Source organism: Kutzneria chonburiensis, from assembly GCF_028622115.1.
Classification (GTDB): Bacteria; Actinomycetota; Actinomycetes; order Mycobacteriales; family Pseudonocardiaceae; genus Kutzneria; species Kutzneria chonburiensis.
In genome coordinates, this window is the sequence record NZ_CP097263.1 from 7291150 (window position 1) to 7519356 (window position 228207).

Below are 228207 nucleotides of genomic sequence, written 5' to 3' on the forward strand. Positions count from 1 at the left end.
CAACCCCAACGCCAAGCTCACGGTGGAAGAGCAGCGGCTGACCGCGACCATGCCGGCCGGCGGCCCCGCTGTCGGCCCGACGCTGGTCAGCCAGGCCGGCTTCGATCCGCTGGTCGGCGACTTCACCACCAAGCTGTGCGCGGCCAAGTCCACGGCGGCCGCGCGCCAGCTGGTGGCCACCGCCGGCGACAACCTCTGGCAGACCGCCGTCGACCGCGCCCAGGGCCGCCGCCCCGGCATGGGCACGCTCGACCCCCACGACGACCGCCCGCTGTACTGGGCCCGACTGCAACTCACCAAGGCGCTGCGGCAGTGGCAGCCGAAGTTCACCCTGCCCGCTGCCGACCGCACCGCCCTGCTGACCAGCCTCGACCACGGCTCCCGCGGCCTGAACTCGGACAAGCTGCCGGCCGGCGCCGGCGTCAAGAAGATCATGGTCAGCGGCTTCGACCCGTTCCAGCTGGACGGCACCGGGGTGCGCATCTCCAACCCGGCCGGCGCGTCCGCCCTCCAGCTGGACGGACTGACCATCAGCACGCCGACCGGGCCGGCCTTGGTGCAGGCCGTCACGTTCCCGGTGGTCTGGGGCTACTTCGACCAGGGCATCGTCGAGGCGGCCTACGGCACGGCCCTCAAGGACGCCGACCACCGGCCGGACATGATCATGACGCTCAGCCAGGGCCGGCCCAACCAGTTCGACATCGAGCGCTGGGCCGGCGACTGGCGCGGCGGCTTCCCGGACAACAACAACCTGAGCTCGACCGGCCCGGTCCCGGCGGCCGCCGGCTGGCCGCAGCCGTCCGTCCAGTTCATCGAGACCACGCTGCCGTACCAGCAGATGCAGGCCGTGCCGACGGGCAGCTACAAGGTCAACTTCGACCTGCTGTTCTGCGTCTGGTCGGACAGCTCGCACCCGGGCACCGGCCAGCAGGTCTGCCGCACCGACGCGCCGAAGCCGGGCGAGATCGCCGCGCAGGGCGGCGGCGGTGACTACCTGTCCAACGAGAGCATGTACCGGTCCAACCGGGTGCGCCTCGGCCTGGGGGCCACCACCGTGCGTGGCGGCCATCTGCACACGCCGGTGCTGGGCGAGCCGGCCGGCGCCACCGCGCTGACCGACGCCGCCTTCGAGGCCCGCCGAACGGCCATCGCCAACCAGGCGATTGCGCTGGTCACGGCGGCCGCGAGTGGTTTGAGCTGATTCTGGGTAGTCGACCTGGGGGTTGCTTGCCCGCCACGGCACCGTCGGAGCAACCCTCAGGTCATTGCCAGGGTGTGACCCGGTTGACCCGGTACGGTCGAACGACCACTAGGCGGTTCGGACGAGGAGGGTGATGGTGCGGGGCGGCTCGTTGGCGGTCATCGTGCTGGCAGTGGTTGGCCTGGTGGGCGCCTGCGGCAGACCGGCAACGGACCTGGCCGAACCGCTCACCGCGACACCGAGCTCACCGGACAATTCCGGCGGGGCGGCGCCGCTGCCCATGCCGCGGGTGGACAGCGGCGGCGTCAGCCGGGGCTCGCTGCCGGTCGTCGGCGCGTGCATCGACTCCGCCCACAAGACCGTCACGTGCACCGTGCCGCACCAGGGCGAGGTCACGCTGGTCGGCAACCTGCCCGAGGGCCTGCCCAGTTCGCTGCCCGACGACACGACCATGACCAGGGCCGCCCTGCCCTCGTGCCGGGACGCGCTCGGCGACTACCTCGGCAGCCACGACGCCGACGCCACCGACCTACAGGCCTGGGCGTTCTGGCCGCAGGCCGACGCGTGGACCGAGGGTGAGCGCTGGCTGGTCTGCGCGGCCACCCAGATCGACTCCGCCGGCAACCCGATCACCATCACCGGCTCGCTCAAACACGTGCTGACCGGCGCCGGCTTCGCCCGCTACCAGACGTGCACGGTGTCATCGCCGTCGGAGAGCCAGACCCTCAAGTTCGGCGCCTGCGACGAGCCACACCTCGGCGAGGCCATGCCCGGCGTGCAGACCCTGGGCCGCTCCACCGACCCGATGCCGGCCACCGACACCATCAACCAGATCGCCCGCAACCGGTGTTCGCAGGAACTGACCAGCTACCTGGGCACGGATTCGCGATCGGACGTGACCTACACCTGGCGCGCCCCGGACACCCGGCAGGCCTGGGCGCAGGGCTACACCAATCTCATCTGCTACGCCGAAGCCGCCCGTCCGGTCGGCGAGCGACTCCAGAACATCGGAAACGGCCCCCTGCCGGCCTGACCGGTACCCCGCGAATCCGGTCGGCTGTCACCCGAAACCCGACGAACGGCCCTGCCGTGACCCGTCCGCGACGCGATGGGCTGAGTGCCTCCTGACCGTTTCGAAGGGGCTCTCGAAGTGCGTAGATCGTTCCTCGCCGTCACGCTGGCGGCGGCCACCGGCGCCGCGCTGTTAGCGGCGGCGCCGGCCGCGTCCGCCGCGCCGAGCATGCCGGCCAAGTACCTCAGCCAGCAGATCGCCTGGAAACCGTGCTTCAACCCGGTGCCGCCGGGCCTGCCGCCGGGCTCGGAGCGCATGCTGTGCGGCACCTTCTCGGCGCCGATGGACTGGAGCCATCCGACCGCCCACCAGGACATCTCCATCGCGGTGAGCAAGCTGCCGGCCACCGGTGCGTCCCAGGGGTCGGTGCTGCTCAACCCGGGCGGGCCGGGCGGCCCCGGCCTGACCATGCCGCTGTCGTTCCTGAGCCGGACCAAGCTGACCGCCGGCCAGGACCTGATCGGCTTCGACGTGCGGGGCACCGGCAAGAGCAGCAACACCACCTGCAACGGCGGCCTGGACATCGGCTCGACGCTGGACTACCGCGACCGCAGCCAGGGCAACATCAACCTGCTGCTGAACTCGGCCAAGCTGACCGCCCAGTACTGCCAGCAGTTCGGCGGCGAGTTCGGGCCGTTCGTGAACACCGAGCAGACCGTCAAGGACCTGGACCTGCTGCGGGCCCTGCTGGGCCGGGACAAGATCAACTGGATCGGCTACTCCGGCGGCACCTGGCTCGGCGCCTACTACGCGACCTACTTCCCCAACCGGGTCGGCAAGTTCGTGCTGGACTCCAACACCGAGTTCACCACCGACTGGCAGGACTCGTTCAACTGGCAGCCGCTGGGCTTCCAGCGCCGGTTCCAGGAGGACTTCCAGCCCTGGGCGGCCAAGTACGACTCGCTCTTCCACCTCGGCGCCACCGCCGATGCCGTGAACCAGACCTATGAGCAGCTGCGGGCCAAGCTGGCGGCCAACCCGCCGGTGCTCGGCGGCACCACGTACAACGGGGTCGCGCTGGACAACCTGATCGTCGGCGCCATGTACTCGTCACGCAATTTCTCGCCGCTGGCCCAGAACATCGGCATCCTCGAGTCGGCCGTCGGGGGCGGCGGCGCGTTCGCCGCGCACACCGACCAGGCGCTGCTGCCGATCTCGGCCGACGCGTTCCTGTCCACGTTCACGTCGATCCTGTGCAACGACACCGCGTGGCACGGCAGCGACAAGTCGCTGATCAAGGACTCCGGGCAGCAGGGCCGGAAGTACCCGCTGATCGGCTGGTCGACCATCAGCCAGCCGTGCCTGTCGTGGCACCGGCCGAATCTCACGATGCCCACGCCCAACGGCCGCGGCCTGCCGCCGATCCTGATGGTGCAGGACACCCACGACCCGGCGACCCCGTACGAGGGCGCGGTGTTGGCGCACAAGGCGTTCGCCAATTCGCGTCTGCTGAGCGTGCAGGGCCAGGGCGATCACGGCGTCTACGCCTCGACCGGCAACTCGTGCGTCGACAACACCGTCGAGTCGTTCATCGTCGACGGCGTCGTGCCGCCGCGGGACAGCAACTGCGCCGGTGTGCCGCTGCCGGTCCCGAACCAGGTCGCGCCGACCTCGGCCGTGGACAAGGCCGCCGCCTACCGCGCGGCGGCCGGGTCGCTGCCGAGCTCGAACTGATCTGTCGTCGCCGGCGGGGAGACCTGCTCCCCGTCGGTGACGGTGGTCTTCTGGGCGGATCTGGAGAGCGCGATGGTCGCCATCGGTAGGGCGATCGCCGCGAGCACCAGCATCGCCAGCGCCGCGAAAATCACGGGGCACCTCCTCATTCACAAGGAGGACGCCGAACCACCGGCTCCGGTTGCTCACTCGGATGGCGGACACCACCCGCCTCTTTTTCTACCTGAGTGGCTCACTTGGCCGCTGAAGCCAAGTGAGCCACTCAGGTAGAGAAAATCGGCCGCTCGGAGCCACGTCGTCGGGGCTCCGAGCGGCCGAAGTGCTCCCGGCTCAGCCCAGGCGCTGCTTGAGCGCCTCGAACTCGTCACGCAGCGAGGTCGGCAGCTTGTCGCCGATCTTGGCGAACCACTCCTCGATCAGCGGCAGCTCGGCCCGCCACTCCTCGGCGTCGAAGGCCAGCGCCGCGGTGATGTCCTGCTCCGAGGCCTCAAGGCCGGTCAGGTCGAGGTCGCCCGGCGTCGGCACGTGGCCGATCGGCGTCTCCTCGGCCGCGGCCCTGCCCTCGAGGCGCTCGATGGCCCACTTGAGCACGCGGCTGTTCTCGCCGAACCCCGGCCACAGGAAGTTGCGGTCCTCGCCGCGGCGGAACCAGTTCACATAGAAGATCTTGGGCAGCTTCTCCGCGTTGGCGTTCTTGCCCAGCTGGATCCAGTGGTTGAAGTAGTCGCCGGCGTTGTAGCCGATGAACGGCAGCATGGCCATCGGGTCGCGGCGCACCACGCCGACCTGGCCGACCGCGGCGGCCGTGGTCTCACTGGACAGGGTGGCGCCCATGAACACGCCGTGCTGCCAGTCGCGGGACTCGGTGATCAGCGGCACCGTGGTGGCGCGGCGGCCGCCGAAGAAGATGGCCGAGATCGGCACGCCCTTGGGGTCGTCCCACTCCGGGGCCAGGATCGGGCACTGCTGCATCGGCGTGCAGTAGCGGGAGTTCGGGTGCGAGGACAGCTCGGTCGAGGCCGGCGTCCAGTCCTGCTTCTTCCAGGAGGTGAGGTGCGCGGGCTTCTCGCCCATGCCCTCCCACCAGATGTCGCCGTCATCGGTGAGCGCCACGTTGGTGAAGATCGAGTTGCCCTTCTCGATCGTGCGCATGGCGTTCGGGTTGGTGTGGTAGTCGGTGCCCGGCGCCACGCCGAAGAAGCCGTACTCCGGGTTGACCGCGTACAGCCGGCCGTCCTCACCGAAGCGCATCCAGGCGATGTCGTCACCCAGCGTCTCCACGCGCCAGCCCGGGATGGTCGGCTCGAGCATGGCCAGGTTGGTCTTGCCACAGGCCGACGGGAAGGCCGCCGCGATGTAGTGGACCTTGTCCTCCGGCGAGATCAGCTTGAGGATCAGCATGTGCTCGGCCAGCCAGCCCTCGTCACGGGCCATCACCGAGGCGATACGCAGCGAGTAGCACTTCTTGCCCAGCAGCGCGTTGCCGCCGTAACCCGAGCCGTAGGACCAGATCATCCGCTCTTCGGGGAACTGGGTGATGTACTTCGTGTCGTTGCACGGCCACGGCACGTCGGCCTGGCCCGGCTCCAGCGGCGCGCCCACGGAATGCAGGGCCTGCACGAAGTCCGCGCCCTCGGTGAAGCGGGCCAGCGCCTTGTCGCCCATGCGGGTCATGACCCGCATCGAGGCCACGACGTATTCGGAATCCGTGATCTCCACGCCCAGCATGGGTTTGTCCGCGTCGAGCGGGCCCATGCAGAACGGAATGACGTACATCGTGCGACCAGTCATGCAGCCCCGGTAGAGCTCGGTCATGATGGCCTTCATCTCGGCCGGGTCCATCCAGTTGTTGGTCGGACCCGCGTCCTCCGGGTCGACCGAACAGATGAAGGTGCGTTCCTCGACCCGCGCCACGTCGGTCGGGTCGGACGCCGCCCAGAACGAGTTCGGCTTCTTCTTCAGCGGCACGAAGGTGCCCGCTTCGACCAGCGCCGCGTTGATGCGCTCCGACTCCGCCGCTGAGCCGTCCACCCAGACCACGCGGTCCGGCGTGGTCAGCTCGGCCACCTCCTGCACCCAGGTCAGGAGCCGCTCGTTGGTGGTCGGTGCCTGGTCGAGACCGGGGATGGTCAGTGCGGTCATCTCGTCTCCTGCCCTGGGGTCTGCCGGACGAAAGCACAGGGACGCCGCTGTCCCTGTGGCAGACGACGGCGTCCGTGAAATGCGCAACCACACCCGGCGGCGTCCGGGTGTGGGGTGTTTAGGGGATGCCCAACTGTATCGGGGTTACACGCCAGTGGCCGACCGTTCACCTGTCAGCCACCTCACATAAGCGATCAAGGAATCGATTCAGCACTCTTTTCGCGCACTCCAGAGCCACAAAAACCGATCAATGAGAGCGCTTCCACCCTGTAACCGCCGTCACTCCGGAATCGTTTCTGAATACCCATTGGTTCAGACCATCACGGACCACGTGGATCAACCCCACGAAATGCTCTCGCAAAAAGAGACATCCCCGACACCAGATGGTATTGGGGATGTGTCTTGGCTTACCCGCACGCCCACTTGTCCACAGGCCCCGAGTTATCCACATGCCGATCTTCGACCGCCCCGCCACGGCCCCCACCTCGGTAGACTGGACCGGGGACGGCCCCCTAGGGATGGGCGGGCCGTTGGTCGCCGAGCCGGTGCAGATCGAGCCGTTGCTAGCCGAGCCGTTCGTGGGCCGAGCCGGTGCAGATCGAGCCGTTCGTGGGCCGAGCCGGTGGTGGCCGCGCCGTTGCTGGCCGGGCCGTTCGTGGGCGGGGTCCCCGGCGTGGTCGGCGGCTGGGGCGCTACGCGGTCGGCAGCCCGGTCGAGCGGGTCATGCGATGCGGAAGCGTCAGGTCCACTCGCCGGTGGCGGGGTCGGTGCGGACGATGCCCTGGCCGGACTGCTCCTCGCCGCCCCATGACCGGTCGTCGGAGCCGAACTGGAGGAGCTGCTCGGCGGGGTCCTGCTGGTAGCGGCCGCCGCTGTCAATGTGGCCGTGCTCGATCTCGGTCCACTGGTGCTCGCCGGTGTGCTGCGAAATGGTGACCTGGCCCTTGGTGTCGATCTCCATGGCGTAGTCGGCCTTACCGTCGCCGTCGGTGTCGGTGTACAGGAAGGTGTTGCCGTCAGCATCGGTGACCACGGCGGTGTCGTTGTGCCCGCTGTTGGTGGTGTCGGCGGTCGCCGGACCGATGTTCTGCTCGCCGTGGGCGGTGTCGACGGTCATGGAGCCGGCGGGCGCGCCGCCGGAGGTCTGGGACCACTGGCCGCTGGCGGTGTCGAAGTGGGACTGGCTGACGAGCTGCCCGTGGTCGTCGTACCGCGTCGCCAGGTCGGCGGTGCCGTCGTGGTCGGTGTCGGTGTAGTCGACCCGACCGTCATCGGTGTCGACCTCGGCGGTGTCCATCACGCCGTCGCCGTGGTAGCTCTCGCTGGCGTCCTCGGTGTACTCGTGGCCGTCGATCTCGATCTTCAGCTCGTGGCCGTCGGCCCCGCTGTTGTCGATGTACACCGCACTACCCCCGTCTCCGCTGATTGCCGATTGGACTCACGTTAGGGCGGATCGGTTCCCGCAACCAGTCAACTGTGGTCACGCAGCTGACGCATGGTGCCGAGCAGGGCCTCGCCGCGGTCACGGGCGGAGGTGACGTCGGCGAGCTGGCGGCCGACGGCCTGCTGCTGGGCAGCGCGCTCGGCGGCGTCGAGCTTGAGGGCCTTGTCGACCTCGCGAAGCTCCTCGTCGATGGCCTCGATCCGGCTGGTCAAGGCCTCGTCGAGGGCCAACGCCAACTGACCCTCGGCATCGATGAGCTGCTCGGCGACGAGCTGGTCCAGAGTGGACCGAGCGTCGGCCAAGGCGTCGGAAAGCCACTGGCGCATGTGCTGCTTGTCGGCCAAGTGTTTGCGGGTTCGAGCCATCCAGTAGCCGGCGCCGAGCCCGAGCACGATCGTCACGGGCAGCACGATCGGATTCAGCGCGGCGACGCCGAGGCCGGCCAACGGCAAAGCGGCGATACGCCCGGCGCCCATGCCGCCGGAAATACCCATGAACACCAACAGTCGATCTTCGGCGGTGGCGGCTCGCTTCTCCGGCGCACGCAGAACGACCGGCGGATGATCGCCGCGGGCGAATTGGGCGCGAATGGTGGCCAATTCGTCGGTGGAGAACAACGAAGCCAAGGCGGCGTCGGCGGCATGGCTCAAACGGTCGGCCAGCACGGCGTTGACCCGGGCCGAAATCACCTGCAACGCGGCATCGAGCTGCTGCGGCAACGCGGCCAGGGCGTCCTTGTCGGCGGCGTCGATGGCCTGTCGGAACCACGACTGGGCGTCCCGAACCTGCCGGCTGACCTCGTGCGACGACTCCAGCCGGGCCCGCTGCACCTCGGTCCGCAGCTTGACCTGCCAACTGCGGGTGGACGACTTGCGCTCGGCGGCCAGCTTGTCGCGGCGGGACCGCAGCGCGTCGGCCTCGTCGTGGCCGGTGTCCAAGGCCCGCGCGGACGCCTGGAGCCGGACCACAACCTCGCCGATGGCAGTGGTGAACGTCCGCAGGGCATTGGCCTCGGCCAACATCAGCGACCGGCCGACGACCAGCTCCTGCACGGCGATCTGGAGCTCGCCGACGCCGGAGGTCTCCCGCAGCATCGCGGCCGCGGCGGGATTCGGGGCCTTGGCGGCCATCTCGAACATCCGCGGCGACACGGCATGGAACTTCGCGCCGGCGAACCGGGGCGCGTGCTCGGCCAGCAGCCGCTGGTCGGCGTCGAGGATCTCCCGCCAGCCACGGAACTGGTCCACCTTGGTCAGCGCGAACAGCACGGTCTCGACGCGTTCTCCAACCGTGGCAAGGAAATCCAGCTCGCCTCGGGTGAACGGGGACGAGGCGTCGACCACGAACAGCAGCGCGGTGGCCGTGGCGGCGGCCTCGGCGGCCAGCTCCCCGTGCATCGAGTTCAACCCGCCGACGCCAGGAGTGTCCACGATGGACAAGCGGTCCAGCAACGGAATCGGGGCCGTGACTTCGACGTGCCGCGGCGGCTGCTGCTCGATGCCGGTGACCCAGCGGCGAAGGTCCTCGACCGGAAACTCGATCGGCTCGGCATAGCAGGCCCGCGCCGACCACGACTCGCCGTGCCGCAGCACGAGATAGCTCGCAGTGGCCACCTCGGCGTCCACAGGGGACAGTCCTGGCGACGCGATCAGGGCGTTGACCAGCGAACTCTTGCCCCGGTTGGTCTCGCCCACCACCACGATCGACGGCGTGGCATCGCGGCGGGCCAGCAGCTTGTCGACCTGGTCGGCGGCCCGCTTGTCGTGCTCGCGCAGCAGCACGGCCAGCCGCTCCCGGGCCTGCTTGACCAGCTGCGGCAGCTGAGGTGTCGGCGTCACGACTCACGTCCGGTGTAGACGATGACGATCGGCGCACGCAGCGACTGACCGCGGTCGACGAAGCCGGGCACCTCGGTCTCGGCGATCAGCCCGACCAGCCCCGGATCGTCGGTCGTGGCGGTGCCGCCGGCCTCGTGCACGGCCGGGTCGAACCGCTCGCCGTCCGGTCGCACGGCCCGCACCCCGACCTCGGCCAGCCCGGCCTCCAGCCGCTCGACGACGCCGGCACTGCGCGCGCGGTCCAGCGCGTACAGGCACAGCGAGATCAGCGCTCGCCGCTCGGCCGCCACGTCAGCCTCCACCGGCCCCCTCAATTGCTGCCAGATGAGGAAATATGCCCGATGGACGACGTGCGCGACCCGGCTTTGCGCCGGAGTGGCCCCGAACGACGCGAACGAGCGCCACCAGCCGGCCCGCTCCAGCGCGTACGCGACGAGCTCGTGCGGCGGCCGTCCGACCAGGCCCAACTGCTCAGGCACGCTGCCCGAGCTGCCGACCCGCAGCACCTCCTCGGCCAGGTCCTCGGGCATCGTCACGGCGTTGGCGGTGATCAGCGTCAGGGCCTCAAGCAGCCGCAGCTGATGCGCCTCGGGCCGGCCGAGTAGCTGCTCGATGGCGTCGTGCACCCGCCGCCGCTCGCCTGGGTCGCCGGCGGCGAGGGCCGTCACGGAGGCGAGCGCGGCAGCGGCCTTGATCCCATCGGCCCGGGCCCGGAACACACCGTCGAGCTTCGAACGAACATCTGCCAGGCCGGAGGCATCGAGCAGCACTCGGCGCAGCGCCCCGGCGGTGATGCCCGGCTCGGCGTGGATGGCTTCCACGGCGCGACCGATGCCGTACAGGTCGAGCTTGGCCAGCAGCCGGGACCGGGTCGCCTGGGGAACCGCGCACTCCCAGGTCGTGAACAGGTCGGCCGACATGAGCATGGTCTGCCAGCTGGCCTCGTCCAACGCGGCCAACGCGTGCAGGGCGTCGGCGTCGGCCGAGGTGAACGCCCCGGACTCGGCCGACTCGGCCAGCAGCCCGATCACCGGCAGCACGTCGGCCACCCGCGGCCGCAGCGTCGCCGCCTGCTTGCCGGCCAGGATCGCGGCCGCCCGCCAGACGTCGCCGTCCGAGCCGGCGACCGACTCCGGCGGGATGGTGTCGGCCTTGTTCAGCACGGCGATGGCGTTGACCGGGCCGGCGTCGCGGCCGGCGGTGGCCGCGGTGAAGGCCCGCAGCGTCTCCTGGTCGTCGGCCCGCACGGTCTGCGTGAAGACGTAGAGCACGGCTTCGGCCCCGGCCACCGCATCCTGCGACACCTGGTCCAGCAGCTTCTCGGTCCGGGCCACCGACGCCGAGTCCAGGGAGCCCAGCCCCGGCGTGTCGATCACGGTGAGTTCCCGCAGCACGTCGTTGGTGAGATACGCCTCAAGGTGGGACACCGTCTCGATGTCCACGTCCAGCTCGGCCGGGATCATGCCGTCGGCGTCGAACGGCAGCACCCGCCGCGAGCCGTCGACGCCGACCACCTCGATGCGGTCAACCGTGCCGTACTGGAACCGGGTCACCAGCCGGGTGCACTCGCCGACGCCGACCGGCGCCACCCGCCGGCCGATCAGGGCGTTGACCAGCGTGGACTTGCCGGACTTGATCCGACCGGCGACGGCGACCTGCAACGGCGCGGACAGCCGGCGCAGCACCTCGTCGAAGCCGGCGGCGGTGCCCGGGCCGACCTGCGGCCGCAGCGTCTGGACCAGCCGCGCCACCGCCGCGGACAGCGGCCCGGGCAGGGAGGACGTCACCCGGCTGATGGTGCCATGCCGGCCGAGTGGATCACTCATTCTGGGGTAGTAGCTGTGCGTGATACCCCAGGGCGACGCTGACGGCGGGTAGGCGAACCTAGGCTGTGGGCGTGCGACGGCTGAGCCTGTGGATGCGAGCTCACCCGGTGTTCGGGGATGCCCTGATCGCCGGGCTGATCGGCCTGCCCGATCTGGCCACCACCGCGAACAACCTTGGCGGGACCCCCCGCGGCGTGTACCTGTTCGTCGGCCTGTTCCTGTGGGGCCCGCTGATCTTCCGCCGAGCCCGGCCCAAGCTGACCAGCAACATCATCCTGGTCGCCGGCTTCGTGCAGCTGGTCACCCACAACGTCACCCACAACGAGTACGGCATCGTCGACGGCGTGCCGGTGCGGCCGGCCGACTTCGCGCTGGGCATCGCGCTGTACACGGTGGTCGCCTACATCGGCCGCCGGCAGGGGTTGATCTACGCGGCCTGGCTGCTGCTGGGCACGGTGCTGTGGGAAGTGTGGCGGATCCAGGACGCGGCCGAGGTCGCGATCACCTTCTTCATGGTGGTCTGCATCTTCGGCTTCTGCTGGGCGGTCGGCGAGTTCGTCGGCGCCCGCCGACAACTCAACGCCGAGCTGCTGGAACGGCTCAAGCTGCTCGAGGTGGAACGGGATCAGCAAGCGCGCATCGCGGTGGCCGACGAGCGCAGCCGGATCGCCCGCGAGCTGCACGACGTCGTCGCGCACGCGGTCAGCGTGATGGTCGTGCAGGCCGACGGGGCCAGCTACGCGCTGCAGAGCGATCCGCAGATGGCGCAGATGGCGCTGACCACGATCTCCGACACCGGCCGGCAGGCGCTGGGCGAGCTGCGCCGGCTCCTCGGGCTGATGCGTGACGAGTCGCAGAACGACACCGAGCGGCTGCCGCAGCCGGACACCAGCTCGCTGCCGCAGCTGGCCGAGCAGGTCCGCGGCGCGGGGCTGCCGGTGAGCCTCACCCTGCGCGGCGACGTGCACAACCTGCCGGCAGGCGTCGGACTGTCGGTGTACCGGATCGTGCAGGAGGCGCTGACCAACTCGCTCAAGCACGCCGGCGGCAGCGCGTCCGCCGACGTGTTCGTGACCAGGGCCGACGACAAGATCGAGGTGGTCGTGGACGACGACGGCTTCGGCACGCCCCGCGAGCTGGCCGGCATGTCCGGCGGCAACGGCCTGATCGGCATGCGGGAGCGGGCCGGCGTGCTCGGCGGCAGCCTCGAGGCCGGGCCACGGCCGGGCGGCGGCTGGCGCGTCCATGCCGTGCTGCCGGTCGGCACCGCGCAGGGACCCCTAGTCTGATGTCCGTGATCCGAGTTCTGCTGGTGGACGACCAGGAACTGATGCGTATGGGCTTCCGCATGGTGCTCAACGCACAGGAGGACCTTGAGGTGATCGGCGAGGCCGCGGACGGCGTCGACGCGGTCAAGCTGGCCGAAGAGCTCCGGCCCGACGTGGTGCTGATGGACGTGCGCATGCCGCGGCTGGACGGCGTCGAGGCGACCAAGCAGATCACCGAGGCCGGCACGGCCAAGGTGCTGGTGATGACCACCTTCGACATGGACGAATACGCCCTGTCGGCGCTGCGCAACGGGGCCAGCGGCTTCCTGCTCAAGGACACGCCGCCGGCCGACCTGGTGTCGGCGCTGCGGTCGGTGGCCAGCGGCGACGCCGTGGTGTCGCCGAGCGTGACCAAGCGCCTGCTGGACCGCTTCCTGGGCCCGTCCGGCGGCGGCGAGCTGCGCGACGCGTCGGTGCTGGACGTGCTCACCGAACGTGAGCGCGAAGTGCTGGTGCTGATCGCCAAGGGCCTGTCCAACACCGAGCTGGCGCAGAAGCTGTTCCTGTCCGAGGCGACGGTGAAGACGCACGTCGGCCGCATCCTGGCCAAGCTGGAGCTGCGGGACCGCGTGCAGGCCGTGGTGCTGGCCTACGAGACGGGGCTGGTCCGACCCGGCGACGTGTGAGCCCGGGCCGGACCAGGGTAGGGATCCCCTTGTCAGGTAAGGCAGTTCGGCGTCCAGGCGTGCGCCGGGTCAAGGGCGTTGCGCACGAGCTGGATCGCGATGTGGTCATAGGTGATGTTGATGTGCTCGGTGCCGTCGATCAGGCAGTAGTCCTGTAGGCGTTGGTTGGTCACCTTCGGGCCGGTCAGGTAGGCCGAGGTGTAGGGCGTGACGACCTCGTCGGTGCGGGTGGCGACGACGGTGTAGTTCACGCCGGGCAGCGTGTCGCCGCCGCTGTTCAGGCTGGTCAGCAGATCGGAGCCGACCTCCTGCTGCACGCAGGCCGGGCAGACGGCGCCGATCACGCCGTCGGCGAAGTCGCCGCCGCCGGGCAGTGAGCGCACGGCGTCGACCAGGCCGTCCAGGTTGGTGCCGTGATTGGACGGGGACAGGCCGACCAGGGTGCCGACCTTGTTCGCGCCGCCGTTGAACTTCATGTAGTAGCGGGGCAGCATGCCGCCCTGCGAGTGGCCGACGATGTCCACTTTGGACGCTCCGGTGGCCGCGAGCACCCGGTCGACGTACTGGCCGAACTGGGCCGATGTGGTCGGGATGTCGCCGGTGGCCTGGAACAGCCCGCCCTCAGGACCGCCGAGATTGGGCGCGAACACGCAGTAGCCGTCCCGCTTGAGCACGCCGGACAGGCCGGCCCAGTCGTCGTAGGCGTTGGCCCCGGTTCCGTTGGACAGCACGACCGGGCGCGGGTGCGCGGTGGTCGGCTTGCAGGAGAAGTCGTTCGCCCCGGGCGGTGAGGCGGTCGGATGGCTCAGCGCGTACAGCGCGGCCGAGATGATGCTGGGCTGGGACGGGCCGGGAGCAGACTCGCTCGCCGACGCGGTGGAGGTGGTGACGAGCAGGGACGCCGCGACCAGGGCTAGGCCGGTCATGGCGCGTGCGACAGTTCCCACGGACGCCCTCCGCTTCCGCAGGCGCCGGCCTCGTTGCCGGCGCGCACTATTCGAAACGACCCGTTTCCGTTTCGGTGATGGTGGTCACAGCGGATTCACCCCGGGGAGGTAGTTACGCTCCGTGTCGTGCGCCCTGCCCTGATCGCCCTTGACGTCGACGGCACGATCTTGGACTCGACCGGGACCATCTCACCGGCCGTGCACACCGCCATCGCCAGAGCCAGAGCCGCCGGCGCCCACGTGGTGCTGTCCACCGGCCGCACCGTGCTCGGTGTACGGGCGGTGATCACCCTGCTCGGCTTCACCGACGGCACCGCGCTGTGCTCGAACGGTGCGGTGCGGCTCAACCTGGCCACCGGCGAGGTGATCCCGCTGGCCACCTTCGAGCCGGCCCCGGTGATCGCCCGGCTGCGGGCCATGCTGCCCGGCGTGACCTTCTCGCTGGAGGAGCCCGGTGTCGGAAATCGGGTCAGCATCGACTATCCCGTCGACGGTTCCGGCACCCGGCGGCACGTGGACGACGTGGAGCTGGGCTCGACGCCGACCACCCGCATGATCGCCTACTGGCAGGGTGTCACCCGGGCGCAACTCTCGGCGCTGATGGACGTCTCACCCATTGCGGGCGTCACGTGGACGTACGACCATCACAGTGACGCGTGGCTGACCGTCGTCGCCGAGGGCATCTCCAAGGCGAGTGCGCTCGAGCAGCTCCGGCGGGAGCTGGGGGTGTCCCCGGACGCCACCGTGGCTTTCGGCGACGGACACAACGACATCGCGATGCTCCGCTGGGCCGCACACGGTGTGGCCATGGGCGGCGCCGCCGAGGACGTGCGGACGGCGGCCGACGAGGTGACCGGCAGCGTCGCGGAGGACGGCGTGGCGACCGTGCTCGACCGACTTTTCCGATGAGGAGATGAGCTAGTGCGCAAGTCCTTAGTTGGTGTTGGAGTCGCCGCGCTGGTCGTGCTCGCCGGCTGCGACGCGCAGCAGTCGGGCGCGCCGATGGCCAAGACCGGCGACACCGCGACCGACGCCGTTCAGCTGGTCGCGCTGGCCAAGAACAGCACCGCGAAGAGCCGCACCGTCAAGATCGACGCCACCGTCGACTCCAGCGGCATGCACGTGACCATGACCGGCCAGGGCCAGTTCGGCGGCGACGCGTCGCAGATGGCCATGCAGGTCGGCACCGCGGCCGGCGGCATGGAGATGCGCCTGGCCGACAAGAAGGTCTACATCAAGCCGCCGGCCTCGATGCAGTCCCGCCTCGGCACCGACAAGACGTGGATCCAGCTCGGCGGGGGCGACGACTCGCTGTCCCAGCTCATCGACGGCGGCATGGACCAGCTGGCCACCCAGGGCGACCCGAGCACGTTCCTGAACCAGATCTCACAGGGCGGCAAGGTCACCAAGACCGAGAAGACCACGCTGGACGGCCAGCCCGTCACCCACTACACGGTCGATGTGGACACCGCCAAGGCCAAGTCCGAGCTGCCGCCGCAGCTGGCCGGCTCGGTCAAGCCGATGACCGTCGACCTGTGGCTGAACAGCGAGAACCTGCCGCTGCAGATGATCGCCGTCGCCGGCGACACGTACAACGCCAAGATCCACTACACCGACTGGGGCGGCAAGGTCGACGTACAGGCCCCGCCGGCCGACCAGGTGGTCAGCTTGGGCGACTTGAACGTCAACCTCGGCGGGCACTGAAAATCTCAAAAATCGCTGTCCCCCTTGGTTACGCTCGATCCGAGTCGGAACCAAGGGGGACTCTTCGTGCGCAGAACCGTTGTGGCACTTGCCGTGCTCCTGACCATCGCCGCCGCCGGGGCAGCGGCCCTGAAGCAGCCGGGCATGGCGCCGACGTGGCGGCCGTGGCCGCGCCGGGCACCGTCCGGCTCGCAGCAGTCGGGATCGGCGCCGTGGGCAGTGGCCAACCGCGCCCACGCCAGGTGATCAGTTGAAGCCGGCGATGTCCCGCTGAGCAATGATCTTGGCGTCGACCACGCGGACGAGCAGCTCGCCGGGCACGCCGTTGCGGGACCCGTAGCGCTCAGCCTGGTCCGCGCCCATGTAGCGGCCGCCGATCAGGGTGGCCCAGCGCAGCAGCTCGGCCGGGTCGTCGACGACCTCGGCCCGGCCGCGCACCAGCACGAAGCTGAACGGCGGCCGCTCGTCGTCGAAGCTGAGGGCGACTCGGCCGTCCCGCAGGATGGCCTTGCCCTTGAGCGAGTCTCGGTGGGTGGTGAAGACGATGGTGTCGTCGTCCAGCGCCACCCAGATCGGGGCCACGTGGGGCGAGCCGTCCTTGCGGACGACGGCCAGCTTCGCGGTCCTCGCCGGCAGCTCGGCGATGAATTCCCGCCACCAGCCGTTGTCGGTGTCAGCCATAGGTCGACCGTAGCGGTCCTCCGATGGGACGACCCGATATCGAACCCGGGGCCGATGTCCGCCGACCTTCGGCCCCGGCATGCTTGCATCCATGATCGAGGCAATCGGCCTGACGAAACGCTACGGGCGGACCGTTGCGGTGCGGGACCTGTCGTTCACGGTCCAGCCGGGCCGGGTGACGGGCTTCCTCGGCCCCAACGGCGCCGGCAAGTCCACGACCATGCGCATGATCCTCGGTCTCGACCGGCCGACCGAGGGCCGAGTGCTCATCGACGGCCGTCCCTACCACGAGCTCAGGAACCCGATGCGTACCGTCGGCGCGCTGCTGGACGCGAAGTGGGTGCACCCCAACCGATCCGCCCGCAACCACCTGCGCTGGCTGGCCAAGGCGACCAAGCTGCCGGTGTCGCGGGTGGACGAGGTGCTGGCCCAGGTGGGGCTGACGGCGGTCGCGAACAAGCGGGCCGGCGGTTTCTCGCTGGGCATGTCGCAACGGCTGGGCATCGCCGCCGCGCTGCTGGGCGACCCGCAGGTGCTGCTGTTCGACGAGCCGGTCAACGGCCTCGATCCGGAAGGTATCCGCTGGATCCGCCAGTTCATGCAGGGCCTGGCCGAGCAGGGCCGCACCGTGCTGGTGTCCAGCCACCTGCTGTCGGAGATGGCCCAGACCGCGGAGGACCTGATCGTGATCGGCCGCGGGCAGTTGATCTCGCAGGGCAGCACGGCCGCGTTCATCGGCGGCGCCACCGAGCAGACCGTGGTGGTGCGCAGTCCGCAGGCCGAGCGGCTGGTGGAAGTGCTGACCCAGTGGGGCATGTCGGTGCGTATCACGGATGATGACGCGCTGGTGATCAGTGGCGGCAGCAGCGACCAGATCGGCGAGATGGCCGCGACGCACGGCGTCGTGCTGCACGAGCTGAGCCCCCAGCACGGTTCGCTCGAGGAGGCGTTCATGCGGTTGACCGGCCACGCGGTCGAGTACCAGGCGGACGAGGTGAACGTGGCATGACGCTGCTGGCCGTCGAACGGATCAAGCTCTTCTCCACCCGCGCCCCGGTGTGGTGCGTCGCCACTGCGCTGGCCCTGACCATCGGCGCCACCGCCGGCCTGGTCTGGCTGAACGGCCGGCACAGCGAGGGAGTGTCGCCGGAGAGCACGCAGACCCTGTACATCCTCGGCCTGGTCGTCACGATGGTGATGGCCACGCTGTCGGTCACCACCGAGTACCGCTTCGGCACGATCAGGGCCACCTTCCAGGCCGTGCCCAGCCGGACCCGGGCGCTGCTGGCCAAGGCGAGCGTGCTGGCGCTGGTCGCCGGCCTGGTCGGCGAGGTGTCGTCGTTCGGGTCGTGGGGTGTGGCCCGGCTGATCACCGGCAGCCCGCACACCGACATCGCCACCGCGGCGCAGTGGCGGGAGATCGCCGGTATGGGCCTGGTCTACGCCATCGCCGCCGTGCTGGCCGTCGCCGTCGGGGCGCTGCTGCGGCAGAGCGCCGCCGCCGTGGCGATTCTGCTGGTCTTCCCATTGCTGGTCGAGCAGCTGGTCGAGATCATTCCGGGCGTCGGCGAGCGGTTGCACGACTGGATGCCGTTCGTGGCCGCCGGCCAGTTCGCCAGCACCGTCGACCGTGGCCTGCCGTACGGCCCGTGGGGTGGACTTCTGTACTTCGCTGCCGTCGCTGCGGCGCTGCTGGTGGCCGCACTCGTGGTGGTCGAGAAAAGAGACGCCTGAACCGCGTCATGACGGCGCACGTGTGTCGTCACACGGGTACAGGGGCTGGGGAACGAGTGGGAATCGGGGCCCGCTCGGGCGATGGTCCGGACCGCCGATCGGGGGCGGCCCGGACCATCGCCGACCAGCGGCCGCCCAGGTCCACGTCCGATTCCGGCCATGCCGGCGGTGCCTGGGATCATCGGCGGCATGATCGAAGCGGTGGGCCTGACCAAGCGCTACGGCCGGACCGTCGCGGTCGACGACCTGTCCTTCACCGCCCGCCCCGGCGTGGTCACCGGCTTCCTCGGGCCCAACGGCGCCGGCAAGTCCACCACCATGCGCATGGTGCTCGGCCTCGACCGGCCCGACACCGGGTTCGTGCTCATCGACGGCCGGCGGTTCGGCGAGTTACGCCGGCCGTTACGCGTGGTCGGCGGCCTGCTCGACGCGAAGTGGGTGCATCCGCACCGGACCGCGCGCAACCACCTGCGCTGGCTGGCCCGAGCCGCCGACATGCCGAAGACCCGCGTCGACGAGGTGCTCGACCTGGTCGGCCTTTCGAAGGCGGCCCGCAGCCCGGCCGGCGACTTCTCGCTCGGCATGGCGCAGCGGCTGGGCATCGCCGCCGCGCTGATCGGCGACCCGCAGGTGCTGCTGTTCGACGAGCCGGTCAACGGGTTGGATCCACAGGGCATCGCCTGGGTCCGCAAGCTGATGCGCACGATGGCCGACAACGGCCGGACCGTGCTGGTGTCCAGCCACCTGCTCGCGGAAATGGCGCAGACCGCCGACGAGTTGGTGGTCATCGGCCGCGGCCGGCTGATCGCGCAATGTCCCACTGCCCAATTCATCAGCGAGGCCACCGAGTCTTCCGTCCGTGTTCGCACCGCCCAGGTGGAACGATTGCAGACGGCATTGGTCCACAAAGGCGCGACGGTCCGACATGAGCCTGGCGCACTTGTGGTCGCCGGGCTCGACGCGGCCGAGATCGGCGAGCTGGCCGCCGCGCACGGCGTGGTGCTGCACGAGCTCAGCCCGCGGCGTGGTTCGCTCGAGGACGCCTACCTGCATCACACCGAGGACGCGGTCGAACACCGGTCTCGGTGACCACCCGTTTGGTCCAGACCAAGTCGCGTTCGGTGGTTCGGCCATGCGAATGGCGTAAGAAGTGCATGAAGACCACGTGAACTCCCGCACAGGAACGTGCGAAAAGCCGTGATTGGTGATCGTATCGAGATATCCCGTCAGGCAGCCCATGGAGGTGAGCGGTGGCGGTGACCGAATCGCACCGACGTCGGAACGTCAAGAAGCAAGTGCGGGTGGAGCCGACGGCCACGCTGGAGTGGTCGCAGGCCGTCGAGTTGGCCGGTGAGCTCTCCGACGCCACCGGACCCGCGGACACCCGCCGCGCCTGGATCCATCGCGCCCCCGAACGGCAGGTTCTCGGCCTGTACCGGGTGCTCACCAAGTTCGAGCCCGAACTGCCCGCGCCCTGGTGGCTGCGTGCGCTGTCGGCCGGCGGACTGCCTTCCCGCAAGGCCGCCTTCCGGCTGGAGGATGAGGTCGGCGCGCTACTGGCCGCCCGGCCGGGCTGGGTGTACGTGCCCTGGGAAGAGGGCTGCTGGGAGTACCTGCCGTCCGAGGTGTTCGCGGCCGGGGAGGCGCCGACCGTGCCCACCACCGTCATGTTCACCGCCCGCCATCGAGGCTGGCTGGACGTGCTGCCGGCGCACCGCGGCACCCCGCCGAAGTTGATCGCCGTTCGTGGCCTCGACGACCTGCGGAGCAGGCTGGACGACATCGAGGCGACCTGATCTGGAAGAGTCTCACCACTGTGAGCCCGACAGACCAGCGTCCACCGCACCACCGTTCCATCGTTTCCTACGTCCAGCGCGGCGAGCGGATGACCGTCGGCCAGCAGCGCGCCTGGGACACCCGGTGGCCCGACCTGGGCCAGGACGTCAAGGCGCTGCCGCCCGGTCCACTCGCGCTGGACGAGTGGTTCGGGCGCACGGCCCCGGTGCTGCTGGAGATCGGCTCGGGCATGGGGGAGACCACCTCGCAGCTGGCCGCCGCGCAGCCGGAGCTCAACTACCTCGCCTGCGAGGTGTACAAGCCGGGTCTGGCCCAGCTCATCCTCCGGGCTGACGTGCTGGAGGTGGATTCGCTCCGGCTGCTGCGCGGGGATGCTGTCACCGTGCTCACCGAACATCTTTCCCCGGACTCGCTGCACGGCGTGCGGCTGTTCTTCCCGGACCCGTGGCCCAAGGCCCGCCACCACAAGCGGCGCATCGTGCAGCCCGACTTCGTCGCGCTGGTCGCGTCCCGCCTGGTGCCCGGCGGCGTGTTCCACATGGCCACCGACTGGGAGGAGTACGCCGAGCAGATGATGACTGTCTGTAGCGGCGAGGCTCGGTTGCGCAACGTGTACGCCGATGAGCCGGGCGGGTGGGCGCCCCGACCCGACTGGCGGCCGGTCACCAAGTTCGAGAACCGGGCCGTCGACGAGGGCCGGATCAGCCACGACCTGATGTTCGCCAAGGTCGACTAGGTCACCCGACCGAGTACTCAAGTCTCGGCGGCGTCCGGTCGAGTCGGCCACTCTGGGTCTAGCACTCACCCGTTCGGGCGGAGATCCACTAGTCCGAGGTGTGCCCCTTCTGGCAGTGACGAGTGAGCCCGGCCGCAGATTACGGTTGCCGACCGTGACGGCTCTGGCAACCCTCCCTGCCCTCGACTCCGTCGATCTCGACGCCGCCGAGGAGTTTCTCCGCATGTTCCACGACGCGCACCCGGAAGCCGGTCCGGTGGGCGCGCGGCTGATCGAGGTGCGTACCGAGATCGCCAACACCGGGACGTACCGGCACACCCCGCAGGAGCTCGCCTACGGGGCACGCGTCGCACTGCGCGACAGTGGCTGGTGCACCAGCGGCGTGCCCTGGCGCCGGCTCAAGGTGCGCGACCTGCGCGGCCTGCGCAACGCGACCGCCGTCGCCGCCGAATGCGTGCAGCATCTGCGGCTGGCCACCAACGGCGGTGAGATCCGGCCGCTGGTCACGGTGTTCGCGCCGGACACGCCGTCAGCGCCGGGGCCGTGCATCTGGAACGAGCAGCTGGTGCGCTACGCCGGCTACCGGGACGCCACCGGCCGGATCATGGGCGACCCGCGCTACGCCGACTTCACCGAGGCCGTCACGACGATGGGCTGGCGGCCGCCGACCCAGAAGGGCCGCTTCGACCACCTGCCGCTGGTCGTGGAGACCGCGCACGAGGGGCCGCAGCTGTTCACCATCGCGCGGGACGTGATCCAGGAGGTGCCGCTGGAGCATCCCGAGCTGTCGTGGTTCGTGGAGCTGGGGCTGCGCTGGCACGCCGTGCCCGTGATCAGCAACATGCGGCTGGTCATCGGCGGCGTGACCTATCCGGCGGCGCCGTTCAACAGCTGGTTCGTGGGCGCCGAGATCGGCACCAGGAGCCTGGCCGACGAGGGCGCGTACGCCGTGGCCCGGGAGGTCGCCACGCGGCTCGGGTTGGACACCCGCACCGAGCGGACGCTGTGGCGCGATCGGGCGACCGTGGAGCTCAATCGGGCAGTGTTGCATTCGTTCGACGCCGCCCAGGTGACCATCACCGACCACCACGCCGAGGCTCTGCACCGGTTGGCCTGGCTGCGTTCGCGGCAGCGGGCCGGCGGCAACCGGCCCTCGTTCCGGGTCGACGCGGCGACGGCGCAGCGGGCCCGGCAGGGCACTCCGGCGCGGTTCGCCGACACCGTGAGCACCGAGCCGCACGGCGGGCGGCTGGCCGCCCTGCTGCGCAAACGCCTTGGCTGAGGGCTACTTCGTCTGCTCGCTGTCGACCAGGATGCCGGTCACCACCATGACCGCCAGCACCAGCATGCCGACCACCGCGCCACTCCAGGTCATCACCGTTGCGAGCATTTCGAGCCCCTCTCTCCGACGTTGACCCAACTGTCGTCGGCGGGGTCGTCATCGGGCATCGGCCTGGCGCATCGACCTCGGCTACGCCCCAGGTCTGACCGGGTGCCCGCCCACAGGTTGACGGCGGCGGCCCCGGCTAAGCCCTACGGTTGCCGGCGTGGACAACGGGTACCTCGGCTGGCGGGTGCTGGCCCGCCGGCAGTGGCCGCTGGCCGCGGCGCTCGCCCTGCTGCTGCTGTTCCAGGCGGTGGCCTGGCGCGGCATGGATCCGCGGATGTGGTGGCTGCTGCCCGGGGATCTCATCGTGGCCGTGTTGGCCGTGCTCTCGCCCCGGCGGCCCTTCGACGCCGCGGTGGCCGCGTCGATCGCCATCGCCGGCAGCTCACTGGTGCTGCACGGACTCGGCCTCGTACAGCTCAGCGGCGAGATCGTGCCGCTGGCCGCGGCCATGGCGATGAGCGCGATCGTGGTCCGACAGTCCTCACGTGGCCGCGCCGTGTTCGGCACGCTGGCGCTGGCCATGGCGTGGGCGATCACCGCGTACCTCGACCGGCAGGCGTTCGCCGAGGAATCCCTGGTCGGCGGCGTGGCCAACGTCCTCGCCATCCTGGTCTTCACGTTCGGCCTTGCCGTCGGCACCGGCCTGTACTTCCGGGCCCGTGACCGTGAACGACGGCAGGCCGAGTCCGCCTCGGTCGCCGCGGCTCAGCAGGCCGAGCGGCTGGCCCTGGCCCGTGAGCTGCATGACGTCGTCGCCCACTACGTCACCGGCATCGTCGTGCACTCCCAGGCCGCCGAGGCGATCGCCGACCAGAATCCCGATGCCGCCCGGCAGGTGCTGCCGATCATCACCGCCAGCGGTCACGAGGCGCTGGCCGCCATGCGCCGGCTCGTCGGCACCCTGCGCGGCACCGAGGGCACAGAAACCAGCCGCGACAACGACGAGCTGACCGCACAGATCAAGCGGACCGTCAACCAGGTCGGCGGTCCGGTACGGCTGGACGTGCAGCTTTCCGACACCGTGCCGCCCGAGCTGGCGCAGTCGGTGATCCGGCTCGTGCAGGAGTCGCTGACCAACGCCCGCAAGCACGCCGCCGGCGTCAGCCGGATCGATGTGGACGTGCGCACCGCCGACGGTGTCGTGCGGGTGCGGGTGGCCGACGACGGAACCGGTCAGCACAGCAGTCCGGTCGGCGGGTCCGGCGGCTTCGGGCTCGTCGGCATGCGTGAGCGGGTCGAGTTGCTCGGCGGCAGCTTCAACGCCGGTCCCACCGGGGGCAGCGGCTGGACGGTGGTGGCCGAGCTGCCGTTGGGCGGATGACAGAATCCGGTCATGGTTTCGGCTTTCCGGCTACACGCCCCGGTCGTGCTGCCCTGTGACGCGTCCTGCTCGGTCGTTCGCGACGCCGTCGTCGACGTCGCCGCCGACGGCCGGCTCGGCTACGTCGGCCCCGCGTCGAACGCGCCGGCGCTGTCCGACGGCGTGCCGGTGCGGGAGCTGTCCGGCATCCTGCTGCCCGGCTTGATCAACACGCATGCGCACAGCCCGATGACCGTGCTCCGCGGCATGGGCGGCGACCTGCCGCTGATGTCGTGGCTGCAGGAGGTCATCTGGCCGGCCGAGGGCCGCCTCGACGGCGACGACGTGCGGGCCGGCATGCGGCTCGGGGCCGTCGAGATGCTGCGGCACGGCGTCACCACCAGCGTCGAGATGTACTTCTACGGCGAGCAGATGGTCGAGGCCGTGCTCGAGGCCGGGTCCCGCATGGTGCTCACCCCGGCCGTGATTGCCGCCCCCGGCTGGGACCGGCTCGGCAGCTGGCTGCACATGACCGACCAGATCAGCGCGTGGATCGACGCCGACGGCCTGCGTTTCGGTCCCGGCGAACGGATCGAGCTCGGCTACGGGCCGCATTCCGCCTATACCCTGCCGGCCGAGGCCCTGCCCGTCATCGCCGCCGAGGCCAAGCAGCGTGGGGCCCTGCTGCACATCCACGTCGCGGAGTCGCTGGCCGAGGACGCCCACCTGCGCGACGCCCACGGCTCCGTTCCCTTGCTGCTCAACTCCTTGGGCGTCTTCGGCGGTCGCGTGATCACCGCCCACTCGGTTCATCTGTCCGATGTGGACATTCAGCTCTACGCCGCGAACGGCGTCGGCGTCGGGCACTGCCCCGGCTCCAACGCCAAGCTCGCCTCCGGCACCGCCCGGCTGCTCGACCTTCGCCGCCACGGCGTGAATGTCGGTCTCGGCACCGACGGTCCGGCTTCGAACGACGACCTCGACCTGTGGGAGGAGATCCGCCTCTCCGCCCTGCTCGCCCGTCTCAGCTCGGCCGACGCCGCTGCTGTCACCGCCGCCCAGGCCCTGCTCATGGCCACCCGTGGCGGTGCCGCCGCCATCGGCCGTGACGACCTCGGCACCCTCGCCCCCGGCTGTTGGGCCGACCTCGTGCATGTCGACCTCGACGACCCCGCCTTCGCCGCCGGCCTCGACGTCCCCAACGCCCAGTTGCTGTCCAACCTCGTCTGGGCCGCCGGCTCCCGCCGCGTCCGTGACGTCTGGGTGGCCGGTGCCGAGGTCGTCGCCGCCGGCGAGTCCACCCAGGTCGACCGGACCGCCGCGGCGGCCGAGGTCCGCAAGGTCACCCAGCGGCTGGTGGCCGACGCCTAAGCAGCCGTCTCGCAGGCTTCTTGCACAGCCGGTGTCTCGACCACCTGAGGCTTGGGCTTGCGGCGGCTGATGGCCACGCCGGCCAGGCACAGCGCGCCGCCGAGCAGGCCGAGGGCGGTCGGCACCTCGCCGAGCGTCACCCACGACACCAGCACGGCGATGCCCGGCACGCACAGCGTCGTGGCGGCCATGCGGCCGGCGTCGGTGCGGGCCAGGGCGTAGGCCCACGTGGTGAAGGCGATCGCGGTGGGTCCGATGCCCAGGAACACGACGCCGGCGATCGCACCGCAGGGGGCGTGAGCGAGTTCGACCACCGCCTGCGGGGCGAACGGCAGCGTGGCGACCAGGCCTGCGGCGCAGCCGACCCAGGTCGCGGTGACCGCGTCCACCGAGCGCAGCGCGACCTTCTGCATCAGCACGCCCGCGGCATAGAGCACGGCGGTGATCAGGCCCAGCACGATGCCCAGCGTGTCGACCACGCCGCCGCCGTCACCGCCCAGGGCGATCACCAGGACGCCCGTGAAGGCGACCAGCATGCCGATCATGACCGGTCGTGGGAAGCCCTCGCGGAACACGAAGCCGGCGACCACCGCGACCAGGATCGGCGCGACGTTGACCAGCAGCGCGGCCGTGCCGGCGTCGAGGTGCCGTTCCGCCCAGTTGAGGACGACCGTGTAGCCGGCGAACCACAGCACGCCGTAGCCGATCACGAAGGCCAGCGCCCGTCCGCGAGGCAGCGGGCGGCGGTAGCGCAGGGCCACGACCGCCAGCGCGACCGTGCCGACGGCCAACCGCGCGAAGGCCAGCGAGCCCGGTGACAGGTCCTCGCCGACGGCGCGGATCACCACGAAGGCTGATGCCCAGAGCAGCACGGTCGTCAGCACGGCGGTCAGGGCGCGGTACTTGGTTGGCATGCAATCGACGATGACCTCTGAGAAACGTAAGCACAAGCAATAAAAACTGCCGCATTGTTCAGTCTGACTGTAGTGTCGACTCGTGGACATTCACCGGCTTCGCGTGCTCCGCGCGGTCGTCGCGGACGGCTCGATCCGCGGCGCCGCGACCAGCCTCGGCTACACCCCGTCGGCGATCAGCCAGCACATCACCGCGCTGCAACGGGAAACCGGTCTCACGCTGGTCCAGCGCACCGGCCGCAGCATCGAGCCCACCGCCGCCGGCCGCACCGTCGCCGCCCAGGCCGCCCGCGTCTTCGAACGCCTGGCCGAGCTCGAGTCCGTCGTCTCCGACCTACGCGCCGGCCGCGTCGGCGCGCTGTCCGTCAGCTACTTCGCTTCCGCCGGCGCCGTCTGGATCCCACCCATCGTCGCCACGCTCGCCCGCGAGTTCCCCGGGCTCCGCCTCGACCTGCGCCTCATCGAGCTCGTCGGCGCCGATGCCGGTCCGCCCGACGTCGAGATCTTCGTCGACGGCACCGAACCCACCGACCTGCGGGGTTATCGGGTGCGCTCCCTGCTCACCGAGCCCTACTTCGCCGTCGTGCCACGGGGTTCCGCTTTGGCTAGCCGGTCGTCGGTCGACCTGGCCGACCTTCGCGACGAGGCTTGGGTCGACAACGACGTCGCCCGTGGCGCTTGCCGCCAGGCCGTGCTCGACGCCTGTTCAACCGTCGGTTTCAGCCCCGTCTTCCACATCGAGACCCAGGACTACCCGACCGCGATCAAGTTCGTCGCCGAGGGCATGGGCATCACCGTCATCCCCCATCTCGGCCTCGGCGCCCTCCCGGCATCCACCGTCGCCGTGCCGATCGTCAACCCCACCCCGCAGCGCAGCATTTCGGTCCGCGTCCGCGACGCCGTCGTCGACCACCCCGCCGTGATCAGGCTGCTCGACCTGCTCAACACCCGAATCGCCCTGACAACGCCGGCGTGATCAGAAGCCCCGCCAGCCGGTTACCCCACAGGTCCTCTGCACGGACCCCAGGCACCACGGGCCCTCTTCGCAGGCCACATCCGGCCACTCCCCAAGGGCCGCCCCAATAGCCCGCCGCCCCAACTGGCCCCCACCCCACGGCCCGCCGCTCCCTGGGGTGGCCGCCCCGGGTCCATGCTACCGAGCGGGGGTCACGGCCAGGGGTGACGAAGATCCAGATGTGGACAACTCGGGGGCTGTGGACAACTAGTGCGGGCGGGAGCGCACGTTGACGTCGTTGATGTGCGCGTCCGGGGGCGCGAGCAGGGCGAAGGTGACGGCCTGGGCCACGGACTCGGGGGCAAGGTAGTCGTTGGCGTTGAACTCGCCGCCCTCGCTCTCGCGGACCGATCGCTGCATGTCGGTGGCGGTGCGGCCGGGGTAGACGGTGGTGACGCGGAGCGCGGGCTCCTCGGCGCGAAGGACGTCGGCGTAGGCGCGCAGGGCGAACTTGCTGGCGGCGTAAGCGCCCCAATTGGGGTTGGCGTGCAGACCGGCGCCGGAGTTGATCAGGACGACCTGGCCGGCGGCGGCGCGTAGGGCGGGCAGCAGGAGGCGGGTCAGCTCGGCGACAGCGACGACGTTGACCTCCATGGTGGTCCGCCACACGTCGACAGAGGTCTCAGCGAGCGGGCCGAGGGTGGCGACGCCGGCGCTGTGCACCAGGACGTCGAGCCGATCGATGGCGGCCGCGGCGGAAGCGACGGCGTCCGCGTCGGAGAGCTCGACGGTCCACGGGGTGGCCGAGGGGAACCGGGCGGCCAAAGTCTTGAGGGCCTCGACGTCGCGGCCACCGAGCAGGAGGTCGTGGGTGGGGGCGAGGGCGGCGGCCACGGCGGCGCCGATGCCGCGGGAGGCGCCGGTGATCAGGGCGGTCGGTCGAGACGTCATGATCCCCAAGCTAACTCGTTCGAGCGAACGGCCGCGCTTCGGATGGACGTGCACAGGTGCGCATATGAGCATCGGAACATGACCACAGTGACCGAACACAGGCCCGCTGAGCTGCACAGACACACGCACGGACCGGGGTGCGGGCACGAGGCGGTGCTGCACGCGGACCACGTGGACTACCTCCACGACGGCCATGTGCACCGCGAGCACAACGCGGGCGACGGCGTGCACTACGACGAGTGCTCCACGTGTGCCTGCACCAACTGCACCGACTCCTGCGCGAACTGCACGTGCGCCGACTGCACCTGCGCGACGTGCAACCACGCGGCCTGCCAGTGCGGCAACTGCGCGGACTCGTGCGCCAACTGCGCCTGCGCCGACTGCACTTGTTCCACGTGCAACCACGCGGCCTAACCTGCGAAAACCCACCCGAAGCGGTGAAAACGGCCGGGCCCGGCCGGTCGGATCCCGGCGGCGGTGCGACGCTCGAATGATCTACCGGCGGGAGGGATTCCGTCATGGGCACTCGAACACTGGTCGCCGCGACGGTCATCCTGGTCGTCACGGCGCTCGCGGCGCCGGCCGGCGCCGATCCGGTCGCGCCGGCGCCCGCCGTCTCCGGCGGCTCCGACTACGACTTCTACTACCTCGACGGGTGCTACCGGCAGCCGTACCAGGTCACCGCGGCGTTCGACAAAGCGCCGACGATCATCGCCGTTCAGCTGGCCGGCATGAAGCGGGCCGGCCAGAACCGGCTGTCCATCGGCGTCTACCACCATCACGGGCCGGACGACGGCACGGCGATGGACTCCACCGGCGGCCAGCTGCCGCCGCGCGGCCAGGAGAACCTCGCCGGGCTGCTGGGCGACATCAAACAGGCCGGCTTCGCCGAGGTCACCGTGGTGCTGCATCCCTCGGACGGCAACAATCCGCGCACCTGGTCGTCCTGGCAGGAGGCGCTGTACCAGGAGAACTGGCAGCTGATCCAGTCGCTGCACCCGATCATCGCCGCCACCGGGCTGCCGTTCCACCTCGACCTCGGCGCCGACCTGACCGCGTCCACCGACGAATCCCTGGTGCTGCGCTACGACCAGCAGCTGTGGCAGGCCTACACGGCCAAGTTCGGGCGCGCCGACACCGTCGGCTTCTCCATCGACGTGACCGATCCCGGCCAGGTTCTCAACGTGGGCAAGATGTACGGGTCGACCCAACCGTCCATGATGGACATACACAGCTACGGCGACGAATACTCACAATTCGTCTACACCGACGATCGGTTGCGGCAGCAGGGTTTCACCAGCCAGCCGTTGATCATCGGCGAGGCCTTCTACAACGACAAGGACGCCGCCGCCGGCTTCGCCCAGGGCACCCGCCGGACCGGGCGGCAGATCTACTACCTGACGCAGTGGCCGAAAACCCGTGCCGGCAACAGCGAATGCGCCCGCGTCGACGTTGCCCCGCCGACCAACTACGCCGAGTACGCCGCCGCCGGCTTCTGACCCAGCTCCGCCGCCAGCAACGGCGAGATCCGCTCGGCCAGCGACTGGTAGCCGTCCGGACCGAGATGCAGGCCGTCCAGCAGGAGATCCGCGTAGACCAAGTCCCGTCCGTCGATCACGCTCACGCCGTCGGCCGCTTCCGCCACCAGGCCACGGATGTCGGCCAGCGTCAGTCCGACGGCATTGACCTGCTGCTCACGGGCCGGTGCCAGCGGCGGCGTGATCACCACGACCGGCTGATCCGTCAGCACGTCCAGGAATCCGGTCAGCGCCGGGCCCAGTGTCCGCCGGCTGAAACTCGCCGCGTGGTGGATGTCCACGCCGACGCACAACGTCACCAGGTCTGGCCGCTGCTCACGGATCGTCTGCGCGACAACGGGATCGAGGTGGCACTCGCCGGAGAAGCCCAGGCAGGTCAGCCGCCAGCCGTGCCGGCGGGCCAATTCCGCCGGCCACGTCTGACTCGGGCCATCGACCAGCCGGCACTGCGTGAGCGCGCTGCCGTAAGCCACCCAGTGCGGGCCCGTACGGCTCATCGGCCGGACCATGCTGTGCGCCGCCAAACGCAGCCGACCGACCTTCGTGCGCCCGTAGTTGGGCAGCCACACGTCCACGTTGGCCGGCTGCCCCGGCAGCGCCACCGTCAGCGTCTGCTCGCCCGGACGAACCGCCATCCGGTGCGCCAGCTGGCCGTCCACCAGCACGTCCACCGGCGTCGAGTAGTCCGGGTCGCCGAACAGCGGCACCGATAACAGGCGAGCGTCCGTGCGCATGCCCACCCGCACTCCCGCCGGCATCCGGGCCAGTTCACTGAGCCGCGCCGTCGGGATCCGGTCCGCCGGCAGGCGCCACGGCTGCCACCAGTCGCCCGCGCGTCGAAGGTCGACCAGGCCGTCCCAGCTCAGCTGCGGGTCGTCCGGGTCGAGCCACACCTCACGCACGTCAGGTCGTCAGCAGCTGGTCGAACCGACGCGCGAACAGGTAGGCGTCGCCCGGCCAGCGGGCCGAGACGTAGTTGCCGTCCTGCACCGTGAACGCCGGGCCGTCGTCCGTCGCCGTGCCTCTGGCCGTCGAGACCGGGCCTCTCTCGAACTTCGCGCCGGTCGCCCGGACCTCGTCCTCCACGTAGGCCGGGTACGTGCGGTAGTAGCGGCCCAGCTTCCACGCCGTCGCGTAGTAGGCCATGCGCTCCATGTACTTGGGCAGGCACGTCGTCCGCCGACCTTCGAGCACTCCCGCCCGGGCCAGCACGATCACGCCGTGGCAGATCGCCCCCACCGGACGCTCCAGCCGCCAGAAATCCGCGACCTTCGTCCGCAGCACCTCGCTGGCCAGGTACTGCCGCATACCCGGCGCGTGGCCGCCGGCCAGGATCAGACCGTCGTACTCCGACGGCTCGATCGCCTCCCACGCCACCGTCGCCGCGAACGCCGGGTCGTTCGTCAGGTCCCCGTAGAACCGCTTCGGCTCCGGATCAGCCCCCAGCTGCCCGAAGATCACCCCCGTGAGCAGCCGCGGATCCGCCGCCGGTCTCGTGCCGGCCCGCGCCGTCGCGAAGACCACCTGGTGACCGGCGTCGGTCAGCAGCCGCCACGGCACCGCCACCTCGGTGACGTCGAAGTCGTGATCCGGCAAGGGCATCAGGATCCGCACCCCGCGCATCCTGCCAGCACCCGAATGGGCGACACCAGTTACTGTGTCCGGCCGCCCGCCCGAGCGGATCGAACTCACATTCGACTAGGATGAGCCGGTGGTGGACAACCTCGAGCAAGCGGCCCTCTTGCTTGCGTTGCGGCACAGCGACCGAGGATGGGGCCCCGTTACCTCTGCCGTCGAGGACGCCGGGTCGGCGCTGGACATTCTCGACGTCCTGCTCGCCCCGAGCACGCCAACCCTGGACCACGTCGACCGTGATGTGGACACCGACCTGAAACTCGTCGCCGCGGAGATCGACAGCTGGCGCGCGGAGGGCATCCGGCTGGTCACGGTCTTGGACGAGGAGTTTCCGGTCCAGCTGTTGCTCGTGCACCAACGGCCGCCGTTCCTGACCTACCGCGGCGTTCTCGACGGCGAGGACGTCACTGCCGTCTCCGTTGTCGGCAGCAGGCAGGCGAGCGCGGCCGGGCTACGTCGGGCCAGGGCCGTTGCCAGCACATTGGCCAACAACGGTTTCACGGTGATGAGCGGCCTCGCCGCCGGCATCGACACCGCCGCACATCGAGCCGCCATCGACGCCGGCACGCGCACCGTCGCCGTGGTCGGGACCGGCCTGCGGCACTGCTATCCCGCCGAGAATCGGGACCTGCACGGCGAAATAGCCCGAACCGGTGCAGTGCTGTCCCAGTTCTGGCCTGACGCCGGACCGGCGAAACATCAGTTCCCGATGCGCAACGCCGTCATGAGCGGATGCAGCATCGCCACCGTAGTTGTCGAGGCAGGCGAACACAGCGGAGCACGGATTCAGGCCCGGATCGCCGTCGAGCACGGCCGACACGTCTTCCTACTGCCCGAGGTGCTGGCCAACCAGTGGGCGGTCGACCTGGCCCGGCGGCCGAACACGACCGTGCTGGACGGGCCGGAGCACCTGCTCCGCGTGCTCGGCGAGCTGACCGCGGAGCTGGTCCAGCTCTGAGCCCGCTCACCTGGGTAGCGGAAAGCTACCGAAACATCCTCGTGCCCGTGCCACCAGGCGGCCCAGGCGTGTGCTCGACCTGCCACCGCAACGCTCCTGCGCAACATCAGCGGTGCTTCCAGTGTCACTCGCATCTCAACGGTACCGCCGACCTGCTCGCGGATGTCGTGGTACCGATATCGATCGCGTTCGCCGGTCAGCAGTTCGCCCATGACCTGCGTCAGTACAAGCGCTCTCCCAGCGAAGCAGCCCGCAAGGAGAAACAGCGCCGAATGGCAACGGTGCTGGAGAACTTCCTGCGCGCGCACGAGACATGCGTGGCCGGCGCGTGCGGTGTCACGGACTTCGACGTCGTGACCTCGGTGCCGAGCACGAAGGGGCTCGACCCACACCCGCTGAGCGCAATGCTCAGTCGCACCATCGGACAAACCGCCCAGCGCTACCGTGACCTGCTGCGGATCGGCACGGACCATGGCAATCGGGTATTTCACCCGCACCGCTTCGATACGACAGACGATCTCAGAGAGCAACGGGTCCTGCTCGTGGACGACACCTGGACCACCGGCGCGAACGCCCAGTCCGCCGCAGCCCGGTTGCGGCTGGCCGGCGCCGAACACGTCGCCGTCGTGGTGCTCGGGCGATGGTTCGACGCCAGCCATGAGGCGGCGACGGCATACGTGACCGCAGTCCGTGGTGAGCCATTCGACTGGTTCACCTGCTGCCTGGACCGGTCACCCCACGGGGTCCTCTAGCGCTCCAGCTCGCCGCGGATGAACTGCTCCACGGCGTCGCGGGCCTCGGAGTCGGAGTACTGCTCCGGCGGCGACTTCATGAAGTAGGACGATGCGGACAGGATGGGGCCGCCGATGCCGCGGTCCAGGGCGATCTTGGCGGCGCGGACGGCGTCGATGATGATGCCGGCGGAGTTGGGGGAGTCCCAGACCTCGAGCTTGTACTCGAGGTTGAGCGGGACGTCGCCGAACGCGCGGCCCTCAAGGCGCACGTAGGCCCACTTGCGGTCGTCGAGCCACTGGACGTAGTCGGACGGCCCGATGTGCACGTTGCGGGCGCCGAGGTCGCGGTCGACCTGGGAGGTCACCGACTGGGTCTTGGAGATCTTCTTGGACTCCAGCCGGTCGCGCTCCAGCATGTTCTTGAAGTCCATGTTGCCGCCGACGTTGAGCTGCATGGTGCGGTCCAGCAGCACGCCGCGGTCCTCGAACAACTTGGCCAGCACCCGGTGGGTGATGGTCGCGCCGACCTGGGACTTGATGTCGTCGCCGACGATGGGCACGCCGGCCTCGGTGAACTTCGCGGCCCAGGCGGGGTCGGAGGCGATGAACACCGGCAGCGCGTTGACGAACGCCACGCGAGCGTCCAGGGCGCACTGGGCGTAGAAGCGGTCGGCGTCCTCGGAGCCGACCGGCAGGTAGGAGACGAGCACGTCGACCTGGGCGTCACGCAGCGCCTTGACCACGTCGACCGGGTCCTCGTCGGACTCCTCGATGGTCTCGCGGTAGTAGCGGCCGAGCCCGTCGAGGGTGTGCCCACGCTGAACCGGCACCCCGAGCGGCGGCACATCGGCGATCTTGATGGTGTTGTTCTCGCTGGTCAGGATGGCCTCAGACAGGTCTAGGCCGACCTTCTTGGCGTCCACGTCGAACGCGGCGACGAACTCCACGTCCCGCACGTGGTAGTCGCCGAACTGGACGTGCATCAGGCCGGGCACCCGCGTCCCCGGCTCGGCGTCCCGGTAGTAGTGCACCCCCTGAACCAGGGATGCGGCGCAGTTGCCGACACCCACAATGGCCACCCGCACACTCATCCGGACTCCTCCTCGGTGTGATTGGCAGTACCAGTGCCAACGCGGCGCTGCGCACGTGCTGTTCCATCGCTGGTCAGCCCGGCTTTCCAGCCTCTCATGGCCAGCTGTCCGCGACCTGTTCCTGTGGCGTGGGTGACACAGCGTGGCCGGGCGCTGCCCTGAACGGCCCATTGGGCCCCAACGGGCGCCACGTACCCTGTTCCGTGTGCGGACCCAGAGGCAGGTGGTGGACTACGCGTTGCAGCGCCGTGCGCTGCTGGCCGAGGTCTACTCGGGCCGGGTCGGCACGATGGAGGTCTGCGACGCCAGCCCCTACCTGGTGCGGGCGGCGAAGTTCCACGGACAGCCGACCGAGACGAGCTGCCCGGTGTGCCGAAAGAGCAGCTCACGCTGGTCTCCTGGGTATACGGCGACGAGCTCAAGCATGTGGCAGGCTCGGCCCGCACACCGGACGAACTGGACCGCATGAGTTCCCTGTACGAGGAGTTCACGGTCTACGTCGTCGAAGTTTGCCGCACATGTAGTTGGAACCACCTGGTGCAGTCATACGTCCTGGGGACGGGCGGCTTGCGCGCACGCAAGCCGCGTCGGCGTACTGCCGCGGAGTGAACGCTCCGCTGCGGTCGCGGCGTCTAGCAGTACAGACGATGGACTAGCACGACTGGTTGCCTACCTGGTGGGTACCGATCTGGAAGGCCGTTTGGTGAGTGACGAGCGTGGTGACGAGGCCCAGTGGCCGAGCTTCGACGAATCGGAGCAGCCCGGCCGCCGGGGCGGCGGTCAGCCGGCTTGGCCCGGTGAGCCGCCGACGAGTCGGGGGCCCGGCGGTCGACCGCCGGTGCCGCCGAACCAGCAGCCGCCGATGCGGGGTGGTCCGAACACCCCGCCGCGCGGCTATCCGCCCCAGCAGCCGCCACGGCGGCCGATGGGCCCCGGTGGCCAGGGCGGTCCCCCGCCGCCGATGAACCGCGGCGGGCGGCCCGGTCCGGGCGGCCCCAACGGCCCAGGCGGCCGTCCGGTCCAGCCCGGCATGAACGGGCCGACCCAGCGGACGCCGTTCAACCAGCCGACGGACATGCTGCCGCCGGTGCACGAGGAGTACCAGCGTGAGCCGGAGCTCATGACGCACCGCGAGCACGACCTGCCGCCGGACCCGCACTACATCGAGCCCGACGAGTACCTGGACGACGAGTACGACGAGGCGACGCTGCGCAAGAAGCGCATTTGGCGCCGCGTCCGCCGGGGCGCGTACATCATGGCCGCGGTGGGCTTCGTCGGCCCGGTGGTGGCGTTCATCATCACGTACTTCATGGTCGAGCCGCCGTCCCCGCAGCAGGTGCTCAACCAGCAGCAGACCATGACCATCTACTACGCCGACGGCAGCGTGATGGCCACGCTCGGCCCGACCGGCGGCGGCGACCGCACGATCCTGCCGATCGACAAGATCCCGACGGTCGTGCAGCACGCGGTCGAGGCAGCCGAGGACGAGACGTTCGAGACCAACAGCGGTTTCGACATCAAGGGCATCGGCCGCGCCGTGTACAGCCAGCTCAAGGGCGGCGGCGGTGGCGGCTCCGGCATCACCCAGCAGTACGTGAAGAAGGCCACCGGCAACGAGGACCACACCCTCACGCGTAAGTGGACCGAGCTGGTCAAGGCGATCAAGATGAGCCAGCAGCAGTCCAAGCCGGAGATCCTCGGCGCGTACCTGAACACGGTGTACTTCGGCCGCGGCGCCTACGGCATCCAGGCCGCCGCCCAGGCCTACTTCGGCAAGAACATCGACCAGGTCGACCCGTCGCAGGCGGCATTCCTGGCCGGCTGCATCAACGTGCCCGGCAACAACGAGGACCCGAGCTGGACCAACCAGCGCTGGACCTACACGATGGGCCGGATGGTCGCCAACGGCTGGCTCAGCCAGGCCGACCGGGCCAAGTACCCGGCACAGCCCACGCCGAAGGCGAACGAGAGTGAAGGCGCGCTGGACGCCCCGACCACCTTCGTGGTGCGGCAGGTCAAGAAGGAAGCTGGCCTGGCGGACTTCGCCAACATCCAGGAGCAGGACCTGGAGAAGATGGGCGCGCAGATCCACACCACCATCGACAAGAAGGCCATGGAGCAGGCGGTCCAGGCCAACAAGACGGTGATGGCCAAGGACAAGCAGAACGATCCGAACATGTCGTCGGCGCTGGTGTCGATCGATCCGAAGACCGGCGGCATCGTGGCCTGGTACGGCGGCGACGATCTGAAGGCGTCCACCTTCGACATGGCCGACACGCCGAACCAGCCGGGCTCGTCGTTCAAGCCGTACGTGTTCATGGCCGGCATGCAGCAGAACCCGCAGATCGGCCTCAACTCGCTGTACAACGGCAAGGGGCCGCAGGACTTCCACGGCGTGCCGATCAACAACTCCGACGGCGAAGAATGCCCGAGCGAGCCCTGCACGGTGAGGCAGGCGATGACGCTGTCGATCAACACGGTCTTCTACAAGATGACCGACGACATCGGCCCGAAGGCTGTGCAGGACGCGGCGTTCGCCGCCGGTATCTCGAAGACCCAGGTCGTGGCCGGCAACAAGATCGGCGCACTTGCCCCGGCCGACGGCAGCCCGCCGGCCGACGGTATCGCGCTCGGCCAGTACGAGGTCCGGCCGCGGGACCAGGCCCAGGGCTACGCCACGCTGGCCAACAACGGCATGTACATCCCGTCGCACTTCATCACGTCGATCAAGGACAGCACCGGGAACGTCCAGTACGACGCGGCGGCGAACCCCAAGCTGACGCCGGTGCAGGCATTCGACAAGACGGACTCGAACAAGAACGCCCAGCTGGCGCGCAACGTCACCGAGTCGATGCTGGACGTCGCGAAGAGCTCCTGCGCGGACCCGGCCCACACCCAGTGCGCCAACGTCGGCACCCGGCCGCTCGCCGCGAAGACCGGCACCGCGCAGTACGAAAACACCAGGCACAACGCGAACGCCTGGATGGTGGGCTACACGCCGCAGATCGTCACGGCGGTCTGGGTCGGCCACAACAACGGCGTCTCGCCGATCTACGGCTACTACCTCAACAAGATCGGTCCTGGAACGAAGTACGACATCTACGGTCGTGAGGAGCCTGCCTACATCTGGAAGGCTTACATGTCCGACTACCTCCAGGACAAGCCGACCGAGCAGTTCCCGAAGTTCAAGGATCTGGGTGGCAAGGGCAACTACAGCGGCCTGACCACCACGACCACGCCGACCTTCACCACCACGACCGGGTCCACCACGACGACCGACACGACGGACCCGACCGACCCCACGACGAAGACGCATCGCACGACGACGGAGAACACGTGTCCGTTCGGCATCTGTCCGCCGGACACTTCCACCACTACGCCGACCAAGAAGGGCGGCCCGCCCGGCGGCGGTGGGGGAGATCCAGGAGTAGGCGGAGGCTGAGCAACTCCCCCGACATGACCGGCGTCTGACCTGATGTGGCGCAGGTACAGGGGGATAGCAAGAAACGGGACTGGCGGCGGATCCGGCGCGCGTTGTACGCGCTGGTGTCCGCCGCCTTTCTCGTTCCCGTGGTGGCGTTCGTGATCACCTACTTCGTGGTCGACGTGCCCGATCCGGACGCGATCGCGGCACAGGAGACGCAGACGGTCTCGCTGTACTACGCCGACGGCTCGAAGATGGTGGACATCGCGCCCGGCGGCACCCGGTCGAAGGTGAGCTACGACCAGCTGCCGGACGTGGTCAAGCACGCGGTGTTCGCCGCGGAGGACGCGACCTTCGAGGAGAACGCCGGCTTCGACATCAAGTCGATCGTGCGGGCGGTGTGGATCCAGCTGACCGGTGGGCAGAGCGGCGGCTCCGGCATCACCCAGCAGTACGTCAAGAAAGCCACCGGCGACGACGCACCGAACCTCGGGCGCAAGTGGGTGGAACTGGTGTCGGCGTTCAAGATGAACAACGAGCGGTCCAAAGAGGACATTCTCACCGCATACCTCAACACCGTCTACTTCGGACGCGGCGCGTACGGGATCAGGGCCGGTGCGCAGGCCTACTTCGGCAAGGATCTCGACCAGCTGAACCCGTCCGAGGCAGCGCAGCTGGCCGGCATGATCCAGGGGCCGAGCAAGAGCGAGGACGCGTCCTACCGGAAGCGGCGCTGGACCAATGTGATGACGCAGATGGTGGACAAGGGCTGGCTGTCGGCCGGCGAGCGGGCCGACTTCAAGGAGCCGCCGGCGTTGATCGACCGGGACAAGGCCCGTCCGACCTCGCTGTCCGGACCGCGGCAGGCGATCGAGGACCAGGTCTTGGACGAACTGGCCCAACAGCCCTTCGGGCTCAGCGAGGACCAGGCCGAACGCCAGGGCGTGAAGATCTACACGACCATCGACCCCAAGGCGCAGGACGCCGCCGAGCAGGCCGTGAAGTCGGTGATGGACGGCCAGCCGCTGGCGCTGCGGCAGGCGCTGGTCGCGGTGAACCCGAAGACCGGCGGCGTCACCGCCTACTGGGGCAACTCGGGTCCGGGCACCACCGACAACGCGCAGACCCTCCAGCAGCCGGGCACCGTCTTCCAGCCGTTCGACCTGATCGCCGCGCTACAGCAGGGCATCGGCACGAACTCGGTGTTCAACTCCGCCTCGCCGCAGACCTTCGACGCCCGGCAGATCATCAACGGCGAGGAGCACTACCCGTGCAAGGCGTCGTGCACGCTGGCCCAAGCACTCCAGTACTCGATCAACACCGAGCTGGCCAACCTGGTCTACAACCGGGTCAGCACCAAGGCGGTGGCCGACGCCGCCCACCAGGCCGGCGTGCCGGCCGATGTCGACGGCACCAAGCTGCTGGTCGGCGAGAACGGCGGCAATCCGGACATCAGCATCGCCAACGGCGGCGGCTCCACCCAGGTCCGCCCGATCGACCTGGCCGCCGCCTACGCCACGCTGGCGGCCGACGGCCAGCGCCGGTCGCCGCACTTCATCAGCAAGATCACCTTCGGTGACGGCCGCAGCTTCGACCGTCCCGACGACACGGCCGCCGCGTTCGGGCCGAACAGCCAGCAGATCGCCAACTCCGTCACCGCCGCCATGGCCGGTGGGGCCCAGCAGAACGGCCTTGGCCTCAACGGCCCGTGGCCGACCGCCGTGAAGACCGGCGCCCAGCCGATCAGCGGCCCGGACAACGCCAAGGCCTGGACCGTCGGCTACACCCGTTCGCTGGCCGCATCGGTCTGGGTCGGCTCCGACCGGTACGAGCCCATCCACGACAAGGACGGCAATCCGATCGCCGGCAACGGCCTGCCCGGCAAGATCTGGCAGTCGTTCATGAACGGCTACCTCAAGGCCGTGAACGCGCCGCCCGAGGCCTTTCCACCAGCCGCGGCCGATCTGCCGCACGCGCCGACGACCCGCTGATGAGGACGCTGACCGCACGCACACGCGGGTGCCCGTAGCATGCCCCGAGTGTCAGGTGAACCGGATGGGAACGAGTCCGTGCAGCCGACCGGCACCTCCCTGCTGGAGGACACCGAGTCGCTGGGGCCGGACGAGCGGGTCGCGCCCACCTGGACGGAGTCGCTGGTCAGGTCGCTGAGCCGGCCGTTCGGCGGGCCGCTGGGGCGGCACGCCTCGGTGGGGCGGCAGTGGTTCTGGACGGCGGCGCGCGTCATCCTGCTGCTGGCGGTGGTGGTGCTGGCGCTGGGCTGGCTGCAGAAGTCGCCGTGCGTGCAGACGTACAAGGACGACAAGGGCGTGCTCCAGCTGGACTGGAGCGGCAACCGGCAGTACGTCGCCATGTGCTACTCGGACGTCATCCCGCTGTACACCGCGGAGCGGCTGGACCAGCCGGGCATGTTCCCGTACCGCACGTCCTGGGTGGACGGCGAGGGCACGCCGCAGGCCCACATCCGGTACATGGAGTACCCGGTGCTGACCGGCGTGTTCCAGTGGTTCAACGCCAAGCTGGCCCAGGGCTACATCTCGATCGCGTCGAGCGGCATCCTGCCGTTCACCATGACGGTGGTCGCCTACTTCGACTTCATCGCCTTCTTCCTGTCACTGGCCTGGCTGGTGGTGGTGTGGTCGGTGATGCGAATAGCCGGCCGGCGAATGTGGGACGCGGCCCTGGTGGCGGTGTCGCCGCTGGTCATCGTGCAGGCGTTCACCAACTTCGACACGCTGGCGGTGGCGTTCGCGACGGCCGGCCTGCTGGCCTGGGCGAAGAAGAAACCGGTGCTGGCCGGCATCCTGCTCGGCCTCGGCGGCGCGGCGAAGCTCTATCCGCTGTTCCTGCTGGGACCGCTGCTCCTGCTGTGTTGGCGTGGCGGCCGGATGAAGCAGGGCCTGACCACGACGTTGTCGGCGCTGCTGATGTGGGCGGCGGTCAACGCGCCGATCTACATCCTCTACCGGCCCGGCTGGTGGGAGTTCTTCCGGCTCAACACCGAACGCGGCGTCGACCCGGACACGCTGTACAACGTGGTCCAGTACTTCACCGGCTGGCTCGGCTTCGACGGCATCCTGGCGCAGAACCAGGTGCCGACGATCCTCAACACGGTCAGCGCGGCCCTGTTCCTGCTCTGCTGCGCGGGCATCACCTGGGTGACGATGACGGCCCCGCTGCGGCCGCGCCTGGCTCAGGTCTGCCTGCTGGTGGTGGCGGCGTTCCTCGTCACCAACAAGGTGTGGAGCCCGCAGTATTCGCTGTGGCTGGTGCCGCTGGCCGTGCTGGCCATTCCGCGCTGGAAGCCGTTGCTGGCCTGGATGACCATCGACGCCCTGGTGTGGGTGCCTCGCATGTTCTTCTACCTGGGCACCGACAAGAAGGGCCTGCCGGCCGGACCGTTCCTCACCTTCGTGGTGGCCAGGGACCTGGCCGTGATCGGCCTGTGCATCCTGGTGATCCGCGAGATCTACCGGCCGGAGCTGGACCTGGTGCGCCGCCCCGGCGACGACGACCCGATGGGCGGCTTCCTCGACGGCGCCGCCGACAGGTTCACGTTCCGGCGGCGTCAGCGCTTGATGACGGCATCGGTGAGCTGACCGGCGCCGACCGGGTCCAGCAGCCGGTGCAGCGCGACGAGGAAGTTGTCGGTGCGCAGCCACCACGTGTACAGCAGCACCGTCGTGGCCACCGCCGCGAACAGCGGCGTCTGGTCCCAGAACACCACGCCGACGACCAGGCCCACGATGATCACGACCTCACCGGTGAACAGCCGCGCGAAGATCATCGTCCGGGCCAGGTCGACCACCGCCTTGCGGTCGGGCCGCTTGGCCGGGGCCTTGCGCTGGTCGAGCAGGCCGATCACGTAGACGCTGAGCAGGCCGACCACCGGCAGGATCAGCGCCGCGGGCGTCAGCGTCACCGGCGCCCCGGGCAGCAGCAACAACACGCCGACCACCACGAACAGCAGGCAGCCGAGGAACACCGACTGCGCCAGCCGCCGGAACGCGCCGAACGCCGAGGTACTCGGTTCGAACATGCCGAGATCCTCGCACCCGGCCTTCCGGTGGACGCAGTCACCCATTCGTGGCTACATTCGTCCCGCGAATGTGGCGACGGTAAAAAAACGTCATGAATGTCGGAGTCCGAGAGCTGCGAGACAAGTTGAGTCGCTACTTGGCCGAAGTCCGTGCGGGTCGCACGCTCACCGTCACCCGCCGTGGCAGGCCGATCGCGCAGATCGTGCCCGTTCAGCGGCCGACGACACTGGATCAACTCATTGCCGAGGGCCAGGTCCGTCCGTCGCGGTCGTACGAGTCAGATCTACCGCCGCCGGCCGAGGGAACCGGATCAGGCAGTGAGCTGGTGGTTGGTCAATGGCGGTGATCGGCAGCTGGGCATGACCACTGCCGACACCAACGCGGCGCTCGGCTGAGCGAGCGCCGCGTCCGCGCGGGTCAGAGCGAGTTGAGGTCGACGGCGCGGGCCATGACCTGGTAGCCGGCGTCGCCGGGGTGCAGGTGGTCGCCGCAGTCGTAGGCCGGCAGCATGCGCTGCGGGTCGGCCGGATCGCGGGTGACCTGGTCGAAGTCGACGACGGTGTCGTAGACGTGGCTGGTGCGGATCCAGTCGTTCACGGCCTGGCGCACGGACTCCAACTGCGGGGTCCACGAGCCCCAGCCCTTGAACGGCAGGATGGTGGCGGCGATGGTGCGGATGCTCCTGGCCTGCGCCCGCTCGGCGATCTCCTGGAGCGCCCCCTCGATCTTGGTGGGGTCGAACTGGTGCGGCTCCTGCTGGATGTCGTTCACGCCGAGCAAGACGATCACGCTGTGCACGTTGGTGCGGGACAGCACGTCCTCGTCGAGGCGCTTGGTCGCGGCCTCGCCGCCGGCGCCGCCGTCGAGCAGCAAACGGTTGGCGCTGATGCCGGCGTCGTCGACGCCGAGACGCTGCCCGAGCCGCTCCGACAGGTAGTTGGGCCAGCGGTGGTTGGCGTCGGGCGTGGAGCCGTAGCCGTCGGTGATGGAGTCGCCGAGCGTGACGACGCTGCCCTGGGACGTCGAATTGAGCACGTCGACGCCGGTCACGTAGTACCAGGACGGGGTCTTCTCGGTGAACGCGGTGCCCCAGGTGTCGGCGGAGTGGTCGCCGTCGCGGGTGAAGTACGAGGTCTGCATGGCCAGCGGGTGGTACGTGGCCGGCCCGGACGGTGTCGGCACGAAGGTCGTGACCAGCAGGTTCGAGTTGGACGGCACGCGCAACGACACCGGATCGCTGACGATGTCGGCCCCGGCGGCGACGGTGGTGGAGACCTGGCCATGGAACTTCACGGTGACCGTGGACGCGGCGTCAGCGGTGCCGACTCTGGCCTGCACACCGATCGTGACGTGCCCGAACGTGATGGGCGAGGTCCCGTAGCGGTTGCTCAGCCGGATCCGGGCCTTGCTGCCGCCGACACTGGTGTGCACGACGTTGCGGATGGAGAAGTTGGGAAAACCGTCACCGGTGTTGTCCTGGCCGGACGCCGGCGCGGCCTCCCAGGTCCCGGACCAGGTGGCGGCGGCGCTGTCTGAGGTCTCCGCGGTCGCGAGTCCCGCGGGACCGCCGAGCACAAGCACGGCGGCCAGGGCGATACGTCCGATTCGGGTTCGCATGGGCACGCTCCCCTCAACGGCGGCGGATCTCCACCATCACGCCGGAAGGAGCTCCCCGGTATAGCCCACTGGGGTGGTGCCGATCACAAACAACGGAGCATCGCTCAGCTCAGCCGCCGAGCTTGGCCCGCAGGAACTCGATGTCGGCGGCCTGCCCCTCGTCCGGCGTCTCGACCACGGCCGGCGCCTGCGCGGCGGCCAGCACCGCGACCAGCTGCTCCGGCTCGATCGTGCCGTCGGCGATGTTGGCGTGCCGGTCACGGGCCGAGTTGAACTCGTCGCGCGAGCTGTTCAGGTGCACCAGGTCGATCCGGCCGGTGATGGCCTTGACCCGCTCGACGATGCCGACCAGGTCCTCGCCGGCCGCGAACGCGTGGCAGGTGTCCAGGCAGAAACCGGCGCCGAACTCGCCGACCGCGTCCCACAGCCGGGCCAGCGCGTCGAACCGGCGGGCCATGGCGTTGTCGCCGCCTGCGGTGTTCTCGATCAGGATCGGCACGTCGAAGCCGCCCGACTCGGCCTGCCGCTCGAACAGCTTGCGCCAGTTCTCGAAGCCGACCGCGGCCTCCTCGCCCTTGGTCACGTGGCCGCCGTGCACGATCAGGCCCTTGGCCCCGACCTTCTTGGCCGCGGTGGCGTGCTGCTGGACCAGCTTGCGCGACGGGATGCGGATCCGGTTGTTGGTCGAGGCCACGTTGATGATGTACGGCGAGTGCACGAACACCTCGATGTCCGAGGCCAGCAGCTCGTCGGTCTGCGGATGGGCCTTCGGCGCCTTCCAGCCCTGCGGGTCGGCCAGGAAGAACTGCACGACCTCGGCGCCGCGCTCCTTGGCGGCCCCGATCGGATCGTCGTCGCGGACGTGGGCTCCGATGCGCATGACCAGCAGGGTAGTCCAAGATCGAACACGAATTGGGTATGGCATCGCGTCACCGATCGGACGTACCGTCGTTCTCCTATTTGAAAGTTACCGATGAGTCACCGGCTGGACGGGGTGGGCATGCGAGGGCGGATCGGCACGCTGACGACGGCGGCGGCGCTCGTGCTGGCCACCAGCTCGCTCGGCCTGGCCGCGACGGCCGGCACCGCCAGCGCCGCGACACCCATCGTCATCGGCAGCTGCGCCACGTCAGTGCAGGGCGAGCCCGGGCAGCCGGTGTCGCTGAGCCCCAGCGCGGTCGTGCAACCCGTCACCAACGTGCTCAACGCCATCCCGCTGCTCGGCCCGCCGCTGGCCCAGCCGTTCCAGAAGGCGTTCACCGCGCTGCCGCCGATCCCGATCGGCGCGCTGCCCAACGGCAGCGGCTACATCTCCGGCGGCACCATCGCCAACCAGGTCGTCGCCCAGCTCAAGAACATCCCCCTGCTCGGCCCGGTCATCGGACTGCTGGTCGGCGGCGTGCAGCAGGCGCTGACCGCCGGCTGCGGCGTGGCCGTGCAGGGCGCGAACGCCGTGTCCGCGCCGATCCAGAACGGCACCGCGGCGCTCGGCGGGGCCACCAGCGGCGGCGGTGGCACCGGTGGGACCGGTGGCGGCGGGACCACGGGCGGTGGCTCGACCGGCGGAACCGGAGGTGGCGGCACCGGCGGTTCGACCGGGGGCGGCACCACCGGCGGCACCGGCGGGGGCGGCAGCGTGAACTTCCCCACGTCCGGCGGCGTGTCCAACGGCGGCGTGCAGCTCTACCAGTTCAACGGAACGAACAGCTACGACTACGGCCGCGTGCCGCTGTTCTCGTACACCAACCTGCCGTTCGCGGTGCCCGGCGACTTCGCGCCGTCGCCCGGCGTGCTCTACGGCGGCAACGTCTCCGGCTACGCCCCGCAGGTCGGCAGCCTCAGCGGCATCAGCTCGGCCGCCGACGGCGTGCAGACCGCCGGCCGCGCGCAGGCCCTGCCCGGCTCCGGCTCGGGCTCCGGCGTGGCCGCCCCGGTGCTCATCGCCGTGCTGGCGCTGGCCGGTGTGACCGCCGCCCTGGTGCGCACCTGGGTGCTGCGCCGAGTGGCCGTCATCTGACGCGATTTCGGCCGACCGGACCCCGGCTGTTACCCTCTCCAGGTTGCTGACGCAACAGGCCCTCCTGCCACGGAACGACCGTGGCCGCGCCAGTCCACAGGAGGTGAGTGGTCTTCATGCGTCATTACGAAGTGATGGTCATCCTGGACCCCAGTCTCGACGAGCGCACCGTCGCTCCGACCCTGGACACCTTTCTCAACGTGATCCGCACGTCCGGCGGCAACGTGGAGAAGGTCGACGTCTGGGGCAAGCGCCGCCTCTCGTACGAGATCAAGAAGCAGCCCGAGGGCATCTACGCGCTGCTCGACGTGAACGCCGAGCCGGCCGCGGTCAAGGAGCTCGACCGCCAGCTGTCCCTCCAGGACACGGTGCTGCGCACCAAGGTCCTGCGTCGCGACGCCGCCAGGGGCTGATCCCATGGCGGGCGAGACGACGATCACCGTGGTCGGGAACCTGACCGCCGATCCCGAGCTCCGCTTCACGCCGTCCGGCGCCGCTGTCGCCAGCTTCACCGTCGCGGCCACGCCGCGCACGCTGGACCGGCAGACCGGCGAGTGGAAGGACGGCGACGCGCTGTTCATGCGTTGCAACATCTGGCGCCAGGCCGCCGAGAACGTCGCCGAGTCCCTCACCCGGGGCGCTCGCGTGATCGTGACCGGCCGGCTGCGCCAGCGGTCCTACGAGACCAAGGAAGGCGAGAAGCGCACCGTCGTCGAGCTCGAGGTCGATGAGGTCGGCCCGTCGCTGCGGTACGCCAACGCCAAGGTCAACAAGGTCCAGCGCGCAGGTGGCGGCGGTGGCGGTGGCGGTGGTTTCGGCGGCGGTGGCGGCAACAGCGCCCCGGTCGACGACCCGTGGGGCTCCGCGCCCCCGGCCAGCTCGGGCGGCGGCGGTTTCGCCGACGAGCCGCCCTTCTAGAGCGCGGCTCCGACGACCTCATTCACGTAGAAGTATCCAGGAGAAGACCTCATGGCGAAGCCGCCTGTGCGCAAGCCCAAGAAGAAGGTTTGCGTTTTCTGCAAGGACAAGGCCAGCGCGAACCTGATCGACTACAAGGACACCACGCTGCTGCGCAAGTACATCTCCGACCGCGGCAAGATCCGCGCGCGTCGGGTGACCGGCAACTGCTCGCAGCACCAGCGTGACATCGCCATCGCGGTGAAGAACTCGCGCGAGATGGCGCTGCTGCCCTACACCTCGACCGCTCGCTGACGAAGGGAGTCGCACCGATGAAGCTCATCCTCACCACCGATGTCAGCGGTCTCGGCGGCCCCGGCGACCTGGTCGAGGTCAAGGACGGCTATGGCCGCAACTTCCTGCTGCCCCGCGGCTTCGCCATTCTGGCGACCCGTGGCGCGCAGAAGCAGGTGGCCACGATCCGCCGGGCCCAGGAGACGCGCCGCGTGCGCGACCTGGACCACGCCAAGGAGATCAAGAACGCGATCGACAACCTCGGTCCGATCACGCTGAGCGCGAAGGCCTCGGCCAACGCCAAGAAGCTGTTCGGCTCGGTCACCTCCGCCGACATCGTCGCCGCCGTGAAGTCCGCGGGCGGCCCGGTGCTCGACAAGCGGACCGTGGACACCGCCGGTCACATCAAGACCACCGGCAAGCACACGGTCAACGTCCGGCTGCACCCGGACGTGACGGTGGCGCTGACCCTTTCGGTCGTGCCCACCGCCTGATTCACACGGAAGCTCCGCCCGGGTCGCCTCGGGCGGAGCTTTCGCTCGTTCAGAGCAGTCTCGCCCCGAACGGCTGTGGACAGCCCCGACGGACCGGCCGGCCGCGACACGCCGAAGAGGCAGTCGAACGCGACACGCCGGGTCGTACTGAGGCGAGTTTTTCCACACCTTACCCACAGCCTCTGACCAGCGGGTTTCTGCGGACCCCCGGCAGTTGTCCACAACTTGTCCCCAGCCTTGGTCCGGCCTGTGCCCCCTCGTTGCGGGGCCGTCCACAAGTTGTCCACAGCTGCCTCCACAGGCTGGTTTGCCTGCTCCGGACGGGGGACCTAGCGTGCACGCGCGGAACTGTCAGGGGTGCCCGGTACAAACGAGCACGACAACCTTCGACTTGGGGAGTTCGCGGTGGCGTTGGTGGACGACCGTGGCATGAGCGAGCCCGGCTTCGAACGGCAGCCGCCCCAGGACCTCGCCGCCGAGCAGTCCGTGCTGGGCGGCATGCTGCTGAGCAAGGACGCCATCGCCGACGTCGTCGAGGTGCTCAGCCCCAACGACTTCTACCGGCCCGCGCACCAGGCCGTGTACGACTGCGTGCTCGACCTCTACGGCCGGGGTGAGCCCGCCGACCCCATCACCGTCTCCGCCGAGCTCGAACGCCGCGGCGAGCTCATGCGGGTCGGTGGCGCGCCGTACCTGCACACCCTCATCGCCACCGTCCCCACCGCCGCCAACGCCTCGTACTACGCCGAGATCGTCGCCGAGAAGGCCGTGCTGCGACGCCTCGTCGAGGCCGGCACCCGCGTCGTGCAGCTCGGTTACAACGGCGCCGACGGGGCCGACGTCGACGAGGTCGTCGACCGCGCCCAGGCCGCCATCTACGAGGTGACCGAGCGCCGCACGTCCGAGGACTACTCGGTGCTGGAGGACATGCTCCAGCCGACCATGGACGAGATCGACGCCATCGCCTCCCGCGGCGGGCAGTCGCTCGGCATCCCCACCGGCTTCACCGACCTCGACTCCGTCACCAACGGCCTGCACCCCGGCCAGATGATCATCGTCGCGGCCCGTCCTGGCGTCGGGAAGGCGCTGGCGCTGGACACTCCGCTGCCGACCCCGTCCGGGTGGACGACCATGGGCGAGGTCCAGGTCGGCGACGAGTTGATCGACGCCGCCGGTCGACCGACCCAGGTGGTGGCGGCGACCGACGTGATGCACGGGCGTCCGTGCTACGAGGTCGAGTTCTCCGACGGCAGCGTGATCGTCGCCGACGCTCAGCACCAGTGGCTGACCGAGACCCGTGCCTCTCGGCGATCGGCTCAGCAGGCTGCCACCGGCTACAACCGACACCGCAACCAGAGGACCTTCGCGGCGATCCGCACGACGGAGGAGATCGCCGCGACGCTGCGGTGCGACACCGCCGACGCCCGGCTGAACCACTCCGTCACCAACGCCCGACCGCTCGACCTGCCCGACCGCGAGCTGCTGCTGCCGCCGTACGTGCTCGGTGTGTGGCTGGGTGACGGCCACTCCGCCTCGTCCCGCTTCACCACTGCCGACCCCGAGATCGCCTGGTATATCGAGGCCGATGGCATCGACGTGATCCCGCGTGGCGATCTCCGGTACAGCCTGCGGCTGCCGATCCGCGACGGCATTCCGGTCCGTGAGTGCGTCGTCTGCGGAGCCGGCTTCCAGCCGCAGACCAGCCAGGTCCGCACCTGTGGCCGGTCATGCGGTGGCAAGGCCAGGTTCGTCTCGGCCGCGGTGCCGGCCCCGACCTGCATGGACTGCGGTGGGCCGTCATGTGGCCTTGCGCAGTGCCAGCGGTGTCGCAACCATCACGGCACCGTCCAGGCGATCCTCCGCACGCTCGGCGTTCTGGGCGACAAGCACATCCCCGCCGAGTATCTGCGCGCTTCGCGGGCACAGCGGCAGGCACTGCTGGCCGGCTTGCTCGACACCGACGGCACGGTCACCGCCGGCGGCAGCGTGCAGTTCGCCGTCACCAACAAGCGGCTGGCCGATGACGTGCACGAGCTCATCACAAGCCTCGGCTATCGCAGCACCATGACCACGAAACCGGTGCGCGGGCGCAGTGCGGAGTCGTCCATCTCGTACACGATCACCTTCGGCACCGAGGACGACGTGTTCCGGCTGGAGCGCAAGCGCCTGGTGCACAAGGACCGCCGACGGACGGCAAGCACGGCGAGGACCGGGTCGAGGTACATCATCGATGTCCGGCCCGTGCCCGCCGTGCCCGTGCGCTGCGTCGAGGTGGACAACCCGGAACACCTCTACCTGGCCGGGCGGGCGATGATCCCGACCCACAACTCGACCTTGGGACTGGATTTCGCGCGGTCGTGCTCTATTCGGCACGGGTTGACCAGCTGCATCTTCTCGCTGGAAATGAGCAAGACCGAGATCGTCATGCGCATGTTGTCGGCCGAGGCCAAGATCCGGCTGGGCGACATGCGCGGTGGGCGGATGACCGACGACGACTGGACGCGGCTGGCCCGGCGGATGAGCGAGATCAGCGAGGCGCCGCTGTTCGTGGACGACTCGCCCAACCTGACCATGATGGAGATCCGGGCCAAGGCCCGTCGGCTCAAGCAGCGCAACGACCTGCGGCTGATCGTGGTGGACTACCTCCAGCTGATGACCTCGGGCAAGCGCACCGAGTCCCGGCAGCAGGAGGTCTCGGAGTTCTCCCGACACCTCAAGCTGATGGCCAAGGAGCTGGAGGTGCCGGTGATCGCGATCAGTCAGCTCAACCGTGGGCCCGAGCAGCGCACCGACAAGCGGCCGATGCTGTCCGACCTGCGTGAGTCGGGCTCACTGGAGCAGGACGCGGACGCGGTCATCCTGATCAACCGGCCGGACGCGTGGGAGCGGGACGACCCGCGCGCCGGCGAGGCCGACCTGATCCTGGCCAAGCACCGTGCCGGCCCGACGGCGACGATCACCGTGGCCCACCAGCTGCACTACAGCCGCTTCGCCGACCTGGCCCAGGGCTGAGGCACGGTCAACGGCGCACCTGATAGCGCAGGTGCAGCACCCGGTTGCCCTGAAGCGCCACGTCCGGGTCGGTCAACAGGTGCTGCGCGTGGACCGACCCGAAGTAGCGCTTGCCGGACCCGAACACGACAGGCACGACGTCCATTCGGACCTCGTCGACCAGGCCCGCGGCGAACACCTGGCCACCGACGTCGCCGGCGGCGACCTCGACCACGCGGTCACCCGCGAGCTCCTGGGCCTTGGCCACGGCGGCCTCGACGCCGTCGACGAAGTGGAACGGCGCCTCGGGGTCCCAGCCGTCGGGCAGTCCCCGGTGCGTCACGACGACCACGTGGTCGACCCCGGCCGGCGGCGTCCCGTCCCAGCCGTCCGTCAGGTCGAAGACGTGGCGGCCGACGATCGTCACCCCGATCTGGTCCCAGTACGGCCGGGTGTAGTCGTACGAGGTCTGCGACACCGTCAGCTGGCCGCTCTCGTCCAACGGGACGTCACCGCTGGACAACCAGTCGAACAGCGGTCCGGGCTGGTCGTTCTCGTCCGCGACGAAACCGTCCATCGACACCGAGCTGTACATGACGACCTTGCCCACGAGGCTCTCCTCCGCTTTGGGGTGCCCCAAATTAGCCGGTGCTGAGCGGTCGGCTCTTGTAAGAAATCAATCGGCCGGCAGCGGCCAGCCGTCCATCGCGTGGCCGGGATGCTCGCGGAGGAACCGCCGCCGGACCTCGATGTACCGGGTCGGCGTCAGCCCGGTGAACTCCCGGAACTCGTGGCCGAAGTGGGCCTGGTCGAAGTAGCCGGCGCCGCCGGCGAGGTCGCTCCAGTCGACCGGTCCGGCGGGATCGATCGCGAACACGGTGGCGGTGAAGCGGTAGGTGCGAGCCAGGCGTTTCGGCGTGACGCCGATGAGCTCCTTGAACCGCTGCGTCAGATGAGTGCTGCTGACACCGGCGGCCACGGTCAGATCGCCGATCGCCATCGATCCGTTGGTCGCCGCGATGACACTGCTCGTATGGCGGACCAGTCCGAGGCCGGCAGTCTCGGACAGCCGTCGCAGCAACTCCGCCTCGAGCAGCGTCAGCATCTCGTGCGGTCCGTCCGCGGTGGCCAGTCGGTCTTGCAGCTCGGCGATGGCGTGCCGGCCCCAGACCTGCTCTATCGTCACCGGCCGGTCGCACAGCTCGGCCGCGGGCATCGGCAGGAACGGCGCCAGGCCCCATGGCTTGAAGTGCACGCCGACGGACCGGGTGCGGAGTGGGTAGCCGAACTCGTACGCCCGGGTGGGCATGGTGATCACGCAGCCGTCGGCGTAGTCGGCCGTCTCGATGTCGGTGCCGGCGCGGATACGGAACGGCGGCCCGAGGTTGACGATGAGCAACGCCGCCGGCATCGGCGGCAGCGTCAGCCGGGCGTACGGCGGCGCGCCCGCCAGGTAGTAGAGGTCGTCGATCAGCCCGTCCAGCGGCGGTCGCGGCACTCTGGACACGTACTCCACGTGCACAGCATCGCCGACGCCCGCCGAAAGCGCCTCTGTGTCAGCCGACCTTGCGCAGCCAGATACTGCCGGGCAGCAGGTCGGCGGCCTGGGGAAGGGCGGCGCGAACGGAGGCGTTCTCCGTCTCCCAGAACCACGAGTTGAACAGCAGGATCTCGAACGCGGTGTTGTGCGTGAGGAAGGCGCGCAGCAGGTAGTTCTCGGTCCAGTTGCGGCCTTCGCGCAGCCACTCGGCCGGGTACTCGAACGGCCAGAAGATGTCGTGCACGTGGATGACGACGCCGTCGGCCAGGCGGGGCAGGACCTCGAAGAACAGGTAGTTGACGTCGCTGCCGGCCTTGCTGACGTGTGTGGAGTCGATGAACAGCAGGTCGCCGGAGCGGAGCTGGTCGAAGGTGCTCAGCGGCACCTCCTGCACCCCGTGACGGATCAGCTCGCAGCGCTGTTGGTCGGCGGGCCGCAGGATGCCGAGCAGGCGGTCGGGGTAGGGCTCGACGAAGGTGAACGACGTGTCCGGGGCGAAGCGGTCGGCGGCGTCGAGGCCGATCGCCGAGGAGAACCCGGAGCCGACCTCGATCACCCTGGATGGCTTGAGCTCGCGGAACATCGAGTAGTAGACGGCGGCGTCGGCCAGCCCGAACATCGGGTTGTCCGCGTAGTACCGCCAGTCGTCGCGCCGGCTCGTCGGGACGTCCGCCCAGCAGGGCGCCAACTTGGCGACGAGGTCCCGCTGCTGTTGCGCGCGCAGGTCGATCCCCGGCAGGTCGGTACGGCCGCGGGCGGTCTCGGCCGCGCGTAACAGGTCGGCCTGGGCCGGGATCGGCGAGTAGAAATGGCCCGGCGGCACGAACAGCGGGTTCCGCAGCGCCGCCGACGCTCCCCTCGCGCCGCGCACCGCCGACCGTACGGCGCCCATCGTTACCCGTTCCAGTGCAGACATGGTGGCCCCATCTCCAACCGACCGCGGACCTTCGGAAGCTAGCAGAGCCGGCCGCGCCGCCGGGCCCGTTCGGGCGGGCAAACGGGTGGCCCGGGTAGGCTGGCCGAGGTAAGTCAGGACGCACGAAAAGTCTGCCGAGAATGGTGTTTCCGGCAGGGCGCGCGGCAGCGTGCTTCATCCCTCGCGGATCCGGTGCTTCCTTCGTGATCGACGCGAAGGCAGTGGACCGTGGGTATTCGTGTAGTTGTCGTTGGCGCGGGGCTGGGTGGACTGGCGCTGGCGCAAGGGTTGTCCCGGCAAGGCATCGACGTGGTGGTGTACGAGCGCGATGCGGCGAACGGGCGCCGGCAAGGGGATCGGGTGCAGCTGGGCCCGACGGGGCTGGCGGGGCTGCGGCGGGTGCTGTCGCAGGAATTGCACGATCTGTGCCTGGCCACGGCGAGCCGGCCCTTGGCGCCGCCGCGGATGCTGGACCAGAAACTGAACCCCACGGCGGAAAACGCCTGTCTGCCGCGGGAGTACACGCCCGAGACCCAGACGTATGCGGTGCACCGGGCGACGCTGAGGGAGATCCTGCTGACGGGCGTGAATGTCCGGTACGGCAAGGAGTTCACGGCGTACAAGCTGGTCGGCGACCGGGTGAAGGCGCGCTTCGAAGACGGCCACGAAGACGAAGCGGATCTGCTCGTGGGGGCGGACGGCGTGGGCTCGGCGGTGCGCCGGCAACTGCTGCCGCACGCCGAGGTGAACGACGCGGGCCTGCGCCTGATCTACGGCCGGATTCCGCTGCACCGAAGGAATGAACTGCCGGCGTGGGTGTTCGAACGCGTCTTCACGCTGGTCAGGGGACCACAAGCCCATGTGGGCCTTGGGCCGGTGATCCTCCGCAATCGCCCGACTGACCGGCTTTCACCGGTGGACGACTACGTGGCCTGCATGGTCGGAACGAATCGGCTGCCGTTCGATGAACTGCGCGGGATGAACGGCCAGGAGCTGCACCACGCGGCCGTGAGCCTGATCGGCGACGACTGGCACCGGGACGTGCGCTGCCTGCTTGATCGCTGGGACACCGAGTCGCTGTTCCCGCTGCGCATCGCCAGCGCGGCGGAGGTGGAGGACTGGTCCACGCCGGGCGTCACCCTGCTCGGCGACGCGGTGCACGCGATGAGCCCGACGCTGGCCATGGGGGCCAATACGGCGCTGCGGGATGGTGCCGAGCTGAGCCACGCGATCGCCACGAGTGCCTCGCTGCGCGAGGCGGTGAGTCGCTACCAGGCCCGGATGCTCGCCTACGCGATGCCGCTGGTGCAGGAGTCACGCCGGATCGGCCGGGCCCGGATCGGCCAACGCTGAGCCATCGCCGCAGGTCAGCAGCATGATGGCACCGGTGTGGCACCAACGCCGGCACCGTCCAGTGCCACAGCGGTGCCAAATTGAGCCAACATGGCTTGCACTGGTGCCACACGTGTGCCATATTGGTGCCATGGACCTCACCACGTACGTCAGCAACCTCGGGCGAGAGTTCGCCACCCTGGCCGAGGCCAACGGCGAGGAAGCCCGTGCGCTGGTCGAGCGCCTGACCGGCTCGCTGGAATCGGCGATCCGGATGACCCTGCTGGAGGCCCTGTCGGCGGCCAGCGACGAGATCACCCGCGACCTCGCGCCCGGCTCGGTCGAGCTGCGCCTGCGCGGCCGCGACCCGCAGTTCGTCGTGTCCGTGCCGGAACGGGCCGCGGACACCGTCCAGGAGACCTCGGGGATCGAGCCGGCCGAGGCCGGCGTGCCGATCTCCGAGGACGGCCCCAGCTCACGGATCAACGTGCGGCTGCCGGAGGCGCTCAAGGCGGCGATCGAGGAGGCCGCCGCCAAGGAGGGCCGCTCGGTCAACGCCTGGCTGGTCCGGGCCGCGTCCACGAGCCTGCAGCGGGCCGACCGCGAGGGCCGACCGCAGCCGCGGGCCACCGCCAACAAGAGCACGCAGCGGCTCACCGGCTGGGTCCGCTGACACCGCACCTTCTTTCACCCACACGTCTCTGACCTGCGGAGACGCCTCACCGACACACTTCTAGGGGACAGCCATGCCTACTTTCGCCACGCCCGAGCCCATCTCCGTCACCGTCGAACTGTCCGTCGGCAACATCCAGGTCATCGCCGGCGACCGCGCCGACACCGTGGTCGACGTGCAGCCGAGCACGCCGTCCGACCAGTCGGACGTGGACGCCGCGCAGCGGGTCCGCGTCACCTACGCCAACGGCGCGCTGCAGGTGATCGGCCCCAAGATCGGCATGTTCAACTTCTCCAACAAGACCCGCTCGGTCGACGTGACGATCGAGCTGCCGGCCGGCTCCAGCGTCGACGGCCACGTCTCGGTCGGCGACCTGCGCGGCACCGGCCGGCTCGGCCGCTGCGAGTTCAAGACCTCGGCCGGCAACGTGCGGCTGGAGCGCACCGGCGCGCTGGTCCTGCACACCTCGACCGGGCACATCACGGCCGGCGACGTGGCCGGCAACGCCGAGGTCCACACCAGCTCGGGCCGGATCCAGCTCGGCGACGTCGAGGGCTCGCTGGAGGTCAAGAACTCCAACGGCGACACCGAGATCGGCGCGGCCGACGGCGACATCCGGGTGCGCGCGTCCAACGGCTCGATCAGCGTCAACCGGGCCGGCGCCAGTGTGGACGCGAAGTCCTCCAACGGCAGCATCCGGCTCGGCCGGGTCGCCCGCGGCAACGTCTCGCTGAGCACGGCCATGGGCGACCTGGAGGTCGGCATCGCCGCCGGCACCGCCGCGTGGCTGGACGTGAACACGTCCTTCGGCCAGGTGCGCAACGAGCTCACCGACGCGGTCAGCCCCGAGGAGTCGGACGAGACCGTCGAGGTCAGGGGCAACACCTCCTTCGGCACCATCACCATCCACCGCGCCTGACCGGCTGACACCAGGAGGGGGACTCTCATGTCGGCGATCACCGTCACCGGACTGCGCAAGTCATACGGCGACCACGTCGTGCTGGACGGGCTGGACCTGGACGTGCCGCAGGGCACCGTCTTCTCGCTGCTCGGCGCCAACGGCGCCGGCAAGACCACCACCGTCCGCATCCTGTCCACGCTGATCAACGCGGACGGCGGCCGGGCCCGGATCAACGGGCACGACCTGGCCGCCGAGCCGGACGCGGTGCGGGCCAGCATCGGCGTCACCGGCCAGTTCTCCGCGGTGGACAGCCTGTTCACCGGGGAGGAGAACCTCCAGCTGATGGCCGACCTGCACCACCTTGGCCGGTGGGAGGGCCGGAACAGGGCGGCCGAGCTGCTGGAGCGGTTCGACCTGACGGAGGCGGCGCGCAAGCCGGCGTCGACCTACTCCGGCGGCATGCGCCGCCGGCTGGACCTGGCGATGACGTTGATCGGCCGGCCACGGGTGATCTTCCTCGACGAGCCGACCACCGGGCTGGATCCGCGCAGCCGCCGCAACATGTGGCAGATCGTGCGGGAGCTGGTGGCCGACGGCGTGACCATCTTCCTGACCACCCAGTACCTGGACGAGGCCGACGAGCTGGCCGACCGGATTGCCGTGCTGGACAACGGGAGGCTCGTCGCCGAGGGGACCGCGGACGAGCTCAAGCGGCGCATCCCCGGCGGCCACGTCCGGCTGCGTTTCGCCGACGAGGTCGGTCTGGACGCGGCCGTGGGCCTGCTGGCCGATGCCGTGCGGGACAACGAATCGCTGACCCTGCGCGTGCCCAACGACGGCAGCATGCGTGCGCTGAAGACACTGATCGACCGGCTGGACGCCAGGGCCGTCCAGGTCGAGGAGCTTTCCGTGCACACGCCCGATCTCGACGACGTCTTCCTCGCCCTGACCGGCGACCAGCAGAAGGTGACCGCACGATGAGCACCCTCGACCTGAGCTTCCACCCGCTGCGCGACTCGGTGACCATGTTGCGCCGCAACCTCAAGCACATGCTCCGCTATCCGTCGATGACGGTGATGCTGGTCGGCATGCCGGTGATCTTCCTGCTGCTGTTCGTGTACGTCTTCGGCGGCACGATGGGCGCCGGCATCGGCGGGGACCGCGCGGCCTACGTCAACTACGTCACGCCGGCGATCATCCTGATGGCCGTCACGTCGATCGTGCAGGGCACCGCGATCTCGGTCGCGATGGACATGACCGAAGGCGTGATAGCACGGTTCCGGACCATGCACATAGCCCGGGTCTCGGTGCTGACCGGGCACGTGATCGGCAGTGTGCTCCAGGCGGTCTTCGTGATGGCCGTCGTGATCGGGGTGGCGCTGCTGGTCGGTTTCCGGCCGGACGCGACGGCCGGGGCCTGGCTGGCCACCGCCGGCTTCCTGGTGCTGCTGACGTTCGCGCTGGTGTGGTTCGCGGTGGCGATCGGCCTGGTGGCCAAGACCGTCGAGAGCGCGAGCAACCTGCCGATGCCGCTGATCCTGTTGCCGTTCCTGGGCAGCGGCTTCGTGCCGACCGACACGATGCCGGCCGGGCTGCGCTGGTTCGCCGAGTACCAGCCGTTCACGCCGGTCATCGAGACCCTGCGCGGACTGCTGATGAACCGGCCGCTCGGCGACAACCTGTGGCTGGCGCTGGCCTGGTGCGCCGTGATCGCCGTCGGCGGCTACGTCTGGTCGAAGCGACTGTTCAACCGCGAATACGCCCACTGACAGGAGCCGAGGATGTCTCACCTGAGCGAGTTCCCGCTGGCCCGTCCGACCGGCTGCCCCTTCGACCCGCCCACCGCGCTCGGCGCGCTGCGCGCCGAGGAACCGTTGGCCCGCATGACCTATCCCGACGGACACGAGGGCTGGGTGGTCACCGGCTACGCCGAGGCCCGAGCCGTGCTGGCCGACAGCCGCTTCAGCTCACGGCAGGAGCTGCTGCGCATGCCGTACCGGATGCCCGGCATGGAGCAGATGACCGAGATGCCGCCGGCGGCGGTCGGCGACATGACCGGCATCGACGCCCCCGAACACACCCGCTTCCGACGGCTGCTGGCCGGCAAGTTCACCGTCCGCCGGATGCGCCAGCTGACCGAGCGCGTGGCCGCGGTGACCGACGAGCACATCGAGGCCATGCGGGAGCTGCGCCCGGAAGTGGACCTGGTGCAGGCCTTCGCCCACCCGGTGCCGGCGGTGATGATCTGCGAGCTGCTCGGCGTGCCGTACGCGGACCGCGAGACGTTCCAGCGCTACGTGTCGCTGTTGTTCTCCGCCGACGCGCTGCCGGAAGAACGCTACGAGGGCGTCGTCAAGCTGCACGAGTACGTGGGCGAACTGGTGCAGGCCAAGCGAAGCAAGCCGACCGACGACCTGTTCAGCGACCTGACCAGCACCGACATGACCGACGACGAGCTGGCCGGCATCGGCGGGCTCCTGCTCGCCGCCGGGCTCGACACCACCGCCAACCAGATCGCACTCGGCAGCTACGCCCTGCTGCGTCACCCGGCGCAGATTCCCCTGCTGCTCAAGGATCCCGATCGGGCCATCGAAGAACTGCTGCGCTACCTGACCATCACGCACACCAACGTGCGGTCGGCGCTGGAAGACGTGGAGATCGGCGGCCAGCTGATCAAGGCCGGGGAGGCCGTCACCGTGTCGTTGCAGACCGCCAACCGCGACCCGCTGCGCTTCCCCGACCCGGACGAGCTGGATCTGACCCGGGACGCCATCGGGCACGTGACCTTCGGACACGGCGTGCACCAGTGCCTCGGGCAGCAGCTGGCGCGGGTCGAGATGCGGGTCGCCATGCCCGCGCTGTTCACCGCGTTCCCCACGTTGCGGCTGGTCGGCGAGCCGGCGCTGCGACCCGGCCACCAGAGCATCTACGGCGTGCAGTACCTGCCGGTCACTTGGGACAGCTAGGCGCAAGGGTCGACCGGAAAACCGCTGGGGCGAAGCAGCCGCAAGGCCGGACACTGCGCGGTGTGCTGAAGAGCGAGGGGTTCGCCGCCGACCGATACGCGGCGGTGCGGGAGACGTTCGAGGGCAACGACGAGGTGGGCGCGTCGGTCTGCGTCACGGCCGAGGGGGAGACGCAGGTCGACCTGTGGGGCGGGTTCGCCGACGAGGAGCGGACCCGCCCCTGGGGGCGGGACACGATCGTCAACGTCTACTCGGTGACGAAGACGATGACGGCCCTCACGGCGTTGCTGCTGGCCGACCGGGGCGAGCTGGAGTTCGAGGCCCCGGTGGCGAAGTACTGGCCCGAGTTCGCGGCCGCCGGCAAGGAATCGGTGCTGGTCAGCCATCTGATGAGCCATTCTTCGGGATTGGCCGGCTGGCGTGAGCCGATCACCGTGGACGACCTGTACGACTGGGAGAAGGCGACCGCGCTGCTGGCCGTGCAGGAGCCGTTCTGGGCGCCGGGCACGGCCTCCGGCTATCACGCCGTGACCCAGGGCTACCTGGTCGGCGAGGTGGTCCGGCGGATCACCGGCCGCACGCTCGGCACGGTGTTCCGGGAGGAGATCGCCGAACCGCTCCAGGCGGACTTCCACATCGGCCTGCCGGCCTCCGAGGACGACCGAGTGGCCGAGCTGATCCCGCCGCCCGAGCGGTCGCCGTTCACCGACGGCACCGAGCTCCAGGTCAACGTGTCGACAAATCCGCAGGTAGACCCGGCGGCCATCGGCACGAGGGCGTGGCGCGCGGCGGAGATCCCGGCCGGCAACGGGCACGGCAACGCCCGGTCGGTGGCGCAGGTCCTCGCGGTGCTGGCCAACGGCGGCGCCGTCGGCGACAAGCAGCTGCTGTCCGAGGCGGGCTGCCGGCGGGCCCTCGAGGTGCAGGTCGAGGGCCGGGACCTGGTGCTCGACATGCCGATCCGCTGGGGCCTCGGCTTCGCCGTGAACTCGGGTTGGCTGCCCAATCCCAACACAATCAACTGGGGCGGCGCGGGCGGTTCGCTGGCGGTGGTCGACATGGACGCGCACGTCACGTTCGCGTACGTGATGAACAAGATGGCCGGCGGCACCACCGGTGACGAGCGCGGCATCGGCCTGCTGATGGAGGCGCTCACGACGTGACGAAAAAGGCTTGCCGCCACGGCTAGGGTGACAACGTGATCACCGGACCGGCCTTCGGCCATGCACGGGAAGGCGATCCGGTGGATCGCTGACCGGGCGCTCGCGTGGACCTCCGCATCGGGGACGACAACCCCGAATCCGTGAGTCCACCGACGAAAGCGAGCTACCGACATGCCAGTCACGTTCAACCACACCATCATCCCGTGCCGGGACCGCGAGGCCACGGCCCGGTTCTACCGGGATCTGTTCGAACTGCCCGAGGCGCCGTCCTGGGGCCCGTTCACCAACATCCAGATGAGCGACGGGGTGCTGATCCAGTTCGCCGCGCCGCCGCTGGACGAGATCCAGATGCACCACTACGCGTTCCTCGTCGACGACGAGCTGTTCGACCGGGCCCGTCAGCGACTGCTCGACCAGGGCGTGCGGACCTGGGCCGACCCGTTCCAGCAGCAGCCCGACAAGATCAACACCGAGCACGGCGGCCGGGGCGTGTACTTCTTCGACCCGGCCGGCCACGGCCTGGAGATGATCACCCGGCCTTATCTGTGAACCGGTAGACCACGCTGGTCAGGCGCTCCGACTTGGCCCACAGCCGGCGCGCCGCGGCCAGGTCGTGCGAGCGCGGGGCCGACGCGGTGCGAACGGGATGGCCCTTGAACCCGTTCCACCCGTCGGGCCCGTAGTAGTCGCCGCCGCGCACGGCCGGATCGGTCGCCGCCCGCAGCGACGGCAGCGCGGCCTGGTCGCTGTCCTGGAGCATCCACGACATCAGCGGCGAACCCAGCAGCCACTGCACCGGGCGCGGGCTCTCCCGGACCAGCTGGGTACGGGCCGAGCCGGGATGCACGGCCACCGAGATCGGCAACGCCCTGGCCGCGGCCAGCCGGCGCTGGAGTTCGTACGCGAACAGCAGGTTGGCCAGCTTGGACTGGGCATAGGCGGCGATCGCCCGGTAGCGGTCGCGGGAGTTCAGGTCGTCGAAGTTGATCTCGCCGGCCCGGTGCGCGTTGCTGGACACGGTGACGATGCGCGAGCCGGCCACGTCCAGCATCGCCGGCAGCAGCAGGCCGGTCAGGGCGAAGTGGCCCAGGTGGTTGATGCCGATCTGGAGCTCGAACCCGTCCTGAGTGCGGCCGCGCGGCGTCATCATCACGCCGGCGTTGTTGATCAGCAGGTCGATCCGGGGGTGCTCGGCGGTGATCCGCTCGACGCCGGCCCGCACCGAGGCCAGCGAGCCGAGGTCCAGCAGCACCGGCTCGCCGCCGGTCTCCGCCGCCGCGGCGTCGGCCCGGTCCTGGTCACGGCAGGCCAGCACCACCGTCGCGCCGGCCCGGACCAGCGCACGGGCGGTGGCCAGGCCGACCCCGGTGTTCGCCCCGGTGACCACGGCGACGCGCCCGCTCTGATCGGGCATGTCGGCCGTGGTCCACCTGGTCATACCCCCAACACTACGAGCCGATCAGCTCGCTGAGCAGCTTCGGATGATCGGCGAGTCCCGCGTGCAGCCAGCCGTCGAGCAGCGGCCGGCGGGCGGCGATGTCCACCTCGGTCCAGTCGATGCCGCCCAGCGGCGGCTGCGGGTCGTACTCGATCATCAGCTGCACCTGGCGGGCGATCTCCTCGCCGGCCAGCTCCTGCACCAGGTGCAGGGCCAGGTCGATACCGGCGGAGACACCGGCCCCGGTCAGCACCTTGCCGTCACGGACCCAGCGCTCGGCCACCGGCGTCGCCCCGAACTTGGCCAGCAGGTCCCGGCACATCCAATGGGTGGTAGCCCGCCGGCCCTCCAGCAGCCCGGCGGCGCCGAGGATGAGCGAGCCGGTGCAGACCGAGCCGACGATCTCGGCGTGCTCGGCCATCGACCGGATGCGGGCGAGCAACTGCTCGTCGGCCATCGCGGTGATCGTCGGGACGGTGCCGCCCGGCAGGAACACCGCGTACGGCTCAGGGACCTCGTCGAAGGTGTGGCTGGCCAGCACGCCCAGCGGGGTGTCGGTCGGCACCGGCGACTTGCCCTCGCCCAGCACCACCACCCGGTACTCCGGGGCGAACGCGGGCAGCGCGCTCAGCACCTGGAGCGGGCCGACCATGTCCAGCACGGTGAAGCCCGGGTACAGCACGAATGCGATGTCCTTCATGCCGTCGACGATGTCCCCGGTCGAAACGCTTCGGCAATCGACGGCCGCGGCCGTGTCCTGAATCCTGGTATCCCTGTCTTTCGGACGGGTATCGTCGCCGCCATGCGCAGGGTGGTGATCGTCGGATACCCGCAGGTCGAGCTGCTCGACGTGGCCTGCGTGTCGGACACCTTCGACACCGCCAACCGGCACGGCGCGAATCCGCCGTACTCCATCGAGTTCGCCACGCTCGGCGCGCAGCCGGCCACCAGCGGCTCAGGTCTCGTGCTGGCCGGACAGCACGCGTTGGAGCGGATCACCGGTCCGCTGGACACGATCGTCGTATCGGGCGGGTACGGGCACGAGCAGGCCGCCGCGGATCCGGTGCTGGTGGCGCATGTCCGAAGGCTGGCCCGGGAAAGCCGCCGCGTGGCCTCGGTCTGCTCGGGCACGAGCGTGCTGGCCGCGGCCGGCCTGCTCGACGGGCGGCGCTGCACCACGCACTGGTTCGTCGCCCGCAGCCTCCAGGAGCGCTACCCCCGCATCGAGGTCGACCCGAAACCCTTGTACATCAAGGACGACAACGTCTACACGTCCGCAGGCGTGACGAGCGCGCTCGACCTGTCGCTGGCCCTGGTCGAGGAGGACCACGGCGCGGCGCTGGCCCGGGCGGTCGCCCGCGGGCTGGTGACGTACCTGCAACGGCCGGGCAATCAGGCCCAGGTGAGCATGTACGTGCAGGCCCCGGCGCCGGAGAACTCGGTGGTACGCAAGCTGGTCACGCACATCGCGGCCAATCTGGACGAGGACCTCGGCACCACCGCGCTGGCCGATCGGGCCGGCGTCAGCGAACGGCACCTGACCCGGCTGTTCCTCGACCACATCGGTCGCCCGCCGGCGAAGTACGTGCGGGAGACCAGAACCGAGGCCGCCGCCCGGCTGCTCACCGGCACCCCGCTGCCGCTGGCGGCGATCGCCCGGCGCTGCGGCTTCGGCTCGGCCGAGACGCTGCGGCAGGCCTTCGTCGGCCAGTACGGAATTCCACCGTCCCGCTATCGAAACCTGACATAACCTGTCAGGTATGGCTGGCAGGGTGACGGCCATGAGCACGTTCCGATACACCCGCTGGGATGAGAAGGTCGTCGCCGAGGCCGAGGGTGGCCCCAAGGTGGCGCACGCCGATGTCGACTTCGTCTACGAGGGCCCGCTGAAGGGCGAGAGCCGGGCCCAGCTGCTGCTGCACTACCGCCCGGACGGCACCGGCACCTTCGTCGGCTACGAGCTGCTCACCGGCTCGTTCGACGACGAGGCCGGCAGCTTCGTGTTGGCGCACAACGGAACCTTCGACGCCGCCGGCATCGAGTCGGCCTTCGAGGTGCGCCTCGGCGACAAGGTCGTGGCCACCGGGACCTACAAGTCGGGGCCCAGCCAGGAGGTGCCGTACACCATCACTTCCCGGTGAGCAGGTGCACGACCACGATGCCGATCACCGGCCCGGTGGCCAGCGCGCCCACCGTGAACAGCACCCGGGTGACGATGTGGTTCTGCTCGCGGACGAGATCGCGGCCGCAGTTGCCGCACGCCTTGAGCCCGCTCCACGGCGTGCCGCAGTAGGGGCAGCCCTTGCCTTCCAGCGCCGCCTTCTCGCGCGGGCGGATCAGCAGGAACTCGAAGAGCCCGGCCGCCACCCAGCACACGATCACCGCGATCAGCCACGGTGTGGACGCTTCGAGCCACCTCACGCGAGCCATCGTGGCACAGCTAGTAACTTCGCTGCGTGTCGGATGGCTATGCGGTCGTTGACGTGGAGACGACGGGATTCGCGGCCGCCGGCCGTGATCGGGTGGTCGAAGTGGCCGTGGTGGCGGTGGACCGGACCGGGGTGGTCACCGACGAGTGGTGCACCGTGGTCAACCCGGGCCGCGATCTCGGGCCGCAGCACATTCACCGGATCAGCGCAGGGGATGCCCGCCGCGCGCCGTCCTTCGTGCAGGTGGCCGGCGCGCTGGCGGCGCGGCTGGCCGGCCGGGTCATGGTGGCGCACAACCTGTCCTTCGACGCCCGGTTCATCGCCGCCGAGTTCGACCGCATCGGGCTGCCGGTGCCGGTGTCGGCCGAGTTGGGCCTGTGCACGATGGCGCTGGGCGCGGCCTATCTGCCGCAGCGCGACGGACGTTCGCTCAAGGCGAGTTGCGATGCGGCCGGTGTCGATCTGCGTGATGCACACTCCGCTTTGGACGACGCCCACGCCGCGGCCGGCCTGCTCACCCACTACCTGTGCCAGGCTGGCCGACCGGAGCCGTGGACGGATCTCCTTGCCGCGGCGTCAACCTGGGCCTGGCCGACGCTGCCGGCCGACGAGGTCGCCGAGTACCGGCGGGGCAGCTGGGTGCCGCCGATTCCGACAGGTGAGGTTCCCTCACTGCGTATCGGCGATCTTGTCGTGTTCACCGGGCAGGCCGCACAACCTCGCGGTGAGCTGGTCGAACGGGCACTCGCGGCGGGACTGCGGGTCAATGCGGGCTATGTCACAAGGCAGACCGCGCTGCTGGTGGCGGCCGACCCGGAAACCATGTCCAGCAAGGCCCGCACCGCTCGCCGGTACGGCGTGCCCATCGTCTCGGCCGACGCGTTCGAGACGCTGATCACCTGAAACCGGTCAAAGATCACCGGTACGGGTGGACCGGGCCCCTTGTTAACCGGCCACCTCCGGGGGCAGGCTCACTGGAGAAACCTCCCTGCTCCAGGAAGGTGCCAGGCGGATGAGTGCCGTGGACACGGCGGCGCCGATCACCACCGGGACGGTCTGGGACGAGCTGGTCTCCGAACTTCCCGTCGGGGTGCTGCTGCAGGACGAACATGGGGCGGTGCTGGCGGCGAACAGCCTGGCCGGGCACCTGCTCGGGTTGAGCCGGGCCCAGTTGCTGCGCAACACCAGGCCCGACGGCTGGCAGGTCTGCGACGACTCCGGCGCGCCGCTGCCGCAGGGCGCCGAGCTGGCCGCGCAGGTGCTGCGGGGCAACGGCCGGCTGGCCGTGCCGCTGGTGGTCGTGCGCAACGGGATCGCCGGCTCGCGGCTGTGGGCCGATTTCCACGCGGTCAACCATCGCGGCCGGCCCAGCGTGCTCACCGTGCTCCAGCCGGTGCACACCGACGTGCCGCACAGCCGGGGACTGATCGACCCGCTGACCGGGCTGCCCAGCCGGGCGCTGCTGCTCGATCGGCTGGAGCAGTCGCTGACCCGGTCGCGGACCAACGGCTCGCTGAGCACGTTCGTGCTGGTGGACGTGCGAAAACTGGCCGAGGTCAACGCCGAGCACGGCTTCGACGTCGGCGACGGGCTGCTGACCGTGCTGGCCGGGCGGCTGCGCCAGGGCCTGCGCGACGACCACACCGTGGCCCGCTACGGCGGCGACGAGTTCGCCGTGGTGGCCGAGCATCCGTGCGGCACGGGCGAGCCGATCGCCGCCCGGGTGCGGGAGCTGACCCAGCGGGCCGTGCTGGTCGGCAAGGTCCGGCTGCATCCCAAGGTCCGGGTCTGCTGGGCGACCAGCGACGGCTCGGCGCCGGCGCACACCGTGATCGGGCACGTCGAGAAACGACTTCGCACCGCATAGAAAGAACCCCGGGCTGGCTGCCCGGGGGTTCTTTCGTGCTAGCTGGTCAGACCTCAGCCCAGGTGCAGGCCCTCGGTCATCGAGGTGAGGCCGGTCAGCAGCTGCTGACCGGGCAGCTCACGGGCGCCACCGGCCACGTTCGGCGTCACGCGAACGCCGTCCAGGGTCGGCAGCTGAGCCAGGTGCGCACCCGGGACCAGGTTGTCCGTGGGCAGCAGACCCGACATGGAGGGCAGGTCGCGCTCCTGCGCGGGCAGGCCCGGCACGGCGTGGGCCAGCCCGGCCAGCGGGGCGGCCAGCGTCATGAGGCTGTCCACACCCAGACCGGCCAGCGGCAGGCCGGCGTTGGTCGGCAGCGCCGACAGGCTCGGCATCGACGGCAGCTCACGGGCGCCCATCAGGCCGCGGCTGGTGATCGGCAGGTCCAGGGCCGGCTTCTCCTCGCCGACGACCGCGGAGGTCAGGTTGGCGCCGTGCGCCAGCGCGGTGCCGAACACCTCGACCGGCACGTTGAAGACCTGCACCAGCGCGCCGACCGGCAGGTGGCCGTTCAGACCCGACAGCGTCTTGGTCACGCCGGCGGTGGACTGGCTGCCGCCCGAGGCCACGTCGGTGACGTTGATGCCCTTGGTGGCGGCGATGCCGCCGACGGTCACGGCGTCGGTGAACACACCGGCGATCGCGGCCACCGGGACCTGAAGCAGGTCACCGGAGATGGAGCCGCCCGTGCCGTTGGTCTTGACGTCGCCACCGGCCAGGTCGACGACCTTGTTGGCGCCGGCGTGGAACGCCTGGCCCGCCGCGGACACGGCGTCCTGCGTCACCTGCGCGTCGGCCACGACCGGCACCGAGGCCAGGTTGCCGGCCACCGAGCCGAGCACGCCCGAGGTCGTGGCCTCGCCACCGGCGGTGTTGATCGCCGAGGTCGAGCTCTTCTCGAAGGCCAGGCCCCCGGCGCCGACGGCGTCGTCCAGCACCTCGGCGTTGCCCACCAGCGGCACCTGCGCGAGGTTGCCCGAGATGGCGCCGAACATGCCCGTGGTGTGCGTGTTGCCACCGGCGAAGTTGCCGGTCCACGAGGTGGTGTCGTCGGCGGCGTTGCCGAGCGCGCCGACCGAGTCGGCCAGCACCTGGGCGTTGGCCGCGGCGGGCACCTGCGCGACGTTGCCGGCCACCGAGCCGAGCTTGCCCGAGGTCGTGGTGTCGCCACCGGCCGACGGGTCGGTGTAGCTGTGCGCCAGGGCGTTGGCGATACCGCCCAGGGTCACGGCGTCACCCAGCACGTCCGCGGTCGCGGCGGCGGGCACCTTGGCCACGTTGCCGGAGATCGCGGCCTCGGTGCCGTCGGTCACGACGTCCTTGCCGGCGGTGTCGAACACCTTGTTGTCGGCGACGGAGCTGCCGACACCGGCCGCGGTGACGGTGTCACCCAGCACGCCGACGACCGGCGCCAGCGGCACCTGCGCGACGTTGCCGGCGACCGAGCCGCCCCAGCCGTTGGTGATGTCGGTGCCACCGGCGTTGGAGCTGGTCAGGTTGGCGGCGGTGGCGTTGTCGACACCGGCGCCGGCGATGGCCGCACCGAAGCCCTGGATGGCGCCGGCCACCGGGACGTCGGCGATGTTGCCGGTGAGGGAGCCGCCCTTGCCCGACGCGTCGACGTCGCCGCCGGCGGTGGAGCTGGTGATGCCCTGGGCGATGGCGTCGCCGTTGCCGACCAGGGTGGCGGTGTCGCCGAACAGCTGCGTGGGCAGCGAGACCGGGACCTGCGCGGCGTTGCCGGACGCGCTGCCCTTGTCGCCGTTGGCCTGCACGTCGTGGCCGGCCGTGGTGGTGGTCTGCGACTTGGCGCCACCGGTGACGTTGGCGACCAGGCCGGCCGCGTCACCGAAGACCTGCACCGGCGCGGTGACCGGCACCGAGGCGATGTTGCTGCTGACCGTGCCGCGGTCGTCGTTGGTGTTGACCTTGTCGCCGGCCTCGACGTCCTTGACCTCCTTGGCCAGGCCGTCGGCGTTGCCGGCCAGCGAGGCGCCGGCGCCGAAGATCTCGGCCGGCAGGGCCACCGGCACGGCGGCGATGTTGCCGCCGCCGACCGCGCCGTTGCCCAGCGTGCCGTTGTAGCCGCCGTCGACGACCGAGGAGTCGTTGGCGCCGGTGCCGCTGGCGTTGCCGATCAGCGAGCCGGCCGAGCCGAACGCGTCGACCGCGCCGGCGATCGGCGCGACCACGTCGTTGCCGCCCAGCGTCGACTTGTCGCCGTTGGTGTAGGTGTTGCCGCCGGCCAGCGCGGTGACCTTGTTCAGGTCGGCCGCCTCGGCGGTGCCGATCCAGGTGACGCCGTCGCCGAAGACCTCGACGGGCAGCGCGACCTCGGGGTCGATGATGTTGCCGGAGCCGGTCGACTTCACACCGGTGGTGCCGGCCTGGCCGCCCGACACCAGGTGGTTGTCGGTGACGCCCAGCGCGGTGGTGTTGCCGATCCAGGACACGGCGTTGCCGGCCAGCAGGACCTTGCTGACGATCGGCGCCTGCACGATGTTGCCGGACAGCGTCGACGGGTCGCCCGCGGTCAGCGCGTACCAGCCGTCGTCGGTGTCGCCGGCCTGGACGGCGCCGGTGCTGTGGTTCTTGGCGTCGGCGTTGCCGACCCAGGAGATGGCGTTGCCGTTGGCCTCGACCGGCAGGCCCAGCGGCACCCCGATCAGGTTGCCGGCCAGCGTGCCGCCGTTTCCGTTGCTCTGCAGCGAGCCGCCGGTGGCGACGTCGGTGCTGGCCTTGTTCGCGGTGGCCGAGTTGCCGCCGACGCCGATGGCGTTGCCGGTCAGCTGCACCGGGGTGCCCAGCGCGGCGTCGACGATGTTGCCGGTCAGCGTGCCCTTCTCACCGTTGGTGACGAAGGGGGTGGTGCCGGTCGCGGTGTACGCGTCGGCGGTGCCGGCGGCGAACGCGTTGCCGAGTGCGGCGATCGCGTTGTTGTCCAGCTGGATCGGCAGGCCGTAGTCGACGCCGATGATGTTGCCGGCGATCGAGCCGCGCTTGCCGTCGGTCGTGGTGACCGACTGGGCCTCGCAGCCGACCTTCGAGCTGTTGTACGTGGCCGCGTCGCCGGTCGCGCCGATGGCGTTGCCGGAGATGTCGACCGGCACGCACACGTCGAGCGGGATGGTGTTGCCGCGGCTGATGTTCTGCGGCACGGCGACCGGGATGTTCTTCTGCGTCGCCAGCGGGTGCGGGGCCAGCTTGCCGGTGAGCTCGCGGGTGCTCACGGTCTGGCTGATGCCGGGCAGGTTGGTCTTGCCCAGGATCGTGCCGAGCTGGTTGTTGGTCTCGTGGATCGGCACCTTGACGTTGACATCGACCAGGTCCGTCGCGGGCACACCCAGCGGGTGGGCCGGCTGGTCCGTGGAGGCGTTGGCGATGCCGGTGCCGACGGCGATGAAGCCACCGGTGAGGAGCGCGGCCTGAAGTCCGCGCTTCGCCCACGTCTGCATTACTTCTCCTTCGGATTGTCCCTTGCGGGGCTAACGGGTGGCCGGGGGCAACGGCCACCCGGGGAGTGGGATGCACCTGGCTGAGGGGGTCGGGTGCATCCCGGGTCGTTAGCGCGGCTGGAAGGGCGCAGAAAAATGCGCACGGACCGAAACGGTGCGGGCGTCAAAGCCCTGCGACCGCCAGCCGCGCGCGAAATCAGTCAGGCGTGATGCCGGCTTGCTTGCCGGTCAGCACGGACACCGACTGCGAGGTGGCCACAACGGACCTGTACGCAGCGGCACCGAGGGTGGAGCCGAAAGGAAGCTGCTCGGGGTTGGGGACGCCGGCCGAGCCGGGGCCACCCGTTCCGAAGCAGCACGGGGCCGGCGGCACCTGGGCAGGCACGACCGGCAACGGCATGGAGTTCCTCGGGCCGGACAGGTCCGAGCTCCGGTACGGCGGCAACGGGTGCCGCACGGTGAGCGCGGTGGCGGCAGGCGCGCCGGCGACGGTCGAGTGCAGGGTGGAGCCGGCGTCGCCGGCCGGGGCGAACCCGGTCGGGTCGGTGGACTGCCTGCCGTCGGTCGTCGAGGACGCGCCGGAGAGCACGCCGATCACCGGGATCGGCAGCCGCACCGGCAGCGTGGCCAGCGGGAACTGGACCACGTGGCGCACCAGGGTCACCGAGTCGCCGACCAGTGCGGACGGGGCCGGCTTGGCCACGTGCCGCCCTACCTGGACGAAGTCGTCCTGGACCTGGTGGGCGAACCGGTCGAAATCGGCGGAGGAGGGCAGGCTCGCCCCACTCGCCAGGCTCTGGTGCTCGGTTGCGATGGAGCCAGCGGTCGGCTTGCTCGCGGTCGCGACCGCGCGGGCCATCTCGTGCACCCCGTTGTCCGCTGATGCGGTTTCCGGCGAGTGGCCGTGCGTCGCGACCGTGTGGTTGACCGAGTCGACCACACTGTGGTCGCCGATGGTCCCCGCGGACGCGCAGGCGGTGGAGAGGCACCACGCGGCGGCCGTCAGGCCGACCACGCCGCCGACGGTGAGCACCGCACGGGTGAGCGCGCGGCGTAGCCGCCGGCCCCCGTGATCATGTGCCCGTCCGTCGACAAAGAAGATCCTCTTCCGCTCGCCTGGGGAAACGCCGACATCGGTGAAGGGGCGCGAGAGGCGTCCGTGATGTCGACGCCGAGAGATAATCAGTTTCGGGCGGCCGGCGCAGCCTTGACACCGCAACTTCCCCTGAACGTGTGAACGGTGCCTTTCTGTCGGCGCCGCCGCTACGGTGATCGTGTGACTTCGCCCCGGCCAGGCCGCCCCGAGGACGTCAGCCAGTCCGTGCCCAAGGTGCTGCGGGTCAGCGCCGCGCTGAGCTGGCGGCTGCTGGCCGTCGCCGGCGCGGTCTGGCTCATCTCGTGGATCGTCGGCTACCTGGCGGTGGTGATCATCCCGGTGGCCATCGCGCTGCTGCTGACCGCGCTGCTCGCCCCGGCGGTCGGCCAGCTGGCGCGGTGGAAGGTGCCGCGCGGGCTGGCCACGGCGATCGTGGTGGTCGGCGGCATCGCCGTGGTCGGCGGCGTGCTCTACGGCGTGATCAGCGCGTTCGTCGGCGGCCTTCCCGACCTGCAGAAGCAGGTGGCCAGCTCGGTCGACCAGATCAAGCACTGGCTGGAGGGCCCGCCACTGCGGATCCCCGACTCGCAGCTGCTCGACCTGCCCAACCAGCTCATCAAGCTGATCCAGGACAACCAGCTGAGCATCACCACCAGCGCGCTGTCCACCGCCGCCACCCTCGGCGAGGTGCTCACCGGCGTGCTGCTGGTGCTGTTCACCACGATCTTCTTCCTGCACGACGGCGGCGGCATCTGGTCGTTCCTGACCAAGATCATCCCGGCTGACGTGCGGCCGCGGGTCGACCTGGCCGGCCGCCGCGGCTTCGCCTCCCTGGTCCGCTACGTGCGGGCCACCGCCGCGGTGGCGGTCGTGGACGCGGTCGGTATCGGTGTCGGCATCGGTGTCATCGGCGTGCCGCTGGCGGTGCCGCTGGCCGCGCTGGTGTTCCTCGGCGCGTTCATCCCGATCATCGGCGCGGTGATCGCCGGCAGCGTCGCGGTGCTGGTGGCACTGGTGGCCAAGGGCTTCTTCTGGGCACTGATCGTGCTGGTCATCGTGATCGCGGTGATGCAGCTGGAGAGTCACATCCTGCAGCCGCTGCTGCTCGGCCGGGCGGTGCAGCTGCACCCGCTGGCCGTGGTGCTGGTGATCGCGGCCGGCTTCACCTTCGGCGGCATCGCCGGCGCGCTGATGTCCGTGCCGATCCTGGCCGTGCTGAACTCGGGCATCCGGTCGCTGCTGCACGACCAGGGCATCGATCCGTCCGAAGTGGACCCGACCCGGCCACCCAAGGTGGAGCCGGGCCACGGCAAGTAGCTAGGCCATCGCGACCAGGTTGCGACCGTAGCCCTTGGCCGACAACAGGGCCGAGTCGGCGGCGACGAGCAGGGTGGACACGTCGTAGCCGTAACGGTCCGAAGTGGACACTCCGATGCTGACGGTCAGGCCGTCCAACACATGGGCGTGGCCGTCGGCCGCGGTCGTCGCCACCCGCAGCAGCGAGATGGCGTGCCGGACCCGCTCGGCCACCGACTCGGCCACGCCGGGACCGGTGTCCGGCAGCAGCACCACGAACTCCTCGCCGCCGAACCGCCCGACCACGTCGCCGTGCCGCACGGTGCCCCGCAGCTCACGGGCAACGGCGGCCAGCGCGGCATCACCGGCGAGGTGCCCGACCTTGTCGTTGACCCGCTTGAAGTGGTCGAGATCCAGCAGCATCATCGCGACCGGCCGCTGCCGCGCGTTGGCCTTGGCCAGCTCGTCACGGGCTCGGAGGTCCCAGTGCACGGCGTTGGACAGCCCGGTCTTGGCGTCACGCTGGGCCGAGCGCCGCCACTGCGGCAGCTGCGCGGCCCGCTCCAGCAGGAACATCGGCGGACCGGCCAGCAGCGCGCGGATCGGGTCGGTCAGCACGGCCATCGCCATCAGCCCGCCGGTGCTGGCCGCGACGATGCCCAGCACGATGTCGATCGGCTCGCCGAACACCTCGTCCGCGCCGGCCGTCGGGGCCCGCAGCCGCAGGCCGACCGCGACCAGCACGGCCCGCGTCATCAGCAGCACGAAACCGGCCAGCACCAGCATGCCGAAGTCCCAGCTCGGCTGGTTCCAGCCGACGGTGGCTCTCGCCGCGAACACCGACAACGTGGTGGCGGCCAGGGTGAACAGCCAGCGATGGGCCTCCGGGCCCGGACCGAGCACGCCGTAGAGGGCGGGGCCGAGCAGGAGCAGCAGCGTCAGGTTGGGCGGCAACACCAGCAGGCCGGCCGACAGGTAGCAGATGTGCAGCGCCCAGGGGTTGCGGCGGGTCTCGTTGGACAACTGCGTTGCGATGGCCGTGATGACCACGACCACCAGGCCGGTGCCGGCGACCGCGCCGAAACGGCCGAGCTCGGCCAGCGTGGGCGGGGCGGTCGCGGCCAGTACGTAGCCGCCGACGGCCAGCGCGGCGAGGTCCACTGCGATCCAGTAGACCAACGCGGGCCTCGGCAGGGTCCACATCGACCAGTCGCGCACAGCGAGTCCGTTCGTCACCCGAGGTCCGCCAGCGTCGCACACACCGTGACGCCAGCAGAAGTCCACCGGTCAGGGATACCGGTCACCACTCGGTCACAGGCCCACCTCGCTGACGCTCGGCGGGTCTGCGACCCAGGTCCCTGTGCTGAATGGTTCCCTCGCAAGCTCGGTCACGGGAGGATGGGCCCGGGGAGGAGCACGTGGTGAACCGCAGACCAGCCATTCCGGGGATCACTCCGGACGACGATCCGGCCACGCCGTTCTGGCGGGGCCTGATCGTGCTACGCATCGTGACCTTGGTCTTCGCCCTGGTCAGTATCTGGCTCTACCGGGGTCACTTCAATGTGGAGTGGGCGGCCTGGGTTGTCGCCGGCGTGATGACGGTGTGGACCGGAGTGCTCACGTTCTTCTACCTTTCGCCGCCCGGCCGCCGTCCGCAGCTGGTGATCGCCGACCTGGTGCTGAACACCGTGCTGATGCTGCTGTCGGTGCCGATCGTCGGCCCGTCGCCGATGCAGAGCGGCGCGCAGACGATCACCACCCTGTGGTCCAGCGGCGCCCCGGTCGGCGGCGCGATCTACGGCGGCCGGTACTGGGGTCTGTTGTTCGGCGGCATCACCGCCGTGGCCAACATCCTGCCGCGCGGCTATTTCAACATCTACCTCGCCGAGGACACCGTCCTGCTGATCGGCGTCAGCTTCGTGGTCGGCGTGGCGTCGGAGGCGACGCGTAACTCCGCGGCCCGGGTGCGGCAGGCGCTGCGCACCGAGGCCGCGACGGCGGAGCGCGAACGGCTGGCTCGGTCCATTCACGACGGCGTGCTCCAGGTGCTGGCCCGGGTGCGCAAGCGTGGACTCGAGGTCGGCGGCGAGGCGGCGGAGATCGCCGAACTGGCCGGCGAGCAGGAGATCGCGCTGCGGTCGCTGATCGCTTCCGGGCCGCTGGAGTCCACTATGGACGGCGACACGGACCTGCGGCAGTGGGTGCAACTGCTGGCCACTCCGACGATTTCCGTGGCCGCACCGGCCACGCCGGTGCTCGTGCCTCAGGTGACCGCGGGCGAGCTGAGCGCCGCCGCGCGGGAGGCGCTGTCCAATGTGGACCGCCATGCCGGGTCGGCCGCGCGGGCCTGGGTGCTGCTGGAGGACCTCGGCGCCGAGGTGGTGCTGAGCATCCGTGACGACGGTGTCGGCATTCCCGACGGCCGGCTGGCCATCGCCGAGGCCGAGGGCCACTTGGGCGTCTCGCAGTCGATCCGGGGACGGATCGCCGACCTGGGTGGCACCGTTGAGCTGACCACGGCGCCCGGCGAGGGCACCGAGTGGGAAATGCACGTGCCGACAGGGGGAGCAGCGTGACCGTCCGGGTGATGGTGGTCGACGACCATCCGATGTGGCGGGCCGGCGTGGCCCGCGACCTCGAGGAACGGGGCTTCGAGGTGGTCGCCACGGCCAGCGACGCGCCGTCCGCCGTGCGCATCGCCGGCACCGTGCGGCCTGACGTCGTGCTGATGGACCTCAACCTCGGCGCGCAGACCGGCGTGGAGGCGACGCAGCAGATCGTCGCCGCCCGGCCGGAGACCCGAGTGCTGGTGCTGTCGGCGTCCGGCGAGCACACCGACGTGCTGGAGGCGGTGAAGGCCGGTGCCTCCGGCTACCTGCTGAAATCCGCCTCGGTCGAGGAGCTCGTCAACGCGGTCAATCGCACCGCGGAGGGTGCGGCCGTGTTCACCGCCGGGCTGGCCGGCCTGGTGCTGGGCGAGTACCGGCGGATGGCCACCGAGCCGGCCGGGCGCGAGCCCGCGCCGGAGCTGACCGGCCGGGAGACCGAGGTGCTGCGCCTGGTGGCCAAGGGGCTGACGTCCAAGCAGATCGCCACCCGCCTGGACATCTCGCCCCGCACCGTGGAGAACCACGTCCAGTCCACGCTGCGCAAGCTCCAGCTGCACAACCGGGTCGAGCTGGCCCGCTACGCCATCGAGCACGGCCTCGACGCGGACCACCACTGACCCCGCCCAAACGTCACATGCGCGTCGTACTTGCCTCTATTCGGCACATCCGGTCCGCATGTGCCGAATGGGGTTAGTGCTGGCGGCGTGGGGTCAGGGCGGCGCGGGCGGCCAGGCGAGCGTGCTCGGGGTCGTGGGTGGCCAGCGCTGCCTTGGCTGCCAGCTGGCACTGGTCGAAATGCACCTCGGCCAGGCCCGCGCCGACCCGGTTGAGGGCGCCGGCGTTCATGGACAGGCTGGTCATGCCCAGGCCGACCAGCACCGCCGCCAGATGCGGGTCCGCGGCCGCCTCCCCGCAGACGCCGGCCGGCTTGCCGACCTCGCCGGCCGCCTTGCCGACCAGGGCGATCAGCCGCAGCAGGGCCGGCTGCCACGGGTCGTTGAGCGCGGCCACCGCGCCGACCTGCCGGTCCGCGGCGAAGGTGTACTGGGCCAGGTCGTTGGTGCCGAGGCTGACGAAGTCCACCGCGTCGAAGATCTCGCGGGCGGTCAGCGCGGCCGCCGGCACCTCGATCATCACGCCGGCCTTGGCGATGCCGGCCGCGCGAACCCGTTCGGCGAACCAGGACGCTTCCTCGGCGGTGGCCACCATCGGGGCCATCACCTGCACAAGCGCGCCGGTCTCGGCGGCTGCGGCGGCGATCGCCTCGAGCTGCCGGTCCAGCACGTCGGTCCGGGTGAACGCGACGCGCAGCCCGCGCACGCCCAGCGCCGGGTTGGGCTCCGGCTCCGGCGCGAGGAAGGCCAGCGGCTTGTCCGCGCCGGCGTCCAGCGTGCGGACCGTGACGGGCTTGCCGGCGAACGGCTTGAGCACCGCACTGTAGGCGGCGGTCTGCTCGGCCACACTCGGCTCGTTGGTCGCCGACAGGTAGCAGAACTCGGTGCGGAACAGGCCGACGCCCTCGGCGCCGTTGGTCGCGGCGGCGGTCGCGTCGGCGGCCGAGCCCACGTTGGCCAGCACCTTGATCCGGTTGCCGTCGAAGGTGATGCCCACGCCGTTCCAGTGGAATTCCTTGCCCGCGCCGGCCGCGAGCACCTGGACCTGGCCGGCCGGCACCTCGACCACGCCGGTGTCGCCGTCCACGATCAGGCCGCGGATCTCGCCGAGCGCCAGCAGGCCGGTGGTGGCGACCACGGCCGGAATGCCCAGCGAGCGGGCCAGGATCGCGGTGTGGCTGGTCGGACCGCCCTCTTCCGTGACCAGCGCCAGCACCTTGGTCGGGTCGAGGCCGGCGGTGTCGGCTGGCGCGAGGTCGCGGGCGATCAGCACGGTCGGGCCGGTCAGCGTGGGCACGCCGGGCGGCTCAACGCCCATCAGCTCGGCGACGATGCGGTCGCGCACGTCCCGGATGTCCTTGACCCGCTCGGCCATGTAGCCACCGGCCGCGGCGAGCGCGGCCGCGAAGGTCTCGGCCGCTTCGAACACGGCGCGGGCCGCTGGCAGCGACCTGGCCGTGACGAGCTTCTCGGCCTGGCTGGCCAGCGACGGGTCGGCGGCCATCATCGCGGTCGTCTCCAGCACCGCCTTGGCCTCGCCCGACGCTGCCTCGGCCCGTTCGTTCAGCCGAGCCGCGACCGCCTCGGCCGCCGGCTTGATCCGGGCCGCCTCGGCCGCCGGATCGGCCGGCGCGGGCGTCGCCGCCGGCTCCGGCAGCGGGTCCGCGACCCGTACCACCGGGCCGGAGGCCCGGCCCGCACTCACCCCGACACCCTTGAGTCGCGCGCTCGACATGGTCTAGACCATACCCTCCGTCGAATCCACTTCACCACGGGTCGGGTACGACGCCTGCGCGCCCGGCCGCGTCACCGACACCGCCGCCACCCGGACCGCCCTTCGCGCCGCCGCGACCAGGTCGTCCCCGGCCGCGAGCTGCGTGACCAGCGCCCCGGCGAACGCGTCGCCGGCGCCGGTCGTGTCCACCGCCGTCACCTTCGGCGAGGCCACCTCCGTCGTCCCGTCCCTCTCGATGACCAGCGCCCCGGCACTGCCCAGCGTCACCACCGCCGAGCGCGGGCCAAGGTCCAGCAGCTTGCGCAGGTCCGTCTCGCCGTCCAGCAGCCACTGCGCCTCATGCTCGTTCACCACCAGCGGGTCCAGCGCGGCAAGCGTTTGCGGCGACAGCTCGGCCACCGGCGACAGGTTCAGCACCGCCCTCGTGCCGGCTTCGTGGGCCAGCGCCACCGCTCGTTCGATCGCTTCCAGCGGCACCTCCAGCGAGGCCAGCAACACCTTCGCCCCCGCGATCGCTTCCCGTGCCCCTTCGACCTGCTCGACGTCCACCGCCGAGTTCGCGCCGGGGGAGACGACGATCGTGTTCTCCCCGTCCGGCGTGACCGTGATGTAGGCGGCCCCGGTCGGCCTGTCCGTCGTACGGACCAGGTCCAGGCGCACCCCGGTTCCGCTCATCGAGCCTCGCAGCAGCTCCCCGTGTTGGTCGTCGCCCAGCGCCCCCAGCAGCGCGACCTGCGCTTCCTGCTTCGCCGCCGCCACCGCCGCGTTGGCCCCTTTGCCGCCCGCCGCCAGCACCGTGTCCGAACCCAGCACCGTTTCGCCCGCTCCCGGCCGGCGCTCCACCCGCACCACCACGTCGGCATTGGCCGACCCGATCACCACCACCTCAACAGTCACATCACAACCCTGCCACGTGAGTAGTGCTACGGATCCATTCGGCGAGGTCAGGACTCATCCTTTCGGCATGACCACCTCGGAACCACTGGCCCGGCTGGCCGCCGAGCTGGACTTCATCGGCCGGCGGCTCCAGGTCGTCAGCCAGGAGTTGCAGCACGCCCAGCTCGCCGCGCCGGCCCCAGCGCCGATGCACCAGCCGATGCCGGCACCCATGCCTGTGCCGATGCACCAGCCCATGCCTGTGCCGCCACAGATGGCCCCGCCGCCGCAGGCCGCATGGCCTCAGCCGCAGCCCACCTATGTTCCCCCGCCGCCGCTGCCCGAACGCCTCGGTCGTGAGGGCGCCGGCAGCAAGCTCGTGGCCTGGATCGGCGGCTCCGTCACGCTGCTGGGCATCGTGCTGCTCATGGTGCTGGCCGTGCAGCGCGGCTGGCTCGGACCGGAGCCGCGCGTGCTGGTCGGCGGCGGACTCGGCCTGGCCCTGATCGCCGGCGGCCTGTGGGTACACCGAAACCCGGCCGGCCGCAGCGGCGCGTATGCCCTGGCGGCGACCGGTATTGCCGTCCTCTACCTGGACGTCGCCGCCGCCACCTCGCTGTACGACCTGATGTCTCAGTGGGCCGGGCTGCTCGTCGCGCTGGTCGTCGCCGGCGGCGGACTGCTGCTGTCGGCTCGGTGGAACGCCCAGTTCATCGCCGTGTGGGTGATCATCGGCTGCGCGCTGTGCGACCCGTTCCTGACTCATGGCTTCACGCCGCTACTGGTGTCGTTCCTGGTCGTCCTCCAGATCGGCGCCATGCCCGTGCAGCTGGTGCGGAGCTGGCCGTCGCTGGCGCTGGTCGCCGGCGTGCCGCCGGTGCTGGCCAGCTTGTTGACCACGTCGTTCACCCTGCGTACCGGCGGCGAGCCGCTGCAGACCGCCGGGGCCGCCCTGGCGTCCACGATCGTCGGCGTCACCATCGCCGTGGTGATCACGTTGCGGGACCAGCGTGACCAGTCGTCGCCGGTGATCCTGCTGGCCACCGCCCCCATCGCCGCGCTGGTCGCCGGATTCGCGCTGACCCGGCCCGAGGCCGCGTGGCTGGCGGCGATCGTCGCGGCGCTGATGCTCGTGGTGGTGCTCTGCGACCGTTGGCTGACCGTGCCGGTCACCGTGACCGCCGCCGTGCTGGGGTCGGTCGCCATGGTCGACGCCACCGTGAATGCGCTCAGCGGCCCGACCCAGGCCATCACCCTTCTGGGTGAGTCTTTGGTGCTCGCCTTGGCCGCCGATCTCGCCCGGCACCGGGCCGCGCTGCTCGCCTCGCTGCTGAGCGGCGTGTTCGGCCTGCTCTGGGCCCTGTCCGTGGTGAAGCCGGCGACGCTGGTCGTCTTCCTGTCCGGCGCGAACATGTCCGTCGACGGCATCGCCACCGGCCTGCTCATGACCGGCGTCGCCATCGCGATTCCGCTGGTCGGATACCGGTTGGACGTCATCGGATCGCCGACAAGCAAGGCCGGGCCGTGGATCGTCGCCGGGGTGGTGATGCTCTACGGCGCCGCCGCGACCGTGCTGACCACCGCCCTGCTCATCTCGCCCGACCGCTCCGGGTTCGTGTTCGGACACACCGTCATCACGGTGTCGTGGACCGTGGCCGCCATCGCCCTGCTGCTGCGCGGAATCCGCTCCGCCGCCCTGCGCGCCGTCGGGTTGGTGCTGGTCGGGGCGTCCGTCCTGAAGCTCGTGCTGTTCGACCTGGCCGCGCTGGACGGACTGGCCCGGGTGATCGCCTTCCTCGCCGCCGGCCTGCTACTGCTACTGGCGGGCACGCGATACGCCCGTCTGGTTCAACATGGAGGAGTCATAACGGATGAGTCGCGAGGCGTAACAAATCAGCTGCCGGACTGATACACAGAGGTGTACCGGTCGATTCGTCCGCCGGTGAGGTGCCCTGGCGCCGGTCGCGTAGCCCCCGAGCGACCCGGCACCAGGGCATCTACGTTTCCCGGCCGGGCGGAAACGTTCACCCGTCCCGGGTGCGCGGGTGGCCGGGACCATGGTCAAAATGCTCCCATGCGGCTTGTGACCACCACGCGCTGCCAGCGCCGCCTCGGCGCTCGGCGACTGCGAGCCTTGGTGGCGGCCGGAATCGCGCTGGCGATGCTGACCGCCGGGGTGGTCGCCGAGCAGCCCCTGCAGATCCGGCCCGCGGTCAGCGCCGCCGCCGTGCACGCGCTGGTCGCCGGCGAGAACGGTGAGCTGCGGATCGTCGACGTCGCCGCCGGTCAGGTCACCGCCGTCGTCGACACCGGCGCCCCGGTCACCGGCCTCACCCTCAGCCCCGACGGCCGCACGGCGTTTGTCATCAACGGCTGGGCCGGCACCGTCGCCGTCGTCGACCTCCGCACCGCGTCGATCGTCAAGCGCATTCGGGTCAAAGCCGAGCTCGACTCGGCCGTCGTCCGTCCCGACGGCAAGCGGCTCTACATCTCCGGCACCGCCAACGGTCAGGGCGTGGTGCTCGGTTTCGACACGACCACCAATTCGCTGGCCGCCGTCATCCAGGTCGGCGTCACCCCCACCGGCATCGCCATCACTCCCGACGGCTCGCACCTGTACGTGGTCAACAACCAGGGCGCCAGCATCACCGTGATCGACACCCGGATCGCCACCGTCACCAAGACCGTGCCCGTCGATGTGCTGCCCCAGTACGTCGCCGTCAGTCCCGACGGGGCGTTCACCTACGTCTCGCACACCAGCCGGCTGGCCAACACCAACGGTTCCGTCACCGTTGTCGACAACCGCACCAACCAGGTCGTCGCCCGCATCCCCGTCGGCGTCGGCGCTTGCCAGCTCGCCGTCGGCGGTGACCGGCTCTACGTCATCAACCTCCAGGACGGCACCGTGTCCGTTGTGGACACTTCCTCCCGGCGCATCGTGCAGACCCTCGTGCTCACCGCGCACGGCATCGCCGTGTCCCCTCGGGACCACAGCGTCTATTTCGCCGGTCGTCGTTCCGTCGCCGTTGTCGACGGCGGCACCGGTCAGCTCACGGCCACGATCGACCTCGCCAGCGACAAGGCCGCCGGCGTCATCGCCGTCGCCGGCTGAGCCTCACTGCTGCGGCAGCAACTCCGGCGCCTCGGCCTTCACGGCCGCCAGCACCTGGTGGATCGACGGGTTGACCATCCACGTGCTGCCCACGTTCACCGTCGGCACCGTCTCGTTCCCGTTGGCCGCCGCCCGCACCGCCGCCGCCGCATCCGGGTCCTGCCAGATGTCCAGCTCGCGGTACTTCAGCCCGCTCCGCTTCAGGTTGGCGCGCAGCATGTCGCAGAACGGGCACCCCGGCCGCACGTGCACAAGCACTTCAGTGGTCACGCCAACGCCAACCTCTCCCACGATCCCGATATTCCGGGCCACAACACCCAGCCCACCACGCAGCCCCGCGCCTAGCCCACCACACGCAGCGCAAGCGCGGGCCCCATGCTCGGCCTCCATGGTTGGCCCCCATGCTTGGCCTCGGGCGGCCCAGCCCCGACGCCGGCCCAAGCCCGACTTACCCGTCCCCCGGCCCTCCCGGTCCCAAACCCGACCACCCGGCCCCCCGATCCACCCGGCCCAAGCCGGACCCGCCCGGCCCCACACCCAGCCCGCCGCTCCCTGGGGAGGCCGCCCCGGGTCCATTCTACCGAGCGCAGGTCACGGCCAATGGGAGTGAAGATCCAGGTGTGGATAACTCGTTGCCGGTCGGCAAGCGTCCAGATGATCACGATCCAGCGGCGTCGGTGCACCACCGTTGTCCGGGACGCGAACATCAGCCCCGCCGTCGTTGTACCGTTCCCCCTAGGACAGGCGCCGGTAAACACCGTTAATGGGTGGTCAGCGGTGTTTGCAACACGATGGGGTGAACTATGACGGAGACCACGCGACGTGATCGGCCCCGGGCCGACACCGAGCGAGAGATCCGCCAGCAGGCGCGCAGGCTACTGGTGGAGCAGGGCCGCGAGGCCGTCACGCTGCGGGCGATCGCCCGCGAGCTGGGCATCACCGCGCCGGCGCTGTACCGGTACTACGACTCGCGCGAGGACCTGCTGCGCCGCGTGATCGACGACATCTGCGGCGACCTGGCCGCGGAGCTGACCGCCGACCTCACCCGGGTCGACGAGCACGACGCGATCGGCGGCGTGCTGGCGGCCTGCCGCGGCTTCCGCCGCTGGGCGCTCAACCACCCGCAGGAGTTCACGCTGGTCTTCGCCTCGCCCGACGACTCGGCCCACTGCGAGGTCGACGAGGCGACCGGCGAGCTGATGCGCCGGCCCAAGGACCAGTTCGGCCGGATCTTCCTGAACATGGCCGGCAAGCTGCTGGCCACGCACAGGCTGCTGGTGCCGGACGAGGAGAACGTCCCCGACGAGCTGCGCACCGACCTGGTCGCCTTCCGCAGCCACCTGCTCTCCCAGATCGAGCAGGAGGGCATCCAGCTGCCGGAGGAGGCCCTCAACCTCTCCGTGGTCTACACCATGCTGCAGTTCTGGGTCCGCCTGTACGGCCAGGTGGCGCTGGAGGTCTTCGGCCGCTTCCCGTTCGCGGTGTCCAACGCGGAGCCGCTGTTCGAGTCCATGCTCACGGAGCTGTTCGAGGACATCGGCCTGACCAACTGATCGGGGGTCCTCCGAGGAGGACCCCGATCAGCGTCACGCCACGATGTTGACCAGACGGCCCGGCACCACGATGACCTTGCGCGGCTCCTTGCCGCCCAGCAGCTCGGCCACCTTGGCGTCGGCCAGCGCCAGCGCCTTGACCTGCTCCTGGCCGGCGTCGGCGGCCACCGTCACGCGGGCCTTGACCTTGCCGTTGACCTGGATCGGGTACTCGACGGTGTCGGCGACCAGGTAGCGCTCCTCGGCGACCGGGAACGGACCGTGGGCCAGCGACTCATCGTGGCCCAGCCGCTGCCACAGCTCCTCGGCGATGTGCGGGCACAGCGGCGCCAGCATCAGCACCAGCGACTCGGCCACCGACCGCGGCGTGGAGCCGGCCTTGGTCAGGAAGTTGTTCAGCTCGATCAGCTTCGCGCCGGCCGTGTTGTAGCGCATCTCCGCGTAGTCCTCGCGGACGCCGGCGATGGCCTTGTGCAGCGCCCGCAGCGTGTCCTCGTCCGGCTCGACGTCGGTGACCCGCAGCTGCCCGGTCTCCTCGTCGACCAGGTTGCGCCACAGCCGCTGCAGGAAACGCTGCGCGCCGACGACGTCCTTGGTCGCCCACGGCCGCGAGACCTCCATCGGCCCCATGGACATCTCGTACAGCCGGAAGGTGTCGGCCCCGTAGGTGTCGCACATCTCGTCCGGGGTGACGACGTTCTTCAGGCTCTTGCCCATCTTGCCGTACTCGCGGTTGACCTCTTCGTCGTTCCAGAAGTACTTGCCGTCCCGCTCGACGACCTCGTCGGCCGGCACGTACACGCCGCGCGCGTCGGTGTAGGCGTAGGCCTGGATGTAGCCCTGGTTGAACAGGCGGCGGTACGGCTCGTCCGAGCTGACCTCGCCCAGGTCGAACAGGACCTTCTGCCAGAACCGGGAGTACAGCAGGTGCAGCACGGCGTGCTCGACGCCGCCGATGTACAGGTCGACGCCGCCCGGGTCGGTGGAGCCGTGGATCTCCGGGCGCGGGCCCAGCCAGTACTTCTCGTTGACCGCGTCGACGAAGCGCTCGCTGTTGTCCGGGTCCACGTACCGCAGCTGGTACCAGCAGGAACCGGCCCAGTTGGGCATGGTGTTGGCGTCGCGGCGGTACATCTTGGGCCCGTCGCCCAGGTCCAGCTCGACGTTGATCCAGTCGGTGGCCCGGGACAGCGGCGGCGACGGCTCGGTGTCGGGGTCGTCCGGGTCGAAGGTCCGCGGCGAGTAGTCGTCCACCTCGGGCAGCTCGACCGGCAGCTGGTCGACGGGGATGTCATGGGCGACACCGTGCTCGTCGTAGACGATCGGGAACGGCTCGCCCCAGTAGCGCTGCCGGGAGAACAGCCAGTCGCGCAGCTTGTACTGCACGGTGCCCTCGCCGGCGCCCTGCTCGGTCAGCCACTCGATGATCGTCTTCTTGGCCTCGACGACGTCCATGCCGTCCAGGAACCCGGAATTGACGGCCGGCCCGTCGCCGGTGAAAGCCTTGCCCTCGAAGCCTTCCGTCGGCTGCACGGTGCGGATGATCGGCAGCCCGAACACCTCGGCGAAGTCCCAGTCGCGGGTGTCCTGGCCGGGCACGGCCATGATCGCGCCGGTGCCGTAGCCCATCAGCACGTAGTCGGCCACGAACACCGGGACCTTGGCCCCGTTGACAGGGTTGACCGCGTACGAGCCGGTGAAGACGCCGGTCTTGTCCTTGTTCTCCTGACGGTCCAGATCGGACTTCCGGGACGCCGCCAGCCGGTACGCCGCAACGGCTTCCGCCGGCGTCGCCGCGTCAGCGGTCCAGCGACCGTCCACATCGGACGGCCACTCGGCGGTGGTCAGCGAGTCGACCAGCGGGTGCTCGGGAGCCAGCACCAGATAGGTGGCGCCGAACAGGGTGTCGGGCCGGGTGGTGAAGACCTCGATCGACTCCGAGCCGGCGGCGAAACGCACCCTGGCGCCGTAGGAACGGCCGATCCAGTTGCGCTGCATGGACTTGACCTTCTCCGGCCAGTCCAGCCGCTCCAGGTCGTCGACCAGCCGGTCGGCGTAGGCGGTGATGCGCATCATCCACTGGCGCAGGTTGCGCCGAAACACCGGGAAGTTGCCGCGCTCGCTGCGGCCGTCCGCGGTGACCTCCTCATTGGACAGCACGGTGCCCAGGCCCGGGCACCAGTTCACCGGCGCCTCGGACAGGTAGGCCAGCCGCCGCGAGTCGATCTTCGCCCGGCGCTCGTCGGCCGACAGCGTGGCCCAGGACGGGTCCTTGGCGTACTCGGCCTCCAGCTCGGCGATCGGCCGGGCCCGACCGGCCGACTCGTCGTACCAGGAGTTGTAGATGCGCAGGAAGATCCACTGCGTCCAGCGGTAGTACTCCGGGTCGATGGTCGAGATCCGGCGCCGCTCGTCGTGACCAAGGCCCACCCGGCGGATCTGCCGCAGGTAGGTGGCGATGTTGTCCTCGGTCGTCTTGCGCGGATGCTGGCCGGTGGCGACGGCGTACTGCTCGGCCGGCAGGCCGAAGGCGTCGAAGCCCATGGTGTGCAGCACGTTGCGGCCGTTCATCCGGTGGAACCGGGCGAACACGTCGGTGCCGATGAAGCCCAGGGGGTGGCCGACGTGCAGGCCCGCGCCCGACGGGTACGGGAACATGTCCTGCACGAACATCTTGTCGGCGGGCAGCGGCGCGTCGCTGCTCAGCGGGCCGACCGGGTTGGGCGCGTGGAAGGTTCCGCGCTCGTCCCAGTAGTGCTGCCAGCGACGCTCGAACTCGCCGGCCAGTTCGGCGGTGTAGCGGTGGGCCGGCGCCGCCTCGGCGGTCTGCTCGGTCATCGGAAGATCCCTCTCGTCGTACCTGCCCCTGACAACACAAAACCCTCCAGCCCCATACGGGCATGGAGGGCTAGCCGCGCCGACCGCTTCGTCAGGAGGTCAACGCGGCTAAATAAGGAGCAGGCGGACCGTGCTCATGGGCCGAGTTTAGCGCACACTCTTTAGGTCATGCGCTGGGTTTGGATCGGCCTGGTTCTGTCGGTGGCGGCCTGCACCGCGACGCCCCCGCCACCCTCTTCCCGCCCCCTCCGCGACCACCAATGCCGTGGTCGCGCCGGTGCCGATGGGCGACTGGCAGACGTTCAACCGGACCAATCAGCGCGACGGCGCGCAGCCCGATCTCGCGCCCGTGAGCACCCTGTCCCTGGCCTGGCACACCAAGCTGGACGGCGCGGTGTACGGCCAGCCGTTGATCGTCGGCGCGCTGGTCCTGGCCGCCACCCAGAGCGACACCGTCTACGCGCTGGACGCGGTCACCGGCAAGATCAGATGGCAGACCCACTTAGGCACCCCCATGCCCCGCAAGGGCCTGCCCTGCGGCGATATCGATCCGGTCGGCATCATCGGCACGATGGCCTACGACCGGTTCACCGGCCGGGTGTTCGCGGTGGCCGAGACCGCGGGCGGCAGCCATACGCTGGTCGGCCTGGATCTGGACACCGGCACCGTCGAGGTGCGGGCCAACGTGGATGCGCCGAAGGGCGACACCACCGCCTACCTCCAAGCCGGCGCGCTGACGGTGGCTGACGGCCGGGTCTTCATCCCCTACGGCGGGCTGGCCGGCGACTGCGGCAACTACGTGGGCACGGTCCTGTCGATAAGAACCGACGGCACCGACGCCCACAGCTACACGGTGCCGACCCGGCGCAAGGGCGGCTTCGACGGCCCGGCCGGCGGCGTGCAGGACAACTCGCGGCTGCTCTACGCGGCCGCCGGCGGTGCGTCGACCGGCGGCGAGTACGACGACAGCGACTCCGTGCTGGCGCTGGCCACCGAGAAGCTGAACCGGATCGACATCTTCACGCCGCCGACCTGGGGCGAGGACAACGGCCACCATTTTGACCTCGGTGCCACCAGCCCCGCGATGATCGGCTCACACGTGGCCGTGACGGGCATTCGCGGCATCACCTACGTGCTGGACCAGTCCGACCTGTCGCACGTGACGTCACAGCTGAACACCTGCCCGTCCCAAGGCGCGCCGGCCGCGCTGGACAACCTGCTGGTCATCCCATGCGCCAACGGCGGCCCAAAGGCGTTCATCGCCGACAACGCCGGGCAGCTGACCCCGCGCTGGGCCGCCGCGGTCACCGCGACCGGTTCACCGACCGTCAGCTTCGACTCGGTCTGGGTCGTCGATCCCGCCGGCGGCATCCTCTACGCCCTGGACATCGGCAAGGGCACGGTGCGGGGCCAGGTGCAGATCGGCCCCGCACCGGACTACGCCTCGGCGTCGCTGTCCAAGGACCACGCGTACGTGGGCGTGATGGACGGCGTCTCAGCCGTAGCCGGCGCCTAGCGCACGGCCAGCGCGATCACCTGGGTGATCTGGCTGGGGTTGAAGTTGTTGTCGCTGACCAGCAGCAGCGTCCGCTCCCCACTCGGCAGCGTCGGCCCCCAGGTGATGCCCTCGATGTTGTCCACCTTGGGCAGGCCGAGGGTGTCCAGGTCGACCAGCAGCTTCTTGCTCACCGGCTTGATCTTCTTGCCGGCGATCGAGGCCACGTCCTTGATGTTGGTCGCGCCCCTGGTGTCGATCTCGTAGACCCGGACCTTGTTGCCGACGCCGGTGACGAAGGCCCGCTCCACCATCAGGTAGCGGGTCGGATCGATCGGGTCGTAGGCCACCATGCTGGACACGCCGTTGGTGTCGTTGGCGCTGGGCGACGGCGCGAACAGCGGGTCGATCGGGTACGCGTACTGGGCCAGCACCGGGCCGAAACGGCTCTGCACGGTGATCCGGGTCAGCGCCCCGGACGTGGCGGTCGGGTTCGCGCCGTCCTGGAGCAGCGGGTCCTCCAGCTCACTGACCAGCAGCGTGCCGGCGGCCGCGTAGGTGATGCCCTCCAGCGTCTGGTTCTGCCGTGGGCCGACGTTGTCGGTGCTCATCCGCTCGTCGACCGGCAGCGGGTACTGGCCGACGTAGCTGCCGTCCGGCCGGACCTGGCGGATCGACGGGTCGAGCAACACGGGCTGCGGGCTCAGGATCCGCTCGCCCTCCTGGCTCCACGTGATGTTCCCGGTCCACGGGTCGACCCGCAGCTCCTCCGGGTCCACGGTGCCGTCCCGGTCGCAGTCCTCACGGGAGGCGGTGCACGGGGTGGCGGTCCAGTCCTTGATCGTCGGATACGTCTTGCCGTCGGGACGCAGGAACGGGTGCGTCCCGGTGAAGTCGACGGAGTGGATGCCGGCGGCGTCCACGTCGATCTTGGCCGTGTAGAACCGGGCCGGATTGATCGCCGACCGGTCGTCACTGATCAGCACGTACTGGCCGGTGCGGGGATCACGGTCGATGGCCGACAGACCGCCGACGGTCGTGCCCTGGAACGGCAAGTTGAGCGGCACGATCTGCTCGCCGAGCAGGCGAACCCGTGACGGGCTCGCGGCGGCCGCCCCCGCGGTCAGCCCGGTCGCCAGCAGGGCCACCGCGGCGATGGTGAAGCTGCGTCTGAACATGGCGTGCAGCACATACGACCGGGGTGAAGTCCTGGTGGCCATCGAATAACGCCTACCCTCCACGGTGTGAACCTCGCAGTCACGACGGTATCGGTGGTTGTCCTGATCGTCGGCTTGTCCTTCGGCGTGGTCGGCGCGCTCGGCCTGCGCGGCGCGCTGCGCCGCAACCGGTTCTTCGGCGTGCGCACGGAAGCGGCGATGCGCAGCGACGAGGCCTTCACCCTGGCCAACCGCGTGTCCGGGCTGCCGACCGTGGTCGCGGGCGTCGTCGGCATCCTCGGCGCGGCCACCTCGCTGGCCCTGCTGTCGATCGTGCCGCTGGCCGTCGGCGTCGTCGGCATGCTGGCGATCGTGGTCGCCGGCGCCGCCACCGGCACGAAGGCCGCCGACGCCCTGCCGGAACCGGAGCCGACGCTACCGGCGGGCTGCGCCGGCTGTGCCTGCGGTGGCTGCAGCCTGGTCAAACGCTGACCGCGGCCTGCCCGAAAGATCAGTTCCGCAGCACGTCGCCGGGATGGCTGGCCTGGAGCGCCAGCGGCATGCCCTGGCGGCGCAGCACCCGTCCCCACAGGTCGACGCCCGGCGGCGTGAGCACGTCACCGGGCAGCCCGGCCACCACGAACCAGTCGCCGCGCTCGATCTCCCCGCCCAGCTGGTCGACGTCCCATCCGGCGTAGCCGGCGAACACCCTTAACCCGCGCACCTTCGAGACCAGGGTCTCCGGGTCGGAGTCGAGGTCGACCATGGCCACCGGGCCACGCACGGCGATCACGCCGTCGGTGCTGCCGACGTCCTCGCCCGTGTTCAAGGCGGCCAAGCACAGCGCGGTCTTCTGCTCCACCGGGCCGCCCACGAACACCGCCTGCGGCCGGCTGACGTACGGACCCCAGGCCGGCAGCACGTCGTGCACGGCAACCTCGCTCGGCCGGTTCAGCACCACGCCGAGCGTGCCCGCGCCCCGGTGGTCGATCACGTAGACCACGGTGCGGCGGAAGTTGGAGTCGAGCAGCTTCGGCGAGGCCACCAGCAGTGAACCTGGCTCGACGTCGCGGTCGGGGCGCACGCCGTCATGATCCCACTAAGCGGGAGCTGGATATCGGGTACCGCGCCGATCTCCGCAACGTAGTCTGCTGCCGTGGTCGCGGACGGACACGCCGTGCGCAGAATGCTGGCTGATCCGGGGTTCCGGCGGCTGCTGTTCTGCCGGCTCGCCTCGCAGTGGGCCGACGGCCTTTTCCAGGCCGGGTTGGCCGGCGCGGTGCTGTTCAACCCCGAGCGCCAGGCCGATCCGCTGGCCATCGCCGGCGGTTTCGCGGTGATCCTGGTGCCGTACTCGGTGGTCGGCCCGTTCGCCGGCGCGCTGCTGGACCGGTGGGACCGGCGGCGGCTGCTGATCGTGGCGAACTTCCTTCGGGTGATTCTGGTCGTGCTGGCCGCCGCCGCGGACGGTTTCGGCTTGAGCAACGGCCCGCTGTACGCCGCCGCGCTGCTGGTGATGGGCACGAGCCGGTTCATCGGCGCGGGTCTGTCGGCGGCGCTGCCGCACGTGGTCGAGCCACGGGATCTGGTCACCGGTAACTCGATGGTGGCCACATTGGCTTCCGCGGCGGCGGCGATCGGCGGCGCGACGGCGTTCGGGCTGCGCAACGTGCTCGGCGCCGGCAACGTCGGTTCCGCCCAGGTGACGGCCGTGGCGATCGTCGGCGCGCTGGTGTCGGCGCTGTTCGCGGCCCAGTTTGCCGCCGGTGTGCTTGGTCCGGACGAGGTGGACGAGCCGAGCGAGGCGTTCGTCGCGGTGGCCAAGGGCATGATCGACGGCGGCCGAGCCGCACTCCGTGTGCCGAGCGTCGCCGCCGGCTTCATCGCGCTGGCCGCGCACCGCATCGCCTACGGCGCGTCCCTGCTGGTCATCGTGCTGTTGATGAAGTACACGCTGCACAGTCACGGGATGCTCCGCGCCGGCGCGGGCGGGCTGACCGAAGCCGTCGCCGCCGGTGCCGCCGGGCTGGTTCTGGCCGGCTTCTTCACACCGGGACTGGTCCGCCGATTCGGCCGGCCAACGGTGGTCAGCGCCGGGTTGGTCGTTGCCTTCATCGGTCTGACGGCGTTCGGTCTGCCGATGACCGTGCCGTCACTGCTGGCCGCGGCGTTCGTCGTCACGTTCTGCGGGCAGACCGTGAAGCTGAACGTGGACGCGGCCATCCAGCGCGACGTGGCCGACCAGTCTCGCGGCCGGGTGTTCGCGGTGTCCGACACGGTGTTCAACGCGGCCATGGTGGTCGGCGTGGCCGTGGTCGCCACGATCGTGCCGACCAACGGCCAGTCGCCGGGCGTGGTGATCGGCACCGCCGCGGTGTACCTGATCGGCCTGCTCGGCTACGTCCTGGTGCTCCGCGCCCACCCCAACAGCCCGCGTTGACGTTTCACATGAAACATCACTCCGGGACGTCGACGCCCTGCTCCCGGGCCCAGGCGAACAGCTCGGCCACCGCCTCGTCGTGCTCGAGTGGCCCGCGGTCCAGCCGCAGGTCCTTGAGGAACGTCCAGGCCTTGCCGACGATCGGACCCGGCGGCACGTTCAGCAGCCGCATGATCTCGTTGCCGTCCAGATCCGGCCGCACCCGGGCGAGGTCCTCCTCGGCGGCGATGCGGGCGATCCGCTCTTCCAGCTCGTCGTAGGTCCGCTGGAGCAGCTGGGCCTTGCGCTTGTTGCGGGTCGTGCAGTCGGCCCGCACCAGCTTGTGCAACCGGGACAGCAGCGGGCCGGCGTCGGTGACGTAGCGGCGGACCGCCGAGTCGGTCCACTCGCCCTTGCCGTAGCCGTGGAAGCGCAGGTGCAGGAACACCAGCTGGGAGACGTCGGTGATGATCTCCTTGCTGTACTTCAGCTCCCGCAACCGCTTGCGCACCATCTTCGCGCCGACCACCTCGTGGTGGTGGAAGCTGACGCCGCCGCCCTCCTCGAACCGCCGGGTCGCCGGCTTGCCGATGTCGTGCAGCAGGGCGGCCAGCCGCAGGATCAGGTCCGGCCCGTCCTCCTCCTGGGCGATCGCCTGGTCCAGCACGACCAGCGAGTGCTGGTAGACGTCCTTGTGCTGGTGGTGCTCGTCGATCTCCAGCCGCATCGCCGGCAGCTCCGGCAGCACGTGCGCGGCCAACCCCGTGGTCACCAGCAGCTCGATGCCCAGGTTCGGGTACGCCCCGCAGAGCAGCTTGGACAGCTCGGTCTGCACCCGCTCCACGGTGATACGGGTGATCTCGCCGGCCATCGACGTCATGGCCTCGACCACACGCGGCGCCGGCGTGAAACCCAGCTGGCTGACGAAGCGGGCGGCCCGCAGCATGCGCAGCGGGTCGTCGGCGAAGGACTCCTGCGGGGTGGCCGGCGTGTCCAGCACCTTGTCGGCCAGCGCCTGCGTGCCGCCGTACGGGTCGACGAAGCGCCGTTCGCTGAGCTCGACCGCCATCGCGTTGACGGTGAAGTCGCGGCGCAGCAGATCGGCCTCGATGGAGTCGCCGAACGTCACCTCGGGGTTGCGGCTGACCCGGTCGTAGCTGTCGGCCCGGAAGGTGGTGACCTCCAGCTGGTGGCCGTCCTTGGCCAGGCCGACGGTGCCGTAGGCGATGCCGGTCTCCCAGACCGCGTCGGCCCAGGACCGGACCAGTGACAGCACCTGCTGCGGGCGGGCGTCGGTGGTGAAGTCGAGGTCGTTGCCCGGCCGGCCGAGCATCGCGTCCCGCACCGGGCCGCCGACCAGGTACAGCCGGTGACCGGCCTCGGCGAAGCGGGCGGCCAGCTCCTCGGTCACCGGGGCGAGACGCAGCAGTTCCACCACGGCATTCTCACGCACGGAGTCGGACAGGGCGGGGGATTTCGAACCGGGCACGGCAAGGCAGCGTATCGGTAGCGCACGCCGGTGTCGGAGCGCGATCGCCCTGCAACGGCCAGCACACGGGGCTGACCACTACCATCGCGTGCATGTCCCCGTCGACCGGTCGTTCCGGCGGAACCAAGCCGGGGCGCCGCAACCGGCGCCGGGGCCGACGGCTGCGGACCGTCGACGAGACCTCGGCCGGCGGCCTGGTGCTCGACGAGGCGCACGCCGCCGCTGCGATCATTGGCCGGCTGGACCGACGGGGCCGGCTGCTGTGGTCGCTGCCCAAGGGACACATCGAGGCCGGTGAGACCGCCGAGCAGACCGCCATCCGGGAGGTCAGCGAGGAGACCGGCATCGACAGCAAGGTCCTGCGCACCCTCGGCACGATCGACTACTGGTTCGTGGCCGAGGACCGCCGGGTGCACAAGACGGTCCACCACTTCCTGCTCGAAGCGGTGGGCGGAGAACTATCGGACGAGGACGTGGAGGTCACCGAGGTGGCATGGGTGCCGCTGGGCGAGCTGGACGACTTGCTCGCCTACGCCGACGAGCGCCGCCTGGTGCGGCTGGCGCTCGACCTGCTCTCCGACGGGTCAGCCGCCGGCGAGCGTTCCGGGGCGGAGTCGGCGTGAGGAAGCTGCTGGCCGCGGTGGCGGCCGCCGGCATCGCGACGCTGACGCTGGCCCCGTCGAATGCCACCGCACAGGAGTCCGACCAGCAGAACCGCATCAAGATCGATATCACCCAGGTGACACCCGAGCCGGTGACATCGAGCCAGCCGGACGCGATCACGGTCAGCGGCACGCTGACCAACGTCGGCGACCGCCGGGTGTCCAATGCCGAGGTGCGCCTCGAGCGCGGGGACCGGTTGGACGAGAACGGGCTGCGCACCGCCCTGTCCAAGCCCAAGGCTGGTGTGAAGTTCAGCAACTTCCAGCCCGCCGCCCCGTCGCTGACGCCCGGCCAGTCGGTGAGCTTCACCATCAACGTGACCCTGCACGGCCGCAGCGCCAACAGCCTCGAGGTCGACACGCCCGGCGTGTACCCGCTGCTGGTCAACGTGAACGGCGTGCCGGACTTCGGCGGGCTGGCCAAGATCGGCCAGGCCACCACCGTACTGCCGGTGCTGTCGCTGCCCGGCGGCGAGGCCATGGGCAAGCCGAACACGCCGGCCAAGGTCAGCGTGCTGTGGCCGCTGTCCGACCGGCCTCACCTGGTCACCGCCGACACCGCCGGCAACGCCGTGCTGACCGACGACGACCTGGCCGGTGAGCTGGCCGCGGGCGGTCGGCTGGACGGGCTGCTGGCCGCGTACGAGCAGGCCCCGTTCGGGCTGACCCAGGCCATCTGCCTGGCCGTCGACCCCGACCTGGTCACGACCGTGCAGTCGATGGCCGCCGGCTACCGCGTGCAGACGCCGGGCGGCCCGGTCGCCGGCAAGGGGCAGGCCGCCGCCCACGCCTGGCTGGACCGCCTCAAGCAGGACGTGCCGGGCCGGTGCGTGTTCGCGCTGCCCGGGGCCGACGCCGACCTGAACGCGCTGGCCCGCGCCGGCGCGACCTCGCTCGTGCAGTACGCGCTGGCCGACAACGTGCTGAAGCAGGCGCTGGGCATTGCCGCGCTGACCGGCATGACCTGGCCGATCGACGGCCAGCTGGACCCGAAGACGCTGGCCGCGTTCACCGATAATTCGCAGCAGACGCTGGACAGCGACCTGCTCAAGGGGGCCAAGGTCAGCACCGTGCTGCTGTCCGCGGCGACCGTGCCGGGCACCGATCCGACGCAGCTCGGCGACAAGGGCCCCCGGGTCATTCGCCTCGACGACCTGGTCACGGCCGCACTGGCCAACGGCCCGGCGGCCGCGCTGTCGGCGATGCTGCTGCACACCAGCTCGGCGGCGCCGATCGTCGTCGCCCCGCCGCACCAGTGGGCCGCGTCCAAGGCGGACGCGTCGTCGCTGCTCAACGGCGTGTCGACCATGGTCGACCAGCAGTACCTGACGCCAGCCGGGCTGCCCACGCTGGCGTCCGGCCCGACGCCGACGGCCAAGGTGGCTCCCGGCTACTCGGCCCAGGGCGCGGAGCTGTCCGAGTTCGCCACGCACAACGTGGCCGAGGCGACCTCTCACGCGTGGGATCTCTACAACTCCATGCAGCAGGAGACGACCTCGACCTTCACGCCCGAGCAGCAGATGTCGCCCACCTTCGACGCCCTGCTGCGGGCCTCCTCCGGCGCCTGGCGCGGCAACGACGCCGGTGCCGCGACGGCGCTGTCGGTGCCGGCCGGCATGTTGAGCGACATCGTGGGCCACGTCCGCATCGAGCAGCCACGCAGCCCGATCACGCTGGCTTCCGAGGACAGCCCGCTGCCGGTACGCCTGGTCAACGACCTGCGGGTCCGGGTCAAGGTGGCGGTGAAGCTGCAACCGCTGAGCGGGGTCAGCGCCGCGCCGACCTACCAGTGGATCTCCGCCGGCCTGCCCCGTGACGTGCTGCTCAACTCGTCGGTGGCGCGCAGCGGCCGGTTCACCGTGACCGCGTCGCTGTCCACCACCTCGGGCGAGACCGTGCTGGGCGGCCCGGCGCGCATCGAGCTGTCGTCGACCGCGTTCGGCACGGTCAACCTGGTGATCACCGGCATCGCCGCCGCGGCGTTGTTCGGCCTGTCCGGACGCCGTATCTACCGCCGGATCACCGCGTCCCGCAAGCGCAAGGCGCAACCGCCGGCCGAGGCCACCGCCGAGGTCACCGAGCCGGCCCACGCGCCCGTGCACGAGAAGCTGACCGCCGGCGTGCCCGGCGACGAGAGGTCGAGCGAGAGTTGAGCGAGCCGGCGACGATCGTCATCCGAGCGGCGGACCTACAGGGAGAGGAAACCCCGTCGCTGGCCAAGGCGAGCGGTTCGATGGCCGTCGCCACGCTGATCAGCCGGGTCACCGGCTTCGGCTGGCGGCTGGCGCTGACCGTGCTGCTGGGCATCACCGCCACCCAGGACGCCTACAACGCGGCCAACAACTTCCCGAACATGATCTACGAGCTGTTCGTCGGGAACGTGCTGACCAGCGTGATGATCCCGGTCCTGATCAAGGCCAGGCACGACGACGAGGACAAGGGCGTCGCGTACACCCAGCGCCTGGTCACCATGGGCACCGTCCTGCTGCTCGCGGTGACCGTGCTGGCGGTGGCCTGCGCGCCGCTGCTGACCAAGGTGTTCGTCGACGACTCGACCGGCCAGTCCCGGCCCGAGGTGGTCACCGCGTTCGGCTACCTGGTGCTGCCGGAGATCCTGTTCTACGGGGTCAGCGCCCTGTTCTGCGCGATCCTCAACGCGCAGAACATCTTCAAGGCGCCGGCCTGGGCCCCGGTGGCCAACAACGTGATCATGTTCGGCACGCTGGCCGCGTACGTGATCGTGCCCGGCGACCGCGACCTGAACCCGTTCCACTTCACCGACGCCAAGTTCCTGGTGCTGGGCATCGGCAGCTCGGTCGGCGTGGCCGCGCAGGCCCTGGTGCTGGTGCCGGCGTTGCTGCGCAGCGGTTTCAAGCTGCGCTGGCGGTGGGGCTGGGACAAGCGGATCAGCCAGTTCGGTGGGCTGATGGGCTGGGCCTTCGGCTACGTGCTGGTCAGCCAGGTGACGGTGTGGGCGACGACTCGGGTGGCCACCGGCGCGGCCGGCGGCGGGCTGTCGATCTACCTCCAGTCGTGGAACCTGCTCCAGGTGCCCTACGGCGTGCTGGGCGTGTCGTTGCTCACCGCGATCATGCCGAAGATGAGCCAGGCCGCCGCCGAGGGCGATGTGCCCGGGGTGCTGGACTACCTGTCCCAGGGCAGCCGGCTGACCGCCGTGATGCTGGTGCCGATCAGCGCGCTGATGACCGTGCTCGGGCCGGCCATGGGCGTGGCCCTGTTCTCGCTGAAGTCCTCCGAGTCCTCGGGTGCCTTCGAGCTCGGCTTGGGCGTGACGGCATCGGCCTTCCTGCTGCTGCCCTACGCGGTCACCCTGCTCCAGCTCCGGGTCTTCTATGCGTTCAACGACTCGCGCACGCCGACCGTGCTGCGGCTCCTGATGGTGGTCTTCCAGGTCCCGCTGACCTTCGCGTGTCCGTTCGTGTTGCCGCCCGAGGACGTGGTCTACGGCATCGCCTGCGTGAACGGACTCACCTACGCCATCGGCATGGTCATGGGGGAGCTGTGGCTGCGCCGCCGGTTCGGCAAGCTCGGCAGCCGCCGGGTGGTGAAGACCTACGTCAAGACCGGGGTCAGCTCGGTCTGGGGCGCGGCCGCCGCCCTGGCCGTGGCCCTGGTGGTTACCCGATACATTCCCGGGGGTATCCACCGCGCGGGCGGTGCCTGGTTGACCCTGGTCGGCGGCGGACTGCTCGGCCTGGCGTGCGCATTCGGCATGATGACGTTGCTGAGGGTGCGCGAACTACAGCCGGCGCTGAGTCGAATCACCCGATTCGTGCGGCGGACCTGAGGGTTCACCCGGGGCCTGACCGACCGGTTTCACGTACCCTCGACCCCGAGCGGGACGGGAGAAGCACGCGGTGAGCACCTGGCCGACCGAGATGGCCCCGCCCGGCAGAGACAATGCCGGGCCGCCCAGCCATGCCCTCCTGCCGGGCGGCATGGTCGGTGACGGCCGCTATCGGCTGCTCAGCTACTCCGGCACGGACGCCCGCTGCAACGCGCAGCTGTGGCGAGCCCGCGACGGTCAGCTGGGCCGCGACGTCGCCCTGACCGTGTTGCTCGGCAATCAGGCTGACGCGCGCGCGGCCGCAAGGGTTCGACGGACCATCGAGCGAGCCATGCACGCCGCCAGCTACGCGCACCCCGGTGTGTCCCGGATCCTGGACGTGCTCAGCCCGGCCAACGGCATCGCGCCGCGGGAGCAGATCCTCGGCATCGTCGTCGCCGAGTGGACCAACGGCACCGACCTGATCGACCTCATCGCCGACGGGCCGCTACCCGCCGCCACCGCATCTCGGCTGCTGGAGCCGCTGGCCGCGGCCGTCGAAGGCGCGCACCACGCCGGCCTCGTGCTGGGCACCGAGCACCCGCAGCGGATCCGCGTCACCCCCGAAGGCCAGCTGCGGCTGGCCTTCCCCGGGCCGCGGGCCGAAGCGACGTCCCGTGACGACGTGAAGGGCCTCGGCGCGATCCTGTACCTGCTGCTCACCGGTCGCTGGGCGCTGCCCGGCGGTCCCGAGGGACTGCCGGCCGCGCCGGTCGGCCCCAACGGCAGCGTCGTCGCGCCACGCAGCCTGCACCCGATGGTCCCGCACTCGCTGTCCACGGTGGCCGTGCGCAGCCTGGAGGACACCAGCGTCGGCGGCATCCGCACCGGCGCCGCGATCCTGGCCGTGCTGGACGAGATCGCCGAGGCCGAAGCCGAGACCGGGCTCATCCCGGTGGTGGCCGACGAGCCCGACGACGACGTCGTCTGGACGACCCAGCGGCCGGTCAAGGACTCCCGGCGCACCCGCAAGCTGGTCATCGGCGTCAGCGCGCTGGCCGTGGCCACGCTGCTGGTGCTGGGCTGGATCGCCATGCAGGTGGTCGGCTTCTTCAACGAGAACAACACCAAGGGCGACGGCGGGCCGCCGCTGGTGATCAGCCAGGTGGTGCCGACCAGCGACACCAAGCAGTCGGTCAACAACGCCCCGACCGCCACCTCCGGCCCGGTCAAGCCGGCCGGTGTCACCGTGTTCAACGTGGCCAGCGACCCGGACAGCCCCAGCAAGGGCGGCCTGGCCGTTGACGGCGACGTCAACACGTCCTGGCGGACCGACAAGTACCTGAACAACTTCCCGGCGCTCAAGCCCGGCATCGGCCTGATGGCGACGTTCAGCACGCCGGTGAAGCTGGCCCAGGTCGTGATCACCTCGCCGAGCGCCAACACCAAGATCGAGATCCGCACCGCGGCCAGCGGCACGCCCCAGCTCCAGCAGACCCTGGTCGTCGGGTCCGGGGTGCTGGGCGCGGGCGACACGATCATCCCGGTGAAGATGGCGACGCCGAGCGATCGCATCGTCGTATGGATCACCAGCATGAGCCCGAGCGGCAAGCTGTGGGCTTCACAGCTGTCCGAAGTGAAGTTCATCGGAGCCAAGTAGGGCCGTCCGATGATCACCTGTTCGGCCGCGTCAAGGGGCCCGAACGCAGGACCGATATCCTCAGCACGTGACCGCAGCCGCCAGCTCGGACGCCGACCTGATAGCGGCTCATGCCGCCGGCGATCCGCATGCTTTCGGGGAGTTGGTCAGGCGACATCGGGACCGGATGTGGGCGGTGGCCGTACGCACCCTTCGCGACCCGGACGAGGCGGCTGACGCGCTCCAAGAGGCATTCATCTCCGCGTTCCGCGCCGCCGGCTCGTTCCGGGCCGAGGCGCAGGTGACCACCTGGCTGCACCGCATCGTGGTGAACGCCTGCCTCGACCGGATCCGCCGGCGCAAACCGACGGTGCCGCTGCCCGAGGAGGGCGCGCAGGAGCCCAGCGTGCCCCGCGACGCGGTGTCGGAGCTCCAGACCCGGATGGTCGTCCAGGAGGCGTTGCACGTGCTGCCCGACGAGCAGCGCGTGCCGATCGTCATGGTCGACGTCGAGGGATACTCCGTCGCGGAGACCGCGAAGCTGCTCGGCATCGCCGAGGGCACCGTGAAAAGCCGCTGCGCCCGGGGCCGGACGAAGCTGGCGAAACTTCTCGGGCACCTGCGGAACCCAAGTGCAGATGCGAACGTCCCAGGTAGTGCACAGGGTTCGCACTCGCAACGCCACTGGGAGGGCCGATGAACGGGGATTCGCCCCACGGCGAGCAGCCGTGGTCCGTTGACCTGCTCGCCGACCTGCACGCGGACGGCGGCGACCGGTCCCGGCTCGACGCCGACGCCTTGGCCGTGCTGGCCGCCCTGGACGCCACCCAGGCCGAGCTGTCGGCGCTGCCGCCGATGCGTATGCCCGACCACGTCGCCGCTCGCCTGGACGCCGCGCTGGCCGCCGAGGCCGCCGCCCGTAGCGGTCCCGTCTCCGTCACGCCGATGCCGCCGGCTACCGGTCCCGTGCCGCCCCTGACCGGCGCCGTGCCGCCGCCCGTGCCCCTGCGGCCGGCCGTGGCGCCGCAGCAGCCCTCCGGCCCGATGGCGCCGGTGGTCGACCTGGCCGCCGCCCGTCGTCGCCGCAATCGCTTGCTGGGCATCGCCGGCGGCGTGGTCACCGCCGCGGCCGTGGCGATCGGCATCGTGGCCGTCACGCTGCCCGGCACCGTCACCACCGGCACCCCGCAGGCCATTCCCAACACCAGCATCCAGACCGACCCGCAGAACACCGGTCCGGTGGCCCTGCGCAGCGACGAGCTGCCCGGGGCCGGCCTCAAAGCCGTTGGGGCGCACGACTACGGCCCGTTCACGGATACCGCCAAACTCAGCGCCTGCCTGGCCGCCAACGGCCTTGACGGCAAGACCAAGCCGATCTTCGGCCGGCGGGCCACCATCGACGGCAAACCGGCCGTGATGTTCCTGCTCCCGACCGGTCAGGCCGTCCGCTACCAGCTGCTGGTCGTCGGCAACGACTGCGCCGCCGGCAACCCGGCGACCTTCGCCAACACGACCATCGGCGGGCGCTAGACGGGGCGACGGCCGGCCTGGTGCCGGCCGTCACTCTCCGGTGTGGAATGCCGGACACCTACCATCGCGTTCAACACAGTGTCTGGCGAGCGCGATACGGAGGTCGTGTCAGTGGCGGCGGAATCAGAAGTCCGGAACCTGATCATCGTCGGGTCCGGCCCCGCGGGCTACACCGCGGCGGTGTACGCGGCCAGGGCGCAGTTGGAGCCGCTGGTGTTCGAGGGCACCCAGTTCGGCGGCGCCCTGATGACCACGACCGAGGTGGAGAACTACCCCGGCTTCCGCGACGGCATCATGGGCCCCGAGCTCATGGAGCAGATGCGCGCGCAGGCCGAACGCTTCGGCGCCGAGCTGCGCACCGAGGACGTCGAGCAGGTCGAGCTGACCGGCGAGATCAAGTACGTCACCGCCAACGGCGTCCGCCACGCCGCCCGCGCGGTGGTGCTGGCCATGGGTGCGGCCGCTCGCTACCTGGACATCCCCGGCGAGCAGAAGCTGCTCGGCCGTGGCGTGTCGGCCTGTGCCACCTGTGACGGCTTCTTCTTCCGCGACCAGGACATCGCGGTGGTCGGCGGCGGCGACTCGGCGATGGAGGAGGCCACCTTCCTCACCCGCTTCGCCCGCAGCGTCACGGTCATCCACCGGCGCGAGGAGTTCCGCGCCTCCCGGATCATGCTGGAGCGGGCCCGGGCCAACGACAAGATCAAGTGGGTGCTGAACACCGAGGTGCTCGAGGTGCTCGGCGACACCACGGTCAGCGGCGTCAAGGTCCGCGACACCCGCACCGGCGAGGAGTCCGAGCTCGCCGTGACCGGCCTGTTCATGGCGATCGGCCACGACCCGCGCAGCGCGCTGGTCAAGGGCCAGGTCGACCTGGACGAGGACGGCTACGTGCAGGTACTGGCGCCGTCCACCTACACCAAGCTCGACGGTGTGTTCGCGGCCGGCGACCTGGTCGACCACACCTACCGGCAGGCGATCACCGCCTCCGGCTCGGGTTGCGCCGCGGCCATCGACGCTGAACGCTGGCTGGCCGAGCACGCCGACGCCGGGGCCGAACCCGAGGCGACCGCCGTCCCCGTCAACTGACGTCCCCCCTTCACACCCCCGTAGGAGATCACCATGGCCGGCAACACCGTCACCGTCACGGACAAGTCCTTCGACCAGGACGTCCTCAAGAGCGACAAGCCGGTGCTCGTCGACTTCTGGGCGACGTGGTGCGGCCCGTGCAAGATGGTCGCGCCGGTGCTGGAGGAGATCGCCGGCGAGCACGCCGACAAGCTGACCGTGGCCAAGCTCGACATCGACGCCAACCCGGACATCGCCCGCAAGTACCAGATCATGTCGGTGCCGACCATGATGCTGTTCCAGGGCGGCGAGCCGGTGAAGCAGATCGTCGGCGCCAAGCCGAAGGCCGCGATGCTGGCGGAGCTCTCCCAGGTGCTGTGACACGCCGCGAGGCAACCCTTTCGAGTGGCCCGTGCGTCTTACCCTTCGACGCACGGGCCGCCGCTCGTCTTGGGCCGTTCGGACCATCTGCGTAATGGGCCGAACGCTCTGAGTAGCCCCGTTCTGAGCATTGTCACGGACAGGGCACAATGAAGCGTCACACACCGCGCCGGAGGTATCCGGCGCCCTAGACGAGCGAGGGTGTATGCAGGTTCTCCGTCGCGGTGACGTCGGTCCGGCGGTAGCCGAGATCAGGTCGACTCTCATCGCGCTGGGGCTGCTGTCCGGGAACCCGCAGGACGGCGACGTGGTCTTCGACGCCGAGGTGGAGCACGCGGTCCGCTCCTTCCAACAGCAGCGGGGCCTGATCACCGACGGTCTGGTCGGCCCGGCCACCTACGCGTCCCTGCGCGCCGCCACCTACCAGCTCGGCGACCGACCCCTGACCTACCTGGTGTCGCACCCGCTGACCGGCGACGACGTCGCCGCCCTGCAGGAGCGACTGCTGGAGCTGGGCTTCGACGCGGGCCGGCACACCGGCGTTTTCGACCAGCAGACCGAGTTGGCGCTGCGCAACTTCCAGCGCGAGTACGGCCTGACCACGGACGGCATCTGCGGCGCCGAGACGGTGCGCGCGCTGCGCCAGCTGACGCCCAAGGTGCGCGGTGGCCGTCCGGTGCTGCTGCGTGAGCAGGAGCAGGTCCGCCGGGCCGGGCCGCGACTGCGCGGCAAGCGCATCGTGATCGACCCGGGCCACGGCGGCCGGGACCGTGGCGTGGTCGTCGGCACGCACAGCGAGGCCGACCTGGTGTGGGACCTGGCCCGCCGGCTGGAGGGCCGCATGCAGGCCACCGGCATGGAGGCGCTGCTGTCCCGCGGGCCCGACCAGTGCCCGCCGGAGAAGGAGCGGGCCCGGTTCGCCAACGAGGCCGGCGCCGACCTGATCCTGTCGCTGCACACCGACGCCAACGCCTCCCCGCAGGGCAGCGGCGTCGCCACGTTCCACTACGGCACCGGCAACGGCACCACCACGTCCACCGTCGGCGAGACGCTGGCCGGATTCATCCAGCGCGAGCTGGTGGCCCGCACCGGGCTGCCGGACTGCCGCACGCATGGCCGGACCTGGGACATCCTGCGCATGACGCGCTGCCCGGCGGTCCGGGTCGAGGTCGGCTACCTGACCAACGCGGGGGACCGGGCCAAGCTGGCCGATCCGGCGTTCCGGGACACCGTCGCCGAGGGCATCCTGGTCGCGGTGAAGCGGCTGTACCTGCTGGGCGAGAACGACCAGCCGACCGGCACCTTCACCTTCGCCGACCTGATCCGGCACGAGCTGGCCAAAGCCGAGTAAGCACTAAATCGACAAACGCCCCGCTGGCCAGCGGGGCGTTTGTCATGCCGGGCGAAGACTGGGCTCGGCGCTGCCGACACCGGTGATCGTCACGGTGCCGAGCAGCCGCTCCAGCGCCGCCTCCACGTCTTCCTTCCACGACAGCGCCGTGCGCAGCTCCAGGCGCAGCCGGGGCCAGCGTGGATGCGGGCGGACCGTCTTGAAGCCGACGGAGAGCAGGAAGTTGGCCGGGATCACGCAGCCGGCCTCGTCGTCGATGGACGCGTCGCTGAACGCCTCGATGGCCTTCACGCCGCGGCGGGTGAGGTCCTTGGCCACCGCCTGCACCAGCACCCGGCCCAGGCCGCCCCGCTCGAACTCGGGCAGCACGCGCAGCGCTGTCAGCAGCACGGCATCGGCCGACACCGGGGCGGTGGGGAAGGCGACGGCCCTGGGCACCGCGCTCGGCGGCGCGTACATGGCATAGCCGGCCGGCACGTTGTCCACGTAGATGATCCGACCGCAGGAGCCCCACTCCAGCAGCACGCTGGAGACCCAGGCTTCCTTCTCGAAGTCGGTCTGGCCGTACTCCTCGGCCTGCTCCTTCAGGTGCGGCGCCAGCTCCCAGAACACGCATTTGCGGCACCGCTTGGGGAGGTGCTCCAGGTTGTCCAGAGTGACGCCCACAACGCGCCGCGACACCCGACCTCCCACGCGCAGACTCGGAACCCGCGTCACCACACGGGAACCGGACCAGCATAGGCTGGTGTGACGAGCGTCGGAAGGACTCAGCCCCGATCGGGACGCCCGTTACACTCATCTGATCTACCACGCCTCACAAGTTGAGGGAGGCAGGCGTGAGCGACACCGGATCTCAGCCGGCGCACCAGGCCGGACGCAGCCTCGACCCGCACCTCGGCCGCTACGCGGCGCGCACGGCGGGCATGACGGCATCTGAGATTCGAGCGCTCTTCGCGGTGGCGAGCCGCCCCGAGGTTGTCTCCCTTGCCGGCGGCATGCCCTATCTTTCCGCACTTCCGCTCGACTCGCTCGCCGCCGACGTCGGCCAGCTGATCGCCACCGACGGCCTGACCGCGCTCCAGTACGGCTCGGCCCAGGGCACCGTCGAGCTGCGCGAGCAGATCTGCGAGGTGATGGCCCTCGAGGGCATCACCGCGCACCCCGACGACGTGGTGGTCACCGTCGGCTCCCAGATGGGGCTGGACATGGTCACCCGGGTCTTCTGCGATCCGGGTGACGTCGTGTTGGCCGAGGCCCCGTCGTACGTCGGCGCGCTGGGCACCTTCACCGCCTACCAGGCGCAGGTCGTGCACGTCGAGATGGACGACGCCGGCCTGGTGCCCGAGGCGCTGCGCCAGGCCCTGGCCGCCGTCAAGGCCAGCGGTCGCCGGGTGAAGTTCCTCTACACGATCCCGAACTTCCAGAACCCGGCCGGCGTCACGCTGTCCGTGGCCCGGCGGGCCGAGGTCCTGGAGATCTGCGCCCAGCACGACGTGCTGGTGGTCGAGGACAACCCGTACGGCTTGCTCGGCTTCGACGGGCAGACCTATCCGGCGCTGCGCTCGGCCGACCCGACCAACGTGGTCTACCTCGGTTCGTTCTCCAAGACCTTCGCCCCGGGCCTGCGGGTCGGCTGGGTTCTCGCTCCGCACGCCGTGCGCGAGAAGCTGGTGCTGGCCGCCGAGTCCGCGACCTTGTGCCCGCCCGCCTTCACCCAGGCCGTGGTCAGCCGCTACCTGTCGCAGCACGACTGGAAGGGCCAGATCAAGACCTACCGGGAGGCGTACCGGGAGCGCCGGGACGCCACGTTGGCGGCGATGGAACAGCAGCTGCCGGCCGGGTGCACGTGGACCAAGCCTCAGGGCGGCTTCTACGTGTGGCTGACCGTGCCCGAGGGTCTGGACACCAAGGCCATGCTGCCGCGGGCCGTCACGCAGCGCGTGGCCTATGTGCCCGGCACCGCGTTCTACGCCGACAGCTTCGGCAGCCGGCAGATGCGGCTGTCCTACTGCTACCCCACTCCGGAGCGGATCCGTGAGGGCGTCCGCCGCCTCGCCGCCGTGCTGGAGGGGGAACTGGAGCTGCTGAACACGTTCGGCACCGTGCAGCACCGCCGCCTGTCCGGCGCGCAGACGCCGACTCCGGACACCGCCTGACCGTCATCTACGGTGGCTTCCATGTCGGATCGTTGGGTCGCCGTGCTGTCGGGTGGGTTGTCGCACGAGCGGGATGTGTCGTTGCGCTCGGGTCGCCGGTTGTCGGCCGCCCTTCGCTCGGTCGGGTTGACCGTCGAGGAGTGGGATGCCGACGCCGGCCTCCTGGAGCGCCTGCGTAGCAACCGTCCTGACGCCGTCGTGGTGGCCTTGCACGGCGGTGAGGGCGAGAACGGCTCCATCCAGTCGATCTTGGAGATGTTCGGCGTTCCCTACGTCGGGACCGACTCCCGGGCCTGCCGTCGGGCGTGGGACAAGCCCACTGCCAAGGCTGAGTTGGCCCGTGTCGGTCTCACCACGCCGGATTGGGTCGTCCTACCCCACAGCACCTTCCGGGAGCTCGGCGCCCAGGCTGTGCTCGATGCTCTCGTCGACCGCATCGGCCTGCCTTTGATCCTCAAGCCCGACCAGGGCGGCTCCGCCCTCGGCACCCAGGTAGTCCGCGAGGCTTCCGAGCTTCCCGCCGCCATGGTCGGCTGCTTGGCCTACGGCGACACCGTCTTGGCCGAGCAGTTCGTCGCCGGCATCGAGGTCGCCGTAGGCGTGCTCGACGGCCCTGACGGTCCCGAGGCCCTCCCCGCCGTCGAGATCAGTCCCACCACCGGCACCTACGACTACACCGCCCGCTACACCGCCGGCCTGACCGAGTTCCACACTCCCGCCCGGCTCTCGTCCGCCGCCAGCACCGAGGTCGGCGAGCTAGCCGTAGCCGCCCACCGCCTGCTCGGCCTTCGCGACGTCTCTCGCACCACCGCCATCGTCGCCCCCGACGGCACGGTCAACTTCCTCCAGGTCAACGTCTCACCCGGCCTCACCGAGACCTCGTTGCTCCCCATGGCCATCGAGGCCGCCGGCCGTTCCTTGGGCGACACCTTCGCGGGGTTGATCGAACGCGCCCTCACCCGCGGCTCCCGCTGACCCACCCTCGCGCTCGGCTGCCCTCCGGCAGCCGAGCCACCCGGCCGGTCGACCTCATGTGCGCCGCGGCCTGTGCTCCGCGCCGGTTCCCGATCAAGACGTGGCGCTTCGCGATTCGGCTGGATTCACGTGAAACAGTGTCGCCGCCCGGCGCGCTCTCCTCGGCCACCGGGCGCCTCTCCTGCCCCACTTTTGTCCATCGTCACCGTGACGTAAGTCGTCAGGGTGATGGGATCTCCCCAATTCGTGTCTGATTTGTCGCATCCGGCGCGATGAGGCCGACGATGCGCTCGAGGTCGTCGACCGAGCCGAACTCGACGACAATGCGGCCCTTACGGCGGCCGAGTTCGACCTTCACCCGGGTGTCGAACGAGTCCGACAGGCGGTCGGCGAGGTCCTGGAGACCGGGCGCGTGGATGGGCTTGCGGGGAGCGGGCTTCGGCTTGGCCGGCGCCTCGTTCTTGGCCAGCGTCACCATTTCCTCGGTCGCCCGGACCGAGAGCCCCTCGGCAATGATGCGGGCGGCAAGGTCCTCCTGCGCGCCGGAGTCCTCCAGACCGAGTAGCGCCCGGGCGTGGCCGGCCGACAGCACGCCGGCGGCGACGCGACGCTGCACGGGCAGCGGCAACTTCAGCAGCCGGATGGTGTTGGTGATGACCGGTCGGCTGCGGCCGATGCGCGAGGCCAACTCCTCGTGCGTCACCTCGAACTCGTCCAGCAGCTGCTGGTAGGCCGCCGCCTCTTCCAACGGGTTCAGCTGCGCCCGGTGGATGTTCTCCAGCAACGCGTCGCGGAGCATCGCGGCGTCGGCGGTCTGCCGCACGATGGCCGGGATGGCGTCCAGGCCGGCCCGCTGGGAGGCGCGCCAGCGGCGCTCGCCCATGACCAACTCGTACGAGCCGCGGCCCAGCTCCCGCACGACGATCGGCTGCATGAGGCCGAACTCGCGGATGGAGTGCTCCAGCTCGGCCAGCGCCTCCTCATCGAAGACCTGGCGGGGCTGCTTCGGGTTGGGCTTGATCTCGGTGATCGGCACCTCGCGGTAGACCGCGCCGGCCACCGTGTTGCCACCGACCACCGCCGGGGGAGCGGCATCCGGCAGGACGCCGACCGGGGCGCTCGACCCGTTGGCCTCGCTCGCCGGTGGTCCCTGCGGGATCAGTGCGGCCAGGCCGCGGCCGAGGCCGCCCTTGCGTTCCGGCGGTGTCATGCGCTCTCCATCTCGGTGCCGCGGTCGGCGATCTCACGGGCGGCGTCCAGGTAGCTCATCGCGCCCCGCGAGCCCGGGTCGTAGGCCAGCACCGTCTGGCCGTAGCCCGGTGCCTCCGAGACCTTCACGCTGCGGGGGATGACCGTCTGCAGGCAGGTGTCGCCGAAGTGGCCGCGCACCTCGCTGGTCACCTGGTCGGCCAGCTTGGTGCGGCCGTCGTACATGGTGAGCAGGATGGTGGAGACGTCCAGCGCCGGGTTCAGGTGCGCCTTGACGAGATCGATGTTGCGCAGCAGCTGGCCGAGCCCCTCCAGCGCGTAGTACTCGCACTGAATCGGGATCAGCACTTCCTTGGCCGCGACGAGCGCGTTGACCGTGAGCAGGCCGAGCGAGGGCGGGCAGTCGATGAAGACGTAGTCGATACCGAGCGCGTCCAGCGCCTCGTTGGACAGCGCCTCCTTGAGGCGGGACTCGCGGGCCACCATGGAGACGAGTTCGATCTCCGCGCCGGCCAGGTCGATGGTGGCCGGCACGCAGTACAGGTTGGGCGACTGCTCGCTGACCGCCGCCGCGTCGGCGATGGAGATCTCGCCGATCAGCACCTCGTAGACCGAGGGCGTGCCGGAGCGGTGTTCGATGGCCAGGGCGGTGCTGGCGTTGCCCTGTGGGTCGAGGTCGATCACGAGCGTCTTCAGGCCGTGCAGGGCGAGCGCGGCGGCCAGGTTGACCGTGCTGGTCGTCTTGCCGACGCCGCCCTTCTGGTTGGCCACCGTCATGATGCGGCGGTGGGCCGGGCGGGGAGCTTCAACGAATCCGGGTGCAGCACCTTGGCGGCGCGTTGGGCCTCGGCTTCGATCGGAGTCCAGGTGGCGCCTTCGCCGGCCATGACCGACTCGCTCATTGCTGGATTCATCGGGCGTAGTACCTCTCCGGCTCCGACGGGCCCGTCGTGTGCCTCTGCGAGTCGCGCTGTTTCACGTGGAACATGCGGTGCTCCGATCTGAGGATCCGAGTACACGCTCACCCATCCTTCCGTCTCCGACGCCCGCCGTCACGACGCCCCACCCGTTCATCCCGTTCCACCACGACGACGGTCGTCGGCACATCGAGCACCTCGGCTCCACAGGTGGCCACCCACTGCCGGGAGCCACCCGCCTTCGCCACCGCTGCCGCATCACGTTCCAGTTCCTCGGCTGCGCTGGCCCCCTTGAGGGCCAGCATCAGACCGCCGGACCGGAGGAGCGGCAGGCACCACTTGGCCAGTCGCTCCATGGGCGCGACCGCCCGGGCGGTGACGATGTCGCTGCCACCGAGCCGGCTTCGCACCTCGGGTTCCTCCGCCCGGCCACGCACCACCTCGACGTCGAGGCCGAGGGTGTCCACCACTTCTTGGAGCCAGGCGACGCGTCGGGCCATCGGTTCCAGCAGAGTCAGCCGAACGTCCGGTCGTGCAATCGCCAGCGGGATGCCGGGAAGTCCCGCCCCCGAGCCTACGTCCACCGCCCGACAATTCGGCGGCACCAACTCGGCGAGTACCGCCGAGTTGAACAGATGACGGTCCCAGAGCCGGTCGACCTCACGCGGCCCGATCAGTCCGCGCTCCACTCCATGGTCGGTCAGGAGCGCGGCGAACTTGATGGCCCCCGACGCGCCGTCGCCGAACACCCGCTCCACGACGCCCGCCGGCGGCTCCCACGCCTCGCTCATACGCTCCCAATCCGTCCGCACGTTTCACGTGAAACCGTGTCCGACCCATCTTCCCCGACGACCCCGTTTCACGTGAAACACGGCGACCAACGGCGGACTCCTGTCGCCCAATGGGCACAAAAAAGCGCGGCCCGTTTCACGTGGAACGGGCCGCGCTGGGGGAGCGGGGGTTACTGCTCCTTGAAGACCACCACGCGACGCTGGGGCTCCTCGCCCTCACTCTCGCTGTAGGTGCCCTTCACGGCAGCCACCGCGTCGTGCACGACCTTGCGCTCGAACGGGGTCATCGGCTGAAGGCGCACCTTCTCACCGGTGGACAGCACCTTCTCGGCGGCCGACTTGCCGAGCTCGCGGAGCTCGGTCCGCCGACCCTCACGCCACTGGGCGATGTCCAACATGAGCCGGCTGCGCACGCCGGTCTCCTGCTGCACGGCGAGACGGGTGAGCTCCTGCAGCGCCTCCAACACGGTGCCGCGCGGGCCGACGAGCTTCTCCAGCTCCTCGCCGCCGTCGATGCTCACGATCGCCCGGCCGGCCTCCACGTCCAGGTCGATGTCGCCGTCGTAGTCGAGCACGTCCAGCAGCTGCTCCAGGTAGTCACCGGCGATGTCGCCCTCCTGGACGAGCAGATCCTCGGCGTTGGCCGGCGACCGCTCCTCGGTCGCCTCCTGGTCGGCATCGGCCGCCTGCAACGTCTCCGACACGTTCTCTCCTCTCCAGAACAGCGAGGCGTCAGCGACGCTTCCGGCTCTGCTTCTTGCGGGCTTGGGTCGGCGCCAGGCCGGGCACCTTGGTGGACGCGTCGCCGCTGCCGTTCACGGCACTGCCGTTGGCCGGCGAGCCCGAGCCGTTCGACTTCGTCTCCTCGACACTCGTCTCGGCGGCGGTGTCGGCCCCGGTCTCGGCGGCATCCGCGGTCTCGGTCGGCTTGGCCGGCTTGCGCACCTGCTGCATCGGCTTCTGCCCGGGCTTGGGCGCGAGGTTGTTCCGCTGCTCGACCTTCTTCGCCTTGGCCTCGGCCTCTTCGCGGTCGATCCGGTGGTACACGAAGTACTGCTGCCCGAGCGTCCACGCGTTGTTGCTCAGCCAGTAGAACAGCAGACCGATCTGCAGGAAGGCGCCGAACGCCAGCACGCCGAGCGGGAACAAGTACAGGGTGAGCTTGTTCATCATCGCGGTCTGCGGGTTCGCGGTCACCGCGGCGGTCTGCCGGGCCACGTTGTGCCGGGCCGTCAGGTGGGTCGCGATGCTGGCCACGATCATCAACGGGATCGACACCAGGATGACGTCGAGCCGGCCGACGTGCGGCACGAACTGGCTCAGCTCGTTGTCGGCCATCGCGATGTAGGACGACAGCGGCGCACCGAACAGACGGGCCTGGAGGAACGACTGGACGTCCTCGGTCGGCAGCCAGTAGTTCGGGATCTTGATGTTCTGCTCGTACGACAGCCCGGTGCGGTTGAACGACCGCAGCACGTGGTTGAGGCCGATGAAGACCGGCGCCTGGAGCAGGATCGGCAGACAGCCGGCCAACGGGTTGACGCCGTGCTCCGACTGGAGCTTCTGCATCTCCGCCGCGAGCTTCTGCTTGTCGTTGGCGTACTTCTTCTGCAGCTTCTTGATCTCAGGCTGGAACTCGGCCATCTTGCGCATGGACTTGACCTGCGCGACGAACGGCTTGAACAGGATCACTCGCAGGGTGAACACCAGGAACACGATCGAGAGCGCCCAGCTGGCCGCACCGCCGAAGGACCCGTCGCCCAAGACGAAGCCGAAGACCTTGTGCCATGCCCACAAGATCCCGGACACGGGGTAATAGATGAAGTCGAGCACTGAGCTACTCCTCGGCAGCGGTGTTGGAACTGGCTCCGGTCCGCTGCCGTGGCGGCACCGGGTCCAAGCCTCCAGGATGCCAGGGCCCGCAGCGCAGCAGCCGACGGATCGTCAGCCAGCTGCCACGCACCGCGCCATGGACGGTCAACGCCTCCACCGCATATGCACTGCAACTCGGGTAGAAGCGACAGCTCGGGGGGAACAGCGGGGAAATCCACTTCTGGTATCCCCGGATCGGCAGCACCAGAACCTTCGCGGCCACGGTCATGAGGCACCGCCGGCCAGTCCGAGTCGGCGCAGCGCGGCGTCCAGGTCACGGCCGAGCTCGGCGCTGGTCGCGGCCGCGGCCGGCGCCAGCGCCCGCACCACGACCGCCGTGCCGGCCGGCAGCAACCCGAGCCGCTCCGCCATCTGGTGACGCAATCGCCGGCTGACCCGGTGGCGCACCACCGAGTTGCCGACGGCCTTGCTCACGACGAAGCCCACCCTGGTCCGAGCGGGCTCGGTCCGGGTGGGCGACGTCGGTGCTGATATGTCCGCCGGGCTCGCCAGGGCATGCATGACGAGCCGGGGTCGGCCGGCTCGGCGACCCCGGCGGACGACCAGGCCGAAGTCCTGGCTACTGGTCAGCCGGGCGGCCGCGGGGAGCACGGCGCGTCGGGTCAGGCCGAGAGGCGGGCGCGGCCCTTGCCGCGGCGAGCGGCGAGGATCGCGCGGCCCGCGCGAGTACGCATCCGCAGCCGGAACCCGTGGGTCTTGGCGCGACGACGGTTGTTGGGCTGGAAGGTGCGCTTACCCTTGCTCACTTCTGGGTCTCCCGGTGCTCACTGCAAGCAGGTCTGGTGGTGTCCCCTGCCGCACTCACACGGTCGCCGCACTGCAACGGCCACACCGGACGAGAGTCGTGGGCGCCGGGTCACATACCGGCACTCATTGGCACGGGCGCGCGAAGACGCCCGCTACCAGCGGGAGACCATTCGAGAGTACGCAGCCGCGCGCCGGTTCTCAAATCGGCTGGCTGGCCACCCCATCAGGCGACATAAGGGCCACGGCGGGGGAGTGACCGGTCGGTTCGTCTTGTGGCGGCCGCCACGCCTTGTTAGCGTGCTCCTCCGCGGTTTCGCCCTCGGGCCGAGCCCGGGGCTCCCGACGTGGCGCCGAACAGTCCGCGCGGAACTCGGACCTCGCCGCAGACCGACCCAGTGCGAGGCGCCGACGGGTCTCGGCGTACCTTCGTGCACAGCTGTGGACAACCTGTGGACTACATGGTCCGGGCGTCCTCGGCACCACCGGATGTGACGACCTGGGGCTGCTGCGTATTCGCACGCCGGCCCCGGCGTCGGCGAACAGGCGAGGGGAGGGGAGCAGGGACGTGTCCGACGACCAGACCAACCTCGGTCAGGTATGGGACCAGGTCGTCCAGGAACTGCTCGCCGCGGGGGCCCTGTCCTCCTTGCAGCGCGCCTGGATGCGGGTGACCCGTCCGATCGGGCTGCTGGACGGCACGGTCCTGCTCGGCGCGCCGAGCGATTTCGCCAAGGAAGCCATCGAGCGGGCGCTGCGTGATCCGATCACCGCCGCGCTGTCCCGCCGCCTCGGCCGCCCGGTGTCGCTGGCCGTCAAGGTCGACACCGTGGTGCCCCGCGCAACGCCCGGCCCGCCGCCGGCGCCGACCCCGCAACCGCTGATCACCACGCCCGCCCCGCGCCCGCCGGCCGTCGCTCCCGCCGAGCAGACCGCGCCGATGCAGGCGATCATCCTGTCCGAGGACGGCGAGTCCGAGGACGAGGTGGACGAGGAGCGCGAGGCGCTGGCCACCGTGCACGAGATCTGGCCGACGTTCAGCGGGCCGCCGGCCGCGCAGCCGAGCCAGACCAACGCGCAGACCAGGCTGAACGAGAAGTACACGTTCGACACCTTCGTCATCGGCGCGTCCAACCGCTTCGCGCACGCCGCCGCGGTGGCCGTGGCCGAGGCGCCGGCCCGGGCCTACAACCCCTTGTTCATCTGGGGCGAGTCCGGCCTCGGCAAGACCCACCTGCTGCACGCCGTCGGGCACTACGCCCAGCGGCTGTTCCCGGGGATGCGGGTTCGCTACGTGTCCACCGAGGAGTTCACCAACGACTTCATCAACTCCCTGCGGGACGACCGCAAGGTCGCCTTCCAGCGCCGCTACCGGGACATCGACGTGTTGCTCGTCGACGACATCCAGTTCCTGGAGGGCAAGGAAGGCACGCAGGAGGAGTTCTTCCACACCTTCAACACCCTGCACAACGCCAACAAGCAGATCGTGGTGTCCTCGGACCGGCCGCCCAAGCGGCTGGAGACCCTGGAAGACCGGCTGCGGACGCGGTTCGAGTGGGGCCTGATCACCGACATCCAGCCGCCCGAGCTGGAGACCCGGATCGCCATCCTGCGCAAGAAGGCCGCACAGGACCGGCTGGCCGCGCCGGCCGAGGTGCTGGAGTTCATCGCCGCCCGGATCGAGCGCAACATCCGGGAGCTGGAGGGCGCGCTGATCCGGGTGACCGCGTTCGCCTCGCTGAACCGGCAGCCGGTCGACGTGCAGCTGGCCGAGATCGTGCTGCGGGACCTGATCCCGGACTCGCATGCCCCGGAGATCACCGCGCCGACGATCATGGCCGTGACCGCCGAGTTCTTCGGCGTGACCATCGACGACCTGTGCGGGCCGGGCAAGACCAAGGCGTTGGCCCAGGCTCGGCAGATCTCCATGTATCTGTGCCGCGAGCTGACCGACCTGTCGCTGCCCAAGATCGGGCAGACCTTCGGCGGCCGCGACCACACCACCGTCATGCACGCGGACAAGAAGATCCGCAAGGAGATGGCCGAGCGCCGGCGCATCTACGACCAGGTGCAGGAGCTGACCTCCCGCATCAAGCAGCGCGCCCGAGCCTGACCCTCGTTTCGCCCCTGAGCGGCCCCCGGATCCCGGTGGGCCGCTCGCGGCTGTCCGGGCCTGAGCACCCGACGCGGCCTCCTTTCTGACCGACCACCCCGGTCCGGCCCAGCTTCCGGTGAGAAACCCTCCGGCGGTGAGGCCGTCGACGGCCGACCTTTCTGGTTGCCGGCCGGACGACGTCGCCCAAGCCAGTGAGAAAGATGGCGGACCGGCGGCCGGCGGCGCACCGTACTGATCTACGCGCGGCCGCGCCGGACCCGGCGCCGGCCGATGCGGCAGATCTTTCTGACTGAGGGGTCGGGCCGCGCTCCGAGCCCAGTGAAAAAGGGTGGCGAACGCCGACCGAAGCACACCGCTCAAAGGGGTGCGCAAGACGGAGACGGCGAAGTTTTCTGACCTACCCCTGGCAGCGCGACCGACCCCGGTCAGAAATCCGCAGCTCGGCGCGCCGGATCCGGCGGTCTTTCCGCATGAACCTGGGACGCGGCCGCCGGCCCGGCCAGAAACCCGGGCCGCAGCTCGCCGGCGGCCGCCGCACGGTGGTTAGCTCTCCGTCGGCACGCCGGGCCGCCCAAATCTAGGCGTCGACCTGGGCCTGGACGACGTGATCTTTCTGACCTCGCCCGTCGGAGCCGGCCCGGCCGCCCCCAGAAACCCGGCCGTCCGCAACCCTCGCCGGATGAACTTTTCTGGCGGTCCGGGGTGCCCGATCGGCCCCCAACCCCAGAAAAGTTGTCCACAGTCACCCACATCGGGGAGACCTGGGCCACTTTCACCCTGTGCAACGCCTGGGGACGAACCAGCCCACATCTGGGGATGGCGGTGTGGACAACTCGGCCGATCTGTGGACCGTTCGGAGCAGTCCAGAAGTTGTCCACGGGGGGCCCGAGTTGTCCACCGGTCACCCGGGGTACTTGCCCACACCCCCATCCATCACCTGAACAGCGCAAACCCCGGTTGTCCACACAATCCACAACCCTTACTGCTGTTACTGGTGATCTCTTCGAAGAGATGAAAAGAAGAAAAACAGGGGGTGGCCGAAGTTGGGGACAGCGCCGGCGAGGGGGCGCCGGCCCCGACATGACGAAGCGGCCCCACACGCTCTACCGTTGGGCTCCCCTAGGACCCGGTCGTGTGCCGAGCCCGGACGACACGGGGACGACCAAGGTCGTGCCGAAGGAAAGGACGCCCTCATGAAGATCCGCGTCGAGCGCGACGGTCTAGCCGACGCCGTGGCCTGGGTCGCCCGAAGCCTGCCGTCGCGGCCGCCGGTCCCGGTCCTCGGTGGCGTCCTGCTGGACGCCGGCTCGGACGAGGGCGACACCGGCGACGCGTTGACGGTGTCCGGCTTCGACTACGAGGTCTCGGCCCAGGTCGGTGTCCCGGCGACGATCGCGGCCGGTGGCAAGACCCTGGTCTCGGGCCGCCTGCTGGCCGACATCACCAAGGCGCTGCCCAACCACCCGGTGGAGATCGCCGTTGACGGCGCCCGCGTCTCGATCACGTGCGGCAGCGCCAAGTTCAGCCTGCCGACCATGCCGGTCGAGGACTACCCGGCGCTGCCGGAGATGCCGCAGCGGGCGGGCGCACTGGCCGGCGAGGTCTTCGCCGAGGCGGTCGCCCAGGTGGCGATCGCGGCCGGCAAGGACGACACGCTGCCGATGCTGACCGGCGTCCGGGTCGAGTTCAACGGCGGCAAGCTGACCCTGGTCGCGACCGACCGGTTCCGGCTGGCCATGCGCGAGTTCGACTGGGAGCCGGCCGACGAGGTCGAGACCGCGGTCCTGGTCCCGGCCCGCAACCTGGCCGACGCGGCCAAGACGCTGGGCGGCGCCGGCTCGACGGTCGAGCTGTCCCTCGCGTCCGGCGACGGCCTGCTCGGCCTCTCCGGCACCGGGCGGCGTACGACCAGCCGACTTCTCGATGCCGAGTTCCCGAAGTACCGGCAACTTCTGCCCGCCGAGCACAACGCTGCTGCGATCATCGAGGTGTCCTCGCTCCAGGACGCGATCAAGCGGGTGTCGCTGGTGGCCGAGCGCGGCACGCAGGTCCGGCTGGAGTTCAGCGACGGCGGTCTGCGGCTGTCCGCGGGCGGCGACGACGAAGGCAGCGCCGAGGAGGAGCTGCCCGTCGAGTTCACCGGCGACCCGGTGACGATCGCGTTCAACCCGGGATACCTGCTCGACGGCCTGGCGGCGGTGCGCACTGATCGCGCGCACTTGTCGTTCACCACACCGAGCAGGCCCGCGTTGATCAAGCCGGTGGGCGAGGATGGAAGTGTGGCGGAGGGGTACCTCTACCTGCTGATGCCGGTGCGCCTGCCCGGCTGATCCGCCACCAGGCTCGTAACACGGAGAGGACCGCGATCGTGCAGCTCGGACTCATCGGCCTTGGCAAGATGGGCTTCAACATGCGGGAGCGGTTGCGCAAGGCCGGCCACGAGGTGGTGGGCTACGACCGCAACCCCGACGTCACCGACGTCGCCAGCCTGGCCGATCTGGTCGGCGCGCTGGCCGCGCCGCGGACGGTCTGGATCATGGTGCCGGCGGGCGAACCGACCCGCCAGACCGTGCAGGAGCTGGGCGAGCTGCTGTCCGAGGGCGACCTCGTGATCGACGGCGGCAACTCGCGGTTCACCGACGACTCGGCCAACTCGGCGCACCTGGACGGCAAGGGCATCGGCTACCTGGACTGCGGTGTGTCCGGTGGCGTGTGGGGTCTCGACGTCGGCTACGGCCTGATGGTCGGTGGCGACAAGAAGCACGTCGAGCAGGCGATGCCGATCTTCGACGCGCTGCGCCCGGAGGGGCCGCGCGAGGAGGGCTTCGCACACGCCGGCCCGGTCGGCGCCGGCCACTTCTCGAAGATGGTGCACAACGGCATCGAGTACGGCCTGATGCAGGCCTACGCCGAGGGCTTCGAGCTGCTGGAGGCGTCCGAGCTGGTCACGGACGTGCCGGCGACCATCAAGGCCTGGCAGCGCGGCACCGTCGTCCGGTCCTGGCTGCTCGACCTGCTGGTCCGCGCCCTGGACTCGGACCCCGAGCTGGACGACCTGCGCGGCTACGTGGAGGACTCCGGCGAGGGGCGGTGGACCGTCGAAGAGGCGATCAACCACTCGGTGCCGGCGCCGGTGATCTCGGCCGCGCTGTTCGCCCGGTTCGCCTCCCGGCAGGACGACTCGCCGGCGATGCGGGCGGTCGCGGCGCTGCGCAACCAGTTCGGCGGCCACGCGGTACAGAAAGCCTGATGTACGTCCGGCATCTCCAGGTCGTCGACTTCCGCTCCTGGGCACACGCCGATCTGGCGTTCGATCCCGGCGTGAGCGTGTTCGTCGGCTCCAACGGCCAGGGCAAGACGAACCTGGTCGAGGCGATCGGCTACGTGGCCACCCTGGGCTCGCACCGGGTGGCCACGGATGCGCCGCTGGTCCGCACCGGCGCGCCGCGGGCGGTGATCCGCACCGCGGTGGTCAACGCCGGCCGCGAGCTGCTGGTCGAACTGGAGATCACGCCGGGCAAGGCCAACCGGGCCCGGATCAACCGCGGCCCGGTGCCTCGCCCGCGCGAGGTCCTGGGCATCCTGCGCACGGTGTTGTTCGCGCCGGAAGACCTGGCGCTGGTGCGCGGCGACCCCGGCGAGCGCCGCAAGTTCATGGACGACCTGCTGGTCGCTCGGGCGCCGAGGTATGCCGGCGTGCGCTCCGACTACGAGCGCGTGTTGAAGCAGCGCAGTGCCCTGTTGAAGTCGGCCGGTGCCGCGCGGCGGGCCGGCGGCCGGGGTGATCTGAGCACGTTGGAAGTGTGGGACGGCCACCTGGCGGCGCAGGGCGCGCAGCTGCTGGCGGCCCGGCTCGACCTGATCGACGACCTGGCGCCGCTGGTCGCCGCCAACTACGCGGGCGTTGCCCCGGAGTCGCGGCCGGTCTCCATCAAGTACCGGTCGACGCTCGGCGACGCGCTGCCGCGGCGGGAGCGGGCCGATGTCGCGGAGCTGGAGGAAGCGCTGCTCGCGGAGATCGCCCGGGTCCGCCCGCAGGAGGTCGAGCGCGGCGTCTGTCTGGTCGGTCCGCAGCGGGACGAGCTGGAGCTGACCCTCGGCGACACGCCGGCCAAGGGCTACGCGAGTCACGGAGAGTCATGGTCCTTCGCCCTGGCGCTGCGGCTGGGCGCGTACGACCTGCTGCGCGATGATGGGGCCGAACCGGTGCTCGTGCTCGACGACGTGTTCGCCGAACTGGACCGCAGGCGCCGGCAGCAGCTGGCCAAGGTGGCGGCCAACGCGGAGCAGGTGCTGGTGACCGCGGCGGTCGCCGAGGACGTGCCCGAGGAGTTGGCCGGCGCCCGATACCAGGTTCAGGACGGCGAGGTGAACCGTGTCTGATGAGCCCGCGGGCAATCCGCCACAAGGGGTACGCATGCCCGGCCGGTCTTACCCCACATCTGGGGATAAACCTGTGGATGATGTGGATAACTCGGTGACTCCGGGGCGTCGGTCCCCGGCAAAACCAGCGGGTAACGCGGCAAATGGAGCAAATCGGGCAGGATCTACCCCCAACCCGTCACCCGATGGTGGACAAGCCGAACGAGTGATCGACGGACTGCCGCCGGGCTTGACCGGATCGGACCTGGCCCGTGCGGCCCTCGCATCGGCCCGTGCCGCGGCCAAGGCGCGCAAGCCGACGAAGCGCTCGGCCGCGGCCGTCAACCGGGGCCGCCGGCGGCGTTGGTCGGGCTCCGGGGCCGACGCCCGGGACCCCCAGCCGCTGGGTCGGCTGCTCTCCGGGATGGCCAAGGACCGGGGCTGGGACGAGCAGCTCGCCGGCGGTCAGGTGTTCGCGAAGTGGCCGCATCTGGTCGGGGCCGAGGTGGCCCAGCACGCCAAGCCGGTCACGCTGCGTGAAGGCGAGTTGGTGGTGCAGGCCGAGTCGACCGCGTGGGCGACCCAGCTCCGGCTGCTCCAGCGCCAGCTGCTCCAGCAGATCGCCAAGGGCGTCGGCCCGAACGTGGTCAAGCGGCTCAAGGTGCAGGGCCCGTCGGCCCCCAACTGGCGATTCGGCCCGCTACATGCGCCAGGTCGCGGGCCACGCGACACCTACGGCTGACACACCATGTTTCATGTGAAACACGGCAGCGGCGAAATCACGGCTCACGGAGACGAACGTAGCCGGACCGAGTGACATCCCCAGCCCGGCGGACCCTCACTCGTTCACTTCCGGGCTTCTGTGACCTTCTGAGGCGGGTCCTAGCCACCTTTTAGGCAGGGTCGCCCGGTATACTTTCTTGAGGATGTGAGCACGGCAGCGCAGGACGGTCCGTCCGCGCAGGCTCGCACACCAGTCCTGCGTGGCGTCCCAGAGGGAGACAGCAAAGCTCGTGGCTGCCAACAACAACGCTGAGTACAGCGCCAAGTCCATCTCCGTGCTCGAGGGTCTCGAGGCGGTTCGCAAGCGGCCGGGCATGTACATCGGCTCCACCGGCGAACGCGGTCTCCACCACCTCATCTGGGAGGTCGTGGACAACTCGGTCGACGAGGCGATGGCCGGCCACGCCAGCAAGGTCGTGCTGGTGCTGCGCGCCGACGGTGGCGTGGAGTGCATCGACGACGGCCGCGGCATCCCGGTCGACGAGCACCCGGTGGAGAAGAAGCCGGCCGTCGAGGTCGTGCTGACCACGCTGCACGCCGGCGGCAAGTTCGACAGCGACTCGTACGCCGTCTCCGGCGGTCTGCACGGCGTCGGCGTGTCCGTGGTCAACGCGCTGGCCACCCGGCTCGAGGTGGACATCAAGCGGGACGGCTTCCGCTGGACCCAGAGCTACGACCACTCGGTGCCGACCGGCCCGCTGGTCAAGGGCGAGCCGACCACCGAGACCGGCACCACCATCACCTACTGGGCCGACCCGGAGATCTTCGAGACCACCGAGTACAACCTGGAGACGGTGTCCCGCCGGCTGCAGGAGATGGCCTTCCTGAACAAGGGCCTGACCATCGTCCTGCGGGACGAGCGGGTGGCCGACGCCGACGCCGAGGCGGACGCCGACGGCCAGGTGGCGCGGGTCAAGGAGCAGACCTTCCACTACCCGGGTGGTCTCGAGGACTTCGTCCGGCACATCAACCGGTCCCGCGAGGCGCTGCACGAGAAGGTCGTCGCCTTCGACGCCAAGGGCGACGACCTCGAGGTCGAGATCGCCATGCAGTGGAACACCGGCTACTCGGAGTCGGTCTACACCTTCGCCAACACGATCAACACCCACGAGGGCGGCACCCACGAGGAGGGCTTCCGGGCCGCGCTCACCCGGGTGGTGAACGAGTACGCCAAGGACAAGAAGCTGGTCAAGGAGAAGGACGGCAACCTCTCCGGCGAGGACATCCGCGAGGGACTGGCCGCCATCGTCTCGGTCAAGCTCAAGGAGCCCCAGTTCGAGGGCCAGACCAAGACCAAGCTAGGCAACACCTCGGCCAAGTCCTTCGTGCAGAAGGCCTGCAACGAGTGGATCGCCGACTGGTTCGACCGGCACCCGGCCGAGGCCAAGATCATCATCAACAAGGCGGTGTCCTCGGCGCAGGCTCGCCTGGCCGCCCGCAAGGCCCGCGAGCTGGTCCGCCGCAAGGGCGCGCTGGACATCGGCGGTCTGCCCGGCAAGTTGAAGGACTGCCGGTCGACCGACCCGGAGGAGTGTGAGATCTACATCGTGGAGGGCGACTCCGCGGGCGGCTCGGCCAAGGAGGGCCGGGACTCCATGTACCAGGCGATCCTGCCGATCCGGGGCAAGATCATCAACGTGGAGAAGGCGCGCATCGACCGCGTGCTGAAGAACACCGAGGTGCAGAGCATGATCACTGCCTTCGGCACCGGCATCCACGACGACTTCGACCTGACCAAGCTGAAGTACCACAAGATCGTGCTGATGGCCGACGCCGACGTGGACGGCCAGCACATCCGGACGCTGCTGCTCACCCTGCTGTTCCGCTTCATGCGGCCGCTGATCGAGCACGGGCACGTCTACCTGGCCCAGCCGCCGCTGTACAAGATCAAGTGGCAGCGCGGCGTCGACCCGGAGTACGCCTACTCCGACCGCGAGCGCGACGGTCTGATCGAGACCGGCCTCGCCAACGGCAAGAAGATCGGCAAGGAAGACAGCATCCAGCGCTACAAGGGCCTCGGCGAGATGAACGCGCAGGAGCTGTGGGAGACCACCATGGACCCGGCCAACCGGGTGCTGCTCCAGGTGACCATGGACGACGCGGCCACCGCCGACGAGCTGTTCAGCGTGCTGATGGGCGAGGACGTCGAGGCCAGGCGGTCCTTCATCACCCGCAACGCCAAGGACGTCAAGTTCCTCGACGTGTGACGTCCCGGCCTCCCGCCTCCTCGCCCGTGTGTGAAAGGAACTCCCAGCCGTGACCGAAACCTTGCCGCCCGACAACCACGGGCGGACCGAGCCGGTCGACATCCAGCAGGAGATGCAGAACTCCTACATCGCGTACGCGATGAGCGTGATCGTCGGTCGCGCGCTGCCCAACGTGTACGACGGCCTCAAGCCGGTGCACGTCCGGGTGCTGTACTCGATGTACGACTCCGGCTTCCGGCCGGACCGCGGCTACAACAAGTGCGCCCGCGTCGTCGGCGACGTGATGGGCAACTACCACCCGCACGGCGACTCGTCGATCTACGACGCGCTGGTGCGGCTGGCCCAGCCGTGGGCGATGCGCTACCCGCTGGTCGACGGCCAGGGCAACTTCGGCTCGTCCGGCAACGACCCGGCCGCCGCCATGCGGTACACCGAGTGCCGGCTCACCCCGTTGGCCATGCACATGCTGCAGGACATCGAGGAAGAGACCGTCGACTTCCGGGACAACTACGACGGCCGCATCCAGGAGCCGATCGTCCTGCCGTCCCGGGTGCCCAACCTGCTGATCAACGGCAGCGCCGGCATCGCGGTCGGCATGGCCACCAACATCCCGCCGCACAACCTGCGCGAGGTCGCGTCGGCCGTGGTGTGGGCGCTGGAGAACCCGGAAGCGCCGGACGAGGAGACGCTGGAAGCGGTGATGGCCCGGATCAAGGGCCCCGACTTCCCGACCCACGGCCTGATCCTGGGCACCCGCGGCATCGAGGACGCCTACCGCACCGGCCGCGGCTCGGTGCGCATGCGCGCGGTCGTCGAGGTGGAGGAGGACAGCAAGGGGCGGGTCATCCTGGTCGCCACCGAGCTGCCCTTCCAGGTGAACCCGGACAACCTGGTGGAGAACATCGCCACCCTGGTCCGTGACGGCAAGCTCGCCGGCATCGCCAACATCGCCGACGAGTCCAACAGCCGGACCGGCATGCGCATCGTCGTCACGCTCAAGCGGGACGCGGTGGCCAAGGTCGTGCTGAACAACCTGTACAAGCACACCCAGCTCCAGCACACGTTCGGCGTCAACATGGTCTCCCTGGTCGACGGCGTGCCCCGCACGCTGCGGCTGGACCAGATGATCCGCCTCTACGTGAAGCACCAGATCGAGGTCATCGTCCGGCGGACCCGGTACCGGCTGCGCAAGGCCGAGGAGCGGGCCCACATCCTGCGCGGTCTGGTCAAGGCGCTGGACCAGCTGGACGCGGTCATCGCGTTGATCCGCCGGTCGCCGACCGTCGAGGACGCCCGGATCGGCCTGATCGAGCTGCTCGAGGTCGACGAGATCCAGGCCAACGCCATCCTCGAGATGCAGCTGCGCCGGCTGGCCGCCCTCGAGCGGCAGAAGATCGTCGACCAGCTGGCCGAGATCGAGGTGGAGATCGCCGACCTCCAGGACATCCTGGCCAAGCCGGAGCGGCAGCGGGCCATCGTCCGCGACGAGCTGATGGAGATCGTCGGCAAGTACGGCGACGACCGGCGCACCCGGATCCTGCCGTTCGACGGCGAGGTCTCGATGGAAGACCTCATCGCCGTCGAGGACGTGGTCGTCACGATCACTCGAACGGGTTATGCGAAGCGGACCAAGACCGACCTCTACCGCTCGCAGAAGCGCGGCGGCAAGGGCGTGCAGGGCGCGGCGCTCAAGCAGGACGACATCATCGCCCACTTCTTCGTGTGCTCGACCCACGACTGGATCCTGTTCTTCACCAACATGGGTCGGGTCTACCGGGCCAAGGCCTACGAGCTGCCCGAGGCCAACCGCAACGCCCGCGGCCAGCACGTGGCCAACCTGCTGGCCTTCCAGCCGGGCGAGGAGATCGCCCAGGTCATCGAGATCCCCAACTACGAGGTCTCGCCCTACCTGGTGCTGGCCACCAAGACCGGCCTGGTCAAGAAGTCCCGGCTGGCCGACTTCGACTCCAACCGGGCCGGCGGCCTGATCGGCATCAACCTCAAGGAGGACGACGAGCTGGTCGGCGCCGTGCTCTGCGCGGCCGAGGACGACCTGCTGCTGGTCTCCGCCGACGGGCAGTCCATCCGGTTCCACGCCACCGACGAGACGCTGCGGCCGATGGGCCGGGCCACCTCCGGCGTGCTGGGCATGCGCTTCAACACCGGCGACGAGCTGCTGTCCATGGGCGTCGTGCAGCCGGAGAAGTTCGTGCTTGTCGCCACCGACGGTGGGTATGCCAAGAGGACGCCGATCGACGACTATCCGATCCAGGGCCGCGGCGGCAAGGGCGTGCTGACCATTCAGTACGACCGCAAGCGGGGCCGGCTGGTCGGGGCGCTGATCGTCGACGAGGACGACGAGTTGTACGCCATCACGTCTTCTGGTGGAGTGATCCGTACCAGCGTTGTACAGGTGCGCAAGGCCGGCCGACAGACGAAGGGGGTGCGGCTGATGAACCTCGACGAGGGCGGCACCCTGATGGGCGTGGCACGCAACGCCGACGAGCCCACGGACGTCTCCGGAGAGGACGACACCACCTCCGCCCCGGACGTGGCCGAGTAAGGCGCGGCTGGGACCACCACCGACAAGCTGACTGAGGACCTCTCGTGACAACTCCGGAGAACCCGGAACAGCCGGACGCCAAGACCCCGTCGGAAGGCGAGGTCGAGAAGAAGTCCGTGGCGACCGAGGAGGCCCCGACCGAGAAGGTTGCCCCGGCCGAGCCGGAGCAGCCGACGGTCGCGGCCGAGCCGGCGACCAACGGCGCGACCGGACACGAGCAGGAGACCGCCAAGTTCACCGCCGAGGCAGCCGCCGCTCCGCCGGAGCCGGCGGCCTCCTCGGCGCCGCCGCCGTGGCAGCGGGTCACCGCCGACAACGCGGCCGCCGCCGCGGCATCGGCCGGGACCATCGCCTCCACCGCGTACGAGCACGAGCCGGTCGACACCAGCTCACAGGCCACGACCAACTTCCGCCCGGTCACGCCGCCGCAGCCCGCGGTCAACCCGCTCGACTCGCCGACCGTGACCACCCGGACCTCGGTCAACCTCGGCGGGCCTGCCTCCACCCCACCCCGAGGCACGCCCGCGCCCACCGCGCTGCGCCGCCCCGGCCGCGGGCCGCGACGGGCCAGCCTCCAGATCAAGCGCGTCGACCCGTGGTCGGTGCTCAAACTGGCACTCGTCCTCGGCTTCGCCATGTTCCTGGTCTGGATGGTCGCCGTCGGCGTGCTGTACAGCGTGCTCGGCGGCATGAACGTGTGGACCAAGCTCAACGGCACCTACAACGACCTCGTGCAAGGCGGCGACACCAGCGGCGGCGACCTCATCAGCGCCGGCCGCGTCTTCGGCATCGCCGCCGTCGTCGGACTGGTGAACGTGATCCTCTTCACTGCCATGGCCACCGTCAGCGCGTTCATCTACAACGTGTCCGCTGACCTGGCCGGAGGTGTCGAAGTCACCCTCTCCGAGCGGGAGTAGACCCGGTTTGGATCAGGGGAGAGGGGTGCGGTAATCTCTTCTCCCGTAAGGGCCCATAGCTCAGGCGGTTAGAGCGCTTCGCTGATAACGAAGAGGTCGGAGGTTCAAGTCCTCCTGGGCCCACGGAACGATTGGGTGTAGTGGGTCTGGAAGCGACAGCTTCCAGACCTTTATCGTTTCCGGTGTCTTGTGGGGCTCTGCCCCACGCCCCGCAGAGGGGGCTCCGCCCCTCGACCCCCGACTCGGGGCGGCGGAGCCGTCACCTGGAAGCCAGTTACCCGATCGAGTGCACGTGTATGTTGGGGACTACCTGTCCTTGTTGTAGGGGTGGCAAGCGCCAAGGAGGCGACTCGACGTGAAGAAGCTCATCGCGCTCGTGGCTGTGGCCGGGGTCGTGCTGTTCATCGTGCGGCGGCAGCGGTCCGCGAAGGCCGAGGCGGACCTGTGGCGCGAGGCGACGGCTCCGACCGACTGAGGTCGGGCGAGCGAACAGAGGGGTCCGACGGCCAGTAGGTCGCGACCCCCAGGGGACATAGCTCAATTGGCAGAGCACCGCCTTTGCAAGGCGGGGGTTAGGGGTTCGATTCCCCTTGTCTCCACTCGCGAGCGGGCGAGCTGTGCTCGGAGGCCTTCGGCCTCCTCGCTGGCTCGCTCGTTGTGTTTTCTGGGGCTCTCGCCCCAGACCCCAAGGCAGGGAGGGCTTCGCCCCCTGCACCCCCCACGTCGGGTTGCCGGTGGGCATGGTCGACACTCTGGGGCCTATGAAGGCTCTCGCGCTGTCCGTTGGGGTTCTGGCCGCCGCAGTCACGCTTGCGGGGTGCTCGGCGCCGCAAGCGGCTCCGGGGACGGCGGTGGCTGCGCCGACCACCACTGCTTCCAAGGCCCCGACCTCGACGTCGGCTACTGCGCCTGGAGATCCGGTGCCGGCTAGCACTGCGAAGTGTCCCTACCTGGACTCAACGTTTGTCGAGGATGCCAATGGGGAGAAGGTCACGAAGGTGATGGTGTCGGCGGACAAGCCGCATCCTGCCTGCTTCTTCTACAGCTTTGGGAACGACAAGCAGCTGACGGTGCAGGTGTATGTGGGGGACGCGGGGTCGGCTACTGCGCTGGTGAACAAGGCGGCGCCGATTGAGACGTCGGACAAGGCTGAGCTGCCGGGTGGGTGGGCCGGTGGGTCGGAGGCGACGTCTGCGGGTGCGGTGTATGCGGTGTCCAAGGGTGGCAATGCCGTTGTGGTGAACACGGATCAGAAGCAGACGATCAAGGCCAAGCAGGTGGCCAAGCAGGCGATTGCCGCCCTCGGGTTGTGAAGTGAGGGCGGCAATCGCCTGCTGGCATTGGGTTCTTGTGGTTAGTGGTGGATGGCCTGGGCGGCGTGGGCGCCGGTGATGGCGCGGACCTCCATCTCGGCGTACTTCGTCTCGTCGGCACGGTCCTTGCCCAGGACGGTGCCGAGGTAGCCGAGCAAGAACGACAAGGGGATGGAGACCAGGCCGGGGTTGCTGAGGGGGAACCAGTCGAAGTGGGCGCTGGGGAAGATCGAGGTCTTGGCGCCGGAGACGACGGGCGAGAAGACGATCAAGCCGACGGTGATGATGACGCCGCCGTAGATGCTCCAGAGGGAGCCGGTGGTGTTGAAACGCTTCCAGAACAAGGTGTAGAGGATCGTCGGCAGGTTGGCGGAAGCGGCGATGGCGAAGGCCAGGGCCACCAGGAAGGCGACGTTCTGGCCGTTGGTGGCGATGCCGCCGACGATGGCGACCAGGCCGATGACGACGGCGGCCCAGCGGGCGACCTTGACCTCGGACGTGGCGGCGGCGCGGTCGCCCTTCTTGATGACGTTGACGTAGATGTCGTGGGCGAACGACGCCGACGCGGTGATGGTCAGACCGGCGACGACGGCCAGGATGGTGGCGAAGGCGACGGCGGCGATGAGGCCGAGCAGGATCGGGCCGCCGAGAGCCAGGGCCAGCAGCGGGGCGGCCGAGTTGACCTTGCCGGGGGCGGCGTTGATCGTCTCGGGGCCGACCAGGGCACCGGCGCCGTAGCCGAGCACCAGGGTGAACAGGTAGAAGATGCCGATCAGCACGATCGCCCAGACGACGGAACGACGGGCTTCCTTGGCGGTCGGCACGGTGTAGAAGCGCATCAACACGTGCGGCAGGCCGGCGGTGCCCAGCACCAGGGCGATGCCGAGGGACAGGAAGTCCAGCCGGGAGGTGCCGGTGGCGCCGTACTGCTTGCCCGGGCCGAGCAGCGCCTCACCGGTCTTGCCGCCGTGGGCGACGGCGTCGCCGAGCAGCGCCGACAGGTTGAAGCCGTAGCGGCCGAGCACCCAGACGGTCATCACGAAGGCGCCGAGAATGAGCAGCACCGCCTTGATGATCTGCACCCAGGTGGTGCCCTTCATGCCGCCGACCAGCACGTAGATGATCATGACGACGCCGACCACGGAGACCACGACCGCCTGACCGGCGGTGGAGGTCACGCCCAGCAGCAGGGCGACCAGGCCGCCGGCGCCGTTCATCTGGGCCAGCAGGTAGAAGAACGACACGGCCAGCGTGGAGATGGCGGCCGCGGTGCGCACCGGGCCCTGCTTCATCCGGAAGCTGAGCACGTCGGCCATGGTGAACCGGCCGGTGTTGCGCAGCAGCTCGGCCACCAGCAGCAGCGCGACCAGCCATGCCACCAGGAAGCCGATGGAGTACAGGAAGCCGTCGTAGCCGTAGATGGCGATCGCGCCGGCGATGCCGAGGAACGACGCGGCCGACAGATAGTCGCCGGACAGCGCGATGCCGTTCTGCGGGCCGGTGAACGAACGGCCGGCGGCGTAGAAGTCGGTGGCCGTCTTGTTGTTCCGGCTGGCCCGGAACACGATCACCAGGGTGATCAGCACGAACAGGGCGAAGATGGAGATGTTCAGCGTCGGGTTGCTGCCCTCGACGCCCGCGGCCAACGTCTTCACGGCTGCTCCCCTCGATCTCGTGCCGGATCTTCTCGGCGGCGGGGTCGACGACCCGGTTGGCGAACCGGACGTACAGGCCGGTGATCACGAACGTGGAGACGAACTGGAGCAGGCCGAACACCAGCCCGACGGTGATGTTGCCGAACAGCTTTGTCGACATGAAGCCGTGGGCGTAGTCGGCCAGCAGGACGTACAGCAGATACCAGGCCAGGAACAGCCCGGCCATCGGGAACACGAAGCCGCGCAGCCGGCGGCGCAGCTCGGCGAAGTCAGGACTGGCCTGTACCTCGCTCCAGTCGGTCGCGGCCGGCGTCGGCGCGGCGGCGGGGTCTTCGGTGGTGCCCACGGCAACCTCCCGGACGGGGTAGTTACCCGCCGCAACCTAGGAGATCCAGATCACATCGGCAGCCCTCAATCGGGCATAAGCGACCAGCGGGGCGACCGGGCCCTGGGAACGGTGTCGTTTCCGCGACGAACGGTGACCGGGATGCGGCTGGAGGGGCAACCGCCGCGACCCCGCTGCTCAGCGGGGTCGCGGCGGGATCGGCTCACTTGTCCGCGGTGCGCGGGGCCTCCTGGCCGTTACGGGCCGGCTCGGGCACGTGCACCGAACCCGGCGCGTCGTCCCGCACGTCCTGCAGCCGCACCTCGCGCGGCCGCCGGGACAACACGACGGCCGTCGCCGCGCCGCCGGCCAGCACCAGACCGAGCAGCCACGGCCAGCGGCGGCGGCGCTTCGGCCTCGGGTCCACGGTGTTGGCCAGGTCCTCGGCGACCTTGCGGGCCTGCTTGCGGATCTGGTTGGCGTTGCGCACGGCCTCGGCCCGTGCCTTGCCGGTGCTCCGCTTCAGGTCCTTGCGCGCCTGGTCGGTGGTGCGCCGCAGGTCCCGGCGGGCCTGCTTGGCCATCCTGCGCGCGGCCTTGCGGGTCGGCTTGAACTCCTCGTTGGCGAATTCCACCAGTTCATGGGTCCGCTCGATGCCGGCCTGACCCGCGCGGGCAGCCTTGCGGCGGGCGGCACGCACCGCCCGGCCGACCGCCTCGCCCGCCTTCGCGCCGGCCTCGGTCATGGTCTCGACCTCGTCCATCTGCTGCTCCAAGCCCAGTCGATCGGGACGATCTGACCGAACCAGTCTGCCCCTCCCGCCACGATCCCGCCGTGGATGGCACGATGGCATCGTGGCTGACAACGACATCGTCGGGGCGACCCTGCACACCACGCAGGGCGACATCCGCCTCTACCTCTTCCCGAACCACGCCCCGAAGACCGTCCGCAACTTCGTCGGGCTGGCCGAGGGCACCAAGGACTACAAGACCCAGAACGCCAAGGGCGAGAACTCGGGCCCGTTCTACGACGGCGCCGTGTTCCACCGCATCATCGCCGGCTTCATGCTCCAGGGCGGCGACCCGACCGGCACCGGCCGCGGCGGCCCCGGCTACCAGTTCGAGGACGAGTTCCACTCGGAGCTGGTCTTCAACAAGCCGTACCTGCTGGCCATGGCCAACGCCGGGCCCGGAACCAACGGCTCGCAGTTCTTCATCACGGTGGGCCCGACCCCGCACCTCAACCGCCGGCACACCATCTTCGGCGAGGTCCGCGACGAGGAGTCCCGCGCGGTGGTCGACAAGATCGCCGGCGTGCCGACCGACCGCAACGACCGGCCGCTGACCGACGTCGCCATCGAGAAGATCACGATCGACTACAGCTGACATGACCGCGCCGTACGGGCAGCCGATCGACGCGCTGCCCGCGTGCTACCGGCACCCAGGCCGGCACACCGGGCTGCGCTGCACCCGGTGTGACCGGCCGACGTGTCCGGAATGTCTGCGGGACGCCGCCGTCGGCCAGCAGTGCGTCGAGTGCGTCAACGAGGGGCAGCGGACCACCCGCCAACCCGTCACCTGGGCCGGTGCGCGTCTGGTCAAACAGCCCGTGCTGGTCTACCTGCTGATCGCCGCCAACGTGGCGATCTACGGGATCACCGCGCTACAGGCCAACAGCTTCGCGTTCAACAGCAACTCGCCGCTGTTCGCGGAGTGGGTGACCTGGCCGCGGGCGGCCGCGGTCAACGACCAGTGGTGGCGTATCGTCACCGGCGGCTTCCTGCACTACGGCTTCATCCACATCGCGGTGAACATGCTGTCGTTGTGGGTGCTCGGCCGGGACCTGGAGCGGGTGCTCGGCCGGGTGCGGTTCGCCGCGGTGTACTTCCTGTCGCTGATCGGCGGCTCGGTCGCGGTGATGCTGTTCTCCGACCCGGACACCGGGGCGGCCGGCGCGTCCACCGCGCTGTACGGCCTGATGGGCTGTTACCTGGTGGCCGTGGTCCGGCTCAAGCTCAACCCGCGACCCATCCTGGCCACCCTCGCGCTGAACGTGTTCATCACCTTCGCCCTGCCCGGCATCTCCATCACCGGGCACTTCGGCGGGCTGGTGGTCGGTGCGATCGCGATGGCCGCGCTGGTCTACGCGCCGCAGAAGAACCGCGCCTGGTGGCAGGGCGGGGTGTTGGTGGTGCTGTTCCTGGTGCTCGTGCTGATCTACGTGACCAGGGCGGCGCAGCTGGTCTCAGCCCTGGGGCCAGGGACGTAGCGCCTGGAGCTGCTCGACGACGTCGGCCGGATCCTCACCGAGGTCCAGCTTGCCGAAGATGATCAGGCCGTCGTCGTGCAGCACCGTCAGCTCCACGGTCGCGGTGACGCGGCCGAGTCGCCGGCCGTGTACCAGCCGGATCCGCACCTCGGGCCAGGTCCAGCTGCGGCTGGAGAACAGCCCGCGCACCGTCACGCCCTGCTCGTCGGCCCGCAGCCGCGGCCGGGCCAGCGTGCCGAACAGCGAGATCGCCGCCAGCATCAGCGCCGCGATGCTGAGCAGCACCCGACCGCCCGGGTCCTCGCCGACGATCACCAGCAGCACGGCGATGGCGGTCAGCACCCAGCCGATGCCGACCAGCGGGGCCTGCGGGGCCCAGCGGTGTTCCGTGGTCAGGGGCTCGGTCATGGGCACGCTCCGGGCGCTTGTGCTTTATTGCGCAAAGTTGTCCACAGGAGTTGTCCCCAGTGGGGATGACTTACACGCATGTCGTTCGATGACCGTGCGGTGAACTGGGGAAACGACGGGGTAACAGACAACGACCCGGACGTGTCACGCCCGGGTCGTCATCACGCTGGGTGAACTGTCAGCGCCACTTCATCGTCATCAGCAGACCGATGATCATCAGCGCGAAGCCGATCAGGAAGTTCCACGACCCGAGCGACTCCATCACCGGAATGCCGGTCGGCACCAGGTAGTACGCCACCAGCCAGGCCAAGCCGAGCAGCATCAGGCCGAGCATGATCGTGACGTAGACCGGGTGGGACGGGCCGACCGCCTTGACCTTGACCGGCGTGCGCCGATCCGTCGGTGGCGTGTAGACCGTCTTCTTGCGGACCTTCGACTTGGGCATCTTTCCTCGCCTGACCTCGCGCGTGAGGCATCGGTGGCTGCGCGGGCAACCACTGCCAGGGGTAACACGTTAACGTAAACGAGGATGCCAGCGAACCACTAGTTGAGGTCAGGGGCACAGGAGGGTTTCACGTGAACCACAACCCGCCGCCGGCAGCGGGACGGCCGGCCGGTTGGCGTCCCCGTCCTGCGCCCGAACAGCCCACCGCGTTCCTCCCGAAGATCGACGTGCTGCACGCGGGTCCCCAGGACCAGCGATTCATCCCGGAGCCGGACGAGGAGGACACCGGCTGGATCGAGGACGACGACCGGCTGGAGTCACCGCCGCCGCCCAAGGACACCGCCCGCAAGGTGGTCCGCTCCTTCGGCGAGCTGTTCATCACCGCCGGGATGGTGATCCTGCTCTTCGTGGTCTACGAGGTCTACTGGACCGACCTGATCTCGGCCGGCAAGCAGAACCAGGCCACGTCCTCGCTGGACAGCCAGTGGAAGGACCAGGACACGGTCGGCAACGGGCCGCAGCGCGGCACCCACTACGACCTGGCCGAGGGCAAGGGCTTCGCCAAGCTCTACGTGCCGGCGCTCGGCGCCGACTACCACTTCACCATCGTCGAGGGCACCACCGACGCCGACCTGGACATCGGTCCCGGCCACTACATCGGCAGCGCGCTGCCCGGCCAGCCCGGCGACTTCGCGGTCGCCGGCCACCGGGTCGGCAAGGGCGCGCCGTTCAACGACCTTGACCTGATCAGCTCCTGCGACGCCATCGTGGTGGAGACCGAGACCGACTGGTTCGTCTACCGGATGCTGCCGACCAAGGACGAGGTGGCCGGCTGGGCCACCGGCAAGGGCGCGCAGCCGCAGTGCAAGGGCGTCGCCCCGCTCGGCGGACCGTACGCCGGGCTGGTCGGGCAGGAGACGGTGCTGCCGTCGCAGGGCGACGTCATCGCCCCCGTGCCGCACCAGGCCAACCTCCAGCTGCCGGCCGGCCAGCAGGCCTCGCTGATGACGCTGACCACCTGCACGCCGAAGTTCTCCGCGTCGCACCGGCTGATCCTGCACAGCGTGCTGACCAACCAGTACCCGAAGGACCCGAAGCATCCGGAGCAGGTTCCGCCGGCGCTGAAGGAGACCGACTGACGTGTACGGCTGGATCTGGCGGCACCTGCCGGGACCGACCGCGGCCAAGGTCGCGGAGGCGGTCGTGCTGGTGCTGGGCATCGTGGCCCTGCTGATGCTCGTCGTGTTCCCGTGGGTAGAGCCGCTTCTGCCCTTCAACCAGGTGACAACGGGGTAGTTTCACATCATGCGCGTCCTGGTCGTCGACAATTACGACAGCTTCGTCTACAACCTCGTGCAGTATCTGGCGCAGCTCGGCGCCGAGTGCGTCGTGCGGCGCAACGACGTCGTGCAGCTTTCCGACGTCGATGCCGCGGACGCGGTGCTGATCAGCCCTGGGCCCAGCACGCCAGAACGGGCCGGCGCCAGCATGGACGTCATCCGCTACTGCGCCTCGAAGCGTGTGCCGGTGCTCGGCGTCTGCCTCGGCCACCAGGCGATCGGCGTCGTGTTCGGCGGCACCGTCGACCGCGCGCCCGAGCTGCTGCATGGCAAGACCAGCCTCGTCGAGCATGCCGGTGTCGGTGTGCTGCACGGCGTGCCGTCGCCATTCGTCGCGACCCGCTACCACTCGCTGACCGTGCTGCCCGAGACCGTGCCGGCCGAGCTGGAGGTCACCGGCCAGACCGAGAGCGGCATCGTGATGGCCATGCGGCACCGGGAGCTGCCCATCGAGGGTGTGCAGTTCCATCCCGAGTCCGTGCTGACCGACTGCGGACATCGCATGCTGGCCAACTGGATGGCCGCCGCCGGCTTCCCGGTCGCGCCCGAGCGCGTCAACGAGCTCGAGGCCGGCATGCGCCGCCTGGCCGCAGCCGCCGCGGCGGTCTGACCCGAGACAGACGAAGGGCCCGGCACTCGCAGAGTGCCGGGCCCTTCGTCTGGGTCAGTGGCCGCCGTTGCCGGTTGTCGTCGTGGTGCCGGTCGGCTGGTAGACCTGGATCTGGATGGTCTGGTTCTTGCCGACCACCTGGTTCGCGTCCGGGTTCGAGGACTCGATGGTGTTCGGCGGCTTGGTGATGTCCATGTCGGTCGTGATGCTGAACTGGCCGGTCCAGCCGTACTGGGACTGGAGCTTGCTCTGCGCGGCCGACACCGTCAGCCCGGTCAGGTTGGGCATCGTGAACTGGTCGCCGAGCGACACGGTCAACGTCACCGTGCTGTTCGGGGCGGCCTTGCCGGTCGGGTTCTGGCTGAGCACCTGGTCCTTGGGCTGCGTGCTGGACTTCGTCGACTTCGAGACCTTGAAGCCGGCGCCCTCCAGATTGCTCTTGGCCACGTCGAACGGCTGGCCGGTCTGGTCGGGCACGTCCACCAGGTCCGGGCCCTTGCCGATGACCAGCGTGATGGTCGCGCCCTCGGCCACCGGCGAGCCGGCCGGCGGGCTGGTCGAGCTGACCTTGCCGATGAGCTTCGTGTCCTGGACGACCTCGGTGGTGGTGGTCGGCGAGACCACGAGCTTGCGGGACTGGAGTTCCTTGGTCGCGTCGTCCTGCGACTTGCCCTGCTCGTCCGGCAGCGCGAACGTGTTCGGCGCCTTGCCGACGACCAGCTTGATCGAGGTCGTCTTCGGCACGGTGCCGGACTGCGGGTCCTGGCTGATGACGTTGCCGACCTGGTCGGTCGTGCACGTCGGCGTGGAGCCGTCGACGGATGCGCCGCAGGGGACGTAGTTGACCGTCGGGTTGACGAAACCCTTGTCCCGGATCATCTGCAGGGCCACCGACTGCTGCATGCCGGTGACCTTGGGCACCTCGGCGTTGTTGGCGCTGTTGTTATTGCCGTTGCCGCTGAGGAACATTGTGGTCAGCCAGGCGGCGAGGGCCAGCACGGCGATGCAGATGAGCACCACGCCGGCGATGGTCAGCGCACGTTTGCGGCGGGCCCGGCGCTCCGCTTCCTCATCGGCCTCGAAGTCGTAGGCGTCGTATTCGGGCTCTTCCGAGGCCGGTGCGGGCCGGTGGCGGCCGGTGACGACCTGGGTCCGGGCGCCGTTGCCGTTGCCCATGAACGCGGTGCGCTCCTCGGCCGACATCACGGCCGGCGCCGACGGCCGCTGGCCGGACAGCACGCGCACCAGGTCGGCCCGCATCTCGGCGGCCGACTGGTAGCGGTTGGCCGGGCCCTTGGCCATGGCCTTGAGCACGATGGAGTCCAGCGCCGGCGTGACCTGCGGGTTGACCGAGGACGGGGCCGGCGGCTCTTCCCGCACGTGCTGGTAGGCGACGGCGACCGGGGAGTCGCCGGTGAACGGCGGCTGGCCGGTCATCAGCTCGAACAGCACACAGCCGGCGGCGTAGACGTCGGAACGGGCGTCGACCGCCTCGCCCCGCGCCTGCTCCGGCGACAGGTACTGGGCGGTGCCGATGACGGCGGCGGTCTGCGTGACGGCGGCCTGCCCGTCGTGGATGGCGCGGGCGATGCCGAAGTCCATCACCTTCACCGCGCCGGTCTTGGTGATCATTATGTTGGCCGGCTTCACGTCACGGTGGATGATGCCGTGCCGGTGGCTGAAGTCCAGCGCCGCGCAGACGTCGGCCATGACCTCCATGGCCCGCTTGCCGGTCAGCGGCCCCTGGGTCTTCACGATGTCCCGCAGCGTCCGCCCGTCCACGTACTCCATGACGATGTAGGGCAGCGGGCCGTACTCGGTCTTGGTCTCGCCGGTGTCGTACACGGCGACGATGGCGGGGTGGTTGAGCGCGGCGGCGTTCTGCGCCTCGCGGCGGAAGCGCTCCTGGAACTGCGGATCCCTGGCGAGGTCGGCGCGCAGCACCTTGACGGCGACGTCCCGGCCGAGACGGACGTCGCGGCCTTTGTGGACCTCCGACATCCCACCGTAGCCGAGGGTCTCGCCCAGTTCGTAACGGTTGGAGAGCAGTCGCGGAGTGCTCATCGGTGCGTCGTCTCGTTCCTCGTCAACAGTCGTCCCATCATGCTCCTGCCGCCCGCCTCAGCCACCAGGACCCCGCCCCGCGCAGGTGACCGTCCCCAGACATCGGTCCTGTGCCGGTCGGTCACCGGTGAGCTTTGCCGTGGTCGGCCTTCCGGTGCCCTCGGTCCCCGCACCCGAGCGCTGCCATTCGCGAATCCCCCAGACCGCGAGCAGGCTCACCAGAATCACCACCAACAACGCCAGCAGGACCCACAGCCCGGTCCGGTTCGGTCTGGGCTGAGGCTGCGGTCCCAGCAGAAAGGTACCGGTGCCGGACCCCATCGGAGCACCCGACGGCGGGACCTGAGGCGGAACCACCGGAATGGCCCCCGGCGGATAGGTCGGCGGGCCGGCCACCATCGGCCGCTGCTGCTGCATCGGAATCGCCATCGCCAGTCCCGACGGCGTCGGCAGCGGCAGTCCGGCCCGTACCGCGCCGACCGCGGCGGCGAACTCGCCGCCGTTGCGGTAGCGCTGCCGCGGGTCCTTCACCAGCGTCGCCTCGATCAGCGCCCGTACCGCCGGCGGCACATCCGGCGGCAGCGGCGGCGGCACCTCGCGGATGTGCATCATCGCGACCGTGACAGCGTTTTCCGACAGGAACGGCCGCCGGCCGGCCAGGCATTCGTAGCCGACAACGGCCAGCGCGTACACGTCGCTGGCCGGCTCGGCCTCCTGCCCGACGGCCTGCTCGGGGGCGATGTAGTGGGCAGTGCCCATCACCATGCCGGACCGGGTCACCGGCGCCGCGTCAGCCGCCTTGGCAATGCCGAAGTCGGTCAGCTTCACCTTGCCGGTCGGGCCGACCAGGATGTTGCCGGGCTTCACGTCACGGTGCACGTAGCCCCGCTCGTGCGCGGCCTGCAACGCGGCCCCGCACTGCTGGAGCAGGTCGAGCGTTCGGTCCGGGGCCATCCGGCCCTGGGCGGACAGGATCGCGGCCAGCGGCTCGCCGGCCACCAGCTCCATCACCAGGTAGGCGGTGTCCTCCGGGCCGTCCGGCTCGGACGCCGTCTCGCCGTAGTCGTGCACCGCGGCGATGCCCGGGTGGTTGAGCGAGGCGGTGGTCCGCGCCTCGGTACGGAACCGGTGCAGGAACTCGGGGTCGCCGGACAGCTCGGGCTTGAGCACCTTCACCGCGACGGCACGGTCCAGCCGGGAGTCGGTCGCCTCCCACACCTCACCCATGCCGCCGACGGCGATGCGCCGAGCCAGCCGGTAGCGGTCGGCGAGCAACTGCCCGGTGGTGAGCATCGTCAGCCTCCCCGGCGAGGTAGGCGTTGATGGTCGCACGGCCGACGCCGGCGGCCACGGAGCTGCCGGTGGCGGCCAGTCCGCGGTCGCCACCGTTCTCCACCACTACGCAGACGGCGATCTGCGGGTTGTCCGCCGGGGCGAACGCCACGTACCAGGCGTGCGGCGGGGTGTTCTTGGGGTCGGTGCCGTGCTCGGCGGTGCCCGTCTTGGAGGCGATCTTGACGTTGGCCTGCTTGCCGGCGCCGCCGGTGTGCTGCTCCGACAGCAGCATCATGGCCTTGACCTGGTCGGCGACGTCCTTGGACAGGGCCGGTCCGCCCGGCGCCTCCTGCGGGGAGAACGAGGAGATCGACGACATGTCCGGGGCCAGGATGTTCTTCACCAGCTGCGGCTGCATGCGCACACCGCCGTTGGCGATGGTCGCGGCGACCATGGCGTCCTGGATCGGGGTCAGCTTCACGTCCCGCTGGCCGATGCCGCTCTGGTACAGCGCCGCCTCGTCCGGGATGGAGCCGACGGTCGAGGTGGCCACCGGCACCGGCACGGTCAGGTCGGTCTGCCCGATGCCGAACTTGGCCGCCTGCTGGATCAGGTTGTCCTTGCCGACCTTGCCGGCCAGCGTGGAGAACGCGGTGTTGCAGGAGTACTCGATGGCGATCGACACCGACACCTGGTTGTTGGTGCCCTCGGGGCAGGTCTCGTTGGCGAAGTTGGACAGCGTGGTCGAGGTGCCCGGCAGCGTGATCGTCGGGTCGGCCGGCAGGTTCTTGGTGTTGGCGTCGTCGATGCCGTTGGCCAGCGCGGCCGAGGCCACCACCAGCTTGAACGTTGACCCCGGCGGCAGCGTCTCCTGGGTGGCCCGGTTGAGCGCCGGCTTGGTCGGGTCGTCGTCCAGCTTGGTGATGGTGTCGCGCTGGGTCGCGTTGTCGTGCGAGGCCAGCGGGTTCGGGTCGAACGACGGCGTGCTGACCATGGCCAGGATCTCGCCGGTGGAGGGCTTGATCGCCACCACGGCGCCGCTGAAGTTCTTGGCCGTCATGCCCGCGTAGGCCGCGTCCTGCGTCTTCGGGTCCACGGTCAGCTGCACGTTGCCGCCGCGCGGATCCCGGCCCGTGATCAGGTCGGACAGCCGGCGCACGAACAGCTTGGACGACGAGCCGTTGAGCACGTCGTCCTCGGCCCGCTCGATGCCGGTCGCGCCGAAGATCGACGAGTAGTAGCCGGTGACCGGCGCGTACTCCGGGCCGTTCTTGTAGACCCGCAGGTAGTGCTGGGCGTCCTTGGTCTCGACCGAGTTGGCCAGGATGGTGCCGGTGGCGCTGACGATCTGGCCGCGCTGGCGGCCGTACTCCTCCATCACGCTGCGCCGGTTGGCCGGATTGTTGGCGTACGTGTCGGCGTTGATCACCTGCACGTAGGTCAGGTTGGCCAGCAGGAGCAGGACCATCACCATCATGGTGAGGCCGACCCGGCGTAGTGGCTTGTTCACGTCGGTCGCTCCACGAGGACGGTGCTTGCCTCGGCGATCGGCGCCTGCGGCTTGGGACGGCTGGCCTGCGGGCGTCGCGCGGCGTCGGAGATCCGCAGCAGCAGCGCCACCATGATGTAGCTGGCCAGCAGGGACGAGCCGCCGGCCGACAGGAACGGCGCGGTCAGACCCGTCTCCGGGATGAGCTTGCTGATGCCGCCGATGACCACGAACATCTGCCACATCAGCAGGAAGGACAGGCCGCCGGCGAGCAGCTTGCCGAAGGTGTCGCGGACGGCGAGGCCGCTGCGCAGGCCGCGCATGGCCAGCATCATGTAGACCACGATCATCGCGGTCAGGCCGATGAAGCCGAGCTCCTCGCCGAAGGCCGACACGATGAAGTCGCTGCTGACCACCGGCACCAGCTCCGGGTGGCCGGCGCCGAGCCCGGCGCCGGCGATGCCGCCGCTGCCCAGGCTGAACAGCGACTGCACCATCTGGTAGCCGTCGTTCTGCGCGTCGGCGAACGGGTCGATCCAGTTCGTCACGCGGGTCTGCACGTGGATGAACATCTTGTAGGCCAGCGTCGCGCCGCCCATGAACAGCACGATGCCGATCCACACCCAGGCCGACCGCTCGGTGGCCAGGTACACCATGGCCAGCACGGTGCCGAAGAACATCAGCGAGGCGCCGAGCTCGGTCTCGATCATCAGGACCAGGATGGCGATCGCCCAGGCGATCAGCAGCGGGCCGGTGTCGCGCGGCCGGGGCAGCTCGAGGCCGAAGACCTTGCGGCCGGCGATGGTGAACAGGTCCCGCTTGGACACCAGGAAGGCCGCGACGAACAGGATGATCAGCACCTTGGCGAACTCGCCGGGCTGGATCGACACCGGGCCGATGATGATCCACAGCTTCGCGCCGCCGACACAGGAGATGCTGCACGGCAGCACGCCCGGCAGCACCAGCAGCACCAGGCCGACCAGGCCGAAGGTGTAGCCGTAGCGGGACAGCGTGCGGTGGTCCTTGACGCCCCACAGCACCACCACCATCGCGGCCAGCGACAGCGCGGTCCAGATCAGCTGCTTGGGGGCGGCGTTCGAATAGCCGTGCCCGGACTGGAGGGCCTGCTGCGCCAGCGGGGTGTCCAGCCGGTACAGCATGGCCACACTCAGGCCGTTGAGCAGCGACGCGCACGGCAGGATCAGCGGATCCGCGTACGGCGCCAGCTTGCGCACGGCCAGGTGGGCCAGCCCGAACAGCGCCGCGTAGACGGCGACGTACAGCAGCACCTCGGGCTTGAGGGTCTGGAACTGGTTCTCCGAGATCAGCACGAAGGCCAGCGCGACCAGCCCCGCCACGAACCCGAGCAACGCGAGCTCGGTGCCGCGACGGGTCGGTGTGGCGGGCGACGACGAACCCGGCGCACTCATGTGCGTCGTCGCCGCCCCCAGTACACCGGGCGGGAGGGCCATCAGCCCCCTACCTTCCTGCAGTTCTTGCCCGGCTGCTGCTGTGTGCTGGTCAGCGTGGGCGCGGTGTTGGTCGTGCTGCTCGTCGTGGTGCCGGAGGCGCTGGTCGAGGTCGTCGTGCTGGAGGCCGCCGTGGTCGTCGTGCCCGTGGCCGCGGTGTCCGGGGTGCACGTGGGCAGCAGCGCGCCCAGCCACAGCCGCCGCACGGCGTCACGCGCGCCGTCCACGCCCGGCTTCTCCGGGATCACGCCCTTGCGCACGTCCTCGCGCGCCGACTCCTGGAGCTCGTCCAGCGTCAGCGACTTGCAGCCCGCCTCCTGCGGGTCCAGGCACGAGGTCTCCGCGACGCGGTGCAGCGGGATGCCCAACACCGGGCCTCCGCGCACCCCCTCGAAGATCGCGACATGGTTGTCCTCGGTGGCGCCCACGTAGTACTGGCCGAGCACCCACCACACGGTGCCGCCCGCGCCCAGCCCCAGCACGATGAGGATCGCCACGATCCAGACGAGTAACCGGACCCGCTTGCGATTCCTCGCCTTGGGGTCCGGTGTCGGTGCTACCTGCGCCATTGGTTGTGGCGGTGGCGTCCGTGGGGCGGTTATCGCGCCCGCTCTCGACGCCGGCGAGTCCGGCGGCGGCTGGTCCTGGCTGCCGTCCCCGGCCGCCCCGCCGACGATCGGCGCGTCGTCGCCGTAGTCGACGTCGACCACGTCGGCGATGATCACCGTCACGTTGTCCGGGCCGCCGGCCTTGAGGGCCAGCTCGATCATCCGGTCCGCGCAGGCCTGCGGATCCGGGATCAGGATCGCCTCGGCCAACGTCTCGTGGCTCACGTAGGAGCACAGGCCGTCGGAACACAGCAGGTACCGGTCGCCGGCGCGCGCTTCGCGCACCGCGAGACTCGGCTCCACCTCGTGGCCGGTCAACGCGCGCAGCAGCAGCGAGCGCTGCGGGTGCACGTTGGCCTCCTCCTCGGTGATCCGGCCCTCGTCGATCAGCGACTGGACGAAAGTGTCGTCGTGCGTGATCTGGGTGAACTGGCCACCGCGGAGCAGATAGGCCCGGGAGTCGCCGACGTGGACCAGGCCAAGTCGGTTGCCCGAGAACAGCACGGCGGTCAGCGTGGTGCCCATGCCGTCGAGATCCGGGTCGTGCGACACCAGCTCGGCGATGGCGCCATTGCCCTCCAGCACCGCACCGCGGAGCTGGTCGAGCAGGTCGTCGCCGGGCTCGTCGTCGTCGAGCGGGGCCAGGGCGGCGACAACCACCTTGCTGGCCACCTCACCGGCGGCGTGGCCGCCCATGCCGTCGGCAAGGGCGAGGAGACGCGGGCCCGCGTAGACGGAGTCCTGGTTGTTGGCTCGAACCAGGCCCCGGTCACTGCGGGCGGCGTAGCGAAGGACGAGGGTCATGTGCGCAGCTCGATCACTGTCTTGCCGATGCGGATCGGGGCACCGAGCGGGACCCGGAGGGGTGCCGTGACCTTCGCCCGGTCTAGGTATGTTCCGTTCGTGGAGCCAAGATCCTCCACGTACCAGTCGCTGCCTCGCAGCGACAGCCTCGCGTGTCGAGTCGAGGCGAAATCGTCATCGAGCACGAGGGTCGAGTCGTCGGCCCGGCCGATCAGGATCGGTCTGCCGTCGAGCGAGATACGGGTGCCCGTCAGTGCTCCGTGAGTGACAACGAGCTGTCTGGCCGTCTTCCCCTTGGCCGACTGCTTGCCACCCTTGCGGAACCCGCCGGGCACCGCGACTCTCAACCCCGACGCGGCATAGATGTCGGATCGGACCACGCGCAGCGCGGCCAGCACGAACAACCAGAGCAGGGCGAGAAACCCTGCTCTGGTCAGCTGCAACACCAGCTCTGGCACCTGTAGTGACCGCTCCCGCCTGACCTCGTACCCGCCCGCTCCCGACTCAGCCCTGCGTGCGGAACACGAGTGACGAGTGGCCGACCCGGACGACGTCGCCGTCCGCGAGCTGCCAGGTCTGCACCGGAGTGCCGTTCACCGTGCTGCCGTTCGTGGAGCCGAGGTCCGCGAGCATCGCACTCTGACCATCCCAGGTGATCTCCAGGTGCCTCCTGGAGACCCCCGTGTCGGGCAGTCGGAAGTCCGCGTCCTGGCCACGGCCGACCACGTTGCCGCCCTGCTTCAGGTTGTACGTGCGGTTGGAACCGTCGTCCAGCTGAAGGATGGCAGTGATCTGGCGCGGACCCGGCGGCGGGCCGGGAGGCGCGCCGTACGGATCCTGCTGGCCGTAGCCGCCGCCCTGCTGTCCGTACTGGTCGTAACCGCCCTGCTGCTGACCGTAGCCGCCCTGCTGGCCGTACGGGTCGTACCCGCCGCCCTGCTGCTGGCCGTAGCCGCCGCCCTGCTGGGGATAGCCCTGCTCGTAGCCGCCGCCACCCTGCTGCGGGTAGCCCTGCTCGTAGCCGCCACCCTGCTGCGGCTGGCCGTAGCCGCCGCCCTGCTGCGGGTAGCCCTGCTCGTAACCACCGCCACCGCCCTGCTGGGGGTAGCCGTGCTGGTCGTAGCCGCCCTGCTGCTGCTGGCCGTACTGGTCGTACCCGCCGCCTTGCTGCTGTTGCTGCTGCTGCGGGTAGCCGCCCTGCTGCGGGTAGCCCTGGTCATAGCCGTAACCCTGCTGACCCTGGTGCTGACCGTAGGGGTCCTGCGGGGGGTACTGGCCTGGTGGCTGGCTCATGGATCGGTCTCCTGCGGTGCGAGGTGGTGCTGGCCGTCGTACGTCAGGGTCGACGGACGAGTTGGTTCGGAACTGTCCCGTGTGCAGCGCGTCGGAGCGCTCCAGGGAGACTACGACGTCACCATAGGTATCCCATCCGTGCTCTGCGAGGTGCTCGCGGACGCAGTCCTCGAGCAGCTCCGTTATGCGCTGTTCGTCCTGCTCGGCACCCGCCAAACGGTCGTGGTCGGCTGCACCGAGCAACACCCGGTAACTGTTCGGCGCTAGCAGCCGGTCACCGGCGAGCTCCTTGACGTTCAGCTCAGCCTCGCGTTGCAGCGACTGCGCCACCTCCTGCGGCACGACGCTGCCGCCGAACACGCGTGCGAAGGCGTTGCCCACAGCGCCCTCAAGGCGGCGCTCGAAGCGCTGCACGCGTCCCACGGCTGTTCCCTTCGCTACGGACTTCCTGACTCGATCGTATCCGGGCCCGCGAGGTGCGACACGGCCCAATTAGGAGACCGAGCCACCGCCGTGCTAGTGTTTCTCCCGTCACCGAGGGCGAGTGGCGGAATGGCAGACGCGCACGGTTCAGGTCCGTGTGTCCGAAAGGACGTGGGGGTTCAACTCCCCCTCGCCCACTCGATAGCGAGAGAGCCTTCTTCGCGGAAAGCGCGAAGAAGGCTCTCTCGTTTTTGTTGTGGGGCTCGCGCCCCACACCCCCAGGCAGGAGGGGCTTCGCCCCCTACACCCCCACTCCGGCCGCCCTAAACCTCGAAGTCCCAGGTCATGCGGCACCTCTTGTCTTGAGCGACCGTCGCCGGCTTCCCGTTTCCGCCGGTCCATCTCCATTTATTAGGCCGCTGACATGGGCTTTTTCGATTACTTGCCAGCGGCCATCTAAAACCGGCCGTGGCGAAGTCCCGCTAATGGGTGATGTCGGTCACTTGTTGATGGGTGGGGTGGGGGCGGCGGGCTGCTTGGGGAGGGAAGGATTGGTGGTGGCCAGGGCGCGCTGCCAAGCGACCCAGGGGGAAGCGGCGGCGCGCCAGCCGGGCGAGGACAACTCGAGTGGACCATCGGGGGCCGGCTCGGGGCGCAGGGCCAGTTCGGGAGCGGTGGACGCAGGGTGCATGGGGCAGCGCGGAGCGTGCGGATCGAGGACGACGAGGCCGTTGGCGTCGAAGTAGCGGACGTGATGTCCGTCGCCCGGGAGGCCGAGCAGCGGGTGCAGCAGCAGGCGGGCCACTCGACCGAGTGAGGGCTGGCCGGCCCACTCGACGTGCGTGGTCTCGCAGCCGCGAGACCACGGGGTGAGCCAGAGGGCATCGCCGAAGATGCGGGCGCGGCGTAGCAGCGAGCTGTTCAGGGCGGCCGGGCCCGGTGAGCGGTGACGGGTGTCGAGGACGGACCGCTCGATGTCGGTGAGCGGCGTCGGATCGTTGCCGAGCCAGCGGAGCTCGCCCAGGTCGACCAGCGACTCGGCGAAGGCGAGCGCGGCGAGCCACTGGCGGTAGGAGATGTTCGAGAGGTGCACGGTCGCCGAGACGTCGTCCACGAGATAGAGCTCGACGTGGCGCCGGTGCAGGCGGGCGCGCAATCCCGGCACCCCCAGCATCTCGCCGCCGGCGACGCGGGGCATCAACTCGGCCAGCAGCGGGCCGAGGGCGCCGCTCTCCAGGTGCAGAACCATCTCGTCGGCGTGCGGGCGGACCATCCGGAACACCCGGGCCGGCCGGAGCAGGTCAGCCGGTATCCGAAGGTGCAGGTAGTTCACCGCGCGGCCGGCGGCGGTGAAGATGCCCGACTCCAGCTCGCGCTGGCCCTCCGTCAGGGCATCGGCCAGCAACGCGCGGCGCACATGGGCCGGCGGTGGCGGCATCTCGTCGTCGCCGAACAGGCGGCCGACGTTGTCGTTGTCGAGCATCTCGTGCAGCCGCCCGCGGTCGTCCGGGGAGAGCCGCTGCACGCCCGCGGTGACCACGGGCATCAGGCTCGAATCGGTTTCCCCGGTGTACATCCGGCGCAGCAGCGCCAGTCGGCGGACCAAGGACAGTCTGTGTGGCATCGGGAACCTCGCTCCCTCACCGCCCGGCTCGGCGAAGGCGCGTGGCAACCGTCGACGAGTACGCAGAACGTAGAAGGCTGGTTGGCCTTTCGGCGATCGCCTCCACCCGCAAGCCGGGAGCGGGGTGGGCAGGACCGGCCAGGCATTCGTGAATGCCGGTGACGGACTGTACCGGTTCTGTCACCCCGATTGTCCACGCCCACGCCGACCGTTCGTCGCAGCGCGGGCCGACAGCCGTGCGACGAACGGTCGCCGTTCACCCGTCCGGCGGCCTGCGCGGCTGGTCAGCGGCCTGCCTGCCACCACTCGCGTGAACGCTACCGGGGGCTCGTTCCTGCGCAGATGCACGTGCATCGGCGGGGGAACGACCACTGACCGACCGCCGACCGTCCGACGGAGCCGTTCACACGAACGGCAGCACCGCCGGACCGAAGTCCCGTTCCGGGCTCTCGACCGGTCACCGACCGCATATTGCCGCCAACCGCACACCGCTCCTTACAGCGGAATCCGCGCCGGTCAGACCTGGTACTCCAGTAACCGGAAGAAATCGCGACGGCACAGTCGTCGAGGCTGATGAGGAGGCGAAGTTCGTGAGCCGCTCCGCTGGCAACACGGCAGCAGTCCACAAGAACGCCAAGACCCTGCCGTCGCGCGCGGTCCCCGCCGTCGAACTTCCGGCGCCGTCCGAGGAGCTCGCCGCCAAGGCGGTCGAGCGGCTCGGTTGGAAGGGCGTGCTGCTGCCGCAGCTGACCCTGCTCGGCCGCAAGGTCTTCGTCGTCGCCGAGCTGCTGCCCGACGCGCACGCCGAACGGCTGTGCTTCGGCGTCGGGCCGGTCGTCGACCGCACCACCGTCGCCACCTGGGTGTGGCCCGAGCTGGCCGGCAAGGTCCCGCCGGCCGCCGTGCGCATCGTCGGCGTGATCGCTGTCGCCAAGCACTGGCGTACCGGCCTCGCCTCCGCCGTTCCCTTTGCGCTGCACGGTGACGCCGCCGTGGTGCTGCCCTCATCCGTCGCCCTCACCGACGACTACCTGAGCAACTGCCTGCCGAGGGCCCGCCGCTACGGCCTCTCCATCGTCAGCGCCGACCCCGACGGCACCGTGTCGATGGACCTCGCCGGCACCCCCGAGCACGTCAGCCTGGAGCAGACCGCCGTCACCCGGTGGGTCAACGAGGTCGTGTATGAGCAGGTGCTGGCCACCGCCAGCTGAACTAGTGTCGGACCACATGCGCGTTGTGATCGCCGGCGGACACGGCCAGATCGCCCTCAAGCTCGAGCGTCTGCTCGCCGCCCGCGGTGACAGTCCGGTGGGGTTGGTACGCAACCCCGCCCATGGCGATGATCTCCGCGCTGCCGGCGCCGAGGCCGTGGTGTGCGACCTCGAGTCCATCTCCGCCGACGAGCTCGCCGGGCACCTCAAGGACGCCGACGCGGTGATCTTTGCCGCCGGCGCCGGGCCCAACAGCGGGACCGACCGCAAGGACACCGTCGACCGCGCCGCCGCCGTGCTGCTGGCCGACGCCGCTCGTCTTGCCGGTGTTCGTCGTTACCTGCTCGTCAGCTCCATGGGCGTCGGCCGACCCCTCGCCGCCGGCTCCAGTGAGTCGTGGGCCGCTTACATCGCCGCCAAGTCCGCTGCCGAGGACGCCGTCCGTGACACCGACCTAGAGTGGACCGTGCTCCGTCCCGGCGGCCTCATCGACGACGCGCCTACTGATCGGATCCGGTTGGAGACTCCCGGCACCATGCGGGGCACCATCACCCGCGCCGACGTCGCCGCTGTGTTGGTCGCGCTGCTCGACGCCCCCGGCACCGCCGGTCTCACCCTCGAGTTGATCGCCGGAGACACCCCGATCCCCGACGCCGTCGCCGCCCTCGGTTAACCCCACGCCAAGCCCCGAGCGCCTTCAAGATCGCTTTGCACCCAAGGCGGTTTCCCATGGTCGCTGAAACACCGTTGTTAGCCGGTGCCGGCGACCAATGCCGTCTCACGTTCGGCCGGGCCGCTCCAGCCCAGCGCCCCACCGCGACCCGCCAGTACTTCCGGTAGTCGCCCCGCCCGCTCGCCGGCCTTCAAGATCGCCACGCGCCCCATCCGGTACAGAAGACAGCCCCGCACCCAACCCTGGGGGGCGACCCCGAGGCCAGTCTATCGGGGGCGGTGGGTAGTTGATCTTTACGGGGCGTTGCCTGTGGATAACTTGGGTGGTTGTGGACAAGCGTTTGCGTAGGGCGTGAGCTGGGGGAATGGGGAGCGGGAGAGGGCTTACGGGGCGGGTTGCCCCCATGACCGACGGTCACACGGGACCGAGGACGGTGTCCAGGTAGGCGTTGCGGAAGACGCCGTTGGGGTCGACGGAGGCGCGCAGGGAGCGGAACTCCTCGAAGCGGGGGTAGCGGGTGGCGAGCACCGAGGAGTCGAGGGTGTGCATCTTGCCCCAGTGCGGGCGACCGCCGACGGTGCCGGCGATGCGCTCGAAGAGGTCGAAGTACTCCCGATAGGGCATGCCGACGTACTGGTGGATGGCGATGTACGCGCTGTCCCGGCCGTAAGCGGTGGACAACGGGATGTCGTCGGCGGCGGCGACGCGGACCTCGACGGGAACGATCACCGGGTGGCGCAGGCCGGGGATGGCGGCGCGGAACTCGCGGAGGACGTCGTGCAGTGATTCACGTGGAACGGCGTACTCGGTCTCGACGAAACGAACCCGGCGCGGCGTGGTGAACACGCGGTAGGAGTGGTCGGAGTAGGAGCGCTCGGACCACAGCGAAGCGCACACGCGGTTGAGGGTGGGTACAACCGACGGCACGGCGCGGCCCAGCTTGCAGACGAGGCTGAAGGCGCTGTTCTCCATCACCTCGTACTCGTAGAACTGCCGAGCCTTCGAGAGTGGGGCGATGGCGGCGTCGGCGGGCAGCCGGACGTTGTGCTTGACCTGCACGCGGTCGCTGTGCGGGAACCAGTGGAACTCGACGTGGTCCTCGGAGCCGCACATGGCGTCGAACTTCTCCAGGATCGCGTCCAATGGCTGCGGAAACTCCCGCGCCTTGAGGGCGAAGGCGGGCACGCACTGCAACGTCACAGTGCTGATGACGCCGAGGGCGCCGAGACCGACGCGGGCGGCGCTGAACAGCTCGGGACGCTCGTCGGGGGAGCAAGAGACCACGGAACCGTCGGCGAGAACCAGCTCCAAGGCGCGAACCTGGGTGGAAAGGCCGCCGAGGCGGGCGCCGGTGCCGTGGGTGCCGGTGGAGATGGCGCCGGAAATGGTCTGGGCGTCGATGTCGCCGAGGTTGGCCATGGCCAGGCCGAGCCGGTGCAGCTCGACGTTCAAGCGGTGCAACGGCGTGCCGGAACGCACGGTGACCAGATGCTTGTCCCGGTCGGCGTGCACGACACCGGACCACTCGCCGAGGTCGATGGCCACGCCGTCGGTGGCGGCGATGCTGGTGAACGAGTGCCCGCTGCCCCGCGGCCGCACGGTGAAGCCGTCCTTGGCCGCGACGGTCACGGCCTCGGCGATCTCGCTGACGTCACGCGGCCGAGCCACGTGCACCGGCTGCGACCGAGCGGTCCCGGCCCAGTTCTGCCACGGCGCCGGGCGTGCCGTATCGGTGCCCAACCGGAGACGTCCGACCATCACTACCCTCCGCGACCCTGTGATGCGCTGCACACAAGCTAGGTGAAAAGTATTCACATTTCAATGCGTCCCGACGTACCGTTCAACTGTGTCACCGCAGCAGCAGCGCGTCCGCTTCGACTCCGCGACCGACGGGTTCGACCCGCCGTTCGCGCTGGTCGACCTGGACGCCTTCGACCACAACGCCGCCGAGCTGGTGCGACGGGCCGGCGGCACGCCGATCCGCGTCGCCAGCAAGTCCGTCCGCGTCCGCGCCCTGCTCGAACGGGTGCTCGCGGTGCCGGGCTACGCCGGGCTGATGACCTACTCGCTGGCCGAGGCGATGTGGCTGTTCGCCGAGGGCACCTGCGACGACCTGCTGGTCGGCTACCCGACGACGGACCGGGCGACGCTGCAGAAGCTGGCCCACGACGAAGCGGCCCGCGCGGCGATCACGATCATGGTCGACTCGGTCGACCACCTCGACCTGGTCGACGACGCGCTCGGCCCGGGCCACCCGGACATCCGGGTCTGCCTCGAGCTCGACGCGTCCTGGCGACCGCTCAACGGATCGCGCAAGCTGCACGTCGGCCCGCTGCGCTCGCCGGTGCACACCGCGGCCCAGGCCGCGGCCCTGACCAGGCGAATCGTCGAACGTCCCGGCTTCAAGCTGGTCGGGATCATGGCGTACGAAGGGCAGATCGCCGGTATCGGCGACGCCCCGCCCGGCAACCCCCTGCGCGGCCTGGCGGTGCGCTGGATGCAGGGCAAGTCGGCGGCCGAGCTGGCCGAGCGCCGGGCGGCCGTGGTGTCGGCGGTACGGGCACTGACTCCGCTGGAGTTCGTGAACGGCGGCGGCACGGGCAGCCTGGAAGGCACCGCCGCGGAGCCGGCGGTGACCGAGGTCGCGGCCGGGTCGGGCCTGCTCGGGCCGACCCTGTTCGACGGCTACCGGTCGTTCCAACCCCGGCCGGCGGCGCTGTTCGCGCTGCCGGTGGTCCGCCGCCCCGGCCCGAACGTGGCGACGCTGTTCACCGGCGGCTACCCGGCGTCCGGGCCGATCGGCGAGGACCGGCTGCCCTCGCCGTACCTGCCGGCCGGGCTCAAGCTGACCAAGCTGGAGGCGGCCGGCGAGGTGCAGACGCCGGTCACCGGCAAGGCGGCCGACCGGTTGCGTATCGGCGACCGGGTCTGGATGCGGCACGCCAAGGCCGGCGAGCTGGCCGAGCGGTTCCGCGAGTTCCACCTCGTGCGCGGCTACCAGGTGGAGCAGACGGCCCCCACCTACCGCGGCGAGGGCCAGGCCTTCGGCTGACCTACTCGGGTTCGCCCAGTCGGGTAGACAGGTAGCCCTTGATCAGGGCCTTCGCCTCGTCGACCACGATCTGGTCGCCGCTCTCGTTGCGGCGGAAGGCGAACTTCAGCACGCCGTCGGCCGCCTCGATGGCCACCGCGACCGGCAGCTGGAGCTCGGCCATCGAGCGGCCGAACCGCTCGGAGATCAGCGCGGCCAGGCCCTCGGCGATGACCGCGTTGTTGTCCTTGCCGTCGTCGAGCAGCCGGGTGTCCACCACGTCGCCGAAGTGCAGCCGGCTGAACGCGGGCACCGTCCGGTGCATCTCCACGTACACGTCGAACATCGAGTCGACGGCGTCCCACCAGTGCTCCAGCTCGGCCGAGTCGAAGCGCTGGACCACGTTGGCCATGAAGCGCTCCAGGTTGCGCAGGGTCAGCGCCTGCACGACCGCGCGCTTGTCGGGGAAAAACTGGTAGAGCGAGCCGACCGCGACGCCGGCCCGCTCGGCGATGAGCGTGGTCGTCACGCCGTCGTAGCCCAACTCCTCGATCAGCGAGGCGCACGCCTCGAGCATGCGCTCAACCCGCTGGGCGCTGCGCTGCTGGACGGGCTTGCGACGCAGCGGACCCACGTCGGTGGTCAGGTCGGCGGACACGCGGACTCCTTGGCTGACGGCTGTGGCAGGCATTCTCGCCTGTGACGGGTGGGGAGCACTTCCCTGTGACCCCGCACACGCCTACTATCCGAACAAATTTCATGTCTACTCGGCAGTAGCGCAAGTCTCAGAGGTGGTGCCATGAGCGAGCCCGTCCTCCCATCCTTCCCCGACGACTTCCTCTGGGGGGTCTCCACCTCGGCATATCAGGTGGAGGGTGCCGTCTCTGAGGGTGGCAGGGGCAGGTCGGTCTGGGACACGTTCTGCGAGACACCCGATCGGGTGTTCTCCGGACAGAGCGGCGCGGTCGCGTGCGACCACTACCACCGCTACCCGGAGGACATCGGCCTGATGCGCGACCTCGGCGTCGGCGCCTACCGATTCTCGATCGCCTGGCCACGAGTGCAACCCGAAGGCACCGGCGCCGTCAATGCCGAGGGCCTGGGCTTCTACGACCGGCTGGTCGACGCGCTGTGCGAGGCCGGCATCACGCCGGTCGCCACCGTCTACCACTGGGACACGCCGCAGCCGATCGAGGACGCCGGCGGCTGGCTCAACCGGGACACGGCCAAGCACTTCGCCGAGTACGCCGGGATCGTCGGGGCGAAGCTGGCCGACCGGGTGCCGATGTGGATCCCGATCAACGAACCGATGGTGACCACGGTCTACGGCTACGGCATCGGCCAGTACGCGCCGGGCCAATTCCTGCTGATGGACGCCATCCCGACCGCCCACCACCAGAACCTGGCGCACGGCCTGGCCGTGCAGGCGCTGCGGGCGGCCGGCGCCAGGCAGATCGGCTCGGCCAACAACCACGGCCCGGTCTGGCCGGCCACCGACGGGCCGGCCGACCGGGAGGCCGCGGACCGGGCCAGCGACCTGATCAACTGGCTGTTCGCCGACCCGGTGCTGGCCGGCACCTACCCGGAGTCGATGCACCCGTGGCTGCCGCCGGGCTTCGCCGACGACCTGCCGACGATCAACACCCCGATGGACTTCTACGGCGTCAACTACTACGAGCCGACCCAGGTCTCGGCCCCGTCCGAGGGCAATCCCTTGCCGTTCGACCTGGGCGAGGTCGAGGGTTACCCGATGACCACCAACGGGTCGCCGGTGGTGCCGGACGGGCTGCGCCAGTTCCTCGGCCAGCTGCGCGACCGGCACGGCGACCGGCTGCCGCCGTTGCAGATCACCGAGAACGGCGCCAGCTACGACGGCGTCGACGACCAGGAGCGCATCAACTTCCTGGCCGAGCACCTGCGCTCGCTGCGGCTGGCCATGCACGAGGGGGCCGACGTGCGCGGCTACTTCGTGTGGTCGCTGCTGGACAACTTCGAGTGGTCCAAGGGCTACCAGCCCCGGTTCGGCCTGGTCGACGTCGACTACGACACGCTGCGGCGCACCCCCAAGGCGTCCTTCACCTGGTACCGCGACCTGATCAGAGGTGAGCACTGATGGCACAGGCCGCCGAGGTCAACGGGCCGGGACCGTTCGACGACGAACCGAGCGCGCTCACCGAACCCGCCGTTCGGGTGCGTGGCGGCTGGACCACGCTGCTGTTCCTGGCCAACCTCGGCCTGTGGCTGGGCATCTACGCGCCGATCCAGGTGCTGCTGCCCGAGCAGGCCCAACTGCTGGCCAGCACCGACAAGGAGACCGTGTTCAGCGTGGTCACCGGCATCGGCGCGGTGGTCGCGCTGATCGCCAACCCGGTGATCGGCGCCTTCTCCGACCGGACCTGCTCGAGGTGGGGCCGTCGACACCCGTGGACGCTGGCCGGCTCCGCGCTCGGCGCGCTGGGCCTGGTCGTGCTGGCGGTCGCGCCGAACGTCGTGATCATGGTGATCGGCTGGTCGCTGGTCCAGGCCGGGTTGAACGGCATGCTGGCCAGCCTGACCTCGGCGCTGCCCGACCGGGTGCCGGTGGAGCAGCGGGCCGAGGTCGGCGGCTTCATCGGCATCAGCCAGATGCTCGGCACGGTGGCCGGCGCCGCCCTGGTGTCGGTGGTGATCACCAGCCTGGCCGGCGGCTACGTGGCCTGTGCGGTGCTGGTCGTGCTTGGCGCGCTGGCCTTCGTCCGGTTCACGCCGGACGCCGTGCTGCCGCGCCGGTTCCGTCCGGACGGCGGCCTGCGGCAGCTGGTCGGCGCGCTGTGGATCTCCCCGGTCAAGCACCCCGACTTCGGCTGGGGCTGGGGCACCCACTTCATGGTCAACCTGGGCAACGCGCTCGGCACGCTCTACCTGCTGTACTTCCTGGCCGACGCGGTGCACTACCAGGGCGATCCGGTGGACGGGCTGCTGATCCTGATGGTGCTGTACGGCATCGCGCTGACCATCGGCGCGCTGGTCGCGGGCCGGATGTCCGACAAGTCCGGCCGGCGCAAGCCGTACGTCGTGGCCGCGGCCGTGGTGATGGCTGCCTCGGCGATCATCCTGGCCGTCTCGCCGACCTGGACCGCGTCGCTGATCGCCGCCCCGCTGCTGGGCGTGGGTTTCGGCGTCTACTGGGCGGTCGCTCTGGCCGTGCTGACCCAGGTGCTGCCGGCCGCCTCGAACCGGGCCAAGGACCTCGGCGTGATCAACGTCGCGAACTCGTTGCCGCAGGTCATCGCGCCCGTGGTGGCCGGGCTGGCCCTCCAGCTGGCCGGCGGCTACGCCGCGCTCTTCGTGCTCTCCGCGATCGCGACGACGGCCGGCGGATTCATGGTCACGAGGATCAGGGCCGTTCGCTGAACGACCGCTCGGCCCCGCCCCTGCTTCGCACGGTTGCTGGATTTTCGCCCGCCGCCACCCGACGGGCCACGCACTCAAGCCGATGCGGCGGGGGAAAATTCAGCAAGGGCGAGGCAGGGGTCACGAGGGGCCGAGCCGCGACGCCGAAGGCGGCGCCATGAAACTGAGACCGGTTGAGGGTGCCTGTCCGGGGAAAACAGGCACCCCCAACCGGGGTTGGTGGCCGCGGACCGTCACCGGTTCGGGGTAGGCGCCCAGTGGACGTCAACTCGGCGCCATCTCAGCGCCGGCCCGCGGAAATCTGTGGAGTTATCTGGCCAGCGACCCGGTACGTCGCGGTCGGGGGTTCGGACGTCCCCGGGTCGCCGGCCGGTGGCGGAGGATCAGCGTTCCCGGGTCGGGGTGTCCGGGATGCCGACGCCGCCAGCTAGTGGGCCACCGCAACCGTGCTGCGGTGACGGGATCCGCGCGGCGCCGGAGCCGGCTGCTGCGCGGTGAGCATGTGTCGAGCGGGTCGCGGCGCGAGACCACCGGCGACCAGGTGTTCGTAGGCGGCGCGCCACACCGAGCACGGCGACTTCTGCTGCCGCCAGCGGGTGGAGCACTCGGGGCAGTTGCCCTTCTCGTCGGGCTCGTGCGCGGCCAGCAGGGCTCGCCAGCCGTCGGTCAGCCGAGGCAGCTCGGAGCGGGCAACGGAGAGCAGGGACGGCGCGTCCGCCCGGTCGGCCAGCTCGGACAGCATGTCCAAGCGTTCCCACACGGCATTGCGGAGCACCTGGCCGAGTATCTCGTCCACCTGAACGTCACCGTCACCTTTCCGCCTGGTCGGCGGCCTCGCGCAGTACCGTCCGCAGCTGGCCGAGCTGGCCGGCGGACAACACCGCGGTCTCCCCAGGAGGGCCCATCAGGACCACCCTGCCGTTGTCCACGACCACGGTGAGGTGCCGTTCCCGGTTGACCACATCGCGGCAGTGGATCTGCCATGCGCGCCGCTCGTCGGGGCAGCCCGCGGTCTGGTCGGCGACCACGTCCTGGGTGAACCCCTGGACTCGTCCGATCAGTTCCACTTGCTGTGTCCCTCCGTGTGCAGCCGCTTACGGAAAACTAGATTGCGACGACATCAAACGTTGTGGGGCGTCACAGCGCTGATCGGTGGGAGTTGCACGATGAGCGGTCGGCCGGGTTCGGTGCGACCGATCAGGTTCGCCGATCAGCACTTCTCGACCGGGCCGAGCAGCCCTTACTCTTCGGATGACGCCCAACGGACCGTGAGGGGGCGCAATTGAACACCATCGGTTCCCAGAGCTCGCCCGTTACGCCGGACAACTGGGAGCGCCAGGAGATGCGCGACGCGCTGGCCGGCCGGGACGTGAGTTCCGTCTACCGGCAGCTGCGCCGCGTCGGCGTGTCCCAGCGGCAGATCGCGGCGCTGACCGGCCAGTCGCAGTCCGAGGTCTCGGAGATCCTCAAGGGTCGCCAGGTCATGGCCTACGACGTGCTGGCGCGTATCGCGGACGGGCTCGGGGTCCCGCGCGGCTACATGGGCCTTGCCTATGACGAGACGACCGCCCTCAAGGTGGCCGGCTCCGTCGACGAGGCCGAGCAGCGTGAGGACGAGGAGGTCAAGCGGCGCCGCTTCCTGCAGCACGCGGCCTCCGTGACGATGGGCGCCCAGGTGCTGGGCCCGGACAGCGGCGCATGGGTGCCGACCGCGGCCCAGACGCCGACCCCGAACCGGATCGGCACCACGGACGTGCGGCAGATCGAGGCCGCGACCAGGGCGTTGCGCTCGCTGGACTACCAGTACGGCGGCGGGTTCTGCCGGGACGCGGTGGTCGCCCAGCTGTCGTGGACCCGCCAGCTGCTCGAGGTCGAGGCGGCCGAGCCGGTGAAGCTGCGGCTGTTCAAGGCCGTCGCCGACATGCACAGCCTGGCCGGCTGGACCTCGTTCGACACCGGCCTGCTGGACTCGGCCCGTACCCACTTCGCCAAGGCCCTCGAGCTGGCCAAGATGGGCAACGACAACGGCCTCGTCGCCAACATCCTGTACCGGATGGGCCGCGTCTACCTGCACAACGACGCCGCCGGCGAGGCGCTGAAGATGTTCCAGCTGGGCCAGATCGCCGCCCAGGAGTCGGGCTCCGCGCTCACGGTCGCGGTGCTGTGCGCCAACGAGGCCTGGGCCTACGGCATGCTCGACCGGCCCGACCAGGTGCAGCGCATGATCAGCCGCACCCGGGACGAGTTCGAGCGGGCGCAGAGCGAGGAAGCCCCGAGCTGGGTCAAGTTCTTCGACGTCAACGACCTGCACGGGATGATCGGCTCGGCCCTTTCGGCGCTGAGCAAGTTCGACGACAACCGCGTCAAGTACGCGCCGCTCGCGGTGAACGAGCTGATCAAGTGCACCGAGGGCTACGAGAGCAACATGCAACGAACCCACGTCTTCGGGCTCTCCATGTTGGCGGAGAACCATATGCGCGTCGGAGACGTAGACCAGGGCGTGAAGATCGGCAACCACGCCATGCGCCTCGGCGAGTCGATCAAGAGCAAGCGGATCTCGGACCGGTTGATGCCGCTGCAGTTGGAGGCCGGCCGGCGCAAGAACAACTCGGCGGCGCTCGACCTCGCCGAGCGGATCAAGGTGTATCGGACGGTATGACCAAGTGACTGCTTCGTTGTCGGACGGACGCTCCACCAGGGATCGGCTACGGGCCGTCCTCGGTCAGGCGTGCGCGGAGGTCGGGCTGGACGCGACCGGTGCTGAGCTCATCCGGTTCGTGAACAACGCTGTCTTCCGGCTGGCCCGCCACCCGGTCGTGGTGCGGATCGTGCTGACCCCGGGGCTGCGGCACCGGGCCGACAACGTGGTGAACGCCGCCCAGCTGCTGGCCGACTACGGCGTGCCGGCGGTCGAGCTGCTGCCCGACGTCCAGCAGCCGCTGCACATCGGCGAGCACTCGCTGACGTTCTGGCAGGAAGTGCCGGACACCGGCGACGAGCCGACCGCGGTCGAGCTGGCCAACCTGCTGCGGCAGATGCACGAGATCCCGGTCGAGGACGCCAGCCTGCCCGAGTGGAACCCGATCGACGACCTGCGCCGGCGGATCGGCGACGCCGAGGGCTGGGACTCCGACGACGTGGAGTTCCTGCTGCGCCGGTGCGACGACGTGGAGACCCGGCTGGCCGAGGTCCGCTACGAGCTGCCGCCCGGTGTCGTGCACGGCGACGCCCACCTGGGCAACCTGATCACCACCCCCGGCGGCACGGTGCTGTGCGACTTCGACACCACCTGCGTCGGCCCGCGCGAGTGGGACCTGGTGCCGATCGCCGTCGGCCAGCTCCGGTTTCACCACACCGTGAACAAGCACGAGATCCTGGCCGACGCCTACGGCTTCGACGTCACTCGGTGGGATGGATTCCCGGTGTTGCGCGAGGTCCGTGAGCTCAAACTCACCGCCGCCGTGCTGCCGATCGCCCGCAGCAACCCGAACATCCGTTCCGAGCTGCGCCGCCGACTTCGTTCGGTTCGTGTCGGCGACACCTTCACCAGGTGGGTCCCTTACCGGTAGCGTCACATCCCGGTAACGCGGTGCCCGACCGGTACGACGTCACAGGCATCGTGTCGTTGACGCTGGTGAGGTGAGCTGCAGCGGTGAAGGGCCTGACGGGGACGCGGATGTTCGCGTGGACAGGGTGGCGCACCCGGCGCGCCCTGCGCACGGCGCAGCTGCTCGACGAGGTCGTCGACAGCCAGCTGCCGCTGCTGACCGCGCTGCCGGAGGACCGTCGACGGCGTTCCGCCGACTATCTCGCCGAACTCGTGATGCTGTCGCAGGCCTACCGGCACTACGCGTCCGGCTGGATCGACCGCCGCGAGCTCGACCGCCGTGGCCACGGGGTGCTCGACCGGCTCGGCGAGCTGCGGGCCCAGCCGTCCGCCGCCCAGGTCACCGACCGCGACTGAGCTCCGCGCGGGCGCTGTCGATCAGATCGGCGCGACCCGTCTCCAGGCCGTAGAGGCCGCTGATCACCGGTTCGAGTGACGCGCGGTGGGCGATGTGCTCCCGCATGCCCGGCCAGACGTGACCGCCGTGCCGTTCGTAGTCGGCCAGCAGCCGTTCGAAGACTGCCGGCGCGAGATACGTGTAGGGGTCGACGAAGTCCATCGACGGGTCGCTGATCGTGGCGTCGGCCCAGTCGATCAGGCCCACCAGCCGGCCGCCGTCGACCAGCAGGTGCTGCGGGTGCAGGTCGCCGCGGGCCAGCACCATGGCCCGTGGCCAGCGGTCGGTGTCGGCCAGCCAGTCCTGCCAGCGGCGCCACCGGTCGTCGGCGATGACGTACTCGGCCCTGGCCTCCGCCAGCCGGTCGGCGATCCACTGCCGCTGCCTGTCCGGGTCGAAAACCGGCACGCCCAGCGCCGCCGGGACGTACGTGGGCAGGCTGTGCAGCAGCGCGACGCAGCGGCCGAGCGTGTCGTCGGTCGGCGACCAGTGGCCGTCGGCCTGCACGCCGGGCAGTCGGGGATAGGCGATCAGCGTGTGGGTGCTGATGCGCCAGTCCGGGATCGCGATCGGCAGCAGTGGGCGGACGTGGTCGAGCAGCCGGCCTTCGGCCGGCAGGTAGGGGCCGTCGGTGTGGCGGGGCGAGCGGAGGATCCACCGCGTGCCGTCGGTCGCGGTCGCGTGCAGGACGAGAAAGTCCCAGCCGGACTGGTCGACTTCGTACCGATCTTGCAGGTCGAGGCCGTTTTCCTTGGCCTCGCGGAGCATTGCGTCGACGGTTGCTGGCACTTCGCCACGCTATCGGGGTCTGGCAATCCAGTTACCGATAGGTATTCTTACTGTCAGTAGGTTATGGGGAGGTGGGTCTTGTGAGCCTGGCTTATGACCGCGTCGGATCGGGCGCGCCGCTGGTCCTGCTGCACGGTGTCACTCATCGCCGGCAGGCGTGGACCCCGGTGGTCGACCTGCTCACCCCGCACCGCGAGGTGATCCTGATCGACCTGCCCGGGCACGGTGAGTCCGGTCCGCTCGACCATGACGGCCGGACCGCCCTGGCCCAGACCCTCGACGTGCTGATCGAGCTGTTCGACCAGCTCGGCGTCGAGCGGCCGCATGTCGCCGGCAACTCCCTCGGCGGGCGCCTGGCGCTGGAGTTGGCCGCGCTGAACGCCGTCCGCTCCGTCACCGCGTTGTCGCCGGCCGGTTTCTGGCGGGCCAACTGGGACTTCGCCTACACGCGGGCCGTGTTCGGCACCATGCGCGGCATCGGCCGTGCCCTCGAACCCGCCGTGCCTCGGCTCGTTCACCACACCGCCGGTCGCGGCCTGATGTACGCCGCCGTCGTTGCCCGGCCCAGCAAGCTCGACCCCACCGCCGCGCTGGCCGATTACGAGGCATTCAAGATCGCTTGGCCTTCGTACAAGCTCATCGTGCGGGAGGGGACGCCGTTCGCCGAGCAGATCCCCGACGACATCCCGATCACCGTCGCGTGGGGCACCAAGGACGCCATGCTGCCGCCCTACCAGGCCAAACGAGCCAAGCGCGCGTTGCCCAACGCCCGGCACCTCGCCCTGCCCGGCTGTGGACATGTGCCGATGAGCGACGATCCCGCCCAGGTCGCCGCCGTGCTGCTGCAGGGCAGCGCCGCCTGACCACATTCGACGCGTTCGACGCGCCAGCCCCGTTTTTCCGGGATGCCCGGCGCGTCGGGCGGCTTATCATCCGTCGCGGGGAGGCTCGCATGGATGCCGACACGATCGCCGAGTTGCTGGAGACCGCCGAGAAGCGCCGTGCCCGCGCGGCCGAGGACCCGGCCCACCTCGCCGACCTGGCTGACGCCCTGCTGAACCTGGCCGTCGCTTACAACGACCATGGCGAGTTCCCCGACGCCATCGCCACTGCCGAGGAAGCCGTCGACATCTGGCGCTCCGCCGACGGCGACCACCGCGGCAGCCTCGCCGTGGGCTTGGCGACGGTGAGCGGTTACTACCTCGCCATCGGCCTGGACGAGGAAGCGAACGCCGCCGCGGCGGAGGCCGCCAACCTGAGCTAGGCGACCGGGGCGCGGGTGAGGACTACGGCGAGGCCGTAGGCCAGTCCCATGACGGCGATTTCGAACGTGAACCAGCCGGCTAGGGCGGGGAGGCGCTGGTGCTGCTCGACCTGGGGCATGAGGCGGAAGCGGATGTTGGCGCCGAGCAGGCCGAGGGCGGCGAAGCAGAGCAGCTTGCCGATCACGATCCAGCCGTAGTGGGTGACGAAAAGGCCGGTCCACAAGGTGACGCCGGGGGTCTCGACGAGGGTGATGACGGCGTTGACGAGACCGGTGATGCCGACCGCGATGAGGCAGACGGTGGCGAGCCTCGAGAACTTGGGTAGGGCACGGGCCAACAAAGAACGGTTGGCCAGGACGAGGACGCCGAGGGCGAGTAGGCCGCCGGTCCAGCCGGCGGCGCCCATGACGTGCAGCTCCATCGAGACCATGGTCAGGCCATGGCCGCCCCAAGCGAGCCCGAAGTTGGAAGCGTGGCCGGTGACGGGGATGGGGAGCAAGCCGAAGACGGAGAGCACGATCCGCAGCTCGGCGGGGACCTTTTCGCCGTGGCGGAGGGCCAACACCGCGAAGAAGAGGTAGACCAGCGCGATGGCGGCGCTGATGACGAGGGCCTGGCCGGCGCCGATGTCGGTGACGTATTCGACGATGGTGCCGAAGGTGGGGAAAGCGCCGGGACGAAGGTCGGCGGCGGCGAAGACGAGGGACAACAGGGCCGTGACGGCCCACGCGGCGGAGCTGATGACGGCGGCGCGGCGGGCGAGGTTGAGCACGGGCTCGGTCTGCTTGGGACGGTCGAAGCCGAGCAGCATGGGCAGCACGCTCAGCCCGACCGTCACCAGTGACGAAACGTCCAGCAGCACCCGGACCACGGGCAACCCGAACCGGACCATCGCGCCGGGCTCGACGACACCGGGGGCCGCGGCCTCGCCGGTGAGCGACGTCCCGATGAGGGCGCCGGCGACGGCCGCGAGCAGCAGGCCGACGCCGAGCCCGTAGTTGTGCCGAGCGATGGTCCGGGACGTGGTCACTTCGAGCTGTCCTCCGGCACTCGACCCATCCGCAGCGCGACGAACACACCGACGCCGAGCAGCACGACACCGCCGACGATCCACGGCCACACCGGCACCGAACCGCTGCCGGAACCGCCGGACGACTGGGGATCAGCCGCGGCGGTGGCGGTGGCCGGCGTGCCGTTGCCGGCCTTGGTCAGGGTGAACTTCACCGAGCCCGACACCGGATGCCCGTCGGCCGACAGGATCCGGTAGCCGACGGTGTAGACGCCGGCCGCGCCCAGTGGCCGCACCGGTGCGCTGATCACGTTGCTGTCCACCTTGGCCGGGCCGGCCTCCCAGCGGGTGCTGCCCGGCCCGTTCACGGTGATCACGTCGAAGTCGCCCTGCTGGATCGGCAGGTCGAAGGTCAGGCTCACGGTCGACGGCCCGACCTCGAGCGACGTGCCGTCCTTGGGGTCGCTGCCGACCAGGACGTTGTGCGCGAACGCCGGACCGGCCAGCCCGAGCATGACGCCCGCGGCCAGCAGGAGACCGGCAAGAAAACGCTTCACTCGGACTTGCCTTCGGTGGGAGTGGTGGATTCGGTGGCGGAAGTGGAGCCGGCCACGGCCGGTCGGCGACTGCGGAGCACGGCCACCGCGCCGAAGCCGACGCCCAAAGCGCCGACGAGCAGGCCGGCGCCGCCGAGCCAGCGGGCGGTGTTGTCCGAGCCGACGGTGGTCGACGCGGCCGTGTCGGTCACGCCGCCGGTCGCGCCCATGGACGACATGTCCATCGCGCCGGGGGCGTTGGCCTTGGTCTGGAGCTTGATCGACGGCGCGGGGTGCTCGGGCTTGGGCTGCCCGGCGGCCGGCGGCTGGTCGGTCCAGTTCACCACGATGCCGTTGTCGTAGGTCTGCACGGCCGGGAACAGCAGCTCGTCGGTGTCATCGGGCATCGGCCCGGCCGACACGTCGAACTCCTGGAACTCGCCGGGGTTGACCCGGGTGCCGGGGTCGGCGGTCCAGGTGATCGTCTTGACCGCCTTCTTGACGTCGGAGTTGTTCTCCTTGACCGGCGCCGGCAGCGGCTCGATGTCGATCTGGGACTTCCAGCCCGGCACGGGCTTCACCGACGCGCCGGGGATCGGGTACGACTGGGGGAAGCTGACCTGCACCTTCACCGTGCCGGCGTTGTCCTCCTCGTTGGGCACGCGGAAGGTGATCTTGGCGTAGCTGCCCTGCACGGCGGTGGTGACGTTGGCGGTGACGTGCGCGGATGCGCCGGGGGCGGCGACGAGGGCGATCACGCCGGCAGCGGCGAGCGCGCCGCCGGCCCGCAGCGCGAAGCGGGTGGTGGACATGGGTGTGTTCTCTCCTGAATGAGAAAGGGCTTGGGGTGTAAGGGAATTCAGGAGAGGACGGGAGGACCGCGGCGGCCGAGGGAGCGGCGTAACAGCACGTCGAGCAGGTGGCCGGGGGCCGAAACGGCGACCAGGGCGACCACGCGGTCGGGATGCGGGAAGGACGGCACGACCGGCAGCAGCCGGCGGACCGCGCCGGCCACGGCGACGATCGTGGTGTCGGCCTTGGCCAGCAGCACGGCGGTCAGGACCAGCGCCACGCCGTGCGCGATGGTCATCGCGCCGGAGCCGAGCACGCCGTTGCCGTGCATCACGGACAGCAGCACATGTTGGGCCAGCTCGGCGGCGCCGAGCGCGCCGACGATGGTCCAGCTGCTGCGCCAGCGGTCGGCCAGCGCGGTGCCGGCCAGCGCGATGAGCAGGCTCAACGGCAACACGGGCAGCGCTTCGGGCCAACCGCCGCCGGCCACGCCGTGCGCGGTGACGGCCAGGGTGGTGGAGCTGACGGCCAGCATGGCGCCGCGCATCAGGCGCACAGGGCCGGTGAGCTGCTGCCGTCGGGACACGTGGATGAGCGTAAGGGCTCCTCGTAGTCGTTCCGAATGGTGGTTTGTAACTACTCCGTTTCGGGTAACCGTCACGTCATGGCTCTGTGGACGTACGTCACGGCGCGCTGGCAGTCCCTGCTGATGGACTCCTACCTGCATGCCAGCGCTGTGGTTCAGGCCACCCTGCTCGCGGCGGTCATCGGCGTGGGCCTCGGCGTCGGCGTCTACCGAAGTCCCGTCGGCTCCGCCGTGGCGACGGCGCTGACCAGTGCGATCTTGACCATCCCGTCGTTCGCGCTGCTCGGCCTGCTGATTCCGGTGCTCGGCCTTGGCGTGCCGCCGACGATGGTGGCGCTCGTCCTGTACGCGCTGCTGCCGATCGTCCGGAACACCGTTGTCGGCCTGAACGGGATCGATCCGGCGGTGGTGGACGCGGCCCGTGGCATCGGCATGAGCCGGCTGCGCGTGCTGACCGGCGTCGAGCTGCGGCTGGCCTGGCCGGCGATCCTGGCCGGCATGCGGGTCAGCACCCAGCTGCTGATGGGCATCGCGGCCATCGCCGCGTACGTGAAGGGCCCCGGCCTCGGCAACCTGATCTTCAGCGGGCTGTCCCGGGTCGGCAGCGTCAACGCCGTCGACCTCGCGCTGGTCGGCACCGTCGGCGTGATCGTGATCGCACTGCTGCTGGACGGCGGGTACGTGCTCGTCGGCCGGCTGACCACACCGAAGGGCATCCGTGACTGACCAAGCGGTCGACATCCAGCTCGAGAACGTCACCAAGCGCTATCCGGGCGGCCGGCAGGCGGCGGTCGAGGACTTCAGCATGAGCATCGCGGCCGGCGAGATCGTGGTCTTCGTCGGCCCGTCGGGCTGCGGCAAGACCACCACCATGAAGATGATCAACCGGCTGATCGAGCCGTCATCAGGGCGGATCACCATCGGCGGCACGGACGCGCTGTCGCTCGACGCCGACGAGCTGCGCCGCGGCATCGGCTACGCGATCCAGCAGGCCGGCCTGTTCCCGCACCTGACCGTCGGACAGAACATCGGCCTGGTGCCAGGTCTGCTCGGCTGGACCAAGGTGAAGACGGCGAGCCGGGTCGAGGAGATGCTGGAGCTGGTCGGGCTGGACGCCGGCGAGTTCCGCGACCGGTTCCCGAGGCAGCTGTCCGGTGGCCAGCAGCAGCGGGTCGGCGTGGCTCGGGCGCTGGCCGCGGATCCACCGGTGCTGCTGATGGACGAGCCGTTCGGCGCGGTCGACCCGATCACCCGCGGCAATCTCCAGGACGAGCTGCTGTCGCTGCAGTCCGAGCTGCACAAGACGATCGTCTTCGTCACGCACGACTTCGACGAGGCGGTGAAGCTGGGCGACCGGATCGCCGTGCTGGGGCCGAAGTCGAGCATTCTTCAGTTCGACACGCCGGAGGCGATCCTGGCCGCGCCGGCCGACGACACGGTGGCCGGCTTCGTCGGCGCCGGTGCGTCGCTCAAGCAGCTGACCCTGTTGCGGGTCAGGGACATCGAGCTGGACGAGACCGAGACGGCGACGATCGACGAGCGTCCGGCGGACGTGCGGGCGCGGCTGACGGCGAAGAACCAGAAGTACGCGCTGGTACTGGACAATCGCCGCCGGCCCAAGCGCTGGGTGCATCTGCGCGATCTCAACGACGGCGTGCTGAGCACGGTCGGGCGGCCGGTGAACGACCAGGTCACCAGGCAGTCCACGGTGCAGGACGCGCTGGAGGCGATCCTCACCGAGGGCGGCTCGGTCCCGGTGGTCGGCACGCGCGGCGAATACGTTGGCGCGATTGGCATCGACACCGTCATGGAGACCGTCCGCAAGCTGCGGGAGGAACACGACCATGGCTGACCGCTCCGACCGGATCCGGATGTTCGCGCAGCCGGTCGTGGTGCTCGCGGTGGTCGCCGGCCTGCTGGTTTGGGCGGGTACCCGGCAGCTGGACGACATCGAGCAGCGCAACCTCAACTTCTCGACGCTGCTGGAGCTGACCTGGCAACACCTGCTGCTGGCCATCGCCGTCACCGCCATCGTGGTGCTGGTCGGTGTGCCGCTGGGCATCGTGCTGACCCGGCGCTGGGCCCGGTTCGCGGCGCCGTTCGTGTTGGCGCTGGCCAACATCGGCCAGGCCGCGCCGGCGATCGGCGTGCTGGTGCTGTTCTTCCTGGCCACGGCCAGCACCGGGTTCTGGGTCGCGGCGCTGCCGATCGCGCTGTACTCGCTGCTTCCGGTGCTGCGCAACACGATCGTCGGTATCCGGCAGGTCGACCCGACGCTGGTCGAAGCCGGCCGCGGCATCGGCATGTCGGCGTCGACGGTGCTGCGCCGGATTGAGCTGCCGCTGGCTGTGCCGCTGATCCTGGCCGGCCTGCGCACCTCGCTCGTGCTGGCCGTCGGCACCGCGACGCTGGCGTTCTTCGTGGCCGGCGGCGGGCTCGGCGTGCTGATCGACACCGGGGACAAGTTGGCCCGTTACTCGGTGCTGGTGGTCGGCGCGGTGCTGGCGATGGCCTTGGCGCTGCTCGTGGACTGGCTCGGCGGGCTGGCGGAGGAGTTTCTCGGACCGAAGGGGCTGCGATGAAGAAGCTGGTGGCGCTGGCCCTGGTCGGGACGCTGCTGACGGGATGCGGGCTGAGCTCCGGCTCGACCGTGCCGGTCGCGGTCGGTCCAGGGTCGATCAAACCGGTGCTGTCCGGGGTGCGGCTGGCCGTGGGGTCCAAGGACTTCACCGAGAACATCGTGCTGGGCTACCTCGCCGAGCTGGCCCTGTCGGCGGCCGGCGCGCAGGTCAGCGACCTGACCAACATCCAGGGCTCCAACTCGGCCCGCAACGCGCTGCTGGCTGGGCAGATCGACATGACCTGGGAGTACACCGGCACGGCGTGGATCAGCTACCTCGGGCACAGCGACGTGATCGTGGACCCGAAGCAGCAGTTCGACAAGGTGCGCGAGGCCGACAAGGCCAACGGGGTCAGCTGGATCGCGATGTCCCCGGTCAACGACAAGTACGCCATCGCCGCCAATGCCGACGTGGTGCGGAAGTACGGCGTGCACACGCTGTCGCAGCTGGCCAAGGTCGATCCGGCGGCGGTGACGTTCTGCCTGGAGACCGAGTTCGCCAGCCGCAACGACGGCTTTCCCGGCATGGCCAAGAAGTACGGGATCCCGTCGGACAACGTGAAGATCCTCGGCACCGGCGCGGTCTACCAGGCGACCAAGGACGCGAAGGCCTGCAACTGGGGCGAGGTGTTCACCACCGACGCCCGGATCCTGTCACTCGACCTCAAGGTGCTTGACGACGACCAGCACTTCTTCCCGCAGTACAACGCGGCGCTGACCGTGCGGTCCAGCGTGCTGGCCGAGCACCCGCAGATCGAGCAGGTGCTCAAGCCGGTGTCCGACAAGCTGGACAACGCGACCATGCAGAAGCTGAACGCCGAGGTGGACGTGCAGGGCAAGGACCCGGCGGATGTCGCCCGGGACTGGCTGGTCAAGGAAGGCTTCGTGACCAGCCGGGATGTGCCGGACAGCAACGCCTAGCGGGGTGCGCTGAGCACCTGCTCGATCTGTTCCGGCGTTGGTGTGGCGCCCGGCAGCGGTTCCCGCTGCTGGGTGTCGGCCCGATAGCCATCCAGCACCAGGGCCAGCGCGCGCCGCCACAGCGTCGGGTCGATGCGCCTGGAGTGCTCCAGCACGGCTCCGACCATCTCCTGGACCAGCGGAAAGTCTCCGACGCCGACATCGGGGCGCAGCTGCCCGGAGGCATGCGCCCGGCGGACCAGTTCCCGCACGGCCGGGCCGATCCGCGCCTGGGCCCGGCGGGCCAGGTCGGTGGTGCGGCCGTCGCCGGTCATCAGGTCCTTGAGTCCCTTGTCGCCGGCCTGGAGCTCCAGGTTGCCGGCGACGAACGAGCACAGCCCCTGCCACGGGTCGTCGATCTCCAGCGCCGCGTCGACCAGCGCGATGATCCGGTCCACCCGCTCGTCGAACAGCTCGTTGATCAGCTCCTGGCGGTCCGGGAAACGCCGGTAGACGGTGCCGACGCCGACCTCGGCGGCCCGGGCGATGTCGTTGTGCGTCACGTCGAGGCCGACCTCGGCGACCAGCGCGTTCGCGGCGGCGAGGATGCGCAGCCGGTTGCGCTCGGCGTCCCGGCGCAGTGGTTTCGACCCGTCCATGGACCCATCGTAGCTGTCAAATGGATAAGGGTCGTCCATGTGGATAGCTTCTATCCGTTTCTGCTGCTACGGTCGGTCTGTCAGAAACGGAGCGCAGTTATCCACTTCTAGGAGACGATCATGAGCACCCATGTCCACCCGCAGGCCGACACCTCGACCGCCCGCGTCGCGCTCGGCGTCGCCGCCGCGGCGGTAGTCTCGATCGCCCTGAACACCGCGGTCGCGCTCGGTGCCGCCGCCCTCAGTCCCAACGGCACCACCATGGGCCTCAACCTGCCGGCCTACGGATCGTTGACGATCATCGGCGTGCTGGCCGGCACCCTGGGTTGGGCGCTCGTCCGCAAGCACGCCGCCCGGGCGCGGGCCACCCTGCGCACACTGGTCCCGCTGGTCCTCGTGCTGAGCTTCATCCCGGACGTGTTGCTGCTGGTCACCGGCACGGCTGACGGGGTCAACTTTGCCGCCCTGGTGGTGATGCACGTGGTCGTCGCGGCCGTCACCGTGACGACAGCCAGCCGGGTGCTGCCGCTCGTCGGCTACCGCCGGACCGTCTAGTTGACGCCGAGTCGACGGAGCAGATCCTCTTCCAGCCGGTCCAGCTCCAGGCTGACGGCCTTGTGCGCGGCCTTGCGGCGGCCGCTGGGCATCCGCTCCGCGGCCCGCACGGCGGCGGCCAGCTGGGTCAGCCGGGCTTCGCTGGAGTCGGCGAACGCGGCATCGGAATTCCGCAGGTCAGCGGAGGCTGCGGCGGCACCGGCGATGCGGGCGTGCAGTGCGCCGCCGCGGCCGGAGTACGTGGCGAGATCCTTCACCTCGACGCCGAGGCGACGGGCCCGCATCCGGTCGACGGCGTCGCGCGCCATCGAGGCGGCGCGCAGCGCGTACGGCGCGACGACGGGCACCACGGCCGGGCCGACGACCTTGGCCAGGCCGATCAGATTCTTCGCGTGCGCGGGAGTGAACCGAGGCTTCGACCGGTTGCGTGCCACTCCTCGACTCTAGTCCGGCCGGTGGAGATCCACCGGCCGTCGACACGGACCTCGAGCGGCGGAACTAGGCTGGTCATCGTGACGTCTTCGGTGCTGCTCGACGCCGGTGTGGTGACCCGCTGCCGGCGGCGCGTGCACCTGGAGAACGACCCGACCATGGCCGACGCCCCCAAGGCCGCCCCGGATCCCACCGGTGAGCAGCGCCGGGCCGACGCGATGGCCCACCGCCGGGCCGTCGCCGACCGGATGGCCACCATGGCCGGCTCGGCCTGGACGGAGATCCCGCTCGACGCCAAGGCGTCGGATCGCGAGCGGGCCACCGTGGCCGCGCTCTCAGCCGGCGCGCCATTCGTGTGGGCCCCGCAGCTGCCGCGTGACCAGTCCGGCGGCCGTCGCGGCGGCATCGACCTGCTGGTCCGCGTGAGCACGGGCTATGTCCCGGTGCTGGTGGTCCGGCACAAGGTCACCGATCCCGGCACCGGCGCCCGGACGTCGCCGCTGAGCGAGCCGACGCCGATGGGCATCCGCTCCGACCCGCTGCGCAAGGTCCGCCCGCAGCCCCGTGACCAGCTCCGGCTGGCCCACGCCCAGCGGATGTTGCAGGCCAGCGGGTTCGCCGCCAGCGGCCGGTCCTACGGCGGCGTGGTCGGCATGGACGCCGATGTCGTGCTCTGGCACGACCTGGACGCGCCGACCTGGCCCGGGGCCCGGACCGCGCTGTCCGAGTACGACATGCGCTTCGCCGACCGGCTGGCCGTGGCCAATGCGGCGGCCAACGGCGGCGAGGCGCTGGCCCGGCCGTCCCGGATCGTCGAGTGCCGCAGCTGCCCGTGGTGGCCGGTCTGCGACCAGGCGCTGAACGAGGCCCGCGACGTGAGCCTGGTCGTCCGTGGCGAGGATGCGTTCGCGCTGCGCAAGCTGGGCGTCTCCACGGTCGACGAGCTGGCGGCGATGGATCCGGCGACCAAGCTGGCCACGCCGCTGGTCGGCATGCCGCTGTTCGACGCCGTGGTGCTGGCCCGGGCCTGGCTGCGGGACCTCACCGTGGTCCGCCGGGTGCGCAAGGTCCGGGTGGCGCGGGCCGACGTCGAGGTCGACATCGACATGGAGAGCTTCGGCGACGCCGGGGCGTACATGTGGGGCTGCCTGCTCAGCGGCAAGGACATTGGCGAACGGCAGGGCTACCGGCCGTTCGTCACCTGGGAGCCGCTGCCCGACGACGACGAGGCCCGGTCCTTCGGCGAGTTCTGGACGTGGCTGATGCTCGTGCGCACCAAGGCTTTGGCGCACGGCCTGACGTTCAGGGCCTACTGCTACAACGAGTTGGCCGAGAACCGGTGGCTGCTGTCGTCGGCCGAGCGCTTCGCCGGCAAGCCCGGCGTGCCGACCGTGGCGCAGGTAAACGCATTCATCCGCGACCCCGCCTGGGTCGACGTGTTCGGCGTGGTCCGCGACCAGTTCCTGTGCGCGCACGGCAAGGGCTTGAAGATCATCGCCCCGGTGGCCGGTTTCCACTGGCGCGACCCCGAGGCCGGCGGCGAGAACTCCATGCGCTGGTACCGCGACGCCGTCGGCATGGACGGCGCGCCGGCCGAGGTGTCGCAGCGGCAGCGCCTGCTCGAGTACAACGAGGACGACGTGCACGCCACGTTGGCACTGCGGCAGTGGATGAGCTCGCCGGCGATGGCCGAACTGCCCTTCGCCGGCGACCTCTGAGAACGCTTCGAAGCTGTGAACGGACCATTCCTAAACTCCGAGTTGAGGAATGGTCCGTTCCAAAGGCCGGGGCTGGACAGATGGCTAGCGGGGGCCATGCGGAGGGAGCCGTCCATGCGGATGACCTCGCCGTTCAGGTAGTCGTGCTCGACGATGGCCACGGCCAGCTGGGCGTACTCGTCGGGACGGCCGAGGCGCTTCGGGAACGGCACGCCGGCGGCCAGGCCCGCGCGGAACTCGTCGGAGACGCCGGCCAGCATCGGGGTGTCGATGATGCCGGGCGCGATCGTCATCACGCGGATGCCGGAAGACGCCAGCTCACGGGCGGCCGGCAGGGTGAGACCGACGACGCCGCCCTTGGACGAGGAGTACGCGGCCTGCCCGATCTGGCCGTCGAACGCGGCCACGGAGGCGGTGTTGATCACGACGCCGCGCTGGTTGTCCTCGAGCGCCGGGGTCTTGGCGATGGCGTCGGCGGCCAGCCGCAGCACGTTGAACGTGCCGATCAGGTTGACCTCGATGACCTTCCGGTACGTGTCCAGGTCGTGCGGGCCGTTCTTGCCCACGATCCGACCGGCCGTGCCCACGCCGGCGCAGTTGACCGTGATGCGCAGCGGCGCACCGGCGGCGACCACGGTGTCCACCGCGGCCTGCACCTGCTCCGGGCTGGTGACGTCCGCCTCGACGTAGGTCACGCCGTCGACGGCCTCGGCGTTGGCGACGGCCTTGGGCAGGTCGAGCGCGAACACCTTGGCGCCACGGGCGGCCAGCGCCCGCGCGGTCGCCCCACCCAGCCCGGAAGCCCCACCGGTCACGATCGCCGCGTTGTCAGAGATCTGCATTCGGCGAGGCTAACCTGCTGTATCGATCAGACGTCGTGTCGGTCGGAGGGGCCCTGCATCAGCCGCAGCATCACCAGCAGCGGCAGGGCCACCACCAGCGCGCCACCCACGAACAGGCCCGCGATCTGCAGAAGTTCCATGTCAACAAGGGTGCGCGACGGCAGGCTGAGCCCGCGTCGGCCGCAGGTGCCGTTCCGGCCTCCTACCGGGGGATGACCAGCATCACACTCAGCGACGACCCGGCGGACATATTTCGTCCAGGAGATCCAGGTCGGCGGGGCTGAGCGCGAACTCGCCGGCGCGGGCGTTGGACCGCACCTGTTCCGGACTGGTCGCGCCGCAGATCACCGAGGCGACAGTGGGCTGCGCGGCCAGCCAGCCGATGGCCAGCCGCACCATCGGCGCGTCCCGCTCCTCGGCGAAGGCTCGCAGTTTCTCGATCCGCTCCCACGGCGCCTCGGACAGCAGCCGTTCCCGGCCGGCCAGACGGGAGCCGACCGGAGGTTCGCCATCCTGCCGGTACTTGCCGGTCAGCAGGCCGTTGGCCAGCGGGAAGTACGGCAGCAGCCCGAGGCCGAAGCGGCCGCAGGCCGGCAGCACCTCGCGCTCCACCTCCCGCTCCAGCAGCGAGTAGTGGTTCTGCGCGGACACCGGCGCGGCCACGTGCTCGGTCTGCGCGGTCCAGGACGCGTCGGCGATCTGCCAGCCGGCCAGGTTGCAGTGGCCGACATAGCGGATCTTGCCCTCGTGCACGAGGTCGTCCAGCACGGACAGCGTCTCGGCCAGCGGCGTGCGCGGATCCGGCCGGTGCAGCTGGTACAGGTCGATCCATTCGGTGTTCAGCCGCCGCAGCGAGGACTCGACGGCCCGCCGCACGTACCGTCGGGAGCCGCGGGCACCGAAGTCGGGACCGTTGACCCCCTGCATGTCCACGCCGAACTTGGTCGCGATGACGGCGTGCTCGCGGCGCCCGGACAGCGCTTGCCCGAGCAGCTCCTCGCTGCGGCCGCGCGGCGCGCCGTACACGTCGGCCACGTCGAAGAAGGTGATTCCGTTGTCCAGCGCGGCTTCCACCACGGCGCGGGCCCCGGCCAGCGTCTCCGTCGATGTCCCGGGACGACCGAGGTTGTTGCAGCCGAGCCCGACGGTGCTGACGACAAGACCGGAATGCCCGAGGCGACGTTGCTCCACGGGCGGTCACCCTAATCCGTGGGTAGCGCCACCGGGTGTTCACCACCTGTACGGCCTAAGCCAGCGGGCCCGTCAACTCCGCCTGCGAACGTCGGGAACGGAGACTCCTGCGACCAGGTCGGGGTGGTGCGAGGTGTTCGCTCGTCGAATCGCGGTGATCGGGACCGGGTACGTCGGTCTCACCACGGGGGCCTGTCTGGCCTCGCTGGGGCACCACGTGGTGTGCGCGGACGTGGACGTGGCCAAGGTCGAGCGGCTGCGGGCCGGCAAGGTGACGATCCTGGAGCCGGGGCTGGCCGAGCTGGTGGCCGAGGGCCAGGCCGGTGGCCGGCTGGAGTTCGTGGTGGGCGCGGCGGCCGCGGTCGGCGACGCCGAGGTGGTGTTCCTGTGCGTGCCGACGCCGATGGGCCAGGGCGGCGCGGCCGATCTCGCCGCGGTGGAGTCGGTGATCGCCGAGGTGCGCACGATGCTGCCGGTCGGCAGCATCGTGGTGAACAAGTCGACCGTGCCGGTCGGCACCGCGGCCCGGGTGTCCGGCCTGCTCAAGCGCAAGGACGTGCCGGTGGTGTCCAACCCGGAGTTCCTGCGTGAGGGCACGGCGGTGCACGACTTCCTCAACCCCGACCGCATCGTCGTCGGCTGCGACAGCCAGGACGCGGCCGAGCGGGTCGCCGCCCTGTACGCCCGCCTCGGCGCGCCGACCGTGCTGACCGACGCGGCCAGTGCCGAGATGGTCAAGTACGCGGCCAACTGCTTCCTGGCCATGAAGCTGTCCTACGTCAACGCGATCGCCGAGCTGTGCGAGCGGCTGGGGGCCGACGTCGCCGACGTGACCGAGGGCATGGGCTACGACCGCCGCATCGGCCAGTCCTTCCTGCAGCCCGGCCCCGGCTGGGGCGGCTCCTGCCTGCCCAAGGACACACAGGCGCTGCTCCAGGTCGCGGCGGCCGTCGGCTACGACTTCTCCTTGCTGCAAGCCACCATCGACACCAACGCCCACCAGCGCCAGCTGATCGTGGCCAAGATCCGCGAGGCCGCCGGCGGACGGCTGCGGGGCAGCCGGATCGGCCTGCTCGGGCTGGCTTTCAAGGCCGGCACCAACGATCTCCGCGACTCGCCGGCATTGGCCGTGGCCGCGCTGCTGCGGGCCGAAGGCGCCGAGCTCACCGGCTACGACCCGGGCATCGCACACGAGGTCGACGGTGTGCGGGTGGTGTCGGACGCCTACGAGGTGGCCAAGGACGCCGACACCGTTGTGGTGCTGACCGAATGGCCGGAGTTCCGTGGCCTTGACTGGTCCCGTATCGGCGAGCTGGCCGCCGGCTCGGTCGTGGTCGACACGCGGAACCACCTGGACCCGGACGCGTTGCGGCGCTGCGGCCTGACCTGGTGGGGCGTCGGCCGCGGTCATCTGGACGTGGGAAATTTGCTCGCTGCCGTGATCTGATGGGGGCATGTTCACCACTCGCCCGGAGCTGACCGGCACGGTCGGCATGGTTGCCTCGACCCACTGGCTCGCCTCCACCGCCGGCATGGCGGTGCTGGAGTCGGGCGGCAACGCGTTCGACGCCGCGGTGGCGGCCGGTTTCGTGTTGCAGGTGGTGGAGCCGCACCTGGTCGGCCCGGGCGGCGATATGCCGGCGATCTTCGCGACGGCCGCCGACCCGACGCCGCGAGTGCTGTGCGCGCAGGGCGTCGCGCCGGCCGGTGCGACCATCGAGCACTACCGGGGCGAGGGGCTGGACCTGGTGCCGGGCAGCGGTTTGCTGGCCGCCGTCGTGCCGGGCTCGTGGGACGGCTGGCTGACGCTGCTGCGGGATCACGGCACCAAGTCGCTGCGGGACGTGCTGGGCTACGCCATCGGCTACGCCCGTAGCGGATTCCCTTTGGTGGAGCGGATTCCGGCCACGATCGAGGGCGTGCGGCAGCTGTTCGCCGAGCACTGGCCGACGTCGGCCGAGCTGTGGCTGCCCGGCGGCGAGGTGCCCAAGGCCGGCACTCTGTTCCGCAACCCGGCGCTGGCCGACACCTGGGAACGGCTGCTGCGTGAGGCGGAATCCGTTGGCGGCGCACGGGAATCGCAGATCGATGCGGCGCGAAACGCGTGGTACCAAGGGTTTGTCGCCGAGGAGATCGAGGCGTTCAGCCGCAAGCCGCACCGGGACGACTCCGGCCGTGATCACGCCGGAGTGCTGACGGGCCAGGACATGGCGTCCTGGTCGGCAACGTATGAGGACCCGGTGACCGTGCAGGTCGGGGATCGCACGCTGGCCAAGTGCGGGCCCTGGAGCCAGGGGCCGACGCTGGCGCAGCAGGTGTTGATGCTGCACGAGCTGCGGGACCGGCTTGCATACGTGGACGGCGTGCCGACCGCGGAGACCGTGCACCTGGCGATCGAGGTGGCCAAACTGGCCTTCGCCGACCGCGAGGCGTGGTACGGCGACAGCGCCGAGGTGCCGATCGACGACCTGCTTTCCTCCCCGTACACGGCTTCGCGGCTGGCGTTGATCGAGGACACGGCTTCGCTGGAACTGCGGCCGGGTTCGCCGGGTGGTCGCACGCCGAAGCTGCCGTCGTACATCGCCGAAGGGCGGGGCGTCGGCGGCGGCGATTCGCCGATGAACGCGGCGGTCGGCGAGCCGACGGTCACCCGTGAGGGGCAGATGCGCGGCGACACCGTGCACATCGACGTGGTCGACCGCTGGGGCAACGTCATCTCGGTGACGCCGTCCGGCGGCTGGCTCCAGTCGTCGCCGACGATCCCGTCGCTGGGCTTCGCGCTCGGCAGCCGGGCCCAGATGTTCTGGCTGGAGGAGGGGCTGCCGGCGTCGCTCGTGCCGGGCAAGCGGCCACGGACCACGCTGAGCCCGTCGCTCGCCTTCCGGGATGGTGCGCCGCTGGCCTTCGGCACGCCCGGCGGCGACCAGCAGGACCAGTGGCAGCTGTGCTTCTGGCTGGCCCACACCGTCGGCGGGCTGAACCTCCAGGCCTCGATCGACGCGCCGATGTGGCACTCCGCCGCGTTCCCGCTGTCGTTCTATCCGCGCAGCTGGCAGCCGGGCGAGCTGGTGGCCGAGTCGCGGCTCGGGGCTCAGGCTTTTGCGGATTTGCGGGCTCGTGGTCACCGGGTCGTGGACGCCGGCGAGTGGGCGCTGGGCCGGCTGTCCGCGGTGTCCCGCGACCCGGCGACCGGACTGCTGTACGGGGCGGCCAACGCCCGCGGCACGCAGGGCTACGCGGTCGGCCGTTGACCGCTCGTTCCACGTGGAACGTAGTTCGCTTTGCCGCCTCGTGACGTACGCGGGGCGGCGGCCGATGTCGTAGCGTCGCCGGTGTGCGCCGGTCGCGGAAGACACTCCTGCTTCCCATTCCGTTCGCGATCGCTTGCCTGCTGATCGCGGTCACCAGCGCGCACTGGCACCAGCCGCCGCTGCAGCTCAGTGAGCTCGACGTGGTCTGGATGCTGTCCGGCGCGGTGCCGCTGTTCTGGCGCAAGCGCTGGCCGTACGTGGTGTTCGCGGTGTCGACCGTGCTGGCGTTCAGCTACCTCTACTCCGGCCGGCCGTTCGGGCCGACTCCGGTGTTCTCGGCGCTGGCGCTGTACACGCTGGCCAAGCGCGTCGGGCCACTGCGGTCGACGATCGCCGCGGTGGTGTTGATCGCCGGTTTCGAAGTCGCGCAGTTCGCGACTGGCGGCGATATCAGCGACGTGCGCTACGTGGTGTTCGTGCCGGTCGCGGTGTCCATCGGCGTCGCGGCGCGGTACGTGAGCGTCAATCGCCGGTCGCAGTACGAGGTCTTCGAGGAGCGGGCCCGGCGGATCGCCGAGGAGGAGCGCCTGCGCATCGCCCGCGAGGTGCACGACGTCGTCGCGCATAGCCTGGCGATGATCAACGTGCAGGCCGGCGTGGGGGCGCACGTCGCCGACCGGCGGCCCGAGGAGGCCAAGCAGGCGCTGCTGGCGATCAAGGAGGCATCCAAGGCAGCGCTGGTCGACCTGCGCGCGACGCTCGGCGTGCTGCGGTCGGGGGAGGAACGGGCCCCGGCCCCGAGCCTGTCCCGGTTGGGTGAGCTTGTGGAGTCCGCACGAAGCGCCGGGTTGTCGGTCGACGTCAGCGGCGGTCCGGGTGAGCTGCCGGCGCCGGTCGACTCGACGGCGTACCGGATCGTGCAGGAGGCGCTGACCAACACCGTTCGGCACGCGGTGGACGCGCGTACCGTCACCCTGCGGTTCTCACGGGACGACGAGCGCTTCGTGATCGAGGTGCATGACGACGGCCGGCCGGTGGAAGCCTTGGTGGGCAACGGAATTCGTGGCATGCGGGAACGGGCGCTGGCGCTGGGCGGCACGCTGGAGGCGCGGTCGCGGGACGAAGGGGGATTCGTGGTGCGGGCGGAGCTGCCGCTATGACGATCAAGGTGGTGCTGGCCGACGACCAGGGCCTGGTCCGGGCCGGCTTCCGACTGCTGCTGGAGACCGAGGACGGCTTCGAGGTGTGCGGGGAGGCCGGCGACGGCGCGCGGGCCGTCGAGCTGGCCCGGGAGCATCGGCCGGACGTGGTCGTGATGGACATCCGGATGCCCGGTGTCGACGGGCTCGTGGCGACCCGGCAGATCACCTCGGACCCGTCGCTGGCCGGCGTGAAGGTGTTGGTGCTGACCACTTTCGACGTCGACGAATACGTGTTCGAGGCGTTGCGCTCGGGCGCTTCGGGCTTCCTGCTGAAGGACACCGAACCGGTCGACCTGCTGCACGCCATCCGGGTCATCGCCGCCGGCGAGGCGCTGCTCGCGCCGACCGTGACCCGGCGGCTGATCTCCGAATTCGCCAACCGGCCCGAACACCGTCGCCCCGACCCGGCCGCGCTGCGTGAGCTGACCGAGCGGGAACGCGAGGTGTTGGCGCTGGTCGCCGGCGGACTGTCCAACGAGGAGATCGCCGAGCACCTGGTGATCAGTCCGGCGACCTCGCGGACCCATGTCAGCCGCATCATGACCAAGCTGGGCGCGCGGGACCGCGCCCAGCTCGTCGTGCTGGCCTACGAGTCGAAACTGGTCACGCCACGGGAGTGAACAGCTCCCGCTCCAGCGCGGCCTTCGGCTTGGCGCCGACGATCATCTTGACCACTTCGCCGTGGTGGAACAGCAACATCGTCGGCGCGGCCATGACCTGGTACCTGGTCGCGGTGACCTGGTTGGCGTCCAGGTCCATCTTCACGATGCCGATCTCCGGGTGCTCGTCGGCCAGCCGCTCCAACACCGGCCCGACCATGCGGCACGGGCCGCACCAGGTGGCCCAGAACTCCACCAGCACCGGCTTGTCGCTGGTCAGCACCCGCTCCGCGAAGTCCGCGTCGGTGACCGCTTGCAGCATGATTCCTCCCCTGTGTTGCGTTCGACCGCGGCGGCGACCTGCGCCCGTACCGCCTGCAGCCGTGCGATGCAGTCGTCCAGTTCGTCGAGCTTGCGCCGGTACACCGCCACCGACGCCGGGCACACGTCGCCGGTCGGGTTGCCCGCGCGCAGGCACTCCACGAACGGCCGCGTGTCCTCCAGCGCGAAGCCGATCGCCAGCAGCGAGCGGATCTCGTTCACCGCGCGCAGATCGTCCTCGTCGTAGTCGCGGTAGCCGTTGGCGGTGCGGCGGGCCGGCAGCAGGCCCTGCTCCTCGTAGTAGCGGAGCGAGCGGGTCGTGGTCCCGGCCCGGTCCGCGAGCTCCCCGATGCGCATAGCAGCGACGGTAAACCTTGACGCCGATGTGAAGGCCAGCGTTCATACTCTGCAGTGTTCTATTTTTTGGTGAATGAGCACCCAGATCGCCGGCTTCCTGCGCGCCGGCCGCCGCAATCCCGTCCGGGTCGGGCCGTTCGTGGCCGGCTTCTCCGAGACCACCGCGAATCCGTACAGCAACTACGCCGTGCCCGACGACGACGCCCGGCCTACGGCTGACGACGTTTCGGCGTTGATCTCGGTCTTCGTCGAACGTGACCGCAAGCCGCGGTTGGAGTACCTGCCCGGCGTCAGTCCGTTCGTGCAGGCCGCGTTGGAGGAGGCCGGTTTCGTCGAAGAAGGCCTGCTACCCGTGATGACCGTTGGGACGCTGGTCGAACCGCCGCCGGTGGAGGGCATCGAGTTGGTGGCCGCCGACTCCGACGACGCCATCCTCGGCATGGCAACCGCGTTGAACCTGGCCTACGGCGAGCCGCCGCCCACCGAGGCGGATCTGGCCAGCCACAAGGGATCCCGTGACCGCGGCGGCTTCGCGCTGCTGGTCCGGTCGTCGGACGGCGAGCCCGTCGGCGGTGGGTTGGTCACCGTGCCCATCGGCGGTGTCGCCGAGCTAGCCGGCATCGGCGTTGTCCCGTCGTGGCGGCGTCGGGGAATCGCCGCCGTCATCACCCATCGGCTCGTTCGGGCCGCCCACGACCTCGGCGCGCGGCACCCGTTCCTGATGGCCGCCGACGACAACGCCACCCGGGTCTACGCCCGTATCGGCTTCGAGATCACCGGGAGGGTCCTGCACATCTCCCGCTGACTCCGCGTCCAGTCCCAGGTCTTCGCGCATGGCCCGGCGCATGGTCTTGTACTCGCGCTGGGCCTCCCGCCACAGCGTGCGCTCCTCGTCGCCGTGCCGGCCCGCCAGCAGTTTCGTCGCCAGCGTCGACCTGCGTACCAGCGACTCCCGCAGCATCGCCCGGATCCGCTCCGGCGCATGAACGTTCACCGCGCCCAGCGAGGTCCGGGCCTGGGCCGCTGCCTTACGCAGGTCCGCCGCCGAGGCCTCGTCCACCGTGCCGCCATCCCGCAGCGCTCGGCGGGCGTCGTAGAGCACCCAGTCGAACGACTCGATCGCCCCGATCACCTCGGCGTACGCCTTGGCCCGCCCCTCGTAGCTGCGGCTTTCCCGCTCCCTCTCCCGTTCACGGCCCCAGCGCAGCTCTTCCCGCTCCGTCTCGCGCCGCCACCGCTTGTCTTCGCGCCAGCCCGCGATCGCCTGCGCCCCCAGCACACCGCCGAGGCCGAGCACCGCCACCACCATCGGCACCCACAGCGGCACGTCTCCAGACGACATAGGGCAGAACCTAGCGTCAGGCGATGCCCTCCTGGGGCGTCCAGATGCGGAACGGGTTCAGGTTGGTCGGGACCAGATCCGGCGCCGACTGCGCCGTGCTCAGCGTGGGAGCCGTCGCCGTGCCCGGCGGGGGCAGTTCCAGCAGGCGGTCGATCGCCTCGGCCAGGCTGCCTTCGAACAGCCACACCGCTTTGCCCGGTTGGCTCGAGTCATGCACCGCCGGCATGCGACCGGCCTTGGCATCGTGCTCCGAGCGGAACAGGATGGTGTCGACGAAGCCGCGAAGCTGGCGGTAGCCCATGATGCGGTCGAGGTGGCCGTGCTCGTCGGGAATGTTCATGAACTGGAAGCCACGGTCGCGCAGCTCGGCGAGCTTGCCCAGGACGCCGTCCATGGTCGGCTACCGGTCGGACGGCTTCGACGGGCGGTCGTAGCTCGCGACCACCACCCGGACCACCAGCACCAGACCGACCGCAACCAACGCTGCCACCTGCAACGCCACCGCTGCCTCCAAGGTGTTCGCCCCCACCTTCGCCGGCCCCTTGGCCCCGGCGAACCTTCGACATCAAGGTGACAGGGATTCACCCGTTTGGGGAATACAGTGGTCGTTAACAGATTCACAGTTAAACACTGTGCGTAGCACCCTGCGACCGTCTTGAACCTTTCCTGTCACGCTGGGCAGCTGAACCCATTCTGAAGTGATCGGGATCACATAACCGTGAGAAATATGTGACCGGCCACAGCGCGCTCCACCCCCGTCATCTGCACGGGAGAACGCGTCGTGCGACCGGTCACCGTACTGCCCACGGCAGCCGCCGCCACTGGGTATCGTGCTGGCCGTGGGGGAGCCGGGCGAGGACACGCAGCCGATCAAACGACATGAGTCCCGGCTGCCGGACGACCACCCGCTCTATCGACCGCGCCACGGCAAGCAGCGGTTCGCGCTGGTCTGCGCAGTGGTCTTCCTGATGACGCCGTTGTTCGGCCTGACCCTTTTCGGCACGCCGCCGTCGATCGAGAACCGGGCGCTGCACCCGTTCCCCAGCGTCGGCGAGGGCTGGTCCTTCTTCACCGACCTCGGCCCATGGGCGACCGACCATCTGTCCTTCCGCGAGCAGGCGATCAACCTGACCGACGGCATCAGCCGGTCCCTGTTCGGCGAGCCGCCCAACCAGGAGAGCAGCGACCCGTCCCAGCCGACCAGCGGCCCCATCCCGGTCGGCCCGCCGCCCACGGTCAATCCGCCCATCCCGGGCTCGCCGGCCCTGGACAACGAGCCGCCGCCGGTTGCCGGCTACCCGCGGGTCATCGAGGGCAAGAACAACTGGCTGTACTTCGGCTACGACATGCAGGGCAAGTGCCAACCCCAGCAGCGCCTCGAGGACGTCATCGCCAACCTGGTGAAGCTGCGGAACGCAGTGCAGCAGTCGGGCCGCAAGTTCGTGCTGGTGGTGCCGCCGGACAAGTCGACGAGCGTGCCGCAGTACCTGCCCGACCAGTACGCGGGCAAGTCCTGCGCCATCGCCCACAGCGAGCGGTTCTGGTCGCTGGTCACGGCCGAGGCCGGCGCCACCGACCTGCGGTCGAACCTGAACCGCATCGGTCCGTCGGCCTACTTCCCGCAGGACACGCACTGGACCTACGCCGGCGGACTGATCATGACCAGGGCCATCGCCGGAGCCATCCACCCCGGCATCGACCTGCCCTGGCGGGTCACCGACGGCGCCAAGAGCGAAGGCGTCGCCGACCTGCCGCCGATGATCGCCAAGACCGGCACGGACGTGAGCAAGACCTACCGGCTCGCCCCGGACGGCCACGTCGACCGCACCCAGCAGGGGCCGTTCGACCTGCGGGACACCGTCAGCTTCAGCACATCGAAGCCGGTGAACGGCATGGTCGCCGGCAAGACGGCGATGGTGACGGACTCGTTCACCAACTACGCGGCGCCGTTCCTCGCGGCCACCTTCACCGACATCACCCTCACGCCAAGCGCGGTCGTGCAGCAGAACCCGGGCGCGGAGGCGCAGCGCATGGTGGACAGCGACACGGTCGTGGTGGAGGTCGTGGAGCGCAATCTGTCATCGGGCATCAGCCCGATGACCCAACCCGCGGTGCTGGACCCGATCATCCAGCAGCTGGCCGCGCATCCCAAACGCTGAAAGGCCACTCGGTACAGTGCCCGACGTGCGTGCAGAGTCCCGACCGACTTCCGTCGGCGCCATCGCCCTATGGGGCAGCAGTGACCTGCCGGGGCTCGGCGACCAGGTCGTGCCCCGGGTGCTGGAACGGGAGCTGCTGACCCGGCTGCCGGGCTGGCGCGTCACGCACTACGCCCCGTTGGGCTGGAGCCGTCCCTCGGTGTCCGACGGTGGTCTGATCGCGGAGCCGCTGGGCGAATACACGCCCGAGCGCCTGCGAGAGATCGCCGACTCGGTGCACCTGAGCATCCTGTGCGCGACCTTTTCCCGTGGCACGAGCCTTGAAGCGTTGTACGGGACTGCGGCCGCCGAGCCGTTCTTCGCCATGGACCTGCCGGCTGTCACGGTCAATCTGGCGGTGTTGGCCGATGGGTTGGTGCCGGCGGAAATCCTTGCCGCCCGGACACTTCAGCTCCGGCAGCTCGGTGAGCTGCCGGAGGACGACTACGTCATCGGCAAGGGCGGTATCGAGCTGCCGGCCGATGTGGTCGTCGAAGACAAGCTGGCGGCGATCGCTTCGGCGAAGAAGGTCGTGACCGACGACCCGTACGTCGCGGCTGCCGCTACGGCGTTGGGCACGAAGGTCCAGGGGCCGGCCGTCGACGTGAAGACCCTGGCGGACAAGGCCTGCAAGGAGATCGACGGGTTCGCCGCAGCAGCCGAGCAGGCGCTGGCCGAGCGGGACGGCGACCTGACCCGGCGGATCGCCGACCTCGCCGCCGAGAACGCCGCGCTCCGACATGCCCATGCACGGCTGCGCCAGCGCATGCTGCACGAGCGGCAGATCCTGGTGGACCGGCTGATGGCCGCGGACGACTCCGAGGCCGTCGAGCGGCTGCGGGCCGAGCTGGCCCACGAGCGCCACCTGCACCGCGAGGCGCTGGCCCGTGCGGCCGAGGACCACCATGAGCTCAACGCGTTGCGCCAGACCAAGTTGCTGCGCTGGTCGCAGCCGCTCCGCGACACCTACGGGAAGATCAGGCGGGCATGAGGATCACGTTCGTCCTGGTCTCCTACGGAGGCCGCGAGCTCGTCGTGGAGTGCCTGGAGAAGCTGGCCGAGCACACGCCGCAGCCGTACGAGGTGATCGTCGCCGACAGCGCGTCCCCGGACGGCACGGGCGAGTGGCTGGCGGCCAACCTCACCGGCGCGACCGTGCTGCGTATGGACCGCAACCTGGGCTTCGGCGCCGGCTGCAACCTGGCCGTGCGGCACGCGAAGACCGAGCTGGTGTGCTTCCTCAACGCCGATGTCGAGGTGACCGAGGGCTGGCTGGAGCCGCTGCTGGAGGTGCTCGACACACGCCCCGAGGTGGCGGCGGTCGCGCCGGTCATGCTCAACACCGACGGCACCGTGCAGGAAGCCGGCAGCATCATCGGCGGCGACGGCTGGTGCCGGGCCTGGGACGGTCCGCAGCACGAGATGTTCGCCCGCCAGGTGGACTACGCGTCGGCGGCCTGCCTGCTCATGCGGCGCAGCGTGTTCCACCAGGCCGGCGGCTTCAGCGCGGACTACGAGATCGCCTATTTCGAGGACGTCGACCTCCAGGTCCAGCTCAAGTCGCTGGGCTGGACGGTGTGGGTGGATCCACGCTCGACGGTCGTGCACGCCCGACACGGCAGCAGCACCACCGACCGGGCGATGGAGCTGATGCAGCTCAACCACGGCGTTTTTCTCCGCCGCTGGCCGCAGGAGCTGGTCGACCGGCCGAACGTCGTGGGCTTGGACGAGCACGAGCACCACAAGTACTGGCTGCGCGACCGCAACGCCGGCTACCGGGTGCTGCTGATCGACGACCGGGTGCCGCAGGCCGACCGCGGCCGTGGCGACCCCCGCACGATGGCCGTTGTCGACGCCTGGCGGGAGGCCGACCCGAACGCCCGTGTCACCTTCTACGCGTACTCGCCCGAGCGGGCCGAGGAATACGCGCCGGCCTTGCAGGCCAAGGGAATCGAGGTCGTCTGGGGCGTCACCGACGCGCGGCGCTGGTCGGCCGATCGGGCCGGCCTGTACGACGTGGTCGTGGTGTTCCGGCCGCACAACTTCGCGCAGGTCGGCCTCACGATCTCCCAGTCGCAGCCGCAGGCGGTCAAGGTCTACGACTCCGAGGCGCTGTTCTACCGACGTCCCGGCCAGTACTTCGAGACGGCGCTGACCTCGGCCGAGCGCCGCCGGCTGGCGATCGAGGCGCGGCACCTACGTGACCAGGAGGAACACGCCTTCAACTGGGCCGATGTGGCGGTCTGCGTGAGCGAGGAGGAGGCCCGCTGGGCCCGTGGCATCGCGCCGGGCACCTCCGTGCACGTCGCCTGCTACCCGGCCAACCTGCCCGGCGAGGTCCCTGGCCTCGAGGGCCGGGAAGGGCTGGCGTTCTTCGGCGGTTTCGACAACACGCCGCGCACACCGAACGAGTTCGCCGTGCTGGAGTTGGTCGACGACGTGCTGCCGGAGCTGTCCCGGCGGCATCCCGGACTGCTGCTGCGGGTCATCGGCGCCGACCCGTCGCCGGCGGTACGGGCGTTGGCCCGTAAGGACATCGAGGTGCTGGGCAAGGTGCCGGACCCGGGTGTCTGGCTGTCCAAAGCCCGGCTGCACGTGGTGCCGATGCGCTACGGCGCCGGTGTGAAGATCAAGTTCGTCGACTCGATGGCTGCCGGGCTGCCGTTCGTCACCACACCGGTGGGCGGCGAAGGGCTACACCTCGGCTGGATGGCCCGGCACCTGGTCGGCGAGTCGCCGGCCGAGATCGTCGAGCTGTGCCACCGCATGCTCACCGACGACGTGCTCTGGACCGAGATCCAGCAGGCGCTGGTCGAGGTGTGTCGGACCAAGTTCTCCGCCGCCGCCTTCCGCACCGAGATGGAGGGCGTGATCGCCGACTGCGGAGCGCTTCCTGTGTTCAGTTAGTCGATGCTCGGCTGTGCCAGCGGCGGGATCTTGCCTCGGGCCTTGCGCAGCGCGTGCCAGCGCAGGGCCGCGCTGAGCAGGAACCGTTCCGCGCCGGCAGTTTCCTCCCGGGCGCGGCCGGCCAGCTTCAGCAGCGGCGTGCGGCGGTTCTCGACCTCGCTCAGCTCGGTCAGCCGCTCGCGGTCCTCGGCCTTCATGCCTTCCACGCGCAGCAGCAGCGTCGTCGCGAACTGGGCGACCCGACGCAGCTCGTACTCGGCGACAGCCTCCAGCTGAGCCTCCTGCTCGGCGGTCAGCACTTCGTTGCGCCCCAGGGCCAACAACGCCAGGCCGATCTTGCCGGGCAGCCCTTTGTCCAGGCGCTCCTGGCGATGTCCGGTCACCGCCTGCCCGTGCTGTCGGTACGAATACAGGGCGCGGTCAACGAAGGCCAGCTTGCTGTCGGCCAGCGCCGTCGCCGCAATCCACTGGTCATGGAAGGCTGACGGGGTGCCCGGAGGGAACGGGAGCACCAGCTCACGCAGCGTCTTGCCGTCCACCATGCTCGCCGCGCCGGTCACGGTGTTGAGCAGCAGCAACGCTTCCAGGTCGGTCCACTGGTTGCGGCGGTCCTGCCAGAACGAGTCGGCGAAGACGGTGTCCTGCTCGTCGATCAGCCGCATGTCCGAGTACGCGAGACCGTGCTCGCGCAGCGCGAGCAGCAGCGTCACCAGCTTGTCCGGGTCCCACACGTCATCTTGGTCGGCCAGGGCGACGGCGTGCGCGTCGGCCGGGGCGGCGGCCAGCGCGCGTTCGAAGTTGCCGTAGAAGCCGACGTTGTCCTCGTGCGCCACCAGCACGAAGCGGTCGTCACCGGTGATCAGCCGGCGGATCACCGCGAGCGACTCCGGGCCCGAGTTGTCGTCGCTGAGCACGCACACCCAGTTGTCATGGGTCTGGGCTCGAATCGAATCCAGCTGTGCGGCAAGGAAAGCCGGATCGGGCCGGTAGGTCGCCATGCAGATGGCGACCTTCGGGCCCTTGCCGGGCCACGACACCGTCACCGGGTCCAAATTGGACGGGACCAGGCGCAGCGGCGGAAGTTCGCGTCGCAGCAGGGTTCCATCGGCCAGCAGAACGCCGAGCGCCAGCGGCTTGTCCATCGGCGCGGCGATCCGCGTCAGCGGCAGTCGGACCCGGAAACCACAGCCCTCGGGCGTACGAATCACCGACGGCCCCAGCGCGGCAACGACATCAGGCCGGGCGTGGCCCGTGCTCGCCACGTGCCACTCGCCCTCGAACAGCACCCGGACGTCCTTGACCGCGATGCCGGCGTTGACCACCCAGCCGTCCAGATCGACGACCTGGCCCCGGCCGACCGCGATCGGCCGTTCCGGCACGTTCACCGAGTAGTGCAGCTCGGCCTCGCGCTTGGGTCGCGCCGACTTGCGCATCCGCGCCCCGAACACGCCGGCCAGCGGGCCTGAGCGCCGCAGCACGGCGTCACCCTCGTCCCCGGCCCGGCCCAGCGCGATGTCCCGTACGCCACGGGCGATCCGCGCCGACGGCCACAGGTAGCGGTGGGCCGCGCGCACGATCTTGGCGTTCTCCAACGCGTCCAGGCGAGCCCGGGTCTTGGCCAGGCGGTCGGCGACGTGCGCCGCCTGCTGCTCCAGCTGTGCGCTGCGCGCCTGCGCCGACTCCGCTTCCAGCGCGGCGTCGGCCAGTTCCGCGAACACCATGCCCAGCCGCCGGTCCAGCCGCGCCGCCTCAGCGCGCGCGACGGACAGCTCCTGCTCGACGATGCTCAGCTGACCGGAGACCTCGTTGCCGCGACGGCGCTCGACCTCGGTGCGGTCGTTGGCGTCGACCAGCGCCGTTCGGTGCCGGTCGAGGTCCGCGTCGGCATCGCGGAGACTCTGCTCCAGGCCCTTGAGATGGGTGGCGTCGGCGACGATCTGGTCCAGGCCGCCCTGGATCGTCCACAACGGATCAATACCCGGCTGGTCGACCCGGTCGTGCAGGGCCTTGCTGATCGTCGCCGCCGACGTGCCGGTGACCAGGGACTGGAGCTCACCCTCGGCGTCAAGCAGTTCGGACCACCGCTCGTCGGCCGCCGTGCTCAGTCCGACCAGCTCGGCCAGCGCGCGCAGCAGATCACGCTCGGTCGCTGCGCTGCCCCAGATGTGTGGCGCACCGCCGTCGTGGATGTCGTGCGCGAACTCCAGGAGCGACCGCAGCTGCACGAGCTCGGCGTCGACGCCGGTGCCGGCCAGCCACTCACGGTCCACGCGCTCGACGCCGGTCGCGGTCAGGATCAGGTTGCCCGGGTGCACGTCCAGGTGATCCGGCGGCAGCACCGCCACGCCATCGCGCCCCGGCAGATACGGGTGCCGCTCGTCGTCCGCGGTGAGCGGCCGCGCCTGTGCCAGCACGGTGTGCTGCCACAACGTGACAAGGCGGCGCAGCTCGGCCGAATCCCCGCCGCGCAAGGCATCCAGGAGCGCCGCGTCCAGCGGCCGACCGGCGAACCAGGGCTCCGTCGGCACCGTCTGCTGCCGCAGCCAAGCACGCCCGGTCGTGCCCTCGGATTTCGACGTCAGGACAAGATCGCGACCCAGCCCACGGGTGCGCCGCCATTCCGGTCGGCGACCACCGCTGACCAACCAGGCCAACGACGGGTCGAGCAGCTCGTCCAGCGGCTCCTCGGACGCGGAAGCCAGTATCAGGAACGACGGCGCGACCTCGACGCCGAAGCCCTCGGCCACCGCCGCCCGATACAGCTCTCGCCCCGGGGCCACGGCCCGGCCGCCGCCGAACGCGCCGCGCAGCGGGTCGCGGACCAGCTTCTCCACCAGCTCGGGAGCGTCCGGGCGGTCGAACAACGCCGTATTCAGCACGACGCGCGGCAGCTTGTAGTCCGGGTACGGCAGCAGCCAGCGCTGCGCCGTCAGACCCGCGTCGGCCAACAGCGACGCCAGCTTCTGCCGCGTCCACGTGCGGGGCTGTGGCTCGCCGCCCGGGTAGTCGGCGATGCCCACCCACGACTTGCCGTGATGATCCTCCGGGCGGCCCAGCAGATAGCCGACGCCGAGCTGGTTCTCGATCGCCAGCGCCACCACGCCGCGTTCGGACAGCGCTTGCCGGACGCCGTCCAGCAGCCGCTCCGGGCCGGCGCCGAAGAGCGTGCTGTACTCCAGCACCCCGCACAACACCGCGAGGTCGATCCCGTTGGCAGCAGCCAGCTCCTGCTCGATCTCGCCCCGCACGATCCGTACGTTGGGCAGGTCCCGGCAGCGCTCGGACGCCGCGGCCGCGCGATCCTCCGTGCCCTCGATGCCGAGCACGTCCAGACCGGCTTCGCCCAGCGCGCGGGTCAGAACTCCGGTGCCACAACCCAGATCCACCGCGCGCAGCTCCGGCCGCAGCCGCAGCGGCGCCAACAGAGCCAGCCGCTGCGGCGAGAAGTGATAGGCCGTCTCCCAGGAATCGACCTTCGCCGCCAGCTCCGTCGACCCCGCGCTGATGTCCTCGGCGGCCTTCAGCGCCAGCAGGACCTCGGACTCCGCGCCGTCGGCGTAGCCGACCTCACTCGACGTCACGACGCCGGCGCGAACTTCTGCGTCTCGGCCTTGAGCAGGTCACGGAACGCCTTCTCCGCGGCCGCCGAATCCGGGCTGTAGGCCTCGACCCGGATCACGTAGCCGTTGGAGATGTAGTGCGCGCGGAACGCGGTCTGGCCGTCCGGACCGCTGGCGCTGAGCGAGCGGGCGGTGACGCCGGCCGGGATGTTCGTGGTCAGCTGCTGGTAGTTGGCCTCGGCGTAGAGCTTGTCGATCGCGTTGAACGCGGCCTTCGGGTCCCCGCCGGTCTTGAACGCCCAGATGCCCTCGTGCATGTTCGGGGCCTCGGTGACCACCGCGGCCACCCGGCTCACGCCGTTGTTCTTGAGCAGCTGGACTTCCTGGTCGGTCGGCGCGTGGTTGGTCACCGCGTCGGCGATCGGGTAGTCGACGTTGTAGATCTGCTTGCCCGGCACCTGCACGAACGGGCCGGCCGGCAGCGGCGGCAGCGGCGGGGTGGTGGTCGTCGGGGCCGCCTTGGACGACGAGGTGCCGGTCGTCGTGGTGGTGGCGTTGTTCTCCTTGCCGGAGCCGGCGGTGAAGAAGTAGATGCCGCCGGCCAGGCCCAGCACCAGCACCACGGCCACCGAGATCGCGATGATCTTGCCGGTCTTGTTGCCGCGCTTGCCGCTGTCGAACACCTCGGGGCCCTGCAGCGGCCAGCTCGCCTTGCCGAAGTCCGGCGGCAGCTCGTTGCTCCACGGCGCCGAGCCGTACTCCTGCGGCTGCTGGCCGAAGTCCGACTGCTGCGGCATCGGCTGCCACGGCGCCGACGCCTGCGGCCCCATGTTCTGCTGGCCGGGCATGAAGCCGCCGGTGTTCGGCACCACCTGGGTGCGCTCCGCGCTGTCACCACCGGTGTTGCGGACCACCTGCGTGCGCTCGGCGCTGTCGCCGGCCGGCGGGTCGGTGATCGGGCGCAGCACCTGCGTGCTCTCCGACGACGTCTCCGGCGGCGGCTGGTTCTGGTTCTGCTGGCTGGCCGGCGGCTGCCAGCGGAACGGCGCGCCGAACGGGCTTGCCGGCTGCTGCTGCTCGGCCGGTGGCTGCTGCGGCTGGCCACCGGGCGGCGTCTGGGGCTGCTGCTGCCCCTGGGCCACGCCCAGCAGCTGGTCGCGACGTAGGCGGTAGTCCTCTGGCGTCACCCGGCCCTGGGCCAGCTCGCTGTCGAGCTGCTGCAGCTCCTCTTGCCAGGACATCTGACGAACCTCCGCATCACGTCCGCGTACCGGGGCCATTGTGCCGAAGCACCCACGGCCCCCGTACCCGACTGGGTCGTTGAGAGATCGGGTTGTGACCCGATCCCGCGATCACTGCTTCGGCGCCACCGGGAGCCGGTACGGCTTGCCGGCCGCGATGACCACTACCTGCGGGTTCGTGGCCTGCGGCGCGGCGACGGCGTGCCAGCCGGTCTCGAAGGTGCTGCTGTGCATGGCCGCGGCCACGTCACCACGGCGAATACCCACCGCGCCACCGCCGACAACGTTGTGCTGGTCGTCGACGACCAGCACACAGTCCGGGCCCTTGTTGTCGATCATTGCCCAGCCGCCGAGCACCGCGTCGCCGACCACCGGGCCGGACTCGACGTAGCCGCCGCTGCGGCCGTGGCCGGGACCACCCGGCAGCACCGGCGCCTGCGACACGTCCAGCTTGGACCCCAGCTCGATGCCGCCGCAGTCGAGGCTGAAGTCCTTGGTGAACGGGTACGCGCCCAGGCCCTTGACCACCGGCAGGATGCTGGTGTTCATCCGCAGCCCGGTCATCGACTTGGTCGCGTCGAGCTGGGCCGCGATGGCCAGCACCGTCTGGTCCGGGTACTGGTTGCGCACGTTGGTCGCCTGCTCGCTGCCCATGGTGAAGGTCACAAGCCCGGCCGTGACCGCGATCACCACGGCCGGCAGCACCGCGAGCTTGCGCCACAGCAGCACGACCATCGCCACCACCGAGCAGGCCGCGATGCCGCTGATCACGGCGTACCGGCCGGACTCGCCGACGGTGTCGCCGAGGCCGGCTCGCGAGATGCCGATCATGATCGCGGCCAGCAGGATGTGCACGGACAGGCCGGTCCAGCCGGCGTTGTCCACCGGCTCGTCGGCCGGACCGCGGAGCTCGGGCCGCAACGTCCGGGACCGCACCACCAGCGCGATGCCCACGACCAGCACGATCAGGCTGAGGGCGCCGGCCAGCATGGCCTGGTCGGGGATCTGGGTGGACCAGAGCATGCCGAGCGTGCCGGAGACCACCGCGAGCAGCCGGTCGAGGGCGAAGGTCGGCAGCGGGATCGAGCCCGAGCTGGGCAGCGTCCAGTACGCCACCGCGCCGCCGAGCACGGCGACCACGATCGGCGTGACCACCTTCCACGGCCGGTCGCCGCGCAGCCAGGCGATCAGCGCCAGCGCCGCCCACACGGGGAAGGCCGCGCCGTGGCCGAGGCAGGCGATCACCGCGACGACCAGCGCCAACACCGTCCGGCCGCGGTGCGCCAGCGCGATCGCCACGATCGCCGGCGCCAGGCCCGACAGCCAGTGCGTGCCGCTCATGCCCTCGCCGAAGTTCTCCATGTTGCCCGGGGAGAACATCAGGAAGGCGAAACCGGCGACCAGGCCCGCGCGCTTCACCGCGCTGAGCCGCCGGGGCAGCATCGAGGCCATGGCGGCGACCACGACCAGGCTCAGCACCACGACCAGCAGGCCGAGCGCCGGGTTGGAGCCGCCGAAGAACTTCGCGTCCAACCAGAACAGCGTGCCGGCGATGACCACCGGATGCCCGTTGTACAGCACGAACAGCCCGCCGAGGTGGTACTGGCCGGACGGGGTCGAGGCCAGCCCGAGGACCGACCAGTAGTCGAGGAAGTTCAGCCGCGGCGAGCGCAGCACCTCGACGATCATCGAGACCACGGGCACCGCGGCCAGCAGCACCAGCAGCGCGACCGGCCAGTTCCACCGCGAACGGGCGGTCTGCGCCGCCGGCTCCTCGGCCGTCACCTGTGGCATCTCCGTGGTGGTCATGCGAGCTCCGGTTCCCCCTTGGGCCGGCTCAGCTCGCCGGCGCCTTCGTCAACAGTGAGGTGGCGACGTTCTTCATCGCGGCCATGACCGCCGACTCGTCCACCGGCTGAGTCTGGGCGACCGCCACCATCACCGCGTTCAGCCCGGAAGCGTAAATGGCGCGGTACTGCACCTCTTTGTCGGTGACCAGCTTGCGCACCTGGACCTGGCTCGGCAGGCCGTCCACCTTGCCCGGCTGCAACCCGGCCAGGTCCTGGTACTCCACCAGGTCGGAGCTCACTTTCGCACCCGCGGCCTGATCACCGGTGACAAAGGCGAAGACCGCGTAGTTCAGGTGGCCGTCCACCGATCCGGTGAACGTGATCTGGGTCACCTTGTCGGCCTCGAGGAAGTCGCCCTCCCTGGCGTCGAACAGGTTACGGTTCTGCGCCTCGAAGACCGACAGCTCGGCCCGGTCCAGCCGGGCCGTGCCCGGCAGCTGCGGCAGGTCGTCCAGGTGCAGTGCCTTCGTCGGGGGTGTGGTGGACGACGTCGCCGTCGGCTGCTGCGGACGCACGCCGAACCACCAGCCGCCGGCCAACAGCAGCAGGAGCACCACCACGACGACGACCAGCAACGCCGCCCGGGACTTCTTCTTGGTGGCGCGGGTGCTGAAGACGTCGTCGGAGATCGGCGGCGTGGGTGCGTACTGCGGCGCCGGGGCCTGCTGCTCGCCGCCCGGTTGATACATCGGCAGCTCGGTGACCGGCGACCATGACGGCTGCTGGGTCGGCATCACCGGTTGGTACTGCGGCGCCGGTGGGATCGGGTTCGGCCCGGACGGCATCTGCTGCATCGCCGAGGCGGCGAACGGCTGAGGCGGCGTGCTTGTTGGGGCTTGCTGCTGGATCGGCTGGCTCGGGGGCTGCTGGGCGGTCGGGATCGGCGGCAGGGGCTGTTGGATGGGCGACGGCGGCGGCTGGACGTGCGGGATCTGCGGCTGGGCCGGCGGCTCGGGACGCTGGGGAGCTACCTGGCCGGCCGGCGGGAAGCCGCCGGAGGCGGCGGCCAGCAGGTTGTCACGGCGGCGGCGGTATTCGGCCGGGGTGATGCCCTTGTCGGCGAGCTCGGCGTCCAGTGCGCGCAGTTCCTCCTGCCAGGTCACGATCATCCTCCAGGGGTCGCGGCACGTGTCCGGCCTTGCTACCAGGCGTGTCCGCCCGTCACAACATAGTGAACCGGACCGATGCGGACCCGCCGTTCGGGCGTCATGCCCGGGCGACAAATGGATGGGGCGGTTGGCGGACCGTGGCTAAGGTCGGCCGGGTGATCACGCTGACGGTGCACCTGGCCGAGGAACTGGACGTCGAACTGCGCGCTGCGGCGGAGGCCGCAGGGGCGACGGAGGCGGAGTTCGCGGCGGGGGTGCTGGCGCGGGCGCTGGACGAGAGGCGGCATGCGGAGGTGATGGCGATCGCGGAGCGGGTGCTGACGCTGGACGCGGGGATCGTGCATCGGCTGGGCACGGCATGACCAGGTACCTGACGACGGCGGATCTGACGGCGATCGCGCACGCGACGATGGGCGGCAAGGCGCTGATCCGGGACGCGGGGCTGATCGACTCGGCGGCGGCGCGGCCGAGGATGACGATGTTCGGGGAGCAGGCGTATCCGGATCTGCACGAGAAGGCGGCGGCGCTGCTGCACTCGGTGCTGCGCAACCACCCGCTGATCGACGGCAACAAACGGCTGGCCTGGGTCGCCGCCCGGGTGTTCCTGGCGTTGAACGGACATGATTTCCAACCGGACGAGGATCGCTCGGTGGAATTCGTCCTCGCGGCGGCTGCCGGCGAATCGGACGATTTGGATACGGTGGCGGCGACGCTGCGGGAATGGTCGCGAAGCGCGGCGTGACCGGGGGATCACCGGCTGCACCTAAGGGCGAGAACCCTTGCCCCGATCGCTGTCCTCCTTGCCCGAAACGGCAGGGGCGGAACGGGCCGGTGGGCGGATAAGGTCCCACCGTGCCTGGGATGGTTCCGTTCACCGACAACTTCCGCGATCTCTCGAATACCGAGGGATACCAGTTCGAGTTCTACTGCGAACGCTGTGGCAACGGCTACCGTTCCGCGTTCCAGCGGGACAAGGTGGAAATGGGCCGCGGCCTGCTGCGCGCGGTCGGCTCGCTGTTCGGCGGCGCGGCCGAGGACCTCAGCCGCGCGACCGAGTCGTGGCGCTACGACCGAGCCACCAACTCGCCGGCCAAGGACAAGGCGCTGACGGCGGCAGTGCAGGAGATCAGCCCGAGCTTCTCGCAGTGCCGCGGCTGCAGCGACTGGATGTGCAAGACCCAGTGCTGGAACGAGGAGATCGGCCAGTGCCTGCGCTGCTCGCCGAGCGTGGCCGAAGAGGTGGCCCGCGCCCAGTCGGCGGCGCAGCGCGACCAGATCTGGGAGAAGGCGCGGCAGAAGGACTGGACCGCCGACGTCGACGTCGACACCAGGGCCAAGCTGAACTGCCCGAGCTGCGGCACCAAGGTCGACGGCGGCAAGTTCTGCTCGGCCTGCGGCGGCTCGCTGGCTGTCCCGGTGACGTGCGGCGGCTGCGGCTCCACGGCCAACAAGCCCGGCGCGGTCTTCTGCTCGGACTGCGGCGGAAAGCTGTAGCGACTGAGTAGCTGTACTCAAGACGAAAGGGTCCCGGGCCGGGACCCTTTTTCATGACGACCACACCTCCCTCGTCCGGCCCGACCCCCGCCTTCTTCGCCCAGGCGGCGATCTCGTTCGGCCTGTCGCTGCTGGCAGTGGCGATAGGGGTCGCCCTGCTGCCGGTCGACCCGTGGATCAGAGCGTTCCTGGCGGTCGGCATGCTCTACGCCGTCACGTCCACGTTCACGCTGGCCAAGGTGGTGCGCGACCGCCAGGAGGACAGTGCCCTGGCGCACCGGGTTGACCGGGCCCGGGTGGACAAGTTGATCGCCGAGCACGATCCCTTCCGGGTCGACTGATGGCAGACTGGTTCGGTGGCCCTGTCGTCCGAGGTCAGGCAGCTGTGCCGGGCCCTGCTGCCGCCGAGTGAGCGGATCGAGTACGTGTTCCCGGCGCTGTCGGTCGGTCAACCCGGGATGATCAGCTTGCTCGTCGTGGTTGGCACTTCTGGGGTCACGTTGTTGGCCTGCAAGTTCTTCCAGCGGCACGTGCCCGAGTCGGTGTGGGCGACCTTTCCGCGTTCGGTCCGGCTGGCGCCGGAGCCGACATCGGACGGTCAGATCATCGAGTTGGGCACGATGCGGCTGGAGATCGACGAGGAGTACGTGCCGGTGGCGCGGGCCGCGGACGCGGCGCACGCGGACCGGGCCGGGCTCCCGCCGGACCCGCTGCCGGATCTGTGAAGGGACACCACTCTCGATGCCGCAACTGACCGCGAACGGGATCTCGCTGGAGTACGACACCTTCGGCGACCCCGGGAATCCCGCCCTGCTGCTGGTGATGGGCCTCGGCGCGCAGATGACCATGTGGGACCCGGCCTTCTGCCAGCTGTTGGCGGACAAGGGATTCCACGTGATCCGGTTCGACAACCGCGACGCCGGACTTTCGCAGTCGATCGAATCCCCGTCCCTCGACGTCGCCGCGGTGATGGCCGGCGACCCGTCGACGGCCCCGTACCGGCTGTCGGACATGGCCGACGACGCCGCCGCCCTGCTGGCCGAGTTGGGCATCGACAAGGCCCACGTGGTCGGCGCGTCGATGGGCGGCATGATCGTCCAGCAGCTGCTGATCGACCACGCCGACCAGTTGCTGTCGGCCTGCTCGATCATGTCCACGACCGGTGACCAGTCGGTCGGCGCGTCCACGCCGGAGGCCATGGCCGCGCTCCAGGCCCCGCCGCCGCAGACTGCCGACGAGGCGGCCGAAGCGGCCGTCCGGGCCAGTCGGGCGGTCGGCTCGCCCGGCTTCCCGTTCGACGAGGAGCGGATCCGGGCCAACGGCCGGGCCGCTTTCGAGCGGGCCCGCAACCCGCTGGGCTTCGTGCGCCAGTTCGCCGCGATCATGGCGTCCGGTGACCGCACCGAGGGCCTGCGCACGGTGAAGGTGCCGACCCTGGTCATCCACGGCGAGGCCGACCCGCTGCTCAACGTCACCGGCGGCAAGGCCACCGCGGCCGCGATCCCGGACTCGCGGCTGCTGATCATCCCCGGTATGGGTCACGACCTGCCGATTCCGGCCTGGCCGCAGATTGTGGACGCGATCGCCGACAACGCCGCCCGCGCGGTCTGATCCCCGCTCCACCCGAACGCCCGGCGCACGTCGCGCCGGGCGTTTCGTCTGCCCAGGGCTACCGGTTTTGGTCTAGACCTTGACAGCGAAAATGTGGTCTAGTCCACTTTCGGGCACCGCGGATCGCACCCTGTGGAGGCACGCATGACCCGCAGATCCCTGCTTCACGTGTTAGCCGGTCTCACCGCGACCGCCTTGGTCTCGCTGGCCATCGTGGCCCAGCCCGCGACCGGGGCCACCGCCAATCTGACGGCCGATCCGGGCTTCGAGTCCGGCCTGTCCGGCTGGACCTGTTCGGCCGCCGCAGCGGTCAGCTCGCCGACGCACTCCGGCTCCGGAGCCGCCGCCGGCACGCCGGCCGGCCAGAACTTCGCCCAGTGCAGCCAGCAGATCAGCGTACAGCCCAACTCGCAGTACACGCTGTCGGCCTGGGTCCAGGGCAGCTACGTCTACCTCGGCGCCACCGGCACCGGCACCACCGATCCGCAGACCTGGACGTCCAGCTCGACCTGGCAGCAGCTGTCCACGTCGTTCACCACCGGCGCGTCCACCACGACCGTGACGATCTACGTCCACGGCTGGTACGGGCAGCCCACGTACTACCTGGACGACGTGACGCTGAGCGGACCCGCCGGCAACCAGCCGCCGCCCACCACGACGACCACGACCACCACCACCACCACCACCACGACCACCGGCCCGACCACGCCGCCGCCCGGCGGCGGTCTGCCGGCGCACGCCCTGGTCGGCTACCTGCACTCCAGCTTCGCCAATGGCTCCGGCTACGAGCCGATCGCCAGCGTGCCGGCCGCGTGGAACGTGATCGACCTGGCCTTTGCCGACTCCGCCGGCAACGGCAACATCGTGTTCAACCGCTGCTCGGCCAGCGAGTGCGCCGGCGTGGAGAGCGACGCCGACTTCCTGGCCGGCATCAAGGCGCAGCAGGCCAAGGGCAAGAAGGTGGTCATCTCCATCGGCGGCGCCGCCGGCGAGGTGCAGCTGACCTCGGCCGCGATGGCCACGAACTTCGTCAACTCGGTCAGCGCCATCATCGACCGCTGGGGCCTTGACGGCGTGGACATCGACTTCGAGAACCAGTCGCTGTCCCTGCAGGCCGGCGACTCCGACTTCCGCAGCCCGACCACGCCGGTCGTGGTCAACCTGATCTCGGCCCTCAAGCAGCTCAAGACCCGCTACGGCACCAAGTTCGTGCTGACCATGGCCCCCGAGACGTTCTTCGTGCAGCTGGGCTACCAGTTCTACGGCCCGGGCCCGAACAACGCCCAGGACCCGCGGGCCGGCGCGTTCCTGCCGGTGATCTACGCGCTGCGCGACTCGCTGACCCTGCTCACCGTCCAGGACTACAACTCGGGGCCGATCATGGGCCTGGACAACCAGTACCACCAGATGGGCGGGGCCGATTTCCACATCGCCATGACCGACATGCTGCTGACCGGTTTTCCCGTCGCCGGCAACACATCACGGATGTTCCCGGCGCTCAGCCCTGGGCAGGTGGCCATCGGCGTGCCGGCCAACCAGAACGCCGGCAACGGCTGGATTCCCACCGGCCCGCTCGACCAGGCGCTGGACTGCCTGACCAAGGGGACCAACTGCGGCGGCTATGCCGTGCACGGCCGTCATCCCGATCTTCGCGGTCTGATGACCTGGTCCATCAACTGGGATAAGTTCAACAACTGGGAGTTCGCCACCAACTTCACCTCGTACTTCGGCAGCTGACGGCACCCTCGGGGTGGGCCGCGGCGGCCCACCCCGGGAGGCCGTCATGAGCAGAATCAAGGGCGAGCTGCTCGCCGAGGGCTGGATCCTGGCCCAGAACGCCAAAGCGTTCGTCGAGGTGGCCAGCACCTTCGCCGGGCAGCAGCTGGAGGACGGCGACTGGCGCAACGTCGACCTCGGCCTGATGACGTCGGACTCCACGGCCAAGGACGGCTGGTTCGAATTCCCTCTCGAGGGCGATTCCGATGTCACCATCGCCTTCGCCACCAGCCCCGGCACCGAGGTGCTGTCGGTACGGGTCTGGGGCAACGGCTTCAGCGATCTAGCCATCCGCTTCGAAACGGCCTTCATGATCTTCGGCATGTACCGGATCGAGGTCTGAGAACGCCACAAAGCCCCTGTTCCGGAGAACAGGGGCTTTGTGGACCGAGCGGACGACGAGACTCGAACTCGCGACCCTCACCTTGGCAAGGTGATGCGCTACCAACTGCGCTACGTCCGCAACGCCGTGCTGTGCACAGCTTAACCCATGGCCGGGAGTGCTTTTCAAGCGGGGTGGTCCGCCACTCCAAGCAGCCGGTCCACCTCGGCTAACTTGTCGGCCGGCAGCCGCCACTCCCACAGCGGCCGCACCTGGGCCATCACCTCGGTCGGCAGTCGGCGGGCGACGTCGTGGCGGAGGTCCCAGTCGTCGAAGACGTGCTCGTAGAAGCTCACGACGGCGGCGTTGGACAGGAACCGGCCGGGCTGCTCGAAGCACCAGCGGGCGAAGCCGTAGGACCGGGCCAGCAGCTCCTGGTCGCCGCTGCGGTGGGCTTCGAGGGCGAGTTGCAGCACCTCGAACAGGAAGACGTGGCAGGACCAGGAGTCGCGTTCGAGGTAGGGACGCAGTTCGGGGAACCGCGCCGACGCTTCTCCACGCCACTCCACCACGCATGCAGGTTACTGGGTCGGAGCCGGTCGGCGGAGCGGGCCGTGACCAGCTGACGCCGACCCGTGACCGGGTCGACACCAGGCGTTATTACGGCTGGCTGAGGCCAATCGGCGGTATCAGCGGCGGTCGGCGACCTTGTAAGAACGACTCAGGTTGTCCTGATCCTGTTACGTTTGGTTACACCTGTTCGTGGGATTATCGTCACCCACTCGGTGGCGTCGGCTGGGGAGAGGGGCGGGGGATGGCAGAGTTCAGCCGCCCGGCGTCGGCGGGCGCCGATGACGACCAAGCCCTGCTCGACAGACTTCGTGACGGTGACGACAGCGCCTTCGGCCTGCTGTTCTCCCGGCACGCGGACGCGGTGCGCCGGTTCGCCATGCAGCAGGTTCGGGACGCCGCGGAGGCGGACGACCTGACCGCGGAGGCGTTCTTCCGGGTGCTGCAGGCGGTGCGCCGCGGCAACGGCCCGACCGACCACGTGCGGACCTACCTGCTCACGGTGGCCCGCCGCGTGTCGTGGGAGTGGAGCGCCCGCCGCCGTGACGTGCCGGTCGAGGACGCGGAGCTGGATCGCCGGGCCGAGCCGTACGCCGACAACTCGTCGCGGCTGGCCGAGAGCACGCTGATCAGCCAGGCGTTCAGCACCCTGCCGGAGCGTTGGCGGACGGTGCTGTGGCAGGTCGAGGTGGAGGGCGAGCGGCCGGCGGTGGTCGCGCCGCACTTCGGCCTGAGCGCCAATGCCACCGCGGCGCTGGCCCGCCGCGCCCGTGACGGCCTGCGCGCGGCGTACCTCCAGGCCCACCTGACCCAGGATCTCGGCGCGACGGCGTGCCAGTCGGTGCGGGAGAAGCTCGGCGGCTACACCGCGGGCACCGTGAAGGGCCTCGAGGGCCGCCGCATCAAGGCGCACCTGCACGGCTGCGTCCAGTGCAAGACGTTGCAGGGCGAACTGCGCGAGGTGTGCTCCACGCTGCGGGCGCACGCCGGTCTGCTGGTGCCCATGGTCGGCCTGGGCGCGACCGCGGCGATCGCCACCCAGGCGGCCGGCGGAGGCGGCCTGACCGCCGCCCTGGCCGGCAAGGGCGCGCTGCTGGCGACCCGGGTGAAGCTGGCGCTGACCGCCAGCTCGGTCGCGGCTGTCGGCGTCTTCGGCATCGCACTAGGGCCGTGGCTGTCGCACTCGCACGAGGCGCTGCCCAACCCCAGCGACCACCAGATCGTGTCGACCTGGTGCGCCCCGTCGCCGGGCCAGTCGACGGCCGGCAGCGCCACCTCGGGGGCGTCCCCGACAAGCACGTTTGCCAGCGGGCAGCAGGTCTCCGGGCCGTTCAAGGCGGCCGAGGGGGCCAAGACGGCGTTCTTCGGCAACAAGAAGCCGGTCCAGCCCGGCTCCGACCAGCCGGCGCCGCCGACGCAGACAACCACCCCCACCGACTCCGGTTCGACGTCGACCAGCACCAGCGGTGACCCGGTCGACTCCACCGGACGGGTGCTGGACGACCCGGTGAACCCGAGCAGCTCGAACGATGCCCCGACCAAGGCGCTGCAGAGCTCGACCAGCAGCACCGTGACGGACACCACAGAGCCGACCAAGAGCACGCCGACCAAGACCTCGGCCCCGAAGAAGCCGCCGCAGAACACCGTCGCGACGACCACGGCCGAGCCCACGACGACCACCACCAGCACTCCGGCCGAGACGGCGACCGGCCCGACCGCGCCGCGAACGCCCCGCTGAGCGGGGACGGTGGCGAACCGTCACAATTGCCGGGTGCAAAGGTTCACCCGCCGGGTCCAGTCCCGTCGCGATACCGTGAACAGACGCTTCGGTGACCGGTTCGCGATCGCGAGGAGGCGGTGATGACGCGGTTGGTGCGTGGCGCCGACGGCCGGATGTGGACCGTGCGCGGTCGCATGTCGTGGGCGAACATGGACGGCGCCGACGATTTCGAGCACGACGTGGCCGGCGGCCACGGGCCGGGCATCGGCATGATCGCCATCCTGGTCATCCTCACCGTCGTGCTGCTGGTCTGGCGGCCCAACGGCGTGGTCGTGCCGGGCTGGCTCATCCTCGCCCTTGTGCTGCTGTTCCTGTTCTTCCCGGCCCGGTGGGCCCTGCGGCGGCCGTGGACGATCGTCGCCGAGACGCCCGGTGACCTGGACGAACACCCGCCGGAGCGCTGGGTCGGCACGGTGCGTGGCGTGTTCAACGTCCGCCAGGAGACCAGCAAGGTCGCGCGTAACATCGAGGTGTACTCCCTGCCCAATGTGGACGGGCCGCTGCAACCCGTGGACTAGCCCTTGCCTGAACTGCCGGAGGTCGAAGCGCTCGCGCACCATCTGCGCGAGCACGCTGTCGGCCGCACGGTGGCGCGGGTCGACGTGGCGTCGCTGTCGGTGCTCAAGACCGCCAGCCCGCCGTGGACCGACCTGCACGGGCGCGAGGTCACCGGGGCCGGCCGCCACGGCAAGCACCTGGACCTGGACTGCGACGGGCTGCACCTGATCGTGCACCTGGCTCGCGCCGGCTGGCTGCGCTGGGCCAACACGCTGTCCGCCGCCCCGCCCAAGCCGGGCAAGGGGCCGCTGGCGCTGCGCGTGCACCTGGGGCCGCCGGGTGAGGGGCCGGGCTTCGACCTCACCGAGGCCGGCACCAAGAAGGGCCTGGCCGTGTGGATCGTCAAGGACCCGGCCGAGGTGCCCAGCATCGCCCGGCTCGGTCCGGACGCGCTGTCGCTGGACCGGGACGCGCTGGCCGCCCTGTTCAAGGGCCGCACCGAACGGCTCAAGACCGCGCTGACCGACCAGACGCTGATGGCCGGCGTGGGCAACGCCTACTCCGACGAGATCATGCACACCGCGCAGCTGTCCCCGTACGCCACCGCCGGCAAGCTCGACGACAACGCCCTGGACCGCCTGCACGCCGCGCTGCACAGCGTGCTCACCGATGCCGTCACGCGGTCCGTCGGCCAGGGCTCGGCGACGTTGAAGGGCGAGAAGCGCTCCGGCCTGCGGGTGCACGCCCGTACCGGCCTGCCGTGCCCGGTCTGCGGCGACACCGTCCGCGAGGTCTCGTTCGCCGACAAGTCGTTCCAGTACTGCCCGACCTGCCAGACCGGCGGCAAGCCGCTGGCCGACCGCCGGCTGTCGAGGCTGCTCAAGTAGCGATGATCACGTGCAGGGTCCGCGGCCCGTGCACGCCTTCCACCCGGTCCAGCTCGATGTCGCTGGTCGCGGACGGCCCGCTGATGAAGGTCAGCGGCCGCGTCGGCTCCAACCGGGCCAACGCCTCCGGCACGATGCCGACGATCTGGTCGGCCCGCGCCACGCACAGGTGGTAGTCCGGCACGAGCGTCAACGCCCGCCGGCCCTGCGCCTCGCCACCGTCCAACACAATCGTCCCGGTCTCGGCGATCGCCACCGCGCAGCCGGTCAGCACGCCGTCGGCGGCGTCCAGCTGATCGATGGTCAGTGACGGTGAGTCGATCAACCATTCCGCGCCGTCAACCTGCCAGCTCGACGGCAGGTCGACAGGTCCGACCATTCGCCGAGCTCCCCGCGCGGCCAGCAATGAGGCGATCTTCGCCGGGACGTCGGCCGAGGCCACCTGGTGCACCTCGGCCCGGTAGTCGGCGATCCGCTCGGCGGCCAGCTCGACCAGGTCGCCGAGCGGCCGTGTCACGTCGTACGAACGGGGGATCGCGGCCGCCGCCGGCCGGTCCGCCAAGGCGCGGCGGATGCGGCCGAGCACAACCGAACGAGCGTCAGCCACGGTTGCGCCTCCACCACGTGCGGAACGACTCGGCCGGCGGCGTCGGCACGTCCCGGGTCGACGTCCACTTCGAGCCGGGCCACGGCAGGCTGCTGATCCGCCCGGACGGCGCCAGGTGCCGGGCCAGCGACCCCACCTTCTGCGCGTTCTCATAGCGCCGGGCGTCGGCGAACAGCCAACCCAGCGCGGCCATGCCGACGGACTCCGGCGTGCGCCCCTTGGCCTCGACGGCCTCGGCCCGCAGGTGCACCAGGACCTCCGGGATGTTGATCCGCACCGGGCAGACCTCGTAGCAGGCGCCGCACAGCGAAGACGCGTACGGCAGCGACGCCGCCTGCTTGTCGTGCATGTCGTTGACCAGCTGCGGCGACAGGATCGCGCCGATCGGCCCGGGATACACCGACCCGTAGGCCTGCCCGCCGGTCCGCTCGTACACCGGGCACACGTTGAGGCAGGCCGAGCAGCGGATGCAGCGCAGCGCCTGCCGCCCGACCCGGTCGGCCAGCGCGTCGGTGCGGCCGTTGTCCAGCAGCACCAGGTGGAACTGCTGCGGGCCGTCGCCGGGCGTCACGCCGGTCCAGACCGAGGTGTACGGGTTCATCCGCTCGGCGGTGGACGACCGCGGCAGCAGCTGGAGGAACACCTCGAGGTCCTGCCAGGTCGGCACCAGCTTCTCGATGCCCATCACGGTGATCAGCACTTCCGGCAGGGTCAGGCACATCCGCCCGTTGCCCTCGGACTCGACCACCACGATCGACCCGGTGTCGGCCACGCCGAAGTTGGCCCCGGACACGGCGACCTTGGCCGACAGGAACTTGCGCCGCAGGTGCCGTCGGGCGGCCTCAGCCAGCTCGCGGGGCTCGTCCGAGACCGGCTTCTCGGCCATCTCCCGCTGGAAGATCTCCTTGATCTCCGAACGGTTCCGGTGGATGGCCGGCACCAGGATGTGCGACGGCCGGTCGTGGCCGAGCTGCACGATCAGTTCGGCCAGGTCCGTCTCAATGGCCCGGATGCCGCCGGCTTCCAAGGCCTCGTTCAGCCCGATCTCGGCGGTGGCCATGGACTTGACCTTGACGACCTCGTCGGTGCCGGCCTCGCGAGCCAGCCGCAGCACGATCTCGTTGGCCTCACGGGCATCCCGGGCCCAGTGCACGACGCCGCCGCGGGCGGTGACCGCGGCCTCGATCCGCTCCAGGTAAGTGTCCAAATTGGACAGTACGTCGTCCTTGATCGCCTCGCCGGCCCGCCGGAGCTCTTCCCAGTCCGGCAGTTCCGACACGACGCGAGTGCGCTTGTCCCGAATGGTGTGGGTGGCCTTGCGCAGGTTGCGCCGCAGCTGGGTGTCGGCCAGCGCGGCCTTGGCCGCCTTGGGGAAAACCGGGCTGCCCAGCCAGGTCACGGGGTTGCTGCCCACGGCTCCTCCTCGGTGCTGGCCAGGATCTCCGCCAGGTGGACGGTCCGCACGCCGGTGCGCAGCCGGGACAGCCCGCCGCCGATGTGCATCAGGCACGAGTTGTCGCCGGCGCACAGCACCTCGGCGCCGGTGTTGAGCACGTTGCGCATCTTGTCGCCGAGCATGGCGGTCGACGTGTCCGCGTTCTTCACGGCGAACGTGCCGCCGAAGCCGCAGCAGGTGTCGGCCGCCGGCAGTTCGGCCAGGTCAAGACCGCGGACCGCGCGCAGCAGGGCCAGCGGCTTGTCGCCGACGCCGAGCATCCGCAGCGAGTGACAGGTGGGGTGATAGGTCACCCGATGTGGGAAGTAGGCGCCGACATCCGTCACGCCCAGCACGTCCACGATGAATTCCGACAACTCGTACGTGCGGGCGAAGGCATCCGATGTCCCGTGCAGCTCGGGGTGGATCTCCCGCACCATGCCGCCGCACGACCCGGACGGCGCCACGATCGCGTCGTAGCCGTCGAAAACCTTCGCGTACTTGGCCGCCAGCGACCGGGCCTCTTCCCGGTATCCCGTGTTGTAGTGCATCTGGCCGCAGCAGGTCTGGTCCATCGGGAAGTCGACGTCGCAGCCGAGCCGCTCCAGCAGCCGGACCACCGCGCGGGCCGTCGACGGATAGAAAGTGTCGGTAAGGCAGGTGGCGAACAGGCCTACACGTGGAGCTGGCACCCGCCCACCCTGCCTGGTGATTCATCGGATGTCTACTCGTCGCTGCCGGTAGTGGACCGTTCACCGATACACCCGTCCGTCAGCCTGACGAGAGCTTGCCCATCGGCCCTGTTCGGCGGAGCATTGCGGGGTGGTCGAGCTCCTGACCGAGCAAACAGTGCTCGGCATCATCGCGACGCTCGCCGTGCTCGGGCTGTTCGTACTGCTGTGCCGGGCGCGTCGGGTCAGCACGTCCGTCGACGAAGCCGTCGCCGACGCGCTGCACCGCATGTCCAAGGCCGCGCCGGACCTGCGGGACGGATTGACCCCCGACGCCGCCGACAAGGCGTGCAAGAACCTGGTCGAGCTGCTCAAGTGCGTCGCGGTCGGCATGACCGACGAGCGCGGAGCGCTGCTGTCCTGGGACGGCGACGCCAACGAGCACTACGTCGACCTTCAGGACGCGATCGTCAAGGCGATCAGCGGGGAGCGCAAGGAGTTCGTCGAGCACGACACGCTCGACTGCCCCGACAAGGGCAACTGCAAGATGCACCAGGCGATCATCGTGCCGCTGATCGTGGAGTCAAGGACCCGCGGCTCGCTGATCATCGTCGGCGGGGTCGGGCACAAGCGCCTGCTGCGGATGTCCCAGGAAGTGGCCCGCTTCGTCTGCACCGAGCTGGAGCTGGGCGAGCTCCAGGAGTCCCGGCAGCGGCTGGCCCAGGCCGAGGTCAAGGCGCTGCGCGCGCAGATCTCCCCGCACTTCGTCTACAACGCCCTCAACGCCATCGGCTCGCTGGTGCGCACCGACCCGGAGCACGCCCGCGAGCTGCTCCAGGAGTTCGCCGAGTTCACCCGCTACTCCTTCCGGGCGAACGGCCTGTTCACCACGCTGGCCGAGGAGCTGCGCAACATCGACCGGTACCTGACCATCCAGCGGGCCCGCTACAACGAGCGGCTGTCCGTGCGGCTGCGCATCTCGCCCGAGGTGCTCAACGTGGTCGTGCCGTTCCTGGTGCTCCAGCCGCTGGTGGAGAACGCCGTGCAGCACGGGCTGGCCAACAAGCCCGGCGGTGGCACCGTCACGATCATCGCCCAGGACAACGGCAGCGAGGCGCTGATCAGCGTCGAGGACGACGGCGTCGGCATGGACGCCGACCTGCTGCTGGACGACCTCAAGGACGCCCACAAGAGCGGCGCCCACGTCGGCATCGGCAATATCAACCACCGGATGCGCACGGTGTTCGGCGAGGACTACGCGCTGATGGTGGAGACCGCGCCGGACGCCGGCATGAAGGTCACCATGCGGGTGCCCAAGTTCAGCCCGGGCGTGCGGCCGGTGCTGGCCGTGGTCCCGGACGACGGCGCCGACGACGGTCCCGGCCCGGACGACCGGCGGGCCAGGCTCAGCCCGGTCCGCTGAAGGCGAACGCGCTGAACAGCGTTCACGCGTAGATTCGAGCCATGAGCGTCCCGGAGAAGCTGGCCGACAAATTGGCCGCGAAGCTGCCCCTGCTCGGTGACCGGGTGGACCGGTCTCCCGTGGTCGCCGTGGTGCGGCTGCACGGCGTGATCACGCCGACGCCGCAGCCGCTGGGCCGGGGCGCGATCAACCTGAACGCCGTCGAGCCGGCGCTGACCAAGGCGTTCGCCCACGACCGGCTGCAGGCCGTCGCGCTGGCGATCAACTCCCCGGGCGGCTCGCCCACCCAGTCGGCCCTGGTCGGCGAGCGGATCCGGGAGCTGGCGGCCAAGAAGAACGTGCCGGTGCTGGCCTTCTGCGAGGACGTCGCGGCGTCCGGCGGCTACTGGCTGGCCTGCGCGGCCGACGAGATCTACGCGCACCGCACGTCCATGGTCGGCTCGATCGGCGTGATCACCGCCGGCTTCGGCCTCACCGGCCTGCTCGAGCGCTTCGGCGTGGAGCGCCGGGTCTACACCGCCGGCGAGCACAAGCACCGCCTCGACCCGTTCAGCCCGGTCAAGGACGAGGACATCGTCTGGCTCAAGGGGCTCCAGGGCGAGTTGCACACCCAGTTCACCGATTGGGTGAAACAGCGTCGCGGCGACAAGCTGGCCGCCGACCCGGAGCTGTTCACCGGCGAGGTGTGGACCGGGGCCAAGGCGTTGGAGCTGGGCCTGGTCGACGGGCTCGGCTCGCTGCGCGAGATCGTGGCCAAGAAGTACCCGGAGGCCGACATCGCGGTGGCCGAGCCGCGCAAGCCGCTGCTGGCCAGGCTGGGTATCGCCGGCGGCAGCTCCGTGTTCGCCGGCGCCGGCGAGAAGCTGCTGGCCGCGATCGACGCCGTCGAGCAGCGGGCGCACTGGTCCCGATTCGGGCTCTGAACCGTCCCGGCGGCCGGCCACGTAGATCACCCTGCGTGGCCAGGGCCGCCCTCGAGACGGGGCCGGCTTCACCCCGATCGAACGGTGGTCGAAGATGGACACAACCACCGGTCGATCGGCAAGATTGCGCGGCACAGTGAGCATTCAGGACACCACCACCGGTCTCCTCGTGTTGGCCGTCGATGACGAGGCGCACGGGCTCGACGAGCTGGCCTACCTGCTCGGCCAGAACCCGCAGGTCAGCAAGGTCATCACGGCCTTCGACGCGGCCGAGGCGCTACGGGTCATCCGCGGCAGCGTGCCCGAGACCAAGGCTCGGCTGGACCGCGGGCTGTGCCCGGTGGACGCGGTCTTCGCCGACATCTCGATGCCCGGGCTGTCCGGCCTCGAGCTGGCCCAGGTCATCAACGCCTTCCATGACAAGCCGCAACTGGTCTTCGTGACCGGGCTGTCCGAGGAGGCGGTCACCGCCTTCGAGCTCGGCGCGCTGGACTACATCGTCAAGCCGCCGCAGCAGGCCCGGGTGGACATGGCCATCGACCGGGTGGCCAAGTTCCGGATGCTCACCGCCGCCCCGGCCGCGCCGGTCGGCGGCGTGGTCGAGCAGGCCGGCGACGACGAGGTGATCCCGGTCGAGCTGGCCGGCACCACCAAGCTGGTGCCCCGGTCGACCGTGCGGTACGTGGAGGCCCAGGGCGACTACGCCCGGCTGCACACCGCGGAAGGCAGCCACCTGGTCCGGATCCCGCTGGCCCAGCTGGAGGAGCGCTGGGCCGACGCCGGCTTCATCCGCATCCACCGGTCCTTCCTGGTGTCGTTGCCGCTGGTCACCGAGCTGCGGATGGGCTCGTCCGGCTACACCGTGGTGGTCGGCGCCGGGGCCGACGAGAAGGAGCTGCCGGTCAGCCGCCGGCACACCCGTGAGCTCAAGGACCGGCTGGTCCGCCAGCCCAAGCACGGCTGGGGCGCCGGCACATGACCGGCGACCGGGAGCCCGCGAAGCCCTCGACCGAGCTGGTGCCGGTCGAGCAGCCGCAGCCGCCCCGCAAGCCGCCGCGCCGCAAGAAGGTGGTGCTGGCCGAGGCCAAGGGCTCGCGCACGGTCGCCCGCACCATCGTCGAGCTCGAGGAGCAGACCAGCGTCGGCGAGCACCTGGTGCGCAGCCTGGTCTGGGCCCAGTTCCGCACCTCGTTCTGGATGGCCGTGCTGCTCATCGTGACCATCGCCAGCCTGCCGCTGCTGTTCTTCGTGTTCCCGTCCTTCGGCGACCTGACGATCTTCGGCATCCGGCTGCCGTGGGTGCTGCTCGGCGCGCTGCCGTATCCGCTGCTCTACGGCCTCGGCGTGTGGTACGTGCGGCGCGCGGAACGGCACGAGCGCGACTTCGTGAGCATGGTCGACCACTGATATGGGGATCAACGCGCTGGCCTGCGCGAGCATCGCCGTCATCGTGCTCGCCACGTTCATCCTGGGCTACTACGGCTCCCGCACGGCCAACACCACCCGGGACTTCCTGGTCGCGCGGCGCCGGGTGTCGGCCCACCAGAACGCGGCCGCCATCGCCGGCGAGTTCCTGTCTGCGGCCTCGTTCATCGGCATCGTCGGCCTCGTCCTCAAGAATGGGCCGGACGAGCTCTGGTACGCCATCGGCTTCACCGCCGGCTATCTGGCGCTGCTGCTGTTCGTGGCCGCGCCGCTGCGCCGCTCCGGGGCATACACGCTGCCCGACTTCGTCGAGGCCCGGCTGGGTTCCCGCGGCCTGCGGGGCATCGCCGCGGTGATCACCGTGGCCATCGGCTACATCTACCTGATCCCGCAGCTGCAAGGCGCCGGCCTGACCCTGAACAGCGTGCTGCCGTGGGCCCCGAACTGGCTCGGCGTGGTGGTCGTGACCATCGTGGTCGTGATCAACGTGCTCAGCGGCGGCATGCGGGCGATCACCCTCGTCCAGGCGTTCCAGTACTGGATGAAGCTGTTCGCGATCAGCGTGCCGGCCTTCGTGCTGTGCGTGGTGTTCGCCGGCAGCGGGCCGCCCGGCGGGCAGCAGAGCCTGGCCGCCGACGGGCCGCCGATGTTCACCGCCGACACCACGGTGACCCTGGAGCAGCCGGTGAGGCTGCATGTCGAGCACACCGTGCTGCTCACCGCCCACGGGTGGATCAACGGCCGCCGGGTGGACGGCGACACCGCGTGGTTCCCCAGCGAACAGACGATCGGGGCCAAGACCACGCTGTCGTTCAAGGCCGGCAGTCCGGTGCCGATGGTCGACGGGGCCGTGCAGGACAACGCCGACTGGCTGCGGCCGCAGTCCGGCGGGCTGCCCGCGCTGTTCGACACCTACTCGCTGATCTTCGCCACGTTCCTGGGCATTCTCGGCCTGCCGCACGTGCTGGCCCGCTTCTACACCAATCCCGACGGGCGCTCGGCCCGTCGCACCACGCTGCACGTGCTGCTGCTGCTGGGCGCGTTCTACCTGTTCCCGGCTTTACTCGGTGCGCTGTCCCGCATCTTCGAGCCGCAGCTGCTGGTCACCGGCAAGACCGACGCGGCGGTGCTGCTGCTGCCGCAGGCGATGCTGCCCGGCGTCGCCGGGCAGGTGCTCGGCGCGGTCGTCGCCGCCGGCGCCTTCGCCGCGTTCATGTCCACCTCCTCGGGTCTGCTGGTCAGCCTGGCCGGCGTGGTCTCGACCGACGTCTCCCGCGGCCGGGTCCGGGACTTCCGCTGGTCGACGGTGCTGGTCGTGCTGGCGCCGTTGGTCGCGGCGCTGGTGTTGCGTAGCAACGACGTGTCCTTGGGCGTGGGTATGGCGCTGGCCATGGCCGCGTCCACCTTCTGCCCGGTGCTGATGCTGGGCATCTGGTGGCGGGGCCTGACCTGGGTCGGCGCGGGTGTCGGCATGGTGTTGGGCGGCAGCCTGGTCGCGCTGGCCCTGATCGGCGACATCGTCAGCGGCTACACCGGCAACTGGGCGCCGGCCGTGCTCCAGCAGCCGGCCCTGGTCACCGTGCCGGTCGCATTCCTCACGATGATCATCGTCAGCAAGGCGACCCATCGCCGGCGGCCCGAGGACGTCAACCGGATCATGCTGCGGCTGCACGCCCCCGACCCGCTCGGCTTCACCCGCGACCGGGACGTGCTGCGCTTCGGCGAGGGCCAGACCGACGGCCGGCACCGCCGACTGGCGATCCGGCCGCGGCTGCGGTCACGGCGGTCGTCCTCCCCGGCTTGAGCTGGGCGGGCAACCCGTTCGGGGGACGGAACGTCCACCCAGCGTGGCAACCCGCGACGACGGCTTCGCCGAGTTCTTCACCAGCCGGTTCGACGGGGCGCGGCGGATGGCGCACGCCCTGTGCGGCAACTGGCTGGAGGCCGAGGAGATCGCCCAGACCGCGTTCGTCAGCATGTACGCGCGCTGGAACAAGGTCCGGTTCGACAGCGCCGACGCGTACCTGCACACCGTGCTGACCAGGGCCTTCCTCGACACCAAGCGGCGGGGACGGCGGCGTGAGCAGGTGATGGCCGATCCGCCGGACGTCGTCGTGGAGCAGAACACCTCCAGCGTCGAGGACCGGCCGTCGCTGCTGAAGGCCCTCCAGGCGGTGCCGGCGCGGCAGCGGGCCGTGCTGGTGCTGCGCTTCATCGAAGACCAGTCCGTCGAGGAGGTGGCCGACGCGCTCGGCTGCACCACCGGCACCGTGAAGAGCCAGACCGCCCGTGGTCTGGCCACCCTGCGCAAGGCGTACGGTGCCGTGACCGGCTTGTTGCAGGTGGCGAGGTGAGCAGCTTGGACACCGAGGACGAGAAGCTGCTCGCCTTGCTGCGGGCCGAGCTCTCCGACCAGACGCCGCCGCCCGTGCACACCGCCTTGGACGACGTCGTGCGGCGTGGCCGGCGTCGGCTGCGGGCCCGGCGCATGGGGGCCGCGTTAGGCGTGGTCGCCGTGGTGGCCGGCGTCGGCGTGGCCACGTCCGTACTGCGGGCCAATGTGCCCGGCGGCATGACCGCCGACCAGTTGAGTACCGCTGCCACCTCCAGCGCCGTGACCACGACGACCGGCTGGACCTCGTCGGCCAAGGCCGACACCAAGGACTGCGCGAACGGGATCGCCGTGCCCGGCGAACCCAAGGTCGGCCCGGTCGACGTGGACAAGCTCAACGACGCGCTGCTCGGGACCATCCAGAAGGTCGCGCCCAAGGCCTCGACCAAGATCACCCGGTCCACCGTGCTGCACAACCCGACCAGCAGCGACTCCGTGCTGGCCAGCACCTGGGCCGATGTGGTCGACGCCGGTGGCGGCGGCAGCGTGTACGTCGAGATCCACGGCTTCAGCGGCACGCCCGTGCAGGCCGCCGACAGCGAGCGGTTCGTCGACGGCGAATGCACCCCGCCGCGGCGGCAGCTGCTGCCCGACGGCACCGTCATGCAGCTGTACGCCCCGTTGAGCTACGACCCCGGGCACCCGTCGCAGGCGCTGCGCGTCTATACGCCTTCGCACCGGCTGTTCATCGTCACCTCGGAGGGCTTCGCCAGCCCCGACTGGACCCAGGTGGCCAACGCCGAGCCCGGCACTTTGATCGTGCCCAAGGGCGCCGGCCGGCACTCGCTGCCGTTGACCGAGGACCAGCTGACGATCATCGCGCGGAACGTCGCCGCCGCGGGTTAACGCTTGTCCCACGGCCTGACATGGCAGCATTCGGGGCATGATGCCGCAGGAGGTGCCGACCACGTCGGTCGACCAGGTGCCCACCGATGCCGTGTTGCTCGACGTGCGTGAGCACGACGAATGGGCCGCCGGGCATGCGCCGCAGGCCATCCACATCCCGCTCGGCGAGCTGGCCGAGCGGGTCGGCGAGGTGCCGCAGGACAGCGGCGAGGTGTTCGTCGTGTGCCGGATGGGCGGTCGTTCCGCCCGGGCCACCATGTACCTCAACCAGAGCGGTTGGGACGCCGTCAACGTCGCCGGTGGCATGCAGGTGTGGCACCAGCAGGGCTTTCCGCTGGTCGCCGCCGATGATGCCGTTCCCGAGGTGATCTGAGCATGGCCGGGCGGTGGCAGTGGGTGGCGACCCCGCCACCGCAGTCCGGCGCGTCCCGGGCCGTGCCCCGGCGACCGTTGCCGTACACCGGGCCGCCGTCTTATCCCGTGCCGCCCCGGTGGGGTTTTCCCCAGCTCAGCTGGCGTTGGCCGGTCGCTTTCGGGCGCAAGGCCAAGCCCCAGCCGTTGGACCAGCTGCGCATGCTCTCCCGCAACCTCGTCGCCACCTTGTGGGTCACCACCGCCGCCCTCGGCGTCGCCGTCCTCGGCGAGGGTTGGCGCTACGTTTTGCTCATCCTCAGCCGCAGCGGCGCCTTGTCCCGGACCGTCGTCTCTTTCTCCGACGCCCTCGTCGTGACCGCCGGCGTCGTCTCCGGGCTCGCCGCTCTTGCTTCCCTCACCCTCGGCGTGTTGTGGATCCTCCGCGCCCGTGACGTCGCCTCCGTCGTCTCCGGCCAGCGCCCCGCCCGATCCTTCCGCGACGCGCTCATCGGCCTGCTCGTCCCCGGCCTCAACCTCGCCGTCGCCGGCTCCATCCTCGCCGAGCTCGAGCACGCCGCCGCCCGCAAGCCCGTCTCCGAGCGCCCTCGCCCTTCGCGCCTTCTGCTCTCGTGGTGGGCCGCTTGGGTCGTCGGCGAACTCCTGTTCGCCGTCGTCTGGCTCGTCAACCTCTTCGGCACCAGCGTCCAGTCCTTGGCTAACGGCGTCGAACTCCACCTGCTCGCCGACCTCGTAGCCGCCTTCGTCGCCGCCACCGGCGCCTTGCTCGTCAGCCGCATCACCCAGCTGCTCGAGCCCATCGACCCGGCGACCGTCCACCGCCTCCGCGTCTTGAAGGTGATTGACGCCCCCTCGCCCCCGCTCCGCGCCACCCGCCTGGCAGGCTCCCCGCGCTAAGCGGTCAGGCGCAACGAGCTCAGGCCGCGAATGACGAATTCCGCCCGCCGCACCGGTTCGGCGGCGAGCTGAAGCTTGGGCAGGCGGCGGGTGAGGGCATCGAGCGTGGCCGACACCTCGATACGGGCCAACGGCGCGCCGACGCAGTAGTGGATGCCGGCGCCGAAACCCAGGTGGGGGTTGGGCGAGCGGCCGATGTCCAGCACCTCGGGCTGAGCGAACACGAGCGGGTCGTGGGCGGCGGCGCCGAGCAGGGCGGCGATCTTGTCGCCGGGCCGCAGGGTCACGCCGGCGATCTCGACGTCGGTGGTGGCGGTCCGCTCGAAAAGCTGCAACGGCGAGTCGAACCGGATCAACTCCTCGACGGCGGTGGGCAGCAGACCGGGGTCGTCGACCAGGCGCTGCCACTGGTCGCGGTGGCGCATCAGGGCCAGCACGCCGTTGCCGATGACGTTGACGGTGGCCTCGTGCCCGGCCATCAGCAGCAGCACGGCGGTGGCGACGAGCTCGTCCTCGGTGAGCTTGGCCCCATCGGCGTCGGTCTCGGCGACGAGGTCGCTGACCAGATCACTGCCGGGGTTCTTGCGCCGCAACGCGATCAGCTCGCGCAGGTAGGCCACGAACTCGCCGGCGGCCTTCTCGGCCTGCGCCCGTTGCTCGTCGGGCAGCCCGAACTCGTACATCTTGACGATGGTGTTGGACCACGGCTGAAGCAGCCCTCGATCGGCGGCCGGCACGCCGAGCAGCTCGGCGATCACCTCGACGGGCAGCGGGGCGGCGACGAGTTCGAGCAGGTCGGCGTGCCCTTCGGCGTCGATGCCGGCGGCGACGTCGTCGACCAGACGGGTGGCGAGCTCGCCGACCCACGGCCGCAGCCGCTCGACGTGCCCACGCCCGAAGGCGCCGGCGACCAGCCGCCGCAGCCGGGTGTGTGTCGGCGGCTCGTTCTCGAGCAACGAGTTGCGATGCAGCAGGTTGAACGCGGCGAAGGCGTCGACCGGCTTGACGTCCGACCACACCCGGCCGAGGCCGCGATGGCGGAGCACGGCGGCCGACGCGGCGTGCGACAGGGTGACGGGCAGCCCGAAGTCGGCATGCTGGTGCACCTCGCCCTCGGCGCGCATCTGCGCGAACACGGGGTACGGATCCGCGATGAACGCCGGGTCCTTCGGGTCGAACGTCGTCATGGTGACCGACGGTAATTCGCTCACCCATCCGTGGTCCAGCGTTGGCCCGGTCACCCGTCGTTCACCCGATTGACGCATGATGCGGCATGTGAGACCCGAGATCGTCGCGCACCGCGGCGCCTCCCAGCACCGCGCCGAGCACACCAGGGCGGCCTACGAGCTCGCCCTCCAGCAGGGCGCGGACGGCCTCGAGTGCGATATCCGCCTGACCAGGGACGGCCATCTGGTGTGCGTGCACGACCGCAAGGTCGACCGCACCTCCACCGGCCGCGGCGTGGTCAGCACGCTCACCCTGGACCGGCTCAGCCAGCTCGATTTCGGTCGCTGGCACGATGAGCTGCCCGAGTCGGCCGACGACCTGATGCAGGAGCCGATCGGCCAGCCGTCCGCCGAGGAGCACGAGCGCGGCCTGCTCACCCTGGAGGACCTGCTCGGGCTGCTCAAAGACAGCCCTCGGCCGGTGAAGCTGTTCATCGAGACCAAGCATCCGGTGCGCTACACCGGGCTGGTCGAGGCCAAGATGCTCGCGCAGTTGCGTCGGCACGGCCTGAACGCGCCCGCCAGCAAGGAGGAGTCGCGCGTAGTTGTGATGTCCTTCTCCCGCATGGCCGTGCGCCGGGTTCGCCAACACGCGCCGCTGCTGCCCACCGTGCTGCTGCTGGACCGGCTCCCGACCAGTCTGCGCGGCGGGGAGCTGCCGGACTGGGCCGACATCACCGGTCCCGGCATCCACCTGCTGCGCGAGGATCCCGACTACGTCGCGCGCTGCGCCGAGCAGGGGCACGGCACGTACTGCTGGACGGTTGACGAGCCCGCCGACATCGACCTGTGCCAGCGCACCGGCGTGCGCTACCTGGCCACCAACGCCCCCGCACGCACCCGTCGCCACCTGGAGTCCGGACCGTCGGCTACGGTCGGCCAGACCCTGCCCGGGGAGTAACCCGGGCCCATCGCGAGGAGGAACCGTGTCCAGGCGGACGGCTGTCAAGCGCGCGGCGAAGACAACGGACACGGCCGACGGGATCAACCCGCGGCAGGCGTGCCCGTGCGGCTCGGGCAAGCGGTACAAGGCTTGCCACGGTCTGGCCGGTGGCCCGGCCGACGTCATGGTGGCCCGGCCGTTCGAGGGCCTCGCCGCGGAGCCGGAGCTGATCGCGCTGCGCGAGTTCGTGCCGTCCGCGACCGCGCCGCTCACGCTGGCCGAGCCGCACGAGCGCAGCGTCACGCTGGCGACCGTGCTGCCGATGGCCGCCGCCGCGCTGGTCCGCTCCGACGGCACCGCGTTCGTCGGCCTCCAGGTGCAGACCCGCTCCGGCGATCTGTCCCGTGACCTCGCCCGCGCCATCGGCTGGGTGCTGACCGCCGAGCCGGGCGACGCGCTGCCGGTCGTGGGCGTGGACGACGGTGCCGAGCCGGGACGGCTCCAGGACGTGCTCAAGGCCGACGTGGTGCTGGAGCCGACGCTGCACACCGACTTTGCCTGGTGGCTGCCGGAGGACACGCAGCCGACCGGCGACGTCGCGCTGTCCCTCGAGCGGGCCAACGCCGCGATCATGCCCAGCGCCCGGCTGACCGGTGACGGCCTCAACGCCGCGTACTGGGTGGACGCCGGCGACAAGGCGCACCTGCGCTGGGTGCGGCCGGAGCCGGAGGAGCAGCTGCTCAAGGCGATGGCCCGGCTGGCCGCCCGCGACGAGCTGCACCTGGGCGAGGGCTCCCGCTACGCCGGCTCGTTCCGGGCGCACGGCCTGCTGGTGCCGGTCTGGGACCTCGACCCCGAGCTGCACGTGCGCGAGTGGGAGCCGGGCGCGGAGGTCCTCGGCCGCCGCCTCACCGCCGCGTTGGCTGTGGACAGCGAGCTCACCTCGGCCGAGCACCGCGCGCTCGACGGCCTGCGCGGACGCCAGGTCACACTGCGCTGAAAGCCTTTGCCCACAGCGACGGCCGGTTGTCCACAGCGACAATCGGCTGTCCACAGGAGGATGTGGATAACTCGTGATCTTGCACATCTGCTCGCGGGACGAGTGGGACGCGGCCGAGCAGGAGGGCGCCCTGGTGCCCGCCTCGCTGGACGAGGTCGGCTTCGTGCACTGCTCCGACTTCGGCACCGTGGCCCTGCCGGCCAACGCGCTGTTCGCCGGCCGGGACGACATGCTGCTGCTGGTCATCGACCCGGCGGCGCTGGACGCCCCGGTGCGCTGGGAGGACGGCGTGCCGCCGCACCCGGCCGGCATCTGGTTCCCGCACGTCTACGGGCCGATCAATGTCGGCGCCGTGGTGGCCGCGGTGGAGTTCCTGCCGACGGCGGAAGGTGGTTTCCGCCTGCCCAAGGAGTTGGCTGAATTGTAACCTTTCAACGCCGCAACCTCGGGCCCTCTCGCGCGACCTTCTAACAGTTGGTCACAGGGGAGGGGATCAGGAAGTGGGCGCACCACTGAGGCTTTTGGGGGCGGAGAGCAGCGGCACCTGGACGGTCGTCCCGGCGCAGCGAGAGGTCCGGTCGACCGCGAAGGCGGTCGACACCGATTTCGCCGAGTTCGTGAAGACGGCCCTGCCGGGCCTGCTCAGATACGGCCACGCGCTGACCGGGAACCCGCACGACGCGGCCGATCTCGTGCAGACCGTGCTGGAGAAGGTCGGCTCGCGGTGGCTGGGCCGCCGGGCCTTCTGCGACGAGCCGCTGGCCTACGTGCGCAAGGCGATGGCCAACGCGCACGTCAGCCACTGGCGGCGGATTCGCCGCGAGAGCCTGGTCGCCGAGCTGCCCGACAACGCCGTCGAGCAGTTCGACCGGCTCGACAACGAGCCGCTGTGGCAGGGTGTGCGGGGATTGCCGCCGAGGCAACGCGCCGTCATCGTGCTGCGTTACTACGAGGGGCTGTCCGAGGCGGAGATCGCCGACACGCTCGGCATCAGCAAGGGGACGGTGAAGAGCCAGGCCAGCAAGGCGTTGAACACGCTGCGATCGAGCCTGGAGGGGAGGTGACCGGTGGACATCGACGACGAGCTGCGCAAGCTCTTCGCCGACGATCGCCTCAGCGTGCCCGTCCGGCCGGCAGCCGACCGTGTCATCGTCAGTGGTGCGCGCCGGATCCGGCGGCGTCGAGCCGGCGCGGTCTTCGGCGGCGGGATGCTCTCGGTGGCCACCGTCCTGGTTGCTGGCACCGCCTTCGGCGTGGCTGGTGACGCGCCGCCGCGTACGCCGCTGGCCGCGGCCGAGAGTTCCGGGCTGACCACGACCACCGAGTCGCCCAGCCTGAGCCCGTCGACCATCGAGCTGACCACCAGCGTCGCGCCGCCGCCGACCACCACGCAGCGGCGGACCACCACCACGACGCCGCCGAGCACCACGACCACCAGCGCGACGCCGACCAAGGCCAAGCCGCCGACGACGCCGCTGGCCTTCGGTCCCACGGCCGTCGGCTCACTGCGACTGGGCATGACCGTCGACGAGGCGGTAGCGGCCGGCGTGATCCAGCCCGTCACCCCGCCGCCGGCTCCCGTGGCCGGCTGCCAGGGCTACGACTGGCTCGGCCACACCGCCGCGCCGTCGACGTCCCCGTTGCTGTTCTCACCCACGCTCGGACTGGTCCGCATCGGCGGGCGGGCCGACGCCGAGACGCCCGAGGGCATCTACGCCGGCTCCTCCGAGGAGGACGTGCGGGCCGTGTACCCGAACCAGGCCAAGCCGCACAGCGGCACCAACGAGTGGGTCGCTCCGGTGCCCGGCAATCCGAGCGCGAACTACTGGCTCGTCCTCAGCAAGCACACCGTCACCGACGTGCGGCTGGAGCTGGCCGCGCAGGACTGCTACCAGTAGACCGGCAGCTGGGGGTGCCGCGGCTCAGAGTTCGCCGCCGGCCACCCTCGGCGCCGTCGGGTCCGCGCCCTCGGCGCCCACGTTCTCGCGGCTGAGGAAGTCCTCGATGTGGAAGACGTTCGAGCCGGCGCGGTCCACCGTGCGCAGCAGCGTCGACATGGAGGCGACCTCTTCGACCTGCTCCTTGAGGAACCACTGCATGAACTGCTCGCCGAGGTAGTCACCCTCGTCGCGGGCCGCCCGGGCCAGCGTGGTGATCTCCTCGGTGACCGTGCGCTCCTGCTGCAGGGCCAGCTCCACCGGCTCACGCACGTTCTCGAAGTCGTTGCGGACCTCGCCGACCGCCGGGATCGCCACGCGCACGTCGTTGTCCAGCAGGTACTGGACGATCATCATCGCGTGATTGCGCTCCTCGAGCGACTGGCGGTAGAAGTGCGCGGCCAGCCGGGGGAGGTCCTCGCTGTCGAACCAGACCGCGATGGCCACGTACTGCTGCGCGGCCGTGAACTCGTTGCGGATCTGCTGCTTGAGCAGCTCGTGGAACTTCGTCGTGGTGTTCGGGGACATGTCAAGAACCGTACCTCGAACGGCGCAGGACAAATCGGTCGCCGAGCGAGTTGTCCCCCGCTCTGGTGAGCCCCTGTGGACAACCTGGGGATAGTTGTGGACAACCTGGTGACAGCCGGTGGACAGCTATTGTGTCCCAATCGTGAAAACCCCGGTGAACAGCGCATTCAAGCGCTTATCCACCGGGGTTCGCTGTGTACGGCAGTTGCCCTCTGACTGTGGACAACTAGGCCGGGGCGGCCGCGCTCACCCGGTCGAACACCATCAGCGAGCCCACCGGCCGGCCCGTCAGCCGGGTCAGCTCCGGGTGCAGCCGGTCCACCAGCTCCGCCGGCAGCGCCAGCACGTCCGGCCGGACCGTGACGATCTTCGGGTGGCCCAGCACCACGTCGTCCCACTCCACGTCCTGCGAGCTGCCCGATCGGTCCACCACGAAGCCCAGCGTGTTGGTCGCGTCTTCGTTGAACAGCTCGACGATGCCCGTCACCAGTTGATGCTGTTCGACGGTCGACAGCCCGTCCAGGTCGAACTCCTGGGCCACCACCTCTTCGCTCACCCGCCGGAACCGGCAGTACAGAGCCGTCTCCTCGTCGAGCCAGTACTCGACGTCCACCGACGCCGACTCCGTCAGCGCCAGTCGCTCCAGCAGGCCCGCCCGCTGCGTCTGCGGATCGGACAGCACCAGCCCCAGCGACTCGATCCTGGCCACCGTCCGATCGGCCCGCGCGGCCGACCAGCCGTTCTCGTACCAGTGGATGAAACCGCTCACCCGATGGCTCCTCGCTCTCTCGCCTGCCGTGCCGCCATGTTTACCCCGTCACCCCATCGAGGGTTCACCGCGGGGCGGCCGAGTCGAAGCAGGCCAGGGTTCGCGCTGTTCAGCCCTTGATCACTCGATCGAGCCGCACGTCGGCCGACCTCTCACTGCTATGCTGTGTTCGGAGCCGGGCGGTCCGCGGACGCGTCCGGAAGTGGACCCGGGTATCCCGCGTTGTCGTGGGCGCCCGGGTTTCGCGCTATTCGGGCACGTTTCGGACCTCGATCACATGCGCAGCACAGAGGATCGCCCACGGCTCCGGTTCGTCATGGTGGTGTGCCGCGATGTAGGCGCCTGCGACGAAGTCTGCGACCCAGAGACAGGGATCGGCGTCCTTCACCTTGTGGTCGACCGGCATCGCCGCATCGATTCGATGCGAGCGACGCAAGCGATCGCGAACGCGCCGGTCGTGCCGATCACCGGCCTGGCGCGACTCCATGATCACGTGGGTCGCGTGCTCGGTGTGTTGCAGGTGAGGCAGCAGCTCAACCAGCAGCCGCGCACGCGCTTGCTCCTGGCGGGTCCGGTCGGTCGGGGTGGTCATGAAGATCGTGCCGATCAACGGTAACGGCGCGAGCGACTCGGCGATCTTGGTTCGACGGTCGCGGGTCTCGTCATAGTGGTGGAGCCAGCGTTGTCCCGGCAGGAGCAGGCTCCTTACCGTTGCGGCTACGAGCGCGTGGTCGGTTCCTTCTGTCAGTACGGCGGCCAGTCCGTACAGCCGGTTGCCGTCGGGCAGTCGGGTTCCTGTCTCGTCGATGTGTGCGTAGATCTCCACCTGGTCCCCTTGTTGCTGAACCCACGAGCGTAGCGGCCAGGAATCGCCAACACGTTCGAGTGAATTTGCTCAAGGTCGTCAGGAAACTCTTAGTCAGAGTGGCTCTGAATGAGAGGTAGATTGAGGTGGTGATCGCTGATGAGCTGATGACCACGGTGATGGGGCTGAAGCGGGTGGTGCGCCGGCGGATGGAGGTGGGGCGGCCGGAGCCGAGGTTGCGGGGGCGCATACGGAGCTGCTGCGGGTGGTGCGCGGGAACCCGGGGATCGGGGTGGCGGCGGCGGCCAAGGAGCTGCATCTGGCCGGGAACACGGTGAGCACGCTGGTGAATCAGCTGATCGACAAGGAGTTGCTGCGGCGGGAGACGGACCCGGACGACCGGCGGGCGGCGAGGCTGTATCTGACGCCGAAGGCGGTGAAGCGGCAGGCGAAGTGGCGGGAAGATCGCACGAAGCTGGTGGAAGGGGCGCTCAAGGAACTGAACGCCAGGGAGCGGGCGGCGATCGAGAAAGCCCTGCCGGCGCTGCGAAAGCTGCTGGACGAACTGGGCGGAGAAGGGACGGGCGCATGACGGAACTGGCGGTGAGCTGCACGGACGTTCGGCACGCCTTCGGGGACACGAAAGCGGTCGACGGCGTGGACCTGGACGTGCGGGCGGGCGAGGTGTTCGGGCTGCTGGGCCCGAACGGCGCCGGCAAGACGACGACGATCCGGATGATCACGACGCTGCTGCCGTCGCCGCCGGGACGGATCACAGTGTTCGGCCGGGACGTCGCCCACGGCACGATGGCGGTGCGCCGGCTGATCGGCTATGTGCCGCAACAGCTTTCGGCCGATGCGACGCTGACCGGCCGGGAGAACGTGGCGCTGTTCGCGCGGCTGTTCGACGTGCCGAGAAGGGAACGGCAGTCCAAAGTGGACGGCGCGCTGGACGCGGTCGGGCTGCTGGACGTGGCGGAGCGGCAGGCGGGCACGTACTCGGGCGGCATGATCCGACGGCTGGAGTTGGCCCAGGCCCTGGTCAGCGCCCCGCGGCTGCTGGTGCTGGACGAGCCGACGATCGGACTGGACCCGATCGCCCGCGCCGGCGTCTGGGAACGAATCCAGCAGGTGCGCGCGGAGACCGGCATGACGGTGCTGGTGACCACGCACTACATGGCCGAGGCGGACGAGTTCTGCGACCGGATCGCCTTGATGCACAAGGGAAAGCTCACGGACATGGGCACGCCGGCCGAGCTGCGGGCGGCGCTCGGGCCGGACGCCACCCTGGACGACGTGTTCCGCGCCAGCACCGGTGGCGACCTCGATGGCGATGGCGCCAAGGGGCTGCGGGAGATCCGCGCGACCCGCCGCACCGCGCGAAGGCTGGGCTAGCAACCACGAGGGGAGACCAGGATGGCGATGACGTCCATGGCGGCAACACCGGCGTTGCTGGGGCGGCGGATCGGCACGATGTGCCTGGTGGAGCTGCAGAAACTGCGGCACGACCGGACGGAGCTGGTCACCAGGGCGATCCAGCCGGCGCTGTGGCTACTGATCTTCGGGGAGACGTTCACGCGGCTGCGGGTGATCCCGACGGGGAACCTGCCCTACCTGGACTATCTGGCGCCGGGGATTCTGGCGCAGTCGGCGCTGTTCGTCTCGATCTTCTACGGGATCCAGATCATCTGGGAGCGGGACGCGGGGGTGCTGTCGAAGCTGATGGTGACGCCGACGCCGAGGCCGGCGCTGATCGCGGGCAAGGCGTTCGCGGCAGGGATCAGGGCGATCGCGCAAGCGGTGGTGGTGCTGGCGCTGTCGGCGATCCTCGGGGTGGCGCTGACGGCGAACCCGCTGAAGCTGATGGGAGTGCTGCTGATCGTGGTGCTGGGGGCGGCGTTCTTCTGCTGCCTGTCGATCACGATCGCGGGCATCGTGATGAGCCGCGAGCGGCTGATGGGCATCGGCCAGGCGATCACGATGCCGCTGTTCTTCGCCTCGAACGCGCTCTACCCGGTGGACCTGATGCCGACCTGGCTCCAGGTGCTCAACCACATCAACCCGCTGAGCTACGAGGTCGACGCGCTGCGGGGACTGCTGCTGGGCACGCCGGCGAACCTGGTGCTGGACTTCGGGGTGCTGGTGGGCACGGCGGTGCTGGGCATCGGGGTGGCCTCGGCGCTGCTGCCCCGGCTGGCCCGCTGAAGCCAACCGGGGCAACGAAAATCAGCGCGTCCAGCCGGGACCCCAACCGCCCTCGATCTGACGGCTGCGCTGTAGCAGCGCCATGCCGCCGTACGGGTAGTCGACCGCCAGCGCGCTGGCGGTGTCGAGCTGCTCCATCTCCTTCTCGGTCAGCACGAGATCGGCGGCAGCCAGGTTGTCGGCGAACTGGGCCTGGGTACGAGCGCCGATGATCACGGAGGTGACCTGCGGACGGCCCTTCACCCAGGCCAACGCGACCTGCGCGGGACTGATCTCCCGCTCGGCGGCGACGGCCCGCACGGTCTCGATGATGTCCCAAGTCCGTTGCGCGGCGTTGCGCTGGGCGAAGAAGCTGCGGGTGGTGGTGTTGGCCAGCCGCGTATCGGCCGGTGCCTCGGCGTCCCGCTGGTACTTGCCGGTCAGCACGCCGCCGGCCAGCGGCGACCAAGGCAGCAGCCCGAGGTCGGTGGACTCACAGGCCGGCACGATCTCCCACTCGATCTCCCGGCTGAGCAGGTTGTACTGCGGCTGAAGCGTGACGGGCCGGATGAGACCGCGGGCATCAGCCACGTCGACGGCCTTCTGCACCTGCCAGCCGAGGAAGTTGGACAGCCCGTAGTAACGGATCTTGCCGGACCGGACGGCGCCGTCGAGAAACTCCAGCGTCTCGGCGATCGGAGTCAACGGATCCCAGGCATGCACCTGGTACAGGTCGATCGTGTCGACGCCGAGCCGGCGCAGGGACGCGGTCAGCGCCTGGTCCAGGTGCCGTCGGGACAGCCCGACGGCGTTGGGGTCGGCGGGGTCGGTCGGGAACCGGCCCTTGGTCGCGACCACCATCCGGTCGGTGACCTCGGTCGGCCGCGCGGCCAGCCACTTGCCGACGATCGTCTCGGAGACGCCGCCGGAGTACACGTCCGCGGTGTCCAGCAGCGTCCCGCCCTCGGCCGCGAACGCGTCGAGCTGCGCGAACGAGCCGTCCTCGTCGGTCTCGCGGCCGAAGGTCATGGTGCCGAGCGCGAGCGCCGACACCGAGCAACCGCTGCCGCCAAGCCTTCGATACTCCACAATGGACTCCCCAGGGCGTTGAATGTCGTACGAAATCCATTCTGGCCCTGGAGTTACTCCATTTGCAGCGCTAATTCCTACAACGCGTCCCGCAGCACCGGGCACGACATGCAGCGCGGGCCGCCGCGGCCGGAGCCCAGCTCGGAGCCGCTGATCCGGAGCACCTCGATGCCGGCCTCCTCGAGCCGCACATTGGTTTCCACATTTCGCTCATAAGCGACGACAACGCCGGGCGCGACGGCCAGGGTGTTGTTGCCGTCGTCCCACTGCTCGCGTTCCGCGGTCACGGCGTCGAGACCGGTGTCGATCACCCGTAGCCGCTCGATGCCCATCGCCGCGGCGGCCGCTTCCAGGAACGGCGACGGCCCGTCCACGCTGACGCCACCGGCGCCGTCGGGCCGCAACGTGAAGGCGGACAACGAGTCGCGGATGGCCGGGTACATGACCACGGCGTCCCGGTCGACCATGGTGCACACGGTGTCCAGGTGCATGGTGGCGCGCTCCTGCGCGATCGGCACGGCCAGCACGGTGTGCGCGAGACCGTCCAGGAACACCGAGCGGGCGAACGACTCGGCGCCGGCCGGGGTGGTGCGCTCGCCGACCCCGATGGCCAACACGCCCTGGGACAGCAGCAGCACGTCGCCGCCCTCCAACGGGGCAGAGTGTGCGCCGTACGCCCGGGAGGTCTTGGCGAAGCGCGGGTGGTACGCGTAGATCAGGTCGGTGATCGAGGATTCACGGCGACGGGCCGGCATCACCAGCGACGACACGGCGACCCGGTCGGCGACCCAGGCCGAGGAGTCGCGGGTGAACAGCAGGTTAGGCAGCGGTGCGATGGCGAAGTCGTGCGGCTGGTGCATGTGCCGCACCAGCGAAGCGCCCTCAGCCGCCGGCAGCTCCTCGAACGTCATGCCGGCCATCAGCACGGTAGCCAGGTCGTCCGGGCCGAGCGTGGTCAGGTGCGACCGCAGCGCGTCGGCCAGGTCGATGCCGAGCTGCCGCTCGTCGACGGCGGCGTAGATGCCGGCGGCGCGGGCCCGCTGGTCGTCCAGCGAGGTCCGCAGCAGGTCGGCCAGCAGCAGCACCTCGACGCCGCGGGAGCGCAGCGTCTCGGCGAACGCGTCGTGCTCCTCCTGGGCCCGGCCGACCCAGGGGATGCCGTCGAACAGCAGCTGGTCGTTGTTGCGCGGGGTCAGCCGCTTCAGTTCCAGGCCGGGCCGGTGCAGCAGCACCGTGCGCAGCGGCCCGACCTCGCTGTCGACCCTCGGCGCGGGCGAGTCCGTGGCAGAACTGATGTCTGAGGTCACGGCTTCGAGGGTAACCAGGCGACAGTGGATTTGTCGCCCCTCAACCGGGTATTACGGCGATTTCAGAAACAGAATGACGTTCTGAGCAACGGTTCGTTAAACAAAAGTGCCATTCGAGCAGCGATCTGTTGTCGTCACAATCCGGGGATGACACCCTTCAGGAGGGCGTAGCCGACGAAGGAGAAGATGTCGAGGATGGTGTGCGCGATCACCAGCGCCCACAGCCGGTTGAACCGCTGCCACACCCGGCCGAACACCAGCCCCAGCACGATGTTGCCGAGGAAGCCGCCGAAGCCCTGGTACAGGTGGTACGACCCGCGCAGCACGGCCGCGGTGACCAGCGAGGTGTTCTCGCCCCAGCCGAACCGGCGCAGCCGCGTGATCAGGTAGCCGACGACCAGCGACTCCTCGGCCCACGCGTTGCCGAAGGCCGACAGGATCAGCACCGGCACCCGCCACCAGGTGTCGCCCAGCGCCGACGGCACCACGTTCAGGTTGATGCCGATGGCCCTGGTCAGGAAGTAGAACCCCAGTCCGGGGATGCCGATCAGCGCGGCCAGGCCGCAGCCGGCCAGCAGGTCCTTGCCCGGCCGGGTCCGGTCGAGTCCGACCAGTCGCGGCCCGATGCCGGCCCGCCACAGCAGGTACGCGCCGAGTGCGCCCCAGGCCAGCAGTTGCAGGATCCCGGCCAGCTGGGCCAGCAGGTCCAGCAGGTCGATCGACGCCTGCTTGACGTTCAGCGCCACGCTCTGCTTGTTCAGCGGCGCGGTTTGGAGCAGCGAGTTGAGCAACGAGATCAGGCTGCGGATCCCGGAAAGCCCCAGCGTCGCGCTGAAGACGATCAGCAGTTCCCAGGTGTAGCCGCGCCGCTCCGTCGGATCGGTGATCGCGTCCGTGACCCGCGCCGGGGCCAGCCAGCTGCGCACAACACTCGCCATGCCGGCGGACGCTACCCGTTACCCCCGCTGGGCCTGTGTCAAGAACGGGCAGCCCATCAGGCGTCGCAGCTCGCCGGACAGCTCCGTGGGCGTGCTGACCGGGTGCGCGAAGGCGATCCGGACGTCGTGATCACCTTCGACGGCCTCCACGCGCAGCCGCAGGCCGAGCCGGTCCAGGCCGAGCGGGCGGACGTGGCCGCCGCGCAGGTGCTCGGGCAGGTGTCGGCTGAGCAGCTCGACGACGTCCCGGTGGGACAGCTCCAGGTGCCGCAGCCACTGATCTTCCTGCTGGTGGAACGGGTCGGGCTGGGCCTCGCCGAACTCGCTCGGCCGAACCGAACTGGTGCCTTCGGCGTCGGCGACGACCATCGAGGCCGGCGTCAGCCGGAGCACGGTGGCGCCGTGGCCGGCGTCCAGCAGGCGCGGATCGGGCTTGGCCTCGACGACCTCGAGGACGGCGGCCCGGGCCTCCTCGCCGTCCAGAGCCCGCAGCCAACCGGTGATCCAGAGCAGACCGCGCACCGGCTCGCGCAGCGGCACGGGCGCGGTGTCGGCCAGTTCGAGCATGCCGGTCAGCTCGCCGCGCGGGGCCTGCGCGGCCAGCCCGACCAGCGGATCGTTGTCACGGAACAGGAACGTGGCGACCCCGTTCGCATGCACGTGGTGCAGCATCGGCACGGTCCGGGACGCCGGGGCCGACGCCTCGTCGGCCCCGGGCAGCACCGCGGCCCGGCCCCCGCGCGCGGCGATCGTCCTTGCCCGCTCCGCCGCGGTGGGCGCCGGCGGCCGGTACGTGGCCTGGCTCATCGCTCACCTCCAAGTTAGGTCACCCTAACCTCTGTCGGCCGGTCTTGGGAAGGACTCGTTCGAGTGTCCCTGACCAGGTCATCTACCGACCGCCATGCCCGCTTCCTCCGCCCAGGCTGCCACGTCGTCCCGCCGCAGCGCAGCCGCCAGCAGGTCGGGGAACCTGTCCGGAGTACAGGCGAAGGCCGGCGCGCCCAGTTCGGACAGCCGCGCGGCCAGCTCGTGGTCGTAGGCCGGCGCACCGCTGTCGGACAGCGCCAGCAGCACCACCACGGTCACACCGCTGGCCACCAGCTCCCGCACCCGGCGCAGCAGCTCGCCGGCCACGCCGCCCTCGAACAGGTCGCTGATCAGCACCATCACCGAGTCGGCCGGCCGCTTGATCAGCGACTGGCCGTAGGCCACGGCCCGGTTGATGTCGGTGCCGCCGCCGAGCTGGGTGGAGAACAGCACGTCCACCGGGTCGTCCAGGGTCTCGGTCAGGTCGACTACCTCGGTGTCGAACACCACCAGCTTGGTGTCCACGGCGCGGATCGAGGCCAGCACCGCGCCGAACACCGCGGAGTAGACCACCGACTCGGCCATCGAGCCGGACTGGTCGACCAGCAGCACCACGTCCCGCAGCGAGGCGGTGCGCGACCGCCGCTGACGGCCGATCAGGTCGCCGACCACCACCGTCTTCTGCGCCGGCTGGTAGTTCTTCAGGTTGGCCCTGATGGTCGTGGCCCAGTCCACATCGGACAGACGAGGGCGACGGGTGCGCCGCGACCGGTCGATCGCCCCGTGCACGGCGGCCAGCAGCCGGTCGGCCAGCTTGCGCTCGACCTCCTCGACCACCTTGCGCACGACGGCCCGCGCGGTTTCCCTGGTACGGGCGGGAATTGCCTTGGACAGCGAGACGAGCGTGCCGACCAGTCGCACGTCCGGCTCGACCGTCGACAGCAGTTCCGGCTCCAGCAGCAGCTTGTTCAGGCCGAGCCGCTCCACGGCGTCGCGCTGCATCACCTGCACCACGGAGGTCGGGAAGTACGTGCGGACGTCGCCGAGCCAGCGGTGCAGGACCGGGTTACTGTTGCCCAAGCCGGCAGTGCGCTTGCCGTCGCCGCTACCACCGTCACCGCCGCCGTAGAGCGCGGTCAGCGCCCCGTCCCGACGCTCATCGTCCGCGCCCAGACCGCCCATCTCACCGGCCGCGCCGCCGAGCAGCAGCCGCCACCGCCGTTGCCGTTCGTCGCTCACGCCGATGCTCCGATCAGGTCGCGGACGTGGGCGGCCAGGCGCTCGGCCCGGTCCTCGTCCCAGTCTCCGGTTGGCACCACCACGGTCCGGCTGCCGCCGGCCATCACGCGGTCGCCGAGGGTGCGGCGCTCGGCCGAGCTGAAGTCGCCGACCGCGCGCCGTAGCAGCGGCAACGCGTCCGCGAACGCCTCGGGCGACAGGCCGGTGAGCCAGGTGTCGATCAGCGCGAACATCCGGTCGTCGGCGGCCAGCAGTGCGGCCGAGCCGCGCAGGAAGCCGGCCACGAAGGCCGTCGCACCGGAGGTCGAAGACTCTGCGCGGGAAAGCTGGGCGGACACCGCTCGATGCAGTCGGGCGGCCACGGAATCTGTATCCAGGTCGCCGGATTCCCACAGCAGCCGAGTCGCCCGACCGGCCGGCAGACCGTGTGCGTCGGCCAGCCCGACCAGCCGGATCAGCGCGTCCCGCCACACCGCCCGGTGATCGTCGTCGGCGGCCAGGCCGGCGGCGTCCTGGGCGGCGTCGAGGGCGGCCACCAGCTGGTCGGCGGTGTCGTCGTCCACGTTGCGGCAGGCCAACGGCAGCCCGACCGCGCCACGGGCCAGCAGGCCGTGCAGCGCGGATCGCAGCAGCTCGGGATCGGTGCCGCGTACGGAGCCGTAGCGCACTGTGCTGGCCAGGGAGGGCAAGGCCTGCAACAACTCGGCGGCGTCGGTCGCGGCGGCGGCGCACCGGTCGAGGGCTCGACGGGCAGCGGCCACGGCGGCCGGCGACTCGCAGAAGACCGACTGCTCCAACACTGTGGCGGCCTTGGCCACACGGTCGGCGTCCTCGGCGCGCTGACGCAAAACCTGCTCAGCTGCGGCTTCCACGGTCGTGCCGTGCCGCGCGGCGGCCGCCACGGCGACTGCGAGGCTCGGATCCCAGCGCACCCGCCACGCCTCGGCGAAGGTGCCGGTGCTGTTGGTGTGGTCGTGCTCGCCCCACGGCACGTCCAGCACATTCAAGCGCCGCAACAACTTCGACCGCTCGCGGTCCATGTCCTTACGGAGGTCGAGCCGGAACTGCTTCTCGATCGCGGCCGCCGGCAGCCGCAGACGTCGTTGCAGGCGTTCGAGATCCGCGGCCAGCGGCGAGCGCGGCACGCCCTCGCCGACCATGCCCAGTTCCTCGCCGACCACCAGCTTCTCGTGCACGATCCGCAGCGGCGTGTCGTCACCGCCGCACAGCACGGCCAGCGTCGCCTCGCTGACCTCGGCCAACCCGGGCGACGGCCGGCCTCGCATGGCCGCCAACGCGTCGGCCAGCCGTACGGCCTCGACGGCGCTGGCCGTGGACGCCGGCAGATCTTCGTCACGCAACACCTGGCATGCGCGGGCGAACCAGCGCGGCACCGCGTCGCCGGCGGCCGCGGTCTCCCACAGATGCGCGTACCAGCCGGGGGAGGCGATGCCGGCGCCGTACCCGGCGGCGTTCGCCAGCCGGCCGTGGCTCCACGGCACCCAGGTGCCGCTGATCTTCTTCTTCGGCAGGCCTTTGAGCAGCGCGGTATCCGCCCCCACCGTGGGCAGGTCCAGCAGCGCCGGCACGTGCCAGGCACCGCAGACGACCACGATCGGGCCGTCGACCTCCTTGAGCCCCTTGCGGATCGCCTGCCGCATCGCCGCCTCGCGACGCAACGTGCGCTGGCCGACGTGGTCGGCGAACTCCTCCCGCAGCGCGGTCATTGCCTCGGCGACGGCCTGTGCCAGCCCGATCGGATCGGCCGCCGCGTGGTGCTCGACGACGTCCTCCCACCAGCGTTCCGGGTCGTCGAAGCCGGCGGCCTCAGCCAGCAGACCCAGCGGGTCGATGGCCACCCGGTCCGGCTCGTCGTCCTCGCCCAGCGTCGCCGCCGCGGCCAGGTCGAAGAACCGCAGCGGGACGGCGTTCTCGTCGGCCCAGCGCAGCGCCTGCCACTCCGGCGAGAAGCCGGCGAACGGCCAGAACGCGGCCGTCGCCGGATCGGCCTCGTCGTGCAGCAGCAGCGCGACCGGCGGGGTCAGCCCGCTCACGTGCGCGACCAGCCCGTCGGCCTCCGGCGGCCCCTCCACGAGCACCAGCGCCGGCTCGACGGCCGCCAGCGCGGCGGCCACCATCCGCGCCGATCCCGGCCCGTGGTGGCGGATGCCGAGCAGCGTGACGCGGTCGGGGAGCTTGGGCATCAGGCGTAACCGGCCAGGTCGTGGTCCTGGCAGGCGCGGTACAGGTCGCGCCACTCCGGCCGCTCCTTGACCACGGCCTCCAGGTATTCCTGCCAGGCGGCGGTGTCCGACACGCGGTCCTTGACCACGGCGCCGAGCAGCCCGGAGGCCAGCTCGTCGGCCCCGAGGTTGCCGTCACCGAAGTGCGCCGCGAGCGCCATGCCGCTGGTGATCACGGAGATCGCCTCGGCCGTGGACAGGCTGCCGCTCGGCTTCTTGAGCTGAGTGCGACCGTCCACCGTGGACCCATTGCGCAGCTCGCGGAACACCCGCACCACCCGGCGCACCTCCTCCAGGGCCGGCGGCTCGGCCGGCAGCTGGAGCGCCCGCCCGAGCTGGGCGGCCCGGCTGGAGACGATCTCCACCTCGGCGTCCTCGCTGGCCGGCGGGGGCAGCACCACGGTGTTGAACCGGCGGGCCAGCGCCGAGGACATCTGGTTCACGCCACGGTCCCGGTCGTTGGCCGTGGCGATGATCGAGAAGCCGGGCACGGCCTGAACCTGGAAGTTCAGCTCCGGCACCGGCAATGCCTTCTCGGAAAGCACGGTGATCAGCGAGTCCTGCACCTCGGACGGCATCCGGGTGAGCTCCTCGACCCGGGCGATGGCCCCGGTCTTCATGGCCCGCAGCACCGGGCTGGGCACCAACGCCGCCTCGCTCGGCCCTTCCGCGATCAGCCGGGCGTAGTTCCAGCCGTAGCGGACGGATTCCTCACTCGTGCCGGCCGTGCCCTGCACGACGAGCGTGGAGTCGCCGCTGACGGCCGCGGCCAGGTGCTCGGACAGCCACGACTTCGCGGTGCCGGGCACGCCGACCAGCAGCAGCGCGCGGTCGGTGGCCAGCGTGGCCACGGCGACCTCGACGATCCGCCGGTCGCCAACGTACTTCGGGGTGATGGCGGTGCCGTCGGGCAGCTCGCCGCCGAGCACGTAGCGGACCACGGCCTGCGGCGACAGCTTCCACATCGGCGGCTTCGGGCGGTCGTCAACCGCCGCCAGCGCTTGCAGCTCGGCGGCGTACTGCTGCTCGGCAGACGGCCGCAGCACGGTTTCGGAAGTCACTGATCGCCCTTTCGATCGAACGCGTCCCGCAGTTGGACGCGCAGGTGCAGCACGGCTTGTTCGTTGGTGTGTTCCGGCCAGCGTTCGGCGATCCGTGGCCATTGCGCGGTCAATACGCCGACATCGCCTCTGGTCAGCAGTACGGGCGGCGGCCGCCCGGTGCGCCACCCGGGCGTGACGGCGACGACGAAGCGTTCCAGCAGCGCCTCGGTGGTGCCGGCCGACCACGGCCCCGGCAGTTGCGAGCAGCCGTGGTCGAGCAGGTCGTACTTCCAGTCGTGCGACACGGCGACCAGCACTTCGGAGGCTGTGCGTGCCGGCAGCGAGTCGATCGCGTCCAGCAGCGCCATGCCGGTCAGCACCTCGGACGCCGCCAGCGCCCACGGCACCGGGTCGGCCGCCAGCGGTAGCGCATCGGCGATGCCTTGCAGCAGCGGCTTGGCCCATGGGCTGGCCATCACCTGGTCCAGCTCCCAGAACTCCGGTGGCACCGACGCCGCGGCGGCGCGCAGTCGGCCGGCGATGCCGATCTCGGTGTTGCCGTCGTGCAGCAGGTCCCGCTTCTCGGCCTCGTCCGGCTCCAGCTCGAACCGTCCGTCCGGGATCACGTCGGCGTCGCGCAGGCCGTCCCAGAGCCGGCGCTCGGCCCGCTGCGCCAACGCCGTTCCCGGCAGCTTGCGCAGCAGCCGCAACGCCAGGTCGTGCACGCCGGCGGCCCGGTCGTCCAACGCGGCCTCGAGGATCGGCTCGTCCTCGATGGACAGGCCGACCTCGAGCGCGTTGATCAGCAGCTGCCGATCGGTCGCCCGGCGCTCTTCCGGGAACCGCTCCGCGATCAGTGCTCGGACCGCCCCCTGGTCGGTCCGCCGCCACAGCCGCAGCGCGGTCAGCCGCCTGCCGGCCGGCGCATCCGGGTCGTACGGCTCCTGCTCGTCGACGCCGATCGCCCACGACCAGTCCTTGCTCAACTGCGCCAGCCACCGGCCGCGCGCCCCCAACACGAGCCGGATCGCCGGTCGCAGCGTCGGACGCCCCCCGCCCAGCGCCAGCAACTGCGGCAACTGGGCATGCGTCGCAACGACCTTGGCCCGGCTGGCCGCCGCGCACCACTCCGTCAGCAGGGCTTCGTCGTCCCAGCCCAAAACCTGGGCCAGCACGGTGCGCGCCGAATCACCGGCCAGCTGCGCATTCTCCGGCGGTGCAAGGGAAATTGGCGTCAAATCGGCCGGCGTCATCGGCAGCCGCGCGCCGAACCGGGCCACGCCCAGCGCCGCGCAGTCGGTCAGCAGCGTGTCCCGGTCGACGTTGCCTCGGCGCGTCCCGACGAGCAGCTGTTGCACGGTGTCCTGCCACCGTTGCTCCATGTTCACGACACCACCTCCGGGAACGCCCCCGGCTCGGCGATTGCGCACAGCTGAAGGGAATTCCCGTCCCACAGCCCCATCGCGTCGAACGGCGCGCCGCCGGTTCGGGCCAGCGCCTGGGCCAGCGACGCGCCCGCCCGTACCGGCAGGGCACGGTCGACCACGTCGACCAGGAACAGCGACCGGTCGTCCCTGGCCGGCTTCGTTGCCTTGGCGCACAACGGAACCAGCCGCAGCCACGGGTCGCCGGCCAGCAGCGGCTCGGCCGCCGCCAGCGCCTGCTCCCACGTGTCCGCCACCGGAATCGGGCCGGCCGGACCGGTCCGCGTTATCTCGCCGACCGCCACCCGCCGCGGCAGTCCGCCCGGATAGGGATGCATCACCGCCGTCAATTCCGCCCCAGGAGTCATTGCCGGCACGGGAATCGCGCCGCCGGCCGCGTGCCGCGCCGTGTACACCCACTGCTTGCGGGAACGCCCCCATGCCCACTGGCGCACCGTGCGTACCTTGCCGTCGTCGCTGTCCATACGGAGCAGGACCACCCAGTCGTCGGCCCAGCTCTCGCCGGCCCGCACTTCTTGCTCCGTGGTGGTGAAGCCGAGCCGAACCCTTGCCGCGTCGGAGAAATCGGTGCGTGTGAGCAGGTAGAGCCGTCCGATGTGGTCGGTCGCCTCCTCGTACCAGCGCGGGCGGTTGGCCCCCACCACCGACCGCAGCTCGCCGATCGCCGAGGCGATGCCGGGCGCCTGCGCATCCACCATCCGGGCCATGATTCCTTGCCACCACGCCTGTTCCCGCGACGGCAACGTGTGCAGGCCACCGGCCGACAGGTCGGTCAGCCAGTCCGTGAGGCCGGCGATGCCCGCCCGTACCGACTCCTCGCGCCGCTTGCCCGGCTGCGCCG

At 70.2% G+C, this 228207-nt stretch carries 218 protein-coding genes, 4 tRNA genes and 5 pseudogenes (2 of these 227 cut by a window edge); 133 read left to right on the plus strand and 94 right to left on the minus strand.

Translation table 11 applies throughout. The annotated features are described in order from the left end of the window. From M3Q35_RS33510 to M3Q35_RS33520, 3 genes are all read left to right on the plus strand, one after another. Window positions 1–1201 carry the 3' portion of a pyroglutamyl-peptidase I gene (locus M3Q35_RS33510; RefSeq protein ID WP_273936534.1) on the plus strand. Its footprint begins 101 nt before the window's first position, so the window shows 1201 of its 1302 coding nt (coding positions 102–1302); its start codon lies beyond the left edge, outside the window; it ends in the stop codon at window positions 1199–1201. Between the two features lie 133 nt (window positions 1202–1334). Beyond that, window positions 1335–2234, plus strand: a complete 900-nt coding sequence (locus M3Q35_RS33515) for a septum formation family protein (protein WP_273936535.1) — start codon at window positions 1335–1337, stop codon at window positions 2232–2234. A gap of 117 nt (window positions 2235–2351) precedes the next feature. Continuing rightward, window positions 2352–3947, plus strand: coding sequence for an alpha/beta hydrolase (locus M3Q35_RS33520; protein WP_273936536.1), 1596 nt, complete (start codon window positions 2352–2354; stop codon window positions 3945–3947). Here the strand turns inward: M3Q35_RS33520 and M3Q35_RS33525 are convergent. The 5 genes from M3Q35_RS33525 to M3Q35_RS33545 all read right to left on the minus strand — a co-directional run bounded on the left by M3Q35_RS33525 (window position 3908) and on the right by M3Q35_RS33545 (window position 11197). Continuing rightward, the gene (locus M3Q35_RS33525; RefSeq protein WP_273936537.1) at window positions 3908–4081 is read right to left on the minus strand and encodes a hypothetical protein; all 174 of its coding nucleotides are present in this window, start codon (window positions 4079–4081) and stop codon (window positions 3908–3910) included. The genes M3Q35_RS33520 and M3Q35_RS33525 overlap by 40 nt on opposite strands. Window positions 4082–4277: 196 nt before the next feature. Further along, the gene (locus M3Q35_RS33530; protein ID WP_273936539.1) at window positions 4278–6089 is read right to left on the minus strand and encodes a phosphoenolpyruvate carboxykinase (GTP); all 1812 of its coding nucleotides are present in this window, start codon (window positions 6087–6089) and stop codon (window positions 4278–4280) included. 739 nt (window positions 6090–6828) lie between these two features. Further along, window positions 6829–7491, minus strand: coding sequence for a hypothetical protein (locus M3Q35_RS33535; protein WP_273936540.1), 663 nt, complete (start codon window positions 7489–7491; stop codon window positions 6829–6831). A 68-nt stretch (window positions 7492–7559) separates the two neighbouring features. Further along, on the minus strand, window positions 7560–9371 hold the full coding sequence (locus M3Q35_RS33540; protein ID WP_273936541.1) for a dynamin family protein: 1812 nt from the start codon (window positions 9369–9371) through the stop codon (window positions 7560–7562). Further along, window positions 9368–11197, minus strand: coding sequence for a dynamin family protein (locus M3Q35_RS33545; RefSeq protein ID WP_273936542.1), 1830 nt, complete (start codon window positions 11195–11197; stop codon window positions 9368–9370). Before M3Q35_RS33545 ends, M3Q35_RS33540 begins: the two co-directional genes overlap by 4 nt. A 71-nt stretch (window positions 11198–11268) precedes the next feature. Here M3Q35_RS33545 and M3Q35_RS33550 point away from each other — a divergent pair, with 71 nt between their 5' ends. Both M3Q35_RS33550 and M3Q35_RS33555 read left to right on the plus strand, forming a co-directional pair. Next, window positions 11269–12486 (plus strand): sensor histidine kinase, encoded by a 1218-nt coding sequence (locus M3Q35_RS33550; protein WP_337960498.1) that lies wholly within the window; start codon window positions 11269–11271, stop codon window positions 12484–12486. 5 nt (window positions 12487–12491) lie between these two features. Continuing rightward, window positions 12492–13151: a response regulator gene (locus tag M3Q35_RS33555; RefSeq protein ID WP_273936543.1), complete on the plus strand. Its 660-nt coding sequence runs from the start codon at window positions 12492–12494 to the stop codon at window positions 13149–13151. Between the two features lie 32 nt (window positions 13152–13183). Here M3Q35_RS33555 and M3Q35_RS33560 read toward each other — a convergent pair whose 3' ends face one another. Beyond that, on the minus strand, window positions 13184–14098 hold the full coding sequence (locus tag M3Q35_RS33560) for an esterase/lipase family protein (RefSeq protein WP_273936544.1): 915 nt from the start codon (window positions 14096–14098) through the stop codon (window positions 13184–13186). A 126-nt stretch (window positions 14099–14224) separates the two neighbouring features. Between M3Q35_RS33560 and M3Q35_RS33565 the strand changes: the two genes are divergently transcribed. The 3 genes from M3Q35_RS33565 to M3Q35_RS33575 all read left to right on the plus strand — a co-directional run bounded on the left by M3Q35_RS33565 (window position 14225) and on the right by M3Q35_RS33575 (window position 16048). Then, window positions 14225–15007 carry an HAD family hydrolase gene (locus M3Q35_RS33565; RefSeq protein ID WP_273936545.1) on the plus strand — a complete coding sequence of 261 codons (783 nt, stop codon included), beginning with the start codon at window positions 14225–14227 and terminating at the stop codon, window positions 15005–15007. A gap of 12 nt (window positions 15008–15019) precedes the next feature. Continuing rightward, the gene (locus M3Q35_RS33570) at window positions 15020–15802 is read left to right on the plus strand and encodes an SCO4651 family lipoprotein (RefSeq protein ID WP_273936546.1); all 783 of its coding nucleotides are present in this window, start codon (window positions 15020–15022) and stop codon (window positions 15800–15802) included. Between the two features lie 66 nt (window positions 15803–15868). After that, the gene (locus M3Q35_RS33575) at window positions 15869–16048 is read left to right on the plus strand and encodes a hypothetical protein (RefSeq protein ID WP_273936547.1); all 180 of its coding nucleotides are present in this window, start codon (window positions 15869–15871) and stop codon (window positions 16046–16048) included. Here M3Q35_RS33575 and M3Q35_RS33580 read toward each other — a convergent pair whose 3' ends face one another. After that, complete coding sequence (locus tag M3Q35_RS33580; protein WP_273936548.1) at window positions 16049–16483, minus strand: PPOX class F420-dependent oxidoreductase; 435 nt, start codon at window positions 16481–16483, stop codon at window positions 16049–16051. 91 nt (window positions 16484–16574) lie between these two features. Between M3Q35_RS33580 and M3Q35_RS33585 the strand changes: the two genes are divergently transcribed. From M3Q35_RS33585 to M3Q35_RS33620, 8 genes are all read left to right on the plus strand, one after another. Beyond that, window positions 16575–17492, plus strand: coding sequence for an ABC transporter ATP-binding protein (locus tag M3Q35_RS33585; RefSeq protein ID WP_273936549.1), 918 nt, complete (start codon window positions 16575–16577; stop codon window positions 17490–17492). Then, window positions 17489–18217 carry a hypothetical protein gene (locus M3Q35_RS33590; RefSeq protein WP_273936550.1) on the plus strand — a complete coding sequence of 243 codons (729 nt, stop codon included), beginning with the start codon at window positions 17489–17491 and terminating at the stop codon, window positions 18215–18217. Before M3Q35_RS33585 ends, M3Q35_RS33590 begins: the two co-directional genes overlap by 4 nt. Before the next feature lie 189 nt (window positions 18218–18406). Beyond that, window positions 18407–19306: an ATP-binding cassette domain-containing protein gene (locus M3Q35_RS33595; RefSeq protein WP_273936551.1), complete on the plus strand. Its 900-nt coding sequence runs from the start codon at window positions 18407–18409 to the stop codon at window positions 19304–19306. Window positions 19307–19518: 212 nt separating this feature from the next. Continuing rightward, entirely contained in the window at window positions 19519–20013 is a 495-nt protein-coding gene (locus M3Q35_RS33600; RefSeq protein WP_273936552.1) for a hypothetical protein, read from the plus strand. An 89-nt stretch (window positions 20014–20102) separates the two neighbouring features. Beyond that, the gene (gene trmB / locus M3Q35_RS33605; protein ID WP_273944559.1) at window positions 20103–20750 is read left to right on the plus strand and encodes a tRNA (guanosine(46)-N7)-methyltransferase TrmB; all 648 of its coding nucleotides are present in this window, start codon (window positions 20103–20105) and stop codon (window positions 20748–20750) included. A 154-nt stretch (window positions 20751–20904) separates the two neighbouring features. Next, window positions 20905–22032 (plus strand): nitric oxide synthase oxygenase, encoded by a 1128-nt coding sequence (locus M3Q35_RS33610; protein ID WP_273936553.1) that lies wholly within the window; start codon window positions 20905–20907, stop codon window positions 22030–22032. A 265-nt stretch (window positions 22033–22297) separates the two neighbouring features. Next, entirely contained in the window at window positions 22298–23461 is a 1164-nt protein-coding gene (locus M3Q35_RS33615) for a sensor histidine kinase (RefSeq protein ID WP_273936554.1), read from the plus strand. A 12-nt stretch (window positions 23462–23473) separates the two neighbouring features. Next, window positions 23474–24811 carry an amidohydrolase family protein gene (locus M3Q35_RS33620; RefSeq protein ID WP_273936555.1) on the plus strand — a complete coding sequence of 446 codons (1338 nt, stop codon included), beginning with the start codon at window positions 23474–23476 and terminating at the stop codon, window positions 24809–24811. Here the strand turns inward: M3Q35_RS33620 and M3Q35_RS33625 are convergent. Next, a complete protein-coding gene (locus M3Q35_RS33625; RefSeq protein ID WP_273936556.1) occupies window positions 24808–25725 on the minus strand; it encodes a DMT family transporter in 918 nt (305 codons plus the stop codon). The two genes, M3Q35_RS33620 and M3Q35_RS33625, sit on opposite strands and share 4 nt — an antisense overlap. Before the next feature lie 82 nt (window positions 25726–25807). Here M3Q35_RS33625 and M3Q35_RS33630 point away from each other — a divergent pair, with 82 nt between their 5' ends. Further along, window positions 25808–26701: a LysR family transcriptional regulator gene (locus M3Q35_RS33630; RefSeq protein ID WP_337960499.1), complete on the plus strand. Its 894-nt coding sequence runs from the start codon at window positions 25808–25810 to the stop codon at window positions 26699–26701. A 246-nt stretch (window positions 26702–26947) separates the two neighbouring features. Here the strand turns inward: M3Q35_RS33630 and M3Q35_RS33635 are convergent, their stop codons facing one another. Both M3Q35_RS33635 and M3Q35_RS33640 read right to left on the minus strand, forming a co-directional pair. Next, window positions 26948–27631, minus strand: a complete 684-nt coding sequence (locus M3Q35_RS33635) for an SDR family oxidoreductase (protein ID WP_273936557.1) — start codon at window positions 27629–27631, stop codon at window positions 26948–26950. Between the two features lie 230 nt (window positions 27632–27861). After that, window positions 27862–28026, minus strand: a complete 165-nt coding sequence (locus M3Q35_RS33640) for a hypothetical protein (protein ID WP_273936558.1) — start codon at window positions 28024–28026, stop codon at window positions 27862–27864. A 123-nt stretch (window positions 28027–28149) separates the two neighbouring features. On the opposite strand from M3Q35_RS33640, the gene M3Q35_RS33645 reads away from it, so the two are divergent. Further along, window positions 28150–29130, plus strand: coding sequence for a hypothetical protein (locus M3Q35_RS33645; RefSeq protein ID WP_273936559.1), 981 nt, complete (start codon window positions 28150–28152; stop codon window positions 29128–29130). Here M3Q35_RS33645 and M3Q35_RS33650 read toward each other — a convergent pair. Further along, a complete protein-coding gene (locus M3Q35_RS33650) occupies window positions 29100–30071 on the minus strand; it encodes a GDSL-type esterase/lipase family protein (RefSeq protein ID WP_273936560.1) in 972 nt (323 codons plus the stop codon). The genes M3Q35_RS33645 and M3Q35_RS33650 overlap by 31 nt on opposite strands. A 1-nt stretch (window position 30072) precedes the next feature. Beyond that, complete coding sequence (locus M3Q35_RS33655; RefSeq protein WP_273936561.1) at window positions 30073–30783, minus strand: type 1 glutamine amidotransferase domain-containing protein; 711 nt, start codon at window positions 30781–30783, stop codon at window positions 30073–30075. Window positions 30784–30880: 97 nt separating this feature from the next. On the opposite strand from M3Q35_RS33655, the gene M3Q35_RS33660 reads away from it, so the two are divergent. Then, on the plus strand, window positions 30881–31762 hold the full coding sequence (locus M3Q35_RS33660) for a DNA-processing protein DprA (RefSeq protein ID WP_273936562.1): 882 nt from the start codon (window positions 30881–30883) through the stop codon (window positions 31760–31762). 47 nt (window positions 31763–31809) lie between these two features. After that, entirely contained in the window at window positions 31810–32514 is a 705-nt protein-coding gene (locus M3Q35_RS33665) for a hypothetical protein (RefSeq protein ID WP_273936563.1), read from the plus strand. Here the strand turns inward: M3Q35_RS33665 and M3Q35_RS33670 are convergent. After that, window positions 32511–33587, minus strand: coding sequence for an inositol-3-phosphate synthase (locus M3Q35_RS33670; RefSeq protein ID WP_273936564.1), 1077 nt, complete (start codon window positions 33585–33587; stop codon window positions 32511–32513). The genes M3Q35_RS33665 and M3Q35_RS33670 overlap by 4 nt on opposite strands. Before the next feature lie 205 nt (window positions 33588–33792). On the opposite strand from M3Q35_RS33670, the pseudogene M3Q35_RS33675 reads away from it, so the two are divergent. The 4 genes and pseudogenes from M3Q35_RS33675 (at window position 33793) to M3Q35_RS33690 (ending at window position 40628) form a co-directional block, all read left to right on the plus strand. After that, window positions 33793–34196 (plus strand): annotated as a pseudogene (locus tag M3Q35_RS33675) (DUF5318 domain-containing protein). Window positions 34197–34290: 94 nt separating this feature from the next. Then, window positions 34291–37029, plus strand: a complete 2739-nt coding sequence (locus tag M3Q35_RS33680; RefSeq protein WP_273936565.1) for a transglycosylase domain-containing protein — start codon at window positions 34291–34293, stop codon at window positions 37027–37029. A 35-nt stretch (window positions 37030–37064) separates the two neighbouring features. Next, window positions 37065–39002: a transglycosylase domain-containing protein gene (locus M3Q35_RS33685; RefSeq protein WP_273936566.1), complete on the plus strand. Its 1938-nt coding sequence runs from the start codon at window positions 37065–37067 to the stop codon at window positions 39000–39002. A 48-nt stretch (window positions 39003–39050) separates the two neighbouring features. Next, window positions 39051–40628 carry a glycosyltransferase family 87 protein gene (locus tag M3Q35_RS33690; protein ID WP_273936567.1) on the plus strand — a complete coding sequence of 526 codons (1578 nt, stop codon included), beginning with the start codon at window positions 39051–39053 and terminating at the stop codon, window positions 40626–40628. Here the strand turns inward: M3Q35_RS33690 and M3Q35_RS33695 are convergent. Next, window positions 40598–41068 (minus strand): hypothetical protein, encoded by a 471-nt coding sequence (locus M3Q35_RS33695; protein WP_273936568.1) that lies wholly within the window; start codon window positions 41066–41068, stop codon window positions 40598–40600. The two genes, M3Q35_RS33690 and M3Q35_RS33695, sit on opposite strands and share 31 nt — an antisense overlap. A 92-nt stretch (window positions 41069–41160) precedes the next feature. Here M3Q35_RS33695 and M3Q35_RS48995 point away from each other — a divergent pair, with 92 nt between their 5' ends. Beyond that, window positions 41161–41415 carry a type II toxin-antitoxin system Phd/YefM family antitoxin gene (locus tag M3Q35_RS48995; protein WP_379794389.1) on the plus strand — a complete coding sequence of 85 codons (255 nt, stop codon included), beginning with the start codon at window positions 41161–41163 and terminating at the stop codon, window positions 41413–41415. 71 nt (window positions 41416–41486) lie between these two features. Here M3Q35_RS48995 and M3Q35_RS33700 read toward each other — a convergent pair whose 3' ends face one another. After that, entirely contained in the window at window positions 41487–42686 is a 1200-nt protein-coding gene (locus M3Q35_RS33700; RefSeq protein WP_273936569.1) for an SGNH/GDSL hydrolase family protein, read from the minus strand. Window positions 42687–42795: 109 nt separating this feature from the next. After that, window positions 42796–43566 carry a deoxyribonuclease IV gene (locus M3Q35_RS33705; protein WP_273936570.1) on the minus strand — a complete coding sequence of 257 codons (771 nt, stop codon included), beginning with the start codon at window positions 43564–43566 and terminating at the stop codon, window positions 42796–42798. A gap of 93 nt (window positions 43567–43659) precedes the next feature. Here M3Q35_RS33705 and M3Q35_RS33710 point away from each other — a divergent pair, with 93 nt between their 5' ends. The 6 genes from M3Q35_RS33710 to dnaB all read left to right on the plus strand — a co-directional run bounded on the left by M3Q35_RS33710 (window position 43660) and on the right by dnaB (window position 49400). Then, window positions 43660–44703 (plus strand): hypothetical protein, encoded by a 1044-nt coding sequence (locus tag M3Q35_RS33710; RefSeq protein WP_273936571.1) that lies wholly within the window; start codon window positions 43660–43662, stop codon window positions 44701–44703. 116 nt (window positions 44704–44819) lie between these two features. Then, window positions 44820–45116: a 30S ribosomal protein S6 gene (gene rpsF / locus M3Q35_RS33715; protein WP_273936572.1), complete on the plus strand. Its 297-nt coding sequence runs from the start codon at window positions 44820–44822 to the stop codon at window positions 45114–45116. Window positions 45117–45120: 4 nt separating this feature from the next. Then, the gene (locus tag M3Q35_RS33720; protein WP_273936573.1) at window positions 45121–45621 is read left to right on the plus strand and encodes a single-stranded DNA-binding protein; all 501 of its coding nucleotides are present in this window, start codon (window positions 45121–45123) and stop codon (window positions 45619–45621) included. Window positions 45622–45672: 51 nt separating this feature from the next. Further along, window positions 45673–45915 carry a 30S ribosomal protein S18 gene (rpsR, locus tag M3Q35_RS33725; RefSeq protein WP_211764534.1) on the plus strand — a complete coding sequence of 81 codons (243 nt, stop codon included), beginning with the start codon at window positions 45673–45675 and terminating at the stop codon, window positions 45913–45915. 17 nt (window positions 45916–45932) lie between these two features. Then, entirely contained in the window at window positions 45933–46388 is a 456-nt protein-coding gene (gene rplI, locus M3Q35_RS33730) for a 50S ribosomal protein L9 (RefSeq protein ID WP_273936574.1), read from the plus strand. A 405-nt stretch (window positions 46389–46793) separates the two neighbouring features. Continuing rightward, window positions 46794–49400 carry a replicative DNA helicase gene (gene dnaB / locus M3Q35_RS33735; RefSeq protein WP_379794390.1) on the plus strand — a complete coding sequence of 869 codons (2607 nt, stop codon included), beginning with the start codon at window positions 46794–46796 and terminating at the stop codon, window positions 49398–49400. Window positions 49401–49407: 7 nt separating this feature from the next. On the opposite strand, the gene M3Q35_RS33740 is transcribed toward dnaB, so the two are convergent. The 3 genes from M3Q35_RS33740 to M3Q35_RS33750 form a co-directional block, all read right to left on the minus strand. Continuing rightward, the gene (locus M3Q35_RS33740; protein ID WP_273936575.1) at window positions 49408–49989 is read right to left on the minus strand and encodes a dihydrofolate reductase family protein; all 582 of its coding nucleotides are present in this window, start codon (window positions 49987–49989) and stop codon (window positions 49408–49410) included. Window positions 49990–50055: 66 nt separating this feature from the next. Then, complete coding sequence (locus tag M3Q35_RS33745) at window positions 50056–50877, minus strand: helix-turn-helix domain-containing protein (RefSeq protein ID WP_273944562.1); 822 nt, start codon at window positions 50875–50877, stop codon at window positions 50056–50058. A gap of 58 nt (window positions 50878–50935) precedes the next feature. Beyond that, a complete protein-coding gene (locus M3Q35_RS33750) occupies window positions 50936–51835 on the minus strand; it encodes a class I SAM-dependent methyltransferase (RefSeq protein ID WP_273936576.1) in 900 nt (299 codons plus the stop codon). Between the two features lie 228 nt (window positions 51836–52063). On the opposite strand from M3Q35_RS33750, the gene M3Q35_RS33755 reads away from it, so the two are divergent. From M3Q35_RS33755 to M3Q35_RS33790, 8 genes are all read left to right on the plus strand, one after another. After that, window positions 52064–53188, plus strand: a complete 1125-nt coding sequence (locus M3Q35_RS33755) for an FAD-dependent oxidoreductase (protein ID WP_273936577.1) — start codon at window positions 52064–52066, stop codon at window positions 53186–53188. A gap of 130 nt (window positions 53189–53318) precedes the next feature. Next, the gene (locus M3Q35_RS33760; protein ID WP_273936578.1) at window positions 53319–53840 is read left to right on the plus strand and encodes a YlcI/YnfO family protein; all 522 of its coding nucleotides are present in this window, start codon (window positions 53319–53321) and stop codon (window positions 53838–53840) included. Between the two features lie 73 nt (window positions 53841–53913). Then, window positions 53914–54759, plus strand: a complete 846-nt coding sequence (locus tag M3Q35_RS33765) for a DUF4097 family beta strand repeat-containing protein (RefSeq protein WP_273936579.1) — start codon at window positions 53914–53916, stop codon at window positions 54757–54759. Window positions 54760–54786: 27 nt separating this feature from the next. Then, window positions 54787–55722, plus strand: a complete 936-nt coding sequence (locus M3Q35_RS33770; protein WP_273936580.1) for an ATP-binding cassette domain-containing protein — start codon at window positions 54787–54789, stop codon at window positions 55720–55722. Beyond that, window positions 55719–56510 carry an ABC transporter permease gene (locus M3Q35_RS33775; protein WP_273936581.1) on the plus strand — a complete coding sequence of 264 codons (792 nt, stop codon included), beginning with the start codon at window positions 55719–55721 and terminating at the stop codon, window positions 56508–56510. The genes M3Q35_RS33770 and M3Q35_RS33775 overlap by 4 nt, the downstream gene beginning before the upstream one ends. 12 nt (window positions 56511–56522) lie before the next feature. Next, window positions 56523–57707: a cytochrome P450 gene (locus tag M3Q35_RS33780; protein ID WP_273936582.1), complete on the plus strand. Its 1185-nt coding sequence runs from the start codon at window positions 56523–56525 to the stop codon at window positions 57705–57707. Window positions 57708–57769: 62 nt separating this feature from the next. Then, window positions 57770–58870: a serine hydrolase domain-containing protein gene (locus M3Q35_RS33785; RefSeq protein WP_273936583.1), complete on the plus strand. Its 1101-nt coding sequence runs from the start codon at window positions 57770–57772 to the stop codon at window positions 58868–58870. A gap of 171 nt (window positions 58871–59041) precedes the next feature. Continuing rightward, on the plus strand, window positions 59042–59419 hold the full coding sequence (locus M3Q35_RS33790; protein ID WP_273936584.1) for a VOC family protein: 378 nt from the start codon (window positions 59042–59044) through the stop codon (window positions 59417–59419). Here the strand turns inward: M3Q35_RS33790 and M3Q35_RS33795 are convergent. Beyond that, window positions 59400–60308 (minus strand): oxidoreductase, encoded by a 909-nt coding sequence (locus M3Q35_RS33795; RefSeq protein ID WP_273936585.1) that lies wholly within the window; start codon window positions 60306–60308, stop codon window positions 59400–59402. The genes M3Q35_RS33790 and M3Q35_RS33795 overlap by 20 nt on opposite strands. Before the next feature lie 10 nt (window positions 60309–60318). Continuing rightward, window positions 60319–61008 carry a DJ-1/PfpI family protein gene (locus M3Q35_RS33800; protein ID WP_273936586.1) on the minus strand — a complete coding sequence of 230 codons (690 nt, stop codon included), beginning with the start codon at window positions 61006–61008 and terminating at the stop codon, window positions 60319–60321. 102 nt (window positions 61009–61110) lie between these two features. Here M3Q35_RS33800 and M3Q35_RS33805 point away from each other — a divergent pair, with 102 nt between their 5' ends. Both M3Q35_RS33805 and M3Q35_RS33810 read left to right on the plus strand, forming a co-directional pair. Next, complete coding sequence (locus M3Q35_RS33805) at window positions 61111–62058, plus strand: GlxA family transcriptional regulator (RefSeq protein WP_273936587.1); 948 nt, start codon at window positions 61111–61113, stop codon at window positions 62056–62058. A gap of 31 nt (window positions 62059–62089) precedes the next feature. Then, a complete protein-coding gene (locus M3Q35_RS33810) occupies window positions 62090–62449 on the plus strand; it encodes a DUF3224 domain-containing protein (RefSeq protein ID WP_273936588.1) in 360 nt (119 codons plus the stop codon). Here M3Q35_RS33810 and M3Q35_RS33815 read toward each other — a convergent pair. Next, window positions 62436–62729, minus strand: a complete 294-nt coding sequence (locus tag M3Q35_RS33815; RefSeq protein WP_273936589.1) for a hypothetical protein — start codon at window positions 62727–62729, stop codon at window positions 62436–62438. The genes M3Q35_RS33810 and M3Q35_RS33815 overlap by 14 nt on opposite strands. A gap of 35 nt (window positions 62730–62764) precedes the next feature. Between M3Q35_RS33815 and M3Q35_RS33820 the strand changes: the two genes are divergently transcribed. Together M3Q35_RS33820 and M3Q35_RS33825 are read left to right on the plus strand one after the other, a co-directional pair. Beyond that, on the plus strand, window positions 62765–63640 hold the full coding sequence (locus tag M3Q35_RS33820) for an exonuclease domain-containing protein (RefSeq protein ID WP_273936590.1): 876 nt from the start codon (window positions 62765–62767) through the stop codon (window positions 63638–63640). Between the two features lie 109 nt (window positions 63641–63749). Beyond that, a complete protein-coding gene (locus M3Q35_RS33825) occupies window positions 63750–64604 on the plus strand; it encodes a GGDEF domain-containing protein (RefSeq protein ID WP_273936591.1) in 855 nt (284 codons plus the stop codon). Window positions 64605–64657: 53 nt separating this feature from the next. Here M3Q35_RS33825 and M3Q35_RS33830 read toward each other — a convergent pair whose 3' ends face one another. Both M3Q35_RS33830 and M3Q35_RS33835 read right to left on the minus strand, forming a co-directional pair. Beyond that, window positions 64658–68098, minus strand: coding sequence for a beta strand repeat-containing protein (locus tag M3Q35_RS33830; protein WP_273936592.1), 3441 nt, complete (start codon window positions 68096–68098; stop codon window positions 64658–64660). Window positions 68099–68294: 196 nt separating this feature from the next. Continuing rightward, window positions 68295–69113 carry a hypothetical protein gene (locus M3Q35_RS33835; RefSeq protein ID WP_273936593.1) on the minus strand — a complete coding sequence of 273 codons (819 nt, stop codon included), beginning with the start codon at window positions 69111–69113 and terminating at the stop codon, window positions 68295–68297. Window positions 69114–69374: 261 nt separating this feature from the next. Between M3Q35_RS33835 and M3Q35_RS33840 the strand changes: the two genes are divergently transcribed. After that, the gene (locus M3Q35_RS33840; RefSeq protein WP_273936594.1) at window positions 69375–70511 is read left to right on the plus strand and encodes an AI-2E family transporter; all 1137 of its coding nucleotides are present in this window, start codon (window positions 69375–69377) and stop codon (window positions 70509–70511) included. Here M3Q35_RS33840 and M3Q35_RS33845 read toward each other — a convergent pair whose 3' ends face one another. After that, on the minus strand, window positions 70512–71726 hold the full coding sequence (locus tag M3Q35_RS33845) for a GGDEF domain-containing protein (protein WP_337960500.1): 1215 nt from the start codon (window positions 71724–71726) through the stop codon (window positions 70512–70514). It lies immediately after the preceding gene. A 185-nt stretch (window positions 71727–71911) separates the two neighbouring features. On the opposite strand from M3Q35_RS33845, the gene macS reads away from it, so the two are divergent. Beyond that, window positions 71912–73066 carry a MacS family sensor histidine kinase gene (gene macS / locus M3Q35_RS33850; protein WP_273936595.1) on the plus strand — a complete coding sequence of 385 codons (1155 nt, stop codon included), beginning with the start codon at window positions 71912–71914 and terminating at the stop codon, window positions 73064–73066. After that, window positions 73063–73716, plus strand: a complete 654-nt coding sequence (locus M3Q35_RS33855) for a response regulator (protein WP_273936596.1) — start codon at window positions 73063–73065, stop codon at window positions 73714–73716. Before macS ends, M3Q35_RS33855 begins: the two co-directional genes overlap by 4 nt. A 73-nt stretch (window positions 73717–73789) precedes the next feature. On the opposite strand, the gene ptsP is transcribed toward M3Q35_RS33855, so the two are convergent. Further along, window positions 73790–75448 (minus strand): phosphoenolpyruvate--protein phosphotransferase, encoded by a 1659-nt coding sequence (gene ptsP / locus M3Q35_RS33860; RefSeq protein ID WP_273936597.1) that lies wholly within the window; start codon window positions 75446–75448, stop codon window positions 73790–73792. A 3-nt stretch (window positions 75449–75451) separates the two neighbouring features. After that, on the minus strand, window positions 75452–76345 hold the full coding sequence (locus M3Q35_RS33865) for a ribokinase (RefSeq protein ID WP_273936598.1): 894 nt from the start codon (window positions 76343–76345) through the stop codon (window positions 75452–75454). Between the two features lie 67 nt (window positions 76346–76412). On the opposite strand from M3Q35_RS33865, the gene M3Q35_RS33870 reads away from it, so the two are divergent. Both M3Q35_RS33870 and M3Q35_RS33875 read left to right on the plus strand, forming a co-directional pair. Beyond that, window positions 76413–78233 (plus strand): DUF2339 domain-containing protein, encoded by a 1821-nt coding sequence (locus tag M3Q35_RS33870; RefSeq protein ID WP_273936599.1) that lies wholly within the window; start codon window positions 76413–76415, stop codon window positions 78231–78233. 165 nt (window positions 78234–78398) lie between these two features. Next, window positions 78399–79436: a cytochrome D1 domain-containing protein gene (locus tag M3Q35_RS33875; RefSeq protein ID WP_273936600.1), complete on the plus strand. Its 1038-nt coding sequence runs from the start codon at window positions 78399–78401 to the stop codon at window positions 79434–79436. Between the two features lie 3 nt (window positions 79437–79439). On the opposite strand, the gene M3Q35_RS33880 is transcribed toward M3Q35_RS33875, so the two are convergent. Further along, complete coding sequence (locus tag M3Q35_RS33880) at window positions 79440–79706, minus strand: glutaredoxin domain-containing protein (RefSeq protein ID WP_273936601.1); 267 nt, start codon at window positions 79704–79706, stop codon at window positions 79440–79442. A gap of 533 nt (window positions 79707–80239) precedes the next feature. Between M3Q35_RS33880 and M3Q35_RS33885 the strand changes: the two genes are divergently transcribed. Further along, the gene (locus M3Q35_RS33885) at window positions 80240–80989 is read left to right on the plus strand and encodes a TetR/AcrR family transcriptional regulator (RefSeq protein ID WP_273936603.1); all 750 of its coding nucleotides are present in this window, start codon (window positions 80240–80242) and stop codon (window positions 80987–80989) included. Window positions 80990–81022: 33 nt separating this feature from the next. On the opposite strand, the gene leuS is transcribed toward M3Q35_RS33885, so the two are convergent. Then, window positions 81023–83827 (minus strand): leucine--tRNA ligase, encoded by a 2805-nt coding sequence (leuS, locus tag M3Q35_RS33890; protein ID WP_273936604.1) that lies wholly within the window; start codon window positions 83825–83827, stop codon window positions 81023–81025. Between the two features lie 265 nt (window positions 83828–84092). Here leuS and M3Q35_RS33895 point away from each other — a divergent pair, with 265 nt between their 5' ends. Continuing rightward, on the plus strand, window positions 84093–85343 hold the full coding sequence (locus tag M3Q35_RS33895) for an outer membrane protein assembly factor BamB family protein (protein WP_273936605.1): 1251 nt from the start codon (window positions 84093–84095) through the stop codon (window positions 85341–85343). Here M3Q35_RS33895 and M3Q35_RS33900 read toward each other — a convergent pair. After that, complete coding sequence (locus tag M3Q35_RS33900; protein ID WP_273936606.1) at window positions 85340–86500, minus strand: esterase-like activity of phytase family protein; 1161 nt, start codon at window positions 86498–86500, stop codon at window positions 85340–85342. The two genes, M3Q35_RS33895 and M3Q35_RS33900, sit on opposite strands and share 4 nt — an antisense overlap. A 66-nt stretch (window positions 86501–86566) precedes the next feature. Between M3Q35_RS33900 and M3Q35_RS33905 the strand changes: the two genes are divergently transcribed. Further along, the gene (locus M3Q35_RS33905) at window positions 86567–86971 is read left to right on the plus strand and encodes an SdpI family protein (RefSeq protein WP_273936607.1); all 405 of its coding nucleotides are present in this window, start codon (window positions 86567–86569) and stop codon (window positions 86969–86971) included. 19 nt (window positions 86972–86990) lie between these two features. Here M3Q35_RS33905 and M3Q35_RS33910 read toward each other — a convergent pair whose 3' ends face one another. Then, the gene (locus M3Q35_RS33910) at window positions 86991–87563 is read right to left on the minus strand and encodes a YqgE/AlgH family protein (RefSeq protein WP_273936608.1); all 573 of its coding nucleotides are present in this window, start codon (window positions 87561–87563) and stop codon (window positions 86991–86993) included. Window positions 87564–87635: 72 nt separating this feature from the next. Between M3Q35_RS33910 and M3Q35_RS33915 the strand changes: the two genes are divergently transcribed. Continuing rightward, a complete protein-coding gene (locus M3Q35_RS33915) occupies window positions 87636–88919 on the plus strand; it encodes an MFS transporter (protein ID WP_337960501.1) in 1284 nt (427 codons plus the stop codon). Window positions 88920–88935: 16 nt separating this feature from the next. On the opposite strand, the gene M3Q35_RS33920 is transcribed toward M3Q35_RS33915, so the two are convergent. Further along, window positions 88936–90387 carry a CCA tRNA nucleotidyltransferase gene (locus M3Q35_RS33920; RefSeq protein WP_379794393.1) on the minus strand — a complete coding sequence of 484 codons (1452 nt, stop codon included), beginning with the start codon at window positions 90385–90387 and terminating at the stop codon, window positions 88936–88938. Between the two features lie 92 nt (window positions 90388–90479). Between M3Q35_RS33920 and M3Q35_RS33925 the strand changes: the two genes are divergently transcribed. The 9 genes from M3Q35_RS33925 (at window position 90480) to M3Q35_RS33965 (ending at window position 100805) form a co-directional block, all read left to right on the plus strand. Beyond that, on the plus strand, window positions 90480–91010 hold the full coding sequence (locus M3Q35_RS33925; protein ID WP_273936609.1) for an NUDIX hydrolase: 531 nt from the start codon (window positions 90480–90482) through the stop codon (window positions 91008–91010). After that, a complete protein-coding gene (locus M3Q35_RS33930; protein ID WP_273936610.1) occupies window positions 91007–93202 on the plus strand; it encodes a DUF6049 family protein in 2196 nt (731 codons plus the stop codon). The genes M3Q35_RS33925 and M3Q35_RS33930 overlap by 4 nt, the downstream gene beginning before the upstream one ends. Then, a complete protein-coding gene (gene murJ / locus M3Q35_RS33935; protein ID WP_273936611.1) occupies window positions 93199–94857 on the plus strand; it encodes a murein biosynthesis integral membrane protein MurJ in 1659 nt (552 codons plus the stop codon). The genes M3Q35_RS33930 and murJ overlap by 4 nt, the downstream gene beginning before the upstream one ends. 70 nt (window positions 94858–94927) lie before the next feature. Next, complete coding sequence (locus tag M3Q35_RS33940; RefSeq protein ID WP_337960502.1) at window positions 94928–96496, plus strand: protein kinase family protein; 1569 nt, start codon at window positions 94928–94930, stop codon at window positions 96494–96496. Between the two features lie 67 nt (window positions 96497–96563). Next, window positions 96564–97175 carry an RNA polymerase sigma factor SigM gene (gene sigM / locus M3Q35_RS33945; RefSeq protein WP_273936612.1) on the plus strand — a complete coding sequence of 204 codons (612 nt, stop codon included), beginning with the start codon at window positions 96564–96566 and terminating at the stop codon, window positions 97173–97175. Next, window positions 97172–98005: a hypothetical protein gene (locus tag M3Q35_RS33950; RefSeq protein ID WP_273936613.1), complete on the plus strand. Its 834-nt coding sequence runs from the start codon at window positions 97172–97174 to the stop codon at window positions 98003–98005. Before sigM ends, M3Q35_RS33950 begins: the two co-directional genes overlap by 4 nt. Before the next feature lie 111 nt (window positions 98006–98116). Further along, window positions 98117–99094, plus strand: coding sequence for a thioredoxin-disulfide reductase (gene trxB / locus M3Q35_RS33955; RefSeq protein ID WP_273936614.1), 978 nt, complete (start codon window positions 98117–98119; stop codon window positions 99092–99094). A gap of 33 nt (window positions 99095–99127) precedes the next feature. Continuing rightward, on the plus strand, window positions 99128–99454 hold the full coding sequence (trxA, locus tag M3Q35_RS33960) for a thioredoxin (RefSeq protein ID WP_273936615.1): 327 nt from the start codon (window positions 99128–99130) through the stop codon (window positions 99452–99454). A 205-nt stretch (window positions 99455–99659) separates the two neighbouring features. Then, window positions 99660–100805, plus strand: a complete 1146-nt coding sequence (locus tag M3Q35_RS33965; RefSeq protein WP_273936616.1) for an N-acetylmuramoyl-L-alanine amidase — start codon at window positions 99660–99662, stop codon at window positions 100803–100805. Between the two features lie 42 nt (window positions 100806–100847). Here the strand turns inward: M3Q35_RS33965 and M3Q35_RS33970 are convergent, their stop codons facing one another. After that, on the minus strand, window positions 100848–101486 hold the full coding sequence (locus tag M3Q35_RS33970; protein WP_273936618.1) for a GNAT family N-acetyltransferase: 639 nt from the start codon (window positions 101484–101486) through the stop codon (window positions 100848–100850). Window positions 101487–101641: 155 nt separating this feature from the next. Here M3Q35_RS33970 and M3Q35_RS33975 point away from each other — a divergent pair, with 155 nt between their 5' ends. Both M3Q35_RS33975 and M3Q35_RS33980 read left to right on the plus strand, forming a co-directional pair. Next, on the plus strand, window positions 101642–102961 hold the full coding sequence (locus tag M3Q35_RS33975) for an aminotransferase-like domain-containing protein (RefSeq protein ID WP_273936619.1): 1320 nt from the start codon (window positions 101642–101644) through the stop codon (window positions 102959–102961). Between the two features lie 21 nt (window positions 102962–102982). After that, window positions 102983–103936, plus strand: a complete 954-nt coding sequence (locus tag M3Q35_RS33980; protein WP_273936620.1) for a D-alanine--D-alanine ligase family protein — start codon at window positions 102983–102985, stop codon at window positions 103934–103936. A 220-nt stretch (window positions 103937–104156) separates the two neighbouring features. On the opposite strand, the gene M3Q35_RS33985 is transcribed toward M3Q35_RS33980, so the two are convergent. The 8 genes and pseudogenes from M3Q35_RS33985 to rpmH all read right to left on the minus strand — a co-directional run bounded on the left by M3Q35_RS33985 (window position 104157) and on the right by rpmH (window position 109492). Then, complete coding sequence (locus tag M3Q35_RS33985) at window positions 104157–105146, minus strand: ParB/RepB/Spo0J family partition protein (RefSeq protein WP_273936621.1); 990 nt, start codon at window positions 105144–105146, stop codon at window positions 104157–104159. After that, window positions 105143–106059 (minus strand): annotated as a pseudogene (locus tag M3Q35_RS33990) (ParA family protein). Before M3Q35_RS33990 ends, M3Q35_RS33985 begins: the two are co-directional and overlap by 4 nt. A 107-nt stretch (window positions 106060–106166) precedes the next feature. Further along, a complete protein-coding gene (gene rsmG, locus M3Q35_RS33995; protein ID WP_273936622.1) occupies window positions 106167–106853 on the minus strand; it encodes a 16S rRNA (guanine(527)-N(7))-methyltransferase RsmG in 687 nt (228 codons plus the stop codon). Window positions 106854–107023: 170 nt separating this feature from the next. Beyond that, the gene (locus M3Q35_RS34000) at window positions 107024–107557 is read right to left on the minus strand and encodes a Jag family protein (RefSeq protein WP_273936623.1); all 534 of its coding nucleotides are present in this window, start codon (window positions 107555–107557) and stop codon (window positions 107024–107026) included. Window positions 107558–107585: 28 nt separating this feature from the next. After that, complete coding sequence (gene yidC / locus M3Q35_RS34005; protein WP_273936624.1) at window positions 107586–108686, minus strand: membrane protein insertase YidC; 1101 nt, start codon at window positions 108684–108686, stop codon at window positions 107586–107588. A 4-nt stretch (window positions 108687–108690) separates the two neighbouring features. Then, a complete protein-coding gene (yidD, locus tag M3Q35_RS34010) occupies window positions 108691–108954 on the minus strand; it encodes a membrane protein insertion efficiency factor YidD (RefSeq protein ID WP_273936625.1) in 264 nt (87 codons plus the stop codon). Beyond that, window positions 108951–109337 (minus strand): ribonuclease P protein component, encoded by a 387-nt coding sequence (gene rnpA, locus M3Q35_RS34015; protein ID WP_273936626.1) that lies wholly within the window; start codon window positions 109335–109337, stop codon window positions 108951–108953. The genes yidD and rnpA overlap by 4 nt, the downstream gene beginning before the upstream one ends. 11 nt (window positions 109338–109348) lie before the next feature. Beyond that, the gene (gene rpmH / locus M3Q35_RS34020) at window positions 109349–109492 is read right to left on the minus strand and encodes a 50S ribosomal protein L34 (protein WP_084579815.1); all 144 of its coding nucleotides are present in this window, start codon (window positions 109490–109492) and stop codon (window positions 109349–109351) included. A 566-nt stretch (window positions 109493–110058) separates the two neighbouring features. On the opposite strand from rpmH, the gene dnaA reads away from it, so the two are divergent. From dnaA to M3Q35_RS34080, 12 genes and pseudogenes are all read left to right on the plus strand, one after another. Next, a complete protein-coding gene (gene dnaA, locus M3Q35_RS34025) occupies window positions 110059–111603 on the plus strand; it encodes a chromosomal replication initiator protein DnaA (protein ID WP_273936627.1) in 1545 nt (514 codons plus the stop codon). A 1196-nt stretch (window positions 111604–112799) separates the two neighbouring features. Next, a complete protein-coding gene (gene dnaN, locus M3Q35_RS34030; protein WP_273936628.1) occupies window positions 112800–113936 on the plus strand; it encodes a DNA polymerase III subunit beta in 1137 nt (378 codons plus the stop codon). Beyond that, window positions 113936–114856, plus strand: coding sequence for a phosphogluconate dehydrogenase (NAD(+)-dependent, decarboxylating) (gnd, locus tag M3Q35_RS34035; protein WP_379794524.1), 921 nt, complete (start codon window positions 113936–113938; stop codon window positions 114854–114856). Before dnaN ends, gnd begins: the two co-directional genes overlap by 1 nt. Further along, window positions 114856–115989: a DNA replication/repair protein RecF gene (recF, locus tag M3Q35_RS34040; RefSeq protein WP_273936629.1), complete on the plus strand. Its 1134-nt coding sequence runs from the start codon at window positions 114856–114858 to the stop codon at window positions 115987–115989. The genes gnd and recF overlap by 1 nt, the downstream gene beginning before the upstream one ends. A 205-nt stretch (window positions 115990–116194) precedes the next feature. After that, a complete protein-coding gene (locus tag M3Q35_RS34045; protein ID WP_273936630.1) occupies window positions 116195–116710 on the plus strand; it encodes a DciA family protein in 516 nt (171 codons plus the stop codon). A 271-nt stretch (window positions 116711–116981) separates the two neighbouring features. Next, entirely contained in the window at window positions 116982–118958 is a 1977-nt protein-coding gene (gene gyrB, locus M3Q35_RS34050) for a DNA topoisomerase (ATP-hydrolyzing) subunit B (RefSeq protein ID WP_273936631.1), read from the plus strand. A 49-nt stretch (window positions 118959–119007) separates the two neighbouring features. Next, complete coding sequence (gyrA, locus tag M3Q35_RS34055) at window positions 119008–121521, plus strand: DNA gyrase subunit A (RefSeq protein ID WP_273936632.1); 2514 nt, start codon at window positions 119008–119010, stop codon at window positions 121519–121521. A 116-nt stretch (window positions 121522–121637) separates the two neighbouring features. Beyond that, the gene (locus M3Q35_RS34060) at window positions 121638–122438 is read left to right on the plus strand and encodes a DUF3566 domain-containing protein (RefSeq protein ID WP_446685281.1); all 801 of its coding nucleotides are present in this window, start codon (window positions 121638–121640) and stop codon (window positions 122436–122438) included. A 49-nt stretch (window positions 122439–122487) separates the two neighbouring features. After that, window positions 122488–122561, plus strand: a tRNA-Ile gene (locus tag M3Q35_RS34065). Between the two features lie 232 nt (window positions 122562–122793). Then, window positions 122794–122910: pseudogene (locus M3Q35_RS34070) on the plus strand (DLW-39 family protein); the annotation flags it as partial. Window positions 122911–122964: 54 nt separating this feature from the next. Beyond that, window positions 122965–123037, plus strand: a tRNA-Ala gene (locus M3Q35_RS34075). Between the two features lie 162 nt (window positions 123038–123199). Then, window positions 123200–123751 carry a DUF2020 domain-containing protein gene (locus M3Q35_RS34080; protein ID WP_273936633.1) on the plus strand — a complete coding sequence of 184 codons (552 nt, stop codon included), beginning with the start codon at window positions 123200–123202 and terminating at the stop codon, window positions 123749–123751. Window positions 123752–123792: 41 nt separating this feature from the next. Here M3Q35_RS34080 and M3Q35_RS34085 read toward each other — a convergent pair whose 3' ends face one another. From M3Q35_RS34085 to M3Q35_RS34095, 3 genes and pseudogenes are all read right to left on the minus strand, one after another. Beyond that, complete coding sequence (locus M3Q35_RS34085) at window positions 123793–125406, minus strand: solute symporter family protein (RefSeq protein ID WP_273936634.1); 1614 nt, start codon at window positions 125404–125406, stop codon at window positions 123793–123795. Beyond that, window positions 125405–125752, minus strand: a pseudogene (locus tag M3Q35_RS34090) (DUF485 domain-containing protein); the annotation flags it as partial. The pseudogene M3Q35_RS34090 and the gene M3Q35_RS34085, both read right to left, overlap by 2 nt. 202 nt (window positions 125753–125954) lie before the next feature. Next, complete coding sequence (locus M3Q35_RS34095; protein ID WP_273936636.1) at window positions 125955–126494, minus strand: hypothetical protein; 540 nt, start codon at window positions 126492–126494, stop codon at window positions 125955–125957. Window positions 126495–126585: 91 nt separating this feature from the next. Here M3Q35_RS34095 and M3Q35_RS34100 point away from each other — a divergent pair, with 91 nt between their 5' ends. Both M3Q35_RS34100 and M3Q35_RS34105 read left to right on the plus strand, forming a co-directional pair. Then, window positions 126586–127116 (plus strand): peptidylprolyl isomerase, encoded by a 531-nt coding sequence (locus tag M3Q35_RS34100; RefSeq protein ID WP_273936637.1) that lies wholly within the window; start codon window positions 126586–126588, stop codon window positions 127114–127116. A 1-nt stretch (window position 127117) separates the two neighbouring features. After that, entirely contained in the window at window positions 127118–127999 is an 882-nt protein-coding gene (locus M3Q35_RS34105) for a rhomboid family intramembrane serine protease (RefSeq protein ID WP_273936638.1), read from the plus strand. Here the strand turns inward: M3Q35_RS34105 and M3Q35_RS34110 are convergent. Together M3Q35_RS34110 and crgA are read right to left on the minus strand one after the other, a co-directional pair. After that, the gene (locus M3Q35_RS34110; RefSeq protein WP_273936639.1) at window positions 127976–128407 is read right to left on the minus strand and encodes a PH domain-containing protein; all 432 of its coding nucleotides are present in this window, start codon (window positions 128405–128407) and stop codon (window positions 127976–127978) included. The two genes, M3Q35_RS34105 and M3Q35_RS34110, sit on opposite strands and share 24 nt — an antisense overlap. A gap of 178 nt (window positions 128408–128585) precedes the next feature. Next, window positions 128586–128852, minus strand: coding sequence for a cell division protein CrgA (gene crgA, locus M3Q35_RS34115; RefSeq protein ID WP_273936640.1), 267 nt, complete (start codon window positions 128850–128852; stop codon window positions 128586–128588). A gap of 131 nt (window positions 128853–128983) precedes the next feature. On the opposite strand from crgA, the gene M3Q35_RS34120 reads away from it, so the two are divergent. From M3Q35_RS34120 to M3Q35_RS34130, 3 genes are read left to right on the plus strand one after another with little or no spacing between them, the layout of a single operon-like run. Further along, the gene (locus M3Q35_RS34120; protein WP_337960504.1) at window positions 128984–129991 is read left to right on the plus strand and encodes a class E sortase; all 1008 of its coding nucleotides are present in this window, start codon (window positions 128984–128986) and stop codon (window positions 129989–129991) included. A gap of 1 nt (window position 129992) precedes the next feature. Then, a complete protein-coding gene (locus M3Q35_RS34125; RefSeq protein WP_184863455.1) occupies window positions 129993–130148 on the plus strand; it encodes a hypothetical protein in 156 nt (51 codons plus the stop codon). Between the two features lie 9 nt (window positions 130149–130157). Continuing rightward, on the plus strand, window positions 130158–130802 hold the full coding sequence (locus tag M3Q35_RS34130; protein ID WP_273936641.1) for an aminodeoxychorismate/anthranilate synthase component II: 645 nt from the start codon (window positions 130158–130160) through the stop codon (window positions 130800–130802). Window positions 130803–130856: 54 nt separating this feature from the next. On the opposite strand, the gene pknB is transcribed toward M3Q35_RS34130, so the two are convergent. Genes pknB through M3Q35_RS34165 form a run of 7 tightly spaced genes read right to left on the minus strand, consistent with a single transcriptional unit; the run spans window position 130857 to window position 140227 of the window. Continuing rightward, window positions 130857–132866, minus strand: a complete 2010-nt coding sequence (gene pknB / locus M3Q35_RS34135) for a Stk1 family PASTA domain-containing Ser/Thr kinase (protein ID WP_273936642.1) — start codon at window positions 132864–132866, stop codon at window positions 130857–130859. 57 nt (window positions 132867–132923) lie between these two features. Then, window positions 132924–134159: a serine/threonine-protein kinase gene (locus M3Q35_RS34140; protein ID WP_273936643.1), complete on the minus strand. Its 1236-nt coding sequence runs from the start codon at window positions 134157–134159 to the stop codon at window positions 132924–132926. Beyond that, entirely contained in the window at window positions 134086–135651 is a 1566-nt protein-coding gene (locus M3Q35_RS34145; RefSeq protein WP_273936644.1) for a peptidoglycan D,D-transpeptidase FtsI family protein, read from the minus strand. The genes M3Q35_RS34140 and M3Q35_RS34145 overlap by 74 nt, the downstream gene beginning before the upstream one ends. Next, window positions 135648–137102, minus strand: coding sequence for an FtsW/RodA/SpoVE family cell cycle protein (locus M3Q35_RS34150; RefSeq protein WP_273936645.1), 1455 nt, complete (start codon window positions 137100–137102; stop codon window positions 135648–135650). The genes M3Q35_RS34145 and M3Q35_RS34150 overlap by 4 nt, the downstream gene beginning before the upstream one ends. After that, window positions 137102–138511: a PP2C family protein-serine/threonine phosphatase gene (locus M3Q35_RS34155; protein WP_273936646.1), complete on the minus strand. Its 1410-nt coding sequence runs from the start codon at window positions 138509–138511 to the stop codon at window positions 137102–137104. The genes M3Q35_RS34150 and M3Q35_RS34155 overlap by 1 nt, the downstream gene beginning before the upstream one ends. Then, window positions 138508–138969 carry an FHA domain-containing protein FhaB/FipA gene (locus tag M3Q35_RS34160; RefSeq protein ID WP_043720461.1) on the minus strand — a complete coding sequence of 154 codons (462 nt, stop codon included), beginning with the start codon at window positions 138967–138969 and terminating at the stop codon, window positions 138508–138510. The genes M3Q35_RS34155 and M3Q35_RS34160 overlap by 4 nt, the downstream gene beginning before the upstream one ends. Before the next feature lie 46 nt (window positions 138970–139015). After that, the gene (locus tag M3Q35_RS34165) at window positions 139016–140227 is read right to left on the minus strand and encodes a DUF3662 and FHA domain-containing protein (protein ID WP_273936647.1); all 1212 of its coding nucleotides are present in this window, start codon (window positions 140225–140227) and stop codon (window positions 139016–139018) included. A gap of 115 nt (window positions 140228–140342) precedes the next feature. On the opposite strand from M3Q35_RS34165, the gene M3Q35_RS34170 reads away from it, so the two are divergent. Then, a tRNA-Leu gene (locus M3Q35_RS34170) sits at window positions 140343–140424 on the plus strand. A 302-nt stretch (window positions 140425–140726) separates the two neighbouring features. On the opposite strand, the gene M3Q35_RS34175 is transcribed toward M3Q35_RS34170, so the two are convergent. Next, on the minus strand, window positions 140727–141851 hold the full coding sequence (locus tag M3Q35_RS34175; protein WP_273936648.1) for a hypothetical protein: 1125 nt from the start codon (window positions 141849–141851) through the stop codon (window positions 140727–140729). Between the two features lie 590 nt (window positions 141852–142441). Between M3Q35_RS34175 and M3Q35_RS34180 the strand changes: the two genes are divergently transcribed. Both M3Q35_RS34180 and M3Q35_RS34185 read left to right on the plus strand, forming a co-directional pair. Beyond that, a complete protein-coding gene (locus M3Q35_RS34180) occupies window positions 142442–143062 on the plus strand; it encodes a hypothetical protein (RefSeq protein ID WP_273936649.1) in 621 nt (206 codons plus the stop codon). Window positions 143063–143078: 16 nt separating this feature from the next. After that, window positions 143079–143735 carry an NAD(P)H-binding protein gene (locus M3Q35_RS34185; protein ID WP_273936650.1) on the plus strand — a complete coding sequence of 219 codons (657 nt, stop codon included), beginning with the start codon at window positions 143079–143081 and terminating at the stop codon, window positions 143733–143735. A gap of 77 nt (window positions 143736–143812) precedes the next feature. Here M3Q35_RS34185 and M3Q35_RS34190 read toward each other — a convergent pair whose 3' ends face one another. Then, complete coding sequence (locus M3Q35_RS34190) at window positions 143813–143938, minus strand: hypothetical protein (protein ID WP_273936651.1); 126 nt, start codon at window positions 143936–143938, stop codon at window positions 143813–143815. Window positions 143939–144149: 211 nt separating this feature from the next. Next, entirely contained in the window at window positions 144150–145493 is a 1344-nt protein-coding gene (locus M3Q35_RS34195) for a D-arabinono-1,4-lactone oxidase (protein ID WP_273936652.1), read from the minus strand. Window positions 145494–145581: 88 nt separating this feature from the next. Here M3Q35_RS34195 and M3Q35_RS34200 point away from each other — a divergent pair, with 88 nt between their 5' ends. Next, window positions 145582–146787, plus strand: coding sequence for an amino acid deaminase/aldolase (locus M3Q35_RS34200; RefSeq protein WP_273936653.1), 1206 nt, complete (start codon window positions 145582–145584; stop codon window positions 146785–146787). A 1-nt stretch (window position 146788) separates the two neighbouring features. Here the strand turns inward: M3Q35_RS34200 and M3Q35_RS34205 are convergent, their stop codons facing one another. Continuing rightward, entirely contained in the window at window positions 146789–147457 is a 669-nt protein-coding gene (locus tag M3Q35_RS34205; RefSeq protein WP_379794397.1) for a TetR/AcrR family transcriptional regulator, read from the minus strand. Between the two features lie 108 nt (window positions 147458–147565). Here M3Q35_RS34205 and M3Q35_RS34210 point away from each other — a divergent pair, with 108 nt between their 5' ends. Further along, complete coding sequence (locus tag M3Q35_RS34210) at window positions 147566–148879, plus strand: GH1 family beta-glucosidase (RefSeq protein ID WP_273936654.1); 1314 nt, start codon at window positions 147566–147568, stop codon at window positions 148877–148879. Next, window positions 148879–150159, plus strand: a complete 1281-nt coding sequence (locus M3Q35_RS34215) for an MFS transporter (RefSeq protein WP_273936655.1) — start codon at window positions 148879–148881, stop codon at window positions 150157–150159. Before M3Q35_RS34210 ends, M3Q35_RS34215 begins: the two co-directional genes overlap by 1 nt. Window positions 150160–150586: 427 nt before the next feature. Here M3Q35_RS34215 and M3Q35_RS34220 read toward each other — a convergent pair whose 3' ends face one another. After that, on the minus strand, window positions 150587–150955 hold the full coding sequence (locus M3Q35_RS34220; RefSeq protein WP_273936656.1) for a hypothetical protein: 369 nt from the start codon (window positions 150953–150955) through the stop codon (window positions 150587–150589). 13 nt (window positions 150956–150968) lie between these two features. Further along, window positions 150969–151226, minus strand: a complete 258-nt coding sequence (locus M3Q35_RS34225; protein WP_273936657.1) for a hypothetical protein — start codon at window positions 151224–151226, stop codon at window positions 150969–150971. 275 nt (window positions 151227–151501) lie between these two features. On the opposite strand from M3Q35_RS34225, the gene M3Q35_RS34230 reads away from it, so the two are divergent. The 3 genes from M3Q35_RS34230 to M3Q35_RS34240 all read left to right on the plus strand — a co-directional run bounded on the left by M3Q35_RS34230 (window position 151502) and on the right by M3Q35_RS34240 (window position 154123). Further along, entirely contained in the window at window positions 151502–152818 is a 1317-nt protein-coding gene (locus tag M3Q35_RS34230; RefSeq protein ID WP_273944573.1) for a helix-turn-helix transcriptional regulator, read from the plus strand. Window positions 152819–152822: 4 nt separating this feature from the next. Beyond that, window positions 152823–153728 carry a phosphotransferase enzyme family protein gene (locus M3Q35_RS34235; protein WP_273936658.1) on the plus strand — a complete coding sequence of 302 codons (906 nt, stop codon included), beginning with the start codon at window positions 152823–152825 and terminating at the stop codon, window positions 153726–153728. 83 nt (window positions 153729–153811) lie between these two features. After that, window positions 153812–154123, plus strand: a complete 312-nt coding sequence (locus tag M3Q35_RS34240) for a hypothetical protein (protein ID WP_273936659.1) — start codon at window positions 153812–153814, stop codon at window positions 154121–154123. Here M3Q35_RS34240 and M3Q35_RS34245 read toward each other — a convergent pair. Beyond that, window positions 154107–154952 carry a macrolide 2'-phosphotransferase gene (locus tag M3Q35_RS34245; protein WP_273936660.1) on the minus strand — a complete coding sequence of 282 codons (846 nt, stop codon included), beginning with the start codon at window positions 154950–154952 and terminating at the stop codon, window positions 154107–154109. The genes M3Q35_RS34240 and M3Q35_RS34245 overlap by 17 nt on opposite strands. An 80-nt stretch (window positions 154953–155032) precedes the next feature. Between M3Q35_RS34245 and M3Q35_RS34250 the strand changes: the two genes are divergently transcribed. Together M3Q35_RS34250 and M3Q35_RS34255 are read left to right on the plus strand one after the other, a co-directional pair. Beyond that, on the plus strand, window positions 155033–155815 hold the full coding sequence (locus tag M3Q35_RS34250) for an alpha/beta fold hydrolase (RefSeq protein WP_273936661.1): 783 nt from the start codon (window positions 155033–155035) through the stop codon (window positions 155813–155815). 89 nt (window positions 155816–155904) lie between these two features. Then, complete coding sequence (locus M3Q35_RS34255; protein WP_273936662.1) at window positions 155905–156216, plus strand: tetratricopeptide repeat protein; 312 nt, start codon at window positions 155905–155907, stop codon at window positions 156214–156216. Here M3Q35_RS34255 and M3Q35_RS34260 read toward each other — a convergent pair. The 4 genes from M3Q35_RS34260 to M3Q35_RS34275 are packed head-to-tail and all read right to left on the minus strand — an operon-like array spanning window position 156213 to window position 159140. Then, window positions 156213–157247, minus strand: coding sequence for a copper resistance D family protein (locus M3Q35_RS34260; RefSeq protein ID WP_273936663.1), 1035 nt, complete (start codon window positions 157245–157247; stop codon window positions 156213–156215). The genes M3Q35_RS34255 and M3Q35_RS34260 overlap by 4 nt on opposite strands. After that, window positions 157244–157783: a copper resistance CopC family protein gene (locus M3Q35_RS34265; protein WP_273936664.1), complete on the minus strand. Its 540-nt coding sequence runs from the start codon at window positions 157781–157783 to the stop codon at window positions 157244–157246. Before M3Q35_RS34265 ends, M3Q35_RS34260 begins: the two co-directional genes overlap by 4 nt. Beyond that, window positions 157780–158574, minus strand: a complete 795-nt coding sequence (locus M3Q35_RS34270; protein ID WP_273936665.1) for a YcnI family copper-binding membrane protein — start codon at window positions 158572–158574, stop codon at window positions 157780–157782. Before M3Q35_RS34270 ends, M3Q35_RS34265 begins: the two co-directional genes overlap by 4 nt. Before the next feature lie 47 nt (window positions 158575–158621). Next, entirely contained in the window at window positions 158622–159140 is a 519-nt protein-coding gene (locus M3Q35_RS34275; RefSeq protein ID WP_273936666.1) for a hypothetical protein, read from the minus strand. A gap of 78 nt (window positions 159141–159218) precedes the next feature. Here M3Q35_RS34275 and M3Q35_RS34280 point away from each other — a divergent pair, with 78 nt between their 5' ends. Genes M3Q35_RS34280 through M3Q35_RS34295 form a run of 4 tightly spaced genes read left to right on the plus strand, consistent with a single transcriptional unit; the run spans window position 159219 to window position 162681 of the window. Continuing rightward, the gene (locus M3Q35_RS34280) at window positions 159219–159866 is read left to right on the plus strand and encodes an ABC transporter permease (RefSeq protein ID WP_273936667.1); all 648 of its coding nucleotides are present in this window, start codon (window positions 159219–159221) and stop codon (window positions 159864–159866) included. Beyond that, entirely contained in the window at window positions 159859–160992 is a 1134-nt protein-coding gene (locus tag M3Q35_RS34285) for an ABC transporter ATP-binding protein (RefSeq protein ID WP_273936668.1), read from the plus strand. The genes M3Q35_RS34280 and M3Q35_RS34285 overlap by 8 nt, the downstream gene beginning before the upstream one ends. After that, window positions 160985–161722, plus strand: a complete 738-nt coding sequence (locus M3Q35_RS34290) for an ABC transporter permease (protein ID WP_273936669.1) — start codon at window positions 160985–160987, stop codon at window positions 161720–161722. Before M3Q35_RS34285 ends, M3Q35_RS34290 begins: the two co-directional genes overlap by 8 nt. Next, the gene (locus M3Q35_RS34295) at window positions 161719–162681 is read left to right on the plus strand and encodes a glycine betaine ABC transporter substrate-binding protein (protein WP_273936670.1); all 963 of its coding nucleotides are present in this window, start codon (window positions 161719–161721) and stop codon (window positions 162679–162681) included. Before M3Q35_RS34290 ends, M3Q35_RS34295 begins: the two co-directional genes overlap by 4 nt. Here M3Q35_RS34295 and M3Q35_RS34300 read toward each other — a convergent pair. After that, window positions 162678–163319, minus strand: coding sequence for a TetR/AcrR family transcriptional regulator (locus M3Q35_RS34300; RefSeq protein ID WP_273936671.1), 642 nt, complete (start codon window positions 163317–163319; stop codon window positions 162678–162680). The two genes, M3Q35_RS34295 and M3Q35_RS34300, sit on opposite strands and share 4 nt — an antisense overlap. A gap of 120 nt (window positions 163320–163439) precedes the next feature. On the opposite strand from M3Q35_RS34300, the gene M3Q35_RS34305 reads away from it, so the two are divergent. Next, on the plus strand, window positions 163440–163874 hold the full coding sequence (locus M3Q35_RS34305; protein ID WP_273936672.1) for a DUF6069 family protein: 435 nt from the start codon (window positions 163440–163442) through the stop codon (window positions 163872–163874). Here the strand turns inward: M3Q35_RS34305 and M3Q35_RS34310 are convergent. Further along, window positions 163871–164308, minus strand: coding sequence for a DUF6474 family protein (locus M3Q35_RS34310; RefSeq protein WP_273936673.1), 438 nt, complete (start codon window positions 164306–164308; stop codon window positions 163871–163873). The genes M3Q35_RS34305 and M3Q35_RS34310 overlap by 4 nt on opposite strands. 78 nt (window positions 164309–164386) lie before the next feature. Here M3Q35_RS34310 and M3Q35_RS34315 point away from each other — a divergent pair, with 78 nt between their 5' ends. Then, window positions 164387–166024 (plus strand): TM0106 family RecB-like putative nuclease, encoded by a 1638-nt coding sequence (locus tag M3Q35_RS34315; protein ID WP_273936674.1) that lies wholly within the window; start codon window positions 164387–164389, stop codon window positions 166022–166024. An 89-nt stretch (window positions 166025–166113) separates the two neighbouring features. Here M3Q35_RS34315 and M3Q35_RS34320 read toward each other — a convergent pair. Next, window positions 166114–166866, minus strand: a pseudogene (locus tag M3Q35_RS34320) (SDR family NAD(P)-dependent oxidoreductase); the annotation flags it as partial. Between the two features lie 228 nt (window positions 166867–167094). Then, window positions 167095–168057, minus strand: a complete 963-nt coding sequence (locus M3Q35_RS34325) for an aldo/keto reductase (RefSeq protein ID WP_273936675.1) — start codon at window positions 168055–168057, stop codon at window positions 167095–167097. A gap of 133 nt (window positions 168058–168190) precedes the next feature. Here M3Q35_RS34325 and M3Q35_RS34330 point away from each other — a divergent pair, with 133 nt between their 5' ends. From M3Q35_RS34330 to M3Q35_RS34345, 4 genes are all read left to right on the plus strand, one after another. Further along, complete coding sequence (locus M3Q35_RS34330; RefSeq protein ID WP_273936676.1) at window positions 168191–169504, plus strand: UDP-glucose dehydrogenase family protein; 1314 nt, start codon at window positions 168191–168193, stop codon at window positions 169502–169504. A 7-nt stretch (window positions 169505–169511) separates the two neighbouring features. Beyond that, window positions 169512–171308 (plus strand): gamma-glutamyltransferase family protein, encoded by a 1797-nt coding sequence (locus tag M3Q35_RS34335; RefSeq protein WP_273936677.1) that lies wholly within the window; start codon window positions 169512–169514, stop codon window positions 171306–171308. A gap of 83 nt (window positions 171309–171391) precedes the next feature. Further along, window positions 171392–172468: a sensor histidine kinase gene (locus M3Q35_RS34340; protein WP_273936678.1), complete on the plus strand. Its 1077-nt coding sequence runs from the start codon at window positions 171392–171394 to the stop codon at window positions 172466–172468. Continuing rightward, window positions 172465–173130, plus strand: a complete 666-nt coding sequence (locus tag M3Q35_RS34345; protein ID WP_273936679.1) for a response regulator — start codon at window positions 172465–172467, stop codon at window positions 173128–173130. Before M3Q35_RS34340 ends, M3Q35_RS34345 begins: the two co-directional genes overlap by 4 nt. Here the strand turns inward: M3Q35_RS34345 and trxA (M3Q35_RS34350) are convergent. Then, window positions 173114–173431, minus strand: a complete 318-nt coding sequence (gene trxA / locus M3Q35_RS34350; RefSeq protein WP_273936680.1) for a thioredoxin — start codon at window positions 173429–173431, stop codon at window positions 173114–173116. The genes M3Q35_RS34345 and trxA (M3Q35_RS34350) overlap by 17 nt on opposite strands. Then, window positions 173386–173787, minus strand: a complete 402-nt coding sequence (locus M3Q35_RS34355; RefSeq protein WP_273936681.1) for a MerR family transcriptional regulator — start codon at window positions 173785–173787, stop codon at window positions 173386–173388. Before M3Q35_RS34355 ends, trxA (M3Q35_RS34350) begins: the two co-directional genes overlap by 46 nt. Before the next feature lie 73 nt (window positions 173788–173860). On the opposite strand from M3Q35_RS34355, the gene M3Q35_RS34360 reads away from it, so the two are divergent. Then, window positions 173861–174592 carry a GNAT family N-acetyltransferase gene (locus M3Q35_RS34360; protein WP_273936682.1) on the plus strand — a complete coding sequence of 244 codons (732 nt, stop codon included), beginning with the start codon at window positions 173861–173863 and terminating at the stop codon, window positions 174590–174592. A 553-nt stretch (window positions 174593–175145) separates the two neighbouring features. On the opposite strand, the gene M3Q35_RS34365 is transcribed toward M3Q35_RS34360, so the two are convergent. Beyond that, window positions 175146–175523, minus strand: a complete 378-nt coding sequence (locus tag M3Q35_RS34365) for a hypothetical protein (protein ID WP_273936683.1) — start codon at window positions 175521–175523, stop codon at window positions 175146–175148. A gap of 6 nt (window positions 175524–175529) precedes the next feature. After that, entirely contained in the window at window positions 175530–175658 is a 129-nt protein-coding gene (locus M3Q35_RS34370) for a hypothetical protein (protein ID WP_273936684.1), read from the minus strand. 310 nt (window positions 175659–175968) lie between these two features. Here M3Q35_RS34370 and M3Q35_RS34375 point away from each other — a divergent pair, with 310 nt between their 5' ends. The 3 genes from M3Q35_RS34375 to M3Q35_RS34385 are packed head-to-tail and all read left to right on the plus strand — an operon-like array spanning window position 175969 to window position 180234. Beyond that, window positions 175969–177288, plus strand: coding sequence for an alginate O-acetyltransferase AlgX-related protein (locus tag M3Q35_RS34375; protein WP_273936685.1), 1320 nt, complete (start codon window positions 175969–175971; stop codon window positions 177286–177288). 25 nt (window positions 177289–177313) lie between these two features. Further along, a complete protein-coding gene (locus M3Q35_RS34380) occupies window positions 177314–178318 on the plus strand; it encodes a hypothetical protein (RefSeq protein WP_273936686.1) in 1005 nt (334 codons plus the stop codon). After that, the gene (locus M3Q35_RS34385) at window positions 178315–180234 is read left to right on the plus strand and encodes a glycosyltransferase (RefSeq protein WP_273936687.1); all 1920 of its coding nucleotides are present in this window, start codon (window positions 178315–178317) and stop codon (window positions 180232–180234) included. The genes M3Q35_RS34380 and M3Q35_RS34385 overlap by 4 nt, the downstream gene beginning before the upstream one ends. Here the strand turns inward: M3Q35_RS34385 and M3Q35_RS34390 are convergent. The 4 genes from M3Q35_RS34390 to M3Q35_RS34405 form a co-directional block, all read right to left on the minus strand. Then, entirely contained in the window at window positions 180231–183815 is a 3585-nt protein-coding gene (locus M3Q35_RS34390; protein ID WP_273936688.1) for a glycosyltransferase, read from the minus strand. The two genes, M3Q35_RS34385 and M3Q35_RS34390, sit on opposite strands and share 4 nt — an antisense overlap. Further along, window positions 183812–185035, minus strand: coding sequence for a hypothetical protein (locus tag M3Q35_RS34395; protein ID WP_273936689.1), 1224 nt, complete (start codon window positions 185033–185035; stop codon window positions 183812–183814). Before M3Q35_RS34395 ends, M3Q35_RS34390 begins: the two co-directional genes overlap by 4 nt. A 111-nt stretch (window positions 185036–185146) precedes the next feature. Then, complete coding sequence (locus tag M3Q35_RS34400) at window positions 185147–186844, minus strand: hypothetical protein (RefSeq protein WP_273936690.1); 1698 nt, start codon at window positions 186842–186844, stop codon at window positions 185147–185149. A gap of 28 nt (window positions 186845–186872) precedes the next feature. Next, on the minus strand, window positions 186873–187988 hold the full coding sequence (locus tag M3Q35_RS34405) for a hypothetical protein (RefSeq protein ID WP_273936691.1): 1116 nt from the start codon (window positions 187986–187988) through the stop codon (window positions 186873–186875). A gap of 161 nt (window positions 187989–188149) precedes the next feature. Here M3Q35_RS34405 and M3Q35_RS34410 point away from each other — a divergent pair, with 161 nt between their 5' ends. From M3Q35_RS34410 to M3Q35_RS34445, 8 genes are all read left to right on the plus strand, one after another. After that, on the plus strand, window positions 188150–188356 hold the full coding sequence (locus M3Q35_RS34410; RefSeq protein ID WP_273936692.1) for a hypothetical protein: 207 nt from the start codon (window positions 188150–188152) through the stop codon (window positions 188354–188356). Beyond that, on the plus strand, window positions 188353–188736 hold the full coding sequence (locus M3Q35_RS34415; RefSeq protein WP_273936693.1) for a type II toxin-antitoxin system death-on-curing family toxin: 384 nt from the start codon (window positions 188353–188355) through the stop codon (window positions 188734–188736). The genes M3Q35_RS34410 and M3Q35_RS34415 overlap by 4 nt, the downstream gene beginning before the upstream one ends. Window positions 188737–188855: 119 nt before the next feature. After that, entirely contained in the window at window positions 188856–189488 is a 633-nt protein-coding gene (locus M3Q35_RS34420) for a zinc ribbon domain-containing protein (RefSeq protein ID WP_273936694.1), read from the plus strand. A gap of 53 nt (window positions 189489–189541) precedes the next feature. Next, a complete protein-coding gene (locus M3Q35_RS34425) occupies window positions 189542–189829 on the plus strand; it encodes a YiaA/YiaB family inner membrane protein (RefSeq protein ID WP_273936695.1) in 288 nt (95 codons plus the stop codon). Between the two features lie 15 nt (window positions 189830–189844). Then, entirely contained in the window at window positions 189845–190213 is a 369-nt protein-coding gene (locus tag M3Q35_RS34430; RefSeq protein ID WP_273936696.1) for a hypothetical protein, read from the plus strand. 16 nt (window positions 190214–190229) lie between these two features. Then, a complete protein-coding gene (locus M3Q35_RS34435) occupies window positions 190230–191099 on the plus strand; it encodes an alpha/beta fold hydrolase (RefSeq protein WP_273936697.1) in 870 nt (289 codons plus the stop codon). A gap of 144 nt (window positions 191100–191243) precedes the next feature. Next, complete coding sequence (locus tag M3Q35_RS34440; protein WP_273936698.1) at window positions 191244–192836, plus strand: chitinase; 1593 nt, start codon at window positions 191244–191246, stop codon at window positions 192834–192836. A 46-nt stretch (window positions 192837–192882) separates the two neighbouring features. Next, window positions 192883–193218, plus strand: coding sequence for a hypothetical protein (locus M3Q35_RS34445; protein ID WP_273936699.1), 336 nt, complete (start codon window positions 192883–192885; stop codon window positions 193216–193218). A 47-nt stretch (window positions 193219–193265) separates the two neighbouring features. Here M3Q35_RS34445 and M3Q35_RS34450 read toward each other — a convergent pair. Both M3Q35_RS34450 and M3Q35_RS34455 read right to left on the minus strand, forming a co-directional pair. Further along, window positions 193266–193338 (minus strand) — tRNA-Gly (locus M3Q35_RS34450). A gap of 44 nt (window positions 193339–193382) precedes the next feature. Continuing rightward, window positions 193383–193769: a DUF7674 family protein gene (locus M3Q35_RS34455; RefSeq protein WP_273936700.1), complete on the minus strand. Its 387-nt coding sequence runs from the start codon at window positions 193767–193769 to the stop codon at window positions 193383–193385. Between the two features lie 242 nt (window positions 193770–194011). Here M3Q35_RS34455 and M3Q35_RS34460 point away from each other — a divergent pair, with 242 nt between their 5' ends. The 3 genes from M3Q35_RS34460 (at window position 194012) to M3Q35_RS34470 (ending at window position 196932) form a co-directional block, all read left to right on the plus strand. Further along, window positions 194012–195505: an RNA polymerase sigma factor gene (locus tag M3Q35_RS34460; RefSeq protein WP_273936701.1), complete on the plus strand. Its 1494-nt coding sequence runs from the start codon at window positions 194012–194014 to the stop codon at window positions 195503–195505. A 122-nt stretch (window positions 195506–195627) separates the two neighbouring features. Further along, window positions 195628–196065, plus strand: a complete 438-nt coding sequence (locus M3Q35_RS34465) for a DUF983 domain-containing protein (RefSeq protein WP_273936702.1) — start codon at window positions 195628–195630, stop codon at window positions 196063–196065. Window positions 196066–196068: 3 nt separating this feature from the next. After that, entirely contained in the window at window positions 196069–196932 is an 864-nt protein-coding gene (locus M3Q35_RS34470; RefSeq protein ID WP_273936703.1) for an Fpg/Nei family DNA glycosylase, read from the plus strand. Here the strand turns inward: M3Q35_RS34470 and M3Q35_RS34475 are convergent. From M3Q35_RS34475 to M3Q35_RS34485, 3 genes are read right to left on the minus strand one after another with little or no spacing between them, the layout of a single operon-like run. After that, window positions 196925–197539, minus strand: coding sequence for a LutC/YkgG family protein (locus M3Q35_RS34475; protein WP_273936704.1), 615 nt, complete (start codon window positions 197537–197539; stop codon window positions 196925–196927). The two genes, M3Q35_RS34470 and M3Q35_RS34475, sit on opposite strands and share 8 nt — an antisense overlap. Continuing rightward, window positions 197532–198953 carry a LutB/LldF family L-lactate oxidation iron-sulfur protein gene (locus M3Q35_RS34480; protein ID WP_273936705.1) on the minus strand — a complete coding sequence of 474 codons (1422 nt, stop codon included), beginning with the start codon at window positions 198951–198953 and terminating at the stop codon, window positions 197532–197534. The genes M3Q35_RS34475 and M3Q35_RS34480 overlap by 8 nt, the downstream gene beginning before the upstream one ends. Continuing rightward, window positions 198935–199666 (minus strand): (Fe-S)-binding protein, encoded by a 732-nt coding sequence (locus M3Q35_RS34485; RefSeq protein ID WP_273936706.1) that lies wholly within the window; start codon window positions 199664–199666, stop codon window positions 198935–198937. The genes M3Q35_RS34480 and M3Q35_RS34485 overlap by 19 nt, the downstream gene beginning before the upstream one ends. A gap of 130 nt (window positions 199667–199796) precedes the next feature. On the opposite strand from M3Q35_RS34485, the gene M3Q35_RS34490 reads away from it, so the two are divergent. From M3Q35_RS34490 to M3Q35_RS34530, 9 genes are all read left to right on the plus strand, one after another. Next, window positions 199797–201068: a sensor histidine kinase gene (locus tag M3Q35_RS34490; protein WP_273936707.1), complete on the plus strand. Its 1272-nt coding sequence runs from the start codon at window positions 199797–199799 to the stop codon at window positions 201066–201068. A 41-nt stretch (window positions 201069–201109) separates the two neighbouring features. Further along, window positions 201110–201991: a S49 family peptidase gene (locus M3Q35_RS34495; protein WP_273936708.1), complete on the plus strand. Its 882-nt coding sequence runs from the start codon at window positions 201110–201112 to the stop codon at window positions 201989–201991. Window positions 201992–202085: 94 nt separating this feature from the next. Beyond that, window positions 202086–202970: a LytR/AlgR family response regulator transcription factor gene (locus tag M3Q35_RS34500; protein ID WP_273936709.1), complete on the plus strand. Its 885-nt coding sequence runs from the start codon at window positions 202086–202088 to the stop codon at window positions 202968–202970. Further along, window positions 202967–203398: a hypothetical protein gene (locus tag M3Q35_RS34505; protein ID WP_273936710.1), complete on the plus strand. Its 432-nt coding sequence runs from the start codon at window positions 202967–202969 to the stop codon at window positions 203396–203398. Before M3Q35_RS34500 ends, M3Q35_RS34505 begins: the two co-directional genes overlap by 4 nt. Before the next feature lies 1 nt (window position 203399). After that, the gene (locus M3Q35_RS34510; RefSeq protein WP_273936711.1) at window positions 203400–205220 is read left to right on the plus strand and encodes a sodium/solute symporter; all 1821 of its coding nucleotides are present in this window, start codon (window positions 203400–203402) and stop codon (window positions 205218–205220) included. Window positions 205221–205263: 43 nt separating this feature from the next. Next, entirely contained in the window at window positions 205264–205770 is a 507-nt protein-coding gene (locus tag M3Q35_RS34515) for a SigE family RNA polymerase sigma factor (protein ID WP_273936713.1), read from the plus strand. Then, complete coding sequence (locus tag M3Q35_RS34520) at window positions 205767–206654, plus strand: hypothetical protein (protein ID WP_273936714.1); 888 nt, start codon at window positions 205767–205769, stop codon at window positions 206652–206654. The genes M3Q35_RS34515 and M3Q35_RS34520 overlap by 4 nt, the downstream gene beginning before the upstream one ends. Window positions 206655–206691: 37 nt before the next feature. After that, entirely contained in the window at window positions 206692–207027 is a 336-nt protein-coding gene (locus M3Q35_RS34525; RefSeq protein ID WP_273936715.1) for a rhodanese-like domain-containing protein, read from the plus strand. 2 nt (window positions 207028–207029) lie between these two features. Beyond that, window positions 207030–207923, plus strand: coding sequence for a DUF4328 domain-containing protein (locus M3Q35_RS34530; protein WP_273936716.1), 894 nt, complete (start codon window positions 207030–207032; stop codon window positions 207921–207923). Here the strand turns inward: M3Q35_RS34530 and M3Q35_RS34535 are convergent. Further along, window positions 207920–209110, minus strand: coding sequence for a cytochrome P450 (locus M3Q35_RS34535; protein WP_273936717.1), 1191 nt, complete (start codon window positions 209108–209110; stop codon window positions 207920–207922). The two genes, M3Q35_RS34530 and M3Q35_RS34535, sit on opposite strands and share 4 nt — an antisense overlap. A gap of 79 nt (window positions 209111–209189) precedes the next feature. Between M3Q35_RS34535 and M3Q35_RS34540 the strand changes: the two genes are divergently transcribed. The 5 genes from M3Q35_RS34540 (at window position 209190) to M3Q35_RS34560 (ending at window position 212930) form a co-directional block, all read left to right on the plus strand. Further along, entirely contained in the window at window positions 209190–210050 is an 861-nt protein-coding gene (locus M3Q35_RS34540; RefSeq protein ID WP_273944574.1) for a glycerophosphodiester phosphodiesterase family protein, read from the plus strand. A gap of 25 nt (window positions 210051–210075) precedes the next feature. Beyond that, window positions 210076–211032: a DUF5926 family protein gene (locus tag M3Q35_RS34545; RefSeq protein ID WP_273936718.1), complete on the plus strand. Its 957-nt coding sequence runs from the start codon at window positions 210076–210078 to the stop codon at window positions 211030–211032. A gap of 73 nt (window positions 211033–211105) precedes the next feature. Beyond that, window positions 211106–211459, plus strand: a complete 354-nt coding sequence (locus M3Q35_RS34550) for a DUF952 domain-containing protein (protein ID WP_273936719.1) — start codon at window positions 211106–211108, stop codon at window positions 211457–211459. Between the two features lie 73 nt (window positions 211460–211532). Next, entirely contained in the window at window positions 211533–212096 is a 564-nt protein-coding gene (locus M3Q35_RS34555; protein ID WP_273936720.1) for a SigE family RNA polymerase sigma factor, read from the plus strand. Window positions 212097–212099: 3 nt separating this feature from the next. Further along, window positions 212100–212930 (plus strand): hypothetical protein, encoded by an 831-nt coding sequence (locus M3Q35_RS34560; protein ID WP_273936721.1) that lies wholly within the window; start codon window positions 212100–212102, stop codon window positions 212928–212930. Between the two features lie 24 nt (window positions 212931–212954). Here M3Q35_RS34560 and M3Q35_RS34565 read toward each other — a convergent pair whose 3' ends face one another. The 3 genes from M3Q35_RS34565 to M3Q35_RS34575 all read right to left on the minus strand — a co-directional run bounded on the left by M3Q35_RS34565 (window position 212955) and on the right by M3Q35_RS34575 (window position 215092). Then, the gene (locus M3Q35_RS34565) at window positions 212955–213497 is read right to left on the minus strand and encodes a ferritin (protein WP_273936722.1); all 543 of its coding nucleotides are present in this window, start codon (window positions 213495–213497) and stop codon (window positions 212955–212957) included. Window positions 213498–213723: 226 nt separating this feature from the next. After that, window positions 213724–214266 carry a hypothetical protein gene (locus M3Q35_RS34570; protein ID WP_273936723.1) on the minus strand — a complete coding sequence of 181 codons (543 nt, stop codon included), beginning with the start codon at window positions 214264–214266 and terminating at the stop codon, window positions 213724–213726. Window positions 214267–214513: 247 nt separating this feature from the next. Further along, complete coding sequence (locus tag M3Q35_RS34575; protein WP_273936724.1) at window positions 214514–215092, minus strand: hypothetical protein; 579 nt, start codon at window positions 215090–215092, stop codon at window positions 214514–214516. A 244-nt stretch (window positions 215093–215336) separates the two neighbouring features. On the opposite strand from M3Q35_RS34575, the gene M3Q35_RS34580 reads away from it, so the two are divergent. Genes M3Q35_RS34580 through M3Q35_RS34590 form a run of 3 tightly spaced genes read left to right on the plus strand, consistent with a single transcriptional unit; the run spans window position 215337 to window position 217276 of the window. After that, window positions 215337–215663 carry a MarR family winged helix-turn-helix transcriptional regulator gene (locus M3Q35_RS34580; RefSeq protein WP_273936725.1) on the plus strand — a complete coding sequence of 109 codons (327 nt, stop codon included), beginning with the start codon at window positions 215337–215339 and terminating at the stop codon, window positions 215661–215663. Next, window positions 215660–216466 (plus strand): ABC transporter ATP-binding protein, encoded by an 807-nt coding sequence (locus M3Q35_RS34585; protein ID WP_273936726.1) that lies wholly within the window; start codon window positions 215660–215662, stop codon window positions 216464–216466. Before M3Q35_RS34580 ends, M3Q35_RS34585 begins: the two co-directional genes overlap by 4 nt. A gap of 21 nt (window positions 216467–216487) precedes the next feature. Then, window positions 216488–217276, plus strand: a complete 789-nt coding sequence (locus M3Q35_RS34590) for an ABC transporter permease (RefSeq protein WP_273936727.1) — start codon at window positions 216488–216490, stop codon at window positions 217274–217276. A gap of 21 nt (window positions 217277–217297) precedes the next feature. Here the strand turns inward: M3Q35_RS34590 and M3Q35_RS34595 are convergent, their stop codons facing one another. From M3Q35_RS34595 to M3Q35_RS34635, 9 genes are all read right to left on the minus strand, one after another. Further along, entirely contained in the window at window positions 217298–218344 is a 1047-nt protein-coding gene (locus M3Q35_RS34595; protein WP_273936728.1) for an aldo/keto reductase, read from the minus strand. 77 nt (window positions 218345–218421) lie between these two features. After that, the gene (locus M3Q35_RS34600) at window positions 218422–219651 is read right to left on the minus strand and encodes an arginine deiminase (protein WP_273936729.1); all 1230 of its coding nucleotides are present in this window, start codon (window positions 219649–219651) and stop codon (window positions 218422–218424) included. 134 nt (window positions 219652–219785) lie between these two features. Then, window positions 219786–220589 carry a CPBP family intramembrane glutamic endopeptidase gene (locus tag M3Q35_RS34605; RefSeq protein WP_273936730.1) on the minus strand — a complete coding sequence of 268 codons (804 nt, stop codon included), beginning with the start codon at window positions 220587–220589 and terminating at the stop codon, window positions 219786–219788. Between the two features lie 18 nt (window positions 220590–220607). Continuing rightward, window positions 220608–221396, minus strand: a complete 789-nt coding sequence (locus M3Q35_RS34610; protein WP_273936731.1) for a DUF2470 domain-containing protein — start codon at window positions 221394–221396, stop codon at window positions 220608–220610. 78 nt (window positions 221397–221474) lie between these two features. Continuing rightward, window positions 221475–222635: a vWA domain-containing protein gene (locus tag M3Q35_RS34615; RefSeq protein WP_273936732.1), complete on the minus strand. Its 1161-nt coding sequence runs from the start codon at window positions 222633–222635 to the stop codon at window positions 221475–221477. Beyond that, window positions 222632–224839 carry a DUF5682 family protein gene (locus M3Q35_RS34620; RefSeq protein ID WP_273936733.1) on the minus strand — a complete coding sequence of 736 codons (2208 nt, stop codon included), beginning with the start codon at window positions 224837–224839 and terminating at the stop codon, window positions 222632–222634. The genes M3Q35_RS34615 and M3Q35_RS34620 overlap by 4 nt, the downstream gene beginning before the upstream one ends. Then, window positions 224839–225939: an ATP-binding protein gene (locus M3Q35_RS34625; RefSeq protein WP_273936734.1), complete on the minus strand. Its 1101-nt coding sequence runs from the start codon at window positions 225937–225939 to the stop codon at window positions 224839–224841. Before M3Q35_RS34625 ends, M3Q35_RS34620 begins: the two co-directional genes overlap by 1 nt. Continuing rightward, window positions 225936–227303, minus strand: coding sequence for a DUF5691 domain-containing protein (locus M3Q35_RS34630; RefSeq protein WP_273944575.1), 1368 nt, complete (start codon window positions 227301–227303; stop codon window positions 225936–225938). Before M3Q35_RS34630 ends, M3Q35_RS34625 begins: the two co-directional genes overlap by 4 nt. 2 nt (window positions 227304–227305) lie before the next feature. Beyond that, window positions 227306–228207: the 3' portion of an SWIM zinc finger family protein gene (locus tag M3Q35_RS34635; RefSeq protein ID WP_273936735.1), read on the minus strand. It continues 337 nt past the right edge of the window; the window shows 902 of its 1239 coding nt (coding positions 338–1239); its start codon lies beyond the right edge, outside the window; it ends in the stop codon at window positions 227306–227308.

Coding starts and splice junctions, on each gene's coding strand:
- M3Q35_RS33515 (WP_273936535.1), top strand. CDS start 1,335: ATGGTGCGGGGCGGCTCGTTGGCGGTCATCGTGCTGGCAGTGGTTGGC.
- M3Q35_RS33530 (WP_273936539.1), bottom strand. CDS start 6,089: ATGACCGCACTGACCATCCCCGGTCTCGACCAGGCACCGACCACCAAC.
- M3Q35_RS33545 (WP_273936542.1), bottom strand. CDS start 11,197: ATGAGTGATCCACTCGGCCGGCATGGCACCATCAGCCGGGTGACGTCC.
- M3Q35_RS33580 (WP_273936548.1), bottom strand. CDS start 16,483: ATGGCTGACACCGACAACGGCTGGTGGCGGGAATTCATCGCCGAGCTG.
- M3Q35_RS33585 (WP_273936549.1), top strand. CDS start 16,575: ATGATCGAGGCAATCGGCCTGACGAAACGCTACGGGCGGACCGTTGCG.
- M3Q35_RS33590 (WP_273936550.1), top strand. CDS start 17,489: ATGACGCTGCTGGCCGTCGAACGGATCAAGCTCTTCTCCACCCGCGCC.
- M3Q35_RS33595 (WP_273936551.1), top strand. CDS start 18,407: ATGATCGAAGCGGTGGGCCTGACCAAGCGCTACGGCCGGACCGTCGCG.
- trmB (WP_273944559.1), top strand. CDS start 20,103: ATGACCGTCGGCCAGCAGCGCGCCTGGGACACCCGGTGGCCCGACCTG.
- M3Q35_RS33620 (WP_273936555.1), top strand. CDS start 23,474: ATGGTTTCGGCTTTCCGGCTACACGCCCCGGTCGTGCTGCCCTGTGAC.
- M3Q35_RS33625 (WP_273936556.1), bottom strand. CDS start 25,725: ATGCCAACCAAGTACCGCGCCCTGACCGCCGTGCTGACGACCGTGCTG.
- M3Q35_RS33635 (WP_273936557.1), bottom strand. CDS start 27,631: ATGACGTCTCGACCGACCGCCCTGATCACCGGCGCCTCCCGCGGCATC.
- M3Q35_RS33645 (WP_273936559.1), top strand. CDS start 28,150: ATGGGCACTCGAACACTGGTCGCCGCGACGGTCATCCTGGTCGTCACG.
- M3Q35_RS33670 (WP_273936564.1), bottom strand. CDS start 33,587: ATGAGTGTGCGGGTGGCCATTGTGGGTGTCGGCAACTGCGCCGCATCC.
- M3Q35_RS33695 (WP_273936568.1), bottom strand. CDS start 41,068: ATGTTCGAACCGAGTACCTCGGCGTTCGGCGCGTTCCGGCGGCTGGCG.
- M3Q35_RS48995 (WP_379794389.1), top strand. CDS start 41,161: ATGAATGTCGGAGTCCGAGAGCTGCGAGACAAGTTGAGTCGCTACTTG.
- M3Q35_RS33700 (WP_273936569.1), bottom strand. CDS start 42,686: ATGCGAACCCGAATCGGACGTATCGCCCTGGCCGCCGTGCTTGTGCTC.
- M3Q35_RS33705 (WP_273936570.1), bottom strand. CDS start 43,566: ATGCGCATCGGAGCCCACGTCCGCGACGACGATCCGATCGGGGCCGCC.
- M3Q35_RS33710 (WP_273936571.1), top strand. CDS start 43,660: ATGAGTCACCGGCTGGACGGGGTGGGCATGCGAGGGCGGATCGGCACG.
- rpsF (WP_273936572.1), top strand. CDS start 44,820: ATGCGTCATTACGAAGTGATGGTCATCCTGGACCCCAGTCTCGACGAG.
- M3Q35_RS33720 (WP_273936573.1), top strand. CDS start 45,121: ATGGCGGGCGAGACGACGATCACCGTGGTCGGGAACCTGACCGCCGAT.
- rpsR (WP_211764534.1), top strand. CDS start 45,673: ATGGCGAAGCCGCCTGTGCGCAAGCCCAAGAAGAAGGTTTGCGTTTTC.
- rplI (WP_273936574.1), top strand. CDS start 45,933: ATGAAGCTCATCCTCACCACCGATGTCAGCGGTCTCGGCGGCCCCGGC.
- M3Q35_RS33750 (WP_273936576.1), bottom strand. CDS start 51,835: ATGTCTGCACTGGAACGGGTAACGATGGGCGCCGTACGGTCGGCGGTG.
- M3Q35_RS33760 (WP_273936578.1), top strand. CDS start 53,319: ATGGACCTCACCACGTACGTCAGCAACCTCGGGCGAGAGTTCGCCACC.
- M3Q35_RS33765 (WP_273936579.1), top strand. CDS start 53,914: ATGCCTACTTTCGCCACGCCCGAGCCCATCTCCGTCACCGTCGAACTG.
- M3Q35_RS33770 (WP_273936580.1), top strand. CDS start 54,787: ATGTCGGCGATCACCGTCACCGGACTGCGCAAGTCATACGGCGACCAC.
- M3Q35_RS33775 (WP_273936581.1), top strand. CDS start 55,719: ATGAGCACCCTCGACCTGAGCTTCCACCCGCTGCGCGACTCGGTGACC.
- M3Q35_RS33780 (WP_273936582.1), top strand. CDS start 56,523: ATGTCTCACCTGAGCGAGTTCCCGCTGGCCCGTCCGACCGGCTGCCCC.
- M3Q35_RS33790 (WP_273936584.1), top strand. CDS start 59,042: ATGCCAGTCACGTTCAACCACACCATCATCCCGTGCCGGGACCGCGAG.
- M3Q35_RS33795 (WP_273936585.1), bottom strand. CDS start 60,308: ATGACCAGGTGGACCACGGCCGACATGCCCGATCAGAGCGGGCGCGTC.
- M3Q35_RS33800 (WP_273936586.1), bottom strand. CDS start 61,008: ATGAAGGACATCGCATTCGTGCTGTACCCGGGCTTCACCGTGCTGGAC.
- M3Q35_RS33805 (WP_273936587.1), top strand. CDS start 61,111: ATGCGCAGGGTGGTGATCGTCGGATACCCGCAGGTCGAGCTGCTCGAC.
- M3Q35_RS33810 (WP_273936588.1), top strand. CDS start 62,090: ATGAGCACGTTCCGATACACCCGCTGGGATGAGAAGGTCGTCGCCGAG.
- M3Q35_RS33825 (WP_273936591.1), top strand. CDS start 63,750: ATGAGTGCCGTGGACACGGCGGCGCCGATCACCACCGGGACGGTCTGG.
- M3Q35_RS33830 (WP_273936592.1), bottom strand. CDS start 68,098: ATGCAGACGTGGGCGAAGCGCGGACTTCAGGCCGCGCTCCTCACCGGT.
- ptsP (WP_273936597.1), bottom strand. CDS start 75,448: ATGTCGAGCGCGCGACTCAAGGGTGTCGGGGTGAGTGCGGGCCGGGCC.
- M3Q35_RS33870 (WP_273936599.1), top strand. CDS start 76,413: ATGACCACCTCGGAACCACTGGCCCGGCTGGCCGCCGAGCTGGACTTC.
- M3Q35_RS33875 (WP_273936600.1), top strand. CDS start 78,399: ATGCGGCTTGTGACCACCACGCGCTGCCAGCGCCGCCTCGGCGCTCGG.
- M3Q35_RS33885 (WP_273936603.1), top strand. CDS start 80,240: ATGACGGAGACCACGCGACGTGATCGGCCCCGGGCCGACACCGAGCGA.
- leuS (WP_273936604.1), bottom strand. CDS start 83,827: ATGACCGAGCAGACCGCCGAGGCGGCGCCGGCCCACCGCTACACCGCC.
- M3Q35_RS33900 (WP_273936606.1), bottom strand. CDS start 86,500: ATGTTCAGACGCAGCTTCACCATCGCCGCGGTGGCCCTGCTGGCGACC.
- M3Q35_RS33925 (WP_273936609.1), top strand. CDS start 90,480: ATGTCCCCGTCGACCGGTCGTTCCGGCGGAACCAAGCCGGGGCGCCGC.
- M3Q35_RS33950 (WP_273936613.1), top strand. CDS start 97,172: ATGAACGGGGATTCGCCCCACGGCGAGCAGCCGTGGTCCGTTGACCTG.
- trxA (WP_273936615.1), top strand. CDS start 99,128: ATGGCCGGCAACACCGTCACCGTCACGGACAAGTCCTTCGACCAGGAC.
- M3Q35_RS33965 (WP_273936616.1), top strand. CDS start 99,660: ATGCAGGTTCTCCGTCGCGGTGACGTCGGTCCGGCGGTAGCCGAGATC.
- M3Q35_RS33980 (WP_273936620.1), top strand. CDS start 102,983: ATGTCGGATCGTTGGGTCGCCGTGCTGTCGGGTGGGTTGTCGCACGAG.
- M3Q35_RS33985 (WP_273936621.1), bottom strand. CDS start 105,146: ATGACACCGCCGGAACGCAAGGGCGGCCTCGGCCGCGGCCTGGCCGCA.
- rsmG (WP_273936622.1), bottom strand. CDS start 106,853: ATGAGCGAGGCGTGGGAGCCGCCGGCGGGCGTCGTGGAGCGGGTGTTC.
- yidD (WP_273936625.1), bottom strand. CDS start 108,954: ATGACCGTGGCCGCGAAGGTTCTGGTGCTGCCGATCCGGGGATACCAG.
- dnaN (WP_273936628.1), top strand. CDS start 112,800: ATGAAGATCCGCGTCGAGCGCGACGGTCTAGCCGACGCCGTGGCCTGG.
- recF (WP_273936629.1), top strand. CDS start 114,856: ATGTACGTCCGGCATCTCCAGGTCGTCGACTTCCGCTCCTGGGCACAC.
- M3Q35_RS34080 (WP_273936633.1), top strand. CDS start 123,200: ATGAAGGCTCTCGCGCTGTCCGTTGGGGTTCTGGCCGCCGCAGTCACG.
- M3Q35_RS34095 (WP_273936636.1), bottom strand. CDS start 126,494: ATGGACGAGGTCGAGACCATGACCGAGGCCGGCGCGAAGGCGGGCGAG.
- M3Q35_RS34105 (WP_273936638.1), top strand. CDS start 127,118: ATGACCGCGCCGTACGGGCAGCCGATCGACGCGCTGCCCGCGTGCTAC.
- M3Q35_RS34110 (WP_273936639.1), bottom strand. CDS start 128,407: ATGACCGAGCCCCTGACCACGGAACACCGCTGGGCCCCGCAGGCCCCG.
- crgA (WP_273936640.1), bottom strand. CDS start 128,852: ATGCCCAAGTCGAAGGTCCGCAAGAAGACGGTCTACACGCCACCGACG.
- M3Q35_RS34130 (WP_273936641.1), top strand. CDS start 130,158: ATGCGCGTCCTGGTCGTCGACAATTACGACAGCTTCGTCTACAACCTC.
- pknB (WP_273936642.1), bottom strand. CDS start 132,866: ATGAGCACTCCGCGACTGCTCTCCAACCGTTACGAACTGGGCGAGACC.
- M3Q35_RS34140 (WP_273936643.1), bottom strand. CDS start 134,159: ATGCTCACCACCGGGCAGTTGCTCGCCGACCGCTACCGGCTGGCTCGG.
- M3Q35_RS34150 (WP_273936645.1), bottom strand. CDS start 137,102: ATGGCCCTCCCGCCCGGTGTACTGGGGGCGGCGACGACGCACATGAGT.
- M3Q35_RS34155 (WP_273936646.1), bottom strand. CDS start 138,511: ATGACCCTCGTCCTTCGCTACGCCGCCCGCAGTGACCGGGGCCTGGTT.
- M3Q35_RS34175 (WP_273936648.1), bottom strand. CDS start 141,851: ATGCCACACAGACTGTCCTTGGTCCGCCGACTGGCGCTGCTGCGCCGG.
- M3Q35_RS34185 (WP_273936650.1), top strand. CDS start 143,079: ATGCGCGTTGTGATCGCCGGCGGACACGGCCAGATCGCCCTCAAGCTC.
- M3Q35_RS34195 (WP_273936652.1), bottom strand. CDS start 145,493: ATGGTCGGACGTCTCCGGTTGGGCACCGATACGGCACGCCCGGCGCCG.
- M3Q35_RS34205 (WP_379794397.1), bottom strand. CDS start 147,457: ATGCCTGCCACAGCCGTCAGCCAAGGAGTCCGCGTGTCCGCCGACCTG.
- M3Q35_RS34210 (WP_273936654.1), top strand. CDS start 147,566: ATGAGCGAGCCCGTCCTCCCATCCTTCCCCGACGACTTCCTCTGGGGG.
- M3Q35_RS34215 (WP_273936655.1), top strand. CDS start 148,879: ATGGCACAGGCCGCCGAGGTCAACGGGCCGGGACCGTTCGACGACGAA.
- M3Q35_RS34230 (WP_273944573.1), top strand. CDS start 151,502: ATGCGCGACGCGCTGGCCGGCCGGGACGTGAGTTCCGTCTACCGGCAG.
- M3Q35_RS34255 (WP_273936662.1), top strand. CDS start 155,905: ATGGATGCCGACACGATCGCCGAGTTGCTGGAGACCGCCGAGAAGCGC.
- M3Q35_RS34270 (WP_273936665.1), bottom strand. CDS start 158,574: ATGTCCACCACCCGCTTCGCGCTGCGGGCCGGCGGCGCGCTCGCCGCT.
- M3Q35_RS34280 (WP_273936667.1), top strand. CDS start 159,219: ATGGCTCTGTGGACGTACGTCACGGCGCGCTGGCAGTCCCTGCTGATG.
- M3Q35_RS34290 (WP_273936669.1), top strand. CDS start 160,985: ATGGCTGACCGCTCCGACCGGATCCGGATGTTCGCGCAGCCGGTCGTG.
- M3Q35_RS34295 (WP_273936670.1), top strand. CDS start 161,719: ATGAAGAAGCTGGTGGCGCTGGCCCTGGTCGGGACGCTGCTGACGGGA.
- M3Q35_RS34300 (WP_273936671.1), bottom strand. CDS start 163,319: ATGGACGGGTCGAAACCACTGCGCCGGGACGCCGAGCGCAACCGGCTG.
- M3Q35_RS34305 (WP_273936672.1), top strand. CDS start 163,440: ATGAGCACCCATGTCCACCCGCAGGCCGACACCTCGACCGCCCGCGTC.
- M3Q35_RS34335 (WP_273936677.1), top strand. CDS start 169,512: ATGTTCACCACTCGCCCGGAGCTGACCGGCACGGTCGGCATGGTTGCC.
- M3Q35_RS34345 (WP_273936679.1), top strand. CDS start 172,465: ATGACGATCAAGGTGGTGCTGGCCGACGACCAGGGCCTGGTCCGGGCC.
- trxA (WP_273936680.1), bottom strand. CDS start 173,431: ATGCTGCAAGCGGTCACCGACGCGGACTTCGCGGAGCGGGTGCTGACC.
- M3Q35_RS34355 (WP_273936681.1), bottom strand. CDS start 173,787: ATGCGCATCGGGGAGCTCGCGGACCGGGCCGGGACCACGACCCGCTCG.
- M3Q35_RS34360 (WP_273936682.1), top strand. CDS start 173,861: ATGAGCACCCAGATCGCCGGCTTCCTGCGCGCCGGCCGCCGCAATCCC.
- M3Q35_RS34365 (WP_273936683.1), bottom strand. CDS start 175,523: ATGGACGGCGTCCTGGGCAAGCTCGCCGAGCTGCGCGACCGTGGCTTC.
- M3Q35_RS34385 (WP_273936687.1), top strand. CDS start 178,315: ATGAGGATCACGTTCGTCCTGGTCTCCTACGGAGGCCGCGAGCTCGTC.
- M3Q35_RS34395 (WP_273936689.1), bottom strand. CDS start 185,035: ATGTCCTGGCAAGAGGAGCTGCAGCAGCTCGACAGCGAGCTGGCCCAG.
- M3Q35_RS34400 (WP_273936690.1), bottom strand. CDS start 186,844: ATGACCACCACGGAGATGCCACAGGTGACGGCCGAGGAGCCGGCGGCG.
- M3Q35_RS34415 (WP_273936693.1), top strand. CDS start 188,353: ATGACCAGGTACCTGACGACGGCGGATCTGACGGCGATCGCGCACGCG.
- M3Q35_RS34420 (WP_273936694.1), top strand. CDS start 188,856: ATGGTTCCGTTCACCGACAACTTCCGCGATCTCTCGAATACCGAGGGA.
- M3Q35_RS34425 (WP_273936695.1), top strand. CDS start 189,542: ATGACGACCACACCTCCCTCGTCCGGCCCGACCCCCGCCTTCTTCGCC.
- M3Q35_RS34435 (WP_273936697.1), top strand. CDS start 190,230: ATGCCGCAACTGACCGCGAACGGGATCTCGCTGGAGTACGACACCTTC.
- M3Q35_RS34440 (WP_273936698.1), top strand. CDS start 191,244: ATGACCCGCAGATCCCTGCTTCACGTGTTAGCCGGTCTCACCGCGACC.
- M3Q35_RS34445 (WP_273936699.1), top strand. CDS start 192,883: ATGAGCAGAATCAAGGGCGAGCTGCTCGCCGAGGGCTGGATCCTGGCC.
- M3Q35_RS34460 (WP_273936701.1), top strand. CDS start 194,012: ATGGCAGAGTTCAGCCGCCCGGCGTCGGCGGGCGCCGATGACGACCAA.
- M3Q35_RS34465 (WP_273936702.1), top strand. CDS start 195,628: ATGACGCGGTTGGTGCGTGGCGCCGACGGCCGGATGTGGACCGTGCGC.
- M3Q35_RS34495 (WP_273936708.1), top strand. CDS start 201,110: ATGAGCGTCCCGGAGAAGCTGGCCGACAAATTGGCCGCGAAGCTGCCC.
- M3Q35_RS34500 (WP_273936709.1), top strand. CDS start 202,086: ATGGACACAACCACCGGTCGATCGGCAAGATTGCGCGGCACAGTGAGC.
- M3Q35_RS34505 (WP_273936710.1), top strand. CDS start 202,967: ATGACCGGCGACCGGGAGCCCGCGAAGCCCTCGACCGAGCTGGTGCCG.
- M3Q35_RS34510 (WP_273936711.1), top strand. CDS start 203,400: ATGGGGATCAACGCGCTGGCCTGCGCGAGCATCGCCGTCATCGTGCTC.
- M3Q35_RS34525 (WP_273936715.1), top strand. CDS start 206,692: ATGATGCCGCAGGAGGTGCCGACCACGTCGGTCGACCAGGTGCCCACC.
- M3Q35_RS34530 (WP_273936716.1), top strand. CDS start 207,030: ATGGCCGGGCGGTGGCAGTGGGTGGCGACCCCGCCACCGCAGTCCGGC.
- M3Q35_RS34535 (WP_273936717.1), bottom strand. CDS start 209,110: ATGACGACGTTCGACCCGAAGGACCCGGCGTTCATCGCGGATCCGTAC.
- M3Q35_RS34540 (WP_273944574.1), top strand. CDS start 209,190: ATGCGGCATGTGAGACCCGAGATCGTCGCGCACCGCGGCGCCTCCCAG.
- M3Q35_RS34565 (WP_273936722.1), bottom strand. CDS start 213,497: ATGTCCCCGAACACCACGACGAAGTTCCACGAGCTGCTCAAGCAGCAG.
- M3Q35_RS34585 (WP_273936726.1), top strand. CDS start 215,660: ATGACGGAACTGGCGGTGAGCTGCACGGACGTTCGGCACGCCTTCGGG.
- M3Q35_RS34590 (WP_273936727.1), top strand. CDS start 216,488: ATGGCGATGACGTCCATGGCGGCAACACCGGCGTTGCTGGGGCGGCGG.
- M3Q35_RS34605 (WP_273936730.1), bottom strand. CDS start 220,589: ATGGCGAGTGTTGTGCGCAGCTGGCTGGCCCCGGCGCGGGTCACGGAC.
- M3Q35_RS34610 (WP_273936731.1), bottom strand. CDS start 221,396: ATGAGCCAGGCCACGTACCGGCCGCCGGCGCCCACCGCGGCGGAGCGG.
- M3Q35_RS34620 (WP_273936733.1), bottom strand. CDS start 224,839: ATGCCCAAGCTCCCCGACCGCGTCACGCTGCTCGGCATCCGCCACCAC.
- M3Q35_RS34630 (WP_273944575.1), bottom strand. CDS start 227,303: ATGGAGCAACGGTGGCAGGACACCGTGCAACAGCTGCTCGTCGGGACG.